189 protein-coding genes and 1 tRNA gene (1 of these 190 cut by a window edge) are annotated in these 207,626 nt (G+C 68.2%); 84 read left to right on the forward strand and 106 right to left on the reverse strand.

What is annotated here, in order from left to right:
• A protein-coding gene (locus EDC64_RS10040; RefSeq protein WP_132031156.1) for a monovalent cation/H+ antiporter subunit A crosses the window boundary here: on the reverse strand, positions 1-1,700 show its 5' portion. It extends 1,156 nt beyond the left edge of the window; only the first 1,700 of its 2,856 coding nucleotides appear in the window; its start codon is at positions 1,698-1,700; its stop codon lies off the left edge, out of view.
• A 721-nt stretch (positions 1,701-2,421) separates the two neighbouring features.
• Between EDC64_RS10040 and EDC64_RS10045 the strand changes: the two genes are divergently transcribed.
• Positions 2,422-4,968, forward strand: coding sequence for an NAD-dependent epimerase/dehydratase family protein (locus tag EDC64_RS10045; RefSeq protein WP_132031157.1), 2,547 nt, complete (start codon positions 2,422-2,424; stop codon positions 4,966-4,968).
• Between the two features lie 169 nt (positions 4,969-5,137).
• Here EDC64_RS10045 and EDC64_RS10050 read toward each other — a convergent pair whose 3' ends face one another.
• Positions 5,138-5,797 carry a DNA-3-methyladenine glycosylase family protein gene (locus EDC64_RS10050; RefSeq protein ID WP_132031158.1) on the reverse strand — a complete coding sequence of 220 codons (660 nt, stop codon included), beginning with the start codon at positions 5,795-5,797 and terminating at the stop codon, positions 5,138-5,140.
• A gap of 153 nt (positions 5,798-5,950) precedes the next feature.
• On the opposite strand from EDC64_RS10050, the gene gluQRS reads away from it, so the two are divergent.
• Positions 5,951-6,859, forward strand: coding sequence for a tRNA glutamyl-Q(34) synthetase GluQRS (gene gluQRS, locus EDC64_RS10055; protein ID WP_132031159.1), 909 nt, complete (start codon positions 5,951-5,953; stop codon positions 6,857-6,859).
• Here the strand turns inward: gluQRS and EDC64_RS10060 are convergent.
• Both EDC64_RS10060 and EDC64_RS10065 read right to left on the reverse strand, forming a co-directional pair.
• Positions 6,838-7,776: an AEC family transporter gene (locus tag EDC64_RS10060; protein WP_132031160.1), complete on the reverse strand. Its 939-nt coding sequence runs from the start codon at positions 7,774-7,776 to the stop codon at positions 6,838-6,840. The genes gluQRS and EDC64_RS10060 overlap by 22 nt on opposite strands.
• A gap of 33 nt (positions 7,777-7,809) precedes the next feature.
• On the reverse strand, positions 7,810-8,118 hold the full coding sequence (locus EDC64_RS10065; RefSeq protein WP_132031161.1) for a hypothetical protein: 309 nt from the start codon (positions 8,116-8,118) through the stop codon (positions 7,810-7,812).
• Between the two features lie 268 nt (positions 8,119-8,386).
• On the opposite strand from EDC64_RS10065, the gene EDC64_RS10070 reads away from it, so the two are divergent.
• Positions 8,387-8,569 carry a hypothetical protein gene (locus EDC64_RS10070; protein WP_132031162.1) on the forward strand — a complete coding sequence of 61 codons (183 nt, stop codon included), beginning with the start codon at positions 8,387-8,389 and terminating at the stop codon, positions 8,567-8,569.
• A gap of 133 nt (positions 8,570-8,702) precedes the next feature.
• Entirely contained in the window at positions 8,703-9,296 is a 594-nt protein-coding gene (locus EDC64_RS10075; protein WP_132031163.1) for an SCO family protein, read from the forward strand.
• Here EDC64_RS10075 and EDC64_RS10080 read toward each other — a convergent pair.
• Complete coding sequence (locus tag EDC64_RS10080) at positions 9,241-11,175, reverse strand: glycosyltransferase (RefSeq protein ID WP_132031164.1); 1,935 nt, start codon at positions 11,173-11,175, stop codon at positions 9,241-9,243. The two genes, EDC64_RS10075 and EDC64_RS10080, sit on opposite strands and share 56 nt — an antisense overlap.
• Before the next feature lie 180 nt (positions 11,176-11,355).
• Between EDC64_RS10080 and EDC64_RS10085 the strand changes: the two genes are divergently transcribed.
• The 4 genes from EDC64_RS10085 (at position 11,356) to EDC64_RS10100 (ending at position 15,389) form a co-directional block, all read left to right on the forward strand.
• Complete coding sequence (locus EDC64_RS10085) at positions 11,356-12,147, forward strand: transporter substrate-binding domain-containing protein (RefSeq protein ID WP_245504650.1); 792 nt, start codon at positions 11,356-11,358, stop codon at positions 12,145-12,147.
• Positions 12,148-12,255: 108 nt separating this feature from the next.
• The gene (locus tag EDC64_RS10090; protein WP_132031165.1) at positions 12,256-13,938 is read left to right on the forward strand and encodes a lysine--tRNA ligase; all 1,683 of its coding nucleotides are present in this window, start codon (positions 12,256-12,258) and stop codon (positions 13,936-13,938) included.
• Positions 13,939-14,043: 105 nt separating this feature from the next.
• Complete coding sequence (gene gshB / locus EDC64_RS10095) at positions 14,044-14,988, forward strand: glutathione synthase (protein ID WP_132031166.1); 945 nt, start codon at positions 14,044-14,046, stop codon at positions 14,986-14,988.
• Positions 14,989-15,077: 89 nt separating this feature from the next.
• Positions 15,078-15,389 (forward strand): polyhydroxyalkanoic acid system family protein, encoded by a 312-nt coding sequence (locus EDC64_RS10100; protein WP_132031167.1) that lies wholly within the window; start codon positions 15,078-15,080, stop codon positions 15,387-15,389.
• Positions 15,390-15,471: 82 nt separating this feature from the next.
• Here EDC64_RS10100 and EDC64_RS10105 read toward each other — a convergent pair whose 3' ends face one another.
• The 15 genes from EDC64_RS10105 to EDC64_RS10175 form a co-directional block, all read right to left on the reverse strand.
• Positions 15,472-16,656, reverse strand: a complete 1,185-nt coding sequence (locus EDC64_RS10105; RefSeq protein ID WP_165933712.1) for a histidine-type phosphatase — start codon at positions 16,654-16,656, stop codon at positions 15,472-15,474.
• 83 nt (positions 16,657-16,739) lie between these two features.
• On the reverse strand, positions 16,740-17,633 hold the full coding sequence (gene rsmA / locus EDC64_RS10110; RefSeq protein ID WP_132031169.1) for a 16S rRNA (adenine(1518)-N(6)/adenine(1519)-N(6))-dimethyltransferase RsmA: 894 nt from the start codon (positions 17,631-17,633) through the stop codon (positions 16,740-16,742).
• Positions 17,630-18,664: a 4-hydroxythreonine-4-phosphate dehydrogenase PdxA gene (pdxA, locus tag EDC64_RS10115; RefSeq protein WP_132031170.1), complete on the reverse strand. Its 1,035-nt coding sequence runs from the start codon at positions 18,662-18,664 to the stop codon at positions 17,630-17,632. The genes rsmA and pdxA overlap by 4 nt, the downstream gene beginning before the upstream one ends.
• Positions 18,664-19,569, reverse strand: a complete 906-nt coding sequence (locus EDC64_RS10120) for a peptidylprolyl isomerase (RefSeq protein WP_132031171.1) — start codon at positions 19,567-19,569, stop codon at positions 18,664-18,666. Before EDC64_RS10120 ends, pdxA begins: the two co-directional genes overlap by 1 nt.
• 180 nt (positions 19,570-19,749) lie before the next feature.
• Positions 19,750-22,260: an LPS-assembly protein LptD gene (locus EDC64_RS10125; RefSeq protein WP_132031172.1), complete on the reverse strand. Its 2,511-nt coding sequence runs from the start codon at positions 22,258-22,260 to the stop codon at positions 19,750-19,752.
• On the reverse strand, positions 22,257-23,354 hold the full coding sequence (lptG, locus tag EDC64_RS10130; RefSeq protein WP_132031173.1) for an LPS export ABC transporter permease LptG: 1,098 nt from the start codon (positions 23,352-23,354) through the stop codon (positions 22,257-22,259). The genes EDC64_RS10125 and lptG overlap by 4 nt, the downstream gene beginning before the upstream one ends.
• Before the next feature lie 3 nt (positions 23,355-23,357).
• A complete protein-coding gene (locus tag EDC64_RS10135; protein ID WP_132031174.1) occupies positions 23,358-24,518 on the reverse strand; it encodes an LptF/LptG family permease in 1,161 nt (386 codons plus the stop codon).
• Between the two features lie 257 nt (positions 24,519-24,775).
• Positions 24,776-25,654: a penicillin-insensitive murein endopeptidase gene (gene mepA / locus EDC64_RS10140; RefSeq protein WP_132031175.1), complete on the reverse strand. Its 879-nt coding sequence runs from the start codon at positions 25,652-25,654 to the stop codon at positions 24,776-24,778.
• On the reverse strand, positions 25,654-27,021 hold the full coding sequence (gene der, locus EDC64_RS10145) for a ribosome biogenesis GTPase Der (RefSeq protein WP_132031176.1): 1,368 nt from the start codon (positions 27,019-27,021) through the stop codon (positions 25,654-25,656). The genes mepA and der overlap by 1 nt, the downstream gene beginning before the upstream one ends.
• Before the next feature lie 18 nt (positions 27,022-27,039).
• Positions 27,040-27,300, reverse strand: a complete 261-nt coding sequence (locus EDC64_RS10150) for a hypothetical protein (protein ID WP_132031177.1) — start codon at positions 27,298-27,300, stop codon at positions 27,040-27,042.
• An 8-nt stretch (positions 27,301-27,308) separates the two neighbouring features.
• The gene (locus EDC64_RS10155; protein WP_132031178.1) at positions 27,309-27,995 is read right to left on the reverse strand and encodes a tetratricopeptide repeat protein; all 687 of its coding nucleotides are present in this window, start codon (positions 27,993-27,995) and stop codon (positions 27,309-27,311) included.
• Positions 27,996-28,055: 60 nt separating this feature from the next.
• Entirely contained in the window at positions 28,056-29,228 is a 1,173-nt protein-coding gene (locus EDC64_RS10160) for a benzoate/H(+) symporter BenE family transporter (RefSeq protein ID WP_132031179.1), read from the reverse strand.
• A gap of 3 nt (positions 29,229-29,231) precedes the next feature.
• Positions 29,232-30,065: a class D beta-lactamase gene (locus EDC64_RS10165; RefSeq protein WP_165933713.1), complete on the reverse strand. Its 834-nt coding sequence runs from the start codon at positions 30,063-30,065 to the stop codon at positions 29,232-29,234.
• Positions 30,062-30,892 (reverse strand): 3-methyl-2-oxobutanoate hydroxymethyltransferase, encoded by an 831-nt coding sequence (panB, locus tag EDC64_RS10170; RefSeq protein ID WP_132031180.1) that lies wholly within the window; start codon positions 30,890-30,892, stop codon positions 30,062-30,064. The genes EDC64_RS10165 and panB overlap by 4 nt, the downstream gene beginning before the upstream one ends.
• A 37-nt stretch (positions 30,893-30,929) precedes the next feature.
• Positions 30,930-31,502, reverse strand: coding sequence for an NnrU family protein (locus tag EDC64_RS10175; RefSeq protein ID WP_274594944.1), 573 nt, complete (start codon positions 31,500-31,502; stop codon positions 30,930-30,932).
• A 308-nt stretch (positions 31,503-31,810) separates the two neighbouring features.
• Here EDC64_RS10175 and guaB point away from each other — a divergent pair, with 308 nt between their 5' ends.
• The 5 genes from guaB (at position 31,811) to EDC64_RS10200 (ending at position 38,283) form a co-directional block, all read left to right on the forward strand.
• A complete protein-coding gene (guaB, locus tag EDC64_RS10180) occupies positions 31,811-33,328 on the forward strand; it encodes an IMP dehydrogenase (RefSeq protein WP_132031182.1) in 1,518 nt (505 codons plus the stop codon).
• A gap of 321 nt (positions 33,329-33,649) precedes the next feature.
• The gene (locus tag EDC64_RS10185; RefSeq protein ID WP_132031338.1) at positions 33,650-35,161 is read left to right on the forward strand and encodes a PAS domain S-box protein; all 1,512 of its coding nucleotides are present in this window, start codon (positions 33,650-33,652) and stop codon (positions 35,159-35,161) included.
• Between the two features lie 150 nt (positions 35,162-35,311).
• A complete protein-coding gene (locus EDC64_RS10190; RefSeq protein ID WP_420808952.1) occupies positions 35,312-36,292 on the forward strand; it encodes a tripartite tricarboxylate transporter substrate binding protein in 981 nt (326 codons plus the stop codon).
• A gap of 16 nt (positions 36,293-36,308) precedes the next feature.
• Complete coding sequence (locus EDC64_RS10195; RefSeq protein ID WP_420808953.1) at positions 36,309-36,776, forward strand: tripartite tricarboxylate transporter TctB family protein; 468 nt, start codon at positions 36,309-36,311, stop codon at positions 36,774-36,776.
• 7 nt (positions 36,777-36,783) lie between these two features.
• Entirely contained in the window at positions 36,784-38,283 is a 1,500-nt protein-coding gene (locus tag EDC64_RS10200; RefSeq protein WP_132031183.1) for a tripartite tricarboxylate transporter permease, read from the forward strand.
• Between the two features lie 54 nt (positions 38,284-38,337).
• On the opposite strand, the gene metH is transcribed toward EDC64_RS10200, so the two are convergent.
• Genes metH through EDC64_RS10215 form a run of 3 tightly spaced genes read right to left on the reverse strand, consistent with a single transcriptional unit; the run spans position 38,338 to position 44,048 of the window.
• The gene (gene metH / locus EDC64_RS10205; protein ID WP_132031184.1) at positions 38,338-42,063 is read right to left on the reverse strand and encodes a methionine synthase; all 3,726 of its coding nucleotides are present in this window, start codon (positions 42,061-42,063) and stop codon (positions 38,338-38,340) included.
• Positions 42,064-42,114: 51 nt separating this feature from the next.
• Complete coding sequence (gene metF, locus EDC64_RS10210) at positions 42,115-43,035, reverse strand: methylenetetrahydrofolate reductase [NAD(P)H] (RefSeq protein WP_207916006.1); 921 nt, start codon at positions 43,033-43,035, stop codon at positions 42,115-42,117.
• A complete protein-coding gene (locus EDC64_RS10215) occupies positions 43,035-44,048 on the reverse strand; it encodes an ArsR/SmtB family transcription factor (protein ID WP_132031185.1) in 1,014 nt (337 codons plus the stop codon). Before EDC64_RS10215 ends, metF begins: the two co-directional genes overlap by 1 nt.
• Positions 44,049-44,322: 274 nt before the next feature.
• On the opposite strand from EDC64_RS10215, the gene EDC64_RS10220 reads away from it, so the two are divergent.
• From EDC64_RS10220 to EDC64_RS10230, 3 genes are all read left to right on the forward strand, one after another.
• Complete coding sequence (locus EDC64_RS10220; RefSeq protein WP_245504640.1) at positions 44,323-45,531, forward strand: L,D-transpeptidase family protein; 1,209 nt, start codon at positions 44,323-44,325, stop codon at positions 45,529-45,531.
• A 164-nt stretch (positions 45,532-45,695) separates the two neighbouring features.
• Positions 45,696-46,271: an HdeD family acid-resistance protein gene (locus EDC64_RS10225; protein ID WP_132031186.1), complete on the forward strand. Its 576-nt coding sequence runs from the start codon at positions 45,696-45,698 to the stop codon at positions 46,269-46,271.
• 4 nt (positions 46,272-46,275) lie between these two features.
• Positions 46,276-47,052, forward strand: a complete 777-nt coding sequence (locus tag EDC64_RS10230) for an SGNH/GDSL hydrolase family protein (protein ID WP_132031187.1) — start codon at positions 46,276-46,278, stop codon at positions 47,050-47,052.
• 10 nt (positions 47,053-47,062) lie between these two features.
• On the opposite strand, the gene dapB is transcribed toward EDC64_RS10230, so the two are convergent.
• The 5 genes from dapB to EDC64_RS10255 all read right to left on the reverse strand — a co-directional run bounded on the left by dapB (position 47,063) and on the right by EDC64_RS10255 (position 50,916).
• The gene (gene dapB / locus EDC64_RS10235) at positions 47,063-47,875 is read right to left on the reverse strand and encodes a 4-hydroxy-tetrahydrodipicolinate reductase (protein ID WP_132031188.1); all 813 of its coding nucleotides are present in this window, start codon (positions 47,873-47,875) and stop codon (positions 47,063-47,065) included.
• A 128-nt stretch (positions 47,876-48,003) separates the two neighbouring features.
• Positions 48,004-48,714, reverse strand: coding sequence for an orotidine-5'-phosphate decarboxylase (gene pyrF, locus EDC64_RS10240; protein ID WP_132031189.1), 711 nt, complete (start codon positions 48,712-48,714; stop codon positions 48,004-48,006).
• Positions 48,711-49,277 carry a histidine phosphatase family protein gene (locus tag EDC64_RS10245; protein WP_132031190.1) on the reverse strand — a complete coding sequence of 189 codons (567 nt, stop codon included), beginning with the start codon at positions 49,275-49,277 and terminating at the stop codon, positions 48,711-48,713. Before EDC64_RS10245 ends, pyrF begins: the two co-directional genes overlap by 4 nt.
• Positions 49,278-49,314: 37 nt before the next feature.
• Positions 49,315-49,917 carry a class I SAM-dependent methyltransferase gene (locus EDC64_RS10250; RefSeq protein WP_132031191.1) on the reverse strand — a complete coding sequence of 201 codons (603 nt, stop codon included), beginning with the start codon at positions 49,915-49,917 and terminating at the stop codon, positions 49,315-49,317.
• A 105-nt stretch (positions 49,918-50,022) separates the two neighbouring features.
• The gene (locus tag EDC64_RS10255; protein WP_132031192.1) at positions 50,023-50,916 is read right to left on the reverse strand and encodes a UTP--glucose-1-phosphate uridylyltransferase; all 894 of its coding nucleotides are present in this window, start codon (positions 50,914-50,916) and stop codon (positions 50,023-50,025) included.
• A gap of 162 nt (positions 50,917-51,078) precedes the next feature.
• On the opposite strand from EDC64_RS10255, the gene galE reads away from it, so the two are divergent.
• The 6 genes from galE (at position 51,079) to EDC64_RS10285 (ending at position 58,310) form a co-directional block, all read left to right on the forward strand.
• Positions 51,079-52,068, forward strand: a complete 990-nt coding sequence (gene galE / locus EDC64_RS10260; RefSeq protein WP_132031193.1) for a UDP-glucose 4-epimerase GalE — start codon at positions 51,079-51,081, stop codon at positions 52,066-52,068.
• 157 nt (positions 52,069-52,225) lie between these two features.
• Positions 52,226-53,527, forward strand: a complete 1,302-nt coding sequence (locus tag EDC64_RS10265; protein ID WP_132031194.1) for a lytic murein transglycosylase — start codon at positions 52,226-52,228, stop codon at positions 53,525-53,527.
• Positions 53,528-53,678: 151 nt separating this feature from the next.
• Positions 53,679-54,890: an ABC transporter substrate-binding protein gene (locus EDC64_RS10270; protein WP_132031195.1), complete on the forward strand. Its 1,212-nt coding sequence runs from the start codon at positions 53,679-53,681 to the stop codon at positions 54,888-54,890.
• A gap of 158 nt (positions 54,891-55,048) precedes the next feature.
• Complete coding sequence (locus tag EDC64_RS10275) at positions 55,049-56,881, forward strand: ABC transporter permease (RefSeq protein WP_132031196.1); 1,833 nt, start codon at positions 55,049-55,051, stop codon at positions 56,879-56,881.
• Positions 56,878-57,609, forward strand: coding sequence for an ABC transporter ATP-binding protein (locus EDC64_RS10280; RefSeq protein WP_132031197.1), 732 nt, complete (start codon positions 56,878-56,880; stop codon positions 57,607-57,609). The genes EDC64_RS10275 and EDC64_RS10280 overlap by 4 nt, the downstream gene beginning before the upstream one ends.
• The gene (locus EDC64_RS10285; RefSeq protein WP_245504651.1) at positions 57,606-58,310 is read left to right on the forward strand and encodes an ABC transporter ATP-binding protein; all 705 of its coding nucleotides are present in this window, start codon (positions 57,606-57,608) and stop codon (positions 58,308-58,310) included. Before EDC64_RS10280 ends, EDC64_RS10285 begins: the two co-directional genes overlap by 4 nt.
• Positions 58,311-58,392: 82 nt before the next feature.
• On the opposite strand, the gene EDC64_RS10290 is transcribed toward EDC64_RS10285, so the two are convergent.
• Complete coding sequence (locus EDC64_RS10290; protein ID WP_132031199.1) at positions 58,393-62,028, reverse strand: hydantoinase B/oxoprolinase family protein; 3,636 nt, start codon at positions 62,026-62,028, stop codon at positions 58,393-58,395.
• Positions 62,029-62,279: 251 nt separating this feature from the next.
• Between EDC64_RS10290 and EDC64_RS10295 the strand changes: the two genes are divergently transcribed.
• The 4 genes from EDC64_RS10295 (at position 62,280) to EDC64_RS10310 (ending at position 65,838) form a co-directional block, all read left to right on the forward strand.
• Positions 62,280-63,257 carry a TRAP transporter substrate-binding protein gene (locus EDC64_RS10295; RefSeq protein ID WP_132031200.1) on the forward strand — a complete coding sequence of 326 codons (978 nt, stop codon included), beginning with the start codon at positions 62,280-62,282 and terminating at the stop codon, positions 63,255-63,257.
• A 173-nt stretch (positions 63,258-63,430) separates the two neighbouring features.
• Positions 63,431-63,988 (forward strand): TRAP transporter small permease, encoded by a 558-nt coding sequence (locus EDC64_RS10300; RefSeq protein ID WP_132031201.1) that lies wholly within the window; start codon positions 63,431-63,433, stop codon positions 63,986-63,988.
• A gap of 3 nt (positions 63,989-63,991) precedes the next feature.
• Positions 63,992-65,296, forward strand: coding sequence for a TRAP transporter large permease (locus tag EDC64_RS10305; RefSeq protein WP_132031202.1), 1,305 nt, complete (start codon positions 63,992-63,994; stop codon positions 65,294-65,296).
• Between the two features lie 5 nt (positions 65,297-65,301).
• Complete coding sequence (locus EDC64_RS10310; protein ID WP_132031203.1) at positions 65,302-65,838, forward strand: winged helix DNA-binding protein; 537 nt, start codon at positions 65,302-65,304, stop codon at positions 65,836-65,838.
• Positions 65,839-65,842: 4 nt separating this feature from the next.
• Here EDC64_RS10310 and EDC64_RS10315 read toward each other — a convergent pair whose 3' ends face one another.
• Positions 65,843-66,949: a DSD1 family PLP-dependent enzyme gene (locus tag EDC64_RS10315; RefSeq protein WP_132031204.1), complete on the reverse strand. Its 1,107-nt coding sequence runs from the start codon at positions 66,947-66,949 to the stop codon at positions 65,843-65,845.
• A gap of 125 nt (positions 66,950-67,074) precedes the next feature.
• Here EDC64_RS10315 and EDC64_RS10320 point away from each other — a divergent pair, with 125 nt between their 5' ends.
• Positions 67,075-67,836 carry a haloacid dehalogenase type II gene (locus EDC64_RS10320; RefSeq protein WP_132031205.1) on the forward strand — a complete coding sequence of 254 codons (762 nt, stop codon included), beginning with the start codon at positions 67,075-67,077 and terminating at the stop codon, positions 67,834-67,836.
• Complete coding sequence (locus tag EDC64_RS10325; RefSeq protein WP_165933714.1) at positions 67,836-68,297, forward strand: GNAT family N-acetyltransferase; 462 nt, start codon at positions 67,836-67,838, stop codon at positions 68,295-68,297. The genes EDC64_RS10320 and EDC64_RS10325 overlap by 1 nt, the downstream gene beginning before the upstream one ends.
• 3 nt (positions 68,298-68,300) lie before the next feature.
• On the opposite strand, the gene EDC64_RS10330 is transcribed toward EDC64_RS10325, so the two are convergent.
• Positions 68,301-70,118 (reverse strand): ABC transporter transmembrane domain-containing protein, encoded by a 1,818-nt coding sequence (locus EDC64_RS10330; protein WP_132031206.1) that lies wholly within the window; start codon positions 70,116-70,118, stop codon positions 68,301-68,303.
• A gap of 96 nt (positions 70,119-70,214) precedes the next feature.
• Here EDC64_RS10330 and rpmE point away from each other — a divergent pair, with 96 nt between their 5' ends.
• Entirely contained in the window at positions 70,215-70,439 is a 225-nt protein-coding gene (rpmE, locus tag EDC64_RS10335) for a 50S ribosomal protein L31 (protein ID WP_029004218.1), read from the forward strand.
• Between the two features lie 241 nt (positions 70,440-70,680).
• Here the strand turns inward: rpmE and EDC64_RS10340 are convergent, their stop codons facing one another.
• Positions 70,681-70,869, reverse strand: a complete 189-nt coding sequence (locus tag EDC64_RS10340; protein WP_132031207.1) for a DUF1192 domain-containing protein — start codon at positions 70,867-70,869, stop codon at positions 70,681-70,683.
• A 172-nt stretch (positions 70,870-71,041) separates the two neighbouring features.
• Here EDC64_RS10340 and EDC64_RS10345 point away from each other — a divergent pair, with 172 nt between their 5' ends.
• Together EDC64_RS10345 and EDC64_RS10350 are read left to right on the forward strand one after the other, a co-directional pair.
• On the forward strand, positions 71,042-72,043 hold the full coding sequence (locus tag EDC64_RS10345) for an NAD(P)H-quinone oxidoreductase (RefSeq protein WP_132031208.1): 1,002 nt from the start codon (positions 71,042-71,044) through the stop codon (positions 72,041-72,043).
• Positions 72,044-72,174: 131 nt separating this feature from the next.
• Complete coding sequence (locus tag EDC64_RS10350; RefSeq protein WP_132031209.1) at positions 72,175-75,084, forward strand: EAL domain-containing protein; 2,910 nt, start codon at positions 72,175-72,177, stop codon at positions 75,082-75,084.
• 27 nt (positions 75,085-75,111) lie between these two features.
• Here EDC64_RS10350 and EDC64_RS10355 read toward each other — a convergent pair whose 3' ends face one another.
• Complete coding sequence (locus tag EDC64_RS10355; RefSeq protein ID WP_132031210.1) at positions 75,112-75,729, reverse strand: YqgE/AlgH family protein; 618 nt, start codon at positions 75,727-75,729, stop codon at positions 75,112-75,114.
• Between the two features lie 144 nt (positions 75,730-75,873).
• On the opposite strand from EDC64_RS10355, the gene EDC64_RS10360 reads away from it, so the two are divergent.
• A complete protein-coding gene (locus EDC64_RS10360) occupies positions 75,874-76,722 on the forward strand; it encodes a protein-disulfide reductase DsbD domain-containing protein (protein WP_132031211.1) in 849 nt (282 codons plus the stop codon).
• Here EDC64_RS10360 and EDC64_RS10365 read toward each other — a convergent pair whose 3' ends face one another.
• Positions 76,723-77,091, reverse strand: coding sequence for a gamma-butyrobetaine hydroxylase family protein (locus EDC64_RS10365; RefSeq protein WP_132031212.1), 369 nt, complete (start codon positions 77,089-77,091; stop codon positions 76,723-76,725).
• Between the two features lie 233 nt (positions 77,092-77,324).
• Between EDC64_RS10365 and moaA the strand changes: the two genes are divergently transcribed.
• Both moaA and EDC64_RS10375 read left to right on the forward strand, forming a co-directional pair.
• Entirely contained in the window at positions 77,325-78,311 is a 987-nt protein-coding gene (gene moaA, locus EDC64_RS10370; protein WP_132031344.1) for a GTP 3',8-cyclase MoaA, read from the forward strand.
• Between the two features lie 6 nt (positions 78,312-78,317).
• Positions 78,318-78,665 (forward strand): tRNA-binding protein, encoded by a 348-nt coding sequence (locus tag EDC64_RS10375; RefSeq protein ID WP_245504641.1) that lies wholly within the window; start codon positions 78,318-78,320, stop codon positions 78,663-78,665.
• 5 nt (positions 78,666-78,670) lie between these two features.
• Here the strand turns inward: EDC64_RS10375 and EDC64_RS10380 are convergent, their stop codons facing one another.
• The 20 genes from EDC64_RS10380 to dapF form a co-directional block, all read right to left on the reverse strand.
• Positions 78,671-79,798: a zinc-dependent alcohol dehydrogenase family protein gene (locus EDC64_RS10380; protein WP_132031214.1), complete on the reverse strand. Its 1,128-nt coding sequence runs from the start codon at positions 79,796-79,798 to the stop codon at positions 78,671-78,673.
• 60 nt (positions 79,799-79,858) lie between these two features.
• Positions 79,859-80,902: a YeiH family protein gene (locus EDC64_RS10385; protein ID WP_132031215.1), complete on the reverse strand. Its 1,044-nt coding sequence runs from the start codon at positions 80,900-80,902 to the stop codon at positions 79,859-79,861.
• Between the two features lie 105 nt (positions 80,903-81,007).
• On the reverse strand, positions 81,008-81,784 hold the full coding sequence (locus tag EDC64_RS10390) for a ferredoxin--NADP reductase (protein WP_132031216.1): 777 nt from the start codon (positions 81,782-81,784) through the stop codon (positions 81,008-81,010).
• A 25-nt stretch (positions 81,785-81,809) separates the two neighbouring features.
• Positions 81,810-82,145, reverse strand: a complete 336-nt coding sequence (gene fdxA, locus EDC64_RS10395) for a ferredoxin FdxA (protein ID WP_132031217.1) — start codon at positions 82,143-82,145, stop codon at positions 81,810-81,812.
• Positions 82,146-82,329: 184 nt separating this feature from the next.
• Positions 82,330-83,193 (reverse strand): ABC transporter ATP-binding protein, encoded by an 864-nt coding sequence (locus EDC64_RS10400; RefSeq protein ID WP_132031218.1) that lies wholly within the window; start codon positions 83,191-83,193, stop codon positions 82,330-82,332.
• Between the two features lie 9 nt (positions 83,194-83,202).
• Positions 83,203-84,147, reverse strand: a complete 945-nt coding sequence (locus EDC64_RS10405; protein WP_132031219.1) for an ABC transporter permease — start codon at positions 84,145-84,147, stop codon at positions 83,203-83,205.
• A 5-nt stretch (positions 84,148-84,152) separates the two neighbouring features.
• Complete coding sequence (locus tag EDC64_RS10410) at positions 84,153-85,586, reverse strand: ABC transporter substrate-binding protein (protein WP_132031220.1); 1,434 nt, start codon at positions 85,584-85,586, stop codon at positions 84,153-84,155.
• A 174-nt stretch (positions 85,587-85,760) separates the two neighbouring features.
• On the reverse strand, positions 85,761-86,537 hold the full coding sequence (locus EDC64_RS10415; RefSeq protein WP_132031221.1) for a Crp/Fnr family transcriptional regulator: 777 nt from the start codon (positions 86,535-86,537) through the stop codon (positions 85,761-85,763).
• Between the two features lie 84 nt (positions 86,538-86,621).
• Positions 86,622-87,584, reverse strand: coding sequence for a HEAT repeat domain-containing protein (locus tag EDC64_RS10420; protein ID WP_132031222.1), 963 nt, complete (start codon positions 87,582-87,584; stop codon positions 86,622-86,624).
• Between the two features lie 10 nt (positions 87,585-87,594).
• The gene (locus tag EDC64_RS10425) at positions 87,595-87,828 is read right to left on the reverse strand and encodes a 4Fe-4S dicluster domain-containing protein (RefSeq protein WP_132031223.1); all 234 of its coding nucleotides are present in this window, start codon (positions 87,826-87,828) and stop codon (positions 87,595-87,597) included.
• A 26-nt stretch (positions 87,829-87,854) separates the two neighbouring features.
• Entirely contained in the window at positions 87,855-89,594 is a 1,740-nt protein-coding gene (locus EDC64_RS10430; RefSeq protein WP_132031224.1) for a fumarate reductase/succinate dehydrogenase flavoprotein subunit, read from the reverse strand.
• A complete protein-coding gene (locus tag EDC64_RS10435) occupies positions 89,591-89,941 on the reverse strand; it encodes a DUF971 domain-containing protein (RefSeq protein ID WP_245504642.1) in 351 nt (116 codons plus the stop codon). Before EDC64_RS10435 ends, EDC64_RS10430 begins: the two co-directional genes overlap by 4 nt.
• Positions 89,942-90,049: 108 nt before the next feature.
• Positions 90,050-90,793, reverse strand: a complete 744-nt coding sequence (locus EDC64_RS10440; RefSeq protein WP_132031225.1) for a Crp/Fnr family transcriptional regulator — start codon at positions 90,791-90,793, stop codon at positions 90,050-90,052.
• An 80-nt stretch (positions 90,794-90,873) separates the two neighbouring features.
• The gene (locus tag EDC64_RS10445; protein WP_132031226.1) at positions 90,874-92,034 is read right to left on the reverse strand and encodes a metallophosphoesterase; all 1,161 of its coding nucleotides are present in this window, start codon (positions 92,032-92,034) and stop codon (positions 90,874-90,876) included.
• A gap of 117 nt (positions 92,035-92,151) precedes the next feature.
• The gene (locus tag EDC64_RS10450) at positions 92,152-93,093 is read right to left on the reverse strand and encodes an ABC transporter substrate-binding protein (RefSeq protein ID WP_132031227.1); all 942 of its coding nucleotides are present in this window, start codon (positions 93,091-93,093) and stop codon (positions 92,152-92,154) included.
• A 22-nt stretch (positions 93,094-93,115) separates the two neighbouring features.
• On the reverse strand, positions 93,116-93,889 hold the full coding sequence (locus EDC64_RS10455; protein ID WP_132031228.1) for an ABC transporter permease: 774 nt from the start codon (positions 93,887-93,889) through the stop codon (positions 93,116-93,118).
• Between the two features lie 10 nt (positions 93,890-93,899).
• Positions 93,900-94,766, reverse strand: coding sequence for an ABC transporter ATP-binding protein (locus EDC64_RS10460; protein ID WP_132031229.1), 867 nt, complete (start codon positions 94,764-94,766; stop codon positions 93,900-93,902).
• Between the two features lie 414 nt (positions 94,767-95,180).
• Positions 95,181-96,122 carry a signal recognition particle-docking protein FtsY gene (gene ftsY / locus EDC64_RS10465; RefSeq protein ID WP_132031230.1) on the reverse strand — a complete coding sequence of 314 codons (942 nt, stop codon included), beginning with the start codon at positions 96,120-96,122 and terminating at the stop codon, positions 95,181-95,183.
• A 3-nt stretch (positions 96,123-96,125) separates the two neighbouring features.
• Positions 96,126-97,418 (reverse strand): tRNA (N(6)-L-threonylcarbamoyladenosine(37)-C(2))-methylthiotransferase MtaB, encoded by a 1,293-nt coding sequence (gene mtaB, locus EDC64_RS10470; protein WP_132031231.1) that lies wholly within the window; start codon positions 97,416-97,418, stop codon positions 96,126-96,128.
• The gene (dapF, locus tag EDC64_RS10475) at positions 97,415-98,272 is read right to left on the reverse strand and encodes a diaminopimelate epimerase (RefSeq protein ID WP_132031232.1); all 858 of its coding nucleotides are present in this window, start codon (positions 98,270-98,272) and stop codon (positions 97,415-97,417) included. Before dapF ends, mtaB begins: the two co-directional genes overlap by 4 nt.
• 158 nt (positions 98,273-98,430) lie before the next feature.
• Here dapF and EDC64_RS10480 point away from each other — a divergent pair, with 158 nt between their 5' ends.
• From EDC64_RS10480 to EDC64_RS10495, 4 genes are all read left to right on the forward strand, one after another.
• Positions 98,431-99,045 carry a GyrI-like domain-containing protein gene (locus EDC64_RS10480; protein WP_165933715.1) on the forward strand — a complete coding sequence of 205 codons (615 nt, stop codon included), beginning with the start codon at positions 98,431-98,433 and terminating at the stop codon, positions 99,043-99,045.
• A 97-nt stretch (positions 99,046-99,142) separates the two neighbouring features.
• Positions 99,143-99,673 carry an RNA 2',3'-cyclic phosphodiesterase gene (gene thpR, locus EDC64_RS10485; protein ID WP_132031234.1) on the forward strand — a complete coding sequence of 177 codons (531 nt, stop codon included), beginning with the start codon at positions 99,143-99,145 and terminating at the stop codon, positions 99,671-99,673.
• Positions 99,674-99,715: 42 nt separating this feature from the next.
• Positions 99,716-100,489 (forward strand): trans-aconitate 2-methyltransferase, encoded by a 774-nt coding sequence (gene tam, locus EDC64_RS10490; RefSeq protein WP_132031235.1) that lies wholly within the window; start codon positions 99,716-99,718, stop codon positions 100,487-100,489.
• Between the two features lie 58 nt (positions 100,490-100,547).
• Complete coding sequence (locus EDC64_RS10495; protein ID WP_132031236.1) at positions 100,548-100,829, forward strand: hypothetical protein; 282 nt, start codon at positions 100,548-100,550, stop codon at positions 100,827-100,829.
• A 68-nt stretch (positions 100,830-100,897) separates the two neighbouring features.
• On the opposite strand, the gene EDC64_RS10500 is transcribed toward EDC64_RS10495, so the two are convergent.
• The 6 genes from EDC64_RS10500 to EDC64_RS10525 form a co-directional block, all read right to left on the reverse strand.
• A complete protein-coding gene (locus EDC64_RS10500; protein WP_132031237.1) occupies positions 100,898-101,677 on the reverse strand; it encodes a MetQ/NlpA family ABC transporter substrate-binding protein in 780 nt (259 codons plus the stop codon).
• Positions 101,678-101,745: 68 nt separating this feature from the next.
• Positions 101,746-102,423: a methionine ABC transporter permease gene (locus EDC64_RS10505; protein ID WP_132031238.1), complete on the reverse strand. Its 678-nt coding sequence runs from the start codon at positions 102,421-102,423 to the stop codon at positions 101,746-101,748.
• Positions 102,416-103,531, reverse strand: coding sequence for a methionine ABC transporter ATP-binding protein (locus tag EDC64_RS10510; protein ID WP_132031239.1), 1,116 nt, complete (start codon positions 103,529-103,531; stop codon positions 102,416-102,418). The genes EDC64_RS10505 and EDC64_RS10510 overlap by 8 nt, the downstream gene beginning before the upstream one ends.
• Positions 103,532-103,750: 219 nt before the next feature.
• Positions 103,751-106,921, reverse strand: coding sequence for an efflux RND transporter permease subunit (locus tag EDC64_RS10515; protein WP_132031240.1), 3,171 nt, complete (start codon positions 106,919-106,921; stop codon positions 103,751-103,753).
• A complete protein-coding gene (locus EDC64_RS10520; RefSeq protein ID WP_132031241.1) occupies positions 106,921-108,117 on the reverse strand; it encodes an efflux RND transporter periplasmic adaptor subunit in 1,197 nt (398 codons plus the stop codon). Before EDC64_RS10520 ends, EDC64_RS10515 begins: the two co-directional genes overlap by 1 nt.
• 127 nt (positions 108,118-108,244) lie before the next feature.
• Positions 108,245-108,874 carry a TetR/AcrR family transcriptional regulator gene (locus EDC64_RS10525; RefSeq protein ID WP_132031242.1) on the reverse strand — a complete coding sequence of 210 codons (630 nt, stop codon included), beginning with the start codon at positions 108,872-108,874 and terminating at the stop codon, positions 108,245-108,247.
• A gap of 225 nt (positions 108,875-109,099) precedes the next feature.
• Between EDC64_RS10525 and EDC64_RS10530 the strand changes: the two genes are divergently transcribed.
• Complete coding sequence (locus tag EDC64_RS10530) at positions 109,100-109,516, forward strand: DUF3574 domain-containing protein (protein ID WP_132031243.1); 417 nt, start codon at positions 109,100-109,102, stop codon at positions 109,514-109,516.
• 9 nt (positions 109,517-109,525) lie between these two features.
• Here the strand turns inward: EDC64_RS10530 and EDC64_RS10535 are convergent, their stop codons facing one another.
• Positions 109,526-110,797 (reverse strand): haloacid dehalogenase-like hydrolase, encoded by a 1,272-nt coding sequence (locus tag EDC64_RS10535; protein ID WP_132031244.1) that lies wholly within the window; start codon positions 110,795-110,797, stop codon positions 109,526-109,528.
• A 137-nt stretch (positions 110,798-110,934) separates the two neighbouring features.
• On the opposite strand from EDC64_RS10535, the gene EDC64_RS10540 reads away from it, so the two are divergent.
• Complete coding sequence (locus EDC64_RS10540; protein WP_132031245.1) at positions 110,935-111,624, forward strand: sulfate transporter family protein; 690 nt, start codon at positions 110,935-110,937, stop codon at positions 111,622-111,624.
• A 6-nt stretch (positions 111,625-111,630) separates the two neighbouring features.
• Here the strand turns inward: EDC64_RS10540 and nth are convergent, their stop codons facing one another.
• Positions 111,631-112,494, reverse strand: coding sequence for an endonuclease III (gene nth, locus EDC64_RS10545; RefSeq protein WP_132031246.1), 864 nt, complete (start codon positions 112,492-112,494; stop codon positions 111,631-111,633).
• Between the two features lie 21 nt (positions 112,495-112,515).
• Here nth and EDC64_RS10550 point away from each other — a divergent pair, with 21 nt between their 5' ends.
• From EDC64_RS10550 to EDC64_RS10575, 6 genes are all read left to right on the forward strand, one after another.
• Complete coding sequence (locus EDC64_RS10550) at positions 112,516-113,043, forward strand: DUF2244 domain-containing protein (RefSeq protein WP_245504644.1); 528 nt, start codon at positions 112,516-112,518, stop codon at positions 113,041-113,043.
• A gap of 185 nt (positions 113,044-113,228) precedes the next feature.
• Entirely contained in the window at positions 113,229-113,951 is a 723-nt protein-coding gene (locus EDC64_RS10555) for an SDR family oxidoreductase (protein ID WP_132031248.1), read from the forward strand.
• Positions 113,952-114,102: 151 nt separating this feature from the next.
• Positions 114,103-114,633, forward strand: a complete 531-nt coding sequence (locus EDC64_RS10560; RefSeq protein WP_132031249.1) for a nuclear transport factor 2 family protein — start codon at positions 114,103-114,105, stop codon at positions 114,631-114,633.
• Positions 114,634-114,871: 238 nt separating this feature from the next.
• Positions 114,872-115,762 carry a bifunctional helix-turn-helix domain-containing protein/methylated-DNA--[protein]-cysteine S-methyltransferase gene (locus EDC64_RS10565; RefSeq protein ID WP_245504653.1) on the forward strand — a complete coding sequence of 297 codons (891 nt, stop codon included), beginning with the start codon at positions 114,872-114,874 and terminating at the stop codon, positions 115,760-115,762.
• Positions 115,763-115,813: 51 nt separating this feature from the next.
• Positions 115,814-116,218, forward strand: a complete 405-nt coding sequence (locus EDC64_RS10570; RefSeq protein ID WP_132031251.1) for a TIGR02301 family protein — start codon at positions 115,814-115,816, stop codon at positions 116,216-116,218.
• Positions 116,219-116,350: 132 nt separating this feature from the next.
• Complete coding sequence (locus tag EDC64_RS10575; protein ID WP_132031252.1) at positions 116,351-116,620, forward strand: hypothetical protein; 270 nt, start codon at positions 116,351-116,353, stop codon at positions 116,618-116,620.
• Positions 116,621-116,750: 130 nt separating this feature from the next.
• Here EDC64_RS10575 and EDC64_RS10580 read toward each other — a convergent pair whose 3' ends face one another.
• The 7 genes from EDC64_RS10580 to infC form a co-directional block, all read right to left on the reverse strand.
• Positions 116,751-118,247, reverse strand: a complete 1,497-nt coding sequence (locus EDC64_RS10580; RefSeq protein WP_132031253.1) for a leucyl aminopeptidase — start codon at positions 118,245-118,247, stop codon at positions 116,751-116,753.
• 118 nt (positions 118,248-118,365) lie between these two features.
• Positions 118,366-118,929 (reverse strand): chlorite dismutase family protein, encoded by a 564-nt coding sequence (locus tag EDC64_RS10585; protein WP_132031254.1) that lies wholly within the window; start codon positions 118,927-118,929, stop codon positions 118,366-118,368.
• Positions 118,930-119,038: 109 nt separating this feature from the next.
• Positions 119,039-119,782 (reverse strand): SDR family NAD(P)-dependent oxidoreductase, encoded by a 744-nt coding sequence (locus EDC64_RS10590; protein WP_132031255.1) that lies wholly within the window; start codon positions 119,780-119,782, stop codon positions 119,039-119,041.
• 91 nt (positions 119,783-119,873) lie between these two features.
• Entirely contained in the window at positions 119,874-121,379 is a 1,506-nt protein-coding gene (purF, locus tag EDC64_RS10595) for an amidophosphoribosyltransferase (RefSeq protein ID WP_132031256.1), read from the reverse strand.
• 21 nt (positions 121,380-121,400) lie between these two features.
• Positions 121,401-122,132 carry a CvpA family protein gene (locus tag EDC64_RS10600; protein WP_132031257.1) on the reverse strand — a complete coding sequence of 244 codons (732 nt, stop codon included), beginning with the start codon at positions 122,130-122,132 and terminating at the stop codon, positions 121,401-121,403.
• A gap of 127 nt (positions 122,133-122,259) precedes the next feature.
• Positions 122,260-123,663 carry a DNA repair protein RadA gene (gene radA, locus EDC64_RS10605; protein WP_132031258.1) on the reverse strand — a complete coding sequence of 468 codons (1,404 nt, stop codon included), beginning with the start codon at positions 123,661-123,663 and terminating at the stop codon, positions 122,260-122,262.
• A gap of 121 nt (positions 123,664-123,784) precedes the next feature.
• Entirely contained in the window at positions 123,785-124,309 is a 525-nt protein-coding gene (gene infC / locus EDC64_RS10610) for a translation initiation factor IF-3 (RefSeq protein ID WP_132031259.1), read from the reverse strand.
• Between the two features lie 295 nt (positions 124,310-124,604).
• Between infC and EDC64_RS10615 the strand changes: the two genes are divergently transcribed.
• The 3 genes from EDC64_RS10615 to EDC64_RS10625 all read left to right on the forward strand — a co-directional run bounded on the left by EDC64_RS10615 (position 124,605) and on the right by EDC64_RS10625 (position 128,401).
• Positions 124,605-125,462: a DUF3108 domain-containing protein gene (locus EDC64_RS10615; RefSeq protein ID WP_132031260.1), complete on the forward strand. Its 858-nt coding sequence runs from the start codon at positions 124,605-124,607 to the stop codon at positions 125,460-125,462.
• 220 nt (positions 125,463-125,682) lie between these two features.
• Positions 125,683-127,086, forward strand: a complete 1,404-nt coding sequence (locus tag EDC64_RS10620; protein ID WP_132031261.1) for a glutamine synthetase family protein — start codon at positions 125,683-125,685, stop codon at positions 127,084-127,086.
• A gap of 34 nt (positions 127,087-127,120) precedes the next feature.
• The gene (locus tag EDC64_RS10625; protein WP_132031262.1) at positions 127,121-128,401 is read left to right on the forward strand and encodes an NAD(P)/FAD-dependent oxidoreductase; all 1,281 of its coding nucleotides are present in this window, start codon (positions 127,121-127,123) and stop codon (positions 128,399-128,401) included.
• Positions 128,402-128,415: 14 nt separating this feature from the next.
• Here the strand turns inward: EDC64_RS10625 and EDC64_RS23510 are convergent, their stop codons facing one another.
• Genes EDC64_RS23510 through EDC64_RS10640 form a run of 4 tightly spaced genes read right to left on the reverse strand, consistent with a single transcriptional unit; the run spans position 128,416 to position 132,225 of the window.
• Positions 128,416-128,808, reverse strand: a complete 393-nt coding sequence (locus EDC64_RS23510) for a Zn-ribbon domain-containing OB-fold protein (protein WP_165933716.1) — start codon at positions 128,806-128,808, stop codon at positions 128,416-128,418.
• Positions 128,805-129,986: a thiolase family protein gene (locus tag EDC64_RS10630; protein ID WP_165933717.1), complete on the reverse strand. Its 1,182-nt coding sequence runs from the start codon at positions 129,984-129,986 to the stop codon at positions 128,805-128,807. The genes EDC64_RS23510 and EDC64_RS10630 overlap by 4 nt, the downstream gene beginning before the upstream one ends.
• Positions 129,987-129,998: 12 nt before the next feature.
• A complete protein-coding gene (locus EDC64_RS10635; protein ID WP_165933718.1) occupies positions 129,999-130,967 on the reverse strand; it encodes a Bug family tripartite tricarboxylate transporter substrate binding protein in 969 nt (322 codons plus the stop codon).
• A 22-nt stretch (positions 130,968-130,989) separates the two neighbouring features.
• Positions 130,990-132,225 carry a CaiB/BaiF CoA transferase family protein gene (locus EDC64_RS10640; RefSeq protein ID WP_207916008.1) on the reverse strand — a complete coding sequence of 412 codons (1,236 nt, stop codon included), beginning with the start codon at positions 132,223-132,225 and terminating at the stop codon, positions 130,990-130,992.
• Positions 132,226-132,612: 387 nt separating this feature from the next.
• Between EDC64_RS10640 and EDC64_RS10645 the strand changes: the two genes are divergently transcribed.
• From EDC64_RS10645 to EDC64_RS10690, 10 genes are all read left to right on the forward strand, one after another.
• Positions 132,613-133,794, forward strand: coding sequence for a thiolase family protein (locus EDC64_RS10645; RefSeq protein ID WP_132031264.1), 1,182 nt, complete (start codon positions 132,613-132,615; stop codon positions 133,792-133,794).
• Complete coding sequence (locus tag EDC64_RS10650; RefSeq protein ID WP_132031265.1) at positions 133,791-135,386, forward strand: class I adenylate-forming enzyme family protein; 1,596 nt, start codon at positions 133,791-133,793, stop codon at positions 135,384-135,386. The genes EDC64_RS10645 and EDC64_RS10650 overlap by 4 nt, the downstream gene beginning before the upstream one ends.
• Positions 135,383-136,366 (forward strand): Bug family tripartite tricarboxylate transporter substrate binding protein, encoded by a 984-nt coding sequence (locus EDC64_RS10655; protein ID WP_132031266.1) that lies wholly within the window; start codon positions 135,383-135,385, stop codon positions 136,364-136,366. The genes EDC64_RS10650 and EDC64_RS10655 overlap by 4 nt, the downstream gene beginning before the upstream one ends.
• Positions 136,367-136,508: 142 nt before the next feature.
• Entirely contained in the window at positions 136,509-138,305 is a 1,797-nt protein-coding gene (locus tag EDC64_RS10660; protein WP_132031267.1) for a thiamine pyrophosphate-binding protein, read from the forward strand.
• Positions 138,306-138,345: 40 nt separating this feature from the next.
• Positions 138,346-138,717, forward strand: a complete 372-nt coding sequence (locus tag EDC64_RS10665; RefSeq protein WP_132031268.1) for a cupin domain-containing protein — start codon at positions 138,346-138,348, stop codon at positions 138,715-138,717.
• Between the two features lie 79 nt (positions 138,718-138,796).
• A complete protein-coding gene (locus tag EDC64_RS10670; protein WP_132031269.1) occupies positions 138,797-140,056 on the forward strand; it encodes an ABC transporter substrate-binding protein in 1,260 nt (419 codons plus the stop codon).
• A gap of 51 nt (positions 140,057-140,107) precedes the next feature.
• Positions 140,108-140,983, forward strand: a complete 876-nt coding sequence (locus tag EDC64_RS10675; protein WP_132031270.1) for a branched-chain amino acid ABC transporter permease — start codon at positions 140,108-140,110, stop codon at positions 140,981-140,983.
• Complete coding sequence (locus tag EDC64_RS10680; protein ID WP_132031271.1) at positions 140,980-143,514, forward strand: branched-chain amino acid ABC transporter ATP-binding protein/permease; 2,535 nt, start codon at positions 140,980-140,982, stop codon at positions 143,512-143,514. The genes EDC64_RS10675 and EDC64_RS10680 overlap by 4 nt, the downstream gene beginning before the upstream one ends.
• Positions 143,505-144,938 carry an aldehyde dehydrogenase family protein gene (locus tag EDC64_RS10685; RefSeq protein ID WP_132031272.1) on the forward strand — a complete coding sequence of 478 codons (1,434 nt, stop codon included), beginning with the start codon at positions 143,505-143,507 and terminating at the stop codon, positions 144,936-144,938. The genes EDC64_RS10680 and EDC64_RS10685 overlap by 10 nt, the downstream gene beginning before the upstream one ends.
• A gap of 54 nt (positions 144,939-144,992) precedes the next feature.
• Positions 144,993-145,700 carry an SDR family oxidoreductase gene (locus EDC64_RS10690; protein WP_132031273.1) on the forward strand — a complete coding sequence of 236 codons (708 nt, stop codon included), beginning with the start codon at positions 144,993-144,995 and terminating at the stop codon, positions 145,698-145,700.
• 46 nt (positions 145,701-145,746) lie between these two features.
• On the opposite strand, the gene EDC64_RS10695 is transcribed toward EDC64_RS10690, so the two are convergent.
• The 3 genes from EDC64_RS10695 to EDC64_RS10705 all read right to left on the reverse strand — a co-directional run bounded on the left by EDC64_RS10695 (position 145,747) and on the right by EDC64_RS10705 (position 148,969).
• On the reverse strand, positions 145,747-146,094 hold the full coding sequence (locus EDC64_RS10695; RefSeq protein ID WP_132031274.1) for a hypothetical protein: 348 nt from the start codon (positions 146,092-146,094) through the stop codon (positions 145,747-145,749).
• Positions 146,095-146,180: 86 nt separating this feature from the next.
• Positions 146,181-147,743: a DHA2 family efflux MFS transporter permease subunit gene (locus EDC64_RS10700; RefSeq protein ID WP_132031275.1), complete on the reverse strand. Its 1,563-nt coding sequence runs from the start codon at positions 147,741-147,743 to the stop codon at positions 146,181-146,183.
• Positions 147,743-148,969, reverse strand: coding sequence for an HlyD family secretion protein (locus tag EDC64_RS10705; protein ID WP_132031276.1), 1,227 nt, complete (start codon positions 148,967-148,969; stop codon positions 147,743-147,745). Before EDC64_RS10705 ends, EDC64_RS10700 begins: the two co-directional genes overlap by 1 nt.
• Positions 148,970-149,289: 320 nt before the next feature.
• Between EDC64_RS10705 and EDC64_RS10710 the strand changes: the two genes are divergently transcribed.
• A complete protein-coding gene (locus EDC64_RS10710; RefSeq protein ID WP_245504645.1) occupies positions 149,290-149,979 on the forward strand; it encodes a TetR/AcrR family transcriptional regulator in 690 nt (229 codons plus the stop codon).
• A 35-nt stretch (positions 149,980-150,014) separates the two neighbouring features.
• Here the strand turns inward: EDC64_RS10710 and EDC64_RS10715 are convergent, their stop codons facing one another.
• Positions 150,015-150,935: an NAD(P)-dependent oxidoreductase gene (locus EDC64_RS10715; protein WP_132031277.1), complete on the reverse strand. Its 921-nt coding sequence runs from the start codon at positions 150,933-150,935 to the stop codon at positions 150,015-150,017.
• Between the two features lie 154 nt (positions 150,936-151,089).
• On the opposite strand from EDC64_RS10715, the gene EDC64_RS10720 reads away from it, so the two are divergent.
• Positions 151,090-152,148, forward strand: coding sequence for a LacI family DNA-binding transcriptional regulator (locus tag EDC64_RS10720; RefSeq protein ID WP_132031278.1), 1,059 nt, complete (start codon positions 151,090-151,092; stop codon positions 152,146-152,148).
• A complete protein-coding gene (locus tag EDC64_RS10725) occupies positions 152,145-152,933 on the forward strand; it encodes a TrmH family RNA methyltransferase (protein WP_132031279.1) in 789 nt (262 codons plus the stop codon). The genes EDC64_RS10720 and EDC64_RS10725 overlap by 4 nt, the downstream gene beginning before the upstream one ends.
• A gap of 9 nt (positions 152,934-152,942) precedes the next feature.
• Here the strand turns inward: EDC64_RS10725 and EDC64_RS10730 are convergent, their stop codons facing one another.
• Genes EDC64_RS10730 through EDC64_RS10755 form a run of 6 tightly spaced genes read right to left on the reverse strand, consistent with a single transcriptional unit; the run spans position 152,943 to position 158,013 of the window.
• A complete protein-coding gene (locus tag EDC64_RS10730; RefSeq protein WP_132031280.1) occupies positions 152,943-153,443 on the reverse strand; it encodes a peptide deformylase in 501 nt (166 codons plus the stop codon).
• 11 nt (positions 153,444-153,454) lie between these two features.
• Complete coding sequence (locus tag EDC64_RS10735; protein WP_245504646.1) at positions 153,455-154,168, reverse strand: ABC transporter ATP-binding protein; 714 nt, start codon at positions 154,166-154,168, stop codon at positions 153,455-153,457.
• Positions 154,165-154,917 (reverse strand): ABC transporter ATP-binding protein, encoded by a 753-nt coding sequence (locus EDC64_RS10740; protein ID WP_132031281.1) that lies wholly within the window; start codon positions 154,915-154,917, stop codon positions 154,165-154,167. Before EDC64_RS10740 ends, EDC64_RS10735 begins: the two co-directional genes overlap by 4 nt.
• The gene (locus EDC64_RS10745) at positions 154,914-155,861 is read right to left on the reverse strand and encodes a branched-chain amino acid ABC transporter permease (RefSeq protein WP_132031282.1); all 948 of its coding nucleotides are present in this window, start codon (positions 155,859-155,861) and stop codon (positions 154,914-154,916) included. Before EDC64_RS10745 ends, EDC64_RS10740 begins: the two co-directional genes overlap by 4 nt.
• On the reverse strand, positions 155,858-156,778 hold the full coding sequence (locus EDC64_RS10750) for a branched-chain amino acid ABC transporter permease (protein ID WP_132031283.1): 921 nt from the start codon (positions 156,776-156,778) through the stop codon (positions 155,858-155,860). The genes EDC64_RS10745 and EDC64_RS10750 overlap by 4 nt, the downstream gene beginning before the upstream one ends.
• Positions 156,779-156,834: 56 nt before the next feature.
• Entirely contained in the window at positions 156,835-158,013 is a 1,179-nt protein-coding gene (locus EDC64_RS10755) for an ABC transporter substrate-binding protein (protein ID WP_132031284.1), read from the reverse strand.
• A 224-nt stretch (positions 158,014-158,237) separates the two neighbouring features.
• Here EDC64_RS10755 and mnmA point away from each other — a divergent pair, with 224 nt between their 5' ends.
• The 5 genes from mnmA (at position 158,238) to EDC64_RS10780 (ending at position 161,705) form a co-directional block, all read left to right on the forward strand.
• On the forward strand, positions 158,238-159,407 hold the full coding sequence (gene mnmA, locus EDC64_RS10760) for a tRNA 2-thiouridine(34) synthase MnmA (protein WP_132031350.1): 1,170 nt from the start codon (positions 158,238-158,240) through the stop codon (positions 159,405-159,407).
• A gap of 36 nt (positions 159,408-159,443) precedes the next feature.
• Positions 159,444-160,088 carry a class I SAM-dependent methyltransferase gene (locus tag EDC64_RS10765; protein WP_132031285.1) on the forward strand — a complete coding sequence of 215 codons (645 nt, stop codon included), beginning with the start codon at positions 159,444-159,446 and terminating at the stop codon, positions 160,086-160,088.
• A 184-nt stretch (positions 160,089-160,272) separates the two neighbouring features.
• Positions 160,273-160,659 carry a hypothetical protein gene (locus EDC64_RS10770; protein WP_132031286.1) on the forward strand — a complete coding sequence of 129 codons (387 nt, stop codon included), beginning with the start codon at positions 160,273-160,275 and terminating at the stop codon, positions 160,657-160,659.
• Positions 160,656-161,444 carry a DUF1828 domain-containing protein gene (locus EDC64_RS10775; protein WP_132031287.1) on the forward strand — a complete coding sequence of 263 codons (789 nt, stop codon included), beginning with the start codon at positions 160,656-160,658 and terminating at the stop codon, positions 161,442-161,444. The genes EDC64_RS10770 and EDC64_RS10775 overlap by 4 nt, the downstream gene beginning before the upstream one ends.
• Positions 161,445-161,628: 184 nt before the next feature.
• Positions 161,629-161,705: transfer RNA gene (locus tag EDC64_RS10780), tRNA-Met, on the forward strand.
• Between the two features lie 99 nt (positions 161,706-161,804).
• On the opposite strand, the gene EDC64_RS10785 is transcribed toward EDC64_RS10780, so the two are convergent.
• Entirely contained in the window at positions 161,805-163,247 is a 1,443-nt protein-coding gene (locus EDC64_RS10785) for a sodium:proton antiporter (protein WP_132031288.1), read from the reverse strand.
• A 148-nt stretch (positions 163,248-163,395) separates the two neighbouring features.
• Between EDC64_RS10785 and leuS the strand changes: the two genes are divergently transcribed.
• Genes leuS through holA form a run of 3 tightly spaced genes read left to right on the forward strand, consistent with a single transcriptional unit; the run spans position 163,396 to position 167,662 of the window.
• Positions 163,396-166,029: a leucine--tRNA ligase gene (gene leuS / locus EDC64_RS10790; RefSeq protein ID WP_132031289.1), complete on the forward strand. Its 2,634-nt coding sequence runs from the start codon at positions 163,396-163,398 to the stop codon at positions 166,027-166,029.
• Complete coding sequence (lptE, locus tag EDC64_RS10795; protein WP_132031290.1) at positions 166,016-166,633, forward strand: LPS assembly lipoprotein LptE; 618 nt, start codon at positions 166,016-166,018, stop codon at positions 166,631-166,633. Before leuS ends, lptE begins: the two co-directional genes overlap by 14 nt.
• Before the next feature lie 6 nt (positions 166,634-166,639).
• Positions 166,640-167,662 carry a DNA polymerase III subunit delta gene (gene holA / locus EDC64_RS10800; protein WP_132031291.1) on the forward strand — a complete coding sequence of 341 codons (1,023 nt, stop codon included), beginning with the start codon at positions 166,640-166,642 and terminating at the stop codon, positions 167,660-167,662.
• A gap of 30 nt (positions 167,663-167,692) precedes the next feature.
• Here holA and EDC64_RS10805 read toward each other — a convergent pair whose 3' ends face one another.
• The 7 genes from EDC64_RS10805 to dapE all read right to left on the reverse strand — a co-directional run bounded on the left by EDC64_RS10805 (position 167,693) and on the right by dapE (position 175,973).
• Complete coding sequence (locus EDC64_RS10805) at positions 167,693-170,692, reverse strand: autotransporter domain-containing protein (RefSeq protein WP_165933720.1); 3,000 nt, start codon at positions 170,690-170,692, stop codon at positions 167,693-167,695.
• Between the two features lie 219 nt (positions 170,693-170,911).
• Positions 170,912-172,240, reverse strand: coding sequence for an AmpG family muropeptide MFS transporter (locus EDC64_RS10810; RefSeq protein ID WP_132031293.1), 1,329 nt, complete (start codon positions 172,238-172,240; stop codon positions 170,912-170,914).
• 28 nt (positions 172,241-172,268) lie between these two features.
• Positions 172,269-172,943, reverse strand: a complete 675-nt coding sequence (locus tag EDC64_RS10815) for a response regulator transcription factor (RefSeq protein ID WP_132031294.1) — start codon at positions 172,941-172,943, stop codon at positions 172,269-172,271.
• Between the two features lie 95 nt (positions 172,944-173,038).
• A complete protein-coding gene (locus EDC64_RS10820; protein WP_132031295.1) occupies positions 173,039-173,497 on the reverse strand; it encodes a secondary thiamine-phosphate synthase enzyme YjbQ in 459 nt (152 codons plus the stop codon).
• A gap of 5 nt (positions 173,498-173,502) precedes the next feature.
• Positions 173,503-173,952: a DNA polymerase III subunit chi gene (locus EDC64_RS10825; protein ID WP_132031351.1), complete on the reverse strand. Its 450-nt coding sequence runs from the start codon at positions 173,950-173,952 to the stop codon at positions 173,503-173,505.
• Between the two features lie 37 nt (positions 173,953-173,989).
• Positions 173,990-174,769: an alpha/beta hydrolase gene (locus EDC64_RS10830; protein ID WP_132031296.1), complete on the reverse strand. Its 780-nt coding sequence runs from the start codon at positions 174,767-174,769 to the stop codon at positions 173,990-173,992.
• Between the two features lie 10 nt (positions 174,770-174,779).
• A complete protein-coding gene (gene dapE / locus EDC64_RS10835) occupies positions 174,780-175,973 on the reverse strand; it encodes a succinyl-diaminopimelate desuccinylase (protein ID WP_132031352.1) in 1,194 nt (397 codons plus the stop codon).
• Positions 175,974-176,115: 142 nt separating this feature from the next.
• On the opposite strand from dapE, the gene EDC64_RS10840 reads away from it, so the two are divergent.
• The 3 genes from EDC64_RS10840 to EDC64_RS10850 all read left to right on the forward strand — a co-directional run bounded on the left by EDC64_RS10840 (position 176,116) and on the right by EDC64_RS10850 (position 181,024).
• Positions 176,116-178,626, forward strand: a complete 2,511-nt coding sequence (locus EDC64_RS10840) for a DUF3772 domain-containing protein (protein ID WP_132031297.1) — start codon at positions 176,116-176,118, stop codon at positions 178,624-178,626.
• Positions 178,627-178,831: 205 nt separating this feature from the next.
• On the forward strand, positions 178,832-179,335 hold the full coding sequence (locus tag EDC64_RS10845; protein WP_132031298.1) for a CAP domain-containing protein: 504 nt from the start codon (positions 178,832-178,834) through the stop codon (positions 179,333-179,335).
• A gap of 81 nt (positions 179,336-179,416) precedes the next feature.
• Positions 179,417-181,024, forward strand: a complete 1,608-nt coding sequence (locus tag EDC64_RS10850) for an AMP-binding protein (RefSeq protein WP_132031299.1) — start codon at positions 179,417-179,419, stop codon at positions 181,022-181,024.
• Here the strand turns inward: EDC64_RS10850 and EDC64_RS10855 are convergent, their stop codons facing one another.
• From EDC64_RS10855 to EDC64_RS10865, 3 genes are all read right to left on the reverse strand, one after another.
• Entirely contained in the window at positions 181,025-181,537 is a 513-nt protein-coding gene (locus tag EDC64_RS10855; protein ID WP_132031300.1) for a queuosine precursor transporter, read from the reverse strand.
• Positions 181,538-181,604: 67 nt separating this feature from the next.
• A complete protein-coding gene (gene rpmB, locus EDC64_RS10860) occupies positions 181,605-181,913 on the reverse strand; it encodes a 50S ribosomal protein L28 (protein ID WP_132031301.1) in 309 nt (102 codons plus the stop codon).
• A 160-nt stretch (positions 181,914-182,073) separates the two neighbouring features.
• Positions 182,074-182,829 carry an SDR family oxidoreductase gene (locus EDC64_RS10865; protein WP_132031302.1) on the reverse strand — a complete coding sequence of 252 codons (756 nt, stop codon included), beginning with the start codon at positions 182,827-182,829 and terminating at the stop codon, positions 182,074-182,076.
• Between the two features lie 109 nt (positions 182,830-182,938).
• Here EDC64_RS10865 and EDC64_RS10870 point away from each other — a divergent pair, with 109 nt between their 5' ends.
• A complete protein-coding gene (locus tag EDC64_RS10870) occupies positions 182,939-183,580 on the forward strand; it encodes a TetR/AcrR family transcriptional regulator (RefSeq protein WP_132031303.1) in 642 nt (213 codons plus the stop codon).
• On the opposite strand, the gene EDC64_RS10875 is transcribed toward EDC64_RS10870, so the two are convergent.
• Complete coding sequence (locus tag EDC64_RS10875) at positions 183,528-184,436, reverse strand: LysR family transcriptional regulator (RefSeq protein ID WP_132031304.1); 909 nt, start codon at positions 184,434-184,436, stop codon at positions 183,528-183,530. The genes EDC64_RS10870 and EDC64_RS10875 overlap by 53 nt on opposite strands.
• A gap of 112 nt (positions 184,437-184,548) precedes the next feature.
• Here EDC64_RS10875 and EDC64_RS10880 point away from each other — a divergent pair, with 112 nt between their 5' ends.
• From EDC64_RS10880 to mmsB, 4 genes are read left to right on the forward strand one after another with little or no spacing between them, the layout of a single operon-like run.
• Positions 184,549-186,045, forward strand: a complete 1,497-nt coding sequence (locus EDC64_RS10880; protein ID WP_132031305.1) for a CoA-acylating methylmalonate-semialdehyde dehydrogenase — start codon at positions 184,549-184,551, stop codon at positions 186,043-186,045.
• A gap of 20 nt (positions 186,046-186,065) precedes the next feature.
• Complete coding sequence (locus EDC64_RS10885; protein WP_132031306.1) at positions 186,066-186,443, forward strand: type II toxin-antitoxin system VapC family toxin; 378 nt, start codon at positions 186,066-186,068, stop codon at positions 186,441-186,443.
• A gap of 1 nt (position 186,444) precedes the next feature.
• Positions 186,445-187,587, forward strand: a complete 1,143-nt coding sequence (locus EDC64_RS10890; protein WP_132031307.1) for an isobutyryl-CoA dehydrogenase — start codon at positions 186,445-186,447, stop codon at positions 187,585-187,587.
• On the forward strand, positions 187,584-188,492 hold the full coding sequence (mmsB, locus tag EDC64_RS10895; RefSeq protein ID WP_245504655.1) for a 3-hydroxyisobutyrate dehydrogenase: 909 nt from the start codon (positions 187,584-187,586) through the stop codon (positions 188,490-188,492). The genes EDC64_RS10890 and mmsB overlap by 4 nt, the downstream gene beginning before the upstream one ends.
• 27 nt (positions 188,493-188,519) lie before the next feature.
• Here the strand turns inward: mmsB and EDC64_RS10900 are convergent, their stop codons facing one another.
• From EDC64_RS10900 to aztA, 4 genes are all read right to left on the reverse strand, one after another.
• A complete protein-coding gene (locus tag EDC64_RS10900; RefSeq protein ID WP_132031309.1) occupies positions 188,520-189,590 on the reverse strand; it encodes a CobW family GTP-binding protein in 1,071 nt (356 codons plus the stop codon).
• Between the two features lie 76 nt (positions 189,591-189,666).
• Positions 189,667-190,632 (reverse strand): metal ABC transporter substrate-binding protein, encoded by a 966-nt coding sequence (locus tag EDC64_RS10905; RefSeq protein ID WP_132031310.1) that lies wholly within the window; start codon positions 190,630-190,632, stop codon positions 189,667-189,669.
• 11 nt (positions 190,633-190,643) lie between these two features.
• The gene (locus tag EDC64_RS10910) at positions 190,644-191,516 is read right to left on the reverse strand and encodes a metal ABC transporter permease (protein WP_132031311.1); all 873 of its coding nucleotides are present in this window, start codon (positions 191,514-191,516) and stop codon (positions 190,644-190,646) included.
• A 115-nt stretch (positions 191,517-191,631) separates the two neighbouring features.
• Positions 191,632-192,384, reverse strand: a complete 753-nt coding sequence (aztA, locus tag EDC64_RS10915) for a zinc ABC transporter ATP-binding protein AztA (protein ID WP_132031312.1) — start codon at positions 192,382-192,384, stop codon at positions 191,632-191,634.
• Between the two features lie 326 nt (positions 192,385-192,710).
• Between aztA and eda the strand changes: the two genes are divergently transcribed.
• Complete coding sequence (gene eda / locus EDC64_RS10920) at positions 192,711-193,355, forward strand: bifunctional 4-hydroxy-2-oxoglutarate aldolase/2-dehydro-3-deoxy-phosphogluconate aldolase (protein ID WP_132031313.1); 645 nt, start codon at positions 192,711-192,713, stop codon at positions 193,353-193,355.
• Positions 193,356-193,368: 13 nt separating this feature from the next.
• On the opposite strand, the gene EDC64_RS10925 is transcribed toward eda, so the two are convergent.
• The 3 genes from EDC64_RS10925 to EDC64_RS10935 form a co-directional block, all read right to left on the reverse strand.
• A complete protein-coding gene (locus EDC64_RS10925; RefSeq protein ID WP_132031314.1) occupies positions 193,369-194,292 on the reverse strand; it encodes a sugar kinase in 924 nt (307 codons plus the stop codon).
• A gap of 119 nt (positions 194,293-194,411) precedes the next feature.
• Positions 194,412-195,596: a pyridoxal phosphate-dependent aminotransferase gene (locus EDC64_RS10930; RefSeq protein WP_132031315.1), complete on the reverse strand. Its 1,185-nt coding sequence runs from the start codon at positions 195,594-195,596 to the stop codon at positions 194,412-194,414.
• Between the two features lie 129 nt (positions 195,597-195,725).
• Positions 195,726-196,436, reverse strand: coding sequence for a GntR family transcriptional regulator (locus EDC64_RS10935; protein ID WP_132031316.1), 711 nt, complete (start codon positions 196,434-196,436; stop codon positions 195,726-195,728).
• 129 nt (positions 196,437-196,565) lie between these two features.
• Here EDC64_RS10935 and EDC64_RS10940 point away from each other — a divergent pair, with 129 nt between their 5' ends.
• The 3 genes from EDC64_RS10940 (at position 196,566) to EDC64_RS10950 (ending at position 200,238) form a co-directional block, all read left to right on the forward strand.
• Positions 196,566-197,534, forward strand: coding sequence for a Bug family tripartite tricarboxylate transporter substrate binding protein (locus EDC64_RS10940; RefSeq protein WP_132031317.1), 969 nt, complete (start codon positions 196,566-196,568; stop codon positions 197,532-197,534).
• Between the two features lie 143 nt (positions 197,535-197,677).
• Positions 197,678-199,417: an L-arabinonate dehydratase gene (araD, locus tag EDC64_RS10945; RefSeq protein ID WP_132031318.1), complete on the forward strand. Its 1,740-nt coding sequence runs from the start codon at positions 197,678-197,680 to the stop codon at positions 199,415-199,417.
• 53 nt (positions 199,418-199,470) lie between these two features.
• Positions 199,471-200,238: an aldolase/citrate lyase family protein gene (locus EDC64_RS10950; RefSeq protein ID WP_132031319.1), complete on the forward strand. Its 768-nt coding sequence runs from the start codon at positions 199,471-199,473 to the stop codon at positions 200,236-200,238.
• Between the two features lie 4 nt (positions 200,239-200,242).
• Here EDC64_RS10950 and EDC64_RS10955 read toward each other — a convergent pair whose 3' ends face one another.
• Positions 200,243-201,016, reverse strand: coding sequence for a DUF1223 domain-containing protein (locus EDC64_RS10955; protein WP_165933721.1), 774 nt, complete (start codon positions 201,014-201,016; stop codon positions 200,243-200,245).
• Positions 201,017-201,281: 265 nt separating this feature from the next.
• Entirely contained in the window at positions 201,282-203,978 is a 2,697-nt protein-coding gene (gene acnA / locus EDC64_RS10960) for an aconitate hydratase AcnA (RefSeq protein ID WP_132031321.1), read from the reverse strand.
• Positions 203,979-204,122: 144 nt separating this feature from the next.
• Here acnA and ccmA point away from each other — a divergent pair, with 144 nt between their 5' ends.
• Complete coding sequence (gene ccmA / locus EDC64_RS10965; RefSeq protein WP_132031322.1) at positions 204,123-204,776, forward strand: heme ABC exporter ATP-binding protein CcmA; 654 nt, start codon at positions 204,123-204,125, stop codon at positions 204,774-204,776.
• On the forward strand, positions 204,773-205,444 hold the full coding sequence (gene ccmB, locus EDC64_RS10970; protein WP_132031323.1) for a heme exporter protein CcmB: 672 nt from the start codon (positions 204,773-204,775) through the stop codon (positions 205,442-205,444). Before ccmA ends, ccmB begins: the two co-directional genes overlap by 4 nt.
• Positions 205,445-205,464: 20 nt before the next feature.
• On the opposite strand, the gene EDC64_RS10975 is transcribed toward ccmB, so the two are convergent.
• The gene (locus EDC64_RS10975) at positions 205,465-206,718 is read right to left on the reverse strand and encodes an SAM-dependent methyltransferase (protein ID WP_132031324.1); all 1,254 of its coding nucleotides are present in this window, start codon (positions 206,716-206,718) and stop codon (positions 205,465-205,467) included.
• A 456-nt stretch (positions 206,719-207,174) separates the two neighbouring features.
• Positions 207,175-207,626, reverse strand: a 452-nt coding sequence (locus EDC64_RS10980) for an autotransporter outer membrane beta-barrel domain-containing protein (protein ID WP_132031325.1), incomplete at its 5' end; no start/stop codon positions are given.

Consider the following 207,626-nt stretch of genomic DNA (forward strand, 5'->3'; position numbering starts at 1 on the left):
TACCGCGTCAGGGCGCCGTCGTGCAGGGCACCGATGCCGCGCCGGCACCACACCACGAGGGTCCCCGTGACGATCTCGAACAGAGTCTGGGCGTCGAGCCGCGGCAGGCGCGCGCGCAGCGTATCCGCCTGCCGGAAGGCGAGAACGAGCGCCGCTCCGCCGGCGAAGGCCACGAGGCTCATGAGCAGAGCGGGGGTGATACCGTGCCACAAGGCGAGGTGATAGTCCGGCAGCGGCCCGCCGATGACCGCCGCAGCCGTCAGCGCCACCAGCGGCCCGGCCACCAGTTCAGGCAGCAGGCCGATGGCGATCACGGGCACGACCAGGATCGCAACGGGCAGCCACATGCCGATCGGCGGGTCATGGGGATGGTGCGGATAATCGCGGCGCACCGGCCCGAGGAAGGTGCCGATGGCGAAGCGCGCGGAATAGGCGACCGAGAAGACCGCCGCAATAGTCGCCAGAACGGGGAAGAGAAAATCGAGGCCGAGATAGGCGGTGTGGGCCGCCTCCTCCAGCATCATCTCCTTGGAGAGGAAGCCGTTGAACAAAGGTATGCCGGCCATGGAGGCAGCGGCGAGCAGCGCCAGCGTTCCGGTGATGGGCATCAGCGCCATGAGGCCTCCCAGGCGGCGAATGTCGCGGGTGCCCGTCTCGTGGTCGACGATCCCGGCGCTCATGAACAGCGCCGCCTTGAACGTGGCGTGATTGATGATGTGGAACACCGCCGCCACCGCCGCCATGGGCGTGCCGAGCCCCAGCAGCATGGTCATGAGGCCGAGATGGCTCACCGTGGAATAAGCCAGCAGCCCCTTCAGGTCGGTCCTGAACAAAGCGATGGCGGCGCCGATCAGCATAGTGGCGAGCCCGACCGGCGCGACGATGAGGAACCAGGCTTCGGTCCCGGCGAGGACCGGCCATAACCGGGCCAGCAGGAACACGCCCGCCTTCACCATGGTGGCGGAGTGGAGATAGGCCGAAACCGGGGTAGGAGCGGCCATGGCGTGGGGCAGCCAGAAGTGAAACGGGAACTGGGCGGACTTGGTGAAGGCTCCCAGCAGAACCAGCAGAAGGGCCGGCAAATAGAGCGGGGAGGCGCGGACCAGCTCGCCGCGCGCGAGAATTTCCGAGAGCTGCCACGAGCCGGCCGCCTGTGCCACCAGCAGCAGCCCGGCGATGAGCGCAAGCCCGCCGCCCCCCGTCACCACCAGCGCCATGCGCGCGCCCTGCCGCGCATCGGCGCGCTTGCGCCAATAGCCGATCAGAAGAAACGAAGTGAGGCTCGTCATCTCCCAGAAGACGAGGAGCAAGATGACGTTGTCGGACAGGACCACGCCCACCATGGCGCCCTGGAACAGGAGCAGGTAGGCGAAGAAGCGGCCCATCGGATCCTCGCGCGACAGATAGAAGCGCGCATAGACGATCACCAGAAGTCCGATGACGAGGATCATGGCCGCGAAGAAGAAGCCGAGCCCGTCCGCGAATACGGACACAGAAAGGCCCATGGACGGCACCCACTCCACCGCCGCCTTCGGGACTTCGCCGGAAAACACCGCCGGTGCATGGGAGAGGAGCAGCGCGAGGGCGAGCAGCGTCACGCCGCCGGTGGCCGCCGCGCAGGTATTGCGCCCGGAGCGGATCACCAGCGGCGGGATCAGGGCGCCGAGAAAGGGGATGAGGATTACGAGAAGCAGTGTCACTGTTAGACGCCTCGTCACGCCTGGCTATGGTCAGGTGGATGAGGCTCGCCGAGCCCCGGTGGGAAAGTGGCAGTGCGATGGGCCCGCAGCGCTCCCGAGTGTGAATTGAGGACAAGGAAGAGAATATGACTTGTCCGCCGGTCATACCACGCTCGCGCGCCGTTTGGGCATGAGCCGTGAGGCCAGCATCAATCTGCGCATGAAACGCCTTGTCTGCGATGGTATCCAGCTTGAGCGCTTCTATAAATGACAGATCGCCCCCTGACACAGATGTGATCTCGGCGCCATGCGCCTCGGCGATCCACCGCCATACGGCTTTGCAGCGGTCGGCATATCGCTCTGAAACGCTCATTCCGGCATCGCAGTCTGCAACGTTGCGCGATCACCCGCTGCCCGATGTCGGAGGCGGGTGAAGAATTCTGCGCAGCGAAGATTCAAGACTTCCGTGTCAGGCGTCAGGGTTAGGTCTTTCAGCAATTCCAGCTCTCGTCCTGCGGGCGGACGGTCTGCGGATGCGATCAATTTGATTCGGGCATGGCCAGGAGGGGCGAGCCCCGTTCCGCACGACCGAAAAACGCGCCGTGGAACAGAAACCGCCGCCCACGCTTTCGTTGACTGGGGACGACGCGACCTCGCGCGCAAGCTCTGCCGCACGCTCCGCGTAGGTCCCAAACGCCGACCGCAAAGATCGCGCAACAGCACCTTTGGGACAATGATGCCAATGCCGAAGGATGTCTCGACCCGCCCCACCGTTCTGATCACCGGCAGCAGCGGCTTTCTGGGCCAGGCGATCGCAAAGGGCTTGCAGGACCGCTATCGGGTTATCGGGCTCGATCTTCGAAAGCCGAAGCACCCCGCCGGCGACATGGACACCGTCGAGATCGACCTCACCTCGGACGAGAGCGTCGATGCGGCTGTCAGGGCGGCGGCCGGCAAGGTGGCTGGACCGATCGCCTCCGTCATCCATCTCGCCGCCTATTACGACACAACGGGCAAGGATAATCCCAAATACGATGCGGTCACGGTGCAGGGCACGCATCGGCTGATCAAGGCGCTGAATGAGGTGGAGGCGGAGCAGCTCGTCTTCTCCAGCACGCTGCTGGTCCATGCGCCGAGTCCCGAAAAGGGCGTGCGGATCGACGAGAATTCCGCGATCGAACCGGCCTGGGCCTATCCCCAGTCCAAGGCCGATACGGAGGAGCTGATCGCCAGGGAGCGGGGCGAACTCAAGACGGTGGTCCTGCGATTGGCCGGCGTCTACGATGAGGACTGCCGGGCCGCGTTCATCGCACAGCAGATCGCCCGGATCTTCGAGCGGGTGCCGACGGCCTATCTCTTCACCGGCGATCTCAGCGCCGGCCAACCCTATCTGCACAAGGACGACCTCGTCGACGCCATCGTTCGCGTCGTCGACCGTCGCGCCGCGCTTCCGGACGAGACCGTGCTGCTGATCGGCGAGGCGGAGACGCCGTCCTACGAGGAGATGCAGAAACGCATCGGCCGGCTCGTCCACGACGAGGACTGGCGCACATTGAGCCTGCCGAAAGGCCTCACCAAGGCCGGCGCATGGGTGCAGACCGAGGTGCTCGACCAGGAAACCGACATCAAGCCGTGGATGATCGAGAATTCCGACGATCATTTCGAGATCGACATTTCGCGGGCGCGAAGCCTCCTCGCCTGGGAGCCGAGGCACAGCCTGACCGGGACGCTTCCGGAGATGATCCGCCGCCTGAAACAGGATCCGACAGACTGGTACGAGAAGAACAAGCTCGAACCTTCCGGGGTGGCGGCCTCGAAACCGGAAATCGATCAGGCGCGGCAGCGGCTTCAGCGACCGCTCGAGCGGAGTCCGGAAGACGTGCGGAAAGCCGTCGAACGCCACCGCTACTGGACCCTGTGGGCGCCGATGGCGAATGCGGCTCTCGGCCTGTGGCTGGCGACGTCGCCGATGACACTCGGCCTCTTCGATCCCGTCGCCGCGCCGACGCCTCCGGCGCTCGGACACGAAGTGGCGGAAGCCTCGATCCGCAATGGCATGCTCGGCGTCAGCGAAATCGTCTCCGGGCTGCTCATCGCGATCCTGGCCCTGACGGGCATGGCGCGCGGGCGCCACTGGATTCAGTGGATCACCGCCGCGATCGGGCTTTGGGTGATGCTTGCGCCACTCGTCTTCTGGACGACGAGCCCGGCGGCCTATGGCCTCGACACGCTGGTCGGCATGCTGGTGGTCGCCTTCGCGGTGCTCGTCCCGCCGACGCCCGGCATCAGCCATCGCGCGCTCGCGGCAGACGACGACCGGCCCCTCGGCTGGAGCTATTCCCCGTCCTCCTTCACCCAGCGCGTTCCGATCGTGGCCCTCGCTTTCGTCGGGCTGTTCGTCTCGCGCTATCTCGCCGCCTATCAGATGGGCCATATCGACGGCTTGTGGGATCCGTTCTTCGGGCCGGGCGAGGCCCCCGTGCGGAACGGCAGTGAAGCGGTCGTGACCTCCTGGGTGTCGAAAGGATTCCCGATCGCCGACGCGGGTCTCGGCGCCTTCGCCTATGGTCTCGACATCCTCGCTGGCGCCATCGGCGACCGGCGCCGCTGGCGCACCATGCCGTGGATGGTGGTCCTGTTCGGACTGCTCATCATCCCGCTCGGCGTGGTCAGTGTCTCCTTCATCATCATCCAGCCCCCGCTGATCGGTGCTTTGTGCACGCTGTGCATCATCCAGGCGATGGTGACGGTGGTTCTCATCCCCTATTCGGTCGACGAGGTGCTGGCGACCCTCCAATATCTCTGGCGCGCGAAGAAGGCCGGCGAGCCGTTCTGGCGGACCTTCTGGAAGGGCGGCCCGGCGCTCTCGGAGAACCAGACCCCGAACCCGGATCTCGACCGCTCCGCCGCCGCGCTGCTCAAGGACTTCGTCACGGGTGGCGTCACCTTCCCCTGGACACTCCTCGCCAGCATCGCGCTCGGCGCCGTGCTGATGGCCTCGCCGCTGATCTTCGGCACCGCGCCGCCGCTCTATTTCAGCGACCACATCGTCGGCTGTCTCGTCATCATGGTCGCCATCACCGCGACGGCCGAGGTGGTACGGCCGGTGCGCTTCCTGAATGTCGGCCTCGGCGCCTGGATCGTGGCGTCGCCGTTCCTGCTGGAAGGCGGGCCGGGCCCGGCCATGGCGGCCGAGGTGGCGATCGGCCTGGCGCTGATCGGCCTCAGCCTGCCGCGGGGCGCGCGCAGCGCCGAGCATTATGGCGGCTGGGACCGGGCGATCGTCTGAGCGGGCGCGGCTTCGCGAGATGCGGCGCGAGCCGCCCGGCCCTGGGTGCGGGTTCCCGTCGAAGCCGGCCATGGACGGGAGCGCCTCGGATTTCGGGCCTTTGTGCCTGAAGCGCGGCGGCCGGACGGGCGCAAGCCCGCGCGCCATCGATCGAAACCCTGGAAAGCCCTCAGGTCGGTGCTCCGGGGCGCACGCGCAGGGCGCCATAATAGGCCCAGAGCAGATGCGCCGCGATGCCCCGATAAGGCCGCCAATCCTCGGCGATCGCCGCGAGCCCGAGCGCCGACGCCCGGCCCGGCAGGCCGAAGGCGTCGCCAGCAGCCACCTGCAAAGCGAGATCGCCGTGGGGGAAGGCGTCGGCGCGGCCGAGGCAGAACAGGAGATAGATGTCCGCGGTCCACAGGCCGATGCCCGGCAGGCGGGTGAGATAGGCGGCTGCGGCGTCCGCCTCCATCGCTTCCACCGCCGTGAGATCCACGTCACCGGCGAGCAGAGCCCGGGCAATGCCGGTCAAGGTGCGGATCTTGGGCGCCGAGAGACCGGCGGCGCGCAGCGCATTCGCCTCGGCGGCCAGCAGCCCGGCGGGCGTGACGGCCCCGCCCAAAGTCGCATCGAGCCGCGCGCGGATCGACCGCGCCGCCGCGACCGACAATTGCTGCGCGACCACCACTGAAACCAGGCCATCGAAGCCGGGTGGGCGCCGACGGAGAGCCGGACGCCCGGCGACTTCCACCAACGGGACCAGACGCGGGTCGGCGGCCAGGAGGCGATCGAGCCCCGCATCGAAGACAGCCTGATCGGTCAGCCGAGGTTCGTCGATCTGGCGCACGCGGTGCCTCCCCCTTGACGGTGAAGAGCGCGCGCGCCCACCGTGCCTGCGAAACCGGAGATGCGACAGCACCGCAAGGCAATTCCGTCGCGACGTCTCCGGCTCTAGATTGCCGGATCCTCATGCCCGCGCGCGGCGAAAAATTGCGAGTGTCTGTCGTTGCTGTGCCGCTTCGCTCCGAGCCCGAATGGCCATCTGCATCTTGGCCATGCCTTTTCGGCCCTGGTCAATGCCGATGCCGCCCGGGCGGCCGGTGGGCGCTTCCTTCTGCGCATCGAGGATATCGACATCGCAAGGTCCCGTCCGGAGTTCGAAGCCGGGATCCTGGAGGATCTCCGATGGCTCGAAATCCTCCCGGATGAGACGCCACGCCGGCAGTCGCGGCACGTTCGGCTTTACGCAGCCGCTTTGGCGCGGCTCGAGGCCGCGGGCCTCGCTTATCCCGCCTTCGAGAGCCGCGCGGAGATCGCCCGGGCGGTGATCGCCCGCGACATCGCCGCGCCATGGCCACGCGACCCCGACGGAATGCCGCTCTACCCGTTTCCCCGCACCGCTCTGTCGGACAAGGAGCGGGCGCGGCGGCGGTCGGAAGGCGCCCCGTTCGTGCTCCGGCTCGACATGGACCGCGCCGTCGCTGAAGTCGGCGGCGATCTTTCCTGGCAAGAGGCGCAAGGCGATCCGCTCGGACCGCCCGCTTCGGTCATGGCCACCCCGGCCGCGTGGGGCGATGTCGTCCTGGCGCGGCGGGACGCGCCGGCGAGCTATCACCTCGCGGTGGTGATGGACGACGCCGAACAGGCCATCAGCCATGTGATCCGCGGCGCCGACCTGTTTCACGCGACGGCGGTGCATCGGCTTCTGCAGGCCCTGCTCGGCCTTTCCCCACCCATCTATCACCACCACCGGCTGATCCGTGGGGCGGATGGTCGAAAACTCTCGAAAAGCGCAGGCGCCCCGAGCCTGTCCGCGCTGCGGGCCGAGGGCCTTCTTCCCGGCGACATCCGGCGGTGCCTCGATCTGCCGGCGGGCGGCTCGACCTCCTATCCCGCATCCAGGACATAGAGCCAGAAGGCGATGGTGAGCATCCCGATCGCCGTCGAAAGCGACACTGCGCTCGAGGCCACTTTTACGCCGGCACCGTAACGTTGCGCCAGGAGATAGGCGTTGATGCCGCACGGCATGGCCGCGAACAGCACCGCGACGCCGGCCCAGACCGGCGGCATGGGCAGCACCTGGACCAGCGCGAACACCAGAGCCGGATGGACGAGAAGCTTCATGGCGGTGATGAAGGCGCTGACCTTGAACTCGCCGGCCAGGCCGTAGCGGTTGAGCGCGAGCCCGAGCGAGATCAGTGCGCAGGGCGAGGCGGAGGCCGCCACGAGATCGAGCATCTGCTTGATCGCGCCGCTGGTCTGGATGTCGAAGATGCGGCCGAGGGCACCGGCATAGATGCCGATCAGGATCGGGTTCAAAGCGAGCGTTCGGCCAAGCCGCTTCAGGGTCCGCAGCGAGAGGCCGGCATTGCCTTCCACCAGAAGCGTCGCCGCCACCAGCATGACCGGAAGATGGATCGCGATCAGCAGGAACAGCGGAACCGCGCCCTCCTCGCCATAGGCCTGGAGGATCAGCGGCACGCCGAGGAAGACGGTGTTCGCCTGGCCCGCGGCGAAGCCGTGGATCACCGCCTCGGCGTGACCACGGTGAAAAACCTTGCGCGCCATCACCATAGCAAGGCCGAAAACGATGAAGGCCCCGGCGAAATAGGCGATCCAATAGCCCCAGGGCTGGGCCTCGGGCAGGCGGGATTCGCTGAGCGTCTTGAAGATCAGGATCGGCACGGCCAAGCCGAACACATATTCGGCGAGACCATCCGAGGCCTTATCGGAAATCAGCCCGCCCTTGGCCGCGACGAAGCCCAGAGCGACGATGCCGAAAACCGGAAAGATGATGATGGCGATGCTGGCGAGGATCGCGGTCATCGGCGTGCCGTTGGAGGAATGGCCATAGCGGCGTCAGGCGGCCTCCGACCAATCCCGCGCGCTCACCAGCCGGGCTGCGCGCACCACGACGCTGGCCGCCAGCCGCCCCTCCAGCCGCTCGGCGAGCGGCGACGGGGCCGAGAAGTGGATGTCGATCCGGACCGCGCCGTCTTCTCCACCCTCGGGGGCAAGGTCGATGCGGCATGGCATGACGTCATGGATCACGAAAGGCTCCAGCACCCGGAGCAGGGCGTTCGGCCCCGGTTCGACATCGAGATGCAGGCAATGTTGCGCGAGTGTGCAGACGACAGCGCGCGGTGGCGCGGCAGAAGAAGCGGACATGGGACTGTTCCGGATAAAAAGACGAAATGGCGTGCGTCAGCGGGCCCGGCCGAACCTGTCGACCGGGCGGCGAATTCGCAGCGCCGACGCAGCGGAGCGTCGTCCTTTGATCACCGAAACAGACATGTCATTGAGCCTAAGCGCCCTGCGGCGCCCCGTCAACGCCGGTGACACATCCTGCGTCCTGACACCGGGTCCGGCAGCGACTTGGCGCAGAGGGCCGCGCGAGATAGACTTGAGGTGTGCCGGATGTCCGGGAGCACGCAAAATGACCATCGTTCCGCAGGGTCGAAAGTTCGACGCCGCGCCCCATCGGGCGGAGCGTTTGGTGATCGCTGGCACGGGCCTGGCCGTCCTGCTTCTGGTCGGTGCGACATCCGTGCTCTGGCTGCGCCACGGGACCGCCGTTTTCTTCGATACTCTCGCCGCCGGCTTGGCAATGTGCTTCTGAAGCCGGGCGCGCCGAGTGGTGCGGATCAATCCGTCCCGCCCTGTCTTCGTCTTTCAAGCGGGCGCCCGCACTGACGCCCGCTCCGGTCGCCGCGACCGGCGGTCGCGGCCGATCCCGTTCAGGAACGCTACCCATGTCCTCCCGCGCCAAGATCATCGCTTTGTTCGCCATCTTCGCCTGTGGCGCGCTGCTCCTCGTCGGGGTCGCGACCGCGCTGCTCCCGGCGCGCCAGACGGCCGCCACGGCGGGTGCGAGCGTGGGCGGTCCTTTCACCCTGGTCGATCAGGATGGAAAGACCGTGACGGAGGCGGACCTCAAGGGCAGGCCGAGCCTGATCTTCTTCGGCTTTACGCACTGCCCCGACATCTGCCCCACCGCCCTCTTCGAAATGTCGGAAATCCTGAACGCGCTCGGTCCAGACGCCCAGAAGCTTCAGATCTTCTTCGTCACGGTGGATCCGGAGCGCGACACGCCGGACACCCTCAAGGCCTATATTTCCTCCTTCCATCCGCAGCTGAAGGCTCTGACCGGCACGCCGCCCGAAGTCGACGCCATCAAGCGGGCGTACCGGGTCTATTCCAAGAAGGTTCCCCTCGATGCCGGCGGCTACACGATGGACCACACCGCCGTGATCTATCTGATGGACAAATCCGGCGCCTTCCTCGCGCCGTTCAACGCCAAGCAACCGCCGGACCAAGCGGCGGTCGAGCTGCGGCGCTATCTGTGACCGCGGCTCCCTGCTGCACCCGCCGCGGCGAAATCCCATGTTCGGTCTTGTCCCAGCGGAACGGGTCGACGACGAGATCGATCAGCGCCCGCCATGCAGCCAGGGACTGCAGCAGCCAATAGGCCGGCAGGGTGAGCAAGATCCATCCCTCGGCAAGACGGCGCCGGCGATACAGGGCGACCAGCGTGACGGCTGCGGTGGCGCCGTATCCGGCGACGAACGTCGTATAAGAGAGGGCTGCCGCGAGCGCCAGAACGGTACTTTCCGCCGGTGCGCCCCATGTCCGCACCCAGAGGTCGCGTGCCAGGACGACGACCGTCAGAGGATGCACCAGCATCGCCGCGAACGGCCCGACGGTGAGCAGGGCCGCGCCGAGGGTGCGGCGGATGCCGAGCTCGCGCAGGATCCGGCGCGGATTGCGGCCGTGCACCAGCAAGGTCTGCGCCCATCCCTTCATCCACCGCGTGCGCTGGCGCAGCCAGGCCCGCAAAGACACCGGCGCCTCCTCCAGCGTGTCGCAGGCGATGACCTCGGTGTCCCAGCCCAGGCGCGCGAGACGCAATCCGAGATCGGCGTCCTCGGTGACATTGAACGGATCCCAGGCACCGGCCCCCTCCAGGGCGGACCGGCGGAAGTGATTGGACGTCCCGCCGAGCAGGATCGGCAGGCGCAGCGCAGCGAGCGCCGGCAGAACGACGTGGAACTGAGCGCTGTATTCCGCCGCGAAATGCCGACTGATCCAGCTGTCCGACGCGTTCTCCGCCACCAGACGGGCCTGGACGCAGCCGACCTTCGGACCACCGCGCCGGAACGCCTCCAGGGCGGCACGCAGCTGGTTTGGGGCAGGCACGTCCTCCGCGTCGAAAACCGCCACGAAACTCCCCCGCGCGAACGGAAGCGCCGCATTGAGCGCCTTAGGTTTGGTTCGCGGGCCGAGCGCGGGCGCAACCACGGTCTCGAAGCAGAGCGGCAAGGCCCGGCGGCGGATGGCCGCGCGGGTCGCGGCGTCGTCCGGCTCCACCACCAGCTTGATGTCGAGCTTCTCCATCGGATAATCGAGCCCGCACAAGGCGGCCTCGAGGTGGGGCAAGACCGCAGCCTCGCGGTAGAGCGGGACGATGAGCGTATAGACCGGCAGATGGCGGTCCGGAATCACGGCTTCGCCGACAGGCCCCTCCGGGATGAAACAGGCCGACAGCCGCAGCGCCATGGCCGAAAGGAAGACCAGAGAGACCAGAGCCCCGATCGCGAGGAGCGCCGGCGCGGGGACGAGCGCGATCACGGCGCCGAGAGATGCGGCGAAGACGGTCAGGGGCCCCACGAGCGCCCTGCCGCGGGCAATTGTTGCGGCCGAGTGGCGCGGCGTCCGGTCGCGCAGTCCGAATGCAGCCATCCGCGCGAGATAGCCACTCGCCTGCCGGACGAGCCGACCGCGCAGGCGCTCGGGCGTTGTGAGCTCGACCCGGTGCGCGAGCGCCGGCTCGCGCGCCAGCAGCCGGGCGAGCCGGCGAACCCCTCGGCCACGCGGCGCGAGCACGAAACGCGGGCGCCCGGCGGTCGCGATGACGAGGCTCTGGGTTCGCAGCACACCGGGGACCAGTTGGTCCGCCACCAGAACCGGCTTCGAGAGATCCGCTATGGCAAGCCCGAGATGGTCAGCCACAGCCGCGGTCGCCGCATCCTGCGTGACGAATCCGGCATGGATCAGAACCTCGTCGCCGCCGACACCGATATCCTGCGCCCGCCGATAGGCCCAGAGGAGCGTGGCATCGGCGACACGGCCGCGCAGCGCCGCAAGCTCGACGGGAAGGCCGACCGCCGCCCCGTCGCCGATCGCTCGGCCCGCCGGCTTGCGACGCAGCCCGGTCTCCCGCACCATGCCCCCTCCTGGCGCCCCACTCGGAAAGGTTGAGAGAGTAAGATGAAACCACCAACCTCGCCAGGGTCTCTTCTGCGCGGCCTGATCACAGGCGCGTGCCTCGCCGTCTCGACGGTCGTCGCGCACGCGCAGAGCGATGGTCCGCCACCCGCTGCGGGTCCAAGATCGCCGCCGGTGCAGATGTTTACGTTGCCGCAGGGTCCGGCGGCCGTGGTGCCGAATTTCTGGAACGTCGAGCGGCGCCTGGAGCGACCCGACGCGGCGCAACTCCCCACCACCATCCGCTTTCTGACGACCAGCGATTTTCCGCCGTTCAACTATCTCGCGTCGGACGGAGCCCTGCTCGGGTTCAATGTCGATCTGGCGCGCGCAATCTGCGCCGAACTCGCCGTCACGTGCACCCTGCAGCCGGTCGCCTTCGAGAACCTGCTCGACCAGCTCGACCAGGGGGAAGGCGACGCCATTCTCGCCGGGCTCGCCTCTTCGCCGGCCATGCGCCAGCGCGTCGACTTCACCGAACGTTATCTCGGGACGCCGGCCCGGTTCGCCGCCCGCAAGGGGCTCCCGCCGACAGCGCCGACGCCCGAGAGCGTCGCCGATAAGAAGGTGGCCGTCGTGAGCGGCACCGCGCACGAGGCCTATCTTCGGGCATTCTTCAACGAAGCGGCGATCCGCACGTTTCCCAATGCCGCCGCGGCGCGCGACGCCTTGCGCATCGGCGAGGTCGATCTTTTGTTCGGCGATGGGATCGGCCTCGCCCTCTGGCTCAACGGAACATCGTCCGAGTCGTGCTGCGGCTTCGTCGGCGGCCCCTTCACCGAGAACCGCTATTTCGGCGACGGCCTCGCCGTGGCGGTAAAGCCGGGCGGCGACCTTCTGCGCCAGGCAATCGACTATGCCCTTCAGCGGATCTGGGAGAAGGGGGTCTTCGCCGACCTCTATCTGCGCTGGTTTCCAGTGGGGTTCTACTGATCGCACGATAAGGGGCGGGTCGGGCGAGCGTCGCATTCCGCTTCCCTCCCGCGAGATCCCGCTCTAGTTTCCGCGCCTTCCCGCAATGCGCGCCCCTGGAGAGACACGATGACGCTGGCGCCCGCCCCCACCGCGGATCACGCGCAAGACCCGAGCCGAGATCTGGCCCAAACGCTGCGCACGGTCGCCGAGACCGCCGGCGCCTGGCCTTTCGAGGAGGCGCGCAAGATCGTCGACCGGCTGAAGCGGCGGCCCAAGGAAGAGGTGCTGTTCGAGACCGGCTACGGGCCTTCCGGCCTGCCGCATATCGGCACGTTCGGCGAAGTGGCGCGCACCACCATGGTCCGCCACGCCTTCCGGGTGCTCACGGAAGACAAGGTGAAGACCCGCCTCCTGTGCTTTTCCGACGACATGGACGGCATGCGCAAGATCCCGGACAACGTGCCGGACCGCGCCGCTTTGGCGCCGTATCTCCAGATGCCCCTGACGTCGGTGCCCAATCCCTTCGGCGGCGGCTTTGCCAGCTTCGGCGACCACAACAACGCCATGCTGCGGCGGTTTCTCGACACGTTCGGCTTCGACTACGAATTCGCCAGCGCCACGGACTATTACAAGTCCGGCAAGCTCGATGCGATCCTGCGGCGCGCGGCGGAGTGCTATGACGCGATCATGGCGGTGATGCTGCCGACCCTGGGCGAGGAACGGCAGGCGACCTACAGCCCGTTTCTGCCGATTTCGCCGACCAGCGGACGGATTCTCTACGTCCCCCTGAAGGCGGTGGACGCGGCGGCGGGCACCATCACCTTCACCGACGAGGACGGGATCGACAAGACCGTGCCAGTCACCGGCGGGGCGGTGAAGCTGCAATGGAAGCCGGACTTCGGCGCGCGCTGGGCCGCACTCGGCGTGGATTTCGAGATGTTCGGCAAGGATCACCAGACGAATGCGCCGATCTATGACCGGATCTGCGAAATTCTCGGCGCTGAACCGCCGGAGCACTATGTTTACGAACTCTTCCTGGATGAGAACGGCCAGAAGATTTCGAAGTCGAAGGGCAACGGACTCACCATCGACGAATGGCTGACCTATGCCAGCCCGGAGAGCCTCGCGCTGTACATGTTCCAGTCGCCCCGCTCGGCGAAGAAGCTGCATTTCGACGTCATCCCGAAGGCGGTGGACGAGTATTTCAATTTCCTTGCCCGCTATCCCGCCCAGGATTGGAAGACGCGCTTCGGCAATCCGGTCTGGCACATTCATTCCGGCACCCCGCCGCAGGTGGAGATGCCGGTCTCCTTCACCATGCTGCTGAACCTCGCCTCCGCCTCGAACGCGGCGGATGCCGACGTGCTGTGGGGGTTCCTGCGCCGCCACGTTCCCGGCGTGTCGCCGGCCACCCATCCCAAGCTCGCCGAGCTGGTCGGTTATGCGGTCAAGTACTTCAAGGACTTCGTCGAGCCCGCCAAGCGCTTCCGGGGGCCGGACGCGACCGAGCGGGGTGCCCTCGAAGCCTTGCACGACGCGCTCGGCGGGCTGCCTCCGGAGGCCGGAGCGGATGCGATCCAAGCCGTGCTCTACGACGTCGCCCGGCCGATCGCACGTTACCAGGACCTGAAGGCCAAGGGTGCGACCCCGGAACGGCCCGGCATCTCGGTGGAATGGTTCAACACGATCTATCAGGTGTTGCTCGGCGAGCAGCGCGGGCCGCGCTTCGGCTCGTTCGTCGAGATCTACGGCATTCCAGAGACCCGGGCGCTGATCCGCGCCAAACTCGACCAGACGGCGCCGGCCTGAGGGGCGGTGATGCCGATGACCGGCGGCTGAGCCCTGGCGGTCGGGCGGGCGCGCCTATAGATAGGGCACACTCCCTCCATCCGGCCCCCTTGCCCGGAGACGTCCATGGTCCTCAGCGTCGCGGTCCAGATGGACCATATCTCCCGCATCAATATCGCCGGGGATTCCACCTTCGCCTTGCTGCTGGAAGCGCAGCGGCGGGGGCATGGCCTCGTGCATTACGTGCCGGACCAGCTCGCCATGCGCGGCGGCGAGGTGTTCGCGACGGTCGAGCCCCTGACCGTCGCCGACGAAGCGGGCGCGCATTTCACGCTTGGGGAGAAGCGGCGGGTACGGCTCTCGGACTTCGACGTGGTGCTGCTGCGGCAGGACCCGCCGTTCGACATGGCCTATGTGACCTCGACCCATTTCCTCGAGCGCATTCACCCGCACACTTTGGTCGTCAACGACCCGGCCAGCGTGCGCAATGCGCCGGAAAAGATCTTCGTCACCCACTTTCCAGACCTGATGCCGCCGACCCTGATTTCGCGGGACCTCGACGAGATCAAGGCGTTCCGAGCCGAATATGGCGACGTCGTGATGAAGCCGCTCTACGGCCACGGCGGCGGCGCGGTGTTCCGCCTCACCGCGGACGACCTGAATTTCGGGTCGCTCTATGATTTCTTCGCCGTCACCTTCCGCGAGCCCTGGGTGATCCAGCGTTTCCTGCCTGAAGTGAAACAGGGCGACAAGCGCATCATCCTGGTCGATGGTGTCGCTGCGGGGGCGGTAAACCGGGTGCCGAGCGCGGGCGATCTGCGCTCGAACATGGTGCGCGGCGGTGCCGCTCGACCGACCGATCTTTCCGACCGCGAGAAGGAGATCTGCGCGCGGATCGGACCGGCGCTCCGCGAGCGCGGTCTGCTTCTGGTCGGGATCGACGTGATCAACGGCAACCTCACGGAGATCAACGTGACGTCCCCGACCGGCCTGCGGGCGATCAAGCGCCTCGGCGGGCCGGATATCGCTGTGGAGGTCTGGGACCGCATCGAGGAAAAGCGGGCGCGCTGAACCTTCTGCGCGCCGCATCGTTTCCGGCAGCGACGGCCGATCCGAAGGATCATCCGTCGTGCATCCGCTGCCTCCAACCGGGGACTTCCATGCCGCAACCGATCACCGTCTCCATTCCCCACCGCCTCGGACAGGCCGAGGCGACGCGTCGGCTCCAAACCGGCCTGTCCTCCGTTCGCTCACGCTTTGGCGACAAGCTGACGGTCATGGAGGAGACGTGGACCGGTCCGCATCTCGACTTTCGCGTCGCGGTAATGGGTCAACAGGCCTCCGGCCGTCTCGACGTCGTGGAGGATGCCGTCCACCTCGAAGTGCAACTGCCCTGGCTCCTGCACGTGGTGGCGGAAAAGGCGAAGGCGCTGATCGACCGGCAGGGCCGGATCCTTCTGGAAAAGAAATAGCATCGCTTTCCGCGGGCGACGGACGATCGGTGCGAGGTCGAAGCTCAAATCGCGGTGCAGTTCGCGCGGGACCCGCCCGACCCTATCGGCAGTCCGCCGGAATTTCGGCAAGGATTCGTGCGCTCAACGCCTCGAGCGGGCAATCGCCGTTCGGGCAGCCGGGCAGTGAGATCGGGACGCCGTGCACTTTCGCCTGGTCCAACCGCCGCAAGCCATCCAGCTCGCCGTACCAGAGCGTGAGCGCGACAGAGACCGCACCGCTCGACGGGTCGCGCCAGCGCTCGAGCGCGAACGCCGTGGCCGGTGCCGTGGGATCGGGCTGACCCGGAAGAGACCATTCGACGCCGAACACGCCGGCCATCTGCGAGAGGTTGGTGTCGTGCCCGGCGAGCGCGAGGAGGCGCACGTCAAGCCCGAGCGTCGGCTCGGCGGCGCGCGGTGCGCCCGCGAGCGTCGCCAGCATGAGGTGCGCCATCCGGCCGCCTTCGCGGCGCGCGAGATAGGGCAGGCGCCGCGTCAGATTGGTGGCGCGGATGCGGGACGCGAGCAAAGGGGCGAGGGCGTCCGGCGCAGGAACCGTGCCCCAGGCGACGTCCGCGAGCGGCATGTTTTCGGCATATTCCAGCACGAACACTTCCGAGGCCGACGCCGCGACCGACAGCGGACCGGTCAGACGGATACCGTGTGCGTCCGCCTTGAAGCTGGAGGGCCCCGGCGCATCGCGACGCCCGAGCACGTCCCAAATCCGCCGGACGGCCGCGGCGGAGGCGGGATCGGCGAGGTCGTCTCTGGTCCCCGTCACGGCGAGGACCGCCGCGCTTGCAGCGTCGGGATCGAGTTTACATGCCGCCTGGAGACCGTGGAAAAGCGGGTCGACGGCCCCATCGGGACCGTGCTGGGCCACGACACCGCAACCCGGTGCGAGCCGATCCGCCATCGCCTGTCCGCTTTCCCGCGTGCGCTGATCCTTGCCATCGGCCCACACGACCAGCCCGTTGCCAGGGCACCCTTCCGCTGGGAGCAGGCCGGCTCTCACATAATGTGACCGGATGGCATCCGAAACCAGACCGACCACCTCGCGCCCGTGCGGGGTGAGTTCGCCGCGCGGCACCGGCCAGTTCGGCCAAGGGCGGGGGCTCCAGGCCGCCAGCGTCTCCGGCGACTGCGTCGGCGCACGCACGCCATGTCGCTGGACCAGAACGACGCGCTCCAGCACCTTCTCGGCAGAGGCCGGCGCGGCTCCACCGAGGCAGGCGGCCAGCACCATCGGGACACAGACAACGCCGCGCCAACGCCGGCGGACACGCCGCCCCCAAAATTCGGCCCACCGAGACATCCCCGCCCCCCGTTTTATCCGTTGCGAACGGTGCCCATCGCCCAGGCCCCGGCTGCGGGGTCGCTTCGGATCTCCGCATAGGCATTGGCAAGCGCCACGAACCCCGCGACGTCGATCTCTTCGGCGCGCTCCGTCTCGGGCAGACCCGCCCGCGCCAACAGCGCCAAGGCGTCGACACCAAGAGATCGGAGGCTCTGGCGCAGCATCTTGCGCCGCTGGCCGAAGGCCGCTTCCGTCACCCGCTCGAGATCGGCGAGGCGGCAGGGCAGCGGCTGGCGGCGCGGAACGAGGTGGACGACGGAGGACGTCACCTTCGGCGGCGGCACGAAGGCCGTCGGCGCCACGTCGAACAGGATCCTCGCCTCGGTGCGCCAACCGGCGAGCACGGCCAGCCGGCCATAGGCCTTGCTGCCGGGGGCTGCGACGATGCGCTCCGCGACCTCGCGCTGGAACATGAGGGTGAGCGACGTGAACCAAGGCGGCCAGGGATCGGTCGAGAGCCACCCGACGAGCAGAAGCGTCGCCACATTGTACGGCAGGTTCGCGACCACCCGCGCCGGCCCGTCGCCGAGGAGCGGCCGCACATCCACCTTCAACGCATCGCCTTCGATGACGTCGAGGCGTCCCGGATAGGCCTCCGCCACTTCGGCCAGCGCGGCGATGCAGCGCCGGTCGCGCTCCACGGCTACGACCTTCTCGGCGCCGAGCGCGAGCAGCGCGCGGGTAAGCCCACCGGGACCGGGACCGACCTCCAGCACCCGCGCGCCTTCAAGCGGCCCCGATCCGCGTGCGATGCGGGCGGTGAGGTTCAGGTCGAGGAGGAAGTTTTGACCGAGCGCCTTCTGCGCCGACAGATCGTGCCTGCGGATGACGTCGCGCAGCGGCGGCAAAGCGTCGATGGCGCTCATGCCCCGGCGCGCTCCGGCGCACGCGCGGCGGCATCGGCGGTGCTGAGCCGCCGGGCCAGCTTGAGGGCGGCGATCAGGCTCGACGGATCGGCCTTGCCGGTCCCGGCAATGTCGAATGCCGTCCCATGGTCAGGGGAAGTCCGCACGAAGGGCAATCCGAGAGTCACGTTCACCCCGTCGTGGAAGGCCAGCGTCTTGGCCGGGATCAGAACCTGATCGTGATACATACCGATGGCGACGTCATAGGTCGCGCGGGCTTCGGGGTGAAACAGAGTGTCCGCCGGCAGAGGACCGCGCGCATCGATCCCGGCGTCGCGCAGGGCATCGACGGCGGGGCGGACCACGGCTTCGTCCTCCGCTCCGAGCGCCCCCTTCTCCCCGGCATGCGGATTGAGGCCGGCAAAAGCCAGACGCGGCTTGGCGATCCCGAAGCGATCGCGCATATCGCGGGCGACGATGCGGCCGGTCTCGACCAGGAGTTCGACCGTCACGAGGCGCGGCACCTCGGCCAGTGGCACATGGATGGTGGCCGGGACAACGGCGAGCAAAGGCGACCAGATCATCATGACCGGCCGCGGCGCGAGGGTACCCGGAGCCGCGCATTGCGCGGCGAGATATTCGGTGTGGCCGGGAAATGGGAAATCGGCGCGGTAGAGCACCGATTTGGCGAGCGGCGCGGTCACCAAGGCAGAGGCGATGCCGGCTCGCACCAAATGCACGGCTTGCTCAAGGCTTTGGAGGACGGACGGTGCGCTGCTCTCATCCGGATGGCCCGGCGCGGCGGTCGCCGCGACGCCGTTCGGATGCACCGGCAGGGCGTGCTCAAACAGCTCCTCCGCCTCCGAAGCGGTGCACGCCACAACGGGGACGTCCAGGCCGAGCGCCGCGGCCCGGCGACACAGGAGATCGGGATCGCCGACGGCGCAGAAGGCGGGCAGGCCCGCCGCCGCGCGCGCGCGCCAGGCCAGGAGCACGATCTCCGGCCCGATGCCCGCCGGCTCCCCGAGCGTGAGAGCCAGAGGGGGCGCCATCAGCGATAGATGATCAAGGCGGACTTGCGCAGATCGGCCATCAGCTTCTTCGATTCGACCTGAAACTGATTGCTGGCGAGCTGCTCTTTGATGTCGCGCTTCTTGAAGCTCTCGCCCTTCACGGGCGTCTTGCCGCAGACCGCGAAAATTTCGACGCCATGCTGGGTCACCTCGGGCGGCGTCAGACGGCCGACCTCCGTCTTGTCCAGCATCTGCCGCAGCGGGCCAGGCATGTCCGAGGATAGTCGCAGAACCGGCGAGCGCACCACGACCTCGCGCATGTCCTTGGCGGCCTGCAGGCCGACATCGCAATCGGAGAAGCGCGCTTTAAACGCATTCGCCTCGGCCAGCCGTGCGCCGTGGTTGGATGAACCGCGGGGCACCACGAAGATGATCGGATAGAGCTTGTATTCGGTTGCCACCAGATCCGTCGTGCCGTCACGGCTGAGAAGGGCGAGAACGTCGCTGTCCCGCACATTGATGGCCGGGGCCTTGGCGCGCACATATTGCTGCCAGACATTGTCGGCGCGCAGCTTGTCCTTGAAGGTGCGCACGTCCAGCCCCTGCTGGGCGAGCCCCGAGGTCAGCTGCTCGGCGGTGCGTCCGGTGCGCTGCGCGACGCCGGCATAGATCCGGTCGAGCTCCTCGCTGTCCACTTCGATTCCGAGCCTGGCCGCGGTCTGCACCTTGATGCGTTCGTCGATCAGCTCTTCGAGCGTCTCCTTGGCGCCGGGCGCCTTGTTCTCGATGATCGTGTGGAGTTTCTGCCGCTGGGCGACGTCGTAGGTGGTGATCGGCCGGCCATTGACCATGACCAGAATCTGTTGGGCGTACGCCGACGTCGCGAAGCCTGCAGACAGGAAAGCGAGGCCGAGGATCGTCAGGAGGCGGAAGCTCTTCAGCATGGCGTCATCCGGGAGTGCTCTTTCGGTGGACCCACGGCCCGTTGCGCTGGGGATTGACCGGACCGGCGCAGGCCATCCAGCGGGCCGCACTGTCGGCATGAGGCAAATCGCGGTCCAACGTCAGCCTATCTTGACCGTCCCTGTGGCGGCAATACGGCGCGGCGCCCGCGTGCCGCGACGTCAGTTCGAGGTTCCGGTGGTCCCGGACGAGCCGAGGGAGGTGGAGAGCGCGGTCTGGCCGAGGGTCCGCAGGCCGATGGTCAAGAGGACGGTCGAATTCGGCTCGGTCTGATACGGACCGTTGAGCGAATAGTTGGACACGTAGCTAAGCGCCATGGTGAAGCAATCGTCGGCATAGGTGACGCCAACGGTGGTCATGTCGAAGCCGGACTGGGCGATGTTGTACCGCAGACCGCCGGCGACCGACCACTCGTTTGTCAGCCGGTAGGACGCCGTCGTGTAGATTCCTTCCCGCTCTTCATAATATCCGAGCAGCGGTTGCGGCGAATAGAGACCGTAGACCGCGGCAACGCTGATCCTGTCATAGGCGGCTCTGCCTTCCAGCTCGAAGCGCTGAAGCGAGAAGTTCTGTTCGTCGAACCGGAAACGCGAGACGAATTCGAGATTGTTCGTGGGCGAATAGCTGAAGCGTGCGACATAGTCCGACACGTTGGTCTCGAGACCGGACTCGAGACCGGTATTCGCCATGTCGCCTTCCGAGAAGGAATTCAGCCCGAACAGATGGTAAGACTGGCCGATCACAGCGGTAACAAGACCGGCATTATTCAGCGCCGCGGTATAAGTGATGCCGACATTGAGGCGGCCGCCGCCCTCCACCCGGTCGTAGCCGGAATATTTGTCGACCTCGAACAGGGTGGTGTCGTCGAACACCAGGCTCTGGGCATCCTCGTTCGGCAGCCGGCCGATGCCGGTCTCGTTCGGGCGGATGACCAATTGCGCGCGCGGCTCGATGGTCTGGGTGCCCCAGCTCTGGACCGAGATGAAGGGGTAGCGGTAGTCGAGGCCGATCACCGGCATGGCGCGGATCAGGTCCTCCTGGCCGGCCTGCAGCGGGTTCTGGCCGGGCAGGGTAAACCCGCCGGTATAGTTGGTCGGCAGCGCGCTGATATTGGAATGGGCGACGTCGACCCGGGCGCTCGCAAACGGCGTCCAGATCTGGCCGGCCTGATCGGTGATCGATTTCTTCCAGTAGAGCTCGGCGCTGAGGCGCTGATATTCGCCCGGCGCGCCGCGCAGCAGGCACTGGGTCGGGTTGGGATTGGTGATGGCGCAGGCGCCCGGCGCGATGCCGATGCCGCCGGACGGGAAGGAATTGGCCGCCGACGTGCCGACGAAATCCGCCTCGTTGCGCGATACCGCGTTGAAATTGACCTTCACGCCGGCTTCCCCGCCCCAGAGCGGATTCCCGAAAATATAATTGTAATTGAACGTCCCGACGATCGGGATCTGCTCCTGGTTGTCGGTCACCGACAGGCCGAGGAAATAGAGGCCGCGCAGATCGAAGAAGCTGCGATCGCCCTGCCCGGTCAGATAGATCTGCGAGATCACCTCGGTCGGCACCGTGGTCAGCAGGCCGAGGCCGTCGACATAATTGCCGAGGGAATAGTCGTTGATGAAGGTGCGGTCGGAGGCGAGCGTGCCGTCCCAGCCCCACTTCCACTGCTCGCTGAGCACGAACTCGCCCTTGCTCTGGACGACCCCGCGATTGTCGCGATAGCCCGGCAGGCCGGCAAATTCCTCTTTGTCGTTCTGGATGATGCCGGCGGCGCGAATGTCGTAGGAGCCGTTCATCAGGCGCTGGCGCCATTCCCCCTGCATGAGGAGGCCCTGCTGCGTGTAGTAGACCGGCGACAGCGTGAGGTCGCGGTCGGGCGCGATGTTCCAGAAGAACGGCACGCCGAAGCCGAAACCGAGCTGGCTGGAATTGGCGAAGATCGGCGCGAGGAAGCCAGTCTTGCGCTTGACCGTCGGATCGGGGCTCGAAAAGTAGGGAAAATACGCGATCGGCAGACCGAAAAACTCCAAGGTCGCATCCTTGTAGTAGATCATCTGCTCGTTCTGGTTGTGGATGATGCGCGCCGCTTTGACCTGCCAGAGGACCGGGCGTTCGGGATGCTCCTTGCACGGCTCGCAGGCGGTGTAGACGCCGTTCTGGAGCACCGTGATGTTGCCCTCCACCCGGTCGGCCCGAGTGGCGGCGAAATGCGTCTTCTCGGTCGTGTCGATCCTCAAGGAGGAAATGAAGCCCTCCTTGAAATCGTCGCTGAGCTGCAGGTTCTCGGCGTTGACGATCGTCCCGTCCTTCTGCTTCAGCCGGACATTGCCTTCGGCCGTCACGAGATTGCGGTTGCGGTCATAGGTCACGCGCCGCGCCTCGAGGGAGGCCCCGTCATAATAGAGCTGGACGTTGCCCGACGCGCCGACCGTGTTCTTCTCATAGTCGTAGACCAGCTCATCGGCGGTCACGAGCATCTTCTTGTTGGGATCCTGGGGCGCCGACAGGTTCTGCGGGATGCCCGGAAGCGCCTGCGCGGCGGCCGGGGTGACGTCGCCAAGCAGCGTAGCGAGCGCGAGAAGGAGGGCGCAAAGAAACAGCCCCCCGGTCGCGCGTCCCGCGCGGCTCCAGGCCATCGCCATCCGACCTTCCGCGGGAGCGAGCCCGACGGTCATCCGTCCTCCCGGTGCAACAGGACCAAAACCCCCAGGAAAATCCCCGCTACCGCTGGAAACCACGCAGCAGCAATGGGATGGACCACTCCAGCTTCTCCAAGATCCTCGGCGAGCTTAGTGCCCAGATAAAGCAGAAACCCAGCCACGACGCCACCGAGAATCGTCTGCCCCACGCCCCCGAACCGGAACACCCGAAGCCCGACGACGGCGGCGATCAGGACCATGGCGACGAGAAGAAAAGGGCGCGCAAGAAGACTCTGGAGCTGGAGCCGGTATCGCGCCGCACCAAAGCCGGCCTGCTCGGCGCTCCGGATTGCCTCGGGAAGTTGCCAGAAAGACACGGTTTCCGCAGACAGGGCACTCTCCTGGATCTGGTTCGGATCGAGGTTCGTCGCGATCAGAAATTTGGCGAAGGCCTGCTGATCGAAGCCCGGAATGAGCACCCGGACGTCGTTCAGAGCCCAGTAACCACGTTCGAGGGTTGCAGTCTTCGCCTCCACGCGCTGGACGACATTTCCCCTGCGGTCGAACTCGAAAACCGTGACGTTGTAAAGCTCCCGCCCGCCCTGCTGCGTCCCCGCCGCCTCGATGATCGCCTGCCCGTCGACGCTCTGCTGGCGCACCCAGAAGGACCCCTGCCCGGGACCGAGCAGCCCGCCCGCCGGCGAGGCGTTGAAAATGTCGCTTTCCATGCGATTGGCGCGTTCCTTGAACTCGGCGGAAACCGGGTTGAAGACGCTGGTGGAGAACACGCCGATGAGAAAGGCGACCGCAATCGCGGGAAAGGTGAACTGCCAAGCCGAAAGGCCGACCGCGCGCGCGACGACGAGTTCAAGCCGCCGCGACAGCGTCACGAAGGACGCGATCGCGCCGAACAGCACGGCGAACGGCAGGAGCTGCTCGGTGAAGGCCGGGGCGCGATAGAGCGTCAGCAGCGCCACCATGCCGGTCGTAACCGCGTCGCGGTCCGCCGTGCGGCGCGCCATCTCGAGAAAGTCCACGAGCATGATGAGCGCGACGCAGGAAAAAAAGATCATCAGCACGGCCGACAAGAAGCGCCGGGCGAAATAAAAGCCGAGGAGTCGTCCGATCATCGGTCAGTTCGCGGCTGGCCGGGCCATGCGCTGCGACATCCTGTCGGCGAGCCGCGCCAAGGCGGCTGACGGCGCAAAGCTGATCCATCCTTGGAGGACCATGGCGCATACGACAATGCAGGCGATGGGGAGAAGATAGGCGAAGGGCACCGCCGCATCCGAGGTTCGCAACAGACCTCCGATGACGAAGGACGCGATCTGAAGGGCCGCCATGACCGGAATGATCGCGGCAAGGGCAAGCCCCCGGCTCTGGCGTGTCGTTCGCGGCCGCGCGAGCGCCGCGGCAGCGACCGCGAAGAAGGCAAAGGGATAGAGGCCGGCCGACAGCCGCTTGTGCACCTCCTCGCGGAACCGGCCGGACTGGCCGAGCCGGATATAGAGATCGTCCGGCGGTGGGGTCAGCACATAATCGAAGGCGCGCTCGCTCGGGCGAAGCTCCGCGCCCTGGAGCCCCGGCGCGAGGCCGGACAGGCCGAACGCATAGCGCTGGAAGTCGACCACGGACCCGTAAGAGGCCGCGCCGGGCGTGCGCCGGTGGATCGAGCCGTCCTCAAGCACCAGGAAAAGACCATTCGGCGTTTCGACGATCTGGCCACGATCGGCGAGATAGGTGGATATTTCCTTTTCCCGGGCATCCTCGATGAAGATGCCGCGCATCACGCCGTTGCTGGCCCGCTCGCGCACATGGAAGACGAGCCCCGGGGCCAAAGTGACGAAGCGCCCCGGCTGCGCGACGAAGGAGACCACGTCCGCCCGGACCCGCGAGACCTGGTCGCGGAACGCCCGGAGGCTCGCGGGAACGAGATCGATCGACAGCGCGGAGCACAGCAGCGAGACCAGAATCGCCAGGAGGGTCAACGCCCGCAGCACCCGCCAATGACTCATGCCGGCCGACGCCATGACGACGATTTCGCTGTCGCCGTTGAGCTTGAGCAGCGTGTAGGCGGTGGCGATGAACAGGGCCGCGGGGGCGATCACCAGGACCAGCGTGGGCATGGTGAGGCTGGTGATGGCGAAGAAGGCGAGGATCGTCTGCCCCTGGTTCGTCACCAGATCGAGCTGGCGCAAAGCCTGGGTGGACCAGATCATGGCCGTGAGGACGACGGTCACGCCGAGGAAGGCGACGGCCGCAGTCCAGAAAATGTACCGGTCAAGACGGGACATGCACTCGTTTCCGATGCGCGCTCGCCGCCCCGGGCGCCAGACTGGAACACTTATTGGATACCCGCTGCAGCGCCGAAGGGCAAACCGTCCACGCAGATCCGGTCCGACACCCCGCTCGTACGCCGCTTTCCCGCTGCGGCGGACTCGCCGACGAAGCGGACCGAACATCCGTCGAACCGATTCGCCCCCGTGCCGCAGTCCGCGGGAACTGGGAAGCCGCCAGCATTCGAAGGCGCGGCGGAAGAGTATCCACTGCCTCAGCGCGCCTCCAGCACCCCGGTGCAGGCCGGAGGCAGGTCCGCGAGGGTGAGGGGCGGACGCGGCTTGGGGGGTGTTTTGGGTGGCGGGGGATGGAGCACCTTGTCGGTGAACCACCAGGCGAGATCGGAGCCGCAGCCATCGCCCGCGGGTGGCGGCTCCTGCGGCCGGCAATCCGGACTATCCGCCTGGCATTGAAGCCGAACATGCATGTGACTGTCATGGCCCCAATAAGGTCGGACCTTGGCGAGCCAGGGACGTCCGGCGCTGCTGCGACACAGCGCACGCTTGATCGCAGCGTTGACAAAAATCCGCTCGACCTCGGGGTCCTCCGCCGCGGCACGGATGACGGCGACATGGGCCGGCGTGAAGGCGGCTGGATCGACGTCGCGCCGGTCCGGCCGAACCATCATGGCGGCGCCGAGCGTCTCCCGGCTGGCCGGGCTGAGCGATCCCGGGCTCGGGGTCAGCCAGATGTCGACGTCGAGCCCGATCTGATGGGAGGCATGGCCGGTGCGCATCGGCCCGCCCCGCGGCTGCGACATATCGCCCACCAGGATACCCGACCAGCCCGACGACCGGCGGGCGGCCGCCGCGAACCGCTCGATGAAGGCGACAAGCGCCGGATGACCCCAATTGCGGTTGCGCGAAAGGCGCATGGCCTGCCAGAGCGGCCCCGACGTCGCGCCCGGGCCGTCGACCGGCAGGGCGACGGCCCCCGCGACGCAGCCTTTGGAATAAAAACCGATGGACCGCGCCGCGAGCGGTGCCGGCGTCGCGGCCGCGCCGAACAGGTCCTTGGCCGGCATCCCGTTCTGGCCCAACGCGGGTCCGGCGAGCCCGAGCAGAGCGGCCGCGGCGAGGAGCGCACGACGCATCAGCCGTCCTTGCTGCGATCGTAGGGATTGTCCTTCTCGCGGAGCGTGAAGCGGATCGGCACGCCGGGAAGCCCGAAATTGTCGCGCAGGCCGTGCGTCAGATACCGAAGGTAGCTCTCGGGAATCGCATCCGCGCGCGAGCAGAAGAGGACGAAGCTCGGCGGCCGCGCCTTCGCCTGGGTCATGTAGCGGATCTTCACCCGGCGTCCGGAAACCGCCGGCGGGGGATGCGCGTCGGTGGCCTCCTGGAGGAAGCGGTTGAGCGGGTTGGTCGCGATCCGGATGTTCCAGATCCTGTGCGCCTCGACCACACTCTCCAGCAGCTTGTCGAGCCCGCGGCCCGTAAGCCCGGAGAGATGGACGATCGGCACGCCCTTCACCTGCGGCAGCCAGTGATCCGCCTCTTCGCGGAGCTTGGTGAGCACGCGCGGATCGGTGACGAGATCGGCTTTGTTGTAGCCGAGCACGATGGCGCGGCCCTCGCGGATGACGAGGTCGGCGATGCGCAGATCCTGGTCCTCGAACGGCCGCTCGGAATCCATGAGAACGATGACCACTTCGGCGAATTTCATCGCGCGCAGGCCGTCGGCGGCGGAGAGCTTTTCGATCTTGTCGTCGATGCGGGCGCGCTTGCGCAGGCCGGCCGTGTCGTAGAATTCGAAGCGACGGCCGCGCCATTCGAGTTCGACCGAGATCGAATCGCGGGTGATCCCCGCTTCCGGCCCGGTCAGCAGACGGTCCTCGCCGAGAAGGCGGTTGATCAGGGTCGACTTGCCGGCATTCGGCCGGCCGAGCACCGCGACCTTGATCGGCCGCGCCGCGTCGACGTCGGCATGGGCCTCCTCCTCCGCCGCGGTGCGGCGCCGCGTCTGCTCCGGCAGTGCGGCGCACAGGGCGTCATAGAGGTTGGAGAGGCCCTCGCCATGCTCGGCGGAGACCGGAATCGGCGTGCCCAGGCCGAGCGCATAGGCTTCGATCGCGCCGGCCTCGGCGCTGCGCCCCTCGCTCTTGTTGGCGATGACGAGGGTCGGCTTGCCGGCGCGGCGCACCAGAGCGGCGAAGGCGTGGTCGGTCGGCGTCAAGCCGGCGCGCGCGTCGATCATGAAGAGGATCGCGTCGGCGGCGCCGATCGCCGCCTCGGTCTGGCCGCGCATGCGCCCTTCGAGCGAGGCCGCGTCGGCCTCTTCGAGGCCGGCCGTGTCGACGAGCCGGAAGGTCAGATCGCCGAGGCGCCCGTCTCCTTCACGCCGGTCGCGCGTCACGCCGGGCCGGTCGTCCACCAGCGCGAGCTTGCGGCCGACGAGGCGGTTGAAGAGTGTCGATTTGCCCACATTGGGGCGGCCGACGATGGCGAGGGAAAAGGTCATTGCGGCTCCGCCCGCCGGTCAGCGGCCGGCCGCGTCCGGAGCGCCGGGCTGGGCGGTGCCGGTCGCGCCGGGCGGCGGCAGGGTGATGTTGGAATTGCTGGGCTGGGCGACCGCGCCGGAATAGCTCACACCCGGCACGCCCTCGGGAAACACCGCCCGCCGGTCGCCGGGCAGCGGCGTCTCCTTTTCGGCGAACGGGTTGATCTTGTCGAAGGTCTCGCAGCCGGACAGAGCGGCGGCGAGCGCCAAGGCGAGAAGCAGTCGCGCGGACCGATGCATGGCGAACCTCATTGTGTGGCGGCGCCCGGCGCCGGCGCGGCGGCCGGCGGAACGGCCGCCGCCGTCAGGGTGCGGAGCAATTGCGCCTGATTGCGGATCCCGGGGGGAACCTCGGGGTCGTCGAGAATCCATTGCGCGGTCTTGTTGGCGGCGGCAAGGTCGCCGGCCTTGAACTGGGCGAGGGCGAGGAGCGCGCGGGCCGAATGGCGCAGCGCCCCATTGCCTTCAGCCAAGGGCTGGATCCTTTGCACGATCTCGGCGAGCGGCGCGGTATCGACGAGGATCTGCGCCGCGCGGATCTGAGCGACCTCGCGGCCGAGCGCGCCGATCGCGGTGTCCGCCGCCAAGGCGTCGAAGGCGGCGGCGCTCGCGGCCTTGTCCTGCGCCGCCAGCGCGCCCGCGGCGCGGAACCGTGCGAGCACCCGGTAGCCGGCGGTGCCGTCCTGCGCCAGTGCCGCGAGCGCGGCCTGGGCTTCGGCGGTCTTGCCTTCGTCCAGCAAGGCGTTGGCGGCCTCGAAGCGGGCCCCGGAGGCCTGCGCCTGCTGCAGGCTCCAATAGCGATAGCCGCTCCACGCGCCGGCAGCCGCGACGACCGCGACGGCGAGGAGGATCAGATAGAGGCCGAAGCGGTCCCAGAGGCGGCGAAAGCGGTCGCGCCGAAGGTCGTCTTCGATTTCGTGAAAGATGTCGGTCATGCAGGGTCCGGGACAACGGGCCGCCGGGCGCTGCCACGCACCCGGATGAGGGCGCGTAACCTAGCCATGCGGCTTCATCGTGGCAAATCGCCCCCGCACTTGGTCGAGCGCGAGCACAGCGAGCCCTGCCGCAAGGCCCCAGAACGGCGCGCCGATGCCGAGGACGGACACGCCGGAAGCCGTGGTCGCGAACGTCGCCACCGCCGCGATGCGGTCCTTTTCCACATGCAGCGCACCGGCCAGCGCGCCGGCGAGCGGCGCGAGCAGGGCGAGGCCGGCGACGGTCGCGATGAAGGCCGGCGGCAAGGCGGCGAACACCGCGACGAGGCTCGCGCCCAAGGCCGCCAGAGCGACATACCAGAGCGCATAGACGGGGCCGCAGAGATAGCGTTTCTCCGGGTCCGGATGGGCATCCGGACCGGTGCAGATGGCGGCCGTGATGGCGGCGAGATTGATCCCGGTCGCGCCGAAGGGCGCGAGAAGCAGCGAGGCCGTCCCGGTCGCCGCGAGCGCGGGCGCGGTCGGCGGCCGGTAGCCCGAGGCCCGCAGCACCGCGAGGCCCGGCAGGTTCTGCGCCGCCATCGTGACGAGGAACAGCGGCACGCCGAGCCCGAACATCACGGACGCGTCGAAGGTCGGCGCGTTGAGCACGATGCGCGGCGCCACGAATCGCACGGCGCCGAGATCGGCGAGACCGAGCCCGAAGATCGCGGCGACCCCGGCGACGAGGACGCACAGCACGGCCGCGGTCGGCGACCAGAGCCGGACCACGAGAAACAGGACCAGCATGGGCAGAACGACGCCCGGAACCAGCACCGCATTCTCTGCCAGCGCCATGACGAAGCGCACCAGAACCCCCGCCAGCATCGCCGAGGCGACGCTCATCGGCAGCCGCGCGACGAGGTCCGACAGAGGCCGCGCCGCCGCGCAGGCGAGGACGAGGGCGGCTGCGACGAGGAAGGCGCCGGAGGCGGCCGGCATGCCGATGCCGCCCCCGAAACTCGCGATCAACGCGGCGCCCGGCGTCGACCAGGCGGTGACGATCGGCATGCGGTAGCGCAGCGACAGGACGGCGCTGGTCGCGGCGACGCCGAGGCACAGGGCAACGACGAGGGAGGAGGATTCGTCCGGCGTCGCGCCGATCGCCGTCGCCGCGGCGAGAATGAGCGCCAGGGTCCCGCCGAAGCCCACCAGGGCCGCGACCAGGGACGAGACCAGGACCGAGGCCCGCATCGGCTATCGGGCCTGCGCGCGCAGCACCGCATCCAGCGCCGCGATCGCCTGCCGGCGGGCCCGCGGACCGAGTGGCTCGTCCGAGGCGACGTCGAGCGACATGAAACGCGCGAACACGAACACGTCCTTGTCTTTCTCGACCCATCCGACGAACCAGCCGAACGGCCGCGTGCGGTCGAGCTTGGCGTCCGCGAGCCGAAGGAAACCGGTGCCGGTCTTGCCGTAGAGGTCGAAGCCGCCGGGTTGTTCCGGCAGGCGCAACAGGTCGGCGGTGCGGTCGACCGCCTCCGGCTGCACCTTCAGGCCGCCCGTCAGCATGCGGCGAAGGAAGTCGACCTGTTCGCGCGGCGAGAGCGCCAGCGAGGACGAAAGCCAGGCCTGCGTCAGGCCGTTATCCTGGCCCGGCTCGCCCGAGAGATTCTCGTTGCCATAGGCGAAGCTCTTCACATAGCCGGCGAACCGCTCCATCCCGAGCTTGCGCGTCAGGACCTGGGAATACCAGACGACGGAATTCTTCATCCAGCTTTGCGGCGTCTGGGGGCCGGCCCAGAGCGCCCCCAAGGCCCCGCCGGCCGTGTCGAGGCCCGGCTCGGTGGTGAAGACCGGCTCGGTGGCGCTTTTCAGGATGCCGCTGTCATAGCCCATCAGAGCGAGCGGGATCTTGAAGGTCGAGGCGGGAGAATGCCGCGACGCGCACAGGCCCTGCTTGGCGATCACCCGCGCGGTCTTCAATTCGGTGACGAGGAAGCATTCCTCGGCCGCCCGGGCCGGACCCAGCCCCGCACAGCCGAGCGCCGCGAGGGCGGCGCCGGCGATCCACAGCCGCCGCAAGGTCACGACGCCTTCGGCGCGCGCGGCGCATAGGTGTGCTCCGGACCGGGAAAGGTGCGCGCGCGCACCTCCTCGGCATAGCGCGCCACCGCATCCTCGATTGCCGGCCCAAGCTCGGCGTATTTCTTCACGAATTTCGGCACCCGGGCGCCGAGACCCAGCATGTCCTCGAGCACCAGGATCTGACCGTCGCAGGCCGGGCTGCCGCCGATGCCGATGGTCGGCGGCGCCACCTCCTCGGTGATGCGGCGCGCGAGCGGCTCGGCGATCGCCTCCAACACGATCGAAAAGGCGCCGGCCTGGGCGACGGCGCGCGCATCGTCGAGGATTTCGCTCGCCTCGGCATCGTCCCGGCCCCGCGCCTTGAACGATCCCAGCGTATTGATGGCCTGCGGCGTCAGGCCGACATGGCCCATGACGGGAATGCCGCGATCGACCAGGAACCGCACCGTCTCGGCCATGCGCCGGCCGCCCTCGAGCTTCACGGCGCCCGCGCCGGTCTCCTTCAGCACGCGGGTCGCGGTGTGGAACGCTTCCACCGGGCTCGCCTCGTAGCTGCCGAACGGCAGATCGACGGTGATCAGGGCGCGGCGCGTGCCGCGCACCACGGCACGGCCGTGGACGATCATCATCTCGACCGTCACCGGCACCGTGGTCTCGAGGCCGTGCATCACCATGCCGAGGCTGTCGCCGACCAGGATCACATCCACATGCCGATCGAGCAGCTGCGCGGTATGGGCATGGTAGGAGGTCAGGCTGACGATCGGATCTCCGCCTTTGCGCGCGCGGATCTCGGGCGCCGTGATACGGCGGACGTCGGCTTGGATCGACATGGTGCTTTCCTCGTTTGGTGTTGGCGCCGGGGCGCACTCACATGACCGGGACGCCGATCACGTAAGGGTGGAACACGAAGGCGAGGACGACATAAAGCAGAAGCCCGCCTCCCACCGCCAGGACGTCCCCGCCATAGCCCCGGGGCGGAGCCGGAGGCGGCACGGCACGGCGCTTCATCGAGATGCGGTCGTAGACCGCCCAGGCGAGAACCGCCAGGAACAGCGTCATGGAGGCGGCATCGCCATTGGCGAGAAGGTGCGCCAATGCCCAGACCTTCACCCCCACCAGCATGGGATGCTTCAGGGTGCTGCGGATATGGCTCGGCACATAGGCCGCCACGATGGCGATGGTGGAGACGAGCATCAGCAGCAGGGTGAGGTGCCGCAGACCGAGCGGCGGATACCAGAGCTGCTCGGGACCGGCGGCCCGCCAGAGCGCATAGCCATAGGCCGTGAGCAGCAGCCCGCTGGTCGCGAGCAGCGCATAGAACCCCTTGTATCCGCTCTCCCCGAGCCGCGCGATGAGAGCCGCGCGCAAGCCGCGCAGGCTCGTCACGACGTGAATGCCGAGGAAAACCACAAGGCCGAACAGCATCATGGCCATGTTAATTCCGCCCCTTCGGCGCGGTAGCGCGCCAGCGGGCGGGGACTTTAGACCATGTCCAGGAAAAGTCGATGGGAGAAACGCAGCCGGCGCAACCCGTTAAGATACTGATATCGCACACTTATTCCAGAATCGCCCACGATCTGATCGGCGGCGCGTCATCTGCGCCCAGCGCATGGCGGAACCGCGCGCGAGGTCTTCTATTCGTCGCCTGCGCATGGTATGCGCCACCGCCAACCCGAGACGCGGACGGCGACAGGCGTCGTCGCGGATTCGATCAGGCCGCCGGCTTTGCCGCGGCGGAGGAGTTGGCGATGTCCCAGAGCGGTCCCGGATCGATCCACCCCATCACCGGCTCTCCTTTCCGCGAAGCCCTCACGTTCGACGACGTGCTCCTCGTCCCGGGGGCATCGGAAGTCATGCCGGGCGGCGTGAACCTCGGCGCCTGGCTCACCAGCACCATCTTCCTCAATCTGCCGATCCTCTCGGCGGCCATGGACACGGTGACGGAATCGCGGCTCGCTATCGCCATGGCGCAGGCCGGGGGAATCGGCGTGATCCACCGCAACCTCACCCCGGAAGCGCAGGCCGAACACGTCCGGCAGGTCAAGAAGTTCGAATCCGGCATGGTGGTGAACCCGGTCACCATCCATCCCGACGAGACCCTCGCAGACGCCCTCGCGCTGATGAAGCGGCACGGAATCTCGGGGATTCCGGTGGTCGAGCGCGGTCCGAACGGGCGCGGCGGCCGATTGGTGGGGATCTTGACCAATCGCGACGTGCGCTTCGCCACCGACCCTGCAACCCCGGTCCGCGAACTGATGACCAAGGACCGGCTGATCACGGTCAAAGAGAATGTCCAGCAGGACGAGGCCAAGCGCCTGCTGCACCTGCACCGCATCGAGAAGCTGCTGGTCGTCGACGAGGATTATCGTTGCGTCGGCCTGGTCACGGTGAAGGACATCGAGAAGGCGGTGGCCCATCCCGAGGCCGCGAAGGACGAACAGGGGCGGCTGCGGGTCGCGGCGGCCACCACGGTCGGCGAGGACGGCTTCGAGCGCACCGAACGTCTGATCGATGCCGGCGTCGACCTCGTGGTGGTCGACACCGCCCACGGGCATTCCCGCAAGGTGCTCGACCAGGTGGAGCGCATCAAGCGGCTCTCAAACAAGACCCAGATCCTCGCCGGCAACATCGCCACCGCAGACGGCGCGAAAGCTCTGATCGATGCCGGGGCGGACGCGATCAAGGTCGGGATCGGTCCGGGATCGATCTGCACCACGCGCATCGTCGCCGGTGTCGGCGTTCCGCAGCTGACCGCCGTCATGGACGCGGTCGAGGCGGCCCAGGCGACCGGCACACCGGTCATCGCCGACGGCGGCATCAAATATTCGGGCGATCTCGCAAAGGCGCTGGCGGCGGGCGCCTCCTGCGCCATGGTCGGTTCGCTGCTGGCCGGCACCGACGAGAGCCCGGGCGAGGTGTTCCTCTATCAGGGGCGCTCCTACAAGGCGTATCGCGGCATGGGCTCGGTGGGCGCCATGGCGCGCGGCTCGGCGGACCGCTATTTCCAGGCGGAAGTGCGCGACACGCTGAAGCTGGTGCCGGAAGGCATCGAGGGCCAGGTCGCCTATAAAGGCCCGGTCTCGGCGGTGCTGCACCAGTTGGCGGGCGGCCTGCGTGCCGCCATGGGCTATGTCGGCGGCAAGGACCTCGCCGAGTTCCGGGAGCGCGCCCGCTTCGTGCGGATCTCCTCGGCGGGCCTGCGCGAAAGCCATGTCCACGACGTGACGATCACGCGGGAAAGCCCGAACTACCCGACAAGAGTCTGAAACGGCGCCCGAAACGTCCCGCATTGACGTGGCGTCCCGACTGGCGAATTGTCACGTCGCCGGAACCGGACGCGCCGGCGCCCCGCGACGGACGGCCAAAGGCGGCGACGGATCCACCGGGCGGATTGAGCGAAAGCGGGTCGACGGATGAGTACGAGCGGCCCCCCATCTGCGGACCCGCCGCCTCAACGACCGACGGATGCGCCGGCAGATGCGCCGGTCGGCCCCGCGCTCGCGGCCGCGAACCGACGCATCGCCCACGAGGTCGCCGGCCGTGAGCGGGCCGAAGCTGACGGCTGGGAAAACGCGCAGGTGCTGCGGATGCTCATCCAGGGCGTCACCGACTACGCGATCTTCATGCTCGACGCCAACGGCCGGGTCTCGACATGGAATGCCGGCGCCGAGCGGATCAAAGGCTATAGCGCGGCGGAGATCATCGGGTCGCCTTATGCCCGCTTCTACACGCCAGAAGACGTGGCCGCCGGCGAGCCGGAGCGCGCGCTCGCGACCGCAAAGCGGGACGGGAAATACGAAAAAGAGGGCTGGCGCGTCCGCAAGAACGGCGAGCGCTTCTGGGCCTCCACCGTCCTCGACGCGATCCGCGACGAGGACGGCACGTTCGTCGGCTATGCCAAGGTCACGCGCGACATCACCGAGCGCCGGCAGGCGCAGATCGAACTCCAGCAGGCCCGCGAGGCCCTGTTCCAGGCCCAGAAGATGGAGGCGGTCGGCCAACTCACCGCCGGCATCGCGCACGATTTCAACAATATGCTCGCCGGCGTCATCGGGTCCCTCGACCTGCTGCGCACCCGGATCAAGGCGCAGCGCTACGGCGATGCCGAGCGCTACATCGAGACAGCGATCGCCTCGGCCGAACGTGCGGCGGCCCTCACCGCGCGGCTGCTCGCCTTCGGCCGGCGCCAGCCGCTCGATGTGAAGCCGGTCGATCTGAATGCCGTGGTGGCGAGCCTCCAGGAACTTCTCGGCCGCACGATGGGGGAACGCATCGGCATCGTGCTCGCCCTGGACCCGGCCCTGCCCTATGCCGAGACGGATGCGCACCAGCTCGAGAACGCGATCGTCAACCTCGCCATCAATGCGCGCGATGCGATGCCGGACGGCGGAACGCTCACGCTCGCCACCTCGGTGACCGCCAAGGTGACGGGAAGCTGGCGTGGAACGGCGGACGGACCCTTCGTAACCCTCGACGTCTCCGATACCGGCCACGGCATGACTCCCGAGATCCTGTCGAAGGCCTTCGACCCCTTCTTCACCACCAAGCCCCTCGGGCAGGGGACGGGCCTCGGCCTCTCGATGATCTACGGCTTTGCGAAACAGAGCCGCGGCCATCTCCTGATCGCGTCCGACGTCGGATCCGGCACCAAAGTGTCTCTGCACCTGCCGATCTCGCCCTGTTCGCCCGCGGCGGCGGGCGAGACGCCGGCGCGCCGCGCGCTCCCTCACCGGGACGGCGAGACGGTCCTGGTGGTGGAGGACGACGAGAATGTGCGCATGCTCGTGCTCGACGTGGTGTCGGATCTCGGATTCCACGCCATCGGGGCGCAGGACGGCCCCTCGGCTCTTCCGTTGCTCGAAGGGCCGGGCCGGATCGACCTGATGGTAAGCGACATCGGCCTGCCGAACGGCATGAACGGCCGTGCCCTCGCCGAGGCGGCGCGCGTGCAGCGCCCCGATCTGCCGATCCTGTTCATCACCGGCTATGCCGCCGAGGCGGCGCGCGAAGGCTTTCTGGGCGCCGGCATGGACCTGATGATGAAGCCGTTCTCGATCGATGCGCTCGGCGCCCGAATCCGCGCGCTCATGCCCGGGTGACGCCGCACGGCCGATCGCGAACCTGACGCAACGTCAGGCTGTAATTCTTCTTCATTCGCTCCGATCCTGAATTAGGATGCGCGACCGTTCGCGCGTCGGGCAACCCGGCGCGGCACTGCGACAAAAAACGACCTTAGGAAGGAAATGCCCATGCTGACCGTGATGCGCGCCCGCGCATGCCCATTCCTGATGGCCGGGCTTACTGCAGCCGCGCTCGCTTTCGGGGCCGCCGGCGCCCAGGCCCAGGACCTGAAGATCATGGCCCCGGCCGCGCCTGGAGGCGGGTGGGATCAGACCGCCCGGGCGATGCAGCAGGCCTTGGTCCAGTCGGGCGCCGCTCAGAGCGTCCAGGTGTTCAACGTGCCCGGGGCCGGCGGCACGATCGGCATCGCGCAGTTCGTGAATACGTCCAAGGGTGACCCGAATGTGCTGATGGCCAGCGGCTACGTGATGATGGGCGCCATCCTCACCAATAAGTCGCCCGTCGGCCTCGACAAGGTGACGCCGATCGCCCGCCTGATCCAGGAGACCGACGCCATCGCGGTCCCCGTCAACTCGCCGCTGAAGACGGTGCAGGATCTGGCGGAGCTGGTGCGCAAGGATCCCGCGCGGGTGACCTGGGCCGGCGGATCGGCCGGCGGGCCGGACCATATCGCCGCGGCCCTGTTCACCCAGAAGGTCGGGTCCGACCCGACCAAACTGAACTATATCCCGTTCTCCGGCGGGGGCGAGGCGCTCGCGGCGATCCTGGGGGGGAAGGTCACCGCCGGCATGTCGGGGCTCGGCGAACTGGAGAGCCAGGTGAAGGCCGGCAAGCTCCGGCTGCTCGCCATCACCCAGGCCGAGCGCATCCCCGGGCTCGACGTGCCGACCCTGAAGGAAGCCGGCATCGACGTCGCGCTCGCCAATTGGCGCGCCATCATGGCGCCCCCCGGACTGACGCCGGACCAGGTGAAAAGCGTCACCGCCATGATCGAGAAGATGGCGAAGTCGCAGGCCTGGGCCGACATTCTGAAGCAGAAGGGCTGGGACGACGCCTTTTTGGCGGGCGAGCCCTTCGTGGCGTTCCTCAAGGACGAGAATGCGAGCACCGCCGACATTCTGAAGTCGGTCGGCCTGATCAAGCCCTGACCCGCCGGAGGCCGCATTGCAGATCAAGTCGAAGCCGGACGGTCCCGGCATGCTGGTGGCCGCCGGCCTGCTGGCGCTCGCTGGGATCATCTTCTGGGATACGACCCAGCTCGCCCAACGCACGGTCTACGGCCTCGGTCCGGAAGCCGCGCCGCGCGTTGTGGCGGCCGGGCTCGCTCTGCTCGCGGTGGCGAATTTCGTCCAGGCCCTGCGCGGCGCCTTGCCGTCGCGCGGCACCGCCGATCGGCGCCCCTTGCTGCTGATCGTCGGGGGCATGGCCGCGCTGATGGCGGTGCTGACCTTCGGCGGCGGCTACATCCTCGCGACCGCCATTTTGTTTACCGCCACCGCGACGGCCTTCGGCCGGCGTGCCTATGCCGCGGATTTCGCGATCGGCCTCGCGGTCGGGGTCGCGACCTATCTCCTGTTTGCGAAGCTGCTCACCCTGTCCCTCCCCATGGGACCGCTGGAACGGCTGTTCTGAGGCGCCGATGGAAACCTTCGACGCCCTCCTCCAGGGTCTTTCGGTCGCCGCTTTGCCGGGAAACCTGATCTTCGCGCTGATCGGAGTGCTGCTCGGCACCGCGGTCGGCGTGCTGCCGGGGATCGGCCCGGCGCTGACCGTCGCCCTGCTGCTGCCGGTGACCTACAAGCTCGACCCCGCCGGCTCCCTGATCATGTTCGCCGGCATCTATTATGGCGGCATGTATGGCGGGTCCACGACCGCCATCCTGATCAACACGCCGGGGGAAAGCGCCTCGATGGCGACCGCGCTCGAAGGCTACCGCATGGCCCGAGCGGGCCGCGGCGCGCAGGCGCTCGCCACCGCGGCCATCGGCTCCTTCGTCGCCGGCACGATCGCCACGCTCGGCCTCACCTTCCTCGCCCCCTGGCTGGTCGAGCTCGCGGTGCAGATGGGGCCGGAGGATTATTTCGCCCTGATGTGCGTCGCCTTCGTCACCGTTTCGGCGACCTTCGGGGACTCGCCCGTGCGCGGCCTCACCAGCCTGTTCGTCGGGCTCGCCATCGGCCTTGTCGGCATCGACCGGTTGACCGGCCAGCCGCGCCTCGCCTTCGGCATGCCGGAACTGCTCGACGGGATTGACGTGACGACGCTGGCGGTCGGCTTGTTCGCCATCGGCGAGGCGCTCTATGTCGCCTCGATGCGGGGGCACGCCACCGAACAGGTGGAAAGCGTGCGCGGCTCGCTCTGGATGAGCCTCGACGATTGGGCGCGCTCCTGGAAGGCCTGGATCCGCGGCGCCTTCATCGGCTTTCCGATCGGCGCGCTGCCGGCAGGCGGCGCCGAAATTCCGACCTTTCTCTCTTATTCCATCGAGAAAAAGCTGTCGCGGCATCCCGAGGAATTCGGCCACGGCGCGATCGAGGGCGTCGCCGGGCCGGAAGCCGCCAACAACGCCTCCGCGGCGGGGACCCTGGTGCCGCTTCTCACCCTCGGCCTGCCGACCTCCGCCACCGCCGCCATGATGCTGGCCGGCTTCCAGCAATATGGCCTCAATCCCGGTCCGCTTCTGTTCGCCGAGCAGCCGCAGCTGGTGTGGGGGCTGATCGCCAGCCTCTATATCGCCAATCTGATGCTGCTGGTGCTGAACCTGCCCCTGGTCGGGCTCTGGGTGCGGCTGCTGGCGATTCCGCAGCCCTGGCTCTATGCCGGCATCCTGGTATTCGCCACCATGGGGACCATCGTCGCCAAAGCCTCGGTCACCGAACTCGCGCTGCTCACCGCCTTCGGGCTGATGGGCTATGTCATGCGCCGCTTCGATTACCCGATCGCCCCGGTGGTGGTGGGCCTGATCCTCGGCCCGATGGCGGAGACGCAGCTCCGCCGCGCGATGGCGATCAGTCTCGGCGACCCCATGGTGCTGGTGACGAGCCCGGTTTCCGCCAGCCTCCTCACCATCGCCGCCATCGCGCTCCTGGCGCCCTTCGCGATGAGCGGCCTCGGGCGGTTCAAGGCGGCGGAGGACTGAAGGGCGCCTTCGGCTTTCGAAGAGCGCCGCCGTCGGAGGCCCACCCGCCCCGCTTTATTCTGCCGCCACCCTGCGGGCCGGGTCGTAATTCAGGGTCGGCGCCAGCCAGCGCTCGGCGTCTTCGACGCTCCAGCCCTTGCGGACGGCATAATCCTCGACCTGATCGCGTTCGATCCGGCCGACGCCGAAATAGGCGCTGTCGGGATGCGCGAAATAGAGGCCCGACACCGCCGCGCCCGGCCACATGGCGTAGCTCTCGGTCAGTTCGAGATCGATCTTGCGGGTCGCGTCGAGCAGGGTGAAGAGCGTGCTCTTCTCCGTATGGTCCGGCTGCGCGGGATAGCCCGGTGCCGGACGAATGCCCTGGTAGGTCTCCGCGATCAGATCCTCGTTGCTGACCGCCTCGTCGGGCGCGTAGGCCCAGAATTCCTTGCGCACGCGCTGGTGCATCCGCTCGGCGAACGCTTCGGCCAGACGGTCGGCGAGTGCCTTCAGGAGGATGGCGGAATAATCGTCGTTCGCCGCCTTGAAGGCGTCGGAGCGCGCCTGTTCGCCGATCCCGGTGGTCACCGCGAAGCCGCCGACATAATCGGCGACGCCGGACGTCACGGGGGCGACGAAATCGGCCAGAGCGAGATTGAACCGCCCCTCGCGGCGCGCCAATTGCTGGCGCAGCGTGTGGAGGGTGGCGAGCGGCGTCTTGCGCGTGTCGTCGCGGAACAGAATGATGTCGTCGCCCTCGGCGTTCGCCGGCCAGAAGCCGATCACGGCGCGGGCGGTGAGCCACTTCTCCGCGACGATCGTCTTCAGCATCGCCTGCGCATCGTCGAACAGCGCCTTGGCCGGGGTGCCGACGATCGGATCCTCCAGGATCATCGGGTAGCGCCCGACCAATTCCCAGGACTGGAAGAAGGGTGTCCAGTCGATATAGGGCACGAGATCGGCGAGGTCGTAATCCTCGAAGACTCGCGTTCCGAGGAAGGTCGGCTTCGGCGCGACCTTGGTGAAATCGAGCTTCAGCGCATTCTCGCGCGCCTTGGCGAGCGGCACACGCTGCTTCGCCTCGTCGGCGCGGGCATGGGCGTCGGCGAGCTTCACATATTCCGCCCGCACACCGGACTTGTAGGCGTCGCGGGTCTGGGGATTAAGGAGATTGGACACCACGCCCACGGCTCGGCTGGCATCCGTGACATAGACCGCCTGGCCGCGCGCATAGCGCGGCGCGATCTTGACGGCGGTGTGCACCCGGGAGGTCGTCGCTCCGCCGATCAAAAGCGGCAGGTCGAAGCCCTCGCGCTCCATCTCGGAGGCGACCCCGACCATCTCGTCGAGCGAGGGGGTGATGAGGCCGGACAGGCCGATCACGTCGACCTTCTCCTTGCGGGCGACGTCGAGGATCTTCTGCATCGGCACCATCACGCCGAGGTCGATCACTTCGTAATTGTTGCACTGCAGCACGACGCCCACGATGTTCTTTCCGATGTCGTGGACGTCGCCCTTCACGGTCGCCATCAGGATCTTGCCGGCAGCCGAGCGCGCGGCGAGCCCGCTGAGCTTCTTCTCCTCCTCCATGAAGGGCATGAGATAGGCGACCGCCTGCTTCATCACGCGCGCGGATTTCACCACCTGGGGCAGGAACATCTTGCCCGAGCCGAACAGGTCGCCGACCACGTTCATGCCGGCCATCAGCGGCCCCTCGATGACGTGCAGCGGGCGGGCCACCGAGAGGCGCGCCTCCTCCGTATCGGTCTCCACATAGTCGGTGATGCCGTTGACCAAAGCGTGCTCGAGCCGCTTCTCCACCGGCCAGGTGCGCCAGGTGAGATCGGCCTCCCGCTTCTCCTTGCCGGCGGCGCCCTTGAAGCCTTCCGCCAAAGTCAGGAGCCGATCGGTGCCGTCGGCGCGGCGGTTGAGCACCACGTCCTCGCAGGCCTCGCGCAGCGCCGGTTCGATCTCGTCATAGACGGCGAGCTGGCCGGCATTGACGATGCCCATGTCCATGCCCGCCTTGATGGCGTGATAGAGGAACACCGCGTGCATCGCCTCGCGCACCGGCTCGTTGCCGCGGAACGAGAAGGAGAGGTTCGAGACGCCGCCGGAAATGTGCGCGTGCGCGAGATTCTCGCGGATCCAGCGGGTCGCCTCGATGAAGAACACGCCGTAGGGCGCATGCTCCTCGATCCCGGTGGCGACCGCGAAGATGTTGGGATCGAAGATGATGTCCTCGGCGGGCAGGCCCACTTCCTCGGTCAGGATGCGGTAGGCCCGGGCGCAGATCTCGGTCTTGCGCTCGAACGTGTCCGCCTGCCCCTGCTCGTCGAACGCCATCACCACCACGGCGGCGCCGTAGCGGCGCACCAGGCGGGCCTGGGCGCGGAACGCGTCCTCCCCTTCCTTCATCGAGATGGAGTTCACGATCCCCTTGCCCTGGATGCACTTCAACCCGGCCTCGATGATCTCCCACTTGGACGAATCCACCATCACCGGCACCCGGGCGATGTCGGGCTCCGAGGCGACGAGGTTCAGGAAGGACACCATGGCGGCCTTCGAATCGAGCAGGCCCTCGTCCATGTTGACGTCGATGACCTGGGCGCCGCTCTCGACCTGCTCGCGCGCGACCGCGAGGGCGGCGGCAAAGTCGCCATTGGTGATCATCTTGCGAAACTTCGCCGAGCCGGTCACGTTGGTGCGCTCGCCGACATTCACGAACGGAATTTCCGGCGTCAGCTCGAAGCCTTCGAGGCCCGACAGACGCAGCCTCTTGGGCAGATCGGGCACGGCCCGCGGCTTATGGGGCGCGACCGCCTCGGCGATGGCGCGGATGTGGGCGGGCGTCGTGCCGCAGCAGCCGCCGACGATGTTCACCAGGCCGGAGGCCGCGAATTCGCCGACCAATGCCGCCATCGCCTCCGGGCTCTCGTCGTAGAGGCCGAACTCGTTCGGCAGTCCGGCATTGGGATAGGCGCAGACCAGCGTGTCGGCGACCCGGCCCAATTCGGCGACATGGGCCCGCATCTCCTTGGCGCCGAGCGCGCAATTGAGGCCGATCGAGAAGGGCTGGGCATGGCGCAGCGCATACCAGAAGGCGCTCGGCGTCTGACCGGACAGGGTGCGGCCCGACAGATCGGTGATGGTGCCCGAGATCATCACCGGCACGCGCCGGCCGAGTTCGTCGAACAGGCCCTCGATCGCGAACACCGCCGCCTTGGCGTTCAGCGTGTCGAAGATGGTCTCGATCAGCAGCAGATCGGCACCGCCCTCCAACAGACCGCGCGCCTGCTCGCCATAGGCGTCCGCCAGTTGGTCGAAGGTCACGGCGCGGAAGCCGGGATCGTTGACGTCCGGCGAGATCGAGGCGGTGCGGTTGGTCGGCCCGATCGCGCCGGCCACGAAACGGCGACGGCCGTCCTTCGCCTCGGCCAGCTCGGCGGCCGCCTTGGCGAGGCGTGCGCCCGCAACGTTCAACTCATAGGCCAGGGCCTCCATCCCGTAATCGGCCTGCGCGATCGTGGTGGAGGAAAAGGTATTGGTCTCGACCAGATCGGCCCCGGCGAGGAAATATTCGAGGTGGATGTCACGGACCGCGTCCGGCTGGGTGAGATTGAGAAGGTCGTTATTGCCCTTCACATCGTGCGCCCAGTCGGCGAAGCGCGCTCCGCGATAGCCGGCCTCGTCGAGGCTCAGCCCCTGGATCATCGTCCCCATGGCGCCGTCGAGCACCAGGATGCGCGCGCCGGCGGCGGCGATGAGGGCGGAAACGGTATCGGTCTCGCGGGTCATGGAACGCTCGTATTTGCCGGCGCGGCCGGCGTGACGGTGAAAGCGTGCGGCCTAAACGGCCAGGCGCTGCGCGGCCGCTTCTTCCGCCCGGGGCCGCAGGCCCATCAGGTGGCAGATGGCGTAGACGAGGTCGGCGCGGTTCAGGGTGTAGAAATGGATATCGGGCACGCCGCGATCAACGAGGTCCGTCACCTGCTCGGCCGCGACCGCCGCGGCGATCAGCTTGCGGGTTTCGGCATCGTCATCGAGCCCCTCGAACCTTTTGAGCAGCCAGGACGGCACGCTCGCCCCGGTGCGGGCCGCGAAATTCGACGCCTGCTTGAAATTCGTGACGGGCAGGATGCCGGGGATGATCGGAATGTCGATGCCCGCCGCCCGCACCGCATCGAGATAGCGAAAAAAGACGTCGTTCTCGAAGAAGAATTGCGTGATGGCGCGGGTCGCCCCGGCATCGACCTTGCGCTTCAGAAAGTCGATATCGGCGGCGAGGCTTTCGCTCTCCGGGTGCTTTTCCGGATAGGCCGAGACCGAGACCTCGAAATCGCCGAGGCGGCGGATGCCGGCGACGAGGTCGCAGGCATGGGCATAGCCGTCCGGATGCGGCTCGTAGGATGTGCCGACGCCGGTGGTCGGATCGCCGCGCAGGGCCACGATGTGGCGCACCCCGGCGGCGGCATATTCGCGAATCACGTCGTCGATCTCGCCGCGGCTCGCGGCGACGCAGGTCAGGTGCGCGGCAGGCGCCAGCGCGGTCTCGCGCACCAGCCGCTCGACGGTCGCATGGGTCCGCTCGCGGGTCGATCCGCCGGCGCCATAGGTCACCGAGACGAAGCTCGGTCCCAGCGGCGCGAGGCGGGCGATCGACGCCCAGAGGGTGCGCTCCATCTCCTCGGTCTTGGGCGGAAAGAATTCGAACGAGACGCGCACCGGCGCACGCCCCAATTCTCGGCTCGGCCGGATCGGCGAGGTCATCAGGCAACTTCCCGGGTGTCTTGGGCCGGCCGCGGATCGCGGGCCAGCCAGATGGAAACAGTCAACGAGCCCTCGGCCCCCGCCTCGGGGACGAGCGAGCGGTAGAAACCGGGCTTGAGGCCCGCTTGGGCCATCCATCCCGCCACCGTCTCCTCGGCAAAGCCGAGCCGGCGGTGCGCATGGGCCTCGCGCAGGAATTCGAGATCGTGCGGCGCGAAGTCGATCACCAGCAGCCGGCCGCCGGGCCGCAGAAGGCGCGCGGCCTCCCGCACGGCGCGGGCGCCGTCGTCGAGAAAGTGCAGGACCTGATGGACCAGGACGACATCGAAACCGTCGGGCGGGAGGGCGAGATTGTAGATGTCGCCGTGACGCACCACGCAATTGCGGATGCCGGACCGCGCAAGATTGACCCGCGCGATGCCGAGCATGTCGGGCGAGAGGTCGATGCCGACGCCCCGCTGGATGCGCGGCGCGAAGATTTCCAGCATCCGCCCGGTGCCGGTGCCGAGGTCGAGCAAGGCCTCGATGGGCGCATCCCCGAGCGCGTCCCGCACCTGCTGTTCGACCAGAGCCTCGGGCACGTGCAGGCTCCGGATCGCGTCCCACTGAGCCGCGTGACGGGCGAAATAGGCCTGCGCCTGGGTTTCCCGCGCGGCGCGCACCTCGGAGAGCCGCTCCCGGTCGCGGCGCAGCAGCGGATCCTCGCGGTCGAGCAGAGGCAGCAGCGCCGCGGCGAGCGCGGCGCCCGCGCCTTCGGAGGGGCGGCGGTAAAACACCCAGCTCGCCTCGCGGTGGCGCTCGACCAGGCCCGCCTCCGCGAGCAATTTGAGGTGGCGGGAAATCCGCGGCTGGGACTGGCCCAAAATGTCGGTCAATTCGGACACGGTCAGTTCGGCCAGATCGAGGATCGCCAGGAGCCGCAGGCGCGTGTCCTCGCCGGCCGCCTTCAGGCCTTCGAGCAACGCGTCATATGGTAGCGGCCAAGCTTGAGCCGACGACTTATCTAAGGACATAAAGATATGTTTATGTCCCCTGGGCCGGCAATGCAAGCCCGTCGCTCTTGTGACGCGGAAAGCACGGGCGCGCATCTGCCGTGCCGCTCGCCAAGCCGTGCATTGCACCATGTGGTCTGCGCGATTAAAGATTTTTGGAACGCGCAGCGCAGTCCCGATGTTTGACCAAACGTGAGGGAGGCGGCACGGAGTGGGGCAGGAGCCAGCTTGGCGCCAGCAAAAAAATGTACGCCGTTTCCAATTTCGTCACGTTTCACGTTTAGCACGAGTCCCTATGATGCTGCGCACCAAACTTCTCACTGCACTCGGGGCCTCGCTGCTCGCCTTGCCCGCGCATGCCCAGCTCTATCAAGGGTCGGCCGCGCAGGGACAAGTGTATCAGGGACAGGTCTACCAATCCGCGGTCAACGAGAGAGACGTGACCGGCGCGATCGGACAGGCGCCGACCGCCATCCTGCCGTCCGGCTCGGTTCCCGGCTATAACGATCCCTATGCGCGGACCGCGCCGAACGGCGATTACGTCCAGCGCACGCCGATCGCCCCGCCCCCGGGCGCCGTGCAGGCGCCGAGCTACGGCACCTCCCCGGCGCCGCAGACCGGATATGCGACATTGCCCGCTCCAGGGCAGCCGGTGGCCATCGGGCCACAGGGCGGCTATCCCGCCCAGCAGCCGCAGGCGGTTCCCCAGGCGGCCTATCCGCAGGGCGGCTACGCCTCTGACGGCGGCTATGAAGGCTCCTACAAGCAGGACGCTTTGCTTCAGGCTGCGCGAAACGGCACCCTGCCGGCACCCGCTGCGGTCCAGCCCGGCGCGACCCCGGTCTATGCCGATCCGCGCGTCGCCTATGGCACGGTCCCGACCCGCGATGCCGGTCCTGCGCCCTCGGGCGTCTATGCCCCGAACGCGGCCGTCGTGCCGGGCACGACGGAGGCTCCGTCCGGCCCGCGCATCGAGAATATCGATCCGAGCGAACCGGTCGATTCCCGCTTTCTCCGGCAGACCGTGGATTATGTCACCACGCAGCCGGCCGGCACGATCATCATCGATACGCCGAACACCTATCTCTATTACGTCCTGGGTGGCGGCAAGGCGATCCGGTACGGAATCGGCGTCGGCCGCGACGGCTTTACCTGGTCGGGGACCGAGAAGATCACCCGCAAGGCGGAATGGGCGGATTGGCGCCCGCCGCCGGAGATGATCGATCGCCAGCCCTATCTCCCGCGCTTCATGGCCGGCGGGCCGGGCAATCCACTCGGCGCGCGGACTCTTTATCTCGGCGGGACCATTTACCGCATCCACGGCACCAACGAGCCGCAGACCATCGGCAAGTTCGTTTCCTCCGGCTGCTTCCGCATGCTGAATGCGGACGTCGAGGATTTGTTCGAGCGGGCCAAGGTCGGCACCAAGGTGGTGATCCTGCCCAAAAGCAACGCTCAGGCGAATGCCGCGGCCGGAAAGCCCCAGGGTACCGCCCAGCGCTGACCGAAATGCCGAACTTCGATCAAGGCGCGCCACCGGGCGCGCCTTTTTCGTATCTGAGCTTGACCAGATCTTCCCTTGCGGCACGTGGATCGAGCTTTGCCGTGCCCCTGTTCTTCCGCTGGCCGCACGGTATGATGCCCGCGCCGAGCCTCCGGAGTTGCATCATGCCCACATCGATCCCTACCCCCGCCTCGACCGTCAGCGACCAGCTGTCCACCATGAAGGCCGGATGGGGCTGGTTCGTCGCCCTGGGCGTCGCTTTCGTCATTCTCGGCTTCGTCGCGCTCGCCCACCTTCTGGTGAGCACCGTCGCGACCGCGCTCTATGTCGGCGCCCTGATCCTGGTCGGCGGCGTCGTGCAGGTGATGCACGCTTTCCGCGTCGCCGGCTGGGCCCGCTTCTTTTTCTGGCTGTTGTCGGGCGTGCTCTATGTCGTGGCCGGCGGCCTCATCATGTATCAGCCGCTGTTCGCGGCGGGCGTGATCACCCTGCTGATCGGCGTCGCGCTCGTCGTCGGCGGGGTGTTCCGGATCATTGCCGGGCTCGGCTCGCGCCACGCGCCCGGCTGGGGCTTCATCGTCTTCGCCGGCGCCATCACCCTGCTTCTCGGCATCGAGATCATCGCCGGCTGGCCGGTCAATTCGGTCTTCATCCTCGGCCTGTTCCTGGGCATCGACCTCATCATCAACGGTGTGATGACCGCGATGTTCGGCCTTTCCCTGCGTGACAAGACGGCCTGATCCGATGCGCCGTGCCCGTTCGACGCCGCACGCCCGCGTGCGGCGCGCCGTGACGCGCGTCGCCGCCCTGCTCCTCCTCGCAGGCCTGGCGGCGCCCGCTTCGGCACAGGACACCGCCGCCTGCCCGGCGGGGAGCGGCGGATCGCTCCGGACGCCGCGTGCGGCCGAGGCGCTCGCCAAGCGCCACGCGCTCACCATCGTCGCCATCGGCTCGTCGTCGACGGTCGGCGTCGGCGCCTCCAGCGGCGCGCGCGCCTATCCCGCCGTGCTGGAAGCGCTTCTGCGGCAGCGCTTTCCCGGCGCGGAGATCCGCGTCGTCAATCGCGGCGGAAATGGCGAGGACGTGCCGGAGAATCTGTCGCGCTTCGAGCGCGACGTGCGCGATCCGAAGCCGGACCTGGTGCTCTGGCAGGTCGGAACGAATTATGTGCTGCGCAGCTTCGGTCTCGGCACTGTCGGGGCGCAGATGCGGCAGGGAATCGACCTGATCCATTCCTGGGGCGCCGACGTCGTCCTGATCGACCTGCAATATTCCCCCTGGGTCAATGGCGATGCCGACACGCCGGGGATGAACGCATTGATCGCCGCGACGGCACGCGAGGGCAAGGCGTCCGCCTTCTCGCGCTATGCCCTGATGAAGGGCTGGGCGGAGCGCGCCGGCGTGCCCATGTCGCGCATGATCATCTTCGACGGGCTCCATCTGACCGACTGGAGCTACGACTGCTTCGCGCGCGCCCTCGCGGCGAGCCTGATCCCCGCGCTTGGGGGAAAGGCCAACTGAAGGCCGGGCCTCAGACGTCGAGGCCCAGCACGTCGGCCATGGAATAGAGCCCCGGCTCGCGCCCCTTCACCCAGCGCGCCGCCGCCAGCGCGCCGTTTGCGAAGATCGAGCGGTCCTCGGCCTTGTGCACCAGCTCGATGCGCTCCGAGGGACCGGCGAAGATAACAATGTGCTCGCCGACCACGGATCCGCCCCTGAGGCTGGCGAAACCGATATCTCCGGCCCGCCGGCTGCCGGTATGGCCATCGCGCACGCGCACGGCGCGCGCGTCCAGCTCCACATTGCGGCCTTCTGCCGCCGCTTGCCCGAGCAGCAGCGCGGTGCCCGACGGCGCATCGACCTTGCGGGCGTGATGCATTTCGACGATCTCGATGTCGAAATCGTCGCCGAGGCTGGCCGCCACCTTGCGGGTGAGCGCGGCGAGCACGTTCACGCCGAGGCTCATATTGCCGGACTTGACGATCGCGGTGCGGCGGGCGGCGGCGGCGATCGCGGAGAGATCCTCCGAGGAGAAGCCGGTCGTGCCGATGACATGGCCGATGCCCGCCGCCGCAAGCCGTTCGGCGAGCCGGACGGACGAGGCCGGCGAAGAGAAGTCCACGACCACCTCGGCGCCCGAAAGGGCACCGCCCAGGTCCGACTGGACGGTTACGCCGCTCGGTGCGAGGCCGGCGAGCACCCCCGCATCCTCCCCGAGATGGGTGCTCGCGGAATGTTCGAGGGCCCCCACGAGCTGGAAGCCCTCCCCTTCCAGAACCGAGCGCAGCAGCGTGCGGCCCATGCGGCCGCCGGCTCCGGCTATCACGATGCGAAGGTCAGACACGCTTGCCCCCTGTCCTATCCAGAGCACGTGCCCGTCCGATTGCATCGCAGGCGGATGGGACGACGCGTTCTCCAACAAATGTTCAAAGACCGATTCACCGATCAGGTTGTTGTTTCAACCCGATCGGATCAGGCTCTGGCGGCGGCGGCGCCCTCGATCTCCGAGAGAATGGCGCGTGCCGCGGCCGCCGGATCCGCAGCGGCGGTGATCGGCCGGCCGACGACGATGGCGTCGGCCCCCGCTTCGATCGCCTCGCCCGGGGTCGCGATTCGCTTCTGATCGCCCTGATCGGCGCCGCGCGGCCGCACGCCCGGCGTGACGACGAGACCGTCCGGGCCGAGCACGCCGCGCACGCGCCGGGCATCGGTCGGTGCGCAGATCACCCCGGCAATTCCGGCCTCGCGCGCTTGGACGGCGCGGCGGAGAACCAGGTCCTCGACGCTGCCGACATAGCCGGCCGCAGCGAGGTCGGACGCATCATAGGATGTGAGCACCGTCACCCCGAGCACTTTCAGCGCCGAGCCGTCCGCGCCCCGCGCCGCCGCCGCCAGCGTCTGGGGATAGGCGTGGACGGTCAGCAGCGTGACGCCGCGCTCGGCTGCGGCGGCGGTCGCGCGCTCGACGGTCTGTCCGATATCGTGCAGCTTCAGATCGAGAAAGACCTTCTTGCCCCCTTGGATCAGGTCCGCGGCGAGATCGAGCCCGCCGGAAATCGTCAGTTCGAGGCCGATCTTGTAAAAACTCACGGCATCGCCGAGTTGCCACACCATCGCCTCCGCGGCAGAGACGGAAGGCAGATCGAGGGCGACGATCAGTCTGTCGCGCGGGGTGCTGATCATGCGATCTCCTCCATGGCGCGCCACCGATCCGGCCGGCGGCTCTCGAACCAGCACCCGCCGCCGACGGGCGGCTGATCATACGCGCGCGAAATCGGGGCTGCAGACAGATGGCACAGGAGCAGCGTGCCGACGCCGCCATGCCCGACGAAGATCGCGGGGGTTCCGGGCTGCTCGGCAAGCGCCGCCCCGACCGCCGCCACGATCCGCGCCTGAGCGTCGCACGCCCGCTCCCAGCCCCGCACGCTCTCCTGCGGTTGCGCGAAAAAGGCATCGGCGACACTCTGGAACTCCGGCTCCGGCAGAAAACCGGTGGCGGAGCGATCGTTCTCGTGCATGTCCCGCCGCGCCTCGACCGGGATACCGAGCGCGGCGCCGAAGATCTGCGCCGTCTCCTGCGCCTTGACCTCCAGGCTCGCGACGATGCGACCATAAGCCCCGAGCTTCGCCCAGCGCGCAAAGGCATGGGCGCGCGCCCGTCCGACATCCGTCAGCGGCCAGTCCGGCACCGGGATCGCGGGATCGATCCTGACCTGGGGATGGCTCACATAGATGAACGCCGTCATTCAGGCCCCGCGGCACCCGTGGCGCGATCGGATCGGCTCACGGCCGGCGATAGGCCCACACGCGGGCCGGCGGGAGATTCCACCAGACACGCGGCGAGCGCTCGCCATGAATCTCGCCGTGCTTCAGCGGCACCGGGGAGACCACGGCATAGGTGAACTGGACGAACGGCGCGCTGGGAATGCACAGATCGAACGCCTCGTTGACCATCCGCTCGCGATCCTGGGGGGACCGGGTAAACAGCGGAAGGGAGGAGATCGTGCCCACGGCGGGGCCGGGCAACTGGTCCTTCAGCGTCCGGCGCATCTCATAAGCGTCGCCCTGGATCACCGTTACGCCAGGATAGCGGCGCCGCAGCAGGCCGCAGAATTCGCGATTATATTCGATCAGGAACAGGCGTTCGGGCGCAAAACCGCGATTGAGCAGCGCTTTCGTGACCGGCCCCGTGCCCGGACCCAGCTCGATCACCGGCCCGTCCTGATTCGGATCGAGATAGCCGGCCATCAGCCGCGCCAGCGCGCGGCCCGACGGCGACACGGCGCCGGTCTTGAGAGGATTCTGGAACCAGGATTGAAGGAACCTGATCTCGTCATTCAGCCGCGGCTTGTGTGGCACGCCACGGCGACCGGGGGACTGGAGCATTCATCCGGCTCCGTGCCTGGAAGGGATATCGACCGACCCCGCGATTAGACGGGAAAGTAGACGGGGTCAAGGCGAGGTCTCGTCGCCCCCGATGGTAAGATACAACTAGCAGAGGTCATTCGAGCTGATGACGGCCTTCAGCTCAGCACGGAATTCCGGCCCGATATCCGGGCGCGAAAGTGCATAGGCGACATTCGCCATCAGGAAGCCGATCTTCGAGCCGCAATCATAGACAGCGCCGTCGAACTTCACCGAGAAGAAGCGTTCCCGCTCCTTTAGCTTGAGCATCGAATCGGTGAGCTGGATCTCCCCCCCCGCCCCGCTCTCCTGCTTCGCGAGCAGGTCGAAGATCGTCGGCTGGAGGATGTAGCGGCCGGAAATGGCGAGATTGGTCGGCGCCGTGCCCCGAGCCGGCTTCTCCACCATCTCGACGATCTCGGCGACCCCAGACGAATCCGGCCCGGTGCCGACGATGCCGTATTGGTGGGTCTGGTCGTCCGGCACTTCGTACACCGAGAGGACATTGCCTCCGGTCCGGTTATAGGCCGCCACCATGGCTGCGAGGCAACCATCGCCTTGGCGCGGCAGATGAAGCATATCCGGCAGCAGCAAAGCGAAGGGCTCGTCGCCGATCAGATCGCGCGCGCACCACACCGCGTGCCCGAGCCCCAGCGGAAGCTGCTGGCGCGTGAAGGAGGTCGTGCCGGCCTTGGGCGTGTCGCGGTCGAGCTGTTCCAATTCCTTGATCTTGCCCCGGTCGGACAGCGTCTTCTCGAGTTCGAACTGCCGGTCGAAATGATCCTCGATCACGGCCTTGTTCCGGCCCGTGACGAATACGATGTGCTCGATCCCGGCCGCGCGCGCCTCGTCCACCACGTGCTGAACCACCGGCCGATCGACCACGGTCAGCATTTCCTTCGGCACCGCCTTGGTGGCAGGCAGGAAACGCGTCCCGAGACCGGCGACGGGCAGAATGGCTTTGCGGAGAGGCTTGGGCATCGATCACACCATCATTGGGTCGCGCGTTCCTAACACAGGCGTGAACTGCGCGGCAAAGTAACCCCGGAGCGCACAAAAGGTTCACTGGCATTTCTTCTCGCCGGCCGATTGACCTTCGACGTCCGCCGGACCAGCCTGCGCGCCTCGACGGAGGGGACACGCATGGCGGTTCTGGTCACGGGCGGCGGCGGCTATATCGGCAGCCACATGGTGCTGGCGCTTGTGGATGCGGGCGAGCGCGTGGTCGTGCTCGACGATCTGTCGACCGGGTTTCGCTGGGCGGTCGCGCCCGAGGCGGTGTTCGTCGAAGGCGATGTCAGCGATGCCGGATTGGTCTCCCGGATCGTCGCGGAGCACGCGATCGAGGCCGTGATCCATTTCGCCGCGCGGATCGTCGTGCCCGAATCGGTCGCCGATCCGCTCGGCTATTATCTTGCCAATACGGTGAAAACCCGCGCCCTGCTCGCGGCATTGGTCGCGGCGGGGGTGCCCCATTTCATCTTTTCCTCCACGGCCGCGGTGTATGGAATGGTCGGCATCGAACCGGTGGCGGAGGATGCCGTGCTGGCGCCGATCTCGCCTTATGGCCGCTCCAAGCTGATGAGCGAGTGGATGCTCGCCGACGCCGCGGCGGCCTTTCCGCTGCGCTTCGTGGCGCTGCGCTACTTCAACGTTGCGGGGGCGGATCCGGCGGGCCGTGCCGGCCAGTCCACGGCCGGCGCCACCCATCTCCTCAAGGTCGCCTGCGAAACCGCGCTCGGCAAGCGCCCCGGCATCGAGGTTTTCGGCACCGATTATCCCACGCCGGACGGCACCTGTCTGCGGGACTATATCCATGTCAGCGATCTCGTCGCCGCCCATCTCGACGCGTTGACCCATCTGCGCGCCGGCGGCGCGAGCGGGATCTATAATTGCGGCTACGGGCGCGGCTATTCCGTCCTGGAGGTGCTGGAGAGCGTGAAGGCGATCTCCGGCGTGGACTTTCCCGTTCGCTATTCGCCCCGCCGCCCCGGCGACCCCGCGGCGGTGGTGGCGCGCGCCGATCGCATTCGCGCCGAACTCGGCTGGCGGCCCACACGCGACGACCTCCCGACCATCGTGCGCACCGCACTGGACTGGGAGCGTCGGCTCGATGCGCGGCGGGCGCGCTGACCCCCTCTTCGGGACCGAGGATCCGCCCTCGCCCGCCCGCGACGGTGAGGGAAAGGCCGAAAACTTGCCTTACGTTAACCGTAGGGCAACCATATTCGCTGCCCATTAGCGGCCATGACTGGCAGAGGCGGCGCGTGCCGCGAAGGTGAGGGCGACCATGGCTCATGAGACATCCGGCGGGTTCGCCGCCTTGGCTTTCGGCCTGATGGTGGCGATGGGGGCGGCGCAGGCCCAGGCGCAGGTGACCGGTTCGATCTTCGATCCGCCGGATCCGCCGGCCGCCGCGCCGCGCAACAGCCATCCCCTGATGGCGCCGCAGGCGATCGCCGCGGCGGAAGCGAATTTCGGCGCCTGCGTCGCCAATATGTGGCCGCTGGCGCAGGCAAAGGGCGTGTCGCGGCGCGGCTTCGAGCACTACACCGCCGGGCTCGAGCCCGACATGAAGATCATGGACTTCCTCGATTCCCAGCCGGAATTTTCCAAGCCGCTGGGCGAATATGTCGACATGCTGGTGAGCGAGCGGCGGGTCGCGGGCGGGCGCGAGGTGCTGGCGCGCTACAAGCCGATCTTCGATGCGGTCGAGCGGAAATACGGCGTCGATCGCTACGTCATCGCGGCCATATGGGGCATCGAATCCAATTATGGCAGCCCGAGCGGCATGGGCTCGCGCTCGGTCCTGCGGTCCACCGCGACCCTCGCCTGCATCGGCCGGCGCCAGGACTATTTCCGCGACGAGTTCGTCGCCACGCTCCAGATCCTCGACAAGGGCGACGTTCCGGCGGAGCACATGAAGGGCTCCTGGGCCGGCGCGTTCGGCCCGACCCAGTTCATGCCGACGAGCTTCCAGCGCTTCGCGGTGGATTTCGACGGCGACGGCAAGCGCAACGTGGTGGATTCGGTCCCCGACGTCATCGCTTCGACCGCCAACAATCTGAAGATCGACGGCTGGGAATTCGGCAAGACCTGGGGATACGAGGTCCAGCTTCCCGCCAATTTCGATTATCGCCACGTCGATCGCTCCAAGCGCTACACGCTGGCGCAATGGGCCTCGCTCGGCATCCGCCGGCCGGGCGCCAAGGCTTTCCCGCGGCCGAACGACACCGCCTTCCTGCTGCTGCCGGCGGGGTCGAACGGGCCGGCCTTCCTGATGCTGCCGAACTTCTCGGCGATCCTGAAATACAATCCCGCCGATGCCTATGCGCTCGCCATCGGCCATCTCTCGGACCGGCTGCGCGGCGGCGGCGACTTCGCCCAGGCTTGGCCGAAGGAGCGCGCGCTCTCCCGCTCGGAGCGGGTCGAGATGCAGACGCTGCTGATCCGCCAGGGCTACGATGTCGGCTCGGTCGACGGCATTCTCGGCCAGAAGACCCGCAGCGCGGTGCAGGATTTCCAGATGCGCACCGGCATGGTGCCGGACGGCTATCCCAACGTCGCGGTCCTGCAGAAGCTGCGGAACTGATCCCGCCGGGCCGCTCGGAGCGGGTGCCGCGGCGGGCGAATTCGTCGCGGCCCCCGCAAGAGGCTCGACTCCGCGCCCCGCCTCGCGTATCCGCCGGTCATGGGGCCGGCTCGACGGGACGCGCCCCGCTCCGTCTTGAAGGAGACGTCGGATGCGCCAGTCGACCGCACGGTGCGCGGCCTTCGCCTTTGCCGTGGCCGCCTTTCTCGCCGCGCCCGCCGCCCGCGCGCAGCAAAGCGAGATCAAAATCGGCGAGATCAATTCCTATTCGACCCTGCCGGCCTTCACCGAACCCTACCGCAAGGGCTGGCAGCTCGCGGTCGAGGAGGTCAATGCCGCCGGCGGCGTGCTCGGCCGCAAGATCGCGGTCCTGAGCAAAGACGATGCCGGAAAGCCCGCCGATGCGGTGACCGCGGCCAACGAACTCGTCTCGTCCGACGGCGTCGTGATGCTCACCGGCACCTTCTTCTCCCATATCGGCCTCGCCGTGTCGGATTATGCGAAGCAGAAGAAGGTGTTCTTCCTCGCCGCCGAGCCGCTGACCGACGCCATCACCTGGGACAAGGGGAACGCCTACACCTTCCGCCTGCGCCCCTCCAATTACATGCAGGCGGCGATGCTGGCGGAGGAAGCGGCGAAGCTGCCGGCCAAGCGCTGGGCGACCATCGCGCCGAATTACGAATACGGCCAGTCGGCGGTCGCGGTGTTCAAGAAGCTCCTGTCGCAGAAGCGGCCGGACATCGAATGGGTCGCCGAGCAATGGCCCCCCCAGGGCCGGATCGATGCCGGCGCCGTGGTCCAGGCGATCGCGGCGGCGAAGCCCGAAGCGATCCTCAACGTCACGTTCGGTCCCGATCTCGCCAAGCTGGTGCGCGAGGGCAATACGCGCGGCCTGTTCAAGGACCGTGCCGTGGTCTCCTTCCTGACCGGCGAGCCGGAATATCTCGATCCGCTGAAGGACGAGGCGCCGACCGGCTGGATCGTCACCGGCTATCCCTGGTACGCCATCAAGACGCCCGAGCACGACGCCTTCCTGAAGGCCTATCAGGACCGCTTCAAGGATTATCCCCGGCTCGGCTCGATCGTCGGCTATTCCACCCTCAAGGCCGCGGCCGCCATCATCGCCAAGGCCGGCTCGACCGACACCGACAAGCTGATCGCCGCAGCCGAGGGCATCTCCCTCGTCACGCCGTTCGGCCAGGTGGTGTTCCGCAAAGGCGACCATCAATCGACCCTCGGCGCCTTCGTCGGCAAGACGGCGGTGGTGGACGGCCAGGGGCGGATGGTGGATTTCGTCTATCGCGACGGCGCCGCCTATCTGCCGGGCGAAGCCGAGGCGGCAAAGCTGCGTCCAGCCGACTGATCCCGCAGTCCGGCGGGGCGGTGGTCAGTCCCGGACCGGTCCCGGGATCCGCAGGGCGCCGCAAGGTGCGCCTTCGGTAAGAGGGGACCGTCCGGGACATCTCCCGGCGCGACGCCATTCCGGAGGTTTTCCGGCAGCTTCGGTGGAGATCCGCAGAGGTGGACTTTCTCGTCGTCCAGTTCCTCACCGGCCTCGCCAGCGCCTGCTCCCTGTTCCTGGTGGCGAGCGGGCTCTCGCTGATTTTCGGCGTCACCCGGATCGTCAATTTCGCCCATGGCGCCTTCTATATGGTCGGCGCCTATGTCGCTTATGTCCTGACCGAGCGCTGGTCCGGCGCGCTCGGCTATTGGGGCGGCCTCCTGTGCGCGGCGCTGGTCGTGGGCGCGGCGGGAGCGGCGATGGAGATGGCGCTCCTGCGCCGCATTTACCGCGCGCCGGACCTGTTCCAATTGCTCGCAACCTTCGGCGTGACGCTGATGGTGGAGGATCTGGTGGTCCTCCTGTTCGGTCCGGAGGATCTGCTCGGCGCCCGCGCGCCCGGCTTCAAGGGCGCGGTGGAGATCCTCGGCCAGCAGGTTCCGCGCTACGATTTGTTCCTGATCGGCTTGGCGCCCCTTGTGCTCGCCGGCCTGCATCTCGTGCTGCGCCGGACCCGCTGGGGCATTTTGGTGCGGGCTGCGACCCAGGATCGGGAGATGGTGGCGGCGCTCGGCGTGAACCAGAGATGGCTGTTCACCTCGGTGTTCGCGCTCGGCACGGCGCTCGCCGGGCTTGGCGGCGCGCTGCAATTGCCGCGCGAGGCGGTCAATCATTCGATGGACATGACGATCATCGTCGAGGCCTTCGTGGTGGTGGTGATCGGCGGTCTCGGCTCGATCACAGGGGCCTTCCTCGCGGCGGTCCTGGTCTGCGAATTGAACGCTTTCGGCATTCTGGTCCTTCCCGAGGTCTCGCTCGTCCTGGTGTTCGCGGTGATGGCGGGGGTGCTGATCCTGCGCCCGCACGGCCTGCTCGGCGGCGCACCGGCGGAGGCGCGGGCGATGCGGCTCGCGATACCGCCGCCCTGGAAGCCCTTCACCTCGGCCGAGCGGCTTTGGGTGGTGGGCGGCCTCGCGCTCGCCGCCGCACTCCCGCTCGTGGCCGGCGCCTATGCCCTCACCGTGGCGGCCGAGGTCGCGATCTTCGCTTTGTTCGCCGCAAGCCTGTCCTTTCTGATGGGGCCGGGCGGCATGCCGTCCTTCGGCCACGCCGCATTTTTCGGCCTCGGCGCCTATGGCGCGGCGCTCGCCGTGTCCGGAGCCGGGCTGCCCATGGCGGCGGCGCTCCTGGTCGGCCCGCTCCTCGGTCTTGCCGGAGCGGTGCTGTTCGGCTGGTTCTGCGTGCGGCTGTCCGGGGTCTATTCCGCCATGCTCACCCTCGCCTTCGCCCAGATCGCCTGGGCCGTGGCGTTCCAATGGGTCGGCCTCACCGGCGGCGACAACGGCCTGCTCGGCATCTGGCCGGAGGGTTTCGCGCGGACGCCGCACGGTTTTTACTGGCTCGCCCTCGCGATCTGCGCCACGGGCATCGTCCTGCTGCGCATCCTGGTGTTCTCGCGCTTCGGCTACCGCCTGCGCGCGGCCCGCGACAGCGCTGCGCGGGCCGAGACGGTGGGCATCGACCGGATGCGGGTGCAATGGGCGGCGTTTGCCGTCGCCGGCCTGTTCGCAGCAATCGCCGGAGCGCTCTTCGCCTTCCTGAAAGGCAGCGTGTTTCCCGACACGCTCGGCATTCCCCTGTCCGTCGATGCGCTGGCCATGGTTCTGCTCGGCGGCGTCGAGACCGTCTCCGGCGCGATCCTCGGCGCCATCGCCTACAAATTGCTCGCCGTCTGGTTGATCAGCGAGACCGACCAGTCGAAACTGGTTCTCGGCGCGGTGATCGTGCTGCTCGTGGTGGTGTTCCCGCAAGGGCTCGGCGGCCAGATCACACGCTGGAGGCGGCCGACATGACCGCTCTGCTCGACGTGCGCGGCCTCTCGAAATCCTTCGGCGGCGTCGAGGCGGTGCGGGACGTCTCGTTCGCGCTGGCGGCGGGCGAACTCCTGGCGCTGATCGGTCCGAACGGCGCCGGAAAATCCACCTGCTTCGGCATGCTGGGCGGCCAGGTCCGGCCGGACGCGGGCCGCGTGCGCCTCGCCGGAGCGGACATTACCGGCCTGAAGCCGCGCCGCATCTGGGCCCGGGGCGTCGGGCGCACTTTCCAGACCGCCGAAACCTTCGCCTCCATGACGGTCGCCGAAAATGTCGAGACGGCGTTGCACGGCCGCACCGCCGCGCGGAGCGCGGAAACGCGGCGCCTGCTCGGTCTGGTCGGGCTCGCCGCGGCGGCGGGGCGCCCGGCCGGCACGCTCTCTTATGGCGACGTGAAGCGGCTGGAACTGGCCCTCGCTCTGTCCAACACCCCCCGCCTGCTCTTGATGGACGAGCCGACGGCCGGCATGGCGGCGGCGGAGCGCACGGCCCTGATGCAGCTCGTCGCCGGGCTCGCCCGCGAGCGGCAGGTCGGCGTTCTCTTCACCGAACACGACATGGACGTCGTCTTCGCGCATGCCGACCGGATCCTGGTCCTCGATCGCGGCCTTCTGATCGCGGAGGGTCCGCCCGAGGCGATCCGTGCCGATCCGCAGGTGCGCGCGGTCTATCTCGGCGAGGGCCTGACCTTTTCGGAGGCGGGCTGATGCTGGCGGTCTCCGGCCTCGATGCCTGGTACGGTGCGGCGCATATTCTGCGTGACGTCGACCTCGCGATCGGGGCCGGGGAGGCGGTCGCCCTGCTCGGACGCAACGGCGCGGGAAAATCGACCACTTTGCGGGCCCTGATGGGCCTCGTGCCCCGGGTGACGGGCACCATCACCTTCGCGGGGCGCGACCTCGCCGGCCTCGAACCCCATGCGCGGGCCCGCGCCGGGCTCGGCTATGTGCCGGAGGATCGGCGGATCTTCTCCGATCTCACCGTGCTGGAGAATCTGGAGGTGGGCCGCCGCCCGCCCCGACCCGGCCATCCCGCCTGGACGCCCGAGCGGCTGTTCGACCTCTTTCCAAACCTCGCGGAGATGCGGCGGCGCCCCGGTGGGCGAATGAGCGGCGGCGAGCAGCAGATGCTCGCCCTTGCCCGCACGCTGATGGGCAATCCTGCGCTGCTCCTGCTCGACGAGCCCTCGGAAGGCCTCGCGCCGCGGATCCTGGAACAGATGGCGGGCGCGGTCCGCGCCCTGAAGGCGGAGGGGCTGGCCATCCTGCTCTGCGAGCAGAATTTCCGCTTTGCCGGCCTGATCTGCGATACCGCCTATGTCATGGCGCGGGGGGAGATCGTCCATCGCGGCCCCTTCGCCGAGCTCGCGGCCGACGAAGCCCGCCGCGACGCACTTCTGGCGGTGTGAGCCGGCGACAGCCGCGCGCCAGAACACGCGCCGGTCGGTGCGCATCGCAAGCCGAACGCGTTCTCCAACAAGCGCTTAGCCCCTATTCGGGTTTGCCGTAGCCGCCGCCGGTCGGCGTCACGATGATCACCGCCTCGCCGGGGTCCAGGCGGGTCTGGGCGCAGCCTTCCAATTGCTCGAATGTCCCGTCATTGCGCCGCACGAACCCTTCGCCGACCGCCCCCGGCTCTCCGCCCTCGAGGCCGAACGGCCGCACCCGCCGATGCGAGGACAGGAGCGCGCAGTCCATCGTCTCGAGGAAGCGGATCCGGCGGTAGGTCCCCGCGCCCGCGCGCCAGCGCCCCTTGCCGCCCGAGCCGACCCGGACGTGGAAATCCTCCAGCAGAACCGGAAAGCGCGTCTCCAGCACCTCGGGATCGGTGAGGCGGGAATTGGTCATGTGGACATGGACCGCATCCGTGCCGTCGAAGCCGGGCCCGGCGGGCGAGCCGGAGCAGATGGTCTCGTAATATTGCACCCGGTCATTGCCGAAGGTGAGGTTGTTCATGGTGCCCTGGGAGGCGCCCATGGCCTTGAGCGCCCCGAACAGGCAATTGGTGACCGCCTGCGAGGTCTCCACGTTCCCGGCCACCACCGCGGCCGGATAGACCGGCGAGAGCATGGAGCCCTGCGGCACCACGATCTCGATCGGCCGCAGGCAGCCGGCATTCATCGGGATCTCGTCCTCCACCATGACGCGGAAGACATAGAGCACGGCGGCGCGGGTCACCGGCTCGGGCGCGTTGAAATTGGTCGCCTGCTGCGGCGACGTTCCGGTGAAGTCGACGGTGGCGGTCCGCGCCGCCTTGTCGAGGGTGATCTTCACCTTGATCACCGTGCCCTGGTCCATCTCATAGGTGAAGGCGCAGTCCGACAGCCGGTCGAGCACACGGCGCACGCTCTCGGCGGCATTGTCCTGGACGTGGCCCATATAGGCCGTGACCACGTCGAGGCCGAACAGCGCGATCATCTTCTTCAGTTCGCGCACGCCCTTCTCGTTGGCGGCGATCTGCGCCTTGAGGTCGGCGACGTTCTGCACCGGATTGCGGGCGGGATATTTGGCGCCGGTCAGCAGGGCGTTCAGTTCCGCCTCGCGGAAGCGGCCTTCATCGACGAGCTTGAAATTGTCGATATAGACGCCTTCCTCGTCGATCGTGGTGGCGAGCGGGCTCATCGAACCCGGCGCGACGCCGCCGACATCGGCATGGTGGCCGCGCGAGGCGACCCAGAACAGCAGGGTTTCCCCGGCATCGTCGAACACCGGCGTCACCACCGTAATGTCCGGCAGATGGGTGCCGCCATTATAGGGGGCGTTGAGGCAGAACACGTCGCCCGGCCGGATCTCGCCGGCATTCTCGCGGATCACGGTCTCGACCGAGCGGTCCATCGAGCCGAGATGGACCGGCATGTGGGGAGCGTTCGCGACCAGTTCGCCGGCGCCCGAAAACACCGCGCAGGAAAAGTCGAGCCGCTCCTTGATGTTCACCGAATAGGCCGTGTTCTGGAGGGTGACGCCCATCTGCTCGGCGATCGACATGAAGAGATTGTTGAACACTTCGAGCATGACCGGATCGGCATGGGTGCCCAGCGCCTCGGCCCGGCGCATTTCCTCGGTGCGGGCGAGCATCAGATGATCCCGCACCGTCATCTCGGCTCGCCAGCCCTCCTCGACCACGACGGTCTGGTTCGGCTCGATGACGATGGCCGGACCCTGAACCGCCATGCCCGGCCGGAAGGCCGCCCGCAGCACGACGGGTGCGTCGTGCCAGACGCCGCGCGAGAAGAAGCGCACCTGCCGGCACGCCTCCGGCGCTCCTTGCGTCGTCGGATGCTCCGGTTCGGCGATGCCGGCGCCGCCGCCGGCCGCCTGGACCTCCATCGCCTCGACCACGATCTGCTTCTCGGGCGAGACGAAGCCGAATTGCGCGCGGTGGCGGGCCTCGAACTCCGCCGTCATGGCGGGAAGGTCGGCGAAGGCGACGGGGATGGCGGTGTCGGTGCCCTCATAGCGCAGATGGAGCTTGGCTTCGGTCTCGATCGCCTCCGCGGCGATCCCCTGCCCCTCCAGCTCCCGCGCCGCCTCTCCCGCGAGTGCGTCGCGCACCGCCGCGAGATCCGGCAGGCCGTCCGCTGCGAGCCGGTCGCCCACCGCCTTGGTGCGGTGCGCCCGCACGGCGGCGAGGCCCATGCCATAGGCCGAGAGCAGCCCGGAAAAGGGATGGATGTGGACGCGCTTCATGCCGAGCGCGTCGGCGACGAGGCAGGCATGCTGCCCACCCGCCCCGCCGAAGCAGGACAAAGCGTAGCGCGTCACGTCATAGCCGCGCTCGACGGAAATCTTCTTGATCGCGTTCGCCATATTCTCGACCGCGATGGTGACGAAGCCGTCCGCCACGGCTTCGGGCGTGCGGCCGTCACCGATCTCGGCGGCGAGCGCGGCGAATTTTTCGCGCACCGCGGCCGCGTCGAGCGGCTGGTCCTGGGCGGGCCCGAAGATCTTCGGGAAGAAATCGGGGATCAGCTTGCCGAGCATGACATTGGCGTCGGTGACGGCGAGCGGTCCGCCGCGCCGGTAGCAGGCCGGGCCGGGATTGGCGCCCGCGCTGTCCGGCCCGACGCGGAACCGCGCGCCGTCATAATGCAGGATCGAGCCGCCGCCGGCCGCCACGGTGTGGATGCGCATCATCGGCGCGCGGATGCGCACACCGGCGACCTCGGTGTCGAAGGCCCGCTCCAGTTCGCCGTCGAAATGGCAGACGTCGGTCGAGGTGCCGCCCATGTCGAAGCCGATGATGCGGTCGAGGCCGGCGATCCGCCCGGTCTCCGACGCGCCGACCACGCCGCCGGCCGGCCCGGACAACAGCGCGTCCTTGCCCTGGAACAGGTCCGCCGCAGTGAGGCCGCCCGAGGACATCATGAACATCAGGCGGATCTCGTCCGCGCCGTCGCCGCCGGCGCCCAGCTCCTCCGCCACCTGGGCCACGTAGCGGCGCAGGATCGGCGAGAGATAAGCGTCCGCCACCGTGGTGTCGCCGCGCCCCACCAGCTTGATGAGGGGCGACACTTCGTTGGAGACCGAGACCTGCGGAAAGCCCATGTCGCGGGCCAGCGCAGCGACCGCCTGCTCGTGCGCGGGGTAGCGATAGCCGTGCATGAAGGCGATCGCGACCGAGCGGATGCCCGCCGTGCGGGCGGCGTCGAGCGCCGCGCCGACCTTCGCGAGGTCCGGCGCCGCCTCGACGGTGCCGTCGGCGCGCACCCGCTCGTCGACCTCGAGCACCTGCTCGAACAGCATGTCGGGAAGCACGATCTTCTTGGCGAAGATTTTCGGCCGGGCCTGGTATCCGATGCGCAGCGCATCGCGGAAGCCGCGGGTGGTGACGAGGAGCGTGCGCTCGCCTTTGCGTTCCAGAAGGGCGTTCGTCGCGACCGTCGTGCCCATCTTGACGGCAGAAACGAGGCCTTTGGGGATCGGGGCGCCCGGCGCGAGGCCGAGCAGATCGCGGATGCCGTGGACCGCCGCGTCGCGATAGGCCTCGGGATTTTCGGAGAGCAGCTTGTGGGCGACGAGGCTGCCATCGGGCCTGCGCCCGATGATGTCGGTGAAGGTGCCGCCCCGGTCGATCCAGAATTCCCAGTCGCGACGCGGCGCGGCGGTCGGATTCGGATCCTGCAGCATGACATCCCCCTGGCGTCGGCACGCGTTTTGCTTGCTCGGGACTTGACCCGGGCGAAAATGAAAGCTCGGAAGCGCGGCGCCACAAGGCCCTTGCCGTGCAGAGCCGGTCGCGCGAGCATTCGCGGCCCGGCACCGGGATAAAGTCAGAAAGTCGACAAAACGTCAACAATTTGTTGACGAGTTCACGTAGTTCGGCAATCTTCAACTGATCCGCCCCGGAAGCAGGGTGGCACCATTCCATGAGGGGTCACATGAAAAAGACGTTCCTCGCGCTCGCGGGCGCGGCCGTTCTGGTTGCGGGCCTGTCCGGCGCCGCCACAGCCCAGACCACCTGGACCATGCCGACGCCCTATCCGGACGGCAATTTCCACACCAAGAACACCGCGCAATTCGCCGCCGACGTCGACAAAGCCACCGATGGCGCGCTGAAGATCCAGCTCCATTCCAACGGCTCGCTGGTCAAGCACCCGGAAATCAAGGCGGCCGTGCGCCGGGGCACGGCGCAGATCGGCGAGGTCCTGATCTCGCTGCACGCCAATGAGAGCCCGATCTTCGGCCTCGATTCCATTCCCTTCCTCGCCACCGGCTACGACGCCGCGAAGAAGCTCTATGCGGCGCAGAAGCCGTATCTCGAAAAGAAGCTGGCCGACGAAAATCTGGTGCTGCTCTATTCGGTGCCGTGGCCGCCGCAGGGCATCTATTCCAAGAAGGAGCTCAAGACGATCGACGAGCTCAAGGGTCTCAAGTTCCGCACCTACAACCCGGCCACGCAGGCGATCGCCAAGGAAGCCGGCGCGATCCCGGTCCAGGTCGAGCAGGCCGATCTCGCAACCGCCTTCTCCACCGGCCGCGTGGAGGCCACGATCACGTCGCCGGCGACCGGCGTCGACAGCAAGATGTGGGACTTCGTGTCGGTCTATGACGACACCCAGGCCTGGCTGCCGCGCAATGTCGTGATCGTCAACAAAGCGGCGTTCGACGCGTTGACGGACGCCCAGAAGAAGGCCGTCATGGACGCCGCCAAGGCGGCCGAGGAGCGCGGCTGGGCGGCCTCCGCCCAGGTCACGGTCAACGCGACCAAGACCCTTGCGGACAACAAGATCTCCGTGGTCCAGCCGACCCCCGAGCTGAAGGCCGGCTTCGAGGAGATCGGCAAGCGCATCGCCGCCGCCTGGGTGGTGTCGGCCGGGCCGGACGGCGAGGCGATCCTCACTGCCTACCGCAAATAGGCGTCGGCGCAGGCAACCGGAGCGGTTTCGGCCGGGTCGCAGCGCGATCCGGCCGGTCCCTCCAGAGGCCGCATCTTCGCTGCGTCGTCCCCCTCGCACGGCTCGCGCGAGCATCCGGCTCCGCCGGTTCCCTTCCGCGCGCTTTGTTCCGACCGGCCTTCGGGAGCCGTCCCATGCGCACCTTGCTCGACCGCCTCTATGGCACGGCCCTGTTTCTCGCCGCCGCCTGCCTCGCTCTGATCGCCATTCTGGTCGGAGCCCAGGTGCTCGGCCGCGTCTACGACATGATCCTGAAACTCTTCGGCCATCCCGCCTACGGCTTCATCGTCGAGGGCCTGCCGGAAATCGCCGGATATCTTCTCGCCGGCGCCAGCCTCCTCGCCCTCGCCGGCACCTTCAAGAGCGGCGCCCATATCCGGGTGCTGATGCTGCTCCAGGCGGTCCCCGCCGGCGGACGGAAGGCGTTCGAGGTTCTCGCGCATGTGATCGGCCTCGGGCTGAGCGGCTTCGCCACCTGGAGCCTGCTCGCGCTGACACTGGAATCGATCCGGTACAAGGAAGTGTCCTACGGGCTCGTCCCGGTGCCGCTGGCCCTGCCGCAGGCGGTGATGACGCTGGGGCTGGCGATCCTCACCATCGCCTTCCTCGACGAACTGCTCCATGTGCTGCGCACCGGCCGGCCCAGCTACAGCGTGTCGGAAGACGCCGTCACACTGGGCAAGGAGGGCTGACGCATGGACCTCCTTCCCCTCACCCTCCTTCTGCTTCTGCTTCTGTTCGCCGCGCTCGGCTCCGGCGTCCTCATCGCCCTCGCTCTGGCCGGGATCGGCCTGGTCGCGATCCTCGTGAAATCCGCCGCCGGCCCGGTCGGGGTGTTCGGAACCTCGGTCTGGAGCGCATCCGTCTCGTGGGACCTCACCGCTTTGCCCATGTTCATCTGGATGGGCGAGATCCTCTACCGCACCAAATTGTCCGAGGACCTGTTCGAGGGCCTCGCCCCCTGGCTTTCGCGCCTCCCCGGCCGGCTGCTCCACGTCAATGTCGTGGGTTGCGGGATCTTCGCCGCGGTCTCCGGCTCCTCCGCCGCCACCTGCGCCACGATCGGCCGCATCGCGCTGCCGGAACTGGCGAAACGCGGCTATGACGAGCGCATGGCGATCGGCACGCTGGCGGGCTCCGGCACGCTCGGCCTCCTGATCCCGCCCTCCATCATCATGATCGTCTACGGCGCCGCGACCGAGCAGTCGATCGCCCGCCTGTTCATTGCGGGTGTGATCCCCGGCATCCTGCTCGCGCTGCTGTTCATGGGCTTCGTCGCCGCCTGGGCGCTGCTCAATCCCTCCCGGATGCCGCCGCCGGAACCGATCTCCTCCTTCGCCAACCGGATCGCCTCGACCCGCCGGCTGATCCCGGTAATCCTGCTGATCGCCGGCGTGATCGGCTCGATCTATGGCGGCCTCGCCTCGGCGACCGAGGCGGCGGTCGTGGGCGTGTTTCTGTCCCTGGCCCTGTCCTGGGGCATGGGCACGCTGACCCGGAGCAGCTTCCGCGACGCGCTGCTCGGGGCGACGCGCACCTCCTGCATGATCGCCTTCATCCTCGCCGGCGCCGCCTTCCTGACCTCCGCCATGGGTTTCACCGGCATCCCGCGCGCCCTCGCCGAATGGATCACCTCGCTCGGCCTCGCCCAATGGCAGTTGCTGATCGCGCTCACCGTGTTCTACATGCTGCTCGGCTGCTTCCTCGACGGCATCTCGATGGTGGTCCTCACCACCTCGATCATCATGCCGCTGGTGGAAAAAGCCGGCTTCGACCTGATCTGGTTCGGCATCTATGTGGTGCTGGTGGTGGAGATGGCGCAGATCACGCCCCCGGTCGGGTTCAATCTGTTCGTGCTGCAGGGCATGACGGGCCGGAACATCTTCCGCATCGGCTATTATGCCCTGCCCTTCTTCCTGCTCCTCGGCCTCGCGGTGATCCTGCTCGTGGTGTTCCCCGGCATCGCGCTCTGGCTGCCCTCCACCATGTTCGAAGGATGAGCGCCATGGCGAGCCCGACCGAAAAAACCCCGCACGCGCCGCTCGGCTCCATCGTCTCCTCGGCGCACCTCGCCGAGGGGGCGCTGCCGGCGCTTTCCGAGCTGGAGTTCGGCCTCAACATGATCGGCCATGCCTATCAGCGCTGGATGGTGCGCTGCATGGCGGCGGCGGGCGTCCCCGATCTGTCCGCGCTCGACGTTCTGATCCTCCACCATGTGGTGCACCGCCAGCGCCCCAAGACCATCGCCGATCTGTGCCTGGTGCTGGATGTGGAAGACACCCACCTCGTCACTTATGCAGCCAAGAAATTGCAAGGCCTGGGCCTCGTCGCGGGCGGGCGGCGCGGCAAGGAGAAGACGCTCTCCGCCACCGAAGCCGGCCGGGCCGCCTGCACGCGCTATCGCGAGGTCCGCGAGACTCTGCTGACGCCCAGCGTCGCGGGAACCGGCATCGCGCCGGCCCGGCTGTCGGAGGTCGCCGCGCTGCTGCGCGCCTTGTCCGGCCATTACGACCAGGCCGCCCGCGCCGCCGCCAGCCTTTAAGAACTCAGAGGCCCGGACCGCGCGCGGCGATCGGCCAGAGCGCTTCCACCACGCCGCTGCGCACGCCGACGAACCAATCGTGGAGATTGACGGTCGGGTCGACATGGCCGGGGATCAGCCGCACCCGGTCGCCGGGCACGAGGGCACGATCCTTCGGCTGGCGCAGGAGCGTGTGCTCGTCGGACATGCCGATGATGTCGGTGTCGATCTCGAACGGGACCGGGCGGCCGGAATCCACCGCGAGCGCCTTGTAGCCCGCATCGAGCACCGCCTGGCCCGCGACCGCGGTGCTGATCACGGTCGCATGGACCAGAAGGGCGTGGGCGAAGACCGGCCCCTCGAAGCGGTTGCGGGCATAATCCGCGTCCATCAGCGCATAGGAGCCGCATTGCAGCTCGGTATAGGCGCCCGACGCCATTTCGAGGCCGAAACTGCCGGTCCCCGCCCCCGTGACGGTGCGGCAGGCGAGCCCCGCCTGATCAAGGAGCGCCGTGGCCCGGCGCACGGCCGCCGCCGCATCGGCGATCGCGGCGCGACGTTCCTCCGGCTGGCGCAAATGCTGGGCGCCGCCGTGATAGGCCTGGAGCCCGGCAAAGACGAGGCCCGGCGTGTCGGCGATCACGGCCGCGAGCCGGGTCATTTCGGGGCCCGGCGGCATCCCGCAGCGGCCCTGGCCGACATCGATCTCGACCAGGACGTCGACCGTCACCCCTTTGCCCGCGACCGCCGCCTTCAGCCCTTCGACATGCGCCATGCCGTCGACGCACACGCCGATCCGCGCGCGCTCCGCCAAGGCGACCAGACGCGCCAGCTTGCGGGGATCGACGATTTCGTTGGTGACGAGAATGTCGGGAATCCCGGCCGCGACGAAGACCTCCGCCTCGCTCACCTTCTGGCAGCACAGGCCGATCGCCCCCGCCGCCATCTGGTGCCGGGCGATGTCCGGGCACTTGTGCGCCTTGCCGTGCGGCCGAAGGCGCAGGCCGGAGCCCCGGACCGCATCGCGCAGGGTCGCGAGATTGGCGTCGAACAGGTCGAGATCGACCACCAGGGCCGGGGTCTCGATGTCCCCGGCCGGCATGCCGATCTGGGCGGGAGGGCGCGGCGACATGGAGGCTCCAGACGGGGGCGACGCGCCAGGGCGGCATGGGATAGTCTGGCGGACCATAAGGGCGCGGCCGGACGGGTCAACCCCGCTCCGGCCCCCGGCGCCGGTACGAACGGGAGGAACCAGCGATGATCAGGGCCATCGTCTTCGATGCCTACGGCACCTTGTTCGACGTTCAGTCGGTCGCCGACGTCACCGACGCCGCCTTTCCCGGCCATGGCAGCACCATCACCCAGATCTGGCGCCTGAAGCAGTTGGAATACAGCTGGCTGCACGCGCTGATGGGCCGCTACGTGGATTTCTGGCAGGTGACGCAGGAGGCGCTCACCTACACCCTGGGAACGCTCGGCCTCACGGCCGACGCGCGGCTCTTCGACGAGATCGCGGAGACCTATAATCGCCTCACGCCGTTTCCGGACGCCGCGGCGGCCCTCGATGCCTTGGGCGACTACAAGCGCGCCATCCTCTCGAACGGCAGTCCGGACATGCTCGCCGCCGTCGTCGGCCATTCCGGGCTCGACACCCGCCTCGACGCGATCCTGAGCGTTCATTCCAAGCGCGTCTTCAAGCCGGATCCGCGCGCCTACGGCCTGCTGGAGGACCAATTGGGCGTGCGCCCCGAGGAGGCGCTGTTCGTCTCCTCGAACGGCTTCGACGTGTGCGGCGCCAAGAGCGTCGGCTTTCGTGTGGCACGAATCGCCCGGATCTCGCCGGACGCGCTGCGCCAGGCGCTCCAGAGCGAAAGCCCGCCGACTCCCGCCACCGTCTTCAAGGCGCTGCGCAGCCAGCAGGAAACGTGCGGCGCGCCTGCCGATGCGGAGATTTCGAGCCTCGCCGAATTGCCGGCGCTGGTCCGCGCGCTCGCGGACGAACCGGCCAGGGCCTCCTGATGCCAGCGGCGCCCGGCATGGCGATCGTCGCCTTCAGGCCGGATCATCTGGCGGCGGTGGCGGACCTCTGGGTGGCGACCTGGTCCCGCACCATGCCCGACATCGATTTCGAGGCGCGCCGGGCGTGGTTTCTCGGCCATCTCGACACGCTCCGGGGCGGCGGCGCCGAGCTTCACGTCGCAGCCGCGCCGGACGGGACCGTGGCGGGCTTCGTCGCCATCGATCCGAAGACCGGCTATCTCGACCAGATCGCCGTCGCGCCCGCCTTCTGGGGTAGTTCCGCGGCTTTGGCCCTGATGGCGACGGCGAAGGCGCGCGCCCCGTCCGGCATCACGCTCGACGTCAATCAGGACAATCCCCGCGCCATCGCCTTCTATCGCCGGCTCGGCTTCCGCATCGTGTCGGAGGGCACCAACCCGGCCTCCGGCCGGGCGATCTGGCGCATGGCATGGACGCCGTGAGGCTCAGGCGGCCGCATTGAACTGGAGGGCGGCAAGGCGCGCATAGAGCCCGCCCTTCGCCACCAATTGGGCATGGGTCCCCTCGTCCACCAGCCGCCCGTCCTCCATGACGAGGATCCGGTCCGCGGACAAAACGGTTGCGAGGCGGTGGGCGATGACCAGGGTCGTGCGCCCGCGCATGGAATGTTCCAGCGCCAATTGGACCAGGGTTTCGCTCTCCGCATCGAGCGCGGACGTCGCCTCGTCCAGCAGCAGGATCGGCGCCGCGCGCAGAATCGCCCGGGCGATGACGATGCGCTGGCGCTGGCCGCCCGACAGGGTGACGCCGCGCTCGCCGACCATCGTGTCCCACCCCTGCGGCAGGCGCGCGACGAATTCGTCGACCACCGCCGCGCGTCCCGCCGCCTCGACCTGGGCGTCGCTGGCATCGGGCCGGGCGAGGCGGATGTTCTCGCGCACCGTATCGGCGAAGATCGCCACCTCCTGCGGCACCAGAGCGAGCTGCGCGCGCACATCGGCAGGGTCGCAGGCGGCGATGTCGACGCCGTCGAGGAAGATCCGGCCGCCGGTCGGATCGTAAAAGCGCTCCAGCAGCTGGAAGACCGTGCTCTTGCCCGCACCGGACGGACCGACCAGCGCCACGCGCTCGCCCGGCCGAACGGCGAAGGTGAGGGCGCTGAGCGCCGCAGCGTCGGGCCGGGTCGGATAGGCGAAGGACACGGCCTCGAAGCGGATCGCACCGGTCAGGGGCGCGGGCAGCGCGGCCGCAGGGACGGATGTGCGGATCCGCGGCTCGGCTTTGAGCAATTCGCCGATGCGCTCGGCCGCGCCGGTCGCGGCGGAAACCTCGCCCCAGGTCTGGGACAATTCGCCGAGACTGCTGGCCGCGAGCACGGCGAACAGCACGAACTGGCTGAGATCGCCCCCGGTCATGGCCCCCGTCATGACCGACTGCGCGCCGACCCAGAGCACCGCTACGACGCTGGCGAACACCAGGAAGATGCCGGTTCCCGTCAGCAGGGCGCGGGCTTGGGTGGCCGCGCGCGCTGCGGAAAAGGCACGCTCCGCTTCGACGTCGAAGCGCCGGCACGCCGCCGCTTCCGCGCTCGAGGCTTGGACCGCCCGGATCGCGCCGATCACCTCGGCGGCATAGGCCGAGGCATCGGCGAGGCTGTCCTGCGCCCTGCGCGAGCGGCCGCGCACTTTGCGGCCGAACGCCACCAGCGGCAGCACGATGAAGGGGATGGCCGCAAGGACGAGAAGCGACAGGCGCGGGCTCGTCACGACCATCATGCCGACCGCGCCGATGCACAAGACGAGGTTGCGCAACGCGACGGAGGCAGAGGTCGCGACCGCCACTTTGATATGGGTGGTGTCGGCGGTGAGGCGCGAGGTCAGCTCTCCGGAACGCGCCGTGTCGTAGAACGCCCCGTCGAGGCTGGCGAGGCGCGCGAACAGCGCCGAACGCAGATCCGCCACCACCCGCTCTCCGAGCGTCGTGACGAGATAGAAGCGCAAGGCCGAGGCCGCCGCCAGCACCGCCACCACCCCCACCAAGACGGCGAAATAGCGGTCGATCAGGCCGGCATGGTCGGCGGCGAAGCCGAAATCGATCATACGCCGCACTGCGATCGGAACCGCCAGCGTCGCCGCGGCCGCCACGAAGAGGGCGACGAGCGCCGCCGCGACCCGGCCGCGATGCCGCATCACATAAGGAAAGAGGGCCACAAGCGGGCCGAGCGAGGGCCGGCGCCGACCTCCCGCTGCGCTATTTGACGGCGAGGCCTTGCCGGCGACCGAAGATGTGTCCGCTTGTGTCAACGCATGCTCTCGGCTATAGACCCGCGACTTCCGTCAGGAACCGAAATGAGACCGCTGCCGGCCGGCCTGTGCCGCGCGGCGACAAGGACCGATCCCATGAAGAGCGATATTCACCCCGACTACCACTTCATTAAGGTGGTGATGACGGACGGCACCGAGTACACGACCCGGTCGACCTTCGGCAAGGATGGCGACACGCTCCAGCTCGACATCGACCCGCGCACCCATCCGGCCTGGACCGGCGGCACGCAGCAATTGCTGGACCGCGGCGGGCGCGTCTCGCGCTTCAAGAACAAGTTCGGCGGCCTGCTGAAGGGCTGATGCGACCGGCGCCGGGGCATCCCGGCGCGTTCTCCCGTCAAAGAAGAGCCGCCTTGCGGCGGCTCAGTCTACGGGAGGCGTGCCATGACGGCGCTCGGAGAAAAATCTTGCCCTCGAGGCCGTTCCGAGCACCATGCCCAGCCCCTGCGGATCCCGGACAGCGTCAGGATGACGCAAACGGCTTAACTTTGCGTTAACGTTGGCCGCGATTGCGCCGCACAGCGTGCGTCCGGCCGGCACCTCACAGCTTGAAGATCGAATCCGCGGCGCTGCGCGACGCACGCTTCGCCGTCAGCGTCGCTTCCAGACGCGCGATCTCCGCGCGAAACGCGGCAATGCGCTCCTCGATCTCCTCCACGGACAGGCGCGACAGATCGGCCCCGGGGGTAAGCGGTGCGGGGATCGGGCGGGGGCGGTCATCCTCCATCATGGGGGCATCCTTTCATGCGCGGATTTTCTCCATTCTCGCGCCGCCCGCCCTTTGTTACTAGAGCCGGATCCGAACAGGTGCTCCGCCCTGGCCGGTCGCTCCGTCTCCGCACGGCTCCAATGCTCCCGACGCACCGCGCCGCACCGGCGCGGTCCCGACCCGGATCAGCGCCATGACACAGATCCCCGCCACGATGACCGCCATCACGATCCCGACGCCCGGCGGGCCGGAATCCTTGGTGCCGGCGGAACGCCCGACCCCGCTGCCGGGGCCGGGCGAGGTGCTGGTCAAGGTCGCCTTTGCCGGCGTCAACCGGCCGGATGTGGTGCAGCGGCGCGGCCTCTATCCCCCACCGCCGGGGGCCTCCGACATTCCCGGCCTGGAAATCGCCGGGACGGTGGTGGCGCGCGGCGAAGGCGCCGTGCGCTATGCCATCGGCGACGCGGTGTGCGCCCTCGTGACGGGTGGCGGCTACGCGCAATTCTGCCCGACCCCCGAGGCGACCGCTCTGCCGGTCCCCGCCGGCCTTTCGCTGCGGGAGGCCGCGGCGATCCCGGAAACCTTCTTCACGGTGTGGAGCAACGTCTTCGACCGCGCCGGCCTCAAGCCGGGCGAGAGCCTGCTCGTGCACGGCGGCGCGGGCGGCATCGGGACGACCGCAATCATGCTCGGCAAGGCCTTCGGCGCGCGTGTCTTCACCACCGCCGGCTCGGCCGAAAAATGCGACGCCTGCCGCGCCCTCGGGGCGGATATCGCCATCGACTACAAGACGCAGGATTTCGTCGCCGAGGTGAAGGCCGCGACCGGCGGCAAGGGCGTGAACGTCATCCTCGACATGATCGGCGGCAGCTATATCCAGCGCAATTACGAGGCCGCCGCGGTCGACGGGCGGATCGTCCAGATCGCCTTCCAGGAGGCGTCGAAGGCGCAGGTCGACTTCATGCGCCTGATGCTGAAGCGCCTCACCCATACCGGATCCACCCTGCGCGCCCGTCCGGTGACCGACAAGGCCGCCATCGCCCGCGCGCTGGAAGAGAAGGTCTGGCCGCTGATCGCGACAGGCGCGCTGCGTCCGCTGATGGACGAGGTCTTCCCCCTCGCAGAGGCCGCCCGGGCGCATGCCCGCATGGAACAGAGCGCGCATCTGGGCAAGATCGTCCTGGACGCCGCGTGACCCTGCCGCCGCCCGTTCGGGGGCCAGCGAAGACACCGCCGGACCGGACCAGCGAAGCCTTCGCCTTGCTCCGGCCGCACGCCCGCTTTAGTGATGACGGTTCGTCCCGGCGGCGGTCCGGGGACGGAGGTTTGCCGTTGCGTCTGCTTGTTTTCTGCCTCGTTCTGCTCGCCGCCCTCCAGATCGCCCCGCCGGCCCGGGCGGTCGAGGCGGTGGCCGTGCGCCTCGATGCGAAGGTGACCGACCTCCTTCCGGCGGTCGAGCGGGTGACGACGGAGGGCGATCGGATCCAGATCTCCACCGCACCCGGGGCCGACGGGATCGTGCGGCGGATCGAGGTCCATACGACCGACGGCCGTCCCAATGCCGAATGGGTGGTCTTCGCGCTCGCCAACAACACCGACGAGCAGGTCGATCGTCTGATCGTCTCGCCCTTCTACCGCATGGTGGGGTCCGGCCTGTTCTGGCCCGATCTCGGCAACCGGCGCATCATCAATCTCACGCCGAGCCAGGGCTTCCGGCCCGAGCGGCAATCGGCGCCAGACGCCGACGTGTTCCTGGTCACGCTCGATCCCGGCTCGACCGTGACCTTCATCGCCGAACTCGCCGGGCCCAATCTGCCGCAGCTCTATCTGTGGGAGCCCGACGCCTATAAGGACAAGGTCAACAGCTTCACGCTGTATCACGGCATCGTCATCGGCATTGCCGGGCTCCTCGCACTGTTCCTGACCATCCTGTTCGTGGTGAAGGGTTCGGTGATGTTCCCTGCCGCCGCCGCGCTGGCCTGGGCGGTGCTGGGCTATATCGGCCTCGACTTCTCCTTCTGGTCCAAAGTGTTCGGCCTGTCGCCGGTGGCCGAGCAATTCTGGCGCGCCGCGGGCGAGGCGGTGCTGACGGCGACGTTGCTGGTGTTCCTGTTCGCTTATCTCAATCTCAATCGCTGGCACGTGCGCTACGTCCATGTCGCCGCCGGCTGGCTCCTGTTCCTCGCCGCGCTGGTGGTGGTGGCGCTGCTCGATGCGCCGATGGCGGCCGGCATTGCGCGCCTCTCTTTGTTCGCCGTCGCCGTGGCCGGCCTCGGCGTCGTGATCTGGCTGTCGCAGCACAGCTACGACCGCGCGGTTCTGATCATCCCCACCTGGCTGCTTCTGGTGGCCTGGGTGGTGATGGCCGGGCTCACGGTCGAGAGCGTCGTCACCAACGATCTCGTCGCCCCGGCTCTGTCGGGCGGCCTGGTCCTGATCGTGATGCTGATCGGCTTCACGGTCATGCAGCATGCCTTCGCCGGCCTGGGCGCGATCCAGAGCTCGGCCTCCGACCTGGAGCGCCGCGCGCTGGCGCTCGCCGGTTCGGGCTATATCGTCTGGGATTGGGACGTCGATTCGGACCGGATCTACACCTCGCCCGAGGCCGAGGAGGCGCTCGGGCTGAAGCGCCGTTCGCTCGAGACCGAAGCGGCCGGCTGGCTCGAAGTGCTGCATCCCGCCGACCGCGACCGGTTCCGGGCCACCCTCGACGGCATCATCGACCAGAGGCGCGGCCGGATCGACCAGGATTTCCGCCTGCGCGCCATCGACGGCCACTATCTCACCTTCAACCTCCGCGCGCGGCCGGTTGTGGGTGCCGACGGCGAAGTGGTGCGCTGCGTCGGCACGCTCACCGACGTCACCGGCGAGCGCATCGCGGCCGAGCGCCTGCTGCACGATGCGGTGCGCGACAATCTCACCGGCCTGCCCAACCGCGAACTGTTCGCCGACCGGCTGGAACAGGCCCTCACCTTCGCGCGCATCGACGAGACGCTGAAGCCGACGGTGATGTTCATCGACATCGACCGCTTCAAGCAGGTCAATCTTTCGGTCGGCATGGCGCTGGCGGATTCGATCCTTCTGACCGTCGCCCGGCGCATGATGCGGCTCCTGAAGCCCCAGGACACGCTGGCGCGCATGTCCGGCGACCAGTTCGGCCTGATCCTGATGTCGGAGCGCGACCCCGAGCGCATCACCACCTTCGCCGACACGCTGCGCCGCTCGCTGCGCGCCCCCATCAGCTTCGCCGACCGCGAGGTGTTCATCACCGCCTCGATCGGCCTCGTCCTGTCCGGCCCGGATCTCACCAAGCGCGCGGACGTGCTGAAGGATGCCGAACTCGCGATGTATTACGCCAAGCGGATCGGCGGCGACCGCATCGAGGTCTTCCGCCCCGCCATGCGCCAGCAGAAGATCGACCGCGTCGCCCTCGAGGCCGATCTGCGCCAGGCGCTGGAACGCGACGAGATCCTGGTCCGCTTCCAGCCCATCGTCCGGCTCGCCGATCGCGGCATTGGCGGCTTCGAGGCGTTCCTGCGCTGGCGCCATCCCACGCTCGGAGAGCTCGCCGCCGACGAATTCCTGCCCATCGCCGAGGAGACCGGCCTGATCCTCGATCTCGGCCTGTTCGCCCTGGAGCGCGCGGCGCGCCAGCTCGGCGCGTGGCAGCGCCAGGTCCGGGTCGAGCCGCCGCTCTTCATGAACGTCAACGTCTCTTCGCGGCAATTGCTGCGGCACGATCTGATCCAGGACCTGAAGGCGGTGCTGGCGCGCAACGCGGTGGCGCCGGGCTCCCTGAAGCTCGAGGTCGCCGAGGCGCTGGTGATGGAAAATCCGGAATATGCGGCGGTCATGCTGGCGCGCATCCGCGAGCTCGGTGCCGGTTTGTGCCTCGACGATTTCGGCACCGGCCAGTCGGCCCTGTCCTACCTGCAGCGCTTCCCGTTCGACACCATCAAGATCGATCGCCGGTTCGTCCAGGAAAGCGCCAAGGGCGCCGCCCGCGCGGCACGGCCCATCATCGTCGGCTCGATCATCGACCTCGCCCATCATCTCGGGATGGAAATCATCGCCGAGGGGCTGGAGAAGGACACCGAGGTGGACGAGATGACGCGCTATGGAGCGGAATACGGCCAGGGCGTCATTCTGGGAGAGCCGCTGACCAGCGACGAGTGCCGGGCTCTGTTCGAACCGGTCGCGCCCGAACCGCGCCGGCGCCGCTCGGCCGCTGGATAAGGCGGGCGCCGCGCGTTCCGCCCCGCGTCAGGCGTGACCGGCGTCGCGCGACAACATGCCGGGCACGATGCCGATCCGCCGCATGGCGCGGTCGTATTTGCTCTCGATCGCGTCGCCGAACAGGAGATCCGCGTCGGCGGGGCAATGAAGCCAGCCATTGGCCTGAATTTCGGTCTCGAGCTGGCCCGGAGCCCAGCCGGCATATCCCAGCGCCAGGACCGCATTCGACGGCCCGCGCCCTCCGGCAATCGCCTTCAGAATGTCCAGCGTCGCCGTGAGGCAGATGCCGTTGTCGATCGGCAAGGTGGAATTCTCGATGAAATAATCGGCGGAATGCAGGACGAAGCCCCGGCCGGTCTCGACCGGCCCGCCCTTCAGCACCTTCACCGCCTCCGCGGTCTTCGGCAGGAGGATGCGGTCGGCGGCCGGCACGACGTCGAGCTGGACCAGGAGCTCGGCGAAATCGATATGGCTCGCGGGCTGGTTGACCACGATGCCCATCGCGCCCTCGGCCGAATGCGCACACAAATAGACCAGGGTGCGGGAGAAGCGCTCGTCCTGCATGGACGGCATGGCGATGAGCATCTTCCCGTCGAGAAAATCGGGCGGACCGAAGCAGGAAGGGCTCGTGATATCGACCGTCATCGGCGAAGCCTACCGCGCCGGAGGCGGTTTGAAAACGCCCAAGCGGCACCGCCGGTCCCGCGCCGCGGCCGATGTCGCGCTCCGTAACGGGAACGTGCGCGCAACGGCTTTGCGCTCGAGGCGCCGACGCGCTAGGCGCATAGCATGATGTCCGTGCGCACCGCCCTCCTCCTGCTGCTCGCCCCGCTGCTGAGCGCCGCCCTGATCACCGGTGCGCGCGCCGGGGCGGGCGAAACCCCATGGGTCGGTGTCCAAGGCGCCGAGGTGCGGCTTTTGTCCGGCCGCGTCGTCGACGGCACGCTCGAAGCCGGCATCGAAATCCGCCTCGCTCCGGGATGGAAGACCTATTGGCGCTACCCCGGCGACAGCGGGGTGCCACCGGACTTCGACTGGTCCGGGTCGCGCAATCTCGGCATCATCGCGGTCGCCTACCCGGCGCCGCGCCGATTCTCCGACGGGGCCAGCGGTTATTCCATCGGCTATAAGGGGGCGGTGGTGTTTCCCGTGACGGCGCGGATCGCGGCACCGGGAACCCCATCCCGTCTCGACCTCACGCTCGACTTCGCCGTGTGCGAGGCGCTGTGCGTCCCGGCGCAGGCCAAGCTCGCCCTCGACATCCCAGCGGACGGCGGCAGCGCCGTCCCGGCCCTCGAAGCCGCGCGCGCCGCTTTGCCGGTGCCCGCGCCTCTCGGCACGGCCGCGACGCCCGGAATTGTCGCCATCGATCTCGACGATACCGCCGCGCCGCCGCTCGTCACGGTGCTCGCCCGCGCCAAGGCGCCGGCCAGCGCCGATTTGTTCGCGGAAGGTCCCGACGGATCCTGGGCGCTGCCTTTGCCGGCCCGCAAACCGGGGGAAGACGGCCTCGTGCGCTTCACCTTCGCGCTGGACGGGATGCCCGCCGGTACGGATTGGTCGCGGGCGCCCCTCCGCCTGACCCTGACGGATGCCGGCAAGGCGATCGAGACGATCGCTCCGCTGCCGGCGAAGTGATCAGCCGCGGGTGAGGCCCTGCGTCTTCAACGCTTCGAGGTACCGGCCGAACCGCTCTTCCTGCTCGTCGCCCAGGGCCCGGAGATAGGGCCAAGTATAGAGGCCGGTCTGATGGCCGTCGTCGAAGACGAGGCGGACCGCATAGGCGCCGACGGGCTCGACCGCCACGATCCGCACGGCGCGCTTTCCCGGCACGGTCTGCTTCTCGTGGGGGGCGTGGCCCTGGACCTCCGCGGACGGACTTTCGACACGCAGATACTCCGCCGGCAGGGTGAAATGCGCGCCGTCCTCGAAGCTGACGACGAGCGCATGCTTGTCCTCGATCAGACGCACTTCGGTCGGCCAGGCATTGGGGTCGGCTGCGGGCATGGGGGCTCCGAAAGGCGGGATCCGAGGGCGGGAATGTGCCGGTCACGAGCGCGCGACCGCGCCCCGTGCATTCCGGCACCGGGCCTATCAATACGCGCCCGGCATACGATATATAGAGGAGTTCAAGGACGGCGAGGAGACCGTCCAGTCCATGGCAGGAGCGCGAGGTGCATCGGATCCTGAGAGATGTGAGCGATCGTGGACCGGGGTCCGGGGCGGCGTTGGGGCCGCTGATGGACACGTTCGGCCGCCACGTGACCTATCTGCGGGTGTCGGTGACGGACCGCTGCGATTTTCGCTGCGTCTATTGCATGTCCGAGCACATGACCTTCCTGCCGAAACAGGACCTTCTCACGCTCGAGGAACTCGACCGTCTGTGCTCCGCTTTCGTGGCGCGCGGCGTGCGCAAGCTGCGCCTGACCGGCGGCGAGCCGTTGGTGCGGCGCGACGTGATGACCCTGTTCCGCGCCCTCTCCCGACATCTGGAAACCGGACGGCTCGAAGAGCTGACGCTCACGACCAACGGCTCGCAGCTCGCGCGCTACGCTGCGGATCTCGCAGCCTGCGGCGTGAAGCGGGTGAACGTCTCGGTCGATACGCTCGATCCGGACAAGTTCCGCACCGTCACCCGCTGGGGCGACCTCGGCAAGGTCATGGAAGGCATCGCCGCGGCGAAGGCCGCCGGAATCAAGATCAAGCTGAATGCCGTCGCGCTGCGCGACGTGAATGCGGGCGAGATCGCCGGCCTCATGGAATGGGCGCACGGCGAGGGCCACGATCTGTCCTTGATCGAGGTGATGCCGCTCGGCGAAGTCGGCGCGGAGCGCGTCGATCAGTATCTGCCGCTGTCCGAGGTCCGCGCCGGGCTGGAGGCGCGCTTCACCTTGATCGACAGCGCGCACCGCACCGGCGGTCCCGCCCGCTATGTCGAGGTGAAGGAGACCGGCGGGCGGCTCGGTTTCATCACGCCGCTGACCCACAATTTCTGCGAAGGCTGCAACCGCGTCCGCGTCACCTGCACCGGCACGCTCTTCATGTGCCTGGGCCAGGAGGATGCCGCCGATCTGCGGACGCCGCTGCGCGCCTCGCCGGACGACGCAGTGCTCCAGGCGGCGATCGACGCGGCGATCGTCCGCAAGCCGAAGGGGCACGATTTCGTGATCGACCGCACCACCCGCATTCCCGCGGTCTCGCGGCACATGAGCACCACCGGCGGATAGATGGATATGACGGCCCCCGGCCCGATCACCTTCGAGGATTTTCTGAAGGTCGACATCCGCGTCGGCACCATCGTGGCCGCCGAACCGTTTCCCGAGGCGCGCAAGCCGGCGATCAAGCTCAGGATCGATTTCGGGCAGGAGATCGGCATCAAGCGCTCCTCCGCCCAGATAACGGTGCATTACGCGCCCGAAGACCTGGTCGGCCGGCAGGTTGCCGCCGTGGTCAATTTCCCGCCGCGCCAGATCGGCAAATTCCTCTCGGAGGTCCTGACGCTCGGCTTTCCCGACGCGGCCGGCGCCGTCGTCCTGATCGGACCCAGCCGAACCGTGCCGGACGGCGGACGCCTGTTCTAAGCCGATCAGAAGGTGATGACATGGCGCACCACCTCGCCGCGGTCGAGGCGGTCGAATGCGGAATTGATCTCTTCGAGCGGGCCGGTGCTCGACAGCAGCCTCTGAACCGGCAGCCGCCCCCGCTGATAGAGGCCGATGAAGCGCGGAATGTCGCGCGGCGGCACGCAGCCGCCCTGATAGCTGCCTTTGATGATCCGCTCGTCGGCGACGATATGGACCGGTGAGAGCGAGATCCGTGCGTTCGGATTGGCGAGCCCCGCCGACGCCGTCGTGCCACCGCGCCGGGTGATCTTGTAGGCGAACTCGAAGGCGGGCGCGGCCCCGGCCATTTCGAGGGCATGGTCGACGCCGCCGCCGGTCGCCGCGCGGATCGCCTCGGCGGCATCCGGGTCGCCGGCAAGGTAGGCGTCGGTGGCGCCGAGGGCGAGCGCGAGATCGAGCTTCGCCTGCGAGAGATCGACCGCGATGATGCGTTCCGCGCCGGCCGCGACGGCGCCGAGCACCGCCGAGAGACCGACGCCGCCAAGACCGATCACGGCCACGCGCTCTCCCGCCTTGACCCGGCAGGTGTTCACCACCGCGCCCACCCCGGTCATCACGGCGCAGCCGAACAGCGCGGCGTCGACCAGCGGCACGTCGTCCGGAATCTTCACGACCGAGCGCCGCGAAACCACCGCATGCTCGGCGAAGCCCGACACGCCGCAATGGTGGTAGGTGTCCGTGCCGTCGTCGCAGCGCAGACGCAGCGCGCCCGACAGGAGCGTGCCGGCTCCGTTGGCCGCCTGACCCGGCGCGCACAATTGCGCGCGGCCGTCGAGGCAGGGCAGGCACTGGCCGCAGGTGGGGGTGAAGCTCATCACGACATGATCGCCCGGCCGGAGGTCCGCGACGCCCGCACCGGCTTCGACCACCACGGCCGAGGCCTCGTGGCCGAGCACCATGGGGGTCTGGCGCGGCCGGTCGCCATTGATCACCGACAAATCGGAATGGCAGAGGCCGGCGGCCGCGATCTTGACCAGAACCTCGTCGCGGCCCGGGGGATCGAGATGCACCGCCTCGATGGTCAGGGGGCGGGTCTGCGCATAAGGGCGCGCGACCGGCGACGACCTCAGGACGGCGGCGCGCACACGCATGGTCTTTCTCCCGGATTCCACTTTTGGCGGAGCATGGCGCGGGCGGCGGAAAAAGAGAAGTCAGGCGCCGAGGAGATCGATCAAACCGAAGGTGAGGCCGGCGATGAACAGCCAGGCGGCGGCACCGAGCGCCAGCGGGCGCCAGCCCTTCGCCTTGAGCTTGCGTATGTCGGTCTCGAGGCCCATCGCCCCAAGGGCCAGAGCGAGGAGGAAGGTGGTCGTCTGGACCAAGGCCGGCTTGGCCTCGGCCGGCACCAGGCCGAAGCTGTTGACGACGATCATCGCCATGAAGCCGAGCACGAACCAGGGGACCGGAGGCGCCGCCTTGCCGGCAGCGTCCGTGCCACGCGCGCGCCGCAGGGCGACGAAACCGAGCCCCAGCACCAGCGGCGCGAGCAGCATGACGCGCGTGAGCTTGGCGACGGTGCCGAATTCCCCCGCCGCCTGTCCGCCCTGGAATGCGGCGGCCACGACCTGCGCCACCTCGTGCACCGACGCCCCGACCCACAGGCCATACGCGTGGGGCGCGAAGCCGATGACCGGCAGCAAAACCGGGCTCAACAGCATCGCGGCCGAGCCGAATACGGTCACGCACGCCACCGCATAAGCGACGTCCTCGTCGCTGCCGCGCGTCACCGTATTGGTGGCGACCACCGCCGATGCGCCGCAGATCGCTGTGCCGGCGGCGATCAGTTCGGAGAGCTTGGGATCGACCCCCATCAGGCGGCCCATCCAGCGCGTGACGAAGAAGGTCGCGAACAAAGCGAAGGCGACGATACCAAACCCGATCGGGCCGATCATGCGGACCTGCGCAAAGGTGAGTTGCAGCCCGAGCAGGATGATGGCGAACCGCAAAATCCGCCGCAGCGCGAACTTCACGCCGGGAATGGCCCAGGCCGGGGTGCCGACGAGATTGTGGAAGGTCATGCCGACCACGGTCGCGATCACGAGCGGACTCAGAACGCCGATCACCGGCAAAAGCCGCAGGGCATAAGCGAGGCCGGCGATCGCCGCCGTCAAGACCAGACCGGGCAGAACCCCCGTCCCGGCACGCCATCCATCCGCCCGTTCGGGCGCGGGAGGGGCGGCACTCTTTTCGGCCATGCGTCGGTCCCTCGTGGCGCGGCAGGGCCGCGGCGTCCGCAGGCTCAGAGATACGCGCCTCTTCCGGGATTCATCAAGCGGTTCCGGCGCACGGGGGAACCGGCTTCAGCCGCGCTCCGCGAAGGCCTTCTCGACGACGAAATGGTTCGGCCTGTGGCCCGCCCCCTCCTCGAAGGCGTGCGCCTCCAGGAAGGTTCGAACGTCGGCGATCATCTGCGGGCTGCCGCAGAGCATCACCCGGTCATGCGCCGCATCGATCGCCGGCAGGCCGAGATCCGCGACCATCTGGCCGCTCGCCATGAGATCGGTGATCCGGCCGCGATTGCGGAACGGCTCGCGGGTGACGGTGGGATAGTGCAGCAATTGCGCGCCGGCATAATCGCCGAGGAATTCGTGGTCGCGCACGTCGGCGACGACGGCCTCGCCATAAGCGAGTTCGGCCACTTCGCGGCAGCCATGGACCAGGATCACGCGCTCGAACCGTTCGTAGGTCTCGGGATCCTTTATGATCGACACGAACGGCGCGAGGCCGGTGCCGGTCGAGAGCAGATAGAGCCGCTTGCCGGGCTTCAGATTGTCCAGGAGGAGGGTGCCGGTGGGCCGCCGCCCGACCAGGATCGGATCGCCCGCCTTCAGCGCCTGGAGGCGCGAGGTGAGCGGCCCGTCAGGCACCTTGATGGAGAAGAATTCGAGCCGGTCCTCATGGGTCGCGCTCGCCAGCGAATAGGCGCGCAGCAGCGGCTTTCCCGCGACTTCGAGGCCGATCATGGTGAATTGCCCGCTCTTGAAGCGGAACGCCGTGTCCCGCGTGGCGGTGAAGCTGAACAGCCGGTCGGTCCAATGGTGGACGTCGAGCACGGTTTCCTGGGCGATGTTGCTCATCGATCTGCCTGTCTCGGTTCGGTCATCAGGCCCCTCCGGGGGCCTCGCTGAATGCGGTCTCGAACTTGCCGTCGACGTCCATCCACGCTTCGGCGTCTTCCGGCGGTTCTTTCTTCTCGGCGATGTTGGGCCATACCCGGGACAGCCGGTCGTTGAGTTCCAGCCAGCGTGCGGCGGTCGGGTCGGTGTCCGCGACGATCGCCGCGGCCGGGCATTCCGGCTCGCAGACGCCGCAATCGATGCATTCGTCAGGGTTGATGACGAGCATGTTCTCGCCCTCATAGAAGCAATCCACCGGGCAAACCGCGACGCAATCCATGAATTTGCAGCGAATGCATTTGTCGGTGACGACGTAAGTCATGGGCGCATCCAATGGTATGACCAGAAGAAGCTAGCATTCGGCTGCCGGGGCCGCGGCTTTTTTAGAATTCGAACGACAACTAATTTCTAAAAAAGCGCCGCGCGGCACGAGCGGGAGCGGGACCTTGCAAAGAAAAGGCCCGGACGGATCCGGGCCTCGAAGGTCGGCGGCACCGCACCGTGCGTCAGATCACGTCGGACAGGTTCGCGCCGTTGAGATTGATCGCGAGACCCTTGAGGGCATCGGCATTCAGCTCTCCGCCCATCGCCTTCAAACTCTCCTCGCGGATCAGGGCGCCGAGTTCGGCGCGCAGGCCGAGGAATTCGGGCGAGAGCTGGAGCGTCGAATCGCGCGGGCGCGGCAGCGGCACCGTCACCTCGGCCTTGATCGAGCCCGGCCGCGCCGTCATCACATAGATGCGGTCGGACAGAAAGATCGCCTCGTCGATGTCGTGGGTGACGAACAGGACCGAGATTTCCAGCCGCTCCCAGAGATTGGTGAGGATCTGCTGCATGATCTGGCGGGTCTGGGCGTCGAGCGCGCCGAACGGCTCGTCGAGCAGCAGAACCCGCGGCCCGGTGGCGAGCGCCCGGACGATCCCGACCCGCTGCTTCATGCCGCCCGAGAGGCGGTCGGGATATTGATCCTCGAACTGGGAGAGACCGGCGAGGCCGAGCAGCGTGCGGGCGGACCTTTTGCGCTCGTCGGCCGAGACGCCGCGCATCTTCAGCCCGAATTCGACATTCTCCCGCACGGTCTTCCACGGAAACAGGGAATATTGCTGGAACACCATGCCCCGGTCCGCCCCCGGCCCCTTCACGGCCTCCCCATCCACCGTCACCGTGCCGCGGGTCGGCTTCAGGAAGCCGGCGACCGCATTCAGCAGGGTGGACTTGCCGCAGCCGGAGGGGCCGATGATCGAGACGAACTCGCCGGGACGGACCAGAAGGTCGGCATCCTCGACCGCCGACATGGCGCCGTCCAAGGTCTCGTAGCTCAGGCAGAAGTCGGAGACCTCGATCAGGCCCTTCTTGGCGCTCGCGCTCATGGACGGCTCCTAATGGCGGGTGGCCCAGGGGGTGACGATGCGGCCCACCGCGCGGATCGCGAAGGACGAGGCGAGGCCGAGCACGCCGATGCAGATCATGCCGAGCGCGATGTCGGAATACTGGACCAGGGAATAGGATTCCCAGGTGAAATAACCGATCCCGAACTGGCCCGAAATCATCTCCGCCGCGATCAGCGACACCCAGGCGACGCCCATCCCCACCGTCAGGCCGGTGAAAATCTGCGGCAGCGCGGCCGGGAAATAGACTTCCCGGAAGGTGGCGGCTTCCCGCGCGCCGAGGCAGCGCGCGGCCCGCACCAGGACCTCGTCGACCGTCGACATGCCGTGCAGGGTGTTGATTAGGATCGGGAAGAAGGAGCCGAGAAAGGTAATGAAGACGATGCTCTCCTCATTGGTCGGCCAGAGCATGATCGCCATCGGCACCCAGGCGATGGCGGGGATGGGCCGCATCACCTCGGAAACCGGGAACACCACCTCGCGCAGCAGCTTGTAGCGCCCCATCAAGAGGCCGAGCGGCACCGCGACCAGGGTGGCGATGGAAAAGCCGATCAGGATCCGCCGGCAGGAAATGACGATATGGTCGAAGAAGCGGCCGCTCGCGAAGGCCTGTTCGGCGCTCTCCAGCACCTGTTCCGGCGACGGCACGTTCACGAACCGCACATAGACCGACATGCGGTTGACGGTGAGCACATGCCACAGGGCGATGAACAGTCCGATCGACAGCATGCCCAGGAGGATCGCCCGGATCGTGCCCTTGTTGAGCCGGAACCACCGCTTCAGGCGGGCGGCGGCGCCGCGGGGCGGAACCGGGGCGGCGTGCGGGACGCGGGGCGGGCGCAGGACGACGGAGCCGGCGCGGGCCGGCTCCTCCGTTGCGCGCGCGAACCGGTCCTTTGCACTGGCCACGGTCGCGAGAGCCGTCGTGTGCTTCATGGCAATCATCCTCGTCCGGAGGTCACGCTCTTCAGCGCATCCTCGAAGCCGAGCACCTTGCCGCCGTCCTTGGCGGCCGCGGCTTCGGCATCCTTCTTCAGCAGGAAGGGCTGGATCTGGGTCTTGCCGTCCTTGGTGACGGCCGCGAAGAAGGCTTCGGAGGCGAACAGCTTGATGCCCTGCGCGGTGTCGAACAGATAGACGGTGGTCGCCTTCTTGCCCTGGGCCTTCATCTCGGCGAGCGCGCCGAGGGTGCAGACCGGGCTCGAATAGGCCTTGATGCCCTCGCCCTCGACCCAGATCTCGCCGGCCATGCGCGGCTCGGCGATCTTCACCTTGCAGAAGGTGTCCTCGCCCGAGACCTCGTAATTGGCCAGGCTCTTGAGCTGGGCCTCATAGTCGAGCCCGAGTTCGGCGTAGGCTTTGCGGACATAGCTGTCATTGACCCAGGCCTTGACGTCGAACTCCTTCATCCGCCCGAGCTTCTGAAGGACGCCGGCATCTTCCGCCGCATCGGCCACGAGCTGCGGCTTGATGGTCGGATCCATCGTCATGATGCCGCCCGGGCCGAGGAAGATATAGACCACTTCCTTGTCGATCCCGGTCCATTTCGCGATGCTTTCGGCCGCTGCCTTGGGATCCTTGCGGACCCAGTCATTGGCCTCGATCACCGCCTTGATGTAGCCGACGACGACTTCCGGATATTTCTCGGCGAAGTCGGTGCGCACCACGACGCCGTGCCAGGTCGGCGCCTTGGTCTCGACGCCGTCGAAGATCTTGCGGGCGAAGCCGCGGAACGGCAGCAATTCGGCGAACGGCACGAAATCGGCGTGCGCGTCGATCTTCTTTTCCTGCAGATTGGTCGAGCCGACTTCCGGGCTCTGGCTCACCAGCTGGAAATAATTGTTCGGCCAGCCTTTGTCCTGCATGGCCTTCAGCATCATGCCGTGGGCGGCGGAGCCGAACGGCACGCTGAGCACCTTGCCCTTCAGGTCGGACAGCTCGAAATAATCGGAATCCTTGTGCACCACGACGCCGTTGCCGGATCCGTGGATGTTGTAGGCGGCGACCGCGATCAGCTGGCTCTTGCTCTGCGGGTTCTGCTGGAAGGTGTAGCCGTTCACCACCAGCGGATAGTCGCCCATCCCGCCGAACTGGAGCTTGTCCGCCATCATCCCGTTGGTGACGGGTGGGCCGGACGTGAAGTTCTGCCAGTCGAGCTTGAAGGTGACGTTGGCGTATTTGCCGTCCTTCGGCAGGTACTTTTCCAGCAGCTTCAGTTCGCGGATCACGACGCCGGTGGTCACCGTGTTCGTCGTGGTGTCCTGGGTGCCGATGCCGATCGTCACCGTCGACTGGGCCGAAGCTGGAGCGGCGCAGGCGACGGCCAGAACCAGGCCGGCGGCGAGTTGAAAGGGCGAGGGTGCTGACTTCCGCATAGGTTCACCTCATGGAATGCTTGGCGCTGTGTGCGTCGGCTCTTCTCGGCCTCGCATCATCTTCGGTCGCAAGCTTCGAGAGGTTCAAAGGAAGAAGGCCTCCGGCGGTGGATTAGTTGCCATGAAATGAGGCCTGCCGAATGTTTCGGCAGAAGCTGCCCGCCTGACGCACAGTCAGGTTCCGCCGCGCATCGCATGCAGAGCGTCCAGCTGATGCACGACGATCTTGGATTTCTCGGTCGAAAGGATGCCCTGCGCCTGCAGCCGTTTCAGCGAAATCGTCACCCATTGCCGGGTGGCGCCCACCATATGGGCAAGATCGGCATGGGTGAGCGCGGTGCCGATCGCCACCGTGTCCCCTTCCGGAACGCCATAGGTGTCGCACAGATGCAGCAGCAGATGCGCCAGCCGCTCGGTGACCGACCGGGTGCCCAGCATCTGCGCCAGAGCGGAATAGCATTTGCCCTTGAAAGTGAGGCCCTCGATCAGGCCGATGGCCAGAGCCGGCATGCGCGCAATGAGGCCGCGCAAGGCTTTGCCGGAGAGATGGACGACGACCGAATTCGCCGCCGCCACCCCGGACCAGACATGCATGCCCTGGCCGAACAGTTCGGGGCCGCCGACGAAATTTCCGGCATGCCAATAGGCCAGGGTGATCTCGCGCCCGGAAGGAGCGATGTAGAACACGCGGATGCGTCCGCTCTCGATCAGGAAGATGCCGTCATGCGGCGTGCCCTGCGAGAACAGCATCTTGCCGCGATAAACGACCCGGCGCTGGCCCTCCTTCAGGACCTCCTCGCGCTCCTTCAGGCTGAGCCGCTGCAGCAGCAGCGGCGGGCCGTTCGCGAGGGCGGCATTCTCCGTCAGCAGGAGGGCCTGGGCGGGGGCGGTGTTGGACAAGAGAAGCGATCCGGTCGCGCGGGACGCGCCCGACGCCTGGGGTGACAGCATCACGATTCTCCCGAAGTTCCGAATTGGAACAATCGCAAGAACCGTACCAGTCGCGGCCGGGCGCCGCGCCGTTTCAGGACGGCGTCAGGCCGCCGCCCGGCAGCGGTCGAGCGCCCAGCGCACCAGCTTGCGCACATCCGGGTCCGGATCGTCATAGGCCCGCTCGAGCACGCCGATCGCAGCCGGGTCGGCGATTTCGCCGAGCGCCGCCGCGGCTTCCTTGCGGACATTTGAGAGGCTGTGGTCGAGCGCCGCCGAGATCGCCGGCACCGCGCCGCGCGCCTTGATCTTGCCCAGCGCGTTCACCGCCTTGGCCCGGACCTGCCAGGCTTCGTCGCCGGTCGCGGCGATCAGCGGGTCGGCGGCTTCCGGCAGCCGCGCCTTGCCGATGGAGAAGGCGGCTTCCTCGCGGACCTGCCAATTGTCGTCCGTCAGCCCCGCAATGAGCGGCGGCACGCCGGGCGTGCCCGGCCGGACGAACACCAGGGCCGCCATGACGGCGCGCCGCACCGAGGGATCGCTGTCATTGGCGGCCATCATCAGGGCCGGCAGCGCCGCCTCCGCCTTCAGCCAGCCGAGCACGCCCAGGGCCTCGCGCCGCACCGCGACTTCGGGATCCTGGAGCGCGGCGAGCGCGACCGGAAGCGCGGCGGGCTCCTGCATCTCGCGCAGCGCCCGCAGTGCCGCCGACCGGACGAACACGCCACCCTCCGCCGCGCGCGCGATCAGAGCCGACGCGGCGCCCGCCTCCTTCTTGTCGGCGAGGCTTTCGGCCGCCGCGAGGCGAACCGCCTCCTCGGGATCATCGAGCGCGGCGATCAATGCGAGCGCCACCTCGGTCCCGGAATGCTCGTCCAGCGCCTTGCAGGCCGCCTCGCGCACCATGGCGTCGGGGTCGCGCGTGCCGTCGATCAAAAGCGGCACCGCCTCCGGCTCCACCGCCTCGGCGAGCGAAAGCATGGCCACCCGGCGCACCCCGGAATCCGTGCTGCGCGCCCGCGCGAGGATCTCGTCCATCTCGTCGTCGAACGCCTCGAAGATCGGCATTTCGGGCTCCTCAGCGCAAGAGATAGGGGATCTCGACCTTCACCGCATGGGTCGGGCAATCCACCTCGCAGGGCATGCAATACCAGCATTCGTCATATTTCATGTGCGCCTTGCCGGTCGCCGGATTGATCGCGAGGACATCCAGCGGACAGACGTCGATGCACACCCGGCAGCCCTTTTCGGCGATGCATTTGGCGTCGTCGACGGTGACCGGGACCGAGGTCGAATGATGGGCGTGAGGCATGGGACTTGCTCCGGAAGGAAGGGGCGTCATTCGGCCGCGAGGGGGGCGGCGGTGCGCAGCTGATGGTAGGCGCCCATCTCCTCCTCGGGGATCGGCACCACATAGGGGTCCACATCGCGCTTCCGGTGGGCCATCTTGCCGGCCTCGTCCTTGTAGAGCAGCGTGTGGCAGAACCAGTTTTCGTTGTCGGTGGCGGGATGGTCGACCCGCCAGTGATAGAGGCCCCACCGGCTTTCGGTGCGGTAGAGCGAGGCGGCGGCCGCCATGTCGGCGCAGTCGAGGATCGACTGCAGTTCGAGCGCCCGCATCAATTCGTGCGGATCGCGCACGCAAAGGGCGGACAAATCCTCGCGCACCTCGCCGAAGCGCTCCTGTGCGATGCGGTATTTCGCGGTGACCTTCGGCGGCTGCAGATAATCGTTCACCAGGCGGCGCGTCTTGAATTCCATTTCGAACGGCGTCAGCCCGTCCTCGCGGCGGGTCGGCGCGAGAATGCGCTCCTGCTCGGCGGCGACGAAGGCCGGGTCATAGGCCGGCAGGTCGGTGGAGGCGCAATAATCCGCAGCGTCCCGCCCGGCAATGCCGCCGTTCACGAAGGCGCCCAGCATGTAATTGTGCGGCACGCTCGCCATGTCGCCGGCGGCATAGAGGCCGGCGACCGTGGTGCGGGCATTCTCGTCCACCCACACGCCGGAGGCGGAATGGCCGGAGCAGAAGCCGATCTCCGAAATGTGCATCTCCACCATGCGCTCGCGATAATTCGTGCCGCGATTCTCGTGGAACCGGCCGCGCGAGGGCCGCTCGTTGGAGTGCAGGATGGTTTCGATCTCGGAGATGGTCTCCTCGGCGAGATGCGTCATGTTGAGGAAGACCGGACCGTTGCCGCTCTGAAGTTCCGAGAAGAACTCCTTCATCATCTGGCCCGACCAATAGTCGCATTCGATAAAGCGCTCGCCCTTGTTGTTGGCGGTATAGCCGCCGAACGGGCCGGTCACATAGGCACAAGCCGGGCCGTTATAATCCTTGATCAGCGGATTGATTTGGTAGCATTCGAGGTTCGCGAGCCCGGCCCCGGCATGATAGGCCATGGCATAGCCGTCGCCGCAATTCGCCGGATTCTCGTAGGTGCCGAACAGATAGCCCGAGGCGGGCAGGCCGAGCCGGCCGGCCGCGCCGCAGGCGAGCACCACCGATTTCGCCCGCACCACCAGGAATTCGCTGGTCCGCGTATTGACGCCCATCGCCCCGGCCACCTGCCCGTCCGGGCCGGTCAGAAGCCGCGTCGCCATGTAGCGATTGGTGATCATCACCTGGAGCCGGCGCAATTGGCGGTAGAGCGCCTTCTTGACATGGTGGCCCTCCGGCATGGGCAGCACATAGGTCCCCATATGGTGGACCTTGCGGACATTGTATTCGCCGGAGCCGTCCTTCTCGAACTTCACCCCGATCGAATCCAGATACTGGATCATCGGATAGGAGCCGGTGGCGTAGGCCATCACGGCTTTCTGGTGGACGATCCCGTCATTGGCGACGGTGATCTCCTTCACATATTGCTCGGGGGTCGCATAACCGGGGATCACCGCATTGTTGAGCCCGTCCATACCCATGGAGACCGCGCCGGAGCGCTTCACATTGGCCTTCTCCATCAGCACGACCTTGAGGCCGGGATTCTTCTCCTTGGCCTTGATCGCGGCCATGGGCCCGCCGGTCCCGCCGCCGATGACGAGGATGTCGCAGTCGACGATGTCGGTCTTGATGTCGCTCATGGGGTGGTCTCCGCAAGATCGGCGTCGGCCAGAGCGCGCAAATAGCTGAACGGGTAGATGCCGCGCTCGTGGCCGTCGGAAAAGAACAGGTTGAGGGCATAGTCGGCGACCGGCGCGACGCCGGTCACGGCGATGCCGGGGAAGCGCGCGGGAAACCGGCTCTCGGCCCGTGCCCGCGTGCACCAGGCGCACCGGCAGGCGGCCCGCAGCCGTTCCGCGCCGAAGGCGCGGGCGCCGGCGCCGTCCCAGGTGAGGAGGAGCGCGTCGCGCGCCGCATTGAGCCGGATTTCGTCCGGAACCGCAGCGGGATCGAAGAGGGAGGCGGTCGCCTCTGAAGGGGCCATCATGGGACCGATTGGACACCCGCACGCCCCGGCTCGATAGCAACTAGTTGCTGACCTTGGTCTTATTCCAAGCAGGCGCGGACCCTGCGGAATTCCTGCGACGAGCGGCCTTCAGCCCTTGTCCGCCCGCAGCGCGTCGAGGTCCCGGATCAGCATCTTGCCGCGTCGCGCCTCGATGATCCCGGCCGATTGCAGCCGCTTCAACCCGGCCGTCACCCATTGCCGGCTGGCGCCGACCATATGGGCGATTTCCTCCTGGGTGATGGTGAGCGAAATCTCGGTGCCGTCGGCGCCGGGGGTGCCGTACATCTCCGCGAGGTGCACGAGCAGCCGCGCCACCCGTTCGCTGGCGGAGCGCGTCCCGAGCATCTGCGCCATGGCGGCGTAGCAGCGCCCCTTGAAGGCCATCGCGTCGATCAGGCCGAGCGCGAGATTGGGGATGCGCCCGCACAAGATGCGCAGCGCCGGGCTCGGCAGGAAGATCAGGCTGGTGTCGCGCACCGCGATCGCGGACCACATATTGGCATTCTGCCCGAACACGTCGGGGCCGCCGATGAAATGGCCGGCGAACCAATAGGCGCGGGTGATCTCGCGGCCGGAGGGCGCGACGAAGAACACCCGCACCCCGCCGGAGCGGATGAAAAAGATGCCCTGCTGCGTCTCCCCCTGGCGGAACACCATGGCATGGCGCCGCGCCAGGCGCGGGGTACAGTGCGCGAGCACCTGGGTCTGCTCGCTCTCCGAGAGGCGAGCGAAGACCGAAGACTTGCGCTCGCTCAGATCCTCGCTGTCGGAGAGGATCAGCATGCGTTGCCGGTCGGGCGCGGCCGGGGCCGGGACGGACTGCGGCATCATGGGCGACCTGCCTGGCGATGGAGCTTGGTCATTCCCGGATGGCTAGCAAGTTCCGCGCCACGGCCCGCGGTCTGCCCCGCCTAGCGCGCCCGGAATGGCCGGTTCAGCTCCAGCACCCGCTCGGACGGCGCGTACCAGCCCTGGGGCGCATGGCTGTCGTCGTGGAGATAGCAGCGCACCCGCACCAAAGGCGAGCCGTCGGTGAAGGTGAAGTGCCGGCTCATCGGCGGGCAGGTGACGAAGGAATGGTATTTCGAGAGCTGCGCGCAATTGACGAAATTCGTGCCCCAGCGGCGCTCGACATGGCTGCGCCCGCTCACCACGTCGTCGGGAAAGGTGTGGGTGTGGCCACCGAGCCAGATGTCGACCGCACCCGGATGCGCCGCGAGATAATGCTCGAACTTCTGCGCCTTGGGCGTATCGTCGACGAAATAGAGATAGGACGCGCCCTCCGGCACCCCGTCGACGCCGTGATAGCGCCCGTGCCGGTAACGCCCGTCCGGATAGCGCGACAATCCCTCGAAATCGCCCGATGCGACCGTGGTCTCGCGCAGCATGTGGTGGTGGCAGCTGATGACGATGTCGCCGTCCGCCGCCGCCACCTGGGCCTGCCACCAATCCCAGGTCTCCCCCGTGACCGCCCCCGCCGGGGAACCGCCGCCGAACTCCTGCCGCCCCACGGGATAGGGCAGATCGTTGCGGTCGCTCATCATCAGGAAGCGGATATTGCCGACTTTGAAGCTGTAGCGGTCCCATTCGCCTTCGATCGGATAGGGGCGCTTGGCCTTGTCGACGCCCGAGGTCTCGGGAAACTCGCCCAGCGGGTCGACATAGGTGCGGAACCACCAATTGGCCGGCTTGCCCGCGCTCGACGGCGCCGCGCCGGGCGAGGCATCGTGATTGCCGGCGACCGGATAGATCTGCTCGCGGCGATGCCGCGTCAGCGCGCCATATTGGCGGACCACTTCGACGCCTTGCGCATCGTCCGGCAGGTCCCAGCGCCCGGCATTGTCGCCGAGATCGAGCGCGACGTCCCAGCGGAACGGCGGACCGCCCAATTCGCCGCCCTCCTCCGACTGGCGCAAAGCGGTGGCGAGGCTTTCCGGATAACCCGCGGGGGGCGTGAAGGCCATGCCGTTGCGGATCGCGTCGGAGACGCATTTGTCGGTGGCGACATGGGCGTCGGAGAAGACCCAGAGATGGAACGTCTCGGCGACGGAGGCGGACGCGTCGTGTGTCATGGTCGGGTTCCGGGGAGGGGTGCGGGTGCAAGGGGCCGTCTCCCGGCCCGTCGGCCGGAAGCGTTTGAAGAGGCGGGCGGGGACATCGAAGCGGCGATCAGGCGCCGGCGAAGCGGATCAGCGAAAGAGCTGACCGAAATCCACCTTGGATCTGATCATCTTGTAGTCGTAGGCGTCGGTCGCCCATTTTTCGATCAGCGCGCGGGACGCCGGCGTCACCTGGATGTCGATGTCGGAGAGCGACTTGGCCGCGTAGTTGGGATCGTCCTTGGAGACCTCCATGACGATCTCCGGCGCGATGCGCAGGGACGCGCCGAACCAGGTCGCGGCCTGTTCGTGATGCTGTGAGATGTAGAAGATCGCGCTGCGCAAAGCGGCGAGATACTTCTCCAGCGCCTTGGGATTGTCCTGGATATATTTGCTCTTCACGATCGAGACGAAGCGGAAGGGCCAGGTGTGGAGGATCCGCGCGCCGGACTGCTGCTGCAGCCGCAGCACCTGGGGCTGGCGGATCACCACCGCGTCGACCGAAGCATTGGCCAAGGCCGTGACGAGTTCGGACGGCGCGATATTGATCAGGGACACCTTATCGGCGAGGCCGGTTTCCTTCAGCCAGACCAGGGTATCGAGATGGGAATCCGAGCCGAACGAGACGCCGACCTTGCGCCCGGCGAGGGCCGCAGGCGCCGTGACGGGGCTGTCCTTGGCGACCATCAGGGAATGGCTGGACTGGCCGAGCATTGCGACGATCTTCACGTCGCCGGGCAGTTTGGCGGCGTAGGACGTCACCGGCATCAGGCTCGTCACCACGGCGTCGATCGAGCCGGCGGCCAGCGCCTCCATCATCGGCGGGCCGTATTGGAACGCCGCGAAGGTGGCGTCGAGCCCGGCTTCCTTGGCGATCCCCGCTTTCTCCATCGTCACGACGATCTGCCCGTTCATCCCGCTCGGAAAGGCGATGCGGATCGGGTCGTCCGCGGCCGCCGCGGGCCCGGTGCCGAAGGAGAGACAGAGGGCGGCGAGAACGGCCGCACGGCAAAGCTGGACTGGCTTGATCATCTGCGCCTCCGGGGAATGAGTGTCAGGGGTGCTTCCAGGGCACCAGAACGCGTTTCTCGAGCACTTCCAGGCCGATCGACATCACCGCGCCGAGCACGCCGATGACGCACATGCCGACCAGGACGAGGCCCGTCTCCAGCGCGAGGCGGTTGGCCTGGATCATGTAGCCGAGCCCCGAATGGGCCGCGATCAGCTCCGCCGTCACCACCGCCATCCAGGACTGGCCGAGCCCGATCCTGAGGCCGGTGGCGATCATCGGCATGGCGGACGGCAGATAGATGCGCACGAACAGCGCGCGCGGCCCCGCGCCGAGCGACCGGGCGGCATGGACGTGCTCGGGGCGGACCGAATGCCCGCCGGCATAGGAATTGATGAAGATCGGGAAGAAGGCCGCGAGGGCGGTGATGAAATAGCTCGGCGGATCGCCGATCCCGAACCAGAGGATCGCGATCGGGATCCAGGCGATCGGCGGGATCGGCCGCAGGAAGGTGACGATCGGCGACAGCAGCAGGCCGACCGGGCGGGAGAACGCCATCAGGAGCGCGAGCGGCACCGCCAGGACGGCCGCGATCGCGAACCCGCCCAGCACCCGCTTCATCGAGGCGGCGACGTCGGAAATCAGCGTCCCGTCCTCGAGCAGGGTGACCAATCCCTGCACCACCGCGGCCGGTTCGGGCAGCAGGACGGCATTGGCCATGCGGAAGGCGGCGAAGGTCCACAGGCCGAGGAACAGCGCGATGCCGGCAATCGCCCATCCCCATTTCTGGATCTGCTCGGGCCCGGGGAGGAAACGCATCGCGGCCCCCTCAATGCCCATTGTCGGGGCGAAACACTTTGAGCGTCTCCTCACGGATCAGCTCGAAGATTTCGCCGCGATAATGGTTGAACAGCTCCGATTTGATGAGCGCGGCATCGCGGGGACGCGGCAGATCGATGCGCACCTCGCGCTTGATGCCGCCCGGCTGGGTCTTCATCACCACGACCCGGTCGGCCAGGAAGATCGCCTCGTCGATGTCATGGGTGACGAACACCACCGTGGTGTGGAATTGCGACCAGATCTTCAGCAGCTCTTCCTGCATGATGGAGCGGGTCTGCGCGTCCAGCGCGCCGAACGGTTCGTCCATCAGAAGGACCGGGGGATAGGTGGCGAGGGCGCGGGCGATGCCGACGCGCTGCTGCATGCCGCCGGACAGGCTCGCCGGCCACGCACGGGCATGCTTGTCGAGCCCGACCAGCGACAGGAAGGTGCGGGCGGTCGACAGCGGGTCGCCATGGCCCAGCATGCGCGGGCCGAAGGCGACATTCTCGATCACGGTCATCCAGGGGAACAGCGAATGCTGCTGAAAGACGATGCCGCATCCCGGATTGGGCCCCTTGACCGGGGCGCCGTCGATGGTCAGCGTGCCGGAGGTCGGCTTGATGATGCCGGCGATCAGATTGAGCAACGTCGACTTGCCGCAGCCGGACGGCCCGAGCAGCGCCAGGAATTCGCCGGGGCGCACGTCGATGTCGAGGCTTTCGAGCGCGGTCACGGGGCCGGAGCGCGCCGCGAAGGTCATGGCGAGGCCGCGCCCCTCGATGCGGCCCTGCCCGTCGGGCCGCCGCTCCGTCGCCGCCACGGGGCTCCCGCCGACCGCCCGCTCGCGCGGCTGCCTGAAGGCCAAGATGCTCATTCTCAGCTCCCTCCGGCCGCGAAGAGTCGCGCCGGCAAAAGGAGGATCACCCGCATCTTGCAGCGCACAAAGCAAGATCGGAATTGGAATGACAAATAATTGCAGAACGGGGTGCCGGCGCCGCGGCGAGACCGGAAGGCGCGCCTAAAAAGCAATAAATTCAATATCTTATAGAAAAGACGCCGGCGCGGGCGCCCCGGCGCCGCCGCGTCCCAAGCCGCCGCCGAATGCCCTGCATCGCAGCGGCCCGGCCGGCGCGCCCGCCTTTACCCGCGCGCGTCAGCGGCGGCGCGGCGCACGCGCGCGGATCGGCCGACCCCGATGCGATGACCGAGACGATCGGGGAATCAGTCTCTCATTCCTTGGCGGAGAACGTTTTCCGACCGAACGGAGATGCCGGGCGATCGGCGCGCTCTAAGCCAGTCCCGCGATCGCGCGGGCGAAGTCGCGGGCGGCGAAGGGCTGGAGGTCGTCCTGCCCCTCGCCCACGCCGACGAGATGGATCGGCAGACGGTGCTTCTCGGCGATCGCCACCAGGATGCCGCCGCGCGCGGTGCCGTCGAGCTTGGTCATGACGAGGCCGGTCACGCCGGCCACCTTGGTGAACACTTCGACCTGGGACAGCGCGTTCTGGCCCACGGTGGCATCGAGCACCAGGAGGACCGCGTGCGGCGCGCCGGGCTGGAGCTTCTTCACCACGCGCACCACCTTCTCCAGCTCGGCCATCAGCTCGGTGCGGTTCTGCAGCCGGCCCGCCGTGTCGATGAGGAGCACGTCGGCGCCCTCGGCGCGCGCCTGGGTGATGGCGTCGTGCGCCACCCCCGCCGCATCCGAGCCGGGCGGCCGGGCGATCACGGCGGCGCCGGTCCGCGCACCCCAGACCTTCAATTGCTCGATCGCGGCGGCGCGGAACGTGTCGCCGGCCGCCAGCATCACCTTCAGCCCCTCGGCGCGCCATTGCGACGCCAGCTTGCCGATGGTCGTCGTCTTGCCCGATCCGTTGACCCCGACCATGAGGAGAATGAAAGGTTTTTGGCTGCGATCCACGATGAGGGGCGTCGCAACCGGCGCGAGGATGGTCTCGACCTCGTCGGCGATCAGCCCCCGCACGTCCTCGGGCGCGATCATCTTGTCGTGCCGGCCCTTGCCGACCTTCTCGACGATCCGCGCCGCGACCGGGCCGCCGAGATCGGCGCGGATCAGGAGGTCTTCGAGGTCCTCCAGCGTGGCGGTGTCGAGCTTGCGCTTGGTGACGAGGTCGGTGATGCCCTGGGTCAGGCTGCTCGCGGTGCGGGAGAGCCCGCTGGCGAGCCGGCTCCAGAAGCCCTTCTTTCCGCTGTCCTGGGTGTCGCTCATGGGTCAGGCCGCAATCAGGCGCGCGCCGTCATGGCCGGCGATGCGCGCTTCGAGAAGGGTGCCGGGGGCCGCCGCACGGGCGAGACGAACCGGGGTGAAATGCTCGGTGCGCCCGCCGCCGCCGATCTCGACCAGGATCGAGCGGCGGGCGCCGACCGCCCCGCTGAGATGGCGCTGCAGCGCCTGCGCGCCTTTGTCCCGCAGTCGCCGGGCGCGGTCCTTCACCACCTCGCGCGGCACCTGCGGCATGCGCGCGGCGGGTGTTCCCGCACGGGGCGAAAAGGGGAAAGCGTGGACGAAGGCGAGGCCGCACGCCTCCACCAGATCGAGCGTATTGCGGAACATGGCCTCGGTCTCGGTCGGAAAGCCGGCGATGAGATCGGCGCCGAACACCAGATCGGGCCGCAGCCGCCGCATCTCGTCGACCAGACGGAGCGCGTCGGCGCGGGCATGGCGGCGCTTCATGCGCTTCAGGATCATGTCGTCGCCGGCCTGGAGGGAGAGGTGCAGATGCGGCATCAGCCGCGGCTCCTCGGCCAGCGCGCGCATCAGCTCGGCATCGATCTCGACGGTGTCGATCGAGGACAGGCGCAGGCGCTTCAGGTCCGGCACGTGGCGCAGAATGGCGCGCACCAGCCGGCCGAGCGTCGGCGCGCCGGGCAGGTCCGCGCCATAGGAGGTGAGATCGACCCCGGTGAGAACCGCCTCGGCATGGCCGGTTTCGACCAGACGGCGGATCTGCGCCACGATTTCGCCCATCGGCACCGACCGGGAGGGACCGCGGCCATAGGGAATGATGCAGAAGGTGCAGCGATGGTCGCAGCCGGTCTGGACCTGGACGAAGGCGCGGGTGTGCCGGTCGAAGCCATCCACCATATGGAGCGCCGTCTCGCGCACCGCCATGATGTCGTCGACCGCGACCTTCGCCTCGTCGCCGAGGCCGAAATCGAGCACCCGGCGGGCGGCATCCCAGGTTTCGGGCGCGGCCTTCGCCCCATTGCCGACGACACGATCGACCTCGGGCATGGCCGCGAACGCGCCGGGCTCGGTCTGGGCCGCGCAGCCGGTGACGATGATGCGCGCTTCGGGCCGCTCGCGCCGCACCCGGCGGATGGCCTGGCGCGCCTGACGCACGGCCTCCTGCGTCACGGCGCAGGAATTGACGATGACCGCGCGCTCGAGCCCCGCCGCACCGGCGGCGCGGCGCATCTGCGCGGAATCCAGGACATTGAGCCGGCAGCCGAACGTGATGATCTCGAACGGCTCCGTCGCCTCGGGCGGCGCGGCGGCGGTCATGCGGCGTCCGCGAGCATGGCGGGCGTGAGGACGCCGGAGAAGTCGTGCGCGACCGGCCCCGTCATCACCACATGGCCGTCGGCCTCCCGCCACGCGATGGTGAGGTCGCCGCCCGGCAGCGTGACCCGGACCCGGCGCCCGGCGCGGCCGGTGCGCGCGGCGGCGACCGCGGTCGCGCAGGCCGCGGTGCCGCAGGCGCGGGTGCGCCCGGCGCCGCGCTCCCAGACATGGAGCAGAATATGGTCCGGCGCCAGCATCTCGGCGAAGGAGATATTGGCCCGCTCGGGAAACAGCGGGTCATGTTCCAGCGCCGCGCCCGTCGCCGCGACGTCGACCGCATCGGCCATCGGCACGAAGAAGACGGCATGGGGATTGCCCATGCTCACGAAGCTTGCCGGCCCGAGGAGGTCGTATCCCGGCATGCGCACCGCCTCGGTGGCGCCGACATCGGACGCGAGCGGAATTTCGCGCCAGCCGAAATGAGGAACTCCCATGTCGACACTGACGCTGCCGTCGGGATGGACGGTGCAATCGAGCCGGCCGGCGGCACTCTCGAACACCGGGTGCATGTCGCCGGTGCGCGCCGCCTCCAGCGCCGCGATGCAGCGCGTGCCGTTGCCGCAGGCGCCCGATTCCGAGCCGTCGGAATTGAGGATGCGAACAGAGGCGGCGGCCTCCCCACCACGCGGCGGATAGAGCAGCATCGCCTGATCGAAGGGCAGGACACCCGGCCGCGCCAAGGCCCGGGCGGCGGCGGGCGTCACCTCCGCCGGGTCGTCGCGCAGGTCGAGCACCAGGATCTCGTTGCCGAGCCCGTTCATCTTCACGAAGTGGCGACCCGCAAGACTCGGCATAGAACCCGACCATCCTCCGAAGGCACCATCTTGGGAACCGGCGCCCGCAGCCTTATATGGCGGTCGTGGGTTCGCGCGCCACCCCCCGCCCCGGCTGGTATGCGCCTCGCACGAAGCTTGATAAGGATAAAAGGGGCCTGCGGACGAAAGACGAAAAGATGACCTTCGGCGATCGGGTTCGCGGAATCGCAATCGCACTGTTCACCGGCTGCCTCCTGGCCGTGACCCCGGCGGCGGGCGCCCCGAGCGCCCCCGGCGGGCCGGGCACGGCACCGCTCGCGCAGGCGCCCAATGGGCCGCAGCATCTGGATGCGGTGATGGGGCAGGAGGCGGTGCTCAACCCGATGCCGATCCTCACCAAGACCGGCACGGCGAGCTGGGCGGAAGGCTTCGACGCGCTGGTCGCGGCGCTCAAGGACATTACCGCCGAAATGGACCGGCTCGGCCTGAAGCGCGCCGGAGACGCCATGGTCGCCTATACGGCGAGCGACGAAGCCGGCTTCGATTACGAGGCGCAGATCCCGTTTTCCGGCGCCACCACGGAAAAGCCCGCCAACGGCGTCGGCCTCGGTGCCTCCTATAGCGGGCGGGTGCTGAAATTCGGCCATGTCGGATCGTTCGCCGACATGGACAACACCTATGAGGCGATCGCCAATTATCTCGATGCCCGCAACATCGAGGCGCAGGACCTCTATATCGAGCGCTATCTCACCGATCCCGTCACCGCCCCGCCGGAGAGCCTGGAAGTGGAGATCTTCGTCCCCTTGCGCTGACCCCCGCTTTTCAGCGGCGCGCGAATCTTCTTCATTAGGATGGCCAGTCGTTTGGGGCGGCCATATCTGGACGTCCCGGCGTGCGATGGAGGCGCCCGTGCCGCGACTCTTCACAGCGATCGAGATCCCGGCGCAGGTCGGCACCACCTTGTCCATGCTGCGGGGCGGCCTGACCGGGGCGCGCTGGATCGATCCGGAAAACTACCACCTCACCTTGCGCTTCGTCGGCGACGTGGACGACGTCCTCGCCCGCGAAGTGATGTACATGCTCGGCCAGGTGCGCCGCCGGGCCTTCGACCTCGCGCTCGACGGGCTCGACCAGTTCGGCGGCCACAAGCCGCGCTCGGTGTTCGCGGCGGTGAAGTCCAGTCCCGCGCTCATGGAGCTGCGCGCCGAGCAGGAGCGCATCATGCAGCGCCTCGGCCTCTCGCCCGACCGGACCTACAAGCCCCACGTCACCCTCGCCCGGCTGCGGGACGCGTCGAGCCGTCAGGTCGCGGATTATCTCGCGACGCGGGGCTATTATCGCAGCCCGGCCTTCCACGTGCCGCGCTTCGTGCTGTTCTCCTCGCGCGATTCGGTCGGCGGGGGGCCCTATCTGGTCGAGGCGGCCTATCCCCTTTCGTAACCGACCGTCCCGCCTTAAACACAGGCGGGACGGGAGGGAACCATGGCTGAGGATTGGAGCGCCGCGCAATATCTGAAATTCGAGGATGAGCGCACGCGCCCCTCGCGCGATCTGCTGGCGCAGGTGCCGCTGGCGCAAGCGGGGCTGTGCATCGACCTCGGCTGTGGGCCGGGCAATTCGACCGAGCTTGTCGCGGCACGGTTTCCCGCGGCCGAGGTCCGCGGCATCGACACCTCCCCGGACATGCTCACAGCCGCCCGCAAACGTCTGCCCACCCTCGCTTTCCAGGCCGGCGACGTGCGCACCTTCACGTTGGAGCGACCGGCCGATTTGATCTTCGCGAACGCCGTCCTGCAATGGGTGCCGGACCACGAGGCGCTGTTTCCCCGCCTGATGTCGCAGCTCGCGCCGGGCGGCTATCTCGCGGTCCAGATGCCGGACAATCTCGACCAGCCCTCCCATGCCGAGATGCGTGCGGCGGCGGGCGACGGCGCGTGGTCCGCCAAGCTCGCCGAAGCGATGGGGATGCGCGAGCGCCTGCTCTCGGTCGAGGCCTATTACGACCTCCTCGCGCCGCACGCCGCGCGGGTCGAGATCTGGCACACCATTTATCGCCATCCCCTCGCCGGAACGTCCGCGATCGTCGAATGGCTGAAGAGCACGGGGCTGCGCCCCTTCCTCGACCCCCTCGACGCGCCGGAGCGGGCAGCCTATCTCTCGGCCTATGAGGCGCGGCTCGCCCGCCACTACACGACGCGGGCGGACGGCAAGGTCCTGCTCGCCTTTCCGCGCCTGTTCATCCTGGCGCGGCGGTGACCGGGCGATCCGCCCTGCGGAAACAGGCGCGCCCTTCGCGCGGAACGAGGATTGACGCATGACCGACATGACCAGCGACCGCGCGCCTTTGCCGACGGCCGAACTCCTCGTCGCGCTCGACCCGGCGGTCGCGATCGTGCTGCTCGATCTGCTCGGCCGGCTGGAGGATCCCGGCCGCGCGGCCTTGGCCGAGCCGCTCGACCATCCGGCCGAGCGGGCGGCGCTCTGGGTGTTCCGCTCCGCGCTGGAACTGGCGGTCGGAGAGATCGTCACCGAGGATTACGATGGAGCGCTCGCCGCGGCGCGCACCGCCGTGGTCGCGCAGCTCGAAGGCAAATAACGCTGGTCCTCGGTCGAGAGCGTTACCGATCACAGCGCGATGCGATGTGATCGGTACGTCCAGCGGGCTCACCAGCTCGACAGAACCGCCCCCTTATAGGTCGTGTCGATGAAGGCCTTCACCTCGGGGCTGCGATAGCTCTCCACCAGGATCGCGACGAAGGGCTTGTCCTTGTCCACCGCCCGCACCGCGATGACGTTGACGTAAGGCCCCTTCGGATCCTCGCGCAGGATCGGATCCTTCACCGGATCGAGCCCCGCCTCCTTGGCATAATTGGTGTTGATGCCGGCGGCCGCGACGTCCGGCAGCGACCGGGGAAGCTGCGCCGCGTCGATCTCGACGATCTTCAGCTTCTTCGGATTGTCCGTGATGTCCGCGACCGAGGGCTTGAAGCCGACGCCGTCCCGCAGCTTGAGATAGCCCTTGTCGCGCAACAGCAGGAGGACGCGCCCGCCATTGGTCGGATCGTTCGGGATCGCCACCGTGGCGCCGGCCGGCAGATCGTCGAAGCTCTTGTACTTCTTCGAATAGATGCCGATCGGGAAATTCACCGTGGTGCCGACCGAGACGATCTTGAAGCCGCGATCCGCCACCTGATTGTCGAGATAGGGCTGGTGCTGGAACGAATTGGCCTGGATTTCCCCGGCCGCCAGCGCGGTGTTGGGCACCACGTAATCGGAGAATTCGACGATCTGGATGTCGAGGCCCTTCTTGGCCGCGATGGGCTTCACGGCTTCGAGGATCTGGGCATGCGGCCCGGGCGTCACGCCGACCTTGATGGTCTCTGCCGACGCGGCGCTGGCGAGGAGGGCGATGGTCGCGCCGGCGAGAAGGGTGCGCAAAAGCATGGGAAGGCTCCTTCGAGAGTGTTCGAGGGTCTGGCGTTGGTCGGGAAGCGGGGAGCGGCGGCGCGCGGTCAGGTGCGGCGGTTGCGCTTGTCGAGGCGGCGGGCGAGCAGGTCGCCGGTGCTCTGAACCGCCTGAACCAGCAGGATCAGCACCACCACCACCGCCGCCATCACTTCGGGCATGAAGCGCTGATAGCCGAAGCGGATGCCGAGATCGCCGAGCCCACCGCCGCCGACCGCGCCGACCATGGCGGAATAGCCGATGAGGCTGACCACGGCGAGGGTGAGGGCGAGCGTGATGGCGGGCAGCGCCTCGGGCAGCAGCACCTTGCGCACGATCTGGAGCGGGCTCGCTCCCATCGCGCGGGCGGCCTCGACCAGGCCCTGATCGACCTCGCGCACCGCCGCCTCGATCAGCCGGGCGATGAAGGGGGCGGCGGCGACCGTCAGGGGCACGATGGCGGCCTCGGTGCCGATCGAGGTCCCGGCGATGAGCCGGGTGAAAGGGATGATCGCCACCACCAGAATGATGAAGGGCGTGGAGCGCGCGGCATTCACCACGAGCCCGAGCGCCTGGTTGAGCCAGGGCGCGGCGAACAATTCGCCCGACCGGCTGGTGGCGAGGAACACGCCCAGCGGCAGGCCGATCACGGTGCCGATCAGGGCGGCCACGAACACCATGTAGAGCGTCGCCTGGGTCGCCGCGATCAGCAGGTCGACCATCGAAGGGGTGAGGAAATCAAACATAGCCCAGCACCTCCGCCGAAAGGTGAAGCGAGGCGAGTGCCGCGAGCAGCGCGGTGACCGTCGCGGGCGTCCCCGGCACACCGACGACGATCACGCCGAACGGCGTTCCGGCGATCTCGTCCACCTGCGCCTGGATGATGTTCACCTCCACCCGCAGCAGCCGCCCGATGCGCGAAAGGACGGGCTCGGTGGCATTGGCGCCGGTGAAGACGATGCGCACCAGGGCCTGCGCGCCCGGCCCGGCCTCCGGCTTCAGGCGCGCCGCGACATAGGGCGGCAAGGCGGAGCCCGTCACGGCCGAAACGAAGGCGCGGGTGGTGGGGTGCTGCGGCCGGGCGAACAGCGCAAAGGTCGGCCCCTCCTCGACGATCCGCCCGCCCTCCAGCACCGCGACGCGGTCCGCCACCGCTTTGATCACCCCCATTTCGTGGGTGATCAGCAAAACGGTCAGGTTCAGCTCGGCATTCACCTTGCGCAGCAGAGCGAGGATCTGGTCCGTGGTCTCCGGATCGAGCGCCGAGGTCGCCTCGTCGGACAGGAGAACGCGGGGGCGCGTGGCGAGGGCGCGGGCGATGCCGACCCGCTGCTTCTGGCCACCGGAGAGTTCCGCGGGATAGCGGTCGCGTTTGTCGGCGAGACCGACGAGATCCAGCAGCGGCTCGACCCGCGCGCGGATCTCGCGGCCCGGGACACCGGCGATTTCCAGTGGCAGCGCCACGTTCTCGAATGCGGTGCGGCGCGCGAGCAGATTGAAATGCTGGAAGATCATGCCGATGGAGCGGCGCGCGCGGCGCAGACCGCCTTCGTCCAGCGCCGTCACTTCGGTGCCGTCGACGAAGATGCGCCCGCCGGTCGGCGTCTCGAGGCCGTTCACCAGCCGGATCAAGGTCGACTTGCCGGCGCCCGAGCGGCCGATGACGCCGAGAACGGCGCCCTCCGGCACGGCGAGATCGACATCGCGCAGCGCGGCGACTTCCGGGGTTCCGCGGCGCGCGGGAAAGATCTTTTCCACATGCGCGAAGCGGATGACGGGGTCGGTCACGGCTGGATCCCTCGCGGCGGCGGATGCGGCCGAGGCGAGGATAGGAAACGGGGCGTTCACGGTCATCTCCGGCTTTCGTCGGCGACCCCCGTTCGTCAGGGCGAACTCATGGGGGGTCGCGTGCGGGACCAAGGCGAGGGGGAAGGCAGGGGCGGCGCCGCGGCGCCGCATCCAGCTTCACATTCGCATCGAACACCGCATACAAAGGCCGCAGGCCATGGCTGCACCGCTGGGTTGAAATGTTATAGCGGATAATTCGTTCTTTTTATCGAACGTGTCAAGCCCCTACTCCGCCGCCCGCGGGATTCCCGGCAAAACGTGCTGCCGCGCATCCTCCGGCTCCTTCGGTTCGGCCGGGCCGTCCGGATTGTGCTCGTCCCTTTTGCCGACGAACCGGCCGAACACGCGGCCAAGCCCGTGGTCGAGATCGTCCATCACCGAGAACACGGCCGGCACGAACACCAGCGACAGCACGGTCGAGGCGATCAACCCGCCGATCACCGCGATCGCCATCGGCGCGCGGAAGGACCCGCCCTCGCCGAGCGCCAGCGCCGAAGGCACCATGCCCGCCGCCATGGCGATCGTGGTCATCACGATCGGCTGGGCGCGCTTGCGGCCGGCCTCCATCAACGCCGTGTAGCGGTCGTGCCCCGCCGCCATGGATTCGATCGCGAAATCGACCAGCAGGATGGCGTTCTTGGTGACGATGCCCATCAGCATCAGAAAGCCGATGACCACCGGCAGGGAGACCGAATTGCCGGTCAGCAACAGCGCAATGAAAGCGCCACCGATCGACAGCGGCAGCGAGACCAGGATGGTGATGGGCTGGAGCACGTCGTGGAACAGCAGGATCAGCACCGCGAGCACCAGCATGACGCCGGCGGCGATCGCGGTGGCGAAGCCGGAGAACACCTCCGCCATGATCTCGGCGTCGCCGGATTCCTTCAGGCTCACGCCCGGCGGAAGATTGCGCGCCGCCGGCAGCGCCTTCACCGCCTCGAGCGCGGAGCCGAGCGGGGTGTCGCCGACGAGGTCGGCTTCGACCGCGATGCGGCGCGCCCGGTCGTAGCGATCGAGCGCCGTCGGCCCCTTGCCGAATTCGATGCGGGCCACCGAGGAGAGCGGGACCGACACACCCGGCGTCGAGGTCGGAACGCGGATCGCATCGAAGGTTGCCAATTGGCCGCGCGCCTTCTCGTCCATCTGCACCCGGATGTCGATCTGGCGGTCCTTGGCGGAGAATTTGGCGAGATTGGCGTTGATGTCGCCGATGGTCGCGATGCGCACCGTCTCGGCGATCGTGTCGACCGACACGCCGAGTTCCGCCGCCTGGTCGAGCTTCGGGACGATGCGGATCTCCGGCCGGTCGAGCGCGGCCGAGGAGACGACATTGCTGAGCACCGGCACGCCGTCGCGCACCTCCTTCTCCAATTGCAGCGCCGCCCGCTCCACCGCCTCGCCGTCGTTTCCGGAGAGGATGACGGTGAAGCCGCGCTGCGCGTTCTGGCCGTTCGCGCTCCAGCTGAAGCGCATGTCGGGAAGCGTCGAGAGCGTCGCGTGCAGGCGGTCTTCGAACTCGGACTGAGTCGCCGTGCGGTCGGCGCGCGGCTTGAGATTGACCACGACCTGCGCCTTGCGCACTTCGCCCGCCATCAAGGCGAGCCCGCCCTGCCCGCCCGATCCGGCGGTGGTGTAGACGCTCGCGACCTCCGGCTGCTCCCGCATCAGATCGGTGATGCGGTCGGCGATCTTCTGGGTCTCGCCGAGCGTCGTGCCGGGCGGCAGTTCGACGGTGAGCATGGAGCGCGAAATGTCGTTCTCCGGCAGGAAGCCGGAGGGCAGAAGGGTCGAGAGGAAGATGGTCCCCGCGAACACGCCGAGGCCCATCAGGATGGTGATGAAGCGGTGGCGCACCGACCAGCCGAGAAGCCGCAGATAGGGGCGCATGACCGGGCCGTCGCCCGTGTGCCGATGGCCGGTGTCGCGCATGAAATAGGCCGCGAGCAGCGGCGTGATCAAGCGCGCGACCGCCAGCGAGAACAGCACCGCGATCGCCACGGTGATGCCGAACTGCTTGAAGTACTGGCCTGCAATGCCGCCCATGAAGGAGACCGGCACGAACACGGCGGCGATTGTCAGCGTCGTGGCGACGACCGCGAGGCCGATCTCGTCCGCCGCCTCGATGGCGGCGCGGTAGGGCGATTTCCCCTGCCGCATATGGCGCACGATATTCTCGATCTCGACGATTGCGTCGTCGACCAGGATGCCGGTAACCAATGTGATGGCGAGCAGGCTGACGGCGTTCAGCGAAAAGCCGAGCAGGTCCATGACCCAGAAGGTCGGCAGGATGGAGAGCGGGATTGCCAGCGTGGTGATCAGGGTGGCACGCCAGTCGCGCAGGAACAGGAACACCACCACCACCGCGAGGATCGCGCCCTCGATCAACGTGTGCATGGCGGATTCGTAGTCGGCCTTGGTGTAGCGCACCGTCGTGTCGATCATCGCGATCGAGATGCCGGGATGGCTCGCCATCAGCCGCCCGACCTCCTCCTCGACCCGGTCATAGACCGTGACGTCGGAAAAGCCCTTGGCGCGGTAGACGCCGAAGGCCACGACCGGCCGGCCGTCGAGCCGGGCGAAGGTGCGCGGCTCCTCGGCGCCGTCATAGACCTCGCCCAGATCCTTCAGCCGCACGTACCGCCCGTTGGTGAGGACGATGCGGGTGTCGGCCAGTTCGTCCACCGTGGCGGCGCCGGCGAGGGTGCGGATCGACTGTTCCTGCGTGCCGACCTCGCCGCGCCCCCCGGAGACGTCGAGATTCGTCGCGCGCAGCTGCCGGCTGACCTCCGCCGCCGTAATGCCGAGCGCCATCAGGCGGTCGGGATCGAGCGCGACGCGGATTTCCCGCATCACGCCGCCCTCGCGCTTGACCTGGGCGACGCCGCGCACCCCCTGGATCGCCCGCGAAACCGTATCGTCGACGAACCAGGACAGTTCCTCCGTGCTCATGGCCGGCGAGGAGACCGCATAGGTGACGATCGGCAGCCCCTCGATATCGACGCGCTGGATCAGCGGCTCCTCGATCGACTGGGGCAGTTCGGTGCGGATCTTGGTGATCGCGTCGCGCGTGTCGTTGACCGCGCGGTCGACCTGCGTCTCGAGATGGAACTCGATCGTGGTGACGGACGCGCCTTCGGAAATCGAGGAGGTGATGTGCTTGACGCCGGACACGCCGGCGACCGCATTCTCCACCTTCTTGGTGACCTGTGTCTCCAGTTCGCTCGGCGCGGCGCCGGGCTGGGCGACCGTGACCATGACGACTGGCACGTCGATATTCGGCATCTGGGTGACCGGCAGCGAGCGGAAATGCACGACGCCGAGCGCGGTCAGGACCACGAACAGGACCAGAGAGGGGATCGGCTTTCGGATCGCCCAGGCAGAGATATTGAGAGCCATCAGCGCACCCCCGTCCGGGTTTCGCTCGTATTGAGCGGCGCCGCGACCGGATTGACCTTGTCGCCGTCGCGCAGGAAGCCGCCGGCCCGCACCACGACGCTGTCGTCGGGGGAAAGTCCCTTGAGGATCTCGACGCGCCCCTGGCTCTTCAGACCCGGCTCGACCCGTCGTTCGGCGACCGTGCCGTCGGTGACCGTGAGGACATAGGCCCCCGTCGCGTCGAACATCACGGCCGAGAGGGGAACCGTGAGCCCATCGCGCCGGGTGAGCTCCACCTGGCCGCGCGCATAGGTGCCGGGGCGAAGGCGCGGATCCGGATCCAGCGCGACCTTGACCCTTCCGAGGCGCGTCGTCTTGTCGAGCTGCGCCGCGATCAGGCGCACTTTGCCCTCGACCGGCGCGGAGAAGCCGGCCGGCGTCACCGCGACCTTCTGGCCGACGGCGATGCGCGCCATGCTCGCTTCCGGCACCTCGGCATCGAGGTCGATCGCGCCGTCGGCGGCGATCCGGAACAGCGGTTCGGAACGGGTCGAGAGGACGATGGAGCCGATCCGCGCATCGCGGGTCAGAACGGTGCCGGCTTCCGGCGCCCGGATGTCGGTGCGCTTGAGGCGCAGTTCGATCTCGTCGCGCTGCGCCGCCACGAGGGTGGCGTCCGCCTCGGCCGCGACCAGCGCCTCACGCGCGGCCGCCACCTGGGCGGAGGCGACCTTCACCGCGCGTTCGCGCTCGTCCAGCACCTCCTGCGAGGCGACGCCCGTTTTGCGCAATTGCCGGGAGCGCTCGACGGCGGACGTCGCCTCGGCCTCCTGCGCCAGCATCTGGTCGAGCGTGGCGCGCTGCTGGGCGATCGCCGCCCGCGCTTTGGCGGCATTGGCGACGTTCTGTGCGAGCTGGACGTCGAGCATGTCGCGCGACAGGCGCGCGAGGACCTGGCCCTTCTCCACCTTGTCGCCCACCTCGGCGAAGATCTGCATCAGCCGGTAACCCTCGATCTCCGGGCCGACCTGGATCTCCTCGCGCGGCACCAGCGAACCGGTGACGAGCAGCGTCTCGGAGAGATCGCGGCGCTGCGGGTGGGTGACGCTGACGGTCAGGCCCTTGGCGCCGGTCGCGGCCGGCGCCTCGGCGAAGGCCGGCGCGAGGGGCGTGCAGGCGAGGAGGAGGGCGGACGCGAGGCGAATCAAGCGGGACATGGTGTCCTCAGGGTTCCGGTCGGGCACGTTTCGGGGCGACGCACCGGGCAGAAGCCCGGGCGCCCGGCGCAAGAGCGCGCAGGCCTAGCTAAAGCCTGCGTCGGATTTCGGGCAGACCGCGCGGGTATCATGGTCGGTCGGGATCCATGTCGCGCGGCGCCACCATGCGGCGGACCAGCGCGGAAAAAGCCGGCAGCCGGCCGGTCAAATCCCAGTCGGGATGCAGCAGATGATGCAGAACCAGCCCGTCGCCGATCACCTGGAGCAGCACCACCAGGTCGTCCGGATCCAGCCGCGCATCGATCTCGCCGCGCCCGGCGGCCCGGACCAGAGCGGTGCGGAGCATCGCCCGCGTCTCCTCCTCGACCGGTTCGAGCGCGCTGCGCAGCCGCGGATTGCGGATCGCCTCCGCCATGATCTCCGGCCCCAGCTTCGCGCAGGGATCGGCCTCGGGAGACAGCATCTCGGCGAGCTTTTCAGTCAGCGCGTCGATCAGGCTCGGCGCGCGCTCGAGCTCTTCGAACATCTGCCCCTTTTCGGCACGCTCGCCCTCGACGATGGCGCCGATGATGGCTTCCTTAGAGGGGAAATAGCGATAGAGCGCGCCCGGACTCATCCCGGCCTCGGTGCAGATCTGCTGCATCGAGGTGCCGTGAAAGCCCTCGCGCGAGAAGCACAGAACGGCCGCCGACAGGATCCGCCGGCGCTGTTCCGCGCGGTGGTCGGCCTGCGGCGTGGAAGCGGCCTCAAGGTCCATAAGGGAAAGCCGAAATGAGAATGAACATTCGCTCTCATCTAGGGGCGGAGGGGAAAGGGGTCAAGAGCGAGCGTTCGCTCTCGGCGTTGCCGGCCCCTGCGGCGCGCTGCCGCGCCGGCGTCTCTCCGGCACCAGATCGGGCGGCGGCGGGGATCTGGATCGCAACATTCCTGTTGCCTCCCCCTTCGCGCGCTCTAGATAGACGCAAAGCCGGAGGAAGAACGCATGCTGGCCCGATCTCTGTGGAGCGCGGTTTTCCTGTCTCTCGCCGCCATCGGCGCCGCGGCCCAGACCGCCGCGCCGGCCCCGGGCTGGCAGGCCACGCTTTGGGCGGACAGCGTGATGGTGCAGAGCCAGTTGCGGTTCGACCTCGAAAGCCCGGACGGGACGGGGGTGAGCGACCAGCAATGGGCGACCTTCGTCAGCGAGACGATTCTGCCGCGCTTTCCCGATGGAATCACCGTGCTGGAGGCGCGCACCTTTCGGGCGGCCCGGGCCACGGGCGAGCGGCTGGTCCTGATCGTCCACCCCAACACGCCGGACGCGACCGGCAAGGTCGTCGAGATCAAGACCCTGTTTTCAAAGCGCTTCGCCGGCGCCGCGGTGGACCACCTCGACTTCCCGGTGCGGGTGGTCGACTGATCCCCGCTCTCAGTCGCGGACCAGCCGCTCGGCGGTTTGTCCGAACGGCAAGGTCGCGGCGGACGGGCGCCATTCGCCGGTCGTCTCGTTCCGTCCCTGGAGCATGAAGCGGGGGTCCTTCTGCCGGGCCTCCTCGACCGCCATGCGGCTCAGGGTCCCGATCTTGCCGCCCTTGAGCCGGTTGACGATCACGCCGAGGCGGGTCTCGGGGAAGGCGCTCAGCATGTCGGCATCGCCGTCGCTGTCGCCGAACACGAGGAGCGGCCCGAAGCCGCGCTCGGCGACCATGGTCCTGCGGATCGCCTCGACCTTTCCGGGGCCCCAGGTGATCGGCCAGTCCGGCGCCGGATGCCAGTCCATGCGGCCGGCCACCTGCGCCATCCGGATGCCGAACACGCGGTCTTCCGGCAGGCCGTAGCCGTACCGGGGATCGCAGGCGAACACCTTTACCACCTCTTCGGCCGAAGCGCTGACCACGAACACGTCGATGCCCGCTCTCCGCAAGGCGTACTGAATCGCCGCGATTTCGGGCGTCAGGCGCAGGCCGTCCAGGTGGCGCTGCCGGACCACGCCCGCGCGGCCGGGCCGAGCCGCGGGACTGACGACCTCGATCCACGCCATGGCGCGACCCAGCCCCGCATCGTTGTTCCCGGCGGCGAGACGCTGAAGCTGCTCGGTCGTATTGCCGGCAAGGAAACCGACCACCCAGGCATCGCCGAACTGGTCGCCGAACGTGTCCACCAGGGCATTGTAGGCGAACAGCAGCTTGGCCCGCAGGCTCTGCAGGCGCTCGTCCTTGGCGAGGTCCGCATGGCGCTCGGCCGGGGCCGGCGTGCCGTAGCTGGCGGCGAGCGCGGCATAATCGGCATCGAGATCCGCGGCGAGGTCCGCGAACGCCACCGGCGTGCCCTGGATCGTGGTATAGGCCGCGGCGAGCGGCCCCTCGGGAACCGACAGCCGCACCACCTTGGCGAAATCCTCCGGCGCGAGCCGGAAGGCGAAGGTGTCGAGGAGGGTGAGGAGTAGCGTCTCCTCGCAATCGTTCATGATCGAGGTGTTGTCCCAGTCGAACACCGCGTAAGGCCGCCGCGCGGAATCATAGCCGGGGCTGCCGCGGCCATGGTCGCGCATCAGGCCGCGCAGCCGGGCGCGCAGGTCGGGCGCGATCTTGAGCGGCACGAGATCAGGCAGGACGACGGAGGACCCGGCGGCCATCGAAGCACCGGGCAACACGACCAAAGGCGCAGCGGCAAGGCCGGACAGGAAGGCGCGACGGTCCATGATCTCTCCCGGAGGCAAAGTGGTACCCGATCAGGAAAGCCATGGCCGGTGACACCGCAATGACGCCTGCCCTTGAGGCGGTGCGGGCGGCACCCCACTTGAGCAGCGGCCCTGCCGCCTCACCCGGATCTCCCCGCATGCTGTCCGACGCCTTTACCGCCTTCGCCCAGATTTTCTCGCCGCGCCTGCGCGGCGTGCTGCTGAAGGCGATCGCGCTCGCCGTCGGTCTGCTGATCGTGCTCGCGATCGGGCTCAATGTGGCGCTGAACCATCTGGTGGACATTCCCTCCTATCCCTGGCTGGAGACCACGCTCGCGATCGTGGCGGGGCTCGGCATCGTGCTCGGTGCGCTCTATCTCGTGCCCGCCGTGTCGTCTTTGGTCGCCGGCCTGTTCCTGGACGACGTCGCCGATGCGGTGGAGCGGGCGAGCTATCCCGGTATGCCTCCCGGCACGCCGCAGCCGATCGCCCGATCGCTGGCCTATACGGTGCGTTTCTTCCTGATCGTACTCGCGGTCAATCTGTGCGCCCTGATGCTGCTCCTCGTGCCGGGGGTGAACATCGTCATCTTCTTCATCGCCAACGCCTATCTGCTCAGCCGGGAATATTTCGAGCTGGCCGCGATGCGCCATGGCTCGCCGGCGGAGGCGCGCGCCCTGCGGCAGGCCAATGCGGTCACGGTGTTTCTCGCCGGCCTGCTGATCGCCCCGCTGCTGATGGTGCCCGTGCTCAATCTGGTGACGCCGATCTACGGCACCGCCTTCATGGTCCATCTTCACAAGCGCCTCGCCGGCCGGCGGCGCAGCCGGCTTATCGAAGGCGCCTGAGGCGGGTCAGACCGTCTTGTCCGGCCAGCGGCACAGATCGAGGATGGGACAGCGCGGGCAGTCCGGCAGGCGCGCCTTGCAGACATAGCGGCCGTGTAGGATCAGCCAATGGTGCGCGTGCAGCTTGAAGCGGTCCGGCACCCGCCGCTCCAGCGCCAGTTCGACGTCGAGCGGCGTCGCCCCCGGTGCGAGGCCGGTGCGGTTGGCGACGCGGAACAGATGGGTGTCAACCGCGATCGTCGGCAGGCCGAACGCGATGTTGAGCACGACGTTCGCCGTCTTTCGCCCGACCCCGGGCAGCGCTTCGAGCGCCGCGCGGTCGGGCGGCACCGCCCCGCCGTGCCGCTCCAGCAGCAGGCGCGAGAGCTCCACGACATTCTTCGCCTTGCCGCGATAGAGGCCGAGGGTCCGGATATAAGCCGCGACGCCGTCTTCGCCGAGCGCCAGCATCGCCGCCGGGTTCGGCGCGGCGGCGAACAGGCCGCGCGTCGCCTTGTTCACCCCGGTATCGGTCGCCTGGGCGGACAGCACCACCGCCACCAGAAGGGTGAAGGCGTCGGTATAATCCAGCTCGCCCTCGGGTTCAGGATCCCGCCGCGCAAACCGCGAAAACGCCTCCTCCACCTCCGCCTCGGACCAGATCGCGACGGTGCGCCCATGGACCGCCGCGGCGGCATTGGCGACCGCACGGCGGCGGGCCGGCCCCTGTGCGGTCGCGGCCTCGGCCTTCAGCCGCGCCGCCGCGCGCACCGCCCGCGGCTTGGTGGGCGGCTTGGCGGCCGACTCAGTGGCCGGCCTGGCGCCCGGCACGCCTTCCGGTTCGGCGGGTGCGACCGGCGATACGCCCGAACGGGTGGTCTTTCTGGCCATCGTCCCCGTATAATGAGGGTTATGATCAAGGCCAATGACCTGCCCTTCCCCGAGGATGGCGAACCCACGGTTTTCGCCACCGTCATGGCGCCGCACCGCTCGCTCTCACAGCGCGGCTTCGTGATCTTCATGCTGGCGATCGGCGGCGTGAGCTTCGCCTGCGGCCTGGTCTTCGTCTCGATGGGCGCCTGGCCGATCTTCGGCTTTTTCGGGCTCGATGTGGCGCTGGTCTATTTCGCGTTGCGGTCCAATTTCCGCGCCGCCGCCGCGCGGGAATTCATCCGCATCACCCCCAGCTTGGTCCAGGTCCGCCAGGTCTCCGCCCGCGGCAAGGCGCGCGACGTGGAGATGAACCCCTTCTTCACCCGCGTCGCCCGGCGCGACGTCGAGGAACTCGGCACGCTCGACCTGTCCCTGGTCTCGCGCAGCGCGCAGACCCCGGTCGGGATCCATCTCGGGCCGTGGCAGAAGACCGAACTCGCCGATCATCTCGGCGATGCCCTCGGCAAAGTGAAACGCGGCGTCACGCGCACGGTGTTCGACAGCTGATCCCGAACCCGCTGGTCCGCCCGAAGTCACCCGCTCCCCCGCGACATTGAGGCGACCGGTCGCGCCGCGCCGGCGTGGCGTTCGCCCTGCATTGTCGAGCTGTGCTGAACACGGTGTCGTCGATTGGGCGGCTACTCGCGACACCCATTCGCACCCATCCTTTGCTCTCCACCACGGGAGCGAAGATGGACAAAGTCATTCTCATCACCGGAGCCTCCAGCGGGATCGGCGCGGGCCTCGCCCGCGAACTCGGCGCCGCCGGGGCGAAACTCCTGCTCGGCGCCCGCCGGCTGGACCGCGTCGCGGCGATCGCCCGCGACATCACGGCGGCCGGCGGCACCGCCGAAGGGCGCGCCTTGGACGTCACCGACCGCCGGTCCATGGCCGCCTTCGCGCAGGCCGCCTTCGACACCTGGGGCCATATCGACGTCCTCATCAACAATGCCGGCATCATGCCGCTCTCGCCCTTGTCCGCCGGGAAACTGGACGAGTGGGAGCGCATGGTCGACGTCAACATCAAGGGCGTGCTCTGGGGCATCGGCGCGGTGCTGCCCGCCATGGAGGCGCGCGGCAGCGGCCAGATCATCAATATCGGCTCCATCGGCGCCCTGTCGGTGGTGCCGACTGCCGCAATCTATTGCGCGACCAAATTCGCGGTCCGGGCGATCTCGGACGGACTGCGCCAGGAAAGCCGGGCGATCCGCGTCACCTGCGTCAATCCGGGCGTCGTGGAGAGCGAACTCGCCGCGACCATCACCCATCCGGAGACCAAGGCGGCGATGGAGGCCTATCGCGCGGTCGCGCTTCAGCCGGCCGACATTGCGCGGGCCGTGCGCCACCTGATCGAGGCGCCGGACAGCGTCGACACCACTGAAATCACGATCCGCCCCACGGCGTCGCCGAACTGATCCGGCCGCGACGCAATGAACGACCGCGGCTTCGCCCCCCGGCGATCGGCACGCGGTCTCGGCGATCCGGAGCGTCCGCACCCCGCCTCGATCGCCGCCGGCCCAGGGTGCCGTCCAAATGACGTCCGCAACCCGAAAAAGGAGAGATCCGATGACGTTTGCTTTCAAGGACAAGACATTGGCGACCACCGGCCGCGGCCTGCTGCTCGCGCTCGCCCTCGTCGCGACCCTTGCGCCGGCGCGCGCCGGTTCGTCCGGCGCACCGGTAGAGACCGTGACGGCGCGGAACGAGGCCGTCGTGCGCGACGCCTTCGCGCACTGGGCGGCCGGCGGAAACGTCTTCACCATCCTGTCCCCGGACGTGGTCTGGACGATCCACGGATCCGGCCCGGTGGCCGGCACCTATCACGGCGTGAAAGATTTCATCGATCGCGCCTCCGCCCCCCTCGTCAGCCGCCTCGCGACCCCGATCACGCCGCGCGTCGAGGACATCTGGGCCGTCGGCGACACGGTGATCGTGCGCTTCGACGGATCGGCCACCACGACGTCGGGGGCGCCCTACCGCAACCAGTTCGTCTGGATCTTCCGGATGAAGGACGGCGCCGTGATCGAGGCCGAGGCGTTTCTCGATCTCGTCGCCTATCAGCGGGTCGTCGAGAACAACGCGCCGCGCCCGCGCTAGAGCCCGTTCGATCGATGCGAAGCGAGTGATTTGCCGATCGGGTCTTTCGGCCGGGTCGGATCAGACGCCAGACCGGCGGCGTCCCGCACGGGGGTTCCCGCGCGGGACGCGAAGGCCTGATCGCCGCGCCGGCCGGGCCCGTGAAATCGGGTGGGCATGCCCGTCCGTGTGTGGTGGGATATGCGCGATGAGACCGGGGAGATCCGCCGTGCTGGCCCAGGAGCCGTTCACCCTCGATGTGCCGAAATCCCTCGGCCCCCTGACGACGCCCGCGACACCGCTGGAAATCGCCGCCTGCGACTATGATGTGGTGCGCCGCGCCGTGGCTTATGTGACGACTCATGTCCGGCACCAGCCCGAGGTCGAGGACATCGCGCGGGCCAGCGGCGTGACCGCGCGGGCTTTGACCGATCTGTTCCGCCGCTGGTGCGGCCTCACTCCCAAGGCGTTTCTCCAGGCGGTCACGCTCGACCGCGCCCGCCGCGTGCTCGCGGAGAGCCCGAACGTGCTCGATGCCGCCCTCGAACTCGGGCTTTCCGGGCCGGGTCGGCTGCACGATCTGTTCGTGGTCCATGAGGCGATGTCGCCCGGCGAATGGAAAACCGGCGGCGCGGGGCTGGAAATCCGCTTCGGCTTTCACCCCTCGCCGTTCGGCACCGCGCTCGCCATGTCGAGCCATCGCGGCCTGTGCGGTCTCGCCTTCGCCGATGCCGGTGAGGAGACAGCGGCCTTCGCCGACATGACACGGCGCTGGCCCAATGCCACCTATGTCGAGGACCCCGCCACCACGCAGCCCCTCGTCCGCCGGATCTTCGACGCCGACGCCTGGCGCGAGGACCAGCCGCTGCGCATCGTCTTCATCGGCACGGATTTCGAGGTGCGGGTCTGGGAGGCGCTGCTGCGCATCCCGCTCGGCCGCGCCACGACCTATTCCACCCTCGCCGGCCATGTCGGCAGTCCGCGCGCCGCCCGCGCGGTGGGCGCCGCCGTGGGCCGGAACCCGATCTCCTTTGTCGTGCCCTGCCACCGCGTCCTCGGCAAGAGCGGCGACTTGACCGGCTATCATTGGGGCCTCACCCGCAAGCGGGCGATACTCGGCTGGGAAGCGGGGAAGGTCATCGGCGCGTGAGACGCCGCGGGACCGCTTGACCCGCGGGTTCGGGCACGGCACGAACGGGGCATGCGATCCACCCGCCTCCGCGCCACCGTTCTGCTCGTCCTCGCGGCGCTCGTCTGCGGTGCCGGCGCCGGTCCGGCGCGGGCGGTGGAGGGTTCGACGCCGCCCTACGAGGCCGACCTGCTGAAGCTCGCGGAACTCCTCGGCGGGCTGCATTATCTGCGGCCTTTGTGCGGCGTCTCGCCCGAGACCCAGACCTGGCGGCAGGAAATGCAAGGGCTCCTTGATGCCGAGCAGCCCTCGGACCCCCGCCGCGGCAAGCTGATCGCCGCGTTCAATCAAGGCTATACCAGCTACGCCCAGGTCTACCGCACCTGCACGCCCGCCGCCGCGCTCGCCGTTCAGCGCCAGATCGCGGAGGGCGCGCGGCTCGCCCACGAGATCGTGGTGCGTTACGGCGGGAATTGACCCTACGGCATTAACCCTTCGTTCAGAACTTGCGCGACGCGGCGTGCCGGCATGCTACTCATGGCGAGCCTTAGGGCAGTCAGGGATAGCCCTAGGGCTGTCCGCCCGCGCCGCAGCCAGGAGAAGCGCATCGTGTCGAGCACCGGCTTCGCCGCCCGCATCCGAGACATCTCCGATGCCGCGTCCGACGAGCGCCACGCCGCTTTGTCCTATCTCGACGACGCCTGGACCGAGGCCGTCCGCGACGGTCTCGACGAGGACAGCCTGGTGCAGGCGGCCCTGTTCACCGCCTTGCGCTCGCTGGTGGCGACCTATGGCGAGGAGCCCTGCGCCACTTATGTCGAGGGCCTCGCCGCCCGCATCCGCGCGGGGGAATACACGCTGGTGGGGCAGCGGCAATAGAGCGGTTTCGGCCAGGCGGCGCCGCCGTCTGACCCCCTGGCGCCTGATCCGATCCTGCTGAACGCGAGGATCGGAGCCTGCTCGAAATTCGCGATTGGTACAGGACGCCGCCACGGCGGCGCCGCTGCCTTCACCCCTCGTAATGGTCCGCCACGAGGCGATCCAGGAGGCGCACGCCCCAGCCCGACCCCCAGCTCTTGTTGATGTCGGTGCCCGGCGACGACATGGCGGTGCCCGCAACATCGAGATGCGCCCAGGGGGTCTTGTCGACGAAGCGCTGGAGGAATTGCGCGGCGGTGATCGAGCCGCCATGGCGCCCGCCGGTATTCTTCATGTCGGCGAAGCGGCTGTCGATCATCTTGTCGTATTCCGGCCCGAGCGGCATGCGCCACACCCGTTCGCCGGTCGCGGCGCCGGCGGCGGAGAGCCGGCCGGCCAGTTCGTCGTCATTCGAGAACAGCCCGGCATATTCCTGGCCGAGCGCGACCAAAATCGCCCCGGTCAGGGTGGCGAGGTCGACCATGGCGCGCGGCTTGAAGCGCTCCTTGACGTACCAGAGCACGTCGGCGAGCACGAGACGGCCCTCGGCGTCGGTGTTGATGATCTCGATCGTCTGCCCCGACAGCGAGGTGACGATGTCACCCGGCCGCTGTGCCGCCCCGTCCGGCATGTTCTCGACGCAGCCGATCACGCCGACCGCATTGACCTTCGCCTTGCGCGCCGCCAGCGCATGCATCAGTCCGGTCACGCAGGCGGCGCCGCCCATGTCGCCCTTCATGTCCTCCATGCCGGCGGCCGGCTTGATCGAGATGCCGCCGGTGTCGAAGGTCACGCCCTTGCCGATGAAGGCGACCGGCGCACTGTCCGCCGCCGCGCCGTTCCAGCACATGACGACGACGCGGCTTTCCTTGATCGACCCCTGCCCGACGCCGAGCAGCGCGCGCATGCCGAGGCGGTCCAGGTCCGCATCGCCGAACACCTCGACCTCGACGCCGACCGCGCGCAGCGCCTCGGCGCGGCGGGCGAATTCCGGCGGGTCGAGCACGTTCGGCGGCTCGTTGACGAGATCGCGGGCCAAAGTGACGCCGTCCGCGACCGCGTCGCGGGCGACCCAGGCGCGGCCGGCGGCGGCGGGATCCGCCACCTGGAGCGTCAGGACGAGGGGCGCGGGCTCCGTCTCGCCTTCCTTGCGGCGGGTCTTGTAGCGGTCGAACCGATAGGCGCGCAGCCGCGCGCCGAGGGCGATCTCGGCCGCCGCCTCGGCCGGCAAAGCCCGCCCGGGCGGATCGAGCAGCAGCGTCGCCTCGCGGGTGCCGGCCGGGATCCGCCCCGCCGCGAGCCCGCCGAGCCGCAGATGGTCGCTCTCCTTGAGATCGGCGGACTTGCCGACGCCAAGGATCACCAGGCGCGAGACGTCGAGCGGCTCCGGCGCCAGCATGTCGACGGCGGCGCCCAGCTTGCCCTTGAAGCGGTCCGCCTCCATGGCGCGGGCGATTGCGGACGACACCGGCTTCAGCAATTTCTGCGCCGCCCGGCCGAAGGCCAGCGTGTCGTCCGCGAGCGCGATCAGCACGCCCTTGGGAGCCGCGCCATGCTTGGCGAACTTGATCGTGACGGTCTCGGCCATGGAATCTCCGGAAGACGGCAAGGGGGACGGGCGCCGGGGCGCGGACCCTCTGTCTAATACGTTCGGAAGCCGGCGACAAACCGGGCGACAGAACGAGGCGCGCGCCGCCCCGATCGGCTCAGGCGCTGAGGCGGATATCCACCTCGCGCTCGACATAGCGCCACTCCTCGGTGCGGCGGAGCTTGTCGACCATGTCTTCGAACGCGCCGGCATGCTCGGGCGCGTATTCGAACCAGGTCAGGAAGTCGAAGGGCTCGCCGAGTTCGCGCGCATGATGCAGCCGTCGCGCGACGGCGGGCAGATAATCGAGGCCGATGCCGATATGGCGCGAGCGCTCCTCGAAAATGGCGCGGCGTTCGTCCTGGGCGAGATCCCACCAGGCCTGCGTCTTGCGGATCGGGATCAGCGCCGCGCGCGTCGCGGCGGCGCGCCCCAACCCCTCTTGCCGCGCCTTCAGCGCATCCGCCTCGGCACCGGTGGTGTAGCGCAGATTGCTCGTCGTTCCGGCGAGGATCCAGGCCGGCGCCGCACCTTCCGACATGGCGGCGGGCATGTCGGGCGCCGTGTGGACCGCGAGCCGGGCCGCGCCCGGCAGGGCATCGCCGATAACGGGCGAGATCCTGTCGATGCGCCACGCGCCCGAATGACCGGCGGAGAACAGGACGCGCAAGGGAGCAGGCATGAATCCAATATACACCGGCTTTTTGCGGCGCAAAAGACCAGCGCGCGCCGCAGCAAAGCCTGTGCCGGACGGCGCCGCGTCAGCCGGGGCCGCGTCAGCCGGGGCCGCGTCAGGCGGGGCCGTGGAAATCCAGCAGGGTGCGGGTCGGGAAGTCGTAATATTTCCCCGTCGTCGCGCAGCTCGGCAGGCACAGGCTCAGGATCGCGCCGGCGGCAGCCTCGGGAACCTCCAGCGCCATCGGGTCCTCTCCCGGAAACGCCTTTGCCCGCATGCGGGTGCGGATCGGGCCGGGATTGAACAGATTGACCTTCAGGTTTCCGGTCACCGTCTCGGCGGCCCAGGTCCGGCCGAGCGCCTCGAGCGCCGCCTTGGTGACCGTATAGGGCCCCCAATAGGCCCGCGCTTTATGCGCCGCCCCGGACGTGACGAACACCGCACGCCCGGCGGTGGACAGCCGCAGGAGCGGGTCGAGCGAGCGCACGAAGCGGTAATTGGCGGTCAGGTTGACGCTGACCGCCTGGTCGAAATCCTTGGGGTCGACATGGCCGAGCGGGGTGACCGGGCCGAGAATGCCGGCATTGCCCACGAACACGTCGAGCCGGCCATAGCGCTGGTAGAGCGCGGCGCCGAGCCGGTCGATCGCGTCGTAATCGGTGACGTCCAGCGGCACCAGGGTCGCGCTGCCGCCGGCCGCGCGGACGGCGTCGTCCACCTCTTCGAGGGCGCCCTCGGTGCGGCCGACCGCGACCACGTGAGCACCGGCACGCGCCAGAGCGAGGGTGGTGGCGGCGCCGATCCCGCGCGTGGCGCCGGTGACGAGGGCGATCCTGTCGGCGAGCGGCCGTTCGGTCATGGCAGGTTCCGGTTGGGCTGGAGCGCGGTCGGCGCCGAGGCCGGCCGGCCACGGCGAAGCGGCGCCCGCCGCTCCGCCCGCCGGCGCGGCGTCAGCTGGCTTCCGCGAGGAGCGAGAGCTGCTGCGAGGCGACCGCGCCCGCTTTGTCGGTGAGGGCGGTCGGATAATCGCCGGTGAAGCAATGGTCGGTGAATTGCGGCCGCGCCGGATCGCGCGCCTCGCAGCCCATGGCGCGGTAGACGCCGTCGACGGTGAGAAACGCCAGGCTGTCGGCGCCGATATAGCGGCGCATGCCCTCCAGATCGTGGGTGGCGGCGAGCAGCTTGTCACGGTCCGGCGTGTCGATGCCGTAATAATCCGGATGGGTGATCGGCGGGGAGGCGATGCGGAAATGCACCTCGCGCGCGCCGGCGTCGCGCATCATGCGCACGATCTTCACCGAGGTCGTGCCGCGCACCAGGCTGTCATCGACCAGGATGATGCGCTTTCCCGCCACCACCGAGCGATTGGCGGAGTGCTTCATCCGTACGCCCTGGTCGCGCACATTCTGGGTCGGCTGGATGAAGGTGCGGCCGACATAATGGTTGCGGATGATGCCCAGTTCGTAGGGAATGCCCGAAACCTGGGAGAAGCCGATCGCCGCCGGCACCCCGGAATCCGGCACCGGAACGACCACGTCGGCCTCCGCCGCGCTCTCCTCGGCCAGAACCTGGCCCATCATCTTGCGGACCTGATAGACCGAACGGCCGCCGACGATGGAATCCGGCCGGGCGAAATAAATATATTCGAAGATGCAGGGCCGCGCCTGCATCGGCGGGAAGGGCTTGTGCGACTGCACGCCCTCGTCGTCGATGACGATCACCTCGCCATTCTCGATGTCGCGCACATAGGTCGCGCCGATAATGTCGAGGGCGCAGGTCTCGGAGGCGAGGATATAAGCGTCGCCGAGCTGGCCGAGCACCAAAGGCCGGATGCCGAGCGGATCGCGCGCGCCGATCAGCTTCTTGTTGGTGAGCGCCACCAGCGAATAAGCCCCCTCGATGCAGCGCAGCGCGTCGATGAAGCGGTCGACGAAGCGCGCTTTGCGCGAGCGGGCGACGAGATGGAGGATCACCTCGGTATCGGTGGTCGACTGGGTGATCGCGCCGTCGCGCACCAATTGCTTGCGCAGCGTCAGGCCGTTGGTGAGATTGCCGTTGTGGCCGATCGCGAAGCCGCCGGCATCGAGTTCGGCGAACAGCGGCTGGACGTTGCGCAGCAGGGTTTCGCCGGTGGTGGAATAGCGCACATGGCCGACCGCGGCCTGGCCGGGCAGTCGGTCGATCACCCGGGCGTCGGAAAAGGTGTCGCCGACGAGGCCGAGGCGGCGCTCGGAATGGAAGCGGCGGCCGTCATAGGCGACGATGCCGGCGGCTTCCTGGCCGCGATGCTGGAGCGCATGCAGGCCGATCGCCGCGATCGCCGCCGCGTCCGGATGGTTGAACACGCCGAAGACGCCGCATTCCTCGCGCAGCCGGTCGCCGTTCAGATCGGCATCCCAGTCGCCCGCGCCGGCGCCTTGGCCGAACGCGCCCTGATCCCCGCTCGCATGGTCCATTTCGGGTCCTCCGCTCGCCGGCTACTGGCCGGCGCCGCGCGTGCTTTCCAGCAATTGGTCGAATCCCTGGCGATCTCCGCGGCGGTAGCCGGAATTTCCGCCCGCATTCGCGGCCGGTCCCGTCGCAACCGTCGTGCCTCCCGCGCTGCCGCCGGTGCTTCCCCCGTCGCTGCGCTGTCCGCCCGGCACGGCGCCCGGAACGGTTCCCGGCGCGGCAGGCGTTTCCCCGTCTTCGCCGGGTGTGCGTCTCAGCCGCTTGAGAATGGTGTTCTCCGGGTCGTCCGGCAACAGGGAGACCAACCAATTTCCCGTGTTCTGCAGCACCGGACGCGATTTGGCGTTCAGCGCCCACGGCGGCTGGCTCTTTTCCGGCACCAGCCAATTGAAGAACAGGAAGGCCACCACCATGACCAGAAGGCCGCGGGCGAGGCCGAACAGGAAGCCGAGCGTGCGATCGAGCGCGCCGATCCGGCTGTCGAGGACGATGTCCGATATGCGGGCGCTGATGATCGACACGATCAAAAGGGTGCCGAGGAACAGAATTCCGATGGTCACGGCCAGCGCGACCGTGTCCTGGGTGACGTATTGCTTCGTCACCGGCAAAAGCTGGGGATAGAAATACACCGCCACCCCGGCCGCAGCGACCCAGGACACGATGCTGAACACTTCGCGGAGCAGCCCCCGCACCATGGCGAGCAGCCCGGATACGAGCATGACCCCGATGACGATCAGATCCAGCAACGTCACAGGCATGGGCGCGGCAGACCTTCCGATTGGACCGCCGGAGAATCAGCGGGACGGCAAACCCATAATGCCACGGACTGCCTGTCGACGGGACCTATAGCCTGCGGCGCCTGCGGCGTCATCCCTCTGACATCGGTCAGCCCTCCGTCCGCGACATCGCAGCCCTGCGCGGCGCGCGGGCGGCGATGGCGGCGACCAAGGCGGCCAGCGACGTCACCGTTTCCGTGCGGATCGCGCCGTCGGCGGCGTCCGCCCCGGCCGGCGGCATCACCGCCTGCGTAAAGCCGAGCTTGGCCGCCTCCTTCAGGCGGGCCGGCGCCTGCGACACCTGGCGCACCGCGCCGGTCAGGCTGACCTCGCCGAAATAGACCGCGTCGGCCGGCAGAGCCGCGCCGGTGAGGGAGGAGACGAGTGCACCCGCGACCGCGAGATCCGCCGCCGGCTCGCCGATCTTCAGGCCGCCGGCGACGTTGAGATAGACGTCGTGGCCGCCGAGCCGCACACCGCAGCGCGCATCCAGCACCGCCAGGACCATGGCGAGGCGATTGGAGTCCCAGCCGACCACGGCGCGGCGCGGCGTGCCGAGACTCGAGGGCGCGACCAGCGCCTGGATTTCCACCAGGATCGGCCGGGTGCCCTCCATGCCGGCGAACACCGCGGTCCCCGGCGCGCCCGAATCGCGGTTCGAGAGAAACAGCTCGGAGGGGTTCGCGACTTCGGAGAGGCCCCGCCCGGTCATCTCGAACACGCCGATCTCGTCGGTCGGCCCGAACCGGTTCTTCTGCGCCCGCAGGATGCGGAACTGATGGCCGCCATCGCCCTCGAAGGACAGCACCGCGTCCACCATGTGCTCGACCACCCGCGGCCCGGCGATCTGGCCGTCTTTGGTGACGTGCCCGACCAGGATGACGCAGGCGCCGGTCTGCTTGGCATAGCGCACCATGAGCTGCGCCGAGGTCCGCACCTGGGTCACCGTGCCGGGCGCGGATTCGACCGTGTCGCTCCACATGGTCTGGATCGAATCGATCACCACCAGCCGCACCGGCGGGCCGGCGGCGAGGGTGGCGAGGATGTTCTCGGCATTGGTCTCGGCGGCGAGGCCGACATCCGCCCCGCCGAGGCCGAGCCGCCCGGCGCGCAGCCGCACCTGGTCGACCGCCTCCTCGCCCGAGACATAGACGACGCGATGCCCGCCCGCGGCGAGCGCGGCGGACGCCTGGACCAGAAGGGTGGATTTGCCGATGCCCGGATCGCCGCCCAGCAGCAGGATGGAGCCCGGCACGAAGCCGCCGCCGGCGACGCGGTCGAGTTCACCGATCCCGGAGACGAGACGCGGCGGCGGGGTGCCGGCACCGGTCAGGCTTTCGAGGGCGACGGCGCGGCCACGCCGGCCGGACCGCTGCGCGGCCGGCACCGATGCGGCGACCTCGGGCTCCTCGGCGATCGTGTTCCAGCCGCCGCACGCCTCGCACTTGCCCAGCCAGCGGTTATAGACCGCCCCGCAGGACTGGCAGGCGAAAGTGGGCGCGCGTCTGGCCATCGATGCTCCGGCCTGCCGTGCAGGCACCGCGCTCGTGCGCGAACCTCGCTGCGGAAGCTTCAAACGCCCGTTCAGGCTGATCCCGGACGGGCGGACGCCGCCCGGGCAAGACCCGCCCCCCTCAGCGCGGGGCGAGAATCATGATCATCTGCCGGCCTTCCAGCATCGGCTCGGCTTCGACCTTGGCAAGGGTGGACACGTCCTCGCGCAGCTTCTGAAGCAGCTTGAAGCCGAGGTCCTGGTGCGCCATCTCGCGACCGCGGAAGCGCAGCGTGACCTTGACCTTGTCGCCTTCCTCGAAGAACCGCTGCATGGAGCGCATCTTCACGTCGTAATCGTGGCTGTCGATGCCGGGGCGGAGCTTGATCTCCTTGACCTCGACGACCTTCTGCTTCTTGCGCGCCTCGCTGGCCTTCTTCTGGTTCTGATATTTGAAGCGGCCGTAATCGAGGATCTTGCAGACCGGAGGCTGGGAATTGGGAGCGATCTCGACCAGATCCAGCCCGGCCTCCTGGGCCAGGACCAGAGCGTCACGGATTGCCATGACCCCTCTGTTCTGCCCCTCATTGTCGATGAGCTGGACGTCGCGGACGCGGATCTCCTCGTTAACGCGCGGTCCGTCTTTCTCCGGCGCGACGGGTCTCATAGGGCGGCGAATGGCGTGTATCTCCTCTGCCATTGAACTCCGCTCGATCCCGGCGGGGAGGCAGCGCCGAGCGGCGGACAGCCGTCGCGCCCCGCGAAACAGCCGGGTGAGCAGAACGTGAAGATCGTGACTATTGGTCGCGAAGTCAATGTCCTGCCGCCATTTCGCCGCGCCTTCCGTCGCGCGGCCGCCGCACCGGGGCGCATCAGCCACAGTTCAGCCGCCTTCCGGCTGCAACGAAACGGTTCGGAATCGCCGGGCCGCATCGGCTGCGGCGCCGCCACAGGTGCCTGTCATGGCCGCTCGCTTCGCTTTCCTCGGCTGGTCGTCCGCGCGCCTCTCGGCGGGCGCCGCCGCCTTGGTCGCGCTGGCTGCACCGGCGCTCGCCGATGGCGCCCTGACGGCGAAATACGCGCTGTCGGTCGCCGGGATCGAGGTCGGCCGCGCCAGCCTGATCGTCCGCACGACCGGGGCGAGCTATGAAATGGCGGGCACCGGCCGGGTCTCCGGCATCCTGCGGGCGGTGTCCTCCGGCAAGGGCAGCGCTGCCGCGCGCGGGACCTTGGTCGGCGGCCGGCCGGCCCCCCAGGTGTTCGCCGCGAACACCCAGGCGGACGGCAAGGACGAGGCGATCCGCATCGGCTTTTCCGGGCCGATGATCAAGGAACTGGACGTCGCGCCGCCGACCAAGCCCCTGCCCGACCGGGTGGAGCTGACCGAAGCCCACAAGATCAACGTGATCGATCCGATGACCGGCGCCTTCGTCGTCGTGCCCCCCGGCGCCGATCCGCTCTCCGAGGCCGCCTGCACCAAGGCGATCCCGATCTTCGACGGCCGGCAGCGCTTCGACGTCACCCTCAGCTTCGTGCGGATGGACAATGTCGAGGCCGAGAAGGGATATTCCGGCAAAGCGGTGGTCTGCCGGGTCGGCTACGTGCCGGTCGCCGGCCACCGGCCCGCCCGCTCGACGGTGAAATACATGCAGGCGAACAAGGACATGTATGTCTGGCTGGTGCCCATTCCCGGCACCGGCCTGATGGCGCCGTTCAAGATTTCCATCGCCACCATGATCGGCACCGCGATCCTGGAAGCCACCAGCTTCGAACTCGCCCCGCAAACGGCGACGGTGCCGGTCAGCACCCCGACGCGGTGAGGAATCCGCTACCTTTTGTCCACACCCACTAGCGGTAGTACGGGGCGAAACGGGAACATACGGCGAAGCACGATTCGACCGCGATTCGTTCTAGACTCGTTCCAGCACGCATCCCGCGCGCCGACACCCCCGCGGCGATCTCGGCCCAAGGCGTCGTTGACACCTTACCTGCCGCCAGTGTTCCCTGGGGGCGCGCGTGGGGGTCACGCCAGAGGATGTCATGGCGAAAAAGCGAACGGGCGAGCAGGAGGCGACACTCTCGTCTCCCCGCGGCGTGAAGTCACTTGCCGAAGCGAAAGCCTGGATGGCGGCGCGCGGCATCACCGAGATCGAATGCACGGTGCCCGATCTGGCCGGCGTCGCCCGCGGCAAGATCATGCCCTCGTCCAAATTCTTCTCCTCGCCGGTGATGAACCTGCCGCTGTCGATCTTCTTCCAGACCATATCGGGCGAATATCCCGATTATGAGGGCCTGGTGGATTCGGTCGTGGCGGATTCCGACCTCGTCATGGAGCCGGACTTCTCCACCCTCGCGACCGTCCCCTGGGCGCAGGATCCCACGGCCCAGATCATCCACAACGCCTATCACCGCGATGGGCGGCCGGTGGAACTCGCGCCACGCCAGGTACTCAAGAGCGTGCTCGGCCTCTATGCCAAGCGCGGCTGGAAGCCGGTGGTGGCGCCGGAGATCGAATTCTATCTGGTCGAGCCGAACACCGACCCCGATTATCCCCTGAAGCCCCCCGTCGGGCGCTCGGGCCGGCCGGAGATCGGCCGCCAATCCTATTCGATCCAGGCGGTGAACGAGTTCGATGCGCTGTTCGAGGACATCTACGATTATTCCGAGGCCCAGGGCCTCGAGATCGACACGCTGATCCACGAAGACGGCGCCGCGCAGATGGAGATCAATCTGCGCCACGGCGACCCGCTGGAACTGGCCGACCAGGTGTTCCTGTTCAAGCGCACGATTCGCGAGGCGGCGCTCGGCCACAAGATCTACGCCACCTTCATGGCGAAGCCGATCGCCAACGAACCGGGCAGCGCGCTGCATATCCACCAGTCGGTGGTTTCCGCCGAGACCGGCAAGAACATCTTCTCCGACGAGGACGGCGATCCCACCCCGGAATTCTTCTCCTTCATCGCCGGGCACCAGAAATACCTGCCCTCGGTGATGTGCATCCTGGCGCCCTATGTGAATTCCTACCGGCGCCTGACGCGCGATTCGATGGCGCCGATCAATGTCCAATGGGGCTATGACAACCGCACCGCGGGCCTGCGCGTGCCCCCGGCCCCGCCGGCCGCCCGGCGGCTGGAAAACCGCGTCCCGTCTTCGGACGCCAACCCCTATCTCGTGATCGCCGCCTCGCTCGCCTGCGGCTATCTCGGCCTGGTGAAGGGCCTGCGCCCGACCGAGCCGCTCGAAGGCGACGCCAAGAATCTCGATTTCGACCTGCCGCGCGGCCTGCTCGAGGCGGTCGCCGCCTTCGAGGAGAACGAGGATCTCTCCGAAGTCCTCGGCCGGAGCTTCGTGACCACCTATTCGGCGGTGAAGCAGGCGGAGTTCGAAACCTTCATGCGGGTGATCTCGCCCTGGGAGCGGGAATACCTGCTCCTCAACGTATGAGCCGCGCCGGCGGCGCCTGACCGCGGCCCGATCCATGAGCCGAACCGGCCACCCCGAATCCTGGTATGCCGCGACGGCGGAGAGCCTGCCGGCGCAGCCGCCGCTGCGCGGCGCGGTGACGGCCGACGTCGCCATCGTCGGCGCCGGCTTCACCGGCCTGTCGGCGGCGCTGCACCTCGCCGAAGCCGGCCTCAAGGTCGTCGTGCTGGAGGCCGGGCGGATCGGCGGCGGCGCGTCCGGGCGCAATGGCGGGCAGATCCATTCCGGCCAGCGGCGCGATCAGAATTTCCTCGAACAGGCCGTCGGCCGCGACGATGCCCGCACGCTCTGGACCCTGGCCGAGGAGGCGAAGGCGCTGGTCGCCGACCTCATCGCCCGCCACGCCATCGCCTGCGACTACCGGCCGGGCCTGATCATCGCCGACCACAAGGCGCGCTACGTCGCGCAGACCCATGCCTATGCCCGGCATCTCGCCGACACCTACGGCTACGACCAGATCGAGCCGCTCGACCGCGCCCAGATCCAGGCCCTCGTCGGCGCGCCGTCTTATTATGGCGGCGCGCTCGACAAGGGCGCGGGCCACCTGCACCCGCTCAATTTCGCCCTCGGGCTCGCCCGCGCCGCCATGGCGGCCGGCGCGACGTTCCACGAAGGCACCCGCGCGGTCGGATACGAGGACAGCCACGGTCTGCATATCGACACCGCCGAGGGCGGCCGGGTCGACGCCCAATTCCTGCTCCTGTGCGGCAACGGCCTGATGGACGGGCTCGACCGCACGGTCGACGAGCATGTCATGGCGATCAACAATTACATCGCCGTCACCGAGCCGCTGGGCGCGCGCGCCCGCGGCCTGATCGCGAACGGCGCGGCGGTGGCGGACAGCCGCTTCGTGGTGAATTATTTCCGCCTCACCCCGGACGACCGCCTGCTGTTCGGCGGCGGCGAGAGCTACCGGCGCGGCCTGCGCGCCGACGTGCCCGGCTTCGTGAAGCCGTTTCTGCTGCGGATCTTTCCGCAGCTCGCGGACGTCCGGCTGGACTATGGCTGGGGCGGCACGCTCGGCATCACCATGACGCGCCTGCCCTTCGTGCGGCGGCTGTCGGACCATGTCCTGGTCGCGGCCGGCTATAGCGGCCAGGGCGTCGCGATCGCCCCGCTCTACGGCAAGATCCTCGCCGAGGCGATCGCCGGCCAGATCGGCCGGATGGACGTGCTGGAGCGCCTGCCGGTGCCGCGCTTCTTCGGCGGCACCGCTTTGCGCTATCCGCTCCTCGTCGCCGGCCTGACCTATTACGCGCTGCGCGACCGGATCTGAACGTCGGCGCGGCGTCAGGCCGGGGCGAACTTGAACACCGTCCGCTCGCCCTCGCCGTGCCAGGTGAGCCGCATCGGGGTGCCGATCGCGGGGGCCTGCGCCGCTTCGATCTGGGCGAACACGCGCGGCCCTTCCGCCAGCGCGACGAGGCCGAGCAGATAGGGCACCTCCGCCTCGAAGCCCGGCGCCGGCACGTGGCAGAGCGAGCAGGCGACGAGGGTCCCGGCGCCGCTCGCCTCGCGCCATTCGGTCTCGCCCGGGTCGCTATAGAGGCTCAGCGGGCGGGGATAGAATTGGTAGCGATCCGCCGCCGGGTCGTATTGCAACAGAAACCGCCTGTCCCGGACCGCGTCCCAGAACGGTGCGGTGAGCTGTGTCGGCTTGATCGCCGGCTTCGGCTTGGTCATGCGCCTCGCTCCAAGATCAACACGTTGCTGCAGCCCCAGTTTCGGGCGTACTGGATGACGCCGATGCCGGTCACCATGGCAGTGTCGGTCCGCGCCACCTGCCGCGGTCCGGCTTCGCCGCGCAACTGGCGCAGCGCTTCGATAAGATTGACGCCGCCGCCCGCGAGCCCCGGCTGGCCGGCGGAGATCTGCCCCCCGCCGGTATTGATCGGCAGGTCGCCGCGCGGGCCGATATCGTGCGCCGCCAGGAAGGCCGACGCCTCGCCGGGACCGCAGAAGCCGATCTGCTCCAGTTGCAGGATCAGCGCGATATAGAAATCGTCGTAGGGGTGGAAGCTCTGGATGTCGCCGGCGGTCATGCCGGCATCCCGCAGCGCCTGCGGCCCGACCCGGGAGAAGCCGGTGACGGTGATGTCGTCGATGTCCTGCCGGGGATCGAAATTGACCATCTCGCGATAGGCCACGGGATGGACGAGCGTGTCGAAGCCCATCGCCCGCGCGCGGGCGGTGGAGGTCACGAGACAGGCGTTCGCGCCGTCGCAGCGCATGACGCAGTCGAGGAGGCGCAGCGGATCGGAGATCATGCGGGAGGCGAGATAATCGGCTTCCGTGATCGGCACCCGCAGCTTTTCGCACGCTTTGTCGTTGCGCACCGCGCCGGCGCGCTGGGCCACCGCGAGCCGCGCCATGCCGGGGTCGGGCGAGCCGTATTTCGCGGCATAGGCCGAGGTCAAAAGCCCGAACGAGATCGGCAGCGCGCCATAGCCGAGCGGATCGCAGAATTCCTCGCGATAGCCGCTCTGACGGGTGACGAATTTGGTGGAGGGGGCGTCGGCGGCGATGCACAGCACCATTTCGCACAGCCCGGCCTGGATCGCCGCGCCGGCCCGCACCAGATTGCCGATCACCGAGCCGCCGCCGATCTCGCTCGCCTGGCACCAGGCGAGTTCGAGCCCGAGGGCGTCGGCCATCATATTGGTCCAGAAGGCATTGTGGGCCTCGGCATTGGCCAGGGTCGAGGCCATGCCGTCGATCTCGGCGCGCGCGACGCCGGTGCTGCGCAGGAGGTCGCGCGTCACCTCGCCGGCCAGCTCGAGAGCGGTCTTGCCGCTCTTGAGTTCCAGCTTGGTGTCGGCGCATCCGATGACCGCGATCTCGCGATTCTTCAGCCAGGACATGCGCGGCGCCGCCTATTGCGCGGTGATGCCGGCGGCATCGACCACCGGCTTCCAGCGCTTCGTCTCGCTCTCGATGAGCGCGCCGAAGGCCTGCGGCGTGGACAGGTCGAGCGAGACGCCGAGCGCCTTCAGCCGCTGCTGGGACTTCGGATCAGTGAGCGCGGCATGAATGTCGGCATTGAGCTTCGCGAGGATGGCCGGCGGGATCTTCGCCGGGCCGAGAATGCCCCACCAATTCACCACCTCATAGCCGGGCAGGCCGGACTGGGCGACGGTCGGAACGTCGGGCAGGGCCGCCTCGCGTTTCGGCGAGGTCACGGCGATCGCCCGCACCTGGCCTTTCTGGATTTGCGGCAAAGCGCCGATCAGGCTGTTGAAGGACAGGGGGATATGGTTGCCCATCAGCGCGGTGAGGGAGCCGGCGTCGCCCTTGAAATGGATCGGCTCCATCTTCACCTTGGCCTCGCGCGCGAACAATTCGCCCGCCAGATGGACCGTCGTGCCGTTGCCGGCCGTGCCATATTGCAGACCGCCGGGCGTCTTCTTGGCCTCGGCGATCACGTCGGCCACGGTCTTGAGCGGCGAATCCTTAGGCACCAGGATGACGTTGCCGGCGGCGACCAGCACCGAGATCGGCGTGAAATCCTTCAGCGTGTCGTACGGCACGTCCTTGTAGATCAACTGGTTGAGCGCGTGGCCGCCGGCCACCACCAGCATCGTGTGGCCGTCCGGCTTGGCGGCGACGAGATCGCGCGAGGCGACGATGCCGCCCGCGCCGGGCTTGTTCTCGACCACGACCGGCTGGCCCCACATGGTTTCGAGCTGCGCCGCCATCAGCCGGGCGACGAGGTCGAGCCCGCCGCCGGCGGAGAACGGCACCAGGATCCGCGACGGCTGGGTGGTGAAGGTGTCGCTGGCCTTCGCCGGCGCCCCCGACAAGGCCAGCGCGACGGCGCCGGCGAGCGCGAGAAGCTTCCGCATGGTTGGTCCTCCCTCTGTGTCGTCAGTCGACGATAATTTTCTTGTCTTCGAGCGCGGCGATTTCGGCCGCGCCCATCCCGAGCAGGCCGCTGAGGATTTCGTGCGTGTGCTGGCCCTGGACCGGCGGCGCCGCATAGACGTCGAGCGGCGTGCCGGACAGGCGCATCGGCGAGGCGATCAGCGGCACCGTTCCGCCGCTGGCATGGGTCGCCGCCACGACGAGGCCGCGGGCGGCGACGTGGGGATCGGCGAACACGTCGGACACCGCATTGATCGGGCCGGCGACGAGGCCGTTCGCTTCGAGGTCGTCCAGCCAGGCCTGCTTGGTGCGCGCGACGAACTTCGCCTCGAGCTGCGGGATCAGGCGCGCGCGGTTGCGCACCCGCGCTCCGTTGGTGGCGTAGAGCGGATCCGTCCCCAGCTCCGGCAGCCCGACCAGAGCGGCGAGCTTGCGGAACTGCGCGTCGTTTCCGGCGACCAGGACGATATGCCCGTCCGAACAGGCGAACACCTGGGACGGCACCACCGAGGGCGCGCCGGTGCCGAAGCGCTGCGGGTCCTCGCCCGAGACCAGATAATGCATGCCCTGGTGGGACATCGCGGCGACCTGGGCGTCGAACATCGAGATGTCGATATGCTGGCCGGTGCCGCCGCGCGCATCGCGGGCGAACAAAGCCGAGACGACGGCGGTCGCCGCATAGCTGCCGGCGATCAAATCGGAGAGCACGAAGCCGACCTTGATCGGCCCGCCCCCGGGCGCCCCGTCGGGATGGCCGGTGACGCTCATGACGCCGCACATCGCCTGGAGCAGGGTGTCGTAGCCCATGCGGTGGCGGTTCGGCCCGGTCTGGCCGAAGGCGGTGATCGAGCAATAAATCAGGCGCGGATTGCGGGCGGACAGGCTGGCATGATCGAGCCCGTAGCGGGCGAGATCGCCGACCTTGAAATTCTCCATCACGACGTCCGACCGGTCCGCGAGGTCGCGGACGATCGCCTGCCCCTCGGCGCTGGCGATGTCGACGGTGATCGACTTCTTGTTGCGGTTGACGCTGAGATAATAGGCGGATTCCTTGGTTTCCGCCCCGTCCGCATCCTTCAGGAAGGGCGGTCCGAGCTTGCGCAGGTCATCGCCCCGCCGCGGCTGCTCGACCTTGATCACCTCGGCGCCGAGATCGCCGAGCATCTGGGTCGCCCAGGGGCCGGAAAACACCCGGGTCAGATCGAGGATCCTGATTCCCTCGAGCGGCCGCATCGTCATGAACGCCTCGCAATCGGGGCGCCGGGCGCCGGGAGGGGAAACGGGAAAGCCGGGCACCGCGCGGGCCACCCAAGGCGTTCCGTGGTCGTTTCCCGATTTCCTCCCAGCGCGACGGCGCTCTGTTTCTTCATTGTGAAATCATAATTCTCAATATCAAATCGACTTTGCGATGCAAGCCAAAATGACGCCGAGCGGCGGATCGGCGCCCGCCGACGGTCATTAAATAATTGATTTTGTTTTGTTTTATTGGCGCTGCCAAAAATCTTCGCCGGGCCATTTTCGCCTGCCCTTGACATAAGTTCCCACATTATGAACTGTTATTCGCGATACAGAAACGCGCTGCGGCCGCATCCCGGACCGCCGGCGCAGCAGGAAACCGCCGCGCCCATGAAGTCTCTCGCCGACAGAAGCATCGCCATCATCGGCTATGCGGAAGCCAGGAACGTTCGCGGCAGCGGCCGCAGTGCCCTCGACCTCGCGGCCGAAGTGCTGGCCGGGGCGCTCGCCGCCACCGGCCTCGAGCGGACCGCGATCGACGGCCTCGCCTGCACCCAGGCCATGTCGGAAGCGGGCAATCCGTTCTGGAGCACGCTCATGGCCGAGACCCTCGGCCTCTCGCCCACCTGGTGCCAGACCACCGATCTCGGCGGCTCGTCGAATATCGGCAACATCGCGCGCGCCGCCGCCGCCATCCAGGCCGGGCAATGCGAGATCGCGGTCTGCATCGGCGCCGATGCGGTCTCGACCCAGGATCTGTCGCATCAGGTCGGCCACCGCACGGAATTCTGCGACCCGCTCGGCTATGCCGGCCCCCTGGTCGCCTTCGGCCTCCTCTCCTCGGCTTATGCCGATCGCTACGGCATGCCCGATGCGGCGCTGGCGAAGCTCGCCGTGGCCCAGCGCCGCGGCGCGCTGGACAATCCCAATGCCAGCGCGGTGCTCCGCAAACCGCTGACGGAAGAGGAGTATCTTGCCTCGCGCATGGTGTGCGACCCGCTTCGCCTGCTCGATTGCGTGATGCGCTGCGACGGCGCCAGCGCCTTCGTCGTGACCTCGACGGCGACCGCCCGGCGCCTCGGCGCGGCCCGCCTGGTCCATCCGATCGCCTATCGCGAACGGGTTAATTTCGACCCGCGCGACACGATCTCCGACATCACCATCTCGGGCTTTTCCGAGGTCGGCCCGCGCGTGCTGGCCGATGCCGGGCTGAAGCCGTCCGACATCCACATGCTCCAGCCCTATGACGATTTTCTGATCGCCGTTCTCCTGCAACTGGAACAGATCGGCTTCTGCGGGCCCGGCGGGTCGCAAGCCTTCCTCGCCGAGCGGTCGCTCGGCTATGACGGCGACCTGCCGATCAATACCGGCGGCGGCCAGGTCTCGGCCGGCCAGCCGGGGCTCGCCGGGGGCGGCGTCAATCTCAGCGAAGCGGTGCGCCAGTTGTTCGGCGAGGCCGGCCCGCGCCAGGTTGGGCGGCACGGCAATGCGCTCGTGACCGGCATCGGCGTCCTGCCTTATGCCCGCAACTGGACCTCCAGCAACGCCCTCGTTTTGGAGCGCGGCGCATGATCCCGGCGCCCGGAGCGCCGGAGGCGCTCGCTTTTGCCGCCGCCGGCCTGACCGTCGGCGCGCTGTTCCGGCAGCAGGCCGCCGCGGCGCCCGACCGGCCGGCGATCGCCCAGGACGGGGTCTGGATGTCCTACGGCGAACTCGACGCCCGCGTGAATCGCCTCGCCCACGGTCTCGCCGCGCGCGGCCTGACCCGCGCGGGCGTGCTCGCCATCGTCTCGGAGAACCGGCGGGAGCATCTCGAAGTCCAGCTCGCCGCGGCCAAGCTCGGCCTCGTCGTGGCCTGCCCGAACTGGCGCCAGTCGGTCGAGGAATTGCGCCATTGCCTCGGCACGTCGGGCGCGACTTTGGTCTTCGCCTCCGAGCGGTTCGCGGAGAAGGCGGCGCAGGCGGCCGGCACGGTGCCCATCCTGTTCGGCGGCGCCTATGAGGCGCTGCTGCGCACCGGTGCGGACAGCGCGCCGCCGCTGCTCGCCGCGCCCGAGGATCCGCTCCTCATCCTGTTCACCAGCGGCACGACGGGCTTTCCCAAGGGCGCCGCCATCAGCCATCGCGCCATGGTCGCGCGCACCTGGATGGCGCTGCTCGACGAGACCCTGTTCCCCACCCGCACCTTCGTCTGCTGGGCGCCGCTGTTCCACATGGCGGGGGCCGACAACGCCCTCGGCATGCTGATGCTCGGCGGCCGGGTGCGGATGATGGAGGGGTTCGACGCCGAGGCGCTGGCCGAGATCCTCGGCCAGGAGGAGATCGGCCTGCTCTCGCTCGGGCCGGGAACGGTCGAGCCGCTGATCGCCGCGCTGCGGGGGCGGCCCGCCAAGGTGCGCGGCGTCGCTTTGGTCGGCGCCATGGCCGACCTCGTGCCACCGGCCAGCATCGCCGAAATCACCGGCCGCCTCGGCGCCCCGTTCCGCAACACGTTCGGCTCCACCGAGACCGGCCCCGCGCCGGCGAGCCGCGGGCGGATCCCGGTCGGCGTCGCGCCCGCGCGCTTCTCCAAGACGCAGAGTTCCTTCTGCCTGCTGCGCCTCGTCGATCCCGACGGGGTCGACGTCCCGGACGGCGCGCCGGGCGAGGTTCTGGTCCGCGCGCCGAGCCTGTTCTCGGGCTATTGGCGGCTGCCGGACCAGACCGCGGAGGATTTCCGCGACGGCTGGTTCCACATGGGCGACGTCATGGTCCGCAACCCGGACCGCACCCTCGATTTCGTCGACCGGCGCAAATATCTCATCAAATCGGGCGGCGAGAACATCTATCCGGCCGAGATCGAGCGCCTCTTGATGGCGCGGCCCGAGATCGCCGAGGCGGTGGTGGTGCGCCAGCGCGATACGCGCTGGGGCGAAGTGCCGGTCGCCTTCGTGGTGGCCCGCGATTCCGGCCTCACCGAGGATGGCGTGATCGCCATGCTCCGCGGCCGGATCGCCCCTTTCAAGGTGCCGAAGCGCATCCATTTCCTTGAAGAGACCGATCTGCCGCGCTCGGTGACGGGGAAGGTGCGCCGGCAGGACCTCGAGGCTCGGCTCGGCGCCCCGCGCCAGGACCCGTCTCGCGACCCGCAAATCCAAGAAAACACGACAGGGAGGACAGGATGACGGTATTCCGCAGGCGATTCGCTCTGGCGGCGGCAGGCGCCGCGCTGGTGGCCGCTTTGGCTTTCGCCGGCCCGGCGAAGGCGGACTATCCCGACCGCGCGGTGAAGATCGTGGTGCCGTTCGCGGCCGGCGGCGGGGTGGATCTGCTCGCCCGCGTCATCGCCGCCGAGCTTCAGAAGGTGAACGGCCAGCCGTTCGTGGTCGAGAACCGGGGCGGCGCGGGCGGCAGCATCGGCATCGGCGCGGTGGTCCGCGCCCAGCCGGACGGCTACACTTTGCTGATCACGTCGGACGCGGTCGTGACCAATCCGGCGGTCTATAGCCCGCCGCCCTTCGACCCGACCAAGGACCTCGCCGCGATCACGGAACTCGGCACCACGCCCAATCTCATCACGCTGAAGCCGGATTCGCCGATCCGCAGCCTGTCGCAGCTGATCACGGAATCGAAGGCGCAGCCGGAAAAATACACCTATGGCAGCGGCGCCCAGGGCGCCTCGCCGCATCTGATGGTGGAGCGGCTGCAGAAGCTCGGCGGCTTCAAGCTGCTGCATGTGCCCTTCCCCGGTGCCGGCCCGGCCACCCAGGCGGTGCTCGCCGGAACCACCGACATGAACACCGGCAGCTATTCCTCGACCCGCGGCCAGATCGCGAGCGGCCAATTGCGCGTGCTGTTCCATGCCGGGGCGAAGCGCCTGCCGGATCTGCCGGACGTGCCCACCCTCGAGGAACTGGGCTTCCCGGGCTTCGTCGCCGAGACCTTCATGGCGATGTTCGCCCCCGCCGGCACCGATCCCGCCATCATCAAGAAGCTCTCCGACCAGGTGATCGCGATCCTGAACAAGCCGGAGGTGCGGGCCGGCATCGAGAAGACGGGCCTCACCGTCCATGCCGAAGGCCCTGCCGCGCTGACCGCGCGGGTGGCGAAGGAAGTCGTCATCTGGCGCGAGGTCGTGAAGGAAATCGGGTTGAAGCTCAATTAGATTGGCGCCGGGCCGGGGCGGAGAGACGACGTTCCGCCCCGGCCCATGTCGAACTCTCTATTTTATCATATTGCGGGATCGCATTTGATATGGCTGAATACGGCCGCGGTTCCCCAGTCCCAGAACAAGGAAATCAGGTGCCATGGCGCGGATGAAGGGTGCCGAGATCATCACAGAATACCTCATTGCCAATGACATTCCCTATGTTTTCGGGATTTGCGGCCATGGCAATGTCGGCATGCTGGACGTGCTTTACGAAGCGCGGGACCGCATCACGCTGGTCTCGCCGCGGCACGAGCAGGTCGCTGCGCACATGGCGGACGCCTATTTCCGGGTGAAGCACCAGCCGGTCGCGACCCTCACCTCGTGCGGCCCGGGTTCGGCGAACATCGTCATGCCGCTCGCCTGCGCGCTGACGGATTCCTCCGCCATCCTCGCGATCACGGCCAATGTGCCGACCTCGCAATTCAACCGCTCGCCGTTCCAGGAGATCAACCGCCATTATCAGGCGGATTTCGTGAACGTGCTGCGCCCGGTGGTGAAGCGCGCCTACCAGCCGACCCGCGTCGACATGCTGCCGCTGGCGCTGCGCCAGGCGACCACGACGATGCTCTCCGGGCGGCCGGGGCCGGTCAATCTCGACATCCCCTTCAACGTCTTCCAGGAGGAAGACGACGTCGAGATGCCGCCGCCGGCGCCGCGCCATCTCGCGGTGCGCTCCGGCGCCGCGCCGGAGGAGATTGCCCGCGTCGCCCGCCTGCTCGCCGGCGCACAGCGCCCGGCTTTCTTCATCGGCCATGGCGTGGCGCTGTCGGAGGCCGGCGCCGAGATCACCGAGGCCGCCCACACGCTCGGCGTCCCGGTCATCTCCTCGCCCAACGGCTTCGGCTGCATCGACATGACCGACCCGATGTCGCTCGGCTTCATCGGCCGGAACGGCGCCTATGCCGCCAATCAGGCCGGCCGCCACGCCGATCTGGTGATCGCGGTCGGCGCGCGCTTCGACGACCGCTCCGCCTCCTCCTGGATCCCCGGCTATTCCTGGAACTTCCCGCACACCAAGCTGGTGCATGTCGACGTCGATCCCGACGAGATCGGCCGCAATTATCCCCCGGATGTCGGCATCATCGCCGATGCCCGCACCTTCCTGCGCCAATTGCTCGACGCGATGAAGGACGTGCCCGGCCAGCGCGAGGCGCGCCGGCCCTGGCTCGCGGAGATCGCCGTCTGGGCGCAGCAATGGGAAGACCATATCCGGCCGAACTTCTCGCTGCACGCGACCCCGATCCGCCCCGAGCGGATCGTCGCCGATTGCGAGGCGGTGCTGCCGCCGAACGCCATCATCGCCTGCGACGTCGGCGTGAACCACAATTGGTTCATGCAGTTCTGGAAGGCCCGTCAGCCCCGGACCATCCTGAATTCCTGGGGCTTTTCGGGCATGGGCTTCGGCGCCGCCGGAGCGCTCGGCGCCAAGCTCGCCGCGCCCGACCGGCCGGTGATCGCGGTCGCCGGCGACGGCTGCTTCACCATGGTGCCGCACGTTCTGTGCACCGCGGTGGAATACAACATCCCGGTCGTCTGGGTGATCTGGAACAATTTCGCCTGGGCCTCGATCCGCGACATCCAGATGGGCATGTTCGGCGGCCGCGAGCACGGCACCGCCTTCTATCACGGCGACAACAAGACGCCCTACAATCCGGACTTCGCCGCCTGGGCCCGCGCCTGCGGCGTCGAGGGCATCACCGTCACGCGGTCGCAGGATTTCAAGGCGGCGCTCGCCCATGCGGTGGCGCTGAACAAGCCGGTCCTGCTCGACGTGCATGTCGATGCCGAGGTGCGGCCGCCGGCCACCGGCACCTGGCATCTGCCGCCCACCCCGTTCCGCGAACCGGCCTTCGGCGCCCCCTGGACGCCGGACGCCCGCGTGCCCGCCAAATGAAGCGGGCCGCACAAACATCAGACGTCAGGGAGACGCGCGCATGATCGAGGGCAAAGGCGGCTGGTCCATCCGCAACATCGCGGAAGTGCCGTGGCTCGAATTCCCCAACCATTTCGGCGGCGCCTTGTCGAAGCCGCTGGTCCAGCCCGGCACGGCGCCGACCCGGCTGCTCGACTATCGCATCTCGATGTACCAGCCGATGGCCCATGTCGCGGTGCACAGCCACAAGGTCCAGGAGCAGGTCTATCACGTGCTGGAAGGCGAAGGCCTGATGGAGATCGACGGTCAATCCTACGTGGTGCGCAAGCACGACGTGATCTTCCTGCCGCCGGGCGTGACCCACAACATCGCCAATAGCGGGCTCACCGACCTCGTCTTTTTGGTCGTGACCACCCCCGCGAGCGACGAATAGGGCGCGCCGCGACGCGCCCGCATCGGTTGAGAGCAACGAAAGACGGCCGGAAAGAGCCGTCTCACCTGGAGGAAACAGCATGACGGATCGCAAATCGACCGGCGGCGCCCTCGACCGGCGCACGACGTTGAAACTCGGTGCCGCGGGCCTCGGCGCCGCGGCCTTCGGCTTCCCGGCCATCGTCCGGGCGCAGACCGACGCCATCCGCATCGGCCATCTCACGCCGATGACCGGCTTTCTCGGAGCGCTCGGCGGCTATGCCGTGCTCGGCATCAAGATGGCCGAGGAGGAGATCAACCAGGCGGGCGGCGTGATGGGCCGGCCGATCCAGGTGATTTCCGAGGATTCGATCAATCCCGACACCGCCGCCACCAAGGCCCAGCGCATGCTGGACCGCGACGGCGCGGCCTTCCTCATGGGCGAGATTTCCTCGGCCTCCGCGCTCGCCATCTCGCAGGTCGCGGCGCGCAACAAGCGCCTGTTCCTGTCGATCGGCGCGCGCTCCGACACGCTGCGCGGCAAGAGCTGCAACAAATACATGTTCTGCGTCGACATCCCGAACACGGTGATGGTCAATGCCGTGGGCAGCGCGCTGCTGCGCGACAACATGGTGAAGGGCAAGCGCTTCGTCACCCTCACCGCCGATTACGTGTTCGGCCACGATCTGCTGCGCGCCGCCAAGGCGTTCTTCGCCGCGCATGGCGGAAACCTCGTCGGCGACGAGCTGGTCGCGACCGACGTCACCGATTTCAGCCCCTATCTCCTGAAGATCCGCCAGGCCCGGCCGGACGTGGTGTGCTCCAACCTCGCCGGCAATCAGGTCACCAACCTCATCAAGCAATATGCCGAATTCGGCCTGCCCTATCCGATCGTCGGCTTCAACCTGAACACCGCGGACGCCTGGGCGGCGGGCGAGGGCAATCTCTCGGGCACCTGGCCGACCGTCTGGTATCACACCCTCGACACACCGGGCTCCAAGGCCTTCGTCGAGAAGTTCGTCAAGAAGAACGGCAAGCCGCCGGAGAACCATGCCTGGATCCAGTACATCTCGCTGAAGCTCATGGCGGAGGCGATGAACGCGGCCAAGTCGACCGACAGCGAGACCCTCGGCGCCTATCTGGAAAAGGGAACGCAGTTCGACATCCTCAAGGCCCGCAAGGCCTATTTCCGCGCCTGGGACCACCAGCTCATCCAGGAGGCCTATCCCTTCACGGTGAAGCCCAAGGCGCAGATCAAGGACAAGTGGGACATGCTCCAGCTCGGCGCGGCGGTGCCCAATCCCGACCAGCCGCTGGAGAGCATCTACCCGACGCGCGAGCAGAATCCCTGCAGCCTCTAATGGCGCGGCGGCGGGCGCCGGCCCGCCGCCCGCTCGGGACCGGATGCGGCCATGGAATTCGTCTTCCTGCTCGAACAGGTGGTCAACGGGCTGGTGCTCGGCGGCTATTACCTGCTGATCGCCCTCGGCCTGTCGCTGATCTTCAGCGTCGGCGGGGTGGTCAATCTCGCCCACGGCGCCTTCTATGCGCTCGGCGCCTATGCCGCGCTGGAAATCCGCGCGCGGCTCGGCTTCGCGCCGGCGGTGATCCTCTCGCCGGTCGCGGTCGGCGTGCTCGGCATCGCCTTCGAGCGCCTGCTGCTGCGCCGCTTCTACCGCGCCGATCCGATCCTCAGCCTGCTGGTCACCTTCGGCCTCGCCATGGTGGCCGAGCAGGCGATCCGCATGATCTGGGGCGCGGCGCCTTTGCCGGTCGCGATCCCCGCCGCGCTGAAAGGCCCGGTCATGGTCGGCGACTTCCTGTTCTCCCGCTACCGGCTCCTCCTGCTCGCGATCGTGGTCGCGGTCCTGGCGGGGATCTGGTTCCTGCTCAACCGCACCGCTTTCGGCAGCGTGGTGCGGGCCGGGGTGCAGAAGCCCGACATGGTGGCGGCGCTCGGCATCCGCCTGCAGCCCTACATGACCGCGATCGTCGTGCTCGGCGTCGGCATGGCCGCGCTCGGCGGCGCCCTGTTCGCCCCGATCACGACCGTGCATCCCGCGATGGGCGCCGAGATCATGACGGTCGCCTTCGTCGTGGTGGTGATCGGCGGCCTCGGCAGCTTCTGGGGCGTGGTGCTGGCCGCGGTCCTGGTCGGCGTGGTGCGCGGGCTCACCATCCATTTCCTGCCCGCCGCGGGCGAAGCCTCCATGTATGTCCTGATGTTCCTGGTCCTGCTGCTGCGGCCGCGCGGCCTGCTCGGCGAACGCATCGAGAAGTTCGAATGACCGGCACCCCGCATTCCGCTCTCCGGCCGATGCTGATCGGCGCCGCGGCGCTGGTCGCGCTGCCGCTCGTCCTTCCGGCCGTGGGCCTCACGGTCAATATCGCGACCGTGGTGGTCGTGCTGGCGATCTCGGCCCTCGGGCTCAATCTCCTGGTCGGCTATACCGGCCTGACCTCGTTCGGCCATGCCGCCTGGTTCGGCCTCGGCGGCTATGCCGCCGCGATCTCGCAGCGCGCCTGGTTCCCCGGCGAAATGGCGTTGCCGCTGCTGTTCGCGCTGGTCCTGGTGGCGCTGGTCTCGGCCGGCGTCGGCGCGCTCATCCTGCGCCGGCGCGGCGTCTATTTCGCCCTGCTGACGCTGGCGCTCTCCGCGCTTTGCTACACCGTCGCCTTCCGCTGGACCGAGGTGACCGGCGGCGAGGACGGGCTCGGCGGGCTCCAACGCGGCTCCCTCGGCCCGGTCGATTTCGACGACCCGATCGCCTTCTATGTCTTCGTCGCCGTCATCGGCCTCGCCGTGCTCTACTTCCTCCAGCGCCTCGCGCGCTCGCCGTTCGGCCATGTCCTGGCGGCGATCCGCGAGAACCAGCTGCGCGCGACCTTCCAGGGCTACGACGTCGACCGCTACAAGCTCGTCGCCTTCGTGATCTCGGCCGTGGTCACGGCCCTGGGCGGCGCCCTCTCGGTGTTCCTGCACTACATCGTCACCGCCGAGGCGATCTCGGTGCCGCTCTCCGGCACGCTGCTGGCGATGGTCGTGATCGGCGGCATGCACACCCTGCTCGGCCCGGCTCTGGGCGTCGTCTTCTACATCGTGTTCCGCGAATTCCTGTCGATCTGGACCGCCGATTGGCTGTTCTGGTTCGGCCTCGTCTTCGTCGGCTTCATCCTGTTCTCGCCGGAGGGCCTGGCGGGCATCTGGGCCGAGCTCAAGCGCCGCGTCCGGCCGCCGGCGCAGGACGCGGCGGCGATGAGCAAGCGCAAGATCTATGAGGGGCTGCCGCTGCCGGCCTTCCTGCGCCCGCCGGCGCGGCAGGGCACGGTGCTCGACGTCCAGGCGGTGTCGAAGCATTTCGGCGGCATCCGCGCGGTCGACGGGGTGTCTCTCACGGTCGAGGCGGGCGAGATCCATGCCTTGATCGGCCCCAACGGCGCCGGCAAGACCACCACCTTCAACCTCGTCTCCGGCCTGTTCGCGCCCGACCGCGGCACCATCCGCCTCGACGGGACGCCGGTCTCCGGCCTGCCGGCGCACCGCATTTCCGGGCGCGGCCTCGCCCGGTCGTTCCAGATCACCAGCCTGTTCAACGGCCTCACGATCCACGAAAATCTGCGCCTCTCGGTGCAGGCGACGCATCCCGGCCGCTTCAATATCTGGCGCGACGTGGACAGCGACACCGCGGTCCAGGCCGAGACCGCCGAGCTGATTCGCTTTCTCGGCCTCGAAGGGATCGAGACGATCAAGGCCGGCGACCTCTCCTATGGCGGCCAGCGCCTGGTCGATCTCGGCATCGCCCTCGGGTTGAAGCCGCAGGTGCTGCTGCTGGACGAGCCGCTCGCCGGCCTCGCCGCCGCCGAGCGCGAGCGCGTCTGCCGTCTGGTGCGCACCATCGCCCAGACCGTGCCGGTGCTGATGGTCGAGCACGACATCGACCGCATCCTCGCCTTCTCCCACCGCGTCACCGTGATGAATCAGGGCGCGGTGCTGATGACCGGCGCGCCCGACGCGGTGCGCGCCGATCCGCGGGTGCAGGAAATCTATACCGGCTCCGGCACCCCCGCCGTGACCGGCCGCGGGCCCGCCACCGCGGGGCCGCGCCCGGCCGTGCTGGAGGTCGAGAAGCTCAACACCTTCTATGGCAAGAGCCATATTCTGGACGACGTCGCCTTGACCGTGCGCGAGGGCGAGATCGTCGCCCTGCTCGGCCGCAACGGCGCCGGCAAGTCCACTTTGCTGAAGACTCTGGCCGGCCTCGTTCCCGCCCGCTCGGGCAGCGTGCGGTTTCATGGGCAGGAACTGGTCGGCCTTCCGGCGCCCGACATCGCCCGGCTCGGCATCGGCTATGTCCCGCAGGGGCGCGGCCTGTTCGCCGGGATGAGCGTGCGCGAGAATCTCCGGCTCGGCCGGCTGGCCCGCGCCACCGACGGCCGCACCGGCACGGTGTGGAGCGAGGCGCGCATTTTCGAGATGTTCCCGGTGCTGGCGGCGCGCCTGTCGACGCCGGCGGACTATCTCTCGGGCGGCGAGCAGCAGATGCTCGCGGTCGCCCGCGCCTTGTCCGGCAATGTCCGCCTCCTGCTGCTCGACGAGCCGTTCGAGGGGCTCGCCCCGGCGGTGATCGAGGAATTGTTCCGGGTGTTCGACCGGCTGCGGGCGGAGCTGCCGATCCTGATCGTCGAGCACAATCTCGACCTTGTTCTGGCGCTGGCCGACCGGGTGTTCGCGCTCGAGCGCGGCGCCGTGTTCCACGAGGGCGGCTCGGACAAGCTGCTCACCAATCTCGACTACCGGAAGGAGATCCTGTGGCTGTGACCGTGCGCGCGGATGCGCTGCTGATCGAAGGGACCTGGACCAGGGGTGAAAGCGAGCCCATCACCGTCCTGGACAAATACCATCTGACGCCGGTGGGCACGTTTGCCAGCGCGAGCGCGGAGCAGGCGACGCGCCTGATCGCGGCGGCCGACGCCGCCTTCCGGCAAAGCACGCAGACCCCCTATGACCGGGGGGCGGTGCTGGACCGAGCCGCCGCTTTGGTGGAGGCGCGCGCCGCGGACTTCGTCGCCGCCATGCAGGCCGAAGCGGGCTTCACCCGGAGCGACGCGGCGGGCGAGGTCGCGCGGTGCGTCCAGACGCTGAAGCTCTCGGCGGAGGAGGCGCGGCGCCTCGCCGGCGAGGTGGTGCCGATCGCCGGCGCCCCGCGCCAGGCCGGCCGCTTCGCCTTCACGCTGCGGGTGCCGCTCGGCGTCGTCCTCGCCATCACGCCGTTCAATTCGCCGTTGAACACGGTCGCGCACAAAGTGGGACCGGCGCTCGCGGCCGGCAATGCGGTGGTGCTCAAGCCGGCGAGCGCCACGCCGCTGTCCGCCATCCTGCTCTGCGAGGCGCTGGTGGCGGCGGGCGTCCCGGCCGGCATGCTCTCATTGGTGCACAGCAAAGGCAGCGTCACCGCGGGCCTGCTCGACGACCCGCGCGTGCGCTTCTTCGCCTTCACCGGCAGCACCGAGGTCGGCCGCACGATCCAGCGGGCGGCCGGCCTGCGTCGCACCCAGATGGAACTCGGCTCGATCGCCTTCACCATCCTGTGCGACGATGCCGACCTCGCCAAGGCGCTGCCGAAGGTCGCGGGCGCCGGCTATCGCAAGGCCGGGCAGGTCTGCACCTCGGTGCAGATGCTTCTGGTGCACCGGAGCATCGCCGACGCGGTCGAGCGCCGGCTCGCGCCGCTGGTCGCGGCCCTGGTGGCGGGCGACCCGCACGATCCGGCGACCGAGGTCGGTCCGGTGATCAGCCTGAAGGAGGCCGAGCGGATCGACGCCTGGATCGCGGAGGCGTTGGCGCGCGGCGCGCGCCGGCTGGTCGGCGGGGCGCGCCGCGGGGCGCTGGTTCCGCCGACGCTGCTCGCCGGCATCGACACCGAGATGCGGGTCGGCTGCTGCGAGATTTTCGGCCCGGTCGTGTGCGTGCTGCCCTTCGACACGCTGGACGAGGCGATCGCGCGGGTGAACGCGACGCCCTACGGCCTCGCCTCCGGCATCTTCACGAACCGTCTGCTCGACGCGCTGAAGGCGGCCGAGCGGCTGGAGGTCGGTGGCGTGCACATCAACGAGACGTCCTCCTCCCGGGTGGATCTGATGCCCTATGGCGGCTCCAAGGAATCCGGCTTCGGCCGCGAGGGACCGCGCTACACGCTCCACGAAATGACCGAAGAACGGATCGTCACGATCGCGACCCAGTGAGGCCGCGGCAAAGCTTGGGACCCGGTTCAGGGTCCGCAGAACGAGGATTTTGGTATGGCTGAGAAGATTGCCCTGGTGTTCGGCGGCTCGCGCGGGATCGGCGCGGCCTGTGTGCGTGCGCTCGCCGCGGACGGCTTCGCCGTCGCTTATACCTATGTGAACGATGCCGGCGAGACCCCCGCCGGGGTGCGGGCCTATCGCGCCGATATCGGCGAACCGGCGCAAGTCGCCGAAGCCTTCGCGGCGGTCGCGCGCGACCTCGGCGGCGCGCCCGACGTGGTGGTCGCCAATGCCGGCATCAATGTGCCGCCGGCGCCGCTGGCGCAGTTTCCGGCCGCCGCGTTCCGGCGGCTGGTCGAGGTCAATATCGTCGGCGCCTTCAACATCCTCGCCGAGGCGGCGCGGCAGGTGAAGGATGGCGGCGCGATCATCGCCTTGACCACCTCGCTGGTGCGCCATGCCGCCCCCGGCATCGGGCCCTACAGCGCCACCAAGGCGGCGGTGGAATGCCTGGTGCGCTCGATGGCGAAGGAACTCGCCGGGCGCGGCGTGCGCGTCAACGGCGTCGCGCCGGGGCCGGTGGACACCGATCTGTTCCGCGCCGGAAAGAATGCGGACGCGCTGAGCCGTTCGGCCGCCATGAGCCCGTTCAACCGGGTCGGCCGGCCCGAGGAAATCGGCGCGGTCGTCGCCTTCCTCGCCTCGGACAAGGCGTCCTGGGTGCACGGCCAGATCGTGCAGCCGAACGGCGGGCTGGTCTGAGACCCGCCCGACGCGGGCGCGCTCCGGCGCGCTGCGACGGTCCGCGCTATTTGCCTTCGAGCATGGCGCGGGCTTCGTTCACCGCCTTGAGGCAGGCGGCCTCATCGCCCGCGGCCTGGAAGTTCTGGGCCGCGTTCAAGGCGGCCGCCGGCCCCACGGGCGGCGGCAAATTGCCGGTCGCAGCCGCCATCGAGGACGCGGTGGGCTGATGGTCGAGCTGCGCGCCGACGGTCTGCGGCGCAGTCGGGGGCGCCGGCTGCTTCGGCGTCACGGCATCGACGCGGGCCTGCAGCGCGACGATCTGTTCGAGGCACGAGGCCGCCAGGGCCGGCGTGCCGGCGAGCCCGGACGCGAGGGTGCCGGCGGCGAGGGCGAACAGGAACGACGTGCGCATGCGGGCTCCGTGCTTTGGGAAGGGCCGTGCCGAAAATCGGCCGGAGTTTGCCGCCGGGGACGGCCGAGGGCAAGGCCTCCGCCGCGTCAATGGGCGGGCGCCGCCGCCCCACCCTTCGGCCGGCGCACCAGAAACACCAGGAAAGCGGCGGCGCAGAGGAACAAAGCGATCACCAGAAACACATCCGCGAATGCCATGACGAGCGCCTGCTGGCGCACCATGAGCGCGACCTGCTTGGTGGCGGCGAGGTCCGCCTGCCCGCCGAGCCGCCCGGCAAACCCGTTGGTCAGGGTGGCGAGGGTGTCGAGCACCGGCGGCCGCGACCAGGTCACCTGCTCGCGCAGCCGCTGCATGTGCAGATCCCAGCGCGCGTTGAGCACGGTGACGATCATGGCGAGGCCGACCGCGCCGCCGAGATTGCGCATCAGATTGAACAGGCCGCTGGCATTCTTGAGCTGCGCGGGCGGCAGCGTGCCGAGCGCGACGACGTTGATCGGCACCATGCACATCATCAAGGCCGCCCCGCGCAGCATTTGCGGCGTCAGCAATTCCCAGAAGCCCCAGTCCTTGGTGAGCGGCAGCAGCTCGAAGCAGGAGACGATGAGACAGACGAAGCCGGTGCCGATGATCAGCCGCGGATCGAGCTTGCGCGCGAGAATGCCGACGATCGGCGCGAACAGGAACATGGTCGCGCCGGTGACGAACACCGTCTCGCCGATCTCGAGCGCGTTGTAGTCGCGCACCTGGGCGAGGAACAGCGGATAGAGATAAGTGAGGCCGTACAGCACCGTGCCGAGCATGAAGGTGAGGATCGAGCCGACGGCGAAGTTGCGGTCGCGATAGGCGGCGAGATCGACCACCGGCTGCGGCGCGGTCGCCGCCCGCCAGAAGAACAGCAGCCCGCCGAGCACCGTCGCGAGCGCGAACAGGGTGATGGAGGCGGACTGGAACCAATCGTCCTTCGCCCCCTCCTCCAGCACATATTCGAGGCTGCCGAGCATGATCGCCATGCCGACCAGCCCGGCCATGTCGAACTGCTTCAGCAGCTTGAAGTCGGGCTGGTCGAAATCGACCAGGAACCAGCACAGGAGGGTCGCGGCGATGCCGGGCGGCACATTGATCAAAAACAGCCAGTGCCAGGAGAAATAATCGGTGAGATAGCCCCCGACCGTCGGGCCGATGGTCGGGGCGAGGGTCACGACCAGGCCGACCAGGGCCATGACCGGGGCCTGATGGCGCCGGGGAAAGATCGAATAGGCGGCGGCGAAGGCGGTGGGGATCATGCCGCCGCCGATGAAGCCCTGCAGCGCGCGATAGACGATCATCTGCTCGATCGACCCGGCCGTGGCGCACAGCACCGAGGCGAGCGTGAAGCCGGCCGCCGACACCGCGAACAGGATCCGCGTCGAGAGCGCGCGGGCGAGAAAGCCGGAGAGCGGGATCATCACCACTTCGGCGATGAGATAGGCGGTCTGGACCCAGGAGATTTCGTCCGCGCTGGCGGACAGGCCGGCCTGGATCTCGGACAGCGAGGACGACACGATCTGGATGTCCAGGATCGCCATGAACATGCCGAAGATCAAAGCGAAGAAGGCGATCAGCCGGCGCGGCGTGACCTCCGGCTCGCCGGCGCCGGCGGCGGCGGCCATCAGCGCACCGGCGGGGGCGCGAGCGCGCCGATCCTCGGTCCGTCCGCCGCGGCGACGGCGCCGCCGGTGCGGGTGTCGATGGTCGCCTCGACCGAGAGGCCGGGCCGCAGCCGGGCGCTGTCGCGCGCGGCGGCATCGAGCCGGATCCGCACCGCGACGCGCTGCACGATCTTGGTGAAATTGCCGGTCGCATTCTCCGGCGGCAGCAGGCTGAACACCTGTCCGGCCGCCGGCGCGATGCTCTCGACGGTGCCGGAGATGGGGTGGGAGGGATCGGTATCGAGCGTCAGTTCGGCCGACTGGCCGGGCTTGAGGCCCGCGATCTGGGTTTCCTTGAAGTTCGCATCGACATAGGCGCCATTGTCCGGCACCAAGGCGATCAGCCGCTTGCCCGCCGACACATAGTCGCCGATCTCCACCGCCTTGTTGCCGAGAATACCGGCGAACGGCGCGTGCAGCACCGTGGCGTCGAGATCGAGCTGGGCCTTGGCGAGCTGGGCTTCGAGTTCGTCGCGGGTGCGGCGCGCCTCGGTCTGCTCGGCCTTGAGCACGGCGAGATTGGCCTGGGCCGACGCCACCGCCGCCTCGGCCGCCAGCACGTTCGCCGCCGCCTTGTCGCGATCGGCACGGGCCTGATCGAGCGCTTGCTGGCTCGCGAACTTGTTGTCGGCGAGCCGCGTCGTGCGCTGGAAGTCCGCCGCCGCGCGCGCCGCGTCGGCCTCGGCGGCCACGACCTGCGCCTTGGTCTGGTCGATGCTCGCCTGCGCGGCTTTCATCTGGGTGCCGAAGCGGGCGATGGTCGCGTCCTGGGTGCCGATGCGCGCCTGCGCCTGCTGCACCGCGACGCGATAATCGCTGTCGTCGAGCCGCACCAGCACCTCGCCCGCCGCGACATGGTCGTTGGCGCGGGCCGGGACGGCGGCGACATAGCCGGACACCTTCGGCGCGACCAAAGCGATGTCGGCACCGACATAGGCATTGTCGGTCGACACCAGGAAGCGCCCGACGGTCCAATACTGATAGCCGAAGAGGGCCGCGCCGCCGAGGAGCGCGGCGCCGGCCGCCAGCAGCAGAAGGCGGCGGGTGCGCCGGGGGCGCGCCGCCGGGGCCGGCGCGTCGGGCGGAGCCGATCCAGGTCCGGGCGCGAATCCGGGCGCCGGCTCGGCCAGCTTGGAAACGGCCGGGATCGCGGCGGACTTGGTGGGGGACAGGGAAGCAAGGGCCATGGGGCACGCTCTGCCAGGCGCCGAAGCGTCGGAGAAATGAGGGAGAAGGGCGGGGGCGGTGCCCTTCTCCCCCAACGTCGATCAGGACCAACGGGTTGCGGACCGCAGTCTTGACCGAACGGTTCGGTCACGTTCTTGACTTACGACAGCGGAAGGATCATTTCAAGACAGAACTGAACGGTTCGGTCAATTTTCTCGAGAGAGGCCCGAACCCCCCGCCTGTGCCGAGCTGGATCGTTTGGCGGCAGCCCGCACCGCGCTTCGCGCTTGCACTCCGCCGGCCCCTCCCCGACAAAGAGAAGTGTAAGACGGAGCCGAGAGTGTCAGACATTGAACCCCGGGACCCCCTCTCCCAGGCCGGACAGGATCCGGACAAGCGCCTCCAGATCCTGGCGGGCGCGCGGGAGGTGTTCCTGGAGCGCGGCTTCGATGCCGCGAGCATGGGCGACATCGCGCGCACCGCCGGCGTCTCCAAGGGCACGCTCTACGTCTATTTCGAGGACAAGGTCGACCTGTTCACCGCGCTGGTGACGAGCGAATGCGCCGAGACCGCGGAACGCACCTTCGTGCTCGACACCTCGGACCAGGACATCGAAGCGGCGTTGAACAAGCTCGGCCATTCCTTCATCGAGGCGATGGTCCGGCCGAGCCATATCGCGACCGTGCGCACGGTGATCGCCATCGCCGGCAAGTTTCCCGAGATCGGCCGGCGCTTCTTCGAAGCCGGTCCCTGCGAGGGGATCAAGCGGCTCTCCGCCTTCCTGCGGATCAAGGTCGCGGAGGGCGTGCTGGAGATCGACGATGTCGAGATCGCCGCCAGCCAGTTCTTCGCCTTGTGCAAGGACGCCGTGACCACGCCCATCCTGATCGGCTGCGTCGCGCCGCCGGATTGCGACTATACCCGGCGCGTGGTGCGCAAGGCGGTGGATTTCTTCCTCTGCGTCTACGGCGCCGAGCAGAATGCCGCGCGGCGCCGCCAGAGCCGGGCGGACGCCGCCGCCGCGTCCTGATCGCCGGAGGGCGGGGTCCGCGCGGCGGCGCGCCCTCAGTCGCCGTCGCGCTGCGGCACGCGCCCCAGCGAGACGCCGTTCACCTCCGCCACGACGTCGGAAATCTGCGGCACGTTCCAGCCGCCGCGCCCGAGGCCTTCGGCGGCGGCGTAGACATTCTTCACGCTCGCCCCGACGAAGTTCGCCGCGCCGGTCGCGGTGGCGAGATTGGTCACGTAGCGCAGATCCTTATGGGCGTTGGCGAGGGTAAATCGGTGCGCGTTCACGTCCCGCTCCAGAACATATTTCATGTAGGTCTGGTAGAAGCCGCAATCCATCCGCGAGCCGGAGATCACGCTGTCGAAGGTCTGCGGCGTCACGCCCACCTTTGCGGCCAGCGCCAGCGCCTCGGCATAGATGGCGCCATAGCCGAGCGACAGGAAATTGTTGAGCAGCTTCAAGGTGTGACCCGCACCCGGCGCGCCGACATGGATCACCTTGGTCGCGAAGGCCGCGATCGCGGGGCGGACGGTCTCGAACGCCTCCGGCGCCGCGCCGACCATCGCCGACAGGGCGCCCTCGGCCGCCTGGACCGGCGTGCCGCCGAGCGGCGCGTCGCAGAAGGCGATGCCGCGCGCCGTCAGTTCGGCGCTGAGCGCGATCGTCAGCGTCGGCTCGGAGGTCGAGCAGTCGACGATGTGCAGGCCGCGCCGCGCGCCCGCGGCGAGCCCGCCTTCGCCGCGCACCAGCGCCTCGACCTGGGTCGCGCCGGTGACGCAAAGAAAGACGATGTCGCAGGCGGACGCGAGGTCGGCGGCGGACGCGGCCTCCGACGCGCCGCGCGCCACGAGATCCTCCACCGGCCCGCGGTTGCGATGGCCGAGCACGGTGAGGGGAAAGCCTTTCTCCAGCAGGTTTTTCGCCATGCCATGGCCCATCAGGCCGACGCCGACGAAGCCGATCTTGACCGTTTCCATCCTGGCCGTTCCTCCCAGCAATCTTTTGGTGACGCGACTTAAATCGTTTAGCATGGAATGCGGGAGGCGGCGAAGCGGGGCGCCGGAAACCCGACCGGCGGCGGCGTGTTTCCCATTCGGCCCGGCCGGCTCTATAAGACTTTAGGGGGAGACGATGGACGATCTCGCAGGCATGGGACGGGTGACGCTGCAGCGCCTCGCGCTCGAACTCGGCCTGTCCACCGCCACGGTCTCGCTGGCTTTGCGCGACAGCCCGGTCGTCGCCGACGGCACGCGGATCCGCGTGCAGGAAGTGGCGCGCGAGCGCGGCTATGTCGCCAATCGCGGCGCCGCCTCGCTGCGCACGGCGCGCACCAACATTATCGGCGTCGGGCTGCACGACATCATCAATCCGTCCTTCACCGAGCTTTTGGCGGCGCTGGAGGATTCGCTGTCCATCGCCGGCAAGACCATCCTGCTCGGGGTCGGCCAGGAGGACGTGGCGCGCCAGACCCGCACCCTCGGCACGCTGGCGGAATACCGCCCCGACGCCTTTGTCGTCTCGCCGGCCATCGACACCACCGTCCCGGACCTGCGGGCACTGGCCAAATCGGGCATCGCCGTCGTCCAGGTGACGCGCGAGGTCGAGGGCTCGGGCTTCGATTTCGCCGGCTCCGACGACGAGGCCGGGCTCGCGCTGGCGGTGGGCCATCTGGTCGAACTCGGACACCGCCGCATCGCCTTGATCGGCGGCTTCGATTCGGCCTCGACCGGGAGGCGCCGGACCGCCGGCTACCGCGCCGGGCTCGCGCAGCACGGCCTGCCCTTCGATCCGACGCTCTGGATCCCCGGGCGCGGCACCCGCGAGCATGGCCGCCTGGCGGTCGAGCGCCTCCTGGCGCTGGACGCGCCGCCGACCGGCGCGGTCTGTTTCAACGATCTGTGCGCGTTCGGCGCGCTGATGGGCATCCAGGCCGCCGGGCTCCGGGCGGGGACCGACTTCTCGATCGTCGGCTATGACGATATCGGCGAGGCCGCGCTCTGGCATCCGGCGCTGACCACGGTGTTCACCCGCATCCCCGAATACGGCGCCGCCGCCGCCGACCTCGTTCTGGCGCGCATCGCCGATCCGACCCGCCCGGTGGAGCGGGTCGTCCTGACGCCGCGGCTGGTGGTCCGCGCCTCGGCGGGTCCGCCCAAACCGTTTCCGCAGAAGCCGCTGCCGCGCCCGTGATCCTGCCCGTCGACGATCCGGACGATCCGCGCATCGCCGAGTTCGTCTCGGTGCGCGAGCGCGACCTCGTGGGCCGGCGCGGCCGCTATATCGCCGAGGGCGAGGTGGTGCTGCGCCTCGCCGCCTCCCGCCCCGACCACCGGCTGCGCGCGCTCCTGCTCTCCGAACGCGGGGCGCGCGGCCTCGCCGATCTCCTGCCGGGCCTCGATGCGCCGGTCTATGTCGCCCGCCAGGCGGTGATGGACGCGATCGTGGGGTTCCCGATCCATCGCGGCATGCTGGGCCTGGTCGAGCCGCCGCCCGCGCCCGATCCGGCCGCTCTGCTCGCCGGCTTGGCGCCGGAGGCGCGCGTCGTGGGCCTGCTCGGCATCACCAATCACGACAATGTCGGCGGCATCTTCCGCAACGCGGCGGCGTTCGGCGCCGCTGCGATCCTGCTCGACGCCGCCTGCTGCGATCCGCTCTACCGCAAGGCGATCCGGGTCTCGGTCGGCGCCAGCCTGATCGTGCCGTTCGCGCGGGTGGCGGACGGGGCGGACATGCTGCGCCGTCTGGACGCAGCGGGCTTCTCGGTGCGCGCCCTCAGCCCGTCCGGCGCGATGCGCCTGTCCGACTACCGGCCCGCCGGCAGGACCGCCGTTCTGTTCGGCACCGAGGGGCCGGGCCTGCCCGCCGATCTCCTCGCCGCGACGCCCACTTTGTCGATCCCGATGGCGCCCGGCTTCGACAGTCTCAACGTCGCCACCACCAGCGGCATCGTTCTCCACCACCTCGCCGCGCGCTGAAGCCGACGGTCAGGCGCGGCGCAGCAGCTTCTCGAATTTCTTGATCGCGCGGTCCCGCTTCAGGCGCGACAGCCGCTCGATCCAGAAGATGCCGTCGAGCTGGTCGATCTCGTGCTGATGGCACACCGCGAGCAGGCCCTCCGCCTCCTCCTCGTGCGCCGCGCCGGTAAGATCCTGATAGGCGATGCGCACCCGCGCGGGGCGCTCCACCTCCTCGGTCACGCCGGGCATCGCGACGCTGCCCTCGCGGTGCGTCGCGGTCTCGCCCGAGGCCCAGACGATGCGCGGATTGGCATAGACCCGCACGCCGGTCTCGGGGCCGAGTTCCAGCACCACCAGCCGCTGCGCGATCCCGACATGGCACGCCGTGATGCCGATCCCGGGGGCGGCGCGCATCGTGTCGCGCAGATCGTCGGCCAGGCTCCGCAAGGCGGCGTCGAAGGCGAAGACCGGCGCCGCGGCGAGGCGCAGGCGCGGATCGGGAAACCGGAGGAGCGGCAGAACGGCCATGGGCGTCTCCGTCAGACCGCCAGAAGCCGTGCCCGCAGCTCGGCATCGGCGGCGAGCGTAGCGGCGGGACCGCGATAGGCGACGCGGCCCTTCTCCAGCACCACCGCCTGATCGGCGAGGCCGGCGAGGATGTCGACATGCTTGTCGATCAGCAGCAGCGACAGGCCCTCGGCCCGCAGCGCCCGGATCGCCGCCCAGATCTCGCCGCGCACCAAAGGCGCGAGGCCTTCGGTCGCCTCGTCGAGGATCATCAGGCGCGGATTGGTCATCAAGGCGCGGCCGATCGCCAGCATCTGCTGCTCGCCGCCCGACAGCCGGTTGCCGAAATGCCGCCGCCGTTCGGCGAGGCGCGGGAACAGACGATAGACCCGCGCCAGCGTCCAGGCCGGCAGGCCGGGACGCGGCGGCCCGGCGGTGGCGACGAGATTCTCCTCCACCGTCAAGGTCGGGAAGATCTGCCGCCCCTCGGGCACGAGGCCGATCCCGGCGCGCGCGACGACGAAGGGCGGCGCGCCCTGAAGCGCCTTGCCGGCGAACCGGACCTCCCCGCCCTCGGGGCGCACGAGCCCCATGACGGCGCGCACCGTGGTGGTCTTGCCCATGCCGTTGCGGCCCATCAGCGCGAGGATGCCGCCGTCCGGCACGGCGAGATCGACGCCGAACAGGACCGGCGCGCCGTCATAGCCGGCGGTCAGGCCCCGCACGTCGAGCAGCGGCGCGCTCATGTCGCCGCCTCCCCGAGATAGGCCGCCTGCACGGCCGGATCGGCCCGCACCGCGTCCGGCGGGCCGGAGGCGAGGAGGCGGCCCGCGACCAGCACGCTGACCCGGTCGGCGAGCTTGAACACCGCCTCCATGTCGTGCTCGACCAGCAGGATGCCGCATTGCGCCCGCGCCGCGGAAATCAGCTCCACCATGGCGCGCCCCTCCTCGGGGCCGGCGCCGGCCATGGGCTCGTCGAGGAGCAGCAGACGCGGCTTGCCGGCGAGCGCCATGGCGAGTTCGAGGGCGCGCTTCTCGCCGTGGCTCAGCACGCCCGCCGGGACGTCGGCCTTCGCCGCGAGGCCGACCTGCGCCAGCAATTCCACCGCGTGCGCCCGCCGCACGCGGTCCGAACCCGGCGCCGGCAGAAGGCGGAACGACCGCCGCGCCGCCGCCTGCACGGCGAGCGCGACATTCTCGACGGCCGAAAAGGCCGGCAGGACCGAGGTCACCTGGAACGAGCGGGCGAGCCCTGCCTGCGCCCGGCGGTGGACGGCGTGCCGCGTCACGTCGGCTCCACCGAGCAGGATGCGGCCGCGATCGGGCGCCACTTCGCCCGCCACCAAAGCGATGAAGGTGGTCTTGCCGGCCCCGTTGGGGCCGATCAGCGCGTGGATTTCGCCGTGCGCGACGTCGAGATCGACCGCGTCGGTCACGATCAGCGCGCCATAGGCCTTGCACAGGCCCCGCACCTGAAGCAGCGGCGCGGTCATGTCCGCCCCCCGCGCGCCCGTTTTCCGCCGGCGAGGACCAGCAGGACGAGCAGCGGGCCGAACACGATCCGCCAATGCTCGGTGAGATCGGACAGCGCCTCCTCGAGCAGCACCACCAGAAGGGCGCCGAGAAGGGCGCTGCCGGGCCGGCCGAGGCCGCCCGCCTTCAGCGCCGCCGCCGCCATGCCGCCCGCCACCACCATGACGATCAGCTCGCCCGAGCGATGCCAGGACAGAAAGGCCGGCGAGACGAATTCGGTGAGATTGGCGAACAGCGCGCCCGACAGCCCGGCGAGCGCGCCGGCAATGCCATAGGCGACGAGGCGATAGGGATAGGGATCAAGGCCGAGCGCCCGCACCCGCCGCTCATTGTCCTTCGCCGCCCGCAGGACCCGCCCGAACGGCGCGGCGAGCAGCGCCCCGCACAGCAGCGCGCCGGCCGCGAGCAGGCCGAGCACCGTATAATGGAAGGCGAGCGGCCCGCGCAGCCAGCGCTCCCCCGCCACCAGCGAGCGCGCGGCGAGCGAGAGCCCGTCATCCCCGCCATAGGCCGACAGGCTCTGCGCGACGAAGAACGCCATCTGGCCGAAGGCCAGGGTGATCATGATGAAATAGACGCCGCGCGTCTTCAGCGAGAGCGCGCCGGTGGCGAGGGCGAACAGGCCGGCCGCCGCCATCGCCACGGGAAAGGCGATCAGCGCCTCGGACACGCCCTCTGCCATCAGGATGCCGACGCCATAGGCGCCGATCCCCATCAAGGCGGCATGGCCGAACGAGACCAGGCCGGCGCCGCCGAGGATCAGATCGAGGCTGATTGCGGCGAGCGCGAAGATCATCGCCCGCGCCAGGAGGGACAGCGTGAAGGTGTCCGCCCAGAGCGGCGCCGCCGCCAGCAGGAGGAACAGGACCAGAGGCAGCCCCAGGGTCTGCGCGAAACGCGTCATGCCGGCGCCGGAAACAGGCCGCGCGGGCGGAAGATCAGGATGCCGGCCATCAGGAGATAGACCGTCATGGAGGCGAGCGCCGGCCCGGCCTGGGTCGCCGCGGAGGCGGAGAGAACCAGCTTCAGCAGATCGGTGAGGAAGGAGCGGCCGAGCGTGTCGATGAGACCGACCAGCAGCGCCGCGACGAAGGCGCCGCGGATCGAGCCGATCCCGCCGATGACGATGACGACGAAGGCGAGGATGAGCAGCCCGTCCCCCATGCCGGGCTCGACCGACAGGATCGGCCCCGCCATCGCCCCGGCAAAGGCCGCCAGCATCGCCCCGAAGGCGAACACCTTGGCGAACAAGGCGCCGATATCGACGCCGAGCGCCGACACCATGGGTGCGTTGGAGGCCCCCGCCCGCACCAGCATGCCGGCGCGCGTGCGCGTCACCAGCACATAAAGCAGCCCTGCCACGGCGAGCCCGGCGGCCACCAGCGCGAGGCGGTAGACCGGATAATTCAGCCCATCCATCAGCCGGATCGAGCCCGACAGCGCCTCCGGCATCGGGATGGCGCGCGGCCCGGCGCCCCACACCAGTTTCACGCCCTCATTGACGAACAGGATGACGCCGAAGGTCGCCAGCACCTGTTCGAGATGGTCGCGGCCATAAAGCGGCCGGATCACCAGCCATTCGAGCACGAGCCCGAGCACGAGCGCGGCCGCCAGCGCCAGCGGCAGGCCCAGCCAGAAGCTGCCGGTGACGGCGCTGGCCGTCACCATCAGATAGGCACCGAGCATGTACTGGACGCCGTGCGCGAGATTGATCACGTCCATCACCCCGAACACCAGGGTCAGCCCGGCGGCCACCAGGAACAGCAGGATGCCGAGCTGGAGGCCGTTGAGGACTTGGACGAGGACGAGGGTGGTGGACATGCGCCTCTGGAAGCAGGGCCCCGCCGGTCCGGCGGGGGTCAGGGTGTCGGCCGGCCTTACTTCATCGGGCACTTGTCGGCATAGGCGTCGCCGTCCTCGGCGAACACCTTTTCCGCGATCATCGTCTCGACCTTGCCGTCCGGCCGCTTGCCGACCTTGACGAGGTAGAAGTCCTGGATCGGGAACTGGTTGGTGTTGAACTTGAAATTCCCCCGCACGGAGGCGAAGTCGGCCTTCTTCAGCGCCGCGCGCACCGCGTCCTTGTCGGTGAGCTTGCCGCCGGTCGCCTTGACCGCGCTGGCGATCAGCTTGGCGGCGTCATAGCCCTGCGCCGCATAAAGCGCGGGAATATAGCCATATTCCTTCTCGAACGCGGCGACGAAGGCCTTGTTGGCCGGCACGTCGAGATCGGGCGCCCAGGCGGCGCCGGAATAGAAGCCGAGGGCCGCCTCGCCGGTGGCGGGGAGCGTCGTCTCGTCGACGGTGAAGGCCGAGAGGAAGGGGACGGTCTCGGCCAGGCCGGCCTGCCGGTACTGCTTCACGAGATTGACCCCCATGCCGCCGGGCATGAAAGTGAAGAAGGCGTCGGGCTTGGCGGCTGCGACCTTGGCGAGTTCGGCGGAGAAATCGAGCTGGCCGAGCTGGGTGTAAATCTCGTCCGCGACCTCGCCCTTGTAATACCGCTTGAAGCCGGCCAGCGCGTCCTTGCCGGCCTGATAGTTCGGCGCCATCAGCACGACCTTCTTGTAGCCCTTCGCCTGGGCATACTGGCCGAGCACTTCGTGATTCTGGTCGTTCTGGTAGGAGGCGGAGAAGAAGAAGGGGCTGCACCCCGCCCCGGCGATCGTCGAGGGTCCGGCATTGCCGGAAATCAGGAAGGTCTCGGCGCCGGTCACCGGCTTCACCACCGCGCCCATGACGTTGGAGAACACCACGCCGGCGACGAAATCGACCTTGTCGCGCTCGATCAGGCCCTTGACCTTCTGGACCGCGACGTCGGGCTTCAGCTCGTCGTCGACCACGACCACCTCGGCCGGCTGACCGCCGAGCGTGCCGCCCATCTCCTTGACCGCCAGCAGGAAGCCGTCGCGCATGTGCTGGCCGAGCACCGCGGAAGGGCCGGACAGGGTCGCGACGAGGCCGACCTTGACCGGATCGGCCGCCGCGACGCCCGCGGACACAGCGATCGCCAGCGCCGCCAGTCCCGCGCGACAAGATTGCACTCCACACCGCATGGCCGCAGGTCCCCGTTTCGATTGATGGCGGCACCCTGGCATCGTCGCGCGCGCCTCACAAGCGGGAACAAACAAAAGCCGCGCTTGGCGCCGATAGGGCCGGTTTCGCGACGCGATTGCGGCGGGGCGCCGGCTTCCGTACTAATAGGGCGTGCGCCCGGCCGCCGCCGGATGTCCGCATGTTCCGCCACGCTCAACCCCTGACCCGGCAGCCTGCCTCCGCCATGACGCTCGAAGACATCATCGGCTCCCCCGACCCCGCCTCGACCCGGGTGGTCGTGGCCATGTCGGGCGGCGTGGATTCCTCGGTGGTCGCCGGGCTTCTGGCGCGCGCCGGCTACGATGTCGTGGGCGTCACCCTCCAGCTCTACGACCACGGCGCGGCCGCGCACCGCACGGGGGCCTGCTGCGCCGGGCAGGACATTTACGACGCCCGCCGCGTCGCCGAGACGCTGGGCATCCCGCATTACGTGCTCGACTATGAGAGCCGCTTCCGCGAGGAGGTCATCGAGCGCTTCGCCGACAGCTATGCCGCGGGCGTGACGCCGATCCCCTGCGTCGACTGCAACCGCACCGTCAAGTTCCGCGACCTTCTCGCGACCGCGGGCGACCTCGGCGCGACGATCCTCGCCACCGGCCATTACGTGTCGAGCCGCGCTTTGCCGGACGGCCGCCGGGCGCTCTACCGCGCCGCCGAATCGGCGCGCGACCAGAGCTATTTCCTCTATGCGACCACCCAGGCGCAGCTCGCCGGCCTGCGCTTTCCGCTCGGCCACATGCGCAAGGCCGAGGTGCGCGCGCTCGCCGCCGAACTCGGCCTCGCGGTCGCCGACAAGCCGGACAGCCAGGACATCTGCTTCGTTCCCGGCGGCGATTATGCCCAGGTGGTGGAGCGGCTGCGGCCGGAGGCGGGCGAGGCCGGCGACATCGTCCATCTCGACGGCCGCGTCCTCGGCCGCCATCGCGGCGTGATGCACTACACGATCGGCCAGAGGAAGGGGCTCGGCATCTCCACCCCCGAGCCGCTTTATGTGATCGCGATCGACGCCGGCAAGCGCGAGGTCAAGGTCGGCCCGCGCGAGGCGCTCACCGTGCGGACCGTGCGCATCGGCGACATCAACTGGCTGGGCGACACGCCGTTCGCGGAGGCCTGCGCGGCCAAGACCGAGGTGTTCGCCAAGGTGCGCTCGACCCGCGCGCCGGCCCCCGCGCATCTCGATTGCGACGCGGCCGGGCACCCGGTGGTGCGGCTGCATCTCGGCGAGGACGGCGTGGCGCCGGGGCAGGCCTGTGTGCTTTATGACGCCGGCACCGATGCGGCGCGGCTGCTCGGCGGCGGCACCATCCTGCGCGCGGCGGCCGAAGGCGATCTTTTGAGGGCGCGCGTGGCGTGACACCGCCGCGCAGGTAGAGCTGGGACGAACACCGCCATGACGGTTCAGTACGATCTCGAGGGTCAGAAACGGGCCTATGCGAAATGGGCGCCGATCTACGATTCGGTCTATGTGAAGCTGCTGGCGGACGCCCAGCGCAAGGCGGCGCAGGCGGCGGCGCGGTGCGGACCGGACATTCTGGAGGTCGGGGTGGGGACCGGGCTGGTCCTGCCTTATTATCCCGCCGGCTGCCGCGTTTCCGGCATCGACCTGTCGTTCGAAATGCTGCGCAAGGCGGTGGAGAAGACCAAGCGCCGCGGCCTCACCCAGGTGCGCCTCCTCGCCGCCATGGATGCCTGCGCGCTCGGCTTTGCCGACGAGAGCTTCGATGCGGTCACCGTGCCCTTCGTCATCACGTTGGTTCCCGACCCGGAGGGCGCGCTCGACGAGATGCGCCGCGTGCTGAAGCCGGGCGGCGAGATCATCATCGCCTCCAAGCTCGGCGCCAATGAGGGGCCGGCCATGCATGTCGAGCAGGCGCTTGCGCCTCTGGTCAAGAAGGTCGGCTGGAGCATCGCCTTCAAGGCCGGCCGCCTCTCCGCCTGGGCGGCGCGCCATCCCGACATGGAGATGATCGAAATCTCCCCGGTCTTCCCCGCCGGCTTCTTCAAACTCGCCCGCCTGCGCAAGGCGGCGCGGTAGGGGGCGGGGCAAGCGGCGCGCGAGTGGCATCACGTTACGGAGCAGCAACTTGATGTAGCATACCGTGCGGGGTCGCGCGGAGGGGCGGGTGACAATCAGACTTAGGCGCATCTTGCGGGCGCCAAAATCGGATATCAGGGTTGGGTCGTGGCATTCAGGGAAAGTCCCCAAAGCGGACTTCCCGATGGCAAAGCGAGCCTATGGTCTCGGCAACTCCTATCGCTGGTGCGTCGTGTCCTTCATCGCGCTCAGCATGGAGTGCAAGGTTTTGGTCGTTTTCAATTCTGGGAAGCAGAAGTTTGAGGCGATCCTCGGCACCATCGGAAGCGGAGCATTGCGCGTTCTCTGCTCTTACGAATATCACCCGTCGGAGCCGGGCTGGCACTGCCATGCGACGTGCGACGACGTGGAAAAGGTGCCAGGTGGATACATGCGCGGCCCCTGGGTTAAACGCATCCCGCACGCAAAGCGGACACACCGACGCCAAGAGTTGGGTATCACGGACGAACAATCGGCGCAGCGGTTCGCTCTCAAGTTCTATAGGATAGAGGTGAAAGGCTCGCTGCTATGAAGGATGAGATTTGCAGAGCCTTTTGCGAAGAAATTCGCATCAGGGAGGTGCCGGCGGGCCTCGCCATAGGGACGGCCTTCCGCCGCGCTGATGGTGACGCCATCGGCTTCTACGTCATCAAGAACTCGCTCGAAAGCAACTTGGCGCGTCTGGAGGACGATGGAACGACCATCCCGTACCTGGAAGCGGCGGGTGTGGATTTCGACACTCAGACCCGCCAAAAAGCATTCTCAGCCATCCTCGAAGAATATGGCGCTCACTACGATCTGGATGAGGCCGTCATTCGTACTCCGGATATGCCGGAGCACGAAATTGCGAGGGCATCGATCGGATTTGCGGCACTTTTGTTGCGCCTGTCCGACTTTCTGCTCCTGAGCCAAGAGCATGTCGAAAGCGCGTTTAAGGACGACGCAAAAAAACGCATCAAAGAAGCGATCGGCACTCGCGCAAAAATCGAAGACGACGCGGCGGTAAGCGACCACTTAAGTGAGGTTAAACCGGACCTTTTAATCCGAGCCCCCAATCGCGAGCCAGTTGCGATCTTCCTGGCGCAGTCCGCGCAGCGCGTGAACGACGCTATATTTTTGCAAATGGCAGCCTTGTACGAGTCAAGAGAGGCCCTTTCGGTGATTGCCTTGCTGGAGGGCGACAGCTCAATTTCTTCTAAACTGCGTCAACGTGCATCAAATCGCCTCACCGCATTGCCGGTGTACCGTCATGACGAAGCGCAGGCGATCCAAAGAATTGTTCGAGAGGCTGTGGGCGCCGAAGGATTGCTGCATTGAACGCGAAATCCGACATGCGGCCGGATGAATGGGGCCGCTTGAAAGGCGTGTGCCCAAGCCCAAAACGCACCTAACCGAGAATTTCGTACCGCCCCCACTACACGCCACACCCTTCCTTGACACCCGCGGGCCGGCGCCTCTATATCGCGACTTCCAGCGTGCCGGACTTGTCCGGCGGCGCCGTGGCAGCGTAGCTCAGCTGGTGAGAGCGCCGGATTCATAACCCGGAGGTCGGCGGTTCAAATCCGCCCGCTGCTACCAGATCTTCCGGTCCGCCGGGTCCCCGTCTGCATCCTGCCCCGCCCGTCCGAAGCCCGCCGGTCCGCGCGGCGCGCGGGCACCGCTTGGGCCCCCGCCCTCTCACAGGAAATAGAGATAGGTCAGCAGCGCGAAGCAGGGCAGCAGGAAGAGGCAAGACCAGGCCATGTAGCCGAAGAAGCTCGGCATCTTCACGCCGCGGTGGCGGGCGATCGAGAGCACCATGAAGTTCGGCGCGTTGCCGATATAGGTCATGGCGCCCATGAAGACCGCGCCGGCCGAGATCGCCTCCAGCGTCACCGCCAAAGGCCCCATCAAGGTCGCGGCATTGCCGCCGGCGAGGTTGAAGAAGACCAGATAGGTCGGGGCATTGTCGAGGAAGGACGAGAGCCCCCCGGTCAGCCAGAAATACCAGACATTGACCGGCTCGCCGGCATCCCCGGTCACCAGATCGACCAGCGGCGCGAAGGCCCCGGCCGAGCCGGCCCGCAGGATCGCGATGACCGGGATGATGGTCAGGAAGATGGCGGCGAACAGCTTCGCCACTTCGAGGATCGGCTCCCAGTCGAAGCCGTTGCGCTCGCGCACCAGCTTGGGCGTGATGAGGAGCGAGAGCACGGCGATCGCCAGCAGCAGGACGTCGCGCAGCACCCACTGCAATTCCACGCTCGTCCCATAGACCTGGAAGCTGATGCCCGGCTTCCACAGCGCGCTGAGCAGGATCGCGCCGATAATGCCGGCGAGCAGCGGGATGTTCTGCAGCCCGCGCACCGAAACGCGCTCGGTGTCCGGCGTCGGATCGCGCAGCGGCTGCGTCTCCTTGGCGTAGAAATAGCGGTCGAGCAAATAGAAGACGGTCAGCAGGATGCCGGCGACCACAACGGTGTCGTGGAACAGATGGGTGGTGGTCCAGAAGAAGCTGACGCCCTTCAGGAAGCCGAGAAAGAGCGGGGGATCGCCGAGCGGGGTGAGCGAGCCGCCGATGTTCGACACCAGGAAGATGAAGAACACGACGGTATGCACATTGTACCGCCGGTTGTCGTTGGCGCGCAGCAGCGGCCGGATCAGCACCATGGAGGCGCCGGTGGTGCCGATCAGGCTGGCGATCACCGTGCCGAAGGCGAGGATGGCGGTGTTGGTGGCCGGGCTGCCATGGATGTTGCCGACCACCAGAATGCCGCCGGACACCGTGAACAGCGCGAACAGCAGGATGATGAAGGGGATATATTCCAGGAGCGCGGTATGGACCACTTCGTGCGCGGTCAGACCGGGGCCGTAGGTGAGCGCGAAGGGGACCAGAAAGGCGAGGGCCCAGACCAGCGCCACCTTGCCGTAATGGTGGTGCCAGAAGCGGTTGGCGAGCAGCGGGAACAGCGCGATCGACAGCAGCATGCCGACGAAGGGAAGCGCCCAGAGGAACGGCAGGCTCGCCCCGTCTATGGCGACGCCGCCGGGCACCGCGGCGGCGGCGGCGGAACACAGGGAAAGGCTCGCGGCACCCGCCGTCGCGCCGATCGCGGCGCCGCTCCACACTCCTGCCCGCACGTCGTCCCCCTGCCCAGCCTCTGCCCGTCATTTTGATGGACGATGCGGCGGGGCAAGGCAAGGCGGATCCCCGTCCCGGCGCTGCGCCGGTTGACCCCGCTTCCGCTTTCTGTCCTAGTCCCGCCGCTCCTAAGACCCGCACGAGATCATGACCGCAGACCGCTACAACGCCCGCGACGCCGAACCCCGGTGGCAGAAGATCTGGAAGGAGCGCGGCATCTTCCGCGCCCGGAACGACGACCCGCGCGAAAAATTCTTCGTCATGGAAATGTTCCCCTATCCCTCGGGGCGCATCCATATCGGCCACGGGCGCAATTATGTGATGGGCGACGTGCTCGCCCGCTATATGCGCATGCGCGGGCGCAACGTGCTCCATCCGATGGGCTGGGACGCCTTCGGCCTGCCGGCCGAGAATGCCGCGATCGAGCGCGGCATCCATCCCAAGCAATGGACCTACGAGAACATCGCCTCGATGAAGGAGCAGCTCCAGCTGCTCGGCCTCTCGCTCGACTGGGACCGCGAGATCGCGACCTGCGACCCGTCTTATTATGTCGAGCAGCAGCGCATCTTCCTCGACTTCCTCGCGGCCGGCCTCGCCTATCGCAAGGAGAGCGAGGTCAATTGGGATCCGATCGACCAGACCGTGCTCGCCAACGAGCAGGTGATCGACGGCCGCGGCTGGCGCTCCGGCGCGGTGGTCGAGCGGCGCAAACTGTCGCAGTGGTTCTTCCGCATCACCGCGTTCGCCCAGGAGCTTCTGGACGCGCTCGACGGGCTCGAGCGCTGGCCCGAGCGCGTGCGGCTGATGCAGCGCAACTGGATCGGCCGCTCGGAAGGGCTCGAAATCCTGTTCGAACTGTCGCGCCCGAGCGCCAAGGCAGCCGGCACCGAGACGGTGAAGGTCTATACGACGCGCCCCGACACGCTGTTCGGCGCGGCTTTCCTGGCGCTCTCCCCCGACCATCCGCTGGCGCTCGCGCGCGCCGCCGGCGATCCGCGGCTCGCCGCCTTCATCGCCGCCTGCAAGACCGGCGGCACCTCGGCGGAAGCGATCGAGACCCAGGAGAAGATGGGCTTCGACACCGGCCTCACCGTCCAGCACCCGCTGGCGGACGGGCGCACCCTGCCGGTCTATGTCGCGAATTTCGTTCTGATGGATTACGGCACGGGCGCGATCTTCGGCTGCCCCGCCCACGACCAGCGCGACCTCGACTTCGCCCGCAAATACGGCCTTCCCGTCGTCCCGGTCGTGCTGCCGCCCGGCGCCGATCCGGCCGCCTTCACGGTGGACGAGATCGCCTATGACGGCGAGGGCACGCTGTTCAATTCCGGCTTTCTCGACGCGATGGGCGTGGAGGAGGCGAAGGAGGCGGTCGCCCGGCGCCTGGAGCGGTTCCGCGTCGACGGCGCGCCGCAGGGCACGCGGCGGGTGAATTTCCGGCTGCGCGACTGGGGCATTTCGCGCCAGCGTTATTGGGGCTGCCCGATCCCGATCATCCATTGCGACGCCTGCGGCCCGGTGCCGGTGCCGCGCGACCAATTGCCGGTGACGCTGCCGGAGGACGTCAGCTTCGACCGTCCCGGCAATCCGCTCGACCGCGCCAAGGCCTGGCGCGACGTGCCCTGTCCCCAATGCGGCGCGCCGGCGCGGCGCGAAACCGACACCATGGACACGTTCGTCGATTCGTCCTGGTATTTCCTGCGCTATGCCAGCGAGACCGCAGACCTGCCGCTGGACAAGGCGGCGGTCGCGCAGTGGCTGCCGGTCGACCAATATATCGGCGGTATCGAGCATGCGATCCTGCATCTGCTCTATTCCCGCTTCTTCACCCGGGCGCTGAAGGCCTGCGGCCGCGTCGATATCGCCGAGCCGTTCGCCGGCCTGTTCACCCAGGGCATGATCGTCCACGAGACCTATCGCGACCAGGCCGGCCGCTGGCTGTTCCCCGAAGAGGTCAAGCTGCTCGGCACCGGCAAGACGGTGAAGATCGAGACCGGCGAGGACGTCGTGGTCGGCGCGCCGGAAAAGATGTCGAAATCGAAGCGCAACGTGGTGCCGCCGGAAGTGGTGGCGGACACTTACGGCGTCGATTGCGCGCGCTGGTTCATGCTCTCCGACACCCCGCCGGAGCGCGACAGCGAATGGACCCAGGCCGGCATCGAGGGCGCCTGGCGCCTGGTGCAGCGCGTCTGGCGCCTGGTCGGCGACCTCCACGCCTTCAGCGGCCTGCCGCAGGCGGAACGGGCGGACGTCCCCGCCCCGCCGCCCGAGGCGGCGCGCGCCTTCCTCGCCCAGCTCCACCAGCGCACCCAGGCGGTGCAGGAGGCGATCGAGGGCCTGAAGTTCAACGTCGCGATCGCCCAGATCTACAGCCTGATCATCGAGATCGAGACCGAGTTCAAGGCGCTGCGCGCCGCCAGCCGCAGCGACGAGATCGCCCGCCAGTCGATGGCGGAGGCCGCCGCCCGGCTGGTCCTGCTGCTCGCGCCGATGACGCCGCATCTCGCGGAATCCTGCTGGGAGGCGATCGGCGGCGCCGGGCTGGCGGCAACCGCCGACTGGCCGAAAATCGACCCGGCGCTGCTGGTCACCGACACCATCACGCTGCCGATCCAGATCAACGGCCGCAAGCGCGACGACATCGTCGTGCCGCGCGGGGCGACACCGGCCGAGGTCGAGGCCGCGGTGCTCGCCATGGAAAGCGTGCAGCGCGCTCTCGACGGGCGAGCCCCGAAGCGTATCATCGTGGTGCCACAGAGGATCGTGAATGTCGTCGCCTGACCGCGCCGCGCCGCAAGCCCGCTCCCACCCGCGCTTCGCCCGCCCGGACTTTGCCCGCACGGGTTTCGCCCGCTTCGCCGGCACCCGCGCGCGGCTCGCCGCCGTGCTGGCGCTCGCGGCGATGCTCGGCGGCTGTTTCCAGCCGATGTACGCGACCTCCAATACGGTCGCGGGCCAGAAGCTCGAAGACCAGCTGCGCGACATCTACATCGTCAAGATCGACGGCGAACTGGGCAACGAGCTGCGCAACGATCTGATCTTCGATCTCACCGGCGGCTCTGGCAATCCCTCGACCGCGACCTACCGGATGCTGATCACGGTCAAGTCCAGTTCGACCTATGCCATCGTCAACACCTCCTCGGGCCTGCCCGAGGCGAAGGTGGTGCGGGTCTCGGGCGAGTGGACGCTGCTGCGCGCGGGCGCCGAGGACAAGGGCCCGGTCACCAAGGGCACGGCCGCCGCCTCGGCCTCGATCGACGTCAGCCAGGAGCGGTTCGCCAATTACAGCGCGACCCGCGACGCCGAGAAGCGCGCCGCGCGGATTCTCGCCGAAATGATCAAGGCCCAGCTCGCGGCGCATTTCGTGAAGCCCGCGGGAAGCTGAGCGCCCATGGTCGCGGTCCGCGCAGGCGATGCCGAAACGGCCCTGACGCGGCGCGACGGCAAGCACAATGTCGTCCTTCTGTTCGGTCCGGACGTCGGGCTGGTGCGCGAGCGCGCCGCCGGCCTCGTCAAGCGCGCGGTCCCCGATCTCGCCGATCCCTTCTCCGTCGTGCGGCTCGACGGCGACGACATCGCAGCCGATCCCCGGCGCCTCGTCGACGAGGCGGGCACGATGGGCCTGTTCGGCGGCGAGCGGGTGGTGTGGGTGCGCGCCGGCAGCCGCAACATCGCGCCCGCGGTCGAGGCGCTGCTCGCCGCGCCGGTCGAGGCGCTGGTGGTGATCGAGGCGGGAGACCTCAAGCGCGGCGCGCCGCTGCGGGCCTTGTGCGAGAGCGACAAGGCCGCGCTCGCCATTCCCTGTTATGCCGATGGCGAGCGCGATCTCGCCCGGCTGGTCGACGCCATGCTGTCGGAGGCCGGCCTTGCGATCGACCGCGACGCCAAGGACCTGCTGGTCTCGCTGATCGGCGGCGACCGCCTCGCCTCGCGCGGGGAGGTCGCCAAGCTCGCCCTCTATGCCAAGGGTCAAAGCCGGGTCACGCTCGACGACGTGCGGATGATCGTCGGCGACGCCTCGGCGCTGGCTTTGGACGACGTGGTCGACGTCGCTCTGGCCGGCAATGCCGCGGCCGCGGCGGGCGCGCTCGCCAAAGCGCGGGCGGCGGCGATGCGGCCCGACGCGATTCTCGGCGCTTTGCTGCGCGGCCTGTTCGGCCTGCATCAGATGGCGCTGGCGGTGGAGGCCGGCAGCAGCGTCGACCGGGTGATCGACCAGCAGCGGCCGGCCGTGCACTTTTCCCGCAAGCCGCATCTGGAGCGCGCGCTGCGCTCGTTTCCGGCCGGCCAATGCCTCCGGGCGGCCCTCCTCGTGGACGAGGCGATCCTCGCCTGCCGCCGCACCCCGGCGCTGGGCGACGCGATCGCCGAGCGCGTCTTGCTCCAGATCGCCGGCCGCCGCCGCCCCGCCTGAGCGCTGCGGCCGCGCCCGCCAGCCGCCGCCTCAGAAGGCCACGGTCAGCCGGCCCTGGACGGCGTTGTTCTGGGTCTCGGCGGCGAGCTGGCCGGTATAGGAGACCCCGAGCCGCGCATTGGCGGTGATCAGCCAGTCGAGGCCGAGGCCGAGCAGCGCGGTGTCGCGGGCGACCGGGGCGCCGGTGACGGAAAATGCCGGACCGCCGCTCACCGCGAAACGCTCGGTGATCCCGGGATCGAGATCGCCGAAGGCATGCTGCCAGGCGAGGCTGCCGCGGATCGCCAGCATCGCCGTCCCGGCGGTGAAGTCCTGGCTGACCCGCGCGCCGAGGGTGGTGAGGACATTGTCCTGGGTCAGGCCGCCGGAGGTGAGGGCGGCGGAGCCGCCGGTCTCGGTGAAGCCGTCGAGATCGAGGCGGACATAAGCGAGGCCCGCGAACGGTTCGAGCAGAACGCCGCCGGGCGCCTTCACCCCATAGGCCACTTCGCCGAACACCTGCCCGGTGCCGCCGTCCTGGTCGGCGCTCAGGCTCTGATAGAGGTTGGGAAGGGCGACGCCGCGCGAGGTTGAAATGTCGTGCCAGGTGTAGCTGGCGGCATAGCGCAGCGTCACCGGCCCCATCCGGTTGGCGCCGTAGAGCGCCAGGTCGTAATTGTCGCTGTCGCCGGAGCCGGAGACCGCATCGGTGGAGAAGGCGGTCTGGCTGTAGCCGCCGGCAAGGCCGACCCGCCAGCCGGGCGCCACTTCGCTGTCGAAGCCGCCGAGGAAGCCGCCGACCGAGCTGGTCACGGCGGAGGCGGCGCCGCCGCTGACGCTGCCCCAGCCGCCATAGCCCTGCCCCCAGGCGGTGAAGCCGCCGATTTTGGCCGCGGGGGCGGCGGGCGCCGCCGCATAGGAGAGCGGGGCGAGCGCGGCCGTCGCGCCGCCCTCCGCCTCGCCGAGCCGATTGGTGAGGGTCTGGCGCAGATAGGTCGACTGGGCGGCCAGCACCGAGCCGGTGGCGGCGTGGATCTCGCCGGTCAGGCTCGCCAGCGCGGCCGGTGCGCCGGCGGCCGTCAGGGTGACGGCGGATTGGAGCACCGGGCTCGCATACGGCATAAAGGCCACGGCCAGGCCCGCGGCATTGGCATTGGGCGTTCCGCCGGCCGTGGCAAAGGCGGCGACGTTGGGCGCCACGCTGGCGCGGACCTGCGTGCCCGCCACCGCGACCGAACCGGTGAGGAAGGGGCCGCCGGTCTGCACCGAGGAGAAGGCGCCGGACACCCCACCGGCCGAGGTGATGACCGTATAGGTTCCGAGCGCGGACGGACCGCCATCTTCCGCCACCAGAACCAGCGCGCCGTCGAGGCCGGTGGCCCCCGTGACGACGATCTGGTCGCTGGCGCCGGCGCTGCCGGTCTCCGCCACATAGACCGACCCGGCGGTCAGGTTCAGATTGCCGCCGACCGTCAGGGTGCCGATGGAGAAGCCCGGCTGCAGCAGGCCGGCATTCGTGAGGGTGCCGCCGATGCGGCCGGTGCCGGACAGGCTGCCGGAATTGGTGAGAGCGCCGCCGACGGAACCGGTGCTGACGAAGGCGCCCGCACGCCCGATCGTGACGTTCCCGGCCAGCGACCCGGTCAGAGCGAGCGTGCCCCCCTGCACCGACGTCTCGCCGGCATAGCTGTTGTCGCCGGCGAGCAGGAGCGTGCCCGTCCCGTGCTTGATCAGGCCGCCGGCACCGCGGATATCGTTGCTCCAGATGTCGAAGGCGTTGAGCCCGCCTTTGGCGGCGTCCATCGTGACGGTGACCGTCTCGGCGAAGGCGCCGTAGCCGCCCGCCGCCGCATAGGGATTGATGCGCGCCCAGCCGGAGCCGTTGTCCAGCGGCACGCCGGAGGGCAGTTCGGTGCTGGCGATCACGTCGCGGATCTGCGCGTCGGAGAGATAGGGGAAGCGGGTGCGGAACAGCAGTTCGGCATTCTCCGGCACCACGGGCGCGCGCGTCGTGTCGCCCACCGCCGGCAGGCCGTAGGTCAGATACCAGGTGGACTGGTCGCGCGCGGCCCGGTACGTGGCCGCGCTCGGCACCGCGCCGGAGGCGAGGCACGCCGTCAGATTGGCGCCGCAGGCGGCATAGACCGGCGTGACGGCACTGCCGCCGAGCGCCGCCGTCAGGGCCAGGCGATTGGCCTCGAACGCGGCGGTATAGCCCGACGCATAATTGGGATCGTCGCGCATCAGCTGGGTGAGGGTCTCCAGCGCGACGATGCGCCCGCCGATCACGTCGAGGGCATAATGCATGCCCAGAATGTTGCGGCTCAGCCCGTATTGCTGGGCGGACGCGAACATGTCCTGCCAATAGGTCGGCAGGAGCATGCCGTAATACATGCCGGTGATGAAGCCGCGCATGGAATGCCCGCTGGCGAAGGCGGATTCGCCGACATTCTCCGACCATTCCTCCTGCTGGATCGCGACCGCCGCATCCGGTGTGGTCGCTGTGGTCCAGGGATGGTCGCCGATCGCGGGCAGCGCCACGAACGGGCGCGGATTGCCGACGATGGCGTCGGTGGCGTGATAGGCGGTCTTATAGATGTCCAGCGTCTGGTAATAATCCTTCACGGCGCCGGACCGGACCGTGCCCGTCGTCCCCCACAGATCGGCGAGGATCGTGCCAGGCATGGTTTCGTCGAGCGCCCATGTCACCATCTGGGCGCTGATCGGCGTGTCGGCCATGTGCCAGAGATGGGCGGTGATGCTGCCGAGGGGCTTGCCGGGGACGTTCACCGCATTCTCGGCCGCCGTCGCGCGCTGCGCCGCGGTCGAGGTGGCATAGATCTGCGTGGTCACGGCCGCGCTCCGCTGCAGCAGCGCCAGACCCTCGGCGGATTGCAGCAGCGTGCCGAAAGTGGACGTGACGGCGATCTGGTTCGCCACCTGAGCCGCCACGCAGGCGTCCGTCTTGCAGAAGCTGGCTTGCGCCAGAGCCGGCCGCGCCGCGACCAGACCCGCGAGCGACACCCCCGCCGCCAAGGCGAAGACCGTCATTCGGACGCGGCTCGACCGCGCCCGTTCCATACAAGCTGACATGATGCCCCCACGCGCCAACCCGGCGGCCGGCGCGCCGACCCGGAGAGGCCGCGGTGCACGGGCTTCGGGATCGGCGGCGCCGATCACGCGCCGCGCGCGCCGATCGCGCGCCCCCCATTCCTGGCCCATTTCTGTAACAAGACGACGATGGCCGCCCCGTAGCGCGGCGCGTCGGCTCTACAGCCCGACGAAATGGCGCCGGGCCTGGAGATAGAAGAGGATCAGCAGCCCGGGAATGCCGGCGAGCGCGGTGATGGCGAAGAAGATCGCCCAGCCGGTCTCTTCGGCCAGGAATCCCCCGCCGGAAGCGAGCACGGTGCGCCCGACCGCGGTCAAGGCGGTGAGCAGCGCATATTGCGTCGCGGTGTGCGCCCGCGCGCCGCACAAAGCGGAGAGATAGGCGACGAACACCACGGTGCCGATCGCGCCGCAGAAATTCTCGACGATGATCGCGCCGGTCAGAAAGGGCACGTTGACGCCGACCATCGCCTGCGCGGAAAAGGCGAGGTTCGAGGTCATTTGGAGGATGCCGCCGATCCACAGGCAGGTGACGAGCGGCAGCGCGCGGGCGAGCGCGCCCCCAGCGAAGCCGCCGGCCAAGGCGGCGGCGAGGCCGACGCCCTTCACGATCGCCGCATAGGTCGCCTTGTCGAAGCCGAGCGCGATCACGAACGGCGCGGTCAGCACCCCGGCGAAGGCGTCGCTGAATTTGTAGAGCAGCACGAACAGCAGAACCGTCACGGCCTCCCGGCGGGAGAGGAATTCCGCGAACGCGCCATAGGCGGTCTTGAAGACCCGGACGAGGGCGCCCTCCCCCGCGCCGTCGCGGCGCGGCGGCGCCTCCGGCTCGCGCGCGGCCAAGGTCGCCGTCATGCCCACCAGCATGAAGCCGGCGGCGGCGAGATAGCCCCAGGTCCAGGCCGCCGCGCGGTCGACGCCCAGAGCCTCGATCCCGGCGACGATGGCGATGACGCCGGCCCCGGAGGCCAGCATGCCGATCCGGTAGGCCGCGACATAGCCGGCCATGCCCGCCGCCTGCTCGGACGTGTCGAGCCGCTCGACGCGGAAGGCGTCGACCACGATGTCCTGCGTCGCCGAGACGGCGGCGAGCAGCACCGCGCCCAGCGCCACCACGACCGGCGCGCGGGCCGGATCCTGGAAGCCGAGGAACAGGATCGCGGCAACGAGCGCGATCTGGGTGGCGAGCAGCCAGCCGCGGCGCCGGCCGAGCCAGCGCGACAGAACCGGCACGTCGATCGCGTCGACCACCGGCGCCCACAGGAATTTCAGCGTGTAGGGCAGGCCGACCAGCGCGAACAGGCCGATCGTGCCGAGATTGACCCCCGATTCGGTCATCCAGACCGATAGGGTCGTGCCGGTCAGGGCCAGCGGCAGCCCCGACGAGAAGCCGAGCAGGATCACCACCAGCACGCTGGGGCGCAGATAGACGGTCAGCGCCTCCCATGCCGGCGCGCGCGGCCCGCGCTCCGAAAGCCGTTCGCTCATCCGGTCCCTTCCTGCACGCCGATCCCGCTCATGCCTGCGAATTGGTCCACAGGCCGGTCTCGACCTTGGAGACCGCGATCACCGCCTGGGTGCGGCTCTCGACGCCGAGCTTCTGGAGGATGGCGGAGACGTGCGCCTTCACCGTCGCCTCGGAGACCGACAATTCATAGGCGATCTGCTTGTTGAGGCGGCCTTCCGACAGCATCATCAGAACCCGCACCTGCTGCGGCGTCAGGGTGGCGAGGCGGGCGATCACCGCATCGGTCTCGGCATCGCCCTTGCCCGCGAGATTGACGTCGGAAGGCACCCAGGTTCCGCCGGCCAGGACGGCGGCCACCGCCTCGCGCATGCCGGCGACCGGAAGGGTCTTGGGAATGAAGCCGGAGGCGCCGAGATCGAGGCAGCGGCGGATCACCGCCGGCTCCTCGTTGCCGGAGACCACCACGACGGGCAGAGCGCCGTATTGGGCACGCAGAAAGAGCAGGCCGGAAAAGCCCCGCGCGCCGGGCATGGTCAGATCGAGCAAAACGAGGTCGAAATCCGCCTCCTGCTCCAGCAGCGCGTGGACTTCGTCGAAGGTTCCGACCTCGACGATCTCGCTGGCGGGATAGAGCGCGCTTACGGCCTCGCGCAGCGCGCCGCGAAACAGCGGGTGGTCATCGGCGATCAGAAGCCGGACGACATTTGCAGTCCCATCAGCCACGAACGCTCTCCCGCATCGGACATCCGCCGGCCCCGCCGCGACGAATCGTCCACGTTCATTGTCCGCCCCGCCCCGCGAGGTGGCAAGCGGGAGGCTCAGCGCGCGCCGCTTCCGCAATAGCACAGGACGACCTCGCGTTGATGCGGGCGCGTGCGGTGCTCCACGAGATAGATCGCCTGCCAGGTGCCGAGCCGCAGGCGTCCCGCGCGCACCGGGATGGCGAGCGCGCTGTCGGTGAGCATGGTGCGCACATGGGCCGGCATGTCGTCGGGCCCCTCCAGATCATGGACCCAGCCGGACCCTTCCGGCGCCAGCCCCCGCAATGCGGTCAGCAGATCGGTGCGCACGTCGGGATCGGCATTTTCCTGGATCACCAGAGCGGCCGAGGTATGCCGGCAGAACAGATGCGCCATGCCGGTGTCCGCGCCGGCCTCGGCCAGGAAGGCGGCGACCTCGCGGGTCAGATCGGTAAAGCCTTCGCCCGGCGTCTCGACGGTCAGCAGCGCCTCGACATGGCGCGTCACCGCCACGCCGTGCGTGCGCCCGCGCGTCATCCGGCTCACGCCTTCTTGACCCACCGGCCGCCCTCGTCCTGCTGCCAATAAGTGAGCGCATGGCCGGCGGCCCGCGCCGCCTTCCAGGTCTCGCGGGCGGCGGCGACCGCCTCGGCGTCGCGGCCGTCGAACATATGGACGACGCGGTCATAGGCGCCCGGCTCCGCCAGGGTCGCCCCGTCGACCATGAAGCGCACCGTCGCCCGGTTCGGGTTCGCGTCGGTGGCGGTGATGAGGATCGGCTGGCGCTCCGGCCGCGGCTGCGCATCGGTGCCGTGCGGCAGGAAGGCGGCGTCGCTATAGGTCCACAGATGCGCGTCGAGCGCGTCGCGGCGCTCCGGCGAGCCGCATTGGATCACGCAGCGCCATCCCCGTTCGAGGCTCTTTTCGAGCAGGACCGGCAGCGCGTCTTCGAGCGGCCGGCGCTCCAGATGGTAGAACAGAATATCCGTCACGCCGCCGAGGGTCGCGGCGCGGCCGGCCGGCGTCAAGTCACAACAGCCCTTCGAGCGTCGCGATCAGCCGGTCGAGATCCTCCGGCCGCGACAGGCGGTGGTCGCCGTCCTTCACCAGGCTGAACACGACATCGTCCTCGGCGAGGCAGGACACCAGCTTCATCGCATGCTGCCACGGCACGTCCGTATCGCGCGCGCCCTGGAGAATGCGGACCGGGCAGCCGACCGCGAACGGCGTGCCGAGCAGCAGATGGCGCCGCCCGTCCTCGATCAGCGCGCGCGTGATGACATAGGGCTCGGCGCTGTAGTCCGAGGGCCGGGCATAGCGGCCGGTCGCCGTGATCTGGTCCTGGACCTCGGGCGCGAAGCGCGCCCACATCAGCGTCTCGGTGAAATCGGGGGCGGGGGCGATCAGCACCATGCCGGCGATGCGCGGCGCGGCGCCCTGCGCCGACGCCCGCTGCGCCAGAGCCCGGGCGAGCAGGAGCGCGATCCAGCCGCCCATCGAGGATCCGACCAGAATCTGCGGGCCTTCGGTCGCGCGGTCGAAAACGGCGCAGGCGTCTTCGAGCCAGGCGGAGATCGTGCCGTCTTCGAAGCGTCCGCCGGATTCGCCATGCCCGGAATAATCGAAGCGGACGAAGGCCTGGCCGCGCCGCGTCGCCCAATGGGCCAGGGCCTCGGCCTTGCTGCCGGCCATGTCCGACTTGAAGCCGCCGAGCCAGACCACGCCCGGCCTTTGCCCGGGGATCGCCCGCACGGCGATCGCGCGGCCATTGACATCGAGCGTGCCGAGGGTTTCCGCACCAGGGGTCATGAGGGCTCCGTCAAACCGGGGGATTGGCGAAATAGCGATCGAGGATGAGGCGGTAGATTTCCGTCAGCCGCTCCAGATCGTCCACCGCGGTCGCTTCGTTCACGCCGTGCATGGTGCGCCCCACCAGGCCGAACTCCACCACCGGGCACAGATCCTTGATGAAGCGGGCGTCCGACGTGCCGCCGGTGGTGGACAGAGCGGGGCTCCGGCCGGTCACAGTCTCGACGGCGCCGCGGACGAGGTCGACGAACGGCCCCGGCGCGGTGACGAAGCTCTCGCTCGGGCCGGGCTGGAAGGCGAGGTCGAAGCTCGCCGGCGCGGCCACCGCGGTCAGGCGGCGCAGGATCTCCGCCTGCATGGTCGGGAGGCTGAACCGGTCGTTGAAGCGCACGTTGAATTTCGCCCGCGCCTCGGCGGGAATGACGTTGAACACCGGATTGCCGACATCGACCGAGACGATTTCGAGGTTCGACGGCGGAAAATGGTCCGACCCGTGATCGAGCGGCGCTTCGATCAGACCGTTCAGCAGGCGGATCAGGCGCGGCACCGGATTGTCGGCGAGTTCGGGATAGGCGGCATGGCCCTGCTTGCCCCGCACCGTCACCGTGCCGGACAGGCTGCCGCGCCGGCCGATCTTCACCATGTCGCCGAGCGCGCCGGGATTGGTCGGCTCGCCCAGCACGCAATGGTCGATGCGGGTGCCCTGGGCCTTGAGCCGCTCGACCACCTTCACCGTGCCGTCCAGCGCGGGGCCTTCCTCGTCGCCGGTGACGAGAAAGGAGATGCTGCCGCGCGCCGGTGGCCCGGCCTGCCAGAATTGCAGCGCGGCGGCGATCGCGGCGGCGACGCCGCCCTTCATGTCGACCGCGCCGCGGCCGAACAGCAGGCCGTCCGTGCACGCGCCGGAGAACGGCCCGTGCGTCCAGAGCGCCGGATCGCCCGGCGGCACCACGTCGACATGGCCGGCGAAGCAGAGATTCGGCCCGCTCTCGCCGATCTGTGCGTAGAGATTCGCGATCGGCGGTCCGGCGCTGGCGCTCGAAAAGCGGTCGATCCGGAAGCCGGCGGCGGCCAGAACGGCGGCGACGAAGTCGACCGCTTCGGCCGAATCCGGCGTGACCGAGGGGATTTTGAGGAGCGCCCGGGCCAATTCCACGGCATCGGTGCCCTCGGGAAGGGGTTCGCTCTTGACGGATGGGGGCATGCTCATGGAGTTAGGCTTCCGCTTCGTCTTGCGACCTTTTAGTTCGCTTTCGCGAAGGATGGAAACCGTCGGCCGACAGGGTCCGTGGCGGCGCCGAACCGGCGGGCCCCCGGCCGCGCGACGCCGCCTCCGGAGGGGTGCCATGGTCCGTTCGCTCGCGTCCGTCCGCCGGGCTCTGCTCCTGCTCCTGATGCTGCTCGTTCTTGGCGGCGGCTGGAACGGCAGCGCGCTCGTCTCGGGCGCCGCGGCACAAGATGCCCCGGCCGCGGCGCTGGACCCGATCCAGGCGTCCCGCGAGCGGATCGAGGCGACGCGCTCGGCGCTGAACAGCCTGGAAGGCTCGCTTTCGGTCCAGGGCCTGCGCGGCAACGATCTCGACGATCTGAAAGGACGCCTGGAGCCGGTCCGCCGCGAACTCCAGCAGCGAATCGACGAACTGGCCCCGCGTTTGGCCTCGGCCAAGGTGCGGCTCCAGGAACTCGGACCCGTCCCCGCCGCCGGCGCCCCGCCGGAAGAGGCCGCGCCGGCCGCGGTCCGCGCGCAGATCACCGGCCAGATCGCCCAGATCGAAGGCCTGGTGAAGCAATATGTCGCCCTCGTGGGCCGCGCCAACCACATCTCGGACGAGATCGCCGGGCGGCGGCGCGCTCTGTTCGCCGACCAGGTGCTCGACCGGTCCTACAGCGTGCTCGATCCCGATCTGTGGACCGCCGCCGCCGCCGCGTTCAAGATCGAGCTGCGCGCATTGCGCTATCTCGCCACCGACTGGCTCGCCTTCGCCGCCCAGCGCCATGCCGCCTGGGTGCTGTGGTCGGTCGGCCTCGGCTCCCTCGCCGTGGGGGCGCTGGTCTACGGCGCCGGCTGGATTCTGCGCCGCCGCCTGCGGTCGCCGCCGCCGCCGGACGGGGCGAGCTATGGCCGGCTGCGCTGCGCGCTGGAAGCCTTGAAAATCGCCGTCCTGGACGCGCTCATCGCACCGCTCGCGGTGCTCAGCGGCTATCTTTTCCTCACCGCCTTCGGCCTCGTGCCGCCGCGGGCGGCGGAGGTGCTGCAAGGCGCCCTGGTCGCCACCTTCATTCTCGGCGTCGGCCACGCGGTGGGCCGTGCGATGCTGGCCCCGAACGAGCCGTGGCGCCGCCTGCCGGTCATCTCCGACCGCGCCGCCGTGATCGGCTACCGCTATTATACCTGGACAGTCCTCAGCCTCGCCATCGCCGCCTTCCTCAACACCATGCACCGGGCTCTGTTCAGCCCGGTCGCGCTCACCGTGGCGACCAGCGCGATCATGGCGCTGTTCATCGGCGGCTTCGTCGCCCGCAGCCTGATCGTGCTCGCGCGCTCGGCGAGCGACGAGGACGAGGACAGCCAGACCGACGGGCCGAGCGGCACCCTGCGTCTGCTGCAGCCGCTGCGGCTGGTGATCTGGCTGGTCCTGGGCGGCATCATCGTCGCGCTCGCCGCCGGCTATGTCAGCCTCGCCGCCTTCGTCGCCGCGCGGATCCTCGTGGTCACCACGGTGCTGGCCGGGCTCTATCTGCTCAACGCGCTGGTCGACGCCTTCTTTGCCGGGCTGCGGCCCGATACCCACCACGCCAAGATCGTCTCCAAGACGCTGGGCCTGCGGCCGAACCGGCTGGACCTGATCGGCGTCGTGATCGCCGCTCTGCTGAAGCTCGCTCTGCTCGCCTCGGCGGCGCTCCTGGTGGCGGGAAGCTGGGGCACGTCGACCGCCGACATCCTCGACACCGTCGAGCGCGCCACGTTCGGGATCCGGATCGGCAACACCACGATCACGCTGTGGAATGTGGTCTATGCCCTTCTTCTGCTGCTGATCGGCATCTTTCTCGCCCGGTCGCTGCAGCGCTGGATCTCCGGCAAGCTGCTGCCCCGCACCGACCTGGAGCCGAGCCTCCAGACCTCGATCTCCACCGTGGTCGGCTATGTCGGGATGATCATCGTCATCGCGGTGGCGATGAGCGAGGTCGGCCTCAATCTCGAAAACGTCGCGCTTGTGGCCGGCGCGCTGTCGGTCGGCATCGGCTTCGGCCTCCAGTCGATCGTCTCGAACTTCGTGTCCGGCCTGATCCTTCTGGCCGAGCGGCCGATCCGGGTCGGCGACACGATCAACGTCAAGGGCGAGGAGGGCTATGTCCGGCGCATCAGCGTGCGCTCGACCGAGATCGAGACCTTCGAGCGCTCCACGGTGATCGTGCCGAATTCCGATCTGATCACCGGGATGGTCAAGAACTTCACCCATTCCAACACCACCGGCCGCGTCATCGTCGCCATCAACACCACCTATGACGCGGACGTGGACGAGGTGCGGGACATCCTGGTGGGATGCGCCTGCGATCATCCCCAGGTGCTCCAGAGCCCGCCGCCCCGGGTCTTCCTCTCGAAGCTCCTCGAGGGCGGAATGGGGTTCGAGCTGCGCTGCGTGGTGGCGAACGTGGATTACGGCCTGACCGTGAAGAGCGACCTGCACGTCTCGATCCTGACCCGCTTCCGCAAGGCCGGGGTCGGCATCGCCTGCCAGCCCTGGGCGTCGCTGGCCCGCGCGCCGAGCGACCTCGTGCCGCGTCCCCCGCCGCCCGACGGATCGGCGCAGGGCGCAGCGGAAGGGTCTGCGGGGGGGTCTGCGGGGATCGGATAGGCGTCCGCCGGCGCATTTTCGGGCGGCACCGTAATTCGGGGCCGGGATGCGGTGTTTCGCGCCGTGTTCGGGCCGGAACGGGCCCCGTTACGCGATCGTTACGGCCGGTCCGCGCGCGGTGCGCAGCGCCGTGCCGCACCCCGTGCTAACCCTTCCTCAACCCGCCGGGCCTCTGATGGCCTCCCTTGCGTTCCTCGAGGCTGCCATGCGCTCTGCCCCCCTCCTCCTCCTTCTCGCCTTCGCGCTCGCCGCCTGCGGAACCGCCAATGTGGAGACCAAGCCGGCCTTCTACGACGACCTCGGCAAAAGCGGCCAGCCGGTCGATCCCGATGCCGCCGCGTCGATCCTGAACGCCTATCGGTCCACCCGTGGCCTCTCCCAGCTCGCCGTGGACCCCGCTTTGTCTCGCGTCGCGCAGGACCAGGCGAATGCCATGGCCGCCGCCGACACCCTGTCCCACGAGGTCGGCGGCCGCACCTTCGTCGCGCGCATGAAGGCCTCCGGCTTCGACCCCAAGATCGCCGTCGAGAATGTCGGCGCCGGCTACCGGACGCTCGCCGAGGCGTTCTCCGGCTGGCGGGATTCTCCCCCGCATAACAAGAACATGCTGACCCCGGGCGTGACCCGGATGGGGATTGCGACGGCCTTTGCGCCGAAGTCCAAATACAAGGTCTATTGGGCCCTGGTGCTCGCCCAGCCGGAAAAATAGCCGGCACCCGTGCACTGCACAAAAAGTTGGACGCGCTGCATCAGCGCGTTTACGGTGCATCCTGCCTAAGCCTTAAGCAGGATGAGGGAATTGCTGGAGAGGTCCGCGTATCAACAGGCCCGTGCCCAGTTCCGCTGGCAGATCCCGGCCCGCTACAACATGGCGGTTCATGCCTGCGACGCCTGGGCCGCACGGGACCCTGACCGCCCCGCTTTGTTCGTCATGCAGGACGGTCGGCCCCGTCCGATCCCGTATGGCGGCCTGGCCCGCGCCTCGAACCGGCTCGCCGCCTCGCTCGCGACCCGCGGCATTTCCGCCGGAGACCGGGTGGCGCTGCTGGCGCCGCAATCGCCCGAGATCCTGGTCGCCCATCTCGCAATCTACAAGCTGAACGCCGTCGCGGTGCCGCTGGCCGCGGTGTTCGGGACCGAGGCCATCGCCTACCGGCTCGCCGATTCCGGCGCCAAAGCCCTGATCACAGACGCTGCCGGGATCGCTAAGCTGCTGCCGGAACACGGTCTTTCGCTGATCGTGTGTCTCGACGGCGCCGCCGGCGGCATCGAAAGTTTCGCCGGCCTGGTCGCGGAAGGCAGCGCCGCCCCGCTGCCGGTGTCGAGCGGCCCGGACGATCCCGCCTTGATGATCTACACGTCCGGAACCACGGGACGCCCCAAGGGCGCCCTTCACGGCCACCGCGTGCTGCTCGCCCATGTCGCGGGGCAGAGCTTCACCCACGATTTTCCGCCGCATCCCGGCGACCGCATGTGGACCCCCTCCGACTGGGCCTGGGCGGGGGGCCTCCTGAATACCGTGCTCCCGGCTTTGGCCCATGGCGTTCCGGTGGTGGTCCAGCCCCCGGGCAAGTTCGACCCGGAAGCCGCCTTCGCGCTGCTGGCCGCAGCACAGGTCCGCAACGTCTTCATCCCGCCGACCGCCTTGAAAATGATGCGGTCCGTCGCCCGGCCGCGCGAACGTTTCGGCTTCGATCTGCGGACCGTCGGCTCCGCGGGCGAGGCGCTCGGCGCGGAAACCTTCGCCTGGGGCCGCGAGGCGCTCGGTGTGCCGGTCAACGAATTCTACGGCCAGACCGAATGCAATTACGTCATCGGCTCCAGCGCGGCATTGGGCGTCTCGCGGGCCGGAGCGACGGGCAAGACCGTGCCCGGGCACGAGGTCGCCATCCTCCGTCCGGACGGCAGCGCCTGCGCCCCGGGCGAAATGGGCCAGATCGCCGTGCGAGCGCCGGACCCGGTCATGTTCCTCGGCTATTGGAATCGACCGGAGGCGACGGCGGAAAAATTCGCAGGCGGCTACATGCTGACCGGCGATGTCGCCAGCAAGGACGAGGACGGCTACATCCACTTTCAAGGCCGCGACGACGACATCATCACCTCGGCCGGCTATCGCATCGGCCCGACCGAGATCGAAGACGTCATCCTGCGCCACCCTTCCGTGGCGCTCGCGGCGGTGATCGGGAAGCCGGACGCCGTGCGCACCGAGATCGTCAAGGCGTTCCTGGTTCTGAAGCCGGGCGTCACGCCGTCGCCGGAGATCGAGGCGGAGATTCAGGCTCTGGTGCGGACAAGGCTTGCCGGCTACGAATATCCGCGGGAATTCGCCTATCTCGACCAGCTCCCCCTCACCTCCACCGGCAAGGTCATCCGCCGCGACTTGCGGGCGCGCGGCTGATCAGGCGCGGGCGGCCGGCTGCCAGACCGGCATGCGGGCGATGAGGAATCGGTACGGGCCGAGAAACACCCCCACCATCAGCACCTTCACCGCATAATCGCAGAGCGCCCAGCTGCGCCAGGGCAGGCCGGTGCCGGCAAAAGCGAGCGAGAAGAAGAGAACGGTGTCGAGGGCGCTCGACACGAAGCCGGACGCCAGAGGCGGCATCCACCACGCCCGCTGGCGCAGCCGGCTGAACACTGCGACGTCGAGCAATTGCGCGGCGAGAAAGGCCGAACCCGAGGCCAGAGCGATGCGCGGCGAGGCAAAAATTGCCGAAAGGACAACCGCCAGGGCAAAGCCGGCATAGACCACCCGGCGGGTGCGCGCGGGCCCGAGACGCCGATTGGTCAGGTCGTTCACCAGGAAGGTGAACGGATAGGTGAAGGCGCCCCAGGTGAGGTAATCGGCAAGGCCGAACGGCGCAAACGGGTACTGGACCAAAATATTGGCCGCGAGCACCGTGGCGCACATGCAGAAAACCGCGAGCGCGAACGCCCGCGGTTCGGATTTCAGAAGAAGCTGTGGCGATGCCACGGCGTCACGCGGCCGGAGCGGCCTCGGCGGCGGCGGCAACGGCCTTCGCAATCTGGCGCTTCAGATCGCGCGCGACCGGCGACAGCTCTTCCTCGCGGGCCTTCTTCAGGAAGGCATCGAGGCCGCCGCGATGGTCGACGCTCTTCAGCGCATTGGCGCTGATGCGCAGCTTCACGGACTTGTTCAACATCTCGCTCTGCAGCGTGACATTGCACAGGTTCGGGAGAAACCGGCGCTTGGTCTTGCGGTTGGAATGGCTCACGAGATGGCCACTCATAACCGCCTTGCCGGTCAGGTCGCACCGCCGGGACATGGCAGAAGTCCTTCAGATTTGTGTCTCGCGGGCGACGCCGTGCGGAGCCGGAGACGGCCCTTCGTCAACCACCCGTCGTGTCGGGAAGGCGCTCGTATAAGCGGGGTGGCGCGCCGCGTCAAGTTGCGCGCCACCCGCCTGATCCCGGCCGTCGGGCGTCTCAGGCGTTGAGACCACCGTCCACGGTGAAGCCGGCGCCGGTAATCTGCCGGCCCGAGGGTCCTGCGAGGAAGGCGACCATGTCCGCGATGTCCTGCGCGGTGCCGAATTCTTGCCGCGCCATGCCGGCCAGCATCGCATCCTTCATTGGACCGTCCGCCGGATTCATGTCGGTGTCGGTGGGACCGGGATGCACCACGTTCACGGTGATGTTCCGGGGCGCGAGATCGCGCGCGAGCCCCTTGGTCAGCGCGATCATGGCCGACTTGCTCATGGCATAGATGCTGATGCCGGGCATGGTCACGCGCTCGGCGAGGCAACTGCCCATATTGATGATGCGGCCGCCCTCCGACAGCAGAGGGATGGCCGCCTGCGTCGTCAGAACGACGCCTCTGATGTTGACGTTGAGGACGGCATCGATGTCCTCAAGACTCATCGCCTCGAGCGGGCCGCCCCGCGCGACGCCGGCATTGTTCACGAGAATATCGAGGCCGCCAAAGGCTTTGGCGGCCTGCTGCACCGCTTCGCGGGCGGCGGCGGCGTCTGCGCTGTCGGCCTTGATGGCCAGCCCCTTGCGCCCCAGCCCCTCGATGGCGCGCACCACATCCGCGGCGCGGTCGGCGGAACGCTCATAGGTGATCGCGACATCCGCGCCGGCTGCCGCCAGGGTCTTCGCAACCGCCGCCCCTATTCCCCGGCTCGCGCCGGTGACAAGCGCGCGCTTTCCGGCCAAGGCCGATTTACCGTTCGTCTCCATGACACGCTCCAGGTCTGATTTACTTAATGATCGATACATAATTTTGTTTACAGATCCGCGTCAAGAGATTAATTTAGGATTCGATACATAATTCGGGATGTCGGCTTCCATGGCGCCACGCGGACGACCTCGGGCCTTCGATCGCGAGGCCGCGCTAGGCGCCGCGATGGAGCTGTTCTGGCTGAAAGGCTACACCGCGACGTCGCTGACCGAATTGTGCGGCGCGATGGGCATCAATGCCCCGAGCCTGTACGCCGCCTTCGGCAGCAAGGAGGCGCTTTATCAGTCCGCCCTCGCTTTCTATGCCGAGCGCGCGACCCCGCTCATCTGGGGACGGCTCGATGAGATCCCGACCGCGCGGGCGGCCATCGCGGACATGCTGATGGCGTCCGCCGCCGCCCTTCCCGGTGGCGCGAAGCCGGCCGGCTGCATGGTCACGCTCTCGAATGTCGGACAGGAAGGCGAAGGCCGCCTCGGCGCTTTGGTGCAGAAGGCACGCAGCGACGGGCTGGCTCTCGTGGCCGCCCGCATCGCACGGGCCATCGCGGAGGGCGAACTGCCCGCATCCGTCGACGCCGAAAGCCTGGCGCGCTTTTACACCTGCGTGCAGCAGGGCATGTCGATCCAGGCGCGCGACGGGGCGAGCCGGGCCGAACTCGAAGCGATCGCCCGTACCGCAATGGCGGCCTGGCCGGGCGTCACCTCGCCGGAAGAAGCACGCTCCGCGCCTCTTGCGCCTCTTGTGCGATGAAGTCCGCCGCCACGCGCACCCGTGCGAGCGTGCGCGTGTCGGCATGGGTGATGAGCCAGAAGGTGCGCGTCAATTCGACCTCGCCGGCGAGAACCGGGGCCAGGCCGGGTTCGGCATCGGCCATGAAGCAGGGCAGGATCGCCAGCCCGGCGCCGGCGCGCGCCGCCATGAACTGCGCCACCAGGCTGGAGCTCTTTACGCGCGGGCGCAGATCCTTGGAGACCAAGGGCAGATAATCGAGCTCCGGCGCATAGAGCAGTTCGTCGACATAGGAGATGAAGGTGTGGCGCGCCAGCGTCGCCCTGTTTTCGACCGGCCCGTGCGCGGCGAGATAGGACGGCGCGGCATAAAGGCCGAGACGGTAGTCCGTCAATTTCTTGGCATGGAGCCGACCCTGGTTCGGACGGCTCAGCGAGATCGCAATGTCGGCCTCGCGCTTGGTTAGGTTGAACAGGCGGGGCATGGCGAGGAATTGCACCTCGAGGGCCGGATGCTGCGCCGCGAGGCGCCCCATGCGCGGCGCGAGAAAGAAGGTCCCGAACCCATCGGGCGCGCCGATCCGCACGGTGCCCGCCGCGCCGAGATCGGCCCCACCGATCTCCTGGCGCGCCGCCGAGGCCAGCGTCTCCATCGCTTCCGCCGAGACGAGCAGCCGCTCTCCCGGCGCGGTGAGCACATAGCCGCCCGGCTGACGGTCGAACAGCTTCGCCCCGAGCATGCGCTCCAGCGCGCCGATGCGGCGGCCGACGGTGGAATGCTCGACGCCGAGCTGGCGCGCGGCCAGCGTGAGCTTCCCCGCCCGCGCGACGGCAAGGAAGAAGCGCAAATCGGACCATTCGAAATCCGTCGCCGTCATGGAGATTTACGCACACTCACCGTGCAAGAATTGATCTGGATGTGCAGAAAACCATAGGCCATTGTGCCGGCCAACGGAAAATCAACCGAAACGCCCTCAGGGAGACGCCACAATGCGCGAGATCGGCCATTTCATCGGCGGCAAGCACGTGCCCGGCACGTCCGGCCGGCATTCCGACGTCTTCCAGCCTATGACCGGCGAAGTGGTGGCGCGTGTCGCCCTCGCCTCCTCGGAGGAGGTGCGGGCCGCGATCGAGAATGCCGCTGCCGCACAACCGGCCTGGGCCGCGACCAATCCGCAGCGGCGCGCCCGCGTGATGATGAAGTTCCTCGAATTGGTCCAGCGCGACTATGACGCGCTCGCCGAGCTTCTCGCCCGCGAGCACGGCAAGACCATTCCCGACGCCAAAGGGGACATCCAGCGCGGTCTCGAAGTCATCGAATTCGCCTGCGGCGTGCCGCACCTCCTGAAGGGCGAGTTCACCGACGGCGCGGGCCCGGGCATCGACGTCTATTCGATGCGCCAGCCGCTCGGCGTGGTGGCGGGGATCACCCCGTTCAATTTCCCGGCCATGATCCCGATGTGGAAGTTCGGTCCGGCCATCGCCTGCGGCAATGCCTTCATCCTGAAACCGTCCGAGCGCGATCCCGGCGTGCCCATGCGGCTCGCCGAACTGATGATGGAAGCCGGCCTGCCGGCGGGCATCCTCAATGTGGTGAACGGCGACAAGGTCGCGGTCGACGGCATTCTCGACGATCCCGACATCCAGGCCGTCGGCTTCGTCGGCTCCTCCGCCATCGCCCAATACATCTATGCGCGGGCGGCGGCGACGGGGAAGCGCTGCCAGGGCTTCGGCGGGGCCAAGAACCACATGATCGTCATGCCCGACGCCGACATGGACCAGGCCGTCGATGCGCTGATCGGCGCCGGCTACGGCTCGGCCGGCGAGCGCTGCATGGCGATTTCCGTCGCCGTGCCCGTGGGCGAAGCGGCGGCGGAAAGGCTGATGGAAAAGCTGATCCCCCGCGTCGAGGGCCTGAAGATCGGCCCCTCCACCGACGTCACCGCCGATTTCGGCCCCCTCGTCACCCGCGAGGCGCTCGCGCGCGTCACCGATTATGTGGATATCGGCGTCAAGGAAGGCGCGAAGCTGGTGGTCGACGGGCGCGGCTTCAAGCTCCAGGGCTATGAGAACGGCTTCTATATGGGCGGCTGCCTGTTCGACCATGTGACGCCCGACATGCGCATCTACAAGGAAGAGATCTTCGGCCCGGTCCTCTCCGTGGTGCGGGCCAAGGATTACAAGGAGGCGCTGCGGCTCCCCACCGAGCACGAATACGGCAATGGCGTCGCCATCTTCACCCGCGACGGCGATGCCGCCCGTGACTTCGCCTCCAAGGTGAATGTCGGCATGGTCGGCATCAATGTGCCGATCCCGGTGCCGATCGCCTACCACACCTTCGGCGGCTGGAAACGCTCGGGCTTCGGCGACCTCAACCAGCACGGCCCGGACGGCATCCGCTTCTATACCAAGACCAAGACCGTCACCTCGCGCTGGCCATCCGGCGTGAAGGACGGCGCGGAGTTCGTCATCCCCACCATGGGGTGATCTTCTTGCGGACGGGTCTCGTGGAGGAAGACACAACGCTCGCCGAATCATTGGCTTCGTCTGGTCACGACCTCATCGCGCCATCGCTGATTCAGACCGAGGTGGCCAACGCCCTTTGGAAGAAGAAGCGCAAAGGAGCCATCGACCTGGAGGGTGCGCAGCGGGTCTGTGACCACCTTCCCGGCTTCTTCAAGGAGCTGATCGCCGTGGAACCGCTGCTGCAGCACGCCATCACACTGTCCTTCGCATACGATCACACAATCTATGATTGCATCTATCTGAGCCTCGCCCATCGCAGGAAATGCCCGCTGGTGACGGCGGACCGCCGCCTGGCCGACAAGGTGCAGGGCCACCCTTTGACACCCAAAGTCCTTCACCTCTCCCAATGGCAGCCTTGAGATGTTCGAGCTCTCCGAGGACCAAGTCGCGATCAGGGACATGGCGCGGGATTTCGCCCGCGCGGAGATCGCGCCTCATGCCGGGCAATGGGACGAGGAACAGGTGTTCCCCATCCCCACCTTCCGCGCCGCCGCCGCGCTCGGCATGGGCGGGATCTATGTGCGCGAGGATGTCGGGGGATCGGGCCTGACCCGGCTGGACGCGGCGCTGATCTTCGAGGCGCTCGCCACCGGCTGCCCAGCCACCTCCGCCTTCCTGTCCATCCACAACATGGCCGCCTGGATGATCGACCGGTTCGGCGGAGACGAACTGCGCCGCCGCCTGCTGCCGAAGCTCTGCACCATGGAGCACATCGCCGCCTATTGCCTGACCGAGCCCGGCGCCGGCTCGGACGCCGCGGCCCTGAAGACCCGCGCGGTGCGGGACGGCGACCATTATGTCCTCGACGGCCAGAAGCAGTTCATTTCCGGTGCCGGCGCCGCCGACCTGTATGTCGTGATGGCGCGGACCGGCGGACCGGGCGCCGGCGGGGTCTCCGCGATCGTCGTGGAAGCGGGAACGCCGGGCCTCTCCTTCGGCGCCAACGAGAAGAAAATGGGCTGGAAGGTGCAGCCGACCCGCGCGGTGATCTTCGAGACTTGCCGCGTGCCGGTCGCGAACCGCATCGGCGCCGAGGGCGACGGCTTCCGCTTCGCGATGGCGGGGCTCGACGGCGGCCGCCTCAACATCGCCGCCTGCTCGCTCGGCGGCGCCCAGGCCGCCTTCGACAAGGCCGTCGCCTATCTCGGCGCCCGCACGGCCTTCGGCAAGACGCTCAACGCCTTCCAGGCGCTGCAATTCCGCCTCGCCGACATGGAGACCGAGCTGGAAGTGGCGCGCACCTTCCTCTGGCGCGCCGCCGCCGCGTTGGACAAAGCGGACCCGCAGGCGACGCGGCTCTGCGCGATGGCCAAGCGGCACGTCACCGATGCCGGCTTCGAGGTCGCGAACCAGGCGCTGCAATTGCATGGCGGCTACGGCTATCTCGCCGATTACGGGATCGAGAAGATCGTGCGCGATCTGCGCGTGCACCAGATCCTGGAAGGCACCAACGAAATCATGCGGGTAATCATCGCGCGCGCGCTGGTCGAACGGAAAAACTGAAATCAAATCAAGGGGAGGCGTTCATGGCCAAAATCGGCTTCATCGGGCTCGGAAACATGGGCGCACCCATGGCGGCCAACCTCGCCAAGGCGGGGCACGCGGTGATCGGGTTCGACCTTTCGCCTGCTGCGCTGGAGGCCGCGCGGGCCAAGGGCGTCGCGATCGCGGCCACCGCCGCCGAGGCGGTCGCGGATGCGGAGATCGTCGTCACCATGCTGCCCAGCGGCAAGCATGTGATGGCGGTCACGCCGGAACTGTTCGCCGCCGCACAACCGGGGACGCTGTTCATCGACAGTTCCACCATCGACGTCGCCTCGGCCCGCGCCTTCCATGACGCGGCGGTGGCCGCCGGCCATGCGAGCCTCGACGCCCCGGTCTCCGGCGGCGTGGGCGGGGCGGAGGCCGCCACGCTGACCTTCATGTGCGGCGGCGCCGCGGCGGCCTTCGCCACGGCCGAACCGATCCTCGCGGCAATGGGCAAGAAGATCGTCCATTGCGGCGAGGCCGGCGCCGGACAGGCGGCGAAGATCTGCAACAATATGATCCTCGGCATCTCCATGATCGGGGTGTGCGAGGCCTTCGTGCTGGCCGAAAAGCTCGGCCTGTCGCATCAGGCGCTCTATGACGTCGCCTCGACCTCATCGGGACAATGCTGGTCGCTGACCACCTATTGCCCGGTGCCCGGCCCGGTGCCGGCGAGCCCGGCCAACCGGGATTACCGGCCGGGATTTTCCGCCGCTTTGATGCTGAAGGATCTGAAGCTGTCGCAGGAGGCGGCGGAGCAGGCCGGCGCACCGACCGCGCTCGGCGCCGCCGCGACCGCGCTCTATGCCGCGTTCGAGGCCGACGGCCATGCCGGAAAAGACTTTTCCGGCATCATCGAATGGGTGCGCACCCGAACCTGACAAGCGCCGCGCGGGCGGCGAAGCCGATCAGGCGGCGCAGGCGAGAAAGCCTTGCTCGAGCTTGGGCGCGTCGAGATGGCGGCCGATGAAGACGATGCGGCTCAGCCGCTCCTCGTCGGGCTTCCATGGGCGCTGGTGGTCCCCGTCCAGGATCATGTGGACGCCCTGGAAGACGAAGCGCAGCGGGTCGTCCTTGAACGACAGGATGCCCTTGGACCGCAGAATGTTCACCCCCTCGCGGGCGACCAGCTCCTGGACCCAGGGGAAGAATTTGTCGGGGTCCAAAGGCTGCTCCACGGCGAAGGAGACCGACTGCATCTCCTCGTCGTGATAGTGCTTCAGCCCGCCCGCGTGCTGTGCGTGGTCATGGTGGCTGTGATCATGCCCGTGGGCGTGATCGTGGTCACAGCCGCAATCCGGCCCATGCGCATGATGATGATGCTCGTCCTCCTCCAGGAAGGCGGGTTCGAGCGCGAGGATGCGGTCGAGATCGAACGCCCCCTGGTTCAGGACCTTGTCGATCGCGACCGCGGACTTCTGCGTGCGGTGCAGCCGGGCATAGGGGTTGATGGCGCGGATGCGGCCTTCGACCTCGGCAAGCTCGGCCGGGGTGACGAGGTCGGTCTTGTTGAGGAGGATCACGTCGGCAAAGGCGATCTGGTTCTTCGCCTCGGGCGCGTCCTTCAGCCGGTCGGTCAGCCATTTGGCGTCGGCGACCGTCACGACGGCGTCGAGCTTGACGCGCGCACCCATCTCCTCGTCGACGAAGAAGGTCTGGGCGACGGGCGCGGGATCGGCAAGGCCCGTGGTCTCGACGATGATGCCGTCGAACCCGCCTTTGCGGCGCATCAATCCGTCGATGATGCGGATCAGGTCGCCGCGCACCGTGCAGCAGACGCAGCCATTGTTCATCTCGAACACTTCCTCGTCGGCGCCCACGACGAGGTCGTTGTCGATGCCGATCTCGCCGAACTCGTTGACGATGACGGCGAATTTTTTGCCGTGCGGCTCGGAGAGGATGCGGTTGAGCAAAGTGGTCTTTCCCGCGCCGAGATAGCCGGTGAGCACGGTGACGGGGATCTTCTGGGTCTCAGACATGGGACACTCCGGGCGGACGTCGGCCCCGCTCCGGACCAGCCGGAAACGGGGCCGATAAGACGTGACGCAAAGCGGATCAGCTGGTCAGCGCACCCGACAGCTCCCGCACATTGCTGCGCATCATGTCGATGTAGGTAGGCGCCGGGCCTTTGTCATCCGAGAGCGCATCCGAATAGAGCGTGCCGCCGACCTTCGCACCGCTTTCCTTGGCGATCCGATCCACCAGCTTGGGATTTGTGACGTTCTCGAGGAACACCGCCGGCACCTTCTGCGCCTTGATCTGGCGGATGATGCGGCCGACATCCTTGGCCGAGGCCTCGGTCTCGGTCGAGACCCCCTCGGGCGCGAGCAGCTTCACGCCATAGGCGTCGCCGAAATAGCCGAAGGCATCGTGGGAGGTGATGATGATGCGCCGATCCGCCGGAATAGCGGCGATCGCCGCCTTGACCTGCGCATCGAGCGCGTCGAGCTTGGCGAGATAGGCGGCGGCATTGGCGTCGTAGACCGTGGTGCCCGCGGGGTCGGCGGCATTCAGGGCATCTCGGATATTGGTCACATAGATCTTGGCATTGGCGATCGACTGCCAGGCATGCGGGTCGATCGGCCCGTGATCATGGGCGTGCGCCTTGCTCTTGTGTTTATGCCCGTGATCGTCGTCCTCCTGCGGTTCGCTCGCCGTGCGCTCGCGCGGGCTGATCCCCTTCGTCGCCACGATCACTTTGGCCTTCGAGCCGGAGGCCTTGATCAGCCGGTCGATCCAGCCTTCGAACCCGAGCCCGTTGACGAAGACGAGCTTGGCGGCCGCCACTTTCTTCGCGTCGGCGGGGGTCGGTTGATAGACATGGCTGTCGCCGTTGGGGCCGACGATCGTCGTCAGCGCGATGCGGTCGCCACCGACATTCCTCACAAAATCGCCGAGGATCGAGAAGGAAGCGACGACCGGGACCTTGTCTTGCGGGGCCGGAGCGGACGGCTGGGCCAGGCCCGGGCCGCTGGCGAGGGCCAGCGCGGCGGCGGCGAGGAGGATACGGCGGGAAAGCATGACTTTCTCCTTCAGGCTTCGAAATGGCGCTGGGGGAAGCGGCGGGCGATCACCCCGCCGGCGGGACCGAACAGGACGGAGACGACGTAAGCGCCGCCCGCCACCAGGATGATGGCGGGACCGGAGGGCGCGCCGACATGGTAGGAGATGAGCAGGCCGGCAAAGCCGGAGACGAAGGCGATCGCGGTGGCGAGGCAGACCAGCGGCGTGAGATCGCGCACCCAGAAGCGCGCGGTCGCCGCCGGAAGCATCATGAGGCCGACCGCCAACAGCGTGCCGAGCGCGTGAAAGCCGCCGACCAGATTTAGAACGACCAGCGCGAGAAAGGCGATGTGGCTCGGCGCGCCGGCACGGCTGACCGAAGAGAGAAAGGCCGGGTCCACGCATTCCAGAACCAGCGGGCGCCAGATGACGGCCAGGGTGACGAGGGTGAACGTCGCGATCCCGGCGACCAGATAGAGCGTGGGATCGTCGAGCCCGAGAACGGTGCCGAACAGCACATGGAGCAGATCGACGTTCGATCCCTTCACCGAAAGAATCATCACGCCGAGCGCCAGAGAGATCAGATAGAAGGCCGCCAGCGAGGCATCCTCCTTCAACTCGGTGGCGCGCGCCACGACGCCCGCCCCCACCGCGACGAACAGACCGGCCGCAAGACCTCCGAACGTCATGGCGAAAAGATCGAGGCCGGACACCAGGAACCCGATCGCGGCGCCGGGAAGGATCGCATGGGCCATGGCGTCGCCGGTCAGGCTCATGCGCCGCAGCATGAGGAAGGCACCGACCGGCCCTGCCCCCAGCGCCAGGGCGAAGATGCCGACCAGCGCGCGGCGCATGAACTCGAACTCCGCGAAAGGCGCGATGAAGAGGTCCGTAAAGTTCATCGGGGTCCGATAGGTCTCCGCCTTCCCACCGCTGCGGCGGAGGAGGCGTGGTGAAAGCCGAGCGAGATCGGATCCGCCCCGCGGACCGCCGACCTGTCTCGAAACCTTGACTGGGTTACGCCGCGACCTCGCAGGGCTCGTCGCCACCCCAGGCCTCGCCCATGCGGCGTGCCTTGAGAAGATTTTCCGGTGCGAGCGCCTCCGCCGTCGGCCCCCAGGCAATCGCCGAGCGGGCGAGCAGCAGGGTCTGCGGAAAGTGCGTCCGCACCAGATCGAAATCGTGCAGCACGGCGAGAACCGTGCGCTTTTCGCCATGCCAGCGCCGCACCAGATCCAGCAGATCGGACACGGTCTTGGCATCGAGCGCGGTGAACGGCTCATCGAGCAGGATCAGCCGGGCGTTCTGGAGCAGCAGGCGCGCGAACAGGGTCCGCTGCATCTGGCCGCCGGAAAGCGTGCCGATGGGCCGGGTCTCAAAGCCTTGGAGACCCACGGCCGCAATAGCCTCGGCGATCGCGGTCCGGTCAGTCCGGCCGATGCCGCCGAACAGACCCGAGCGCCGCCACAACCCCATGGCGACCATATCGTAGACCGAAATCGGAAAGCTGCGATCGACCTGCGCCCCTTGCGGCAGATACGCGATGTCCCGCGGGTCCAGCCCACCACGCTCGATGGCGCCGGCAAGCGGCCGAAGCTGGCCGATGATGCCGCGCATCAATGTGGACTTGCCGGCCCCGTTCGGTCCGCAAATGGCGAGAAGCGCGCCTTCCTCTACTGACCCGTCGAGATGATGAACCGCCGGGTGCCGCTCATAGCCGAGCGTCAGATCGCGAAACCGCAACTGAGGGCTGAGGGAATTACCCGTCATGATCGGCCCCGCGCTGTTCATGGCGTGACCCAGATGACGGCCACCCACAGAACGCAGGCAATGACCGCAACAAGTGCGAGACGGTAGGGAAGGGACGACCGCAGCACGGAAAAGGACGACCCCCCGGACTGCCGATCCTGTCCAGGAAAGCCACTACCAGGACCCGCCGCACGGGGGGAGGAACTCTCTGCGCTCATGGCATTTTGATACACAGTATCACTGGAAAAGTCCAGCCGCACCGGCGGAGCAAAGCGGTGCACCGAGCGTTTGGCTCTCGACACACACGAGGCGCTGGGCTTCATAGGTCTGGCACTGGAGACACGCCCATGAGTCTGCCGAGCCCGTTCCCGCTTCTCGCCCGCGCGCCCGTCATTCCGGTCGTGGTGATCGAACGCCTAGAGGATGCGGTGCCGCTCGCGCGCGCGCTGGTCCAAGGCGGATTGCCGCTGATCGAAGTGACACTGCGCACGCCGGTGGCCCTGGAAGCGATCCGGGCCATCGCATCCGAGGTGGAAGGTGCGGTCCTCGGCGCCGGGACGGTGACGGAGCCAGCGCATGTCGAAGCGTCGATCGAGGCAGGCGCCGCCTATCTGGTCAGCCCGGGAACGACGCCCGCCTTTGCGGCCGCGCTGGCGGCCGCGCCGGTCCCTGTCCTGCCCGGCTGCGCCAGCGTGAGCGAAGCCATGGCGCTGATGGCGCACGGCTTCGAGGTCATGAAATTCTTCCCGGCCGAAGCCGCCGGCGGCGTGCCATTCCTGAAGTCGATTGCCGGGCCCCTGCCCGGCCTGCGCTTCTGTCCGACAGGCGGGATTGGTCCCGGCAATGTCGAGACCTATCTCGCTTTGCCCAACGTGGTGGCGGTGGGCGGCTCTTGGGTGGTCCCTGCGGACGCAATCCGCGCCGGGGATTTCGCCAGGGTGCGCGATCTTGCTTTGGCGGCATCGCGCCTGAAACGGGCGGCGAAATTCTAAAAGCCGCGGCGGCTCAGTGTGCGCTCAGGCCCTCATGCTCGGACCGCGGAATGATCGCCCCGCGATGCATGATGACCGCGCTGGCCAACCGATGGCCGGCCAGAGCGGCCGCCTCCGGCGTCTCGCCCTTGAGGCGGGCGGCGAGATAACCGGCATTGAAGCTGTCTCCGGCTCCGGTCGTGTCGACAGGCCGCACCTCCCGCTCGACCGGCACCTCGATCAGCGAGCCGTCGGCATAGACCAGAGCCCCGCCGGGGCCGTTCTTCACCACCACTTCGCGCACGCCGTACGTCGTGATCCGCTCGATCGTGGCCCGAGGCGAGGCATCGCCCCACAGCGCCACCTCGTCCTCGAAGGTCGGCAACGCGATGGAGGCCCGCTTCATCGCTTCGGCGAAGACGGTGCGGGCGCGCGCGAGATCGCCGCCCCAGCCGCGCGGCCGGAAATTGCCGTCGAACACCCGCCACGCACCCCGCTCTCCCGCAAGCTCGAGCGCCGCAAGAAACCGTCCGAGGCCGGCATTGGAATAGAGCGACAGCGTGATCCCTGAGAAATAGAGCGCGCGTGCATCCACCAGCTGCGCCGCGACTTCCTGCCAGCCGTCGAGCTCGAACAGAAGCCGGGCGGGCGAGGTGTCGCGCCAATAATGGAAGGAGCGCTCACCGCGGTCATCCGTGGTGATGAGATAGAGCCCGGGCACGCGCCCCTTGACCTGCAGCACGGCGCTCCGGCCGACACCCTCCATCGCGGCGAGACCGAGGATCTGTTCCGAGAAGGCGTCGTCACCGAGGGCGGTGGCGTAGCCGGTATCGATTCCGGCACGGGCGAGATAGACTGCGGTGTTGAAGGTGTCTCCCCCAAAGGCGAGCCCGAACCGGCCATCCCCGCCGCGCGCCAGTTCAACCATCACCTCGCCGACGCAAACGACCTTCGCCATGTGATCTCCTCGGGCCCTGGGCCTTTGGTCCACCATCGGTCAGAGGTCCCCGGCGCGCAAGTTGGCGCAGCGTGCCCTTCGGCACCGGCGAGGCTGCGGGACGATCGGCCCAGACGCCTTCAAGCCGCCTTGCTCTGGCGCAGGAAGCCGTCCATCCGCTCCAAGGCCTTACGGATGTTCTCCGCGGAATTGGCGTAGGACAGCCGGATGTAACCTTCTCCATGCACCCCGAAGTCCGGACCCCCGATGACCGCGACGCCCACCTCCTCCAGCAGCGCCGAAGCCAGCGCCTTGGCCGAGCCCCAGCCGGTTCCGGCGACATTCGGGAAGGCGTAGAACGCGCCTTTAGGCGTGGCGCAGGATATTCCCGGCAGCGCGTTCAGCCCCTCGACCACGATGTGTCGGCGGCGATCGAACTCGGCGACCATCGCCGCGACGGCGTCTTGCGGGCCGTCGAGCGCGGCGATGCCGGCAAATTGGGTCGCGGCGTTCACGCAGGACCAGGCATTCACCGAAAGCTTGCGGACGCTCTCATAGAGGCTCTTCGGCCAGATCGAATAGCCGAGCCGCCAGCCGGTCATGGCATAAGTCTTGGACCAGCCGTTGAGCAGGATCAGCCGGTCGCGGATCTCCGGATAGGCCAGCAGGGTCTGGTGGCGCTCGCCGTCGAAGACGAAATGGTCGTAGATCTCATCCGACATCAGCGCGACATGCGGATAAGCGGCAAGGCCGGCGACCAGCTTGTCGATTTCCGCTTTGGGCGTGACACCGCCGGTCGGGTTCGCCGGCGAATTGATGATGAGGAGGCGCGTGCGCGGCGTGATCAGGCCGAGCGTCTCCTCTGCCGAAAAGGCGAACCCGTTCGCCTCGCGGATCGGCACGGGAACCGGGGTTGCACCGGTATGCTCGATCATGGAGCGGTAGATGGGAAAGCCGGGGTCGGGATAGAGGATTTCCGCTCCGGGTTCGCCGAACAGGCGGATCGCGGCGTACATCGTGACCTTGCCGCCCGGCATGATCATGACCAGGCCGGGATCGACCGATGCGCCATAGCGGCGATGCAGATCGCGCGCCACGGCTTCGCGCAGCGGCAGGATGCCGACGGAGGGTGTATAGCCGTGGTGCCCGTCCTTCAGGGCCCTCACGGCAGCTTCGACGATGTGTTCCGGCGTGCGGAAGTCCGGCTGGCCGATGCCGAGATTGATGATGTCCCGCCCCTGATCGGCGAGCGCGGTCGCGCGCGCGAGCACAGCGAAGGCGTTTTCTTCGCCGATCCGGTCGAAGGCGTCGACGGTGGTCAGCATGCGCGTTTCTCCCCGGCGGCGCTCCCGCCTGTTGCCTTGTCCGGTGGCAAGGCAACAGCATGCGGGAGGACAAATCAAGCACCGGCCGGCCGCACCGGCGACGCGGGCGCCAACCCTCCAAACGCCCGCTCAGTCTCTGAAATAATGCGGCCGGTCCATGCGCATGCCGTCAGCTGAGGCGAGAGAGCGGAACAGATGGTCGCGCACCGCCTGCTGGGCGGCGGCGGGATCGCCCGCGGCAATGCCCGCGACGATCGCCGCGTGATCGCGGATGATCTGCGGCGCCTTGCCGGCGAGCGGCAGGTTGAGCCGACGCAAGCGGTCGATATGGCCCGAGGAGCGGCGCACCAGAGCCCACACCTCGCCCGCCTCCACCTGGTCGCACAAGGTCGCGTGAAAATCGCGGTCGGCCACATCGAAGGCTTCGAGATCCCCGGCGGCCAGCAAAGCGGACTGCCGGGCGATGACGGCTTCGAGCGCCGCAAGCGCGGTCTGTCTGTCGGGACGCGCGCACAAGAGGCGGACCGCTTCCTGCTCGATCGCGCGGCGGAGGAATTGCGTGCGGCGCGCCTGAGAGAGGTCGATGGGGGAAACCTTGGTGGCGTGCTGGGGAAACACCTCCACCAACCCCTCTTCCTCAAGACGCATCAAGGCATCCCGAACGGGCGTCGACGAGACGCCGAACAGATCCTGAAGCGCCGCGCGCGGCAGCGTCGCTCCGGGGGGAAGGACCAAAGTCACGATCTGTTCGCGCAGATAGTCGAACACCTGGGGGGCCGCCTGCCGCGAGCGGTCGCGCGCCGGGCGGGGGAGCAATTGCGGGTTGATCGCCTCGTTCATGAGGGGGCGTTCTAGCACGGTTTCAGGTTGACCCACTAATGCATTAGTGTTTTTGTTCCATGGACCCGCCTCAGACGGGCACGTCCGGCCCTTGCGGCCGGTGAAAGCAAAGTCCTGGGAGGACGTTCGATGCCATCATTGAAATTTACGTGCGCGGCCCTTTTGGGCATCGCGCTCAGCACATCTTGTTGGGCAGCCGAGTATCCCGAGCGCGCCGTCACCATCGTCGTGCCCTTCCCGGCCGGCGGCGCCTCCGACAGCACGGCGCGCTTCCTGACAGGCAAGATGTCGGAGAAGCTCGGTCAGCCTGTTGTCGTCGACAATAAGCCCGGCGCGAACGGCGGCACCGGCGCGACCCAGGTCGCGAAGTCGGCGCCCGACGGTTACACGCTTCTGGTGGGGTCGATCGGGGTATTCGCCATCAATCCGGCGCTCTATCCCAATCTGTCCTATTCGCCCCAGAAGGACATGGACCTTCTCACCCAGGTGGTGCGCACACCCAACGTGCTCGTAACCTCGCCGAATTTCCCCGCCAATACGGTCAAGGAACTGGTGGAGTATCTGAAGAAAAACCCGAACAAGGTGACCTTCGCCTCATCCGGCATCGGCTCGTCGGACCACCTCACCGCCGCGCTGTTCTGGCAGAAGACCGGCACCGAGGGCGTTCATGTGCCCTATAAAGGCGGCGGACCCGCGATCAACGATTTGATGGGCGGGCACGCCGACGTCTCGTTCCAGAATCTCGGCTCGGTGGCGAACCAGATCCGTGCCGGCAAGCTGAAGCTGCTCGCCGTGACCGCGGCGGACCGCACCTCGCTCTTCCCCGACACGCCGACCATGGCGCAGGCCGGAGTGCCCTTGGAGGTCTATTCCTGGCAGGCTGCCGGGGCGCCGAAGGGACTTCCCGCCGACGTGAAGGCCAAGATCGAGGCGGCCCTGATGGCCGCGCTCAAGGACCCCGATGTGAAGAAGAAATTCAACGACATCGGCTTCGAAGTCGTCGCTTCCTCGCCGAAGGAGTTCGAGGCTTTCCAAGCCAAGGAGCAGGCGATGTGGAAGACGGTGGTCGAAGAAGGCAAGATCACGCCCAACCCATAAGTCCGAAGCGGCGTGCGCCGACCGGAAACGAGCCGCCGCCGGATGAGCCCGGAAGCGATGCCTACCCCACCTCTCGGGTGGCACAACGTCCCCCGACCCGGCACCCGGGTCGGACAGTCCGTCTGCGTCAGAGAAGGCCGATCATGGCAAAGCCCCGAAAAACCGTCGACACGCTGCGCAGCGCGCGCTGGTTCGCCCAAGACGATTTGCGGGGCTTCGGCCATCGCTCCCGCATCATGCAGATGGGCTACGCACCGGGTGACTTCATCGGCCGTCCGGCGATCGCCATTCTCAACACCTGGTCCGACATCAATCCTTGTCACGCCCACTTCAAGCAGCGTGTGGAGGATGTGAAGCGCGGTGTCTTGCAGGCTGGCGGCTTTCCGATCGAGCTGCCCGCGATCTCTCTGGCCGAGAACTTCGTCAAGCCGACCACGATGCTCTACCGCAACCTCCTCGCCATGGAAGCTGAAGAGTTGATCCGCTCCCACCCCGTGGACGGCGTGGTCCTGATGGGCGGCTGCGACAAGACCACGCCCGCACTGCTGATGGGGGCGACCAGTGCCGGAGTGCCGGCCATTTTCGTCCCGGCCGGGCCCATGCTGCGCGGCAACTGGAAAGGCAAGGTGTTGGGCTCCGGCTCCGACGCCTGGAAATTCTGGGACGAACGGCGGGCCGGCACCATATCGGACCAGGATTGGCTGGACATCGAGGGCGGCATCGCCCGCTCCTACGGGCATTGCATGACGATGGGCACCGCCTCCACCATGACCGCCATCGCCGAGGCGATCGGCATGACGCTGCCCGGCGCCTCCTCGATCCCGGCCGCAGATTCAAACCACATTCGCATGTGCGCCGCCGCCGGGCGGCGCATCGTCGACATGGTCTGGGAAGATCTCACGCCGGCCGATATCCAGAAACGCCGCAGCTTCGAGAATGCGATCGCGGTCGCCATGGCGATGGGCTGTTCGACCAACGCCATCATCCATGTCCTCGCCCAGTCGCGGCGGGCCGGCTGTCCGGTGACGCTCGACGATTTCGAAGGCGCCAGCCGCCGCGTCCCGACGCTCGCCAACGTCCGACCGACGGGCGACGCCTATCTGATGGAAGACTTCTTCTATGCCGGCGGCCTGCCGGCCCTGATGACGCGCATCGCCGACCATCTCGATCTCGACGCGATGACGGTGTCGGGCCGGACTCTCGGCGAGAATATCGCCGCGGCTCAGGTGCACAACGACGACGTCATTCGCACCGCCGACCGCCCCGCCACCCGTCAGAGCGCGCTCGCAGTGCTGAAGGGCAATCTTGCACCCGAGGGCTGCGTCATCAAACCGGGATGCTGCGAAGAGCGGCTGCTCAAACATACCGGTCCCGCCCTCGTCTTCGACGATTACCCCGCCATGAAGGCCGCCATCGACCGGGACGATCTCGACGTCAGCCCCGACCATGTCCTGGTGCTGCGCAATGCCGGGCCGCAGGGCGGACCTGGAATGCCGGAATGGGGCATGCTGCCTCTGCCGAAAAAGCTCGTGCGGGCGGGAGTCCGCGACATGCTGCGCATTTCCGACGCGCGCATGAGCGGGACGAGCTATGGCGCCTGCGTGCTCCATGTCGCGCCCGAATCCTTCGTCGGCGGTCCGCTGGCGCTGGTGCGCACCGGAGATTTGATCAGCGTCGATGTCGAGGCTCGGTCGATCACGCTCGAGGTGGACGACGCGGAGCTGGCGCGCCGGAAAGCCGAATGGACCCCGCCACCGCCCCGCTTCGAACGCGGCTATGGCTGGATGTTCTCCCGCCATATCGGTCAGGCCCACGAAGGCTGCGACTTTGATTTCCTCGAAACCGGATTCGGCGCACCGATCGGCGAGCCGGCGATTTTCTGACCCATCGACCCATCCGACTTTCAGACTTTGAAACTTTCACACAGGAGCAAGACGTGGATCTGCCCGCCAACAGCTTCAAGCGCGCCATTCATGCGGGGCGCCAGCAAATCGGCCTGTGGTGCTCTGTTCCGAGCAATTTCACGGTCGAGATTCTCGCCGGCTCGGGTTTCCACTGGCTGCTGCTCGACACGGAGCATTCGCCCAACGAGCTGCCGATCGTCTACGGCCAGCTCCAAGCCGCCATGGAAGGCACCGCCCAGCCGATCGTACGGATCCCCTGGAATGATTCGGTGATGATGAAGCGCTATCTCGATGCCGGGGTTCAGAGCTTCCTGATCCCGATGGTGCAGAATGCCGAGGAGGCGCGCGCCGCGGTTGCCGCGACCCGCTATCCCCCCCGGGGCATCCGAGGCTTCGCCGCAGCGTCGCGGGCGTCCCGCTTCGGCCGCATCAAGGATTATTACGACCGGGCCGAGGACGAAATCTGCGTGTTGGTCCAGGTGGAGACGCAGGAGGCGCTCGACAATCTGGAAGCGATCTGCGGCGTCGAGGGCGTCGATGGCGTGTTTATCGGCCCCGGCGATCTCTCCTCCAGCGTCGGCTATCTCGGCAAGCAGGGGGATCCCGTGATCGTCGAATTGATCGAGACCACGATCCGCCGCATCACCGCCGCCGGCAACCGCGCCGGCATCCTCACGCCGGACGAGGCTCTCGCCAAGCGCTATATCCAGGCCGGCACGATCTTCACGGCAGTCGGATCGGACAGCGGCATTCTCGCGCGCATGTCCGAGGCGCTTGCGCGCCGCTTTGCCGAAACTTGAGGGATCAGGGGAGCGCCAGCTTCGCGGCCCCGAGGATGGGGCCCGGCACCGCCTGGGTCCCGCTCTGCACCATCACCACGACGCCATCCTCGCCGGCCGCCGTGACGCGGTCGACCGGGACGACATAGGTCGCAGCTTCGCCGCGCCACGGACCGAGCTTGTGCCAGCCGCGCACCACATTCGTATAGGTGACGGTCTTGCCGGCATTCTCGCCCCGGCCGATCGCCACTTCGTGGCGTGCGATCACCGGGCAAACCCAGATATCGGCGGTAAAAGCCGGATTGTCCGGCCCGCGCGGCAGCGCCCCGACCTCGATCACCAGATCCGAGTCGCGCCGACTGACGCGTACCGGCACGCCCAGGGTCGATCCCTTGTCGCGGGCGCGCGCCATCGCCTTGAGCACCGCAGCTTTGTCGCTCCCCTTCGCGGGAACGAAGCCGTCCACGATCATCTGAGGCGTGTAGAGCATGCGGTCGCCACGCTGCTCGGCATAGGCCTTCTGGCGCAGCGAGTGACCATGCTTGGCCAGCGTATCCTTCCAGCCGATATAGTCCCAATAGTCCACTGCCAGAGTGATGGCGATAATGTCCGGATCCGCGGCCAACTCGCTCAACAGGGCATCGGCCGGAGGACAGGACGCGCAACCCTGACTCGTGAACAATTCGATCACCGCCTTCGGCGTGGCCGAAGGCGAAGATTGTGGCTGCGCTGCGGCCCGCTCGACAGCCGGCATGCACATCAGCGCAGCAGCCAGGAGGAGAACAGGACGAAAGGTCATCTGCACCGGCACAGCTGCTTCAGGGAGAACAGACCCACGCATAGGCGCGGCTCAGGTCGGAGACCAGTCAATTCGCAGTGAGAGCCTGGAGCAAGGAAAAAGCGCGGGCTTGGCGCTGGCTATGGAAGGCGCGGCCGTGTTTGATACGGCCTCGGTGCGCATCCATTGGGATGGTGGCAGACCCCCGGCGGGGCGAAAGCGAAAACTCCGACGGGACGACCACCCCGCCCGCGCAGACGCAGGCGGGGTCGTTTGGCGGCGTACCTCAGGCCGCGAGGGAGCGCAGGACGTAAGGCAGAATGCCGCCGGAGCGGAAATAATCCAGCTCGTCGAGCGTATCGATGCGGCAGATCAAGGGCACCTCGGTCACCCGGCCGTCGGCATAGGCGACGATCGCCGTCATGGTCTGTCGCGGCTTCAGCTCACCCTCGATGCCGCGCAGCGTCACGAGTTCATCGCCCTTCATACCGAGCGTCTGCCAGGAGGTCCCCTCCTGGAAGACGAGCGGCATGATCCCCATCCCGACCAAGTTCGAGCGATGGATGCGCTCGAAGGACTGGGCGACGACCGCGCGGATGCCGAGCAGCTTGGTGCCCTTGGCCGCCCAGTCGCGTGAAGACCCGGTGCCGTATTCCTTGCCAGCCATCACCACCAGCGGCACGCCTTCGGCCTTGTAGCGCATGGCGACGTCATAGATCGACGCCTGATCACCGTCCGGATAGTGCACCGAGACGCCGCCTTCGACGCCGGGAACCATCTGGTTCTTAATGCGGATATTGGCGAAGGTGCCGCGCATCATCACTTCGTGATTTCCGCGCCGCGTGCCGTATTGATTGAAATCGACCGGACGCACCTGGTGCTCGACCAGATACTGCCCCGCCGGGCTCGACGCCTTGATCGAACCGGCCGGCGAAATGTGGTCGGTCGTAATGCTGTCGAGGAACAGGCCGAGGAGGCGGGCATCGATGATGTCGGTGACCGGCTCCGGCTCCTTCGTCATGCCGACGAAATATGGCGGGTTCTGCACATAGGTCGACGAATCCTGCCAGGCATAGGTCTGACCGGTCGGGATCGAAATCTTCTGCCAGTGCTCGTCGCCCTTGAAGACGTCGGAATATTTTTCCTTGAACATCTTCTTGGTGACATTCTCGCGGATGTACTGGGCGATCTCCTTGTTGGAGGGCCAGATGTCCTTGAGGTAAACGGGCTTTCCGTCATCGTCCAGGCCGAGCGGCTCGGTGGTCAGGTCGACTTGGAGCGATCCTGCGATGGCATAGGCGACGACCAGCGGGGGAGAGGCGAGATAGTTCGCCTTCACGTCGGGATTGACGCGGCCTTCGAAGTTGCGATTGCCCGAAAGGACCGCGGCGGCAACGAGATCGCCCGCATTGACCGCCTCCGAGATCGCCTCCGGCAACGGCCCGGAATTGCCGATGCAGGTGGTGCAGCCGAAACCGACCAGGTTGAAGCCAAGCGCATCGAGATCGGCCTGCAGGCCGGATTTGTCGAGATATTCCGCAACCACCTGCGAGCCGGGGGCGAGCGACGTCTTCACCCACGGCTTGGACTTCAGGCCTTTCTTCACCGCATTGCGGGCAAGCAGGCCGGCGCCGATCAGCACCGAGGGGTTGGAGGTGTTGGTGCAGGAGGTGATCGCGGCGATCACCACATCGCCATGGCCGACGGTGAAATCCTCGCCGGCCACCGGCACGCGCTTGTCAGCTTCACCGGGCTTCTTGAACTCGCCTTCGAGCGCGGCGATGAAACCGGTCTTCGAATCGGTGAGCAGCACCCGGTCCTGTGGACGCTTCGGCCCGGCAAGCGAGGGAAGGACGGTGTCGAGGTCGAGCTCAAGCGTGTCGGTGAACACCGGATCCGGCGTGTCCTTCTTCCGCCACATGCCCTGGGCCTTGCAATAGGCCTCGACCAGCTCGACGCGGCTGCCCTTGCGGCCGGTCTCGTCGAGATAGTCGATGGTCTCGCGGTCGACCGGGAAGAAGCCGCAGGTGGCGCCGTATTCGGGTGCCATATTGCCGATCGTGGCACGGTCGGCGAGCGACAAATGGTCGAGCCCGGGGCCGAAGAATTCCACGAACTTGCCCACCACGCCCTTCTTGCGCAGCATCTGGGTGACGGTGAGCACGAGATCGGTGGCGGTGATGCCTTCCTTCAGCTTGCCGGACAGTTTGAAGCCGATCACCTCGGGAATGAGCATCGAGATGGGCTGGCCGAGCATGGCCGCCTCGGCCTCGATGCCGCCGACGCCCCAGCCGAGAACCCCGAGGCCGTTGACCATCGTCGTGTGGCTGTCCGTCCCGACGAGCGTATCGGGATAGGCGATCGTCACGGTCTTGCCGTTCAGCTCTTCCTTCCGGGTCCACACCGTCTGCGCGAGATATTCGAGATTGACCTGATGGCAGATGCCGGTTCCGGGAGGCACCACGCGGAAATTGTCGAACGCGCTCTGGCCCCATTTCAGGAAGCGATAGCGTTCCTGGTTCTGCTTGTATTCCTCTTCGACGTTTTTGCGGAACGCCGAGGAGTCGCCGAAATAATTCACGATCACCGAATGGTCGATGACGAGGTCCACCGGCACCAGCGGGTTGATCTTTTCGGGGTCGCCACCGAGATTGACCATGGCGTCGCGCATCGCGGCGAGGTCAACAACGGCCGGGACACCGGTAAAATCCTGCATCAGAACGCGGGCCGGACGATAAGCGATCTCGCGGCCGGACGTGCCGCGCGAGGTTAGCCATTCGGCGACGGAGGCGATGTCCTCCTTCGTGACGCTGCGTCCATCCTCGAAGCGCAGGAGATTTTCCAGCAGCACCTTCATCGAGAAGGGCAGACGGGAAATCCCGGCCAGACCGTTTTTCTCGGCCGCTTCAAGGCTGTAATAAACATAGTCCTTGTCGTCGACGGACAGGGTGGTGCGGCACTTGAAGCTGTCGAGCGAGGTCACGGCGCTTTGTCTCCGGTTCGATGATCGACCGACGCCAAACGTCCGAGGCAAGGGAAGTGGGGAGGTGCCATTCCACCTTGGACGGTGCGGTTCAGCCGCTTTATAGAGCCATTTCAAACCGCGGTCATGCGATAAGACGAACCAATGTGCAATGCATCAATCGCAAATCGCGACTCGCGGGGCGATAGGCTCCGTCTCAACGGCGAGGCCCTGGCCTGCCGGCGGGGCACGCGGCTCCTGTTCGCGGACTTGAGCTTTACCGTTGCGGCCGGCGAAGCCCTCGTGGTCACAGGGCCGAACGGGGCCGGAAAATCGTCGCTTCTGCGGATCGTGGCCGGCCTGATGCCCGCGACATCCGGCCGCGTTCGGCTCTCCGGCGTGCCCGCCGAGGCCCGGATCTCCGAGCAGGTCCACTATCTCGGCCATGAGGATGCCGTGAAGGGCGCGCTGCGGGTCGGCGAAAATCTCGCTTTCTGGCGCGCCGTTCTGGGCCGAACCGGTGCGGAGGTCGGCGACGCCCTCGAGGCGGTGGGGCTCGGCGGGCTCGGCCGGCTGCCGGCGAGCGCCCTTTCGGCAGGCCAGAGGCGGCGACTGGCGATCGCGCGGCTCCTGGTCGCAGACCGGCCGGTCTGGGTGCTCGACGAACCCACCACGGCGCTCGACGCCGCGGCGCAGGCGCGGTTCGCCGCGCTCGGCCGGGACCATCTCGCGGGAGGCGGCCTCATTCTCGCGGCGACCCATGCTCCCCTCGATTTCGGCCCGGAGGTCCGAGGCCTTCGTCTCGGAGCGCCGGCATGACCCGTGCCTTCCTGGGCCTGGTGCGGCGAGACCTCGCTTTGGCGGCGCGCGCCGGCGGGGGTGCCGGCCTCGGCGTGGTCTTCTTTCTCTCCGTGGTGGCGGTGGTGCCGTTCGCCGTGGGACCGGATCTCGCCCTCCTTGCCCGCATCGGCCCCGCCATCCTGTGGATCGGCGCCATGCTGGCGAGCCTGATCGGCCTGGAACGCCTGTTCGCAGCCGACGTCGAGGACGGCTCTCTGGACGCGATGTCCGGCAGCCTGCTGCCGCTCGAACTGATCGCCGCCGCGAAGGGCCTTGCCCATTGGATCGCGACCGGCCTGCCTCTGGTGATCGCCGCGCCCTTCCTCGCGCTGATGCTCAATCTCGATCCGGCGGCGATCGGCGCCCTGGTCGCGACACTGCTCGCGGGCACGCCCGCGGTGACCGCGCTCGGGCTGATCGGCGCGGCCTTTGCCGGCGCGTTCCGGCGCGGCGGCCTGCTGATCGCGGTGCTGGTCCTGCCGCTGGCGATTCCGGTGCTGATCTTCGCCGTGTCCGCCACCAATGCCGCCGCGAGCGGCCCGGTGCCCTTCGGCACGCCGTTTCAGGTTCTCTGCGGGCTCGCTTTGTTCGCTTTGGTCCTCGGGCCGGTGGCGGCGGCCGCGGCCCTTCGGGCCGCACGGGACTGATCCCGCGCAGCCCGTCGAGGCTATTCGCCCGCGAGCCGAAGCGGGACCGCGGCGCGGCGCTCTGCCGCCCGCAACCGCTCCTCCGCCTGGACGATATAGTCCCGGGTCAGCGGGACCGCCTCCTGACGCTTCGCGAGTTGGATCTGGAAAATCATCATACCCTGATGCCGGAACGCCATTTCGGAGCCTGCGAGATAGAATTCCCACATCCGGCAGAAGCGGGCGTCGGTGAGGCGCTGCACTTCTTCGCGGTGGGCGATGAAGCGCTCGCGCCACGCCTTCAGCGTCTCGGCATAATGCAATCTCAGGATCTCGACGTCCGTCACGACGAGCCCCGCCCGCTCGATATGCGGCAACACCTCCGACAGAGCGGGGATATAGCCGCCGGGGAAAATGTACTTGGCGATCCAGGGATTGGTGATGCCCGGGACGTCGGACCGCCCGATGGCGTGGAGCACCATCACCCCGTCCGGCGACAGAAGCTCGCGGATGCGAGCGAAGAAGGCGCCGTAATGATCGATGCCGACATGTTCGAACATGCCCACCGAGACGATGCGGTCGAACGGTCCGGCCACGTCGCGATAATCCTGGAGACGGAACTCCACGCGGTCGCTCAAGCCCTTTTCCTCCGCCCGCGCCCGCGCCGCCCCCAATTGCTCGGTCGATAACGTCACCCCAGTCATCTGGGCGCCGGCGATTTCCGCGAGATAGAGGCTGAGCCCGCCCCAGCCACTGCCGATATCGAGGGTCGTGAGGCCGGGCCGGTCGAGGATCAGCTTCGCCGCGAGGTGGCGCTTCTTGGCGAGTTGCGCATCGTCGAGGCGCTGATCGGCATGCTCGAAATAGGCGCAGGAATATTGCCGGTCGGCATCGAGGAACAGAGAATAAAGCCGCCCGTCGAGGTCGTAATGATGCGCGACGTTCCGGCGCGCGCGCGCCGGAGGATTGAACTGCGCGATCCGACGCAGCGCCCGACGGACCCAGAAGAAGACCCGCGAGCTCAGCGTCGGCTGAATCACCGGCTGCGACATGGCGATGTCGAGGAAATCCGCGATGTCGCCGCACTCCAGGGTCATCAAACCCTCGGTGAACAATTCGCCGAGCGCAAGCTCGGGGTCGAGCAAGAGCCGACACTGGGCGAGGACGGTGGCGAAGCGGACATGGACGGTCGGGACGTCGGGCCCGACATTGAACGTGCGCCCCGATGCGGCGGTCACCCGGAGGCCACCCCGCACGATGGTCCGTCGCAGAACGCTTTCAAACAAATAGTCCATCGACCGCCTCCGTCTGGAGTTGATCTCCTCGGATCCCCCTGCGGCGCAGTTTCGCAACATCGCTCCGGTCGGCACGCCTGACGGCCATCTCGACATGGCCGCGGTCCCCGGCCGCTCCACGTTTTGCCCCTTGATGCCGGCCCCATTGAATGGCCAGGCTCACGCTGCGTCGGTGGTCAAATCTCACCACCAGACGGATGTTTCGGCAATATGGTGAAGAGCCGGGAGAGCAGGTCGAGGGCGTTTTTTTGAACCGGACGCCCTGGAGTTCCAAGGCGCCGGAGCACCACTTCACCACTCTCTCGGGTATGCGGCCGCCTCTACAGCCCCGTGTGGTGGATTGCACCCGCCAAGGGTGCGGATCGGCCCCACACGGACGTGCCGCCGCCGAGAGGCGCGGGCAGTCCCGCGCATCGGCCTCCGCGCCGGTTTGGCGCGGAGGGGCGGGGATGGGGGTCAGAATTTGAGGGAGAACTGGGCTGTGAAGGCGTTCTGGGAGGATTGTCCGGCGATCTGGCCGGTATAGGTGAACTGGAGGGTGGCGGCGTCGGAGACGCCATAAGCGAGGCCGGCGCCGAGCAGCAGGGCATCCTCGGCGATCGGCACGCCCGACACCTGGAACGGCGTCGCGCCGCCCACGAACTGCATCATCGCGCTCGGCATGGTGTCGCCGAAGGCGTGCTGCCAGCCCAGCGTCACGCTCGGCGTCAAGGTCCGCCCGCCGAGCTGGACCGAGGTCGCCGCGCGCAGGCCGAGCGTCGTGTACAGCGTGTCCTGCGCGCCCAGATCGACGCTGAGCGCCGCCGCCCCGGCGCCGCCCGCCCAGGTCTCCGCGAAGCGGCCCCCGGACACGTTGAGATAAGCGAGGCCGGCGAACGGCTCGAACGCAAAGGCGCCGACCGCCATGT

Source organism: Aquabacter spiritensis (assembly GCF_004346185.1).
In the GTDB taxonomy this organism is placed as follows: Bacteria; Pseudomonadota; Alphaproteobacteria; order Rhizobiales; family Xanthobacteraceae; genus Aquabacter; species Aquabacter spiritensis.

Bases quoted from the DNA above. Each gene is read 5' to 3' on its own strand.
- EDC64_RS10045 (WP_132031157.1), top strand. From the start codon at position 2,422: ATGCCGAAGGATGTCTCGACCCGCCCCACCGTTCTGATCACCGGCAGC.
- EDC64_RS10060 (WP_132031160.1), bottom strand. From the start codon at position 7,776: ATGACCGCGATCCTCGCCAGCATCGCCATCATCATCTTTCCGGTTTTC.
- EDC64_RS10065 (WP_132031161.1), bottom strand. From the start codon at position 8,118: ATGTCCGCTTCTTCTGCCGCGCCACCGCGCGCTGTCGTCTGCACACTC.
- EDC64_RS10070 (WP_132031162.1), top strand. From the start codon at position 8,387: ATGACCATCGTTCCGCAGGGTCGAAAGTTCGACGCCGCGCCCCATCGG.
- EDC64_RS10075 (WP_132031163.1), top strand. From the start codon at position 8,703: ATGTCCTCCCGCGCCAAGATCATCGCTTTGTTCGCCATCTTCGCCTGT.
- EDC64_RS10080 (WP_132031164.1), bottom strand. From the start codon at position 11,175: ATGGTGCGGGAGACCGGGCTGCGTCGCAAGCCGGCGGGCCGAGCGATC.
- EDC64_RS10085 (WP_245504650.1), top strand. From the start codon at position 11,356: ATGTTTACGTTGCCGCAGGGTCCGGCGGCCGTGGTGCCGAATTTCTGG.
- EDC64_RS10090 (WP_132031165.1), top strand. From the start codon at position 12,256: ATGACGCTGGCGCCCGCCCCCACCGCGGATCACGCGCAAGACCCGAGC.
- gshB (WP_132031166.1), top strand. From the start codon at position 14,044: ATGGTCCTCAGCGTCGCGGTCCAGATGGACCATATCTCCCGCATCAAT.
- EDC64_RS10100 (WP_132031167.1), top strand. From the start codon at position 15,078: ATGCCGCAACCGATCACCGTCTCCATTCCCCACCGCCTCGGACAGGCC.
- EDC64_RS10105 (WP_165933712.1), bottom strand. From the start codon at position 16,656: ATGGTGCTGGCCGCCTGCCTCGGTGGAGCCGCGCCGGCCTCTGCCGAG.
- rsmA (WP_132031169.1), bottom strand. From the start codon at position 17,633: ATGAGCGCCATCGACGCTTTGCCGCCGCTGCGCGACGTCATCCGCAGG.
- pdxA (WP_132031170.1), bottom strand. From the start codon at position 18,664: ATGGCGCCCCCTCTGGCTCTCACGCTCGGGGAGCCGGCGGGCATCGGG.
- EDC64_RS10120 (WP_132031171.1), bottom strand. From the start codon at position 19,569: ATGCTGAAGAGCTTCCGCCTCCTGACGATCCTCGGCCTCGCTTTCCTG.
- EDC64_RS10125 (WP_132031172.1), bottom strand. From the start codon at position 22,260: ATGACCGTCGGGCTCGCTCCCGCGGAAGGTCGGATGGCGATGGCCTGG.
- lptG (WP_132031173.1), bottom strand. From the start codon at position 23,354: ATGATCGGACGACTCCTCGGCTTTTATTTCGCCCGGCGCTTCTTGTCG.
- EDC64_RS10135 (WP_132031174.1), bottom strand. From the start codon at position 24,518: ATGTCCCGTCTTGACCGGTACATTTTCTGGACTGCGGCCGTCGCCTTC.
- mepA (WP_132031175.1), bottom strand. From the start codon at position 25,654: ATGCGTCGTGCGCTCCTCGCCGCGGCCGCTCTGCTCGGGCTCGCCGGA.
- der (WP_132031176.1), bottom strand. From the start codon at position 27,021: ATGACCTTTTCCCTCGCCATCGTCGGCCGCCCCAATGTGGGCAAATCG.
- EDC64_RS10150 (WP_132031177.1), bottom strand. From the start codon at position 27,300: ATGCATCGGTCCGCGCGACTGCTTCTCGCCTTGGCGCTCGCCGCCGCT.
- EDC64_RS10155 (WP_132031178.1), bottom strand. From the start codon at position 27,995: ATGACCGACATCTTTCACGAAATCGAAGACGACCTTCGGCGCGACCGC.
- EDC64_RS10160 (WP_132031179.1), bottom strand. From the start codon at position 29,228: ATGCGGGCCTCGGTCCTGGTCTCGTCCCTGGTCGCGGCCCTGGTGGGC.
- panB (WP_132031180.1), bottom strand. From the start codon at position 30,892: ATGTCGATCCAAGCCGACGTCCGCCGTATCACGGCGCCCGAGATCCGC.
- guaB (WP_132031182.1), top strand. From the start codon at position 31,811: ATGTCCCAGAGCGGTCCCGGATCGATCCACCCCATCACCGGCTCTCCT.
- EDC64_RS10185 (WP_132031338.1), top strand. From the start codon at position 33,650: ATGCTCATCCAGGGCGTCACCGACTACGCGATCTTCATGCTCGACGCC.
- EDC64_RS10190 (WP_420808952.1), top strand. From the start codon at position 35,312: ATGCTGACCGTGATGCGCGCCCGCGCATGCCCATTCCTGATGGCCGGG.
- EDC64_RS10200 (WP_132031183.1), top strand. From the start codon at position 36,784: ATGGAAACCTTCGACGCCCTCCTCCAGGGTCTTTCGGTCGCCGCTTTG.
- metH (WP_132031184.1), bottom strand. From the start codon at position 42,063: ATGACCCGCGAGACCGATACCGTTTCCGCCCTCATCGCCGCCGCCGGC.
- metF (WP_207916006.1), bottom strand. From the start codon at position 43,035: ATGACCTCGCCGATCCGGCCGAGCCGAGAATTGGGGCGTGCGCCGGTG.
- EDC64_RS10215 (WP_132031185.1), bottom strand. From the start codon at position 44,048: ATGTCCTTAGATAAGTCGTCGGCTCAAGCTTGGCCGCTACCATATGAC.
- EDC64_RS10220 (WP_245504640.1), top strand. From the start codon at position 44,323: ATGATGCTGCGCACCAAACTTCTCACTGCACTCGGGGCCTCGCTGCTC.
- EDC64_RS10225 (WP_132031186.1), top strand. From the start codon at position 45,696: ATGCCCACATCGATCCCTACCCCCGCCTCGACCGTCAGCGACCAGCTG.
- EDC64_RS10230 (WP_132031187.1), top strand. From the start codon at position 46,276: ATGCGCCGTGCCCGTTCGACGCCGCACGCCCGCGTGCGGCGCGCCGTG.
- pyrF (WP_132031189.1), bottom strand. From the start codon at position 48,714: ATGATCAGCACCCCGCGCGACAGACTGATCGTCGCCCTCGATCTGCCT.
- EDC64_RS10245 (WP_132031190.1), bottom strand. From the start codon at position 49,277: ATGACGGCGTTCATCTATGTGAGCCATCCCCAGGTCAGGATCGATCCC.
- EDC64_RS10250 (WP_132031191.1), bottom strand. From the start codon at position 49,917: ATGCTCCAGTCCCCCGGTCGCCGTGGCGTGCCACACAAGCCGCGGCTG.
- EDC64_RS10255 (WP_132031192.1), bottom strand. From the start codon at position 50,916: ATGCCCAAGCCTCTCCGCAAAGCCATTCTGCCCGTCGCCGGTCTCGGG.
- galE (WP_132031193.1), top strand. From the start codon at position 51,079: ATGGCGGTTCTGGTCACGGGCGGCGGCGGCTATATCGGCAGCCACATG.
- EDC64_RS10265 (WP_132031194.1), top strand. From the start codon at position 52,226: ATGGCTCATGAGACATCCGGCGGGTTCGCCGCCTTGGCTTTCGGCCTG.
- EDC64_RS10270 (WP_132031195.1), top strand. From the start codon at position 53,679: ATGCGCCAGTCGACCGCACGGTGCGCGGCCTTCGCCTTTGCCGTGGCC.
- EDC64_RS10280 (WP_132031197.1), top strand. From the start codon at position 56,878: ATGACCGCTCTGCTCGACGTGCGCGGCCTCTCGAAATCCTTCGGCGGC.
- EDC64_RS10290 (WP_132031199.1), bottom strand. From the start codon at position 62,028: ATGCTGCAGGATCCGAATCCGACCGCCGCGCCGCGTCGCGACTGGGAA.
- EDC64_RS10295 (WP_132031200.1), top strand. From the start codon at position 62,280: ATGAAAAAGACGTTCCTCGCGCTCGCGGGCGCGGCCGTTCTGGTTGCG.
- EDC64_RS10300 (WP_132031201.1), top strand. From the start codon at position 63,431: ATGCGCACCTTGCTCGACCGCCTCTATGGCACGGCCCTGTTTCTCGCC.
- EDC64_RS10305 (WP_132031202.1), top strand. From the start codon at position 63,992: ATGGACCTCCTTCCCCTCACCCTCCTTCTGCTTCTGCTTCTGTTCGCC.
- EDC64_RS10310 (WP_132031203.1), top strand. From the start codon at position 65,302: ATGGCGAGCCCGACCGAAAAAACCCCGCACGCGCCGCTCGGCTCCATC.
- EDC64_RS10315 (WP_132031204.1), bottom strand. From the start codon at position 66,949: ATGTCGCCGCGCCCTCCCGCCCAGATCGGCATGCCGGCCGGGGACATC.
- EDC64_RS10320 (WP_132031205.1), top strand. From the start codon at position 67,075: ATGATCAGGGCCATCGTCTTCGATGCCTACGGCACCTTGTTCGACGTT.
- EDC64_RS10325 (WP_165933714.1), top strand. From the start codon at position 67,836: ATGCCAGCGGCGCCCGGCATGGCGATCGTCGCCTTCAGGCCGGATCAT.
- rpmE (WP_029004218.1), top strand. From the start codon at position 70,215: ATGAAGAGCGATATTCACCCCGACTACCACTTCATTAAGGTGGTGATG.
- EDC64_RS10340 (WP_132031207.1), bottom strand. From the start codon at position 70,869: ATGATGGAGGATGACCGCCCCCGCCCGATCCCCGCACCGCTTACCCCC.
- EDC64_RS10345 (WP_132031208.1), top strand. From the start codon at position 71,042: ATGACACAGATCCCCGCCACGATGACCGCCATCACGATCCCGACGCCC.
- EDC64_RS10355 (WP_132031210.1), bottom strand. From the start codon at position 75,729: ATGACGGTCGATATCACGAGCCCTTCCTGCTTCGGTCCGCCCGATTTT.
- EDC64_RS10360 (WP_132031211.1), top strand. From the start codon at position 75,874: ATGATGTCCGTGCGCACCGCCCTCCTCCTGCTGCTCGCCCCGCTGCTG.
- EDC64_RS10365 (WP_132031212.1), bottom strand. From the start codon at position 77,091: ATGCCCGCAGCCGACCCCAATGCCTGGCCGACCGAAGTGCGTCTGATC.
- moaA (WP_132031344.1), top strand. From the start codon at position 77,325: ATGGACACGTTCGGCCGCCACGTGACCTATCTGCGGGTGTCGGTGACG.
- EDC64_RS10375 (WP_245504641.1), top strand. From the start codon at position 78,318: ATGACGGCCCCCGGCCCGATCACCTTCGAGGATTTTCTGAAGGTCGAC.
- EDC64_RS10380 (WP_132031214.1), bottom strand. From the start codon at position 79,798: ATGCGTGTGCGCGCCGCCGTCCTGAGGTCGTCGCCGGTCGCGCGCCCT.
- EDC64_RS10385 (WP_132031215.1), bottom strand. From the start codon at position 80,902: ATGGCCGAAAAGAGTGCCGCCCCTCCCGCGCCCGAACGGGCGGATGGA.
- EDC64_RS10390 (WP_132031216.1), bottom strand. From the start codon at position 81,784: ATGAGCAACATCGCCCAGGAAACCGTGCTCGACGTCCACCATTGGACC.
- fdxA (WP_132031217.1), bottom strand. From the start codon at position 82,145: ATGACTTACGTCGTCACCGACAAATGCATTCGCTGCAAATTCATGGAT.
- EDC64_RS10400 (WP_132031218.1), bottom strand. From the start codon at position 83,193: ATGAGCGCGAGCGCCAAGAAGGGCCTGATCGAGGTCTCCGACTTCTGC.
- EDC64_RS10405 (WP_132031219.1), bottom strand. From the start codon at position 84,147: ATGAAGCACACGACGGCTCTCGCGACCGTGGCCAGTGCAAAGGACCGG.
- EDC64_RS10410 (WP_132031220.1), bottom strand. From the start codon at position 85,586: ATGCGGAAGTCAGCACCCTCGCCCTTTCAACTCGCCGCCGGCCTGGTT.
- EDC64_RS10415 (WP_132031221.1), bottom strand. From the start codon at position 86,537: ATGCTGTCACCCCAGGCGTCGGGCGCGTCCCGCGCGACCGGATCGCTT.
- EDC64_RS10420 (WP_132031222.1), bottom strand. From the start codon at position 87,584: ATGCCGATCTTCGAGGCGTTCGACGACGAGATGGACGAGATCCTCGCG.
- EDC64_RS10425 (WP_132031223.1), bottom strand. From the start codon at position 87,828: ATGCCTCACGCCCATCATTCGACCTCGGTCCCGGTCACCGTCGACGAC.
- EDC64_RS10430 (WP_132031224.1), bottom strand. From the start codon at position 89,594: ATGAGCGACATCAAGACCGACATCGTCGACTGCGACATCCTCGTCATC.
- EDC64_RS10435 (WP_245504642.1), bottom strand. From the start codon at position 89,941: ATGATGGCCCCTTCAGAGGCGACCGCCTCCCTCTTCGATCCCGCTGCG.
- EDC64_RS10440 (WP_132031225.1), bottom strand. From the start codon at position 90,793: ATGATGCCGCAGTCCGTCCCGGCCCCGGCCGCGCCCGACCGGCAACGC.
- EDC64_RS10445 (WP_132031226.1), bottom strand. From the start codon at position 92,034: ATGACACACGACGCGTCCGCCTCCGTCGCCGAGACGTTCCATCTCTGG.
- EDC64_RS10450 (WP_132031227.1), bottom strand. From the start codon at position 93,093: ATGATCAAGCCAGTCCAGCTTTGCCGTGCGGCCGTTCTCGCCGCCCTC.
- EDC64_RS10455 (WP_132031228.1), bottom strand. From the start codon at position 93,889: ATGCGTTTCCTCCCCGGGCCCGAGCAGATCCAGAAATGGGGATGGGCG.
- EDC64_RS10460 (WP_132031229.1), bottom strand. From the start codon at position 94,766: ATGAGCATCTTGGCCTTCAGGCAGCCGCGCGAGCGGGCGGTCGGCGGG.
- ftsY (WP_132031230.1), bottom strand. From the start codon at position 96,122: ATGAGCGACACCCAGGACAGCGGAAAGAAGGGCTTCTGGAGCCGGCTC.
- mtaB (WP_132031231.1), bottom strand. From the start codon at position 97,418: ATGACCGCCGCCGCGCCGCCCGAGGCGACGGAGCCGTTCGAGATCATC.
- dapF (WP_132031232.1), bottom strand. From the start codon at position 98,272: ATGCCGAGTCTTGCGGGTCGCCACTTCGTGAAGATGAACGGGCTCGGC.
- EDC64_RS10480 (WP_165933715.1), top strand. From the start codon at position 98,431: ATGACCTTCGGCGATCGGGTTCGCGGAATCGCAATCGCACTGTTCACC.
- tam (WP_132031235.1), top strand. From the start codon at position 99,716: ATGGCTGAGGATTGGAGCGCCGCGCAATATCTGAAATTCGAGGATGAG.
- EDC64_RS10495 (WP_132031236.1), top strand. From the start codon at position 100,548: ATGACCGACATGACCAGCGACCGCGCGCCTTTGCCGACGGCCGAACTC.
- EDC64_RS10500 (WP_132031237.1), bottom strand. From the start codon at position 101,677: ATGCTTTTGCGCACCCTTCTCGCCGGCGCGACCATCGCCCTCCTCGCC.
- EDC64_RS10505 (WP_132031238.1), bottom strand. From the start codon at position 102,423: ATGTTTGATTTCCTCACCCCTTCGATGGTCGACCTGCTGATCGCGGCG.
- EDC64_RS10510 (WP_132031239.1), bottom strand. From the start codon at position 103,531: ATGACCGTGAACGCCCCGTTTCCTATCCTCGCCTCGGCCGCATCCGCC.
- EDC64_RS10515 (WP_132031240.1), bottom strand. From the start codon at position 106,921: ATGGCTCTCAATATCTCTGCCTGGGCGATCCGAAAGCCGATCCCCTCT.
- EDC64_RS10520 (WP_132031241.1), bottom strand. From the start codon at position 108,117: ATGTCCCGCTTGATTCGCCTCGCGTCCGCCCTCCTCCTCGCCTGCACG.
- EDC64_RS10525 (WP_132031242.1), bottom strand. From the start codon at position 108,874: ATGGACCTTGAGGCCGCTTCCACGCCGCAGGCCGACCACCGCGCGGAA.
- EDC64_RS10530 (WP_132031243.1), top strand. From the start codon at position 109,100: ATGCTGGCCCGATCTCTGTGGAGCGCGGTTTTCCTGTCTCTCGCCGCC.
- EDC64_RS10535 (WP_132031244.1), bottom strand. From the start codon at position 110,797: ATGGACCGTCGCGCCTTCCTGTCCGGCCTTGCCGCTGCGCCTTTGGTC.
- EDC64_RS10540 (WP_132031245.1), top strand. From the start codon at position 110,935: ATGCTGTCCGACGCCTTTACCGCCTTCGCCCAGATTTTCTCGCCGCGC.
- nth (WP_132031246.1), bottom strand. From the start codon at position 112,494: ATGGCCAGAAAGACCACCCGTTCGGGCGTATCGCCGGTCGCACCCGCC.
- EDC64_RS10550 (WP_245504644.1), top strand. From the start codon at position 112,516: ATGATCAAGGCCAATGACCTGCCCTTCCCCGAGGATGGCGAACCCACG.
- EDC64_RS10555 (WP_132031248.1), top strand. From the start codon at position 113,229: ATGGACAAAGTCATTCTCATCACCGGAGCCTCCAGCGGGATCGGCGCG.
- EDC64_RS10560 (WP_132031249.1), top strand. From the start codon at position 114,103: ATGACGTTTGCTTTCAAGGACAAGACATTGGCGACCACCGGCCGCGGC.
- EDC64_RS10570 (WP_132031251.1), top strand. From the start codon at position 115,814: ATGCGATCCACCCGCCTCCGCGCCACCGTTCTGCTCGTCCTCGCGGCG.
- EDC64_RS10580 (WP_132031253.1), bottom strand. From the start codon at position 118,247: ATGGCCGAGACCGTCACGATCAAGTTCGCCAAGCATGGCGCGGCTCCC.
- EDC64_RS10585 (WP_132031254.1), bottom strand. From the start codon at position 118,929: ATGCCTGCTCCCTTGCGCGTCCTGTTCTCCGCCGGTCATTCGGGCGCG.
- EDC64_RS10590 (WP_132031255.1), bottom strand. From the start codon at position 119,782: ATGACCGAACGGCCGCTCGCCGACAGGATCGCCCTCGTCACCGGCGCC.
- purF (WP_132031256.1), bottom strand. From the start codon at position 121,379: ATGGACCATGCGAGCGGGGATCAGGGCGCGTTCGGCCAAGGCGCCGGC.
- EDC64_RS10600 (WP_132031257.1), bottom strand. From the start codon at position 122,132: ATGCCTGTGACGTTGCTGGATCTGATCGTCATCGGGGTCATGCTCGTA.
- radA (WP_132031258.1), bottom strand. From the start codon at position 123,663: ATGGCCAGACGCGCGCCCACTTTCGCCTGCCAGTCCTGCGGGGCGGTC.
- infC (WP_132031259.1), bottom strand. From the start codon at position 124,309: ATGAGACCCGTCGCGCCGGAGAAAGACGGACCGCGCGTTAACGAGGAG.
- EDC64_RS10615 (WP_132031260.1), top strand. From the start codon at position 124,605: ATGGCCGCTCGCTTCGCTTTCCTCGGCTGGTCGTCCGCGCGCCTCTCG.
- EDC64_RS10620 (WP_132031261.1), top strand. From the start codon at position 125,683: ATGGCGAAAAAGCGAACGGGCGAGCAGGAGGCGACACTCTCGTCTCCC.
- EDC64_RS10625 (WP_132031262.1), top strand. From the start codon at position 127,121: ATGAGCCGAACCGGCCACCCCGAATCCTGGTATGCCGCGACGGCGGAG.
- EDC64_RS23510 (WP_165933716.1), bottom strand. From the start codon at position 128,808: ATGACCAAGCCGAAGCCGGCGATCAAGCCGACACAGCTCACCGCACCG.
- EDC64_RS10630 (WP_165933717.1), bottom strand. From the start codon at position 129,986: ATGTCCTGGCTGAAGAATCGCGAGATCGCGGTCATCGGATGCGCCGAC.
- EDC64_RS10635 (WP_165933718.1), bottom strand. From the start codon at position 130,967: ATGCGGAAGCTTCTCGCGCTCGCCGGCGCCGTCGCGCTGGCCTTGTCG.
- EDC64_RS10640 (WP_207916008.1), bottom strand. From the start codon at position 132,225: ATGACGATGCGGCCGCTCGAGGGAATCAGGATCCTCGATCTGACCCGG.
- EDC64_RS10645 (WP_132031264.1), top strand. From the start codon at position 132,613: ATGAAGTCTCTCGCCGACAGAAGCATCGCCATCATCGGCTATGCGGAA.
- EDC64_RS10650 (WP_132031265.1), top strand. From the start codon at position 133,791: ATGATCCCGGCGCCCGGAGCGCCGGAGGCGCTCGCTTTTGCCGCCGCC.
- EDC64_RS10655 (WP_132031266.1), top strand. From the start codon at position 135,383: ATGACGGTATTCCGCAGGCGATTCGCTCTGGCGGCGGCAGGCGCCGCG.
- EDC64_RS10660 (WP_132031267.1), top strand. From the start codon at position 136,509: ATGGCGCGGATGAAGGGTGCCGAGATCATCACAGAATACCTCATTGCC.
- EDC64_RS10665 (WP_132031268.1), top strand. From the start codon at position 138,346: ATGATCGAGGGCAAAGGCGGCTGGTCCATCCGCAACATCGCGGAAGTG.
- EDC64_RS10670 (WP_132031269.1), top strand. From the start codon at position 138,797: ATGACGGATCGCAAATCGACCGGCGGCGCCCTCGACCGGCGCACGACG.
- EDC64_RS10675 (WP_132031270.1), top strand. From the start codon at position 140,108: ATGGAATTCGTCTTCCTGCTCGAACAGGTGGTCAACGGGCTGGTGCTC.
- EDC64_RS10680 (WP_132031271.1), top strand. From the start codon at position 140,980: ATGACCGGCACCCCGCATTCCGCTCTCCGGCCGATGCTGATCGGCGCC.
- EDC64_RS10690 (WP_132031273.1), top strand. From the start codon at position 144,993: ATGGCTGAGAAGATTGCCCTGGTGTTCGGCGGCTCGCGCGGGATCGGC.
- EDC64_RS10695 (WP_132031274.1), bottom strand. From the start codon at position 146,094: ATGCGCACGTCGTTCCTGTTCGCCCTCGCCGCCGGCACCCTCGCGTCC.
- EDC64_RS10700 (WP_132031275.1), bottom strand. From the start codon at position 147,743: ATGGCCGCCGCCGCCGGCGCCGGCGAGCCGGAGGTCACGCCGCGCCGG.
- EDC64_RS10705 (WP_132031276.1), bottom strand. From the start codon at position 148,969: ATGGCCCTTGCTTCCCTGTCCCCCACCAAGTCCGCCGCGATCCCGGCC.
- EDC64_RS10715 (WP_132031277.1), bottom strand. From the start codon at position 150,935: ATGGAAACGGTCAAGATCGGCTTCGTCGGCGTCGGCCTGATGGGCCAT.
- EDC64_RS10720 (WP_132031278.1), top strand. From the start codon at position 151,090: ATGGACGATCTCGCAGGCATGGGACGGGTGACGCTGCAGCGCCTCGCG.
- EDC64_RS10730 (WP_132031280.1), bottom strand. From the start codon at position 153,443: ATGGCCGTTCTGCCGCTCCTCCGGTTTCCCGATCCGCGCCTGCGCCTC.
- EDC64_RS10735 (WP_245504646.1), bottom strand. From the start codon at position 154,168: ATGAGCGCGCCGCTGCTCGACGTGCGGGGCCTGACCGCCGGCTATGAC.
- EDC64_RS10740 (WP_132031281.1), bottom strand. From the start codon at position 154,917: ATGACCGCGCCGCTGCTTCAGGTGCGGGGCCTGTGCAAGGCCTATGGC.
- EDC64_RS10745 (WP_132031282.1), bottom strand. From the start codon at position 155,861: ATGACGCGTTTCGCGCAGACCCTGGGGCTGCCTCTGGTCCTGTTCCTC.
- EDC64_RS10750 (WP_132031283.1), bottom strand. From the start codon at position 156,778: ATGTCCACCACCCTCGTCCTCGTCCAAGTCCTCAACGGCCTCCAGCTC.
- EDC64_RS10755 (WP_132031284.1), bottom strand. From the start codon at position 158,013: ATGCGGTGTGGAGTGCAATCTTGTCGCGCGGGACTGGCGGCGCTGGCG.
- mnmA (WP_132031350.1), top strand. From the start codon at position 158,238: ATGACGCTCGAAGACATCATCGGCTCCCCCGACCCCGCCTCGACCCGG.
- EDC64_RS10765 (WP_132031285.1), top strand. From the start codon at position 159,444: ATGACGGTTCAGTACGATCTCGAGGGTCAGAAACGGGCCTATGCGAAA.
- EDC64_RS10770 (WP_132031286.1), top strand. From the start codon at position 160,273: ATGGCAAAGCGAGCCTATGGTCTCGGCAACTCCTATCGCTGGTGCGTC.
- EDC64_RS10775 (WP_132031287.1), top strand. From the start codon at position 160,656: ATGAAGGATGAGATTTGCAGAGCCTTTTGCGAAGAAATTCGCATCAGG.
- leuS (WP_132031289.1), top strand. From the start codon at position 163,396: ATGACCGCAGACCGCTACAACGCCCGCGACGCCGAACCCCGGTGGCAG.
- lptE (WP_132031290.1), top strand. From the start codon at position 166,016: ATGTCGTCGCCTGACCGCGCCGCGCCGCAAGCCCGCTCCCACCCGCGC.
- holA (WP_132031291.1), top strand. From the start codon at position 166,640: ATGGTCGCGGTCCGCGCAGGCGATGCCGAAACGGCCCTGACGCGGCGC.
- EDC64_RS10805 (WP_165933720.1), bottom strand. From the start codon at position 170,692: ATGACGGTCTTCGCCTTGGCGGCGGGGGTGTCGCTCGCGGGTCTGGTC.
- EDC64_RS10810 (WP_132031293.1), bottom strand. From the start codon at position 172,240: ATGAGCGAACGGCTTTCGGAGCGCGGGCCGCGCGCGCCGGCATGGGAG.
- EDC64_RS10820 (WP_132031295.1), bottom strand. From the start codon at position 173,497: ATGACGCGCGGGCGCACGCACGGCGTGGCGGTGACGCGCCATGTCGAG.
- EDC64_RS10830 (WP_132031296.1), bottom strand. From the start codon at position 174,769: ATGACCCCTGGTGCGGAAACCCTCGGCACGCTCGATGTCAATGGCCGC.
- dapE (WP_132031352.1), bottom strand. From the start codon at position 175,973: ATGCCCCCATCCGTCAAGAGCGAACCCCTTCCCGAGGGCACCGATGCC.
- EDC64_RS10840 (WP_132031297.1), top strand. From the start codon at position 176,116: ATGGTCCGTTCGCTCGCGTCCGTCCGCCGGGCTCTGCTCCTGCTCCTG.
- EDC64_RS10845 (WP_132031298.1), top strand. From the start codon at position 178,832: ATGCGCTCTGCCCCCCTCCTCCTCCTTCTCGCCTTCGCGCTCGCCGCC.
- EDC64_RS10850 (WP_132031299.1), top strand. From the start codon at position 179,417: ATGAGGGAATTGCTGGAGAGGTCCGCGTATCAACAGGCCCGTGCCCAG.
- EDC64_RS10855 (WP_132031300.1), bottom strand. From the start codon at position 181,537: ATGTGCGCCACGGTGCTCGCGGCCAATATTTTGGTCCAGTACCCGTTT.
- rpmB (WP_132031301.1), bottom strand. From the start codon at position 181,913: ATGTCCCGGCGGTGCGACCTGACCGGCAAGGCGGTTATGAGTGGCCAT.
- EDC64_RS10865 (WP_132031302.1), bottom strand. From the start codon at position 182,829: ATGGAGACGAACGGTAAATCGGCCTTGGCCGGAAAGCGCGCGCTTGTC.
- EDC64_RS10870 (WP_132031303.1), top strand. From the start codon at position 182,939: ATGGCGCCACGCGGACGACCTCGGGCCTTCGATCGCGAGGCCGCGCTA.
- EDC64_RS10875 (WP_132031304.1), bottom strand. From the start codon at position 184,436: ATGACGGCGACGGATTTCGAATGGTCCGATTTGCGCTTCTTCCTTGCC.
- EDC64_RS10880 (WP_132031305.1), top strand. From the start codon at position 184,549: ATGCGCGAGATCGGCCATTTCATCGGCGGCAAGCACGTGCCCGGCACG.
- EDC64_RS10890 (WP_132031307.1), top strand. From the start codon at position 186,445: ATGTTCGAGCTCTCCGAGGACCAAGTCGCGATCAGGGACATGGCGCGG.
- EDC64_RS10900 (WP_132031309.1), bottom strand. From the start codon at position 189,590: ATGTCTGAGACCCAGAAGATCCCCGTCACCGTGCTCACCGGCTATCTC.
- EDC64_RS10905 (WP_132031310.1), bottom strand. From the start codon at position 190,632: ATGCTTTCCCGCCGTATCCTCCTCGCCGCCGCCGCGCTGGCCCTCGCC.
- EDC64_RS10910 (WP_132031311.1), bottom strand. From the start codon at position 191,516: ATGAACTTTACGGACCTCTTCATCGCGCCTTTCGCGGAGTTCGAGTTC.
- aztA (WP_132031312.1), bottom strand. From the start codon at position 192,384: ATGACGGGTAATTCCCTCAGCCCTCAGTTGCGGTTTCGCGATCTGACG.
- eda (WP_132031313.1), top strand. From the start codon at position 192,711: ATGAGTCTGCCGAGCCCGTTCCCGCTTCTCGCCCGCGCGCCCGTCATT.
- EDC64_RS10925 (WP_132031314.1), bottom strand. From the start codon at position 194,292: ATGGCGAAGGTCGTTTGCGTCGGCGAGGTGATGGTTGAACTGGCGCGC.
- EDC64_RS10930 (WP_132031315.1), bottom strand. From the start codon at position 195,596: ATGCTGACCACCGTCGACGCCTTCGACCGGATCGGCGAAGAAAACGCC.
- EDC64_RS10935 (WP_132031316.1), bottom strand. From the start codon at position 196,436: ATGAACGAGGCGATCAACCCGCAATTGCTCCCCCGCCCGGCGCGCGAC.
- EDC64_RS10940 (WP_132031317.1), top strand. From the start codon at position 196,566: ATGCCATCATTGAAATTTACGTGCGCGGCCCTTTTGGGCATCGCGCTC.
- araD (WP_132031318.1), top strand. From the start codon at position 197,678: ATGGCAAAGCCCCGAAAAACCGTCGACACGCTGCGCAGCGCGCGCTGG.
- EDC64_RS10955 (WP_165933721.1), bottom strand. From the start codon at position 201,016: ATGACCTTTCGTCCTGTTCTCCTCCTGGCTGCTGCGCTGATGTGCATG.
- ccmA (WP_132031322.1), top strand. From the start codon at position 204,123: ATGTGCAATGCATCAATCGCAAATCGCGACTCGCGGGGCGATAGGCTC.
- ccmB (WP_132031323.1), top strand. From the start codon at position 204,773: ATGACCCGTGCCTTCCTGGGCCTGGTGCGGCGAGACCTCGCTTTGGCG.
- EDC64_RS10975 (WP_132031324.1), bottom strand. From the start codon at position 206,718: ATGGACTATTTGTTTGAAAGCGTTCTGCGACGGACCATCGTGCGGGGT.